200 protein-coding genes and 1 pseudogene (2 of these 201 only partly in view) are annotated in these 228,656 nt (G+C 71.0%); 118 read left to right on the plus strand and 83 right to left on the minus strand.

Translation table 11 applies throughout. The features are described 5' to 3' along the window. From SY2F82_RS11810 to SY2F82_RS11870, 13 genes are all read left to right on the plus strand, one after another. A protein-coding gene (locus SY2F82_RS11810) for a DUF6716 putative glycosyltransferase (protein WP_200418952.1) crosses the window boundary here: on the plus strand, positions 1-724 show its 3' portion. Its footprint begins 650 nt before the window's first position; only the last 724 of its 1,374 coding nucleotides appear in the window; its start codon lies beyond the left edge, outside the window; the stop codon is at positions 722-724. A gap of 23 nt (positions 725-747) precedes the next feature. Beyond that, complete coding sequence (locus SY2F82_RS11815) at positions 748-2,022, plus strand: acylneuraminate cytidylyltransferase (protein WP_200418953.1); 1,275 nt, start codon at positions 748-750, stop codon at positions 2,020-2,022. A gap of 14 nt (positions 2,023-2,036) precedes the next feature. Next, complete coding sequence (locus SY2F82_RS11820; RefSeq protein ID WP_200418954.1) at positions 2,037-2,975, plus strand: N-acetylneuraminate synthase family protein; 939 nt, start codon at positions 2,037-2,039, stop codon at positions 2,973-2,975. 434 nt (positions 2,976-3,409) lie between these two features. Continuing rightward, a complete protein-coding gene (locus tag SY2F82_RS11825) occupies positions 3,410-4,492 on the plus strand; it encodes a hypothetical protein (RefSeq protein ID WP_374707159.1) in 1,083 nt (360 codons plus the stop codon). A gap of 579 nt (positions 4,493-5,071) precedes the next feature. Next, positions 5,072-6,298: an amidohydrolase gene (locus tag SY2F82_RS11830; protein ID WP_200418956.1), complete on the plus strand. Its 1,227-nt coding sequence runs from the start codon at positions 5,072-5,074 to the stop codon at positions 6,296-6,298. Between the two features lie 276 nt (positions 6,299-6,574). Continuing rightward, a complete protein-coding gene (locus tag SY2F82_RS11835; protein WP_200418957.1) occupies positions 6,575-7,630 on the plus strand; it encodes a BMP family protein in 1,056 nt (351 codons plus the stop codon). Positions 7,631-7,834: 204 nt separating this feature from the next. After that, complete coding sequence (locus tag SY2F82_RS11840; RefSeq protein ID WP_236041426.1) at positions 7,835-9,394, plus strand: ABC transporter ATP-binding protein; 1,560 nt, start codon at positions 7,835-7,837, stop codon at positions 9,392-9,394. Beyond that, positions 9,391-10,518 (plus strand): ABC transporter permease, encoded by a 1,128-nt coding sequence (locus SY2F82_RS11845; protein ID WP_200418958.1) that lies wholly within the window; start codon positions 9,391-9,393, stop codon positions 10,516-10,518. Before SY2F82_RS11840 ends, SY2F82_RS11845 begins: the two co-directional genes overlap by 4 nt. After that, positions 10,518-11,804: an ABC transporter permease gene (locus SY2F82_RS11850; protein WP_200418959.1), complete on the plus strand. Its 1,287-nt coding sequence runs from the start codon at positions 10,518-10,520 to the stop codon at positions 11,802-11,804. Before SY2F82_RS11845 ends, SY2F82_RS11850 begins: the two co-directional genes overlap by 1 nt. Continuing rightward, a complete protein-coding gene (locus SY2F82_RS11855; RefSeq protein WP_200418960.1) occupies positions 11,801-12,202 on the plus strand; it encodes a cytidine deaminase in 402 nt (133 codons plus the stop codon). The genes SY2F82_RS11850 and SY2F82_RS11855 overlap by 4 nt, the downstream gene beginning before the upstream one ends. 91 nt (positions 12,203-12,293) lie before the next feature. Then, entirely contained in the window at positions 12,294-13,577 is a 1,284-nt protein-coding gene (locus tag SY2F82_RS11860) for a thymidine phosphorylase (protein WP_200418961.1), read from the plus strand. A 95-nt stretch (positions 13,578-13,672) separates the two neighbouring features. Then, the gene (locus tag SY2F82_RS11865) at positions 13,673-14,257 is read left to right on the plus strand and encodes a Uma2 family endonuclease (RefSeq protein WP_200418962.1); all 585 of its coding nucleotides are present in this window, start codon (positions 13,673-13,675) and stop codon (positions 14,255-14,257) included. Between the two features lie 17 nt (positions 14,258-14,274). Further along, a complete protein-coding gene (locus SY2F82_RS11870) occupies positions 14,275-14,661 on the plus strand; it encodes an STAS domain-containing protein (RefSeq protein ID WP_200418963.1) in 387 nt (128 codons plus the stop codon). Here SY2F82_RS11870 and SY2F82_RS11875 read toward each other — a convergent pair. After that, positions 14,554-15,561, minus strand: coding sequence for a sigma-70 family RNA polymerase sigma factor (locus SY2F82_RS11875; protein WP_200418964.1), 1,008 nt, complete (start codon positions 15,559-15,561; stop codon positions 14,554-14,556). The genes SY2F82_RS11870 and SY2F82_RS11875 overlap by 108 nt on opposite strands. Positions 15,562-15,705: 144 nt before the next feature. Next, positions 15,706-16,986: an MFS transporter gene (locus SY2F82_RS11880; RefSeq protein ID WP_200418965.1), complete on the minus strand. Its 1,281-nt coding sequence runs from the start codon at positions 16,984-16,986 to the stop codon at positions 15,706-15,708. A gap of 63 nt (positions 16,987-17,049) precedes the next feature. Between SY2F82_RS11880 and SY2F82_RS11885 the strand changes: the two genes are divergently transcribed. Next, entirely contained in the window at positions 17,050-18,012 is a 963-nt protein-coding gene (locus SY2F82_RS11885; protein ID WP_200418966.1) for a LysR family transcriptional regulator, read from the plus strand. An 86-nt stretch (positions 18,013-18,098) separates the two neighbouring features. On the opposite strand, the gene SY2F82_RS11890 is transcribed toward SY2F82_RS11885, so the two are convergent. Continuing rightward, a complete protein-coding gene (locus tag SY2F82_RS11890) occupies positions 18,099-18,860 on the minus strand; it encodes a prolyl oligopeptidase family serine peptidase (protein WP_200418967.1) in 762 nt (253 codons plus the stop codon). Positions 18,861-18,973: 113 nt separating this feature from the next. Between SY2F82_RS11890 and SY2F82_RS11895 the strand changes: the two genes are divergently transcribed. Both SY2F82_RS11895 and SY2F82_RS11900 read left to right on the plus strand, forming a co-directional pair. Next, positions 18,974-20,128, plus strand: a complete 1,155-nt coding sequence (locus SY2F82_RS11895) for an adenosine deaminase (protein ID WP_200418968.1) — start codon at positions 18,974-18,976, stop codon at positions 20,126-20,128. A gap of 131 nt (positions 20,129-20,259) precedes the next feature. Further along, positions 20,260-20,610 carry an ATP-binding protein gene (locus SY2F82_RS11900; RefSeq protein WP_200418969.1) on the plus strand — a complete coding sequence of 117 codons (351 nt, stop codon included), beginning with the start codon at positions 20,260-20,262 and terminating at the stop codon, positions 20,608-20,610. Positions 20,611-20,681: 71 nt separating this feature from the next. Here SY2F82_RS11900 and SY2F82_RS11905 read toward each other — a convergent pair whose 3' ends face one another. The 5 genes from SY2F82_RS11905 to afsQ1 form a co-directional block, all read right to left on the minus strand. Continuing rightward, positions 20,682-20,888 carry a PspC domain-containing protein gene (locus SY2F82_RS11905; protein ID WP_200418970.1) on the minus strand — a complete coding sequence of 69 codons (207 nt, stop codon included), beginning with the start codon at positions 20,886-20,888 and terminating at the stop codon, positions 20,682-20,684. Positions 20,889-21,017: 129 nt separating this feature from the next. Next, a complete protein-coding gene (locus SY2F82_RS11910; protein WP_200418971.1) occupies positions 21,018-21,569 on the minus strand; it encodes a VanZ family protein in 552 nt (183 codons plus the stop codon). A 79-nt stretch (positions 21,570-21,648) separates the two neighbouring features. Next, positions 21,649-22,359, minus strand: coding sequence for a hypothetical protein (locus SY2F82_RS11915; RefSeq protein ID WP_236041362.1), 711 nt, complete (start codon positions 22,357-22,359; stop codon positions 21,649-21,651). Continuing rightward, complete coding sequence (locus SY2F82_RS11920; protein WP_200418972.1) at positions 22,356-23,921, minus strand: HAMP domain-containing sensor histidine kinase; 1,566 nt, start codon at positions 23,919-23,921, stop codon at positions 22,356-22,358. The genes SY2F82_RS11915 and SY2F82_RS11920 overlap by 4 nt, the downstream gene beginning before the upstream one ends. After that, the gene (afsQ1, locus tag SY2F82_RS11925; RefSeq protein WP_103837555.1) at positions 23,918-24,595 is read right to left on the minus strand and encodes a two-component system response regulator AfsQ1; all 678 of its coding nucleotides are present in this window, start codon (positions 24,593-24,595) and stop codon (positions 23,918-23,920) included. The genes SY2F82_RS11920 and afsQ1 overlap by 4 nt, the downstream gene beginning before the upstream one ends. Positions 24,596-24,858: 263 nt before the next feature. Between afsQ1 and SY2F82_RS11930 the strand changes: the two genes are divergently transcribed. Then, positions 24,859-25,632: a SigE family RNA polymerase sigma factor gene (locus SY2F82_RS11930; protein ID WP_200418973.1), complete on the plus strand. Its 774-nt coding sequence runs from the start codon at positions 24,859-24,861 to the stop codon at positions 25,630-25,632. A 159-nt stretch (positions 25,633-25,791) separates the two neighbouring features. On the opposite strand, the gene SY2F82_RS11935 is transcribed toward SY2F82_RS11930, so the two are convergent. Beyond that, entirely contained in the window at positions 25,792-26,427 is a 636-nt protein-coding gene (locus SY2F82_RS11935) for a uridine kinase (protein WP_236041363.1), read from the minus strand. Between the two features lie 129 nt (positions 26,428-26,556). Here SY2F82_RS11935 and SY2F82_RS11940 point away from each other — a divergent pair, with 129 nt between their 5' ends. Then, positions 26,557-26,982, plus strand: coding sequence for a hypothetical protein (locus SY2F82_RS11940; protein ID WP_200418975.1), 426 nt, complete (start codon positions 26,557-26,559; stop codon positions 26,980-26,982). Positions 26,983-27,096: 114 nt separating this feature from the next. Here SY2F82_RS11940 and SY2F82_RS11945 read toward each other — a convergent pair whose 3' ends face one another. Genes SY2F82_RS11945 through deoC form a run of 3 tightly spaced genes read right to left on the minus strand, consistent with a single transcriptional unit; the run spans position 27,097 to position 30,417 of the window. Next, positions 27,097-27,996, minus strand: coding sequence for an aldehyde dehydrogenase family protein (locus SY2F82_RS11945; protein WP_200418976.1), 900 nt, complete (start codon positions 27,994-27,996; stop codon positions 27,097-27,099). Next, positions 27,989-29,452: an aldehyde dehydrogenase family protein gene (locus SY2F82_RS11950; protein ID WP_200418977.1), complete on the minus strand. Its 1,464-nt coding sequence runs from the start codon at positions 29,450-29,452 to the stop codon at positions 27,989-27,991. Before SY2F82_RS11950 ends, SY2F82_RS11945 begins: the two co-directional genes overlap by 8 nt. Positions 29,453-29,457: 5 nt before the next feature. After that, positions 29,458-30,417 (minus strand): deoxyribose-phosphate aldolase, encoded by a 960-nt coding sequence (deoC, locus tag SY2F82_RS11955; protein ID WP_200418978.1) that lies wholly within the window; start codon positions 30,415-30,417, stop codon positions 29,458-29,460. 125 nt (positions 30,418-30,542) lie between these two features. Between deoC and SY2F82_RS11960 the strand changes: the two genes are divergently transcribed. Then, positions 30,543-31,241 (plus strand): PH domain-containing protein, encoded by a 699-nt coding sequence (locus SY2F82_RS11960; RefSeq protein ID WP_200418979.1) that lies wholly within the window; start codon positions 30,543-30,545, stop codon positions 31,239-31,241. Positions 31,242-32,476: 1,235 nt separating this feature from the next. Here the strand turns inward: SY2F82_RS11960 and SY2F82_RS11965 are convergent. From SY2F82_RS11965 to SY2F82_RS11975, 3 genes are all read right to left on the minus strand, one after another. After that, positions 32,477-34,108, minus strand: a complete 1,632-nt coding sequence (locus SY2F82_RS11965; RefSeq protein WP_200418980.1) for a phospho-sugar mutase — start codon at positions 34,106-34,108, stop codon at positions 32,477-32,479. Between the two features lie 243 nt (positions 34,109-34,351). Beyond that, a complete protein-coding gene (locus tag SY2F82_RS11970; RefSeq protein ID WP_200418981.1) occupies positions 34,352-35,176 on the minus strand; it encodes a purine-nucleoside phosphorylase in 825 nt (274 codons plus the stop codon). A 110-nt stretch (positions 35,177-35,286) separates the two neighbouring features. Further along, a complete protein-coding gene (locus tag SY2F82_RS11975) occupies positions 35,287-35,727 on the minus strand; it encodes a gamma-glutamylcyclotransferase (RefSeq protein ID WP_200418982.1) in 441 nt (146 codons plus the stop codon). Positions 35,728-35,823: 96 nt separating this feature from the next. On the opposite strand from SY2F82_RS11975, the gene SY2F82_RS11980 reads away from it, so the two are divergent. Continuing rightward, a complete protein-coding gene (locus SY2F82_RS11980; protein ID WP_200418983.1) occupies positions 35,824-37,272 on the plus strand; it encodes an NAD(P)H-quinone dehydrogenase in 1,449 nt (482 codons plus the stop codon). A gap of 201 nt (positions 37,273-37,473) precedes the next feature. Next, on the plus strand, positions 37,474-38,418 hold the full coding sequence (locus SY2F82_RS11985) for a DeoR/GlpR family DNA-binding transcription regulator (RefSeq protein WP_200418984.1): 945 nt from the start codon (positions 37,474-37,476) through the stop codon (positions 38,416-38,418). Between the two features lie 195 nt (positions 38,419-38,613). Here SY2F82_RS11985 and SY2F82_RS11990 read toward each other — a convergent pair whose 3' ends face one another. After that, positions 38,614-40,386 (minus strand): biotin carboxylase N-terminal domain-containing protein, encoded by a 1,773-nt coding sequence (locus SY2F82_RS11990; protein WP_200418985.1) that lies wholly within the window; start codon positions 40,384-40,386, stop codon positions 38,614-38,616. Positions 40,387-40,737: 351 nt separating this feature from the next. Here SY2F82_RS11990 and SY2F82_RS11995 point away from each other — a divergent pair, with 351 nt between their 5' ends. After that, the gene (locus SY2F82_RS11995) at positions 40,738-41,271 is read left to right on the plus strand and encodes a hypothetical protein (protein ID WP_200418986.1); all 534 of its coding nucleotides are present in this window, start codon (positions 40,738-40,740) and stop codon (positions 41,269-41,271) included. A gap of 74 nt (positions 41,272-41,345) precedes the next feature. Here SY2F82_RS11995 and SY2F82_RS12000 read toward each other — a convergent pair whose 3' ends face one another. From SY2F82_RS12000 to SY2F82_RS12010, 4 genes are all read right to left on the minus strand, one after another. Next, a complete protein-coding gene (locus tag SY2F82_RS12000) occupies positions 41,346-41,966 on the minus strand; it encodes a nucleoside triphosphate pyrophosphatase (protein ID WP_103840055.1) in 621 nt (206 codons plus the stop codon). Positions 41,967-41,988: 22 nt separating this feature from the next. Continuing rightward, positions 41,989-42,117 carry a morphogenic membrane protein MmpB gene (mmpB, locus tag SY2F82_RS39495; RefSeq protein ID WP_258053440.1) on the minus strand — a complete coding sequence of 43 codons (129 nt, stop codon included), beginning with the start codon at positions 42,115-42,117 and terminating at the stop codon, positions 41,989-41,991. Between the two features lie 257 nt (positions 42,118-42,374). Beyond that, complete coding sequence (locus SY2F82_RS12005) at positions 42,375-42,581, minus strand: acyl-CoA carboxylase epsilon subunit (RefSeq protein WP_200418987.1); 207 nt, start codon at positions 42,579-42,581, stop codon at positions 42,375-42,377. A gap of 23 nt (positions 42,582-42,604) precedes the next feature. After that, on the minus strand, positions 42,605-44,188 hold the full coding sequence (locus SY2F82_RS12010) for an acyl-CoA carboxylase subunit beta (protein WP_200418988.1): 1,584 nt from the start codon (positions 44,186-44,188) through the stop codon (positions 42,605-42,607). Positions 44,189-44,347: 159 nt separating this feature from the next. On the opposite strand from SY2F82_RS12010, the gene SY2F82_RS12015 reads away from it, so the two are divergent. Next, positions 44,348-45,241, plus strand: coding sequence for a biotin--[acetyl-CoA-carboxylase] ligase (locus SY2F82_RS12015; protein ID WP_200418989.1), 894 nt, complete (start codon positions 44,348-44,350; stop codon positions 45,239-45,241). A gap of 261 nt (positions 45,242-45,502) precedes the next feature. Beyond that, complete coding sequence (locus SY2F82_RS12020; protein ID WP_200418990.1) at positions 45,503-46,642, plus strand: adenylate/guanylate cyclase domain-containing protein; 1,140 nt, start codon at positions 45,503-45,505, stop codon at positions 46,640-46,642. 53 nt (positions 46,643-46,695) lie between these two features. On the opposite strand, the gene SY2F82_RS12025 is transcribed toward SY2F82_RS12020, so the two are convergent. Next, positions 46,696-47,283, minus strand: coding sequence for a hypothetical protein (locus SY2F82_RS12025; RefSeq protein ID WP_200418991.1), 588 nt, complete (start codon positions 47,281-47,283; stop codon positions 46,696-46,698). A 230-nt stretch (positions 47,284-47,513) separates the two neighbouring features. On the opposite strand from SY2F82_RS12025, the gene SY2F82_RS12030 reads away from it, so the two are divergent. The 3 genes from SY2F82_RS12030 to hutH all read left to right on the plus strand — a co-directional run bounded on the left by SY2F82_RS12030 (position 47,514) and on the right by hutH (position 51,315). Then, positions 47,514-48,320 (plus strand): enoyl-CoA hydratase/isomerase family protein, encoded by an 807-nt coding sequence (locus SY2F82_RS12030; RefSeq protein WP_200418992.1) that lies wholly within the window; start codon positions 47,514-47,516, stop codon positions 48,318-48,320. A 201-nt stretch (positions 48,321-48,521) separates the two neighbouring features. Beyond that, positions 48,522-49,658 (plus strand): sensor domain-containing diguanylate cyclase, encoded by a 1,137-nt coding sequence (locus SY2F82_RS12035; RefSeq protein ID WP_200418993.1) that lies wholly within the window; start codon positions 48,522-48,524, stop codon positions 49,656-49,658. Between the two features lie 118 nt (positions 49,659-49,776). Continuing rightward, on the plus strand, positions 49,777-51,315 hold the full coding sequence (gene hutH, locus SY2F82_RS12040) for a histidine ammonia-lyase (RefSeq protein WP_200419424.1): 1,539 nt from the start codon (positions 49,777-49,779) through the stop codon (positions 51,313-51,315). Between the two features lie 181 nt (positions 51,316-51,496). On the opposite strand, the gene SY2F82_RS12045 is transcribed toward hutH, so the two are convergent. Then, positions 51,497-53,845 carry an FtsX-like permease family protein gene (locus tag SY2F82_RS12045; protein ID WP_200418994.1) on the minus strand — a complete coding sequence of 783 codons (2,349 nt, stop codon included), beginning with the start codon at positions 53,843-53,845 and terminating at the stop codon, positions 51,497-51,499. After that, positions 53,842-54,585, minus strand: coding sequence for an ABC transporter ATP-binding protein (locus SY2F82_RS12050; RefSeq protein ID WP_200418995.1), 744 nt, complete (start codon positions 54,583-54,585; stop codon positions 53,842-53,844). Before SY2F82_RS12050 ends, SY2F82_RS12045 begins: the two co-directional genes overlap by 4 nt. 138 nt (positions 54,586-54,723) lie before the next feature. Here SY2F82_RS12050 and SY2F82_RS12055 point away from each other — a divergent pair, with 138 nt between their 5' ends. Both SY2F82_RS12055 and SY2F82_RS12060 read left to right on the plus strand, forming a co-directional pair. Continuing rightward, positions 54,724-55,614, plus strand: coding sequence for a sensor histidine kinase (locus SY2F82_RS12055; protein ID WP_200418996.1), 891 nt, complete (start codon positions 54,724-54,726; stop codon positions 55,612-55,614). Positions 55,615-55,733: 119 nt separating this feature from the next. Next, entirely contained in the window at positions 55,734-56,435 is a 702-nt protein-coding gene (locus tag SY2F82_RS12060; RefSeq protein WP_200419425.1) for a response regulator transcription factor, read from the plus strand. A gap of 71 nt (positions 56,436-56,506) precedes the next feature. On the opposite strand, the gene SY2F82_RS12065 is transcribed toward SY2F82_RS12060, so the two are convergent. Next, a complete protein-coding gene (locus tag SY2F82_RS12065) occupies positions 56,507-57,544 on the minus strand; it encodes a LacI family DNA-binding transcriptional regulator (protein WP_200418997.1) in 1,038 nt (345 codons plus the stop codon). Between the two features lie 298 nt (positions 57,545-57,842). Here SY2F82_RS12065 and SY2F82_RS12070 point away from each other — a divergent pair, with 298 nt between their 5' ends. The 5 genes from SY2F82_RS12070 (at position 57,843) to SY2F82_RS12090 (ending at position 65,046) form a co-directional block, all read left to right on the plus strand. After that, positions 57,843-59,237, plus strand: coding sequence for an ABC transporter substrate-binding protein (locus SY2F82_RS12070; protein WP_200418998.1), 1,395 nt, complete (start codon positions 57,843-57,845; stop codon positions 59,235-59,237). 93 nt (positions 59,238-59,330) lie between these two features. Then, positions 59,331-60,329, plus strand: coding sequence for a carbohydrate ABC transporter permease (locus tag SY2F82_RS12075; protein ID WP_236041365.1), 999 nt, complete (start codon positions 59,331-59,333; stop codon positions 60,327-60,329). Next, complete coding sequence (locus tag SY2F82_RS12080) at positions 60,326-61,225, plus strand: carbohydrate ABC transporter permease (RefSeq protein WP_236041366.1); 900 nt, start codon at positions 60,326-60,328, stop codon at positions 61,223-61,225. Before SY2F82_RS12075 ends, SY2F82_RS12080 begins: the two co-directional genes overlap by 4 nt. 55 nt (positions 61,226-61,280) lie before the next feature. Then, positions 61,281-62,804 (plus strand): alpha-N-arabinofuranosidase, encoded by a 1,524-nt coding sequence (locus SY2F82_RS12085; protein WP_200418999.1) that lies wholly within the window; start codon positions 61,281-61,283, stop codon positions 62,802-62,804. Between the two features lie 196 nt (positions 62,805-63,000). Continuing rightward, on the plus strand, positions 63,001-65,046 hold the full coding sequence (locus tag SY2F82_RS12090) for an RICIN domain-containing protein (protein WP_200419000.1): 2,046 nt from the start codon (positions 63,001-63,003) through the stop codon (positions 65,044-65,046). An 81-nt stretch (positions 65,047-65,127) separates the two neighbouring features. Here SY2F82_RS12090 and SY2F82_RS12095 read toward each other — a convergent pair whose 3' ends face one another. After that, the gene (locus SY2F82_RS12095) at positions 65,128-65,457 is read right to left on the minus strand and encodes a hypothetical protein (protein ID WP_200419001.1); all 330 of its coding nucleotides are present in this window, start codon (positions 65,455-65,457) and stop codon (positions 65,128-65,130) included. 110 nt (positions 65,458-65,567) lie between these two features. Between SY2F82_RS12095 and SY2F82_RS12100 the strand changes: the two genes are divergently transcribed. The 4 genes and pseudogenes from SY2F82_RS12100 (at position 65,568) to SY2F82_RS12115 (ending at position 71,196) form a co-directional block, all read left to right on the plus strand. Then, positions 65,568-65,921: a hypothetical protein gene (locus SY2F82_RS12100; RefSeq protein WP_200419002.1), complete on the plus strand. Its 354-nt coding sequence runs from the start codon at positions 65,568-65,570 to the stop codon at positions 65,919-65,921. Between the two features lie 238 nt (positions 65,922-66,159). Then, positions 66,160-67,410, plus strand: coding sequence for an Ig-like domain-containing protein (locus tag SY2F82_RS12105; protein ID WP_236041374.1), 1,251 nt, complete (start codon positions 66,160-66,162; stop codon positions 67,408-67,410). Between the two features lie 190 nt (positions 67,411-67,600). Next, a pseudogene (locus SY2F82_RS12110) lies at positions 67,601-67,696 on the plus strand (ABC transporter ATP-binding protein); the annotation flags it as partial. Positions 67,697-67,971: 275 nt separating this feature from the next. Then, positions 67,972-71,196 (plus strand): S8 family serine peptidase, encoded by a 3,225-nt coding sequence (locus SY2F82_RS12115; protein WP_200419004.1) that lies wholly within the window; start codon positions 67,972-67,974, stop codon positions 71,194-71,196. A 119-nt stretch (positions 71,197-71,315) separates the two neighbouring features. Here the strand turns inward: SY2F82_RS12115 and SY2F82_RS12120 are convergent, their stop codons facing one another. Continuing rightward, positions 71,316-72,239, minus strand: coding sequence for a helix-turn-helix domain-containing protein (locus SY2F82_RS12120; RefSeq protein ID WP_200419005.1), 924 nt, complete (start codon positions 72,237-72,239; stop codon positions 71,316-71,318). Between the two features lie 168 nt (positions 72,240-72,407). On the opposite strand from SY2F82_RS12120, the gene SY2F82_RS12125 reads away from it, so the two are divergent. The 4 genes from SY2F82_RS12125 (at position 72,408) to SY2F82_RS12140 (ending at position 76,583) form a co-directional block, all read left to right on the plus strand. After that, positions 72,408-73,448, plus strand: coding sequence for an NAD(P)-dependent alcohol dehydrogenase (locus tag SY2F82_RS12125; protein WP_200419006.1), 1,041 nt, complete (start codon positions 72,408-72,410; stop codon positions 73,446-73,448). A gap of 163 nt (positions 73,449-73,611) precedes the next feature. Continuing rightward, entirely contained in the window at positions 73,612-73,998 is a 387-nt protein-coding gene (locus SY2F82_RS12130; RefSeq protein ID WP_200419007.1) for a VOC family protein, read from the plus strand. Positions 73,999-74,252: 254 nt separating this feature from the next. Beyond that, positions 74,253-74,717: a hypothetical protein gene (locus SY2F82_RS12135; RefSeq protein WP_200419008.1), complete on the plus strand. Its 465-nt coding sequence runs from the start codon at positions 74,253-74,255 to the stop codon at positions 74,715-74,717. 276 nt (positions 74,718-74,993) lie between these two features. Then, positions 74,994-76,583 carry a S8 family serine peptidase gene (locus SY2F82_RS12140; RefSeq protein WP_236041375.1) on the plus strand — a complete coding sequence of 530 codons (1,590 nt, stop codon included), beginning with the start codon at positions 74,994-74,996 and terminating at the stop codon, positions 76,581-76,583. 78 nt (positions 76,584-76,661) lie between these two features. On the opposite strand, the gene SY2F82_RS12145 is transcribed toward SY2F82_RS12140, so the two are convergent. From SY2F82_RS12145 to SY2F82_RS12165, 5 genes are all read right to left on the minus strand, one after another. Then, positions 76,662-77,270 carry a DUF2637 domain-containing protein gene (locus SY2F82_RS12145; protein ID WP_236041377.1) on the minus strand — a complete coding sequence of 203 codons (609 nt, stop codon included), beginning with the start codon at positions 77,268-77,270 and terminating at the stop codon, positions 76,662-76,664. A 139-nt stretch (positions 77,271-77,409) separates the two neighbouring features. After that, entirely contained in the window at positions 77,410-77,583 is a 174-nt protein-coding gene (locus SY2F82_RS12150) for a hypothetical protein (RefSeq protein WP_200419011.1), read from the minus strand. A 221-nt stretch (positions 77,584-77,804) separates the two neighbouring features. Continuing rightward, positions 77,805-78,194, minus strand: a complete 390-nt coding sequence (locus tag SY2F82_RS12155; RefSeq protein WP_200419012.1) for a group 1 truncated hemoglobin — start codon at positions 78,192-78,194, stop codon at positions 77,805-77,807. Positions 78,195-78,237: 43 nt separating this feature from the next. Continuing rightward, entirely contained in the window at positions 78,238-79,101 is an 864-nt protein-coding gene (locus SY2F82_RS12160; RefSeq protein WP_200419013.1) for an MOSC domain-containing protein, read from the minus strand. A gap of 248 nt (positions 79,102-79,349) precedes the next feature. After that, positions 79,350-80,468 (minus strand): hypothetical protein, encoded by a 1,119-nt coding sequence (locus SY2F82_RS12165; protein ID WP_200419014.1) that lies wholly within the window; start codon positions 80,466-80,468, stop codon positions 79,350-79,352. A 206-nt stretch (positions 80,469-80,674) separates the two neighbouring features. On the opposite strand from SY2F82_RS12165, the gene SY2F82_RS12170 reads away from it, so the two are divergent. Further along, entirely contained in the window at positions 80,675-81,829 is a 1,155-nt protein-coding gene (locus tag SY2F82_RS12170) for a cystathionine gamma-synthase (protein ID WP_200419015.1), read from the plus strand. 21 nt (positions 81,830-81,850) lie between these two features. Here the strand turns inward: SY2F82_RS12170 and SY2F82_RS12175 are convergent, their stop codons facing one another. The 3 genes from SY2F82_RS12175 to SY2F82_RS12185 form a co-directional block, all read right to left on the minus strand. Continuing rightward, positions 81,851-82,099, minus strand: coding sequence for a hypothetical protein (locus tag SY2F82_RS12175; protein WP_200419016.1), 249 nt, complete (start codon positions 82,097-82,099; stop codon positions 81,851-81,853). Between the two features lie 88 nt (positions 82,100-82,187). Next, entirely contained in the window at positions 82,188-82,691 is a 504-nt protein-coding gene (locus tag SY2F82_RS12180) for a sigma factor-like helix-turn-helix DNA-binding protein (RefSeq protein WP_200419017.1), read from the minus strand. 197 nt (positions 82,692-82,888) lie between these two features. Beyond that, positions 82,889-83,404 carry a MarR family transcriptional regulator gene (locus SY2F82_RS12185; RefSeq protein WP_200419428.1) on the minus strand — a complete coding sequence of 172 codons (516 nt, stop codon included), beginning with the start codon at positions 83,402-83,404 and terminating at the stop codon, positions 82,889-82,891. Positions 83,405-83,568: 164 nt separating this feature from the next. On the opposite strand from SY2F82_RS12185, the gene ilvA reads away from it, so the two are divergent. From ilvA to SY2F82_RS12200, 3 genes are all read left to right on the plus strand, one after another. Then, a complete protein-coding gene (ilvA, locus tag SY2F82_RS12190) occupies positions 83,569-84,798 on the plus strand; it encodes a threonine ammonia-lyase (RefSeq protein ID WP_200419018.1) in 1,230 nt (409 codons plus the stop codon). A 194-nt stretch (positions 84,799-84,992) separates the two neighbouring features. After that, positions 84,993-86,003: an ATP-binding cassette domain-containing protein gene (locus SY2F82_RS12195; protein WP_200419019.1), complete on the plus strand. Its 1,011-nt coding sequence runs from the start codon at positions 84,993-84,995 to the stop codon at positions 86,001-86,003. Next, a complete protein-coding gene (locus SY2F82_RS12200; RefSeq protein ID WP_200419020.1) occupies positions 86,000-86,851 on the plus strand; it encodes an ABC transporter permease in 852 nt (283 codons plus the stop codon). Before SY2F82_RS12195 ends, SY2F82_RS12200 begins: the two co-directional genes overlap by 4 nt. Before the next feature lie 151 nt (positions 86,852-87,002). Here SY2F82_RS12200 and greA read toward each other — a convergent pair whose 3' ends face one another. Beyond that, positions 87,003-87,500 (minus strand): transcription elongation factor GreA, encoded by a 498-nt coding sequence (gene greA, locus SY2F82_RS12205; RefSeq protein ID WP_200419021.1) that lies wholly within the window; start codon positions 87,498-87,500, stop codon positions 87,003-87,005. A 168-nt stretch (positions 87,501-87,668) separates the two neighbouring features. After that, complete coding sequence (locus SY2F82_RS12210; protein WP_200419022.1) at positions 87,669-88,067, minus strand: DUF4307 domain-containing protein; 399 nt, start codon at positions 88,065-88,067, stop codon at positions 87,669-87,671. Between the two features lie 158 nt (positions 88,068-88,225). Between SY2F82_RS12210 and mca the strand changes: the two genes are divergently transcribed. The 7 genes from mca to SY2F82_RS12245 all read left to right on the plus strand — a co-directional run bounded on the left by mca (position 88,226) and on the right by SY2F82_RS12245 (position 98,366). After that, positions 88,226-89,104 (plus strand): mycothiol conjugate amidase Mca, encoded by an 879-nt coding sequence (mca, locus tag SY2F82_RS12215; RefSeq protein WP_200419023.1) that lies wholly within the window; start codon positions 88,226-88,228, stop codon positions 89,102-89,104. Positions 89,105-89,110: 6 nt separating this feature from the next. After that, a complete protein-coding gene (locus SY2F82_RS12220; protein WP_200419024.1) occupies positions 89,111-89,380 on the plus strand; it encodes a hypothetical protein in 270 nt (89 codons plus the stop codon). 218 nt (positions 89,381-89,598) lie between these two features. Then, entirely contained in the window at positions 89,599-91,626 is a 2,028-nt protein-coding gene (locus SY2F82_RS12225; protein ID WP_200419025.1) for a thioredoxin domain-containing protein, read from the plus strand. Positions 91,627-91,829: 203 nt separating this feature from the next. Then, the gene (locus tag SY2F82_RS12230; RefSeq protein ID WP_200419026.1) at positions 91,830-93,107 is read left to right on the plus strand and encodes a glycosyltransferase; all 1,278 of its coding nucleotides are present in this window, start codon (positions 91,830-91,832) and stop codon (positions 93,105-93,107) included. Further along, positions 93,104-94,747 carry a glycosyltransferase family 39 protein gene (locus SY2F82_RS12235; protein WP_200419027.1) on the plus strand — a complete coding sequence of 548 codons (1,644 nt, stop codon included), beginning with the start codon at positions 93,104-93,106 and terminating at the stop codon, positions 94,745-94,747. Before SY2F82_RS12230 ends, SY2F82_RS12235 begins: the two co-directional genes overlap by 4 nt. Beyond that, positions 94,744-95,946: a glycosyltransferase family 2 protein gene (locus SY2F82_RS12240; protein ID WP_200419028.1), complete on the plus strand. Its 1,203-nt coding sequence runs from the start codon at positions 94,744-94,746 to the stop codon at positions 95,944-95,946. Before SY2F82_RS12235 ends, SY2F82_RS12240 begins: the two co-directional genes overlap by 4 nt. After that, positions 95,943-98,366 (plus strand): galactose oxidase-like domain-containing protein, encoded by a 2,424-nt coding sequence (locus tag SY2F82_RS12245; RefSeq protein WP_200419029.1) that lies wholly within the window; start codon positions 95,943-95,945, stop codon positions 98,364-98,366. The genes SY2F82_RS12240 and SY2F82_RS12245 overlap by 4 nt, the downstream gene beginning before the upstream one ends. Here SY2F82_RS12245 and SY2F82_RS12250 read toward each other — a convergent pair. Both SY2F82_RS12250 and SY2F82_RS12255 read right to left on the minus strand, forming a co-directional pair. Further along, positions 98,363-99,094, minus strand: coding sequence for a Mut7-C RNAse domain-containing protein (locus SY2F82_RS12250; RefSeq protein WP_200419030.1), 732 nt, complete (start codon positions 99,092-99,094; stop codon positions 98,363-98,365). The genes SY2F82_RS12245 and SY2F82_RS12250 overlap by 4 nt on opposite strands. Positions 99,095-99,119: 25 nt before the next feature. Next, the gene (locus tag SY2F82_RS12255; RefSeq protein ID WP_200419031.1) at positions 99,120-99,776 is read right to left on the minus strand and encodes a TetR/AcrR family transcriptional regulator; all 657 of its coding nucleotides are present in this window, start codon (positions 99,774-99,776) and stop codon (positions 99,120-99,122) included. Positions 99,777-100,057: 281 nt separating this feature from the next. On the opposite strand from SY2F82_RS12255, the gene SY2F82_RS12260 reads away from it, so the two are divergent. Beyond that, complete coding sequence (locus tag SY2F82_RS12260; RefSeq protein WP_200419032.1) at positions 100,058-101,083, plus strand: DUF6528 family protein; 1,026 nt, start codon at positions 100,058-100,060, stop codon at positions 101,081-101,083. Between the two features lie 55 nt (positions 101,084-101,138). Here SY2F82_RS12260 and SY2F82_RS12265 read toward each other — a convergent pair whose 3' ends face one another. Continuing rightward, positions 101,139-101,852, minus strand: a complete 714-nt coding sequence (locus SY2F82_RS12265; RefSeq protein ID WP_200419033.1) for a hemolysin III family protein — start codon at positions 101,850-101,852, stop codon at positions 101,139-101,141. Positions 101,853-102,160: 308 nt separating this feature from the next. Here SY2F82_RS12265 and SY2F82_RS12270 point away from each other — a divergent pair, with 308 nt between their 5' ends. Together SY2F82_RS12270 and SY2F82_RS12275 are read left to right on the plus strand one after the other, a co-directional pair. Further along, positions 102,161-103,984, plus strand: a complete 1,824-nt coding sequence (locus tag SY2F82_RS12270; RefSeq protein WP_200419034.1) for a phosphoenolpyruvate carboxykinase (GTP) — start codon at positions 102,161-102,163, stop codon at positions 103,982-103,984. 363 nt (positions 103,985-104,347) lie between these two features. Next, positions 104,348-104,854, plus strand: a complete 507-nt coding sequence (locus tag SY2F82_RS12275) for a hypothetical protein (protein WP_200419035.1) — start codon at positions 104,348-104,350, stop codon at positions 104,852-104,854. Positions 104,855-105,080: 226 nt separating this feature from the next. Here SY2F82_RS12275 and SY2F82_RS12280 read toward each other — a convergent pair whose 3' ends face one another. After that, on the minus strand, positions 105,081-105,509 hold the full coding sequence (locus SY2F82_RS12280; RefSeq protein ID WP_200419036.1) for a hypothetical protein: 429 nt from the start codon (positions 105,507-105,509) through the stop codon (positions 105,081-105,083). 111 nt (positions 105,510-105,620) lie between these two features. Continuing rightward, a complete protein-coding gene (locus SY2F82_RS12285; RefSeq protein WP_200419037.1) occupies positions 105,621-106,832 on the minus strand; it encodes a pyridoxal phosphate-dependent aminotransferase in 1,212 nt (403 codons plus the stop codon). Positions 106,833-106,957: 125 nt separating this feature from the next. Between SY2F82_RS12285 and SY2F82_RS12290 the strand changes: the two genes are divergently transcribed. Both SY2F82_RS12290 and SY2F82_RS12295 read left to right on the plus strand, forming a co-directional pair. Beyond that, on the plus strand, positions 106,958-107,719 hold the full coding sequence (locus SY2F82_RS12290) for a hypothetical protein (protein ID WP_200419038.1): 762 nt from the start codon (positions 106,958-106,960) through the stop codon (positions 107,717-107,719). Positions 107,720-107,862: 143 nt separating this feature from the next. After that, a complete protein-coding gene (locus SY2F82_RS12295; protein WP_200419039.1) occupies positions 107,863-108,717 on the plus strand; it encodes a serine protease in 855 nt (284 codons plus the stop codon). A 106-nt stretch (positions 108,718-108,823) separates the two neighbouring features. On the opposite strand, the gene SY2F82_RS12300 is transcribed toward SY2F82_RS12295, so the two are convergent. The 3 genes from SY2F82_RS12300 to SY2F82_RS12310 form a co-directional block, all read right to left on the minus strand. Next, on the minus strand, positions 108,824-109,285 hold the full coding sequence (locus tag SY2F82_RS12300; protein ID WP_200419040.1) for a hypothetical protein: 462 nt from the start codon (positions 109,283-109,285) through the stop codon (positions 108,824-108,826). Between the two features lie 96 nt (positions 109,286-109,381). Continuing rightward, complete coding sequence (locus SY2F82_RS12305) at positions 109,382-111,022, minus strand: amidohydrolase family protein (protein WP_200419429.1); 1,641 nt, start codon at positions 111,020-111,022, stop codon at positions 109,382-109,384. Between the two features lie 121 nt (positions 111,023-111,143). Beyond that, complete coding sequence (locus tag SY2F82_RS12310; RefSeq protein WP_200419041.1) at positions 111,144-112,409, minus strand: amino acid deaminase; 1,266 nt, start codon at positions 112,407-112,409, stop codon at positions 111,144-111,146. Positions 112,410-112,546: 137 nt separating this feature from the next. Between SY2F82_RS12310 and SY2F82_RS12315 the strand changes: the two genes are divergently transcribed. The 6 genes from SY2F82_RS12315 to SY2F82_RS12340 all read left to right on the plus strand — a co-directional run bounded on the left by SY2F82_RS12315 (position 112,547) and on the right by SY2F82_RS12340 (position 117,593). Continuing rightward, a complete protein-coding gene (locus tag SY2F82_RS12315; RefSeq protein ID WP_268980382.1) occupies positions 112,547-113,620 on the plus strand; it encodes a sugar kinase in 1,074 nt (357 codons plus the stop codon). Further along, on the plus strand, positions 113,617-114,378 hold the full coding sequence (locus tag SY2F82_RS12320; RefSeq protein ID WP_200419042.1) for an IclR family transcriptional regulator: 762 nt from the start codon (positions 113,617-113,619) through the stop codon (positions 114,376-114,378). Before SY2F82_RS12315 ends, SY2F82_RS12320 begins: the two co-directional genes overlap by 4 nt. Beyond that, complete coding sequence (locus tag SY2F82_RS12325) at positions 114,375-114,785, plus strand: RidA family protein (protein ID WP_200419043.1); 411 nt, start codon at positions 114,375-114,377, stop codon at positions 114,783-114,785. The genes SY2F82_RS12320 and SY2F82_RS12325 overlap by 4 nt, the downstream gene beginning before the upstream one ends. A gap of 144 nt (positions 114,786-114,929) precedes the next feature. Beyond that, positions 114,930-116,411 carry a GntP family permease gene (locus SY2F82_RS12330; RefSeq protein ID WP_374707160.1) on the plus strand — a complete coding sequence of 494 codons (1,482 nt, stop codon included), beginning with the start codon at positions 114,930-114,932 and terminating at the stop codon, positions 116,409-116,411. A gap of 124 nt (positions 116,412-116,535) precedes the next feature. Then, complete coding sequence (locus tag SY2F82_RS12335) at positions 116,536-117,111, plus strand: hypothetical protein (protein WP_236041379.1); 576 nt, start codon at positions 116,536-116,538, stop codon at positions 117,109-117,111. A 242-nt stretch (positions 117,112-117,353) separates the two neighbouring features. Next, complete coding sequence (locus SY2F82_RS12340; RefSeq protein WP_236041434.1) at positions 117,354-117,593, plus strand: hypothetical protein; 240 nt, start codon at positions 117,354-117,356, stop codon at positions 117,591-117,593. Positions 117,594-117,651: 58 nt separating this feature from the next. Here the strand turns inward: SY2F82_RS12340 and SY2F82_RS12345 are convergent, their stop codons facing one another. After that, on the minus strand, positions 117,652-118,521 hold the full coding sequence (locus SY2F82_RS12345; RefSeq protein ID WP_200419046.1) for a LysR family transcriptional regulator: 870 nt from the start codon (positions 118,519-118,521) through the stop codon (positions 117,652-117,654). A gap of 94 nt (positions 118,522-118,615) precedes the next feature. Here SY2F82_RS12345 and SY2F82_RS12350 point away from each other — a divergent pair, with 94 nt between their 5' ends. Both SY2F82_RS12350 and argG read left to right on the plus strand, forming a co-directional pair. Further along, entirely contained in the window at positions 118,616-119,572 is a 957-nt protein-coding gene (locus SY2F82_RS12350; protein ID WP_200419432.1) for an EamA family transporter, read from the plus strand. 30 nt (positions 119,573-119,602) lie between these two features. Further along, positions 119,603-121,057 carry an argininosuccinate synthase gene (gene argG, locus SY2F82_RS12355; protein ID WP_200419047.1) on the plus strand — a complete coding sequence of 485 codons (1,455 nt, stop codon included), beginning with the start codon at positions 119,603-119,605 and terminating at the stop codon, positions 121,055-121,057. 94 nt (positions 121,058-121,151) lie between these two features. On the opposite strand, the gene SY2F82_RS12360 is transcribed toward argG, so the two are convergent. Next, positions 121,152-122,852 carry a chitinase gene (locus SY2F82_RS12360; protein ID WP_200419048.1) on the minus strand — a complete coding sequence of 567 codons (1,701 nt, stop codon included), beginning with the start codon at positions 122,850-122,852 and terminating at the stop codon, positions 121,152-121,154. 339 nt (positions 122,853-123,191) lie between these two features. On the opposite strand from SY2F82_RS12360, the gene SY2F82_RS12365 reads away from it, so the two are divergent. The 15 genes from SY2F82_RS12365 to SY2F82_RS12440 all read left to right on the plus strand — a co-directional run bounded on the left by SY2F82_RS12365 (position 123,192) and on the right by SY2F82_RS12440 (position 136,956). Next, positions 123,192-124,058, plus strand: coding sequence for a hypothetical protein (locus tag SY2F82_RS12365; RefSeq protein ID WP_200419049.1), 867 nt, complete (start codon positions 123,192-123,194; stop codon positions 124,056-124,058). Positions 124,059-124,154: 96 nt separating this feature from the next. Further along, complete coding sequence (cpaB, locus tag SY2F82_RS12370; protein WP_200419050.1) at positions 124,155-124,868, plus strand: Flp pilus assembly protein CpaB; 714 nt, start codon at positions 124,155-124,157, stop codon at positions 124,866-124,868. Positions 124,869-124,943: 75 nt separating this feature from the next. Then, on the plus strand, positions 124,944-126,560 hold the full coding sequence (locus tag SY2F82_RS12375; protein WP_200419051.1) for an AAA family ATPase: 1,617 nt from the start codon (positions 124,944-124,946) through the stop codon (positions 126,558-126,560). A 68-nt stretch (positions 126,561-126,628) separates the two neighbouring features. After that, positions 126,629-126,967 (plus strand): TadE/TadG family type IV pilus assembly protein, encoded by a 339-nt coding sequence (locus SY2F82_RS12380; RefSeq protein ID WP_200419433.1) that lies wholly within the window; start codon positions 126,629-126,631, stop codon positions 126,965-126,967. An 8-nt stretch (positions 126,968-126,975) separates the two neighbouring features. Beyond that, entirely contained in the window at positions 126,976-128,316 is a 1,341-nt protein-coding gene (locus SY2F82_RS12385) for a CpaF family protein (RefSeq protein ID WP_200419052.1), read from the plus strand. An 88-nt stretch (positions 128,317-128,404) separates the two neighbouring features. Then, positions 128,405-129,352 (plus strand): type II secretion system F family protein, encoded by a 948-nt coding sequence (locus tag SY2F82_RS12390; RefSeq protein WP_200419053.1) that lies wholly within the window; start codon positions 128,405-128,407, stop codon positions 129,350-129,352. Positions 129,353-129,365: 13 nt separating this feature from the next. Further along, on the plus strand, positions 129,366-130,256 hold the full coding sequence (locus tag SY2F82_RS12395) for a DUF5936 domain-containing protein (protein WP_200419054.1): 891 nt from the start codon (positions 129,366-129,368) through the stop codon (positions 130,254-130,256). Next, complete coding sequence (locus SY2F82_RS12400; RefSeq protein WP_200419055.1) at positions 130,253-131,557, plus strand: sensor histidine kinase; 1,305 nt, start codon at positions 130,253-130,255, stop codon at positions 131,555-131,557. The genes SY2F82_RS12395 and SY2F82_RS12400 overlap by 4 nt, the downstream gene beginning before the upstream one ends. Next, the gene (locus tag SY2F82_RS12405) at positions 131,550-132,305 is read left to right on the plus strand and encodes a response regulator transcription factor (protein WP_200419056.1); all 756 of its coding nucleotides are present in this window, start codon (positions 131,550-131,552) and stop codon (positions 132,303-132,305) included. Before SY2F82_RS12400 ends, SY2F82_RS12405 begins: the two co-directional genes overlap by 8 nt. 338 nt (positions 132,306-132,643) lie before the next feature. Further along, on the plus strand, positions 132,644-133,237 hold the full coding sequence (locus tag SY2F82_RS12415; RefSeq protein ID WP_236041383.1) for a pilus assembly protein TadG-related protein: 594 nt from the start codon (positions 132,644-132,646) through the stop codon (positions 133,235-133,237). A 15-nt stretch (positions 133,238-133,252) separates the two neighbouring features. Further along, positions 133,253-133,840: a hypothetical protein gene (locus SY2F82_RS12420; RefSeq protein WP_200419058.1), complete on the plus strand. Its 588-nt coding sequence runs from the start codon at positions 133,253-133,255 to the stop codon at positions 133,838-133,840. Between the two features lie 6 nt (positions 133,841-133,846). After that, entirely contained in the window at positions 133,847-134,518 is a 672-nt protein-coding gene (locus SY2F82_RS12425; RefSeq protein WP_200419059.1) for an OmpA family protein, read from the plus strand. Positions 134,519-134,600: 82 nt separating this feature from the next. Next, positions 134,601-135,176, plus strand: a complete 576-nt coding sequence (locus tag SY2F82_RS12430; protein WP_200419060.1) for a dihydrofolate reductase family protein — start codon at positions 134,601-134,603, stop codon at positions 135,174-135,176. A 40-nt stretch (positions 135,177-135,216) separates the two neighbouring features. Further along, on the plus strand, positions 135,217-136,080 hold the full coding sequence (locus SY2F82_RS12435) for an LLM class flavin-dependent oxidoreductase (protein ID WP_200419061.1): 864 nt from the start codon (positions 135,217-135,219) through the stop codon (positions 136,078-136,080). A 105-nt stretch (positions 136,081-136,185) separates the two neighbouring features. Next, the gene (locus SY2F82_RS12440; RefSeq protein ID WP_200419062.1) at positions 136,186-136,956 is read left to right on the plus strand and encodes a class I SAM-dependent methyltransferase; all 771 of its coding nucleotides are present in this window, start codon (positions 136,186-136,188) and stop codon (positions 136,954-136,956) included. A gap of 149 nt (positions 136,957-137,105) precedes the next feature. Here SY2F82_RS12440 and SY2F82_RS12445 read toward each other — a convergent pair whose 3' ends face one another. Further along, positions 137,106-137,441, minus strand: coding sequence for a DUF192 domain-containing protein (locus tag SY2F82_RS12445; RefSeq protein WP_200419063.1), 336 nt, complete (start codon positions 137,439-137,441; stop codon positions 137,106-137,108). A 770-nt stretch (positions 137,442-138,211) separates the two neighbouring features. On the opposite strand from SY2F82_RS12445, the gene SY2F82_RS12450 reads away from it, so the two are divergent. The 4 genes from SY2F82_RS12450 (at position 138,212) to SY2F82_RS12465 (ending at position 143,328) form a co-directional block, all read left to right on the plus strand. Then, on the plus strand, positions 138,212-138,985 hold the full coding sequence (locus SY2F82_RS12450) for an isoprenyl transferase (RefSeq protein WP_200419064.1): 774 nt from the start codon (positions 138,212-138,214) through the stop codon (positions 138,983-138,985). A 347-nt stretch (positions 138,986-139,332) separates the two neighbouring features. Then, a complete protein-coding gene (locus SY2F82_RS12455; RefSeq protein ID WP_200419065.1) occupies positions 139,333-140,658 on the plus strand; it encodes a PhoH family protein in 1,326 nt (441 codons plus the stop codon). Between the two features lie 412 nt (positions 140,659-141,070). Then, entirely contained in the window at positions 141,071-141,763 is a 693-nt protein-coding gene (locus tag SY2F82_RS12460) for a transglycosylase SLT domain-containing protein (RefSeq protein ID WP_200419066.1), read from the plus strand. Positions 141,764-141,936: 173 nt separating this feature from the next. After that, the gene (locus SY2F82_RS12465; RefSeq protein ID WP_200419067.1) at positions 141,937-143,328 is read left to right on the plus strand and encodes an AI-2E family transporter; all 1,392 of its coding nucleotides are present in this window, start codon (positions 141,937-141,939) and stop codon (positions 143,326-143,328) included. 21 nt (positions 143,329-143,349) lie between these two features. Here SY2F82_RS12465 and SY2F82_RS12470 read toward each other — a convergent pair whose 3' ends face one another. Together SY2F82_RS12470 and SY2F82_RS12475 are read right to left on the minus strand one after the other, a co-directional pair. Then, positions 143,350-143,883 carry an alkyl hydroperoxide reductase gene (locus SY2F82_RS12470; RefSeq protein ID WP_200419068.1) on the minus strand — a complete coding sequence of 178 codons (534 nt, stop codon included), beginning with the start codon at positions 143,881-143,883 and terminating at the stop codon, positions 143,350-143,352. 3 nt (positions 143,884-143,886) lie between these two features. Next, the gene (locus SY2F82_RS12475) at positions 143,887-144,441 is read right to left on the minus strand and encodes a peroxiredoxin (RefSeq protein WP_103838369.1); all 555 of its coding nucleotides are present in this window, start codon (positions 144,439-144,441) and stop codon (positions 143,887-143,889) included. A 152-nt stretch (positions 144,442-144,593) separates the two neighbouring features. Here SY2F82_RS12475 and SY2F82_RS12480 point away from each other — a divergent pair, with 152 nt between their 5' ends. Continuing rightward, positions 144,594-145,556: a LysR substrate-binding domain-containing protein gene (locus SY2F82_RS12480; protein WP_200419069.1), complete on the plus strand. Its 963-nt coding sequence runs from the start codon at positions 144,594-144,596 to the stop codon at positions 145,554-145,556. A 16-nt stretch (positions 145,557-145,572) separates the two neighbouring features. Here the strand turns inward: SY2F82_RS12480 and SY2F82_RS12485 are convergent, their stop codons facing one another. The 5 genes from SY2F82_RS12485 to SY2F82_RS12505 all read right to left on the minus strand — a co-directional run bounded on the left by SY2F82_RS12485 (position 145,573) and on the right by SY2F82_RS12505 (position 150,554). Next, positions 145,573-147,903, minus strand: a complete 2,331-nt coding sequence (locus tag SY2F82_RS12485) for an ABC transporter permease (protein WP_200419070.1) — start codon at positions 147,901-147,903, stop codon at positions 145,573-145,575. Next, on the minus strand, positions 147,900-148,589 hold the full coding sequence (locus SY2F82_RS12490; RefSeq protein ID WP_200419071.1) for an ABC transporter ATP-binding protein: 690 nt from the start codon (positions 148,587-148,589) through the stop codon (positions 147,900-147,902). Before SY2F82_RS12490 ends, SY2F82_RS12485 begins: the two co-directional genes overlap by 4 nt. Further along, the gene (locus SY2F82_RS12495; RefSeq protein ID WP_200419072.1) at positions 148,586-149,110 is read right to left on the minus strand and encodes a PadR family transcriptional regulator; all 525 of its coding nucleotides are present in this window, start codon (positions 149,108-149,110) and stop codon (positions 148,586-148,588) included. Before SY2F82_RS12495 ends, SY2F82_RS12490 begins: the two co-directional genes overlap by 4 nt. 263 nt (positions 149,111-149,373) lie before the next feature. Next, positions 149,374-149,622: a hypothetical protein gene (locus SY2F82_RS12500; RefSeq protein ID WP_200419073.1), complete on the minus strand. Its 249-nt coding sequence runs from the start codon at positions 149,620-149,622 to the stop codon at positions 149,374-149,376. Beyond that, positions 149,619-150,554 (minus strand): SPFH domain-containing protein, encoded by a 936-nt coding sequence (locus SY2F82_RS12505; RefSeq protein ID WP_200419074.1) that lies wholly within the window; start codon positions 150,552-150,554, stop codon positions 149,619-149,621. Before SY2F82_RS12505 ends, SY2F82_RS12500 begins: the two co-directional genes overlap by 4 nt. A 238-nt stretch (positions 150,555-150,792) precedes the next feature. On the opposite strand from SY2F82_RS12505, the gene SY2F82_RS12510 reads away from it, so the two are divergent. Beyond that, on the plus strand, positions 150,793-153,198 hold the full coding sequence (locus tag SY2F82_RS12510; protein WP_200419075.1) for a transglycosylase domain-containing protein: 2,406 nt from the start codon (positions 150,793-150,795) through the stop codon (positions 153,196-153,198). 91 nt (positions 153,199-153,289) lie between these two features. Here SY2F82_RS12510 and SY2F82_RS12515 read toward each other — a convergent pair whose 3' ends face one another. From SY2F82_RS12515 to SY2F82_RS12530, 4 genes are all read right to left on the minus strand, one after another. After that, positions 153,290-155,407: a SpoIIE family protein phosphatase gene (locus tag SY2F82_RS12515; protein ID WP_200419076.1), complete on the minus strand. Its 2,118-nt coding sequence runs from the start codon at positions 155,405-155,407 to the stop codon at positions 153,290-153,292. A gap of 274 nt (positions 155,408-155,681) precedes the next feature. Continuing rightward, a complete protein-coding gene (locus tag SY2F82_RS12520; RefSeq protein ID WP_200419077.1) occupies positions 155,682-156,392 on the minus strand; it encodes a DUF402 domain-containing protein in 711 nt (236 codons plus the stop codon). A gap of 95 nt (positions 156,393-156,487) precedes the next feature. Continuing rightward, on the minus strand, positions 156,488-157,873 hold the full coding sequence (locus tag SY2F82_RS12525) for an aspartate ammonia-lyase (RefSeq protein ID WP_200419078.1): 1,386 nt from the start codon (positions 157,871-157,873) through the stop codon (positions 156,488-156,490). A 624-nt stretch (positions 157,874-158,497) separates the two neighbouring features. Further along, positions 158,498-160,174: a fumarate hydratase gene (locus SY2F82_RS12530; RefSeq protein WP_308437759.1), complete on the minus strand. Its 1,677-nt coding sequence runs from the start codon at positions 160,172-160,174 to the stop codon at positions 158,498-158,500. 222 nt (positions 160,175-160,396) lie between these two features. On the opposite strand from SY2F82_RS12530, the gene SY2F82_RS12535 reads away from it, so the two are divergent. Beyond that, complete coding sequence (locus SY2F82_RS12535) at positions 160,397-161,140, plus strand: DUF1707 domain-containing protein (RefSeq protein ID WP_200419080.1); 744 nt, start codon at positions 160,397-160,399, stop codon at positions 161,138-161,140. A 163-nt stretch (positions 161,141-161,303) separates the two neighbouring features. Beyond that, positions 161,304-161,675, plus strand: coding sequence for a WhiB family transcriptional regulator (locus SY2F82_RS12540; protein ID WP_103838382.1), 372 nt, complete (start codon positions 161,304-161,306; stop codon positions 161,673-161,675). A 126-nt stretch (positions 161,676-161,801) separates the two neighbouring features. Here SY2F82_RS12540 and glpX read toward each other — a convergent pair whose 3' ends face one another. Continuing rightward, entirely contained in the window at positions 161,802-162,836 is a 1,035-nt protein-coding gene (gene glpX / locus SY2F82_RS12545) for a class II fructose-bisphosphatase (protein ID WP_200419081.1), read from the minus strand. A gap of 126 nt (positions 162,837-162,962) precedes the next feature. On the opposite strand from glpX, the gene SY2F82_RS12550 reads away from it, so the two are divergent. Then, positions 162,963-163,481: a DUF4245 domain-containing protein gene (locus SY2F82_RS12550; protein ID WP_200419082.1), complete on the plus strand. Its 519-nt coding sequence runs from the start codon at positions 162,963-162,965 to the stop codon at positions 163,479-163,481. Positions 163,482-163,512: 31 nt separating this feature from the next. On the opposite strand, the gene SY2F82_RS12555 is transcribed toward SY2F82_RS12550, so the two are convergent. Both SY2F82_RS12555 and xseA read right to left on the minus strand, forming a co-directional pair. Beyond that, on the minus strand, positions 163,513-163,755 hold the full coding sequence (locus SY2F82_RS12555; protein WP_200419083.1) for an exodeoxyribonuclease VII small subunit: 243 nt from the start codon (positions 163,753-163,755) through the stop codon (positions 163,513-163,515). Positions 163,756-163,764: 9 nt separating this feature from the next. After that, positions 163,765-165,000, minus strand: a complete 1,236-nt coding sequence (gene xseA / locus SY2F82_RS12560; RefSeq protein ID WP_200419084.1) for an exodeoxyribonuclease VII large subunit — start codon at positions 164,998-165,000, stop codon at positions 163,765-163,767. A 90-nt stretch (positions 165,001-165,090) separates the two neighbouring features. Between xseA and SY2F82_RS12565 the strand changes: the two genes are divergently transcribed. Together SY2F82_RS12565 and ppgK are read left to right on the plus strand one after the other, a co-directional pair. Further along, positions 165,091-166,095 carry a 4-hydroxy-3-methylbut-2-enyl diphosphate reductase gene (locus tag SY2F82_RS12565; RefSeq protein WP_200419435.1) on the plus strand — a complete coding sequence of 335 codons (1,005 nt, stop codon included), beginning with the start codon at positions 165,091-165,093 and terminating at the stop codon, positions 166,093-166,095. Between the two features lie 84 nt (positions 166,096-166,179). After that, the gene (gene ppgK, locus SY2F82_RS12570; protein WP_200419085.1) at positions 166,180-166,926 is read left to right on the plus strand and encodes a polyphosphate--glucose phosphotransferase; all 747 of its coding nucleotides are present in this window, start codon (positions 166,180-166,182) and stop codon (positions 166,924-166,926) included. Between the two features lie 48 nt (positions 166,927-166,974). On the opposite strand, the gene SY2F82_RS12575 is transcribed toward ppgK, so the two are convergent. Next, positions 166,975-167,406, minus strand: a complete 432-nt coding sequence (locus SY2F82_RS12575) for a DUF6542 domain-containing protein (RefSeq protein WP_374707147.1) — start codon at positions 167,404-167,406, stop codon at positions 166,975-166,977. A gap of 420 nt (positions 167,407-167,826) precedes the next feature. Between SY2F82_RS12575 and ychF the strand changes: the two genes are divergently transcribed. Next, positions 167,827-168,915: a redox-regulated ATPase YchF gene (gene ychF / locus SY2F82_RS12580; RefSeq protein WP_200419087.1), complete on the plus strand. Its 1,089-nt coding sequence runs from the start codon at positions 167,827-167,829 to the stop codon at positions 168,913-168,915. 111 nt (positions 168,916-169,026) lie between these two features. Here ychF and SY2F82_RS12585 read toward each other — a convergent pair whose 3' ends face one another. The 6 genes from SY2F82_RS12585 to SY2F82_RS12610 all read right to left on the minus strand — a co-directional run bounded on the left by SY2F82_RS12585 (position 169,027) and on the right by SY2F82_RS12610 (position 175,271). Then, complete coding sequence (locus SY2F82_RS12585; RefSeq protein WP_200419088.1) at positions 169,027-169,608, minus strand: Uma2 family endonuclease; 582 nt, start codon at positions 169,606-169,608, stop codon at positions 169,027-169,029. Between the two features lie 158 nt (positions 169,609-169,766). Further along, on the minus strand, positions 169,767-172,073 hold the full coding sequence (locus tag SY2F82_RS12590; RefSeq protein WP_200419089.1) for a M48 family metalloprotease: 2,307 nt from the start codon (positions 172,071-172,073) through the stop codon (positions 169,767-169,769). Beyond that, on the minus strand, positions 172,070-172,699 hold the full coding sequence (locus tag SY2F82_RS12595; protein ID WP_200419090.1) for a hypothetical protein: 630 nt from the start codon (positions 172,697-172,699) through the stop codon (positions 172,070-172,072). Before SY2F82_RS12595 ends, SY2F82_RS12590 begins: the two co-directional genes overlap by 4 nt. Positions 172,700-172,903: 204 nt before the next feature. Further along, complete coding sequence (locus SY2F82_RS12600) at positions 172,904-173,686, minus strand: VOC family protein (RefSeq protein ID WP_200419091.1); 783 nt, start codon at positions 173,684-173,686, stop codon at positions 172,904-172,906. A 188-nt stretch (positions 173,687-173,874) separates the two neighbouring features. Then, positions 173,875-174,591, minus strand: a complete 717-nt coding sequence (locus SY2F82_RS12605; RefSeq protein WP_200419092.1) for a hypothetical protein — start codon at positions 174,589-174,591, stop codon at positions 173,875-173,877. A 107-nt stretch (positions 174,592-174,698) separates the two neighbouring features. Further along, on the minus strand, positions 174,699-175,271 hold the full coding sequence (locus tag SY2F82_RS12610) for an RNA polymerase sigma factor (RefSeq protein WP_200419093.1): 573 nt from the start codon (positions 175,269-175,271) through the stop codon (positions 174,699-174,701). A 438-nt stretch (positions 175,272-175,709) separates the two neighbouring features. Between SY2F82_RS12610 and SY2F82_RS12615 the strand changes: the two genes are divergently transcribed. Next, the gene (locus SY2F82_RS12615; RefSeq protein WP_236041385.1) at positions 175,710-177,959 is read left to right on the plus strand and encodes an N-acetylmuramoyl-L-alanine amidase; all 2,250 of its coding nucleotides are present in this window, start codon (positions 175,710-175,712) and stop codon (positions 177,957-177,959) included. 109 nt (positions 177,960-178,068) lie between these two features. Here the strand turns inward: SY2F82_RS12615 and SY2F82_RS12620 are convergent, their stop codons facing one another. After that, positions 178,069-179,790, minus strand: coding sequence for an ATP-dependent DNA helicase RecQ (locus tag SY2F82_RS12620; RefSeq protein WP_200419094.1), 1,722 nt, complete (start codon positions 179,788-179,790; stop codon positions 178,069-178,071). A gap of 207 nt (positions 179,791-179,997) precedes the next feature. Beyond that, entirely contained in the window at positions 179,998-181,341 is a 1,344-nt protein-coding gene (locus tag SY2F82_RS12625; protein ID WP_200419095.1) for a serine hydrolase, read from the minus strand. A gap of 237 nt (positions 181,342-181,578) precedes the next feature. On the opposite strand from SY2F82_RS12625, the gene SY2F82_RS12630 reads away from it, so the two are divergent. Together SY2F82_RS12630 and SY2F82_RS12635 are read left to right on the plus strand one after the other, a co-directional pair. Next, on the plus strand, positions 181,579-184,317 hold the full coding sequence (locus SY2F82_RS12630; protein ID WP_200419096.1) for a SpoIIE family protein phosphatase: 2,739 nt from the start codon (positions 181,579-181,581) through the stop codon (positions 184,315-184,317). 154 nt (positions 184,318-184,471) lie between these two features. Further along, positions 184,472-185,611 (plus strand): ABC transporter substrate-binding protein, encoded by a 1,140-nt coding sequence (locus tag SY2F82_RS12635; RefSeq protein WP_200419097.1) that lies wholly within the window; start codon positions 184,472-184,474, stop codon positions 185,609-185,611. Between the two features lie 9 nt (positions 185,612-185,620). Here the strand turns inward: SY2F82_RS12635 and SY2F82_RS38785 are convergent, their stop codons facing one another. Beyond that, entirely contained in the window at positions 185,621-188,281 is a 2,661-nt protein-coding gene (locus SY2F82_RS38785; RefSeq protein ID WP_374707148.1) for a SpoIIE family protein phosphatase, read from the minus strand. 91 nt (positions 188,282-188,372) lie between these two features. Beyond that, positions 188,373-189,479 carry a pyridoxal-phosphate dependent enzyme gene (locus SY2F82_RS12650; RefSeq protein WP_200419098.1) on the minus strand — a complete coding sequence of 369 codons (1,107 nt, stop codon included), beginning with the start codon at positions 189,477-189,479 and terminating at the stop codon, positions 188,373-188,375. A gap of 453 nt (positions 189,480-189,932) precedes the next feature. On the opposite strand from SY2F82_RS12650, the gene SY2F82_RS12655 reads away from it, so the two are divergent. From SY2F82_RS12655 to SY2F82_RS12675, 5 genes are all read left to right on the plus strand, one after another. Next, positions 189,933-190,685, plus strand: coding sequence for a GntR family transcriptional regulator (locus SY2F82_RS12655; RefSeq protein ID WP_200419099.1), 753 nt, complete (start codon positions 189,933-189,935; stop codon positions 190,683-190,685). Between the two features lie 469 nt (positions 190,686-191,154). After that, complete coding sequence (locus tag SY2F82_RS12660) at positions 191,155-191,337, plus strand: SPOR domain-containing protein (RefSeq protein WP_200419100.1); 183 nt, start codon at positions 191,155-191,157, stop codon at positions 191,335-191,337. Positions 191,338-191,392: 55 nt separating this feature from the next. Then, positions 191,393-191,809 (plus strand): (deoxy)nucleoside triphosphate pyrophosphohydrolase, encoded by a 417-nt coding sequence (locus SY2F82_RS12665; RefSeq protein WP_200419101.1) that lies wholly within the window; start codon positions 191,393-191,395, stop codon positions 191,807-191,809. A gap of 344 nt (positions 191,810-192,153) precedes the next feature. After that, positions 192,154-192,585: an ATP-binding protein gene (locus SY2F82_RS12670; RefSeq protein ID WP_200419102.1), complete on the plus strand. Its 432-nt coding sequence runs from the start codon at positions 192,154-192,156 to the stop codon at positions 192,583-192,585. Positions 192,586-192,861: 276 nt separating this feature from the next. Continuing rightward, complete coding sequence (locus SY2F82_RS12675) at positions 192,862-195,471, plus strand: SpoIIE family protein phosphatase (protein ID WP_200419103.1); 2,610 nt, start codon at positions 192,862-192,864, stop codon at positions 195,469-195,471. Here the strand turns inward: SY2F82_RS12675 and SY2F82_RS12680 are convergent. Further along, the gene (locus SY2F82_RS12680) at positions 195,434-196,933 is read right to left on the minus strand and encodes a TPM domain-containing protein (RefSeq protein WP_200419104.1); all 1,500 of its coding nucleotides are present in this window, start codon (positions 196,931-196,933) and stop codon (positions 195,434-195,436) included. The two genes, SY2F82_RS12675 and SY2F82_RS12680, sit on opposite strands and share 38 nt — an antisense overlap. A gap of 203 nt (positions 196,934-197,136) precedes the next feature. On the opposite strand from SY2F82_RS12680, the gene SY2F82_RS12690 reads away from it, so the two are divergent. The 3 genes from SY2F82_RS12690 to SY2F82_RS12700 are packed head-to-tail and all read left to right on the plus strand — an operon-like array spanning position 197,137 to position 198,751. Next, complete coding sequence (locus SY2F82_RS12690) at positions 197,137-197,436, plus strand: hypothetical protein (RefSeq protein ID WP_200419106.1); 300 nt, start codon at positions 197,137-197,139, stop codon at positions 197,434-197,436. Next, on the plus strand, positions 197,433-198,422 hold the full coding sequence (locus tag SY2F82_RS12695) for a phosphotransferase family protein (RefSeq protein WP_200419107.1): 990 nt from the start codon (positions 197,433-197,435) through the stop codon (positions 198,420-198,422). Before SY2F82_RS12690 ends, SY2F82_RS12695 begins: the two co-directional genes overlap by 4 nt. A gap of 5 nt (positions 198,423-198,427) precedes the next feature. Further along, positions 198,428-198,751, plus strand: coding sequence for a hypothetical protein (locus SY2F82_RS12700; RefSeq protein ID WP_200419108.1), 324 nt, complete (start codon positions 198,428-198,430; stop codon positions 198,749-198,751). Here the strand turns inward: SY2F82_RS12700 and SY2F82_RS12705 are convergent. Genes SY2F82_RS12705 through SY2F82_RS12720 form a run of 4 tightly spaced genes read right to left on the minus strand, consistent with a single transcriptional unit; the run spans position 198,732 to position 202,635 of the window. Further along, a complete protein-coding gene (locus tag SY2F82_RS12705; protein WP_200419109.1) occupies positions 198,732-199,502 on the minus strand; it encodes a succinate dehydrogenase/fumarate reductase iron-sulfur subunit in 771 nt (256 codons plus the stop codon). The genes SY2F82_RS12700 and SY2F82_RS12705 overlap by 20 nt on opposite strands. Further along, a complete protein-coding gene (locus SY2F82_RS12710; protein WP_200419110.1) occupies positions 199,499-201,472 on the minus strand; it encodes a fumarate reductase/succinate dehydrogenase flavoprotein subunit in 1,974 nt (657 codons plus the stop codon). The genes SY2F82_RS12705 and SY2F82_RS12710 overlap by 4 nt, the downstream gene beginning before the upstream one ends. Before the next feature lie 18 nt (positions 201,473-201,490). After that, positions 201,491-202,324 carry a hypothetical protein gene (locus tag SY2F82_RS12715; RefSeq protein WP_200419111.1) on the minus strand — a complete coding sequence of 278 codons (834 nt, stop codon included), beginning with the start codon at positions 202,322-202,324 and terminating at the stop codon, positions 201,491-201,493. Between the two features lie 20 nt (positions 202,325-202,344). Next, on the minus strand, positions 202,345-202,635 hold the full coding sequence (locus SY2F82_RS12720; RefSeq protein WP_200419112.1) for a hypothetical protein: 291 nt from the start codon (positions 202,633-202,635) through the stop codon (positions 202,345-202,347). Between the two features lie 372 nt (positions 202,636-203,007). On the opposite strand from SY2F82_RS12720, the gene SY2F82_RS12725 reads away from it, so the two are divergent. From SY2F82_RS12725 to SY2F82_RS12755, 7 genes are all read left to right on the plus strand, one after another. Further along, complete coding sequence (locus tag SY2F82_RS12725; RefSeq protein ID WP_200419113.1) at positions 203,008-205,134, plus strand: ABC transporter family substrate-binding protein; 2,127 nt, start codon at positions 203,008-203,010, stop codon at positions 205,132-205,134. A 297-nt stretch (positions 205,135-205,431) separates the two neighbouring features. After that, positions 205,432-207,348 carry a translational GTPase TypA gene (typA, locus tag SY2F82_RS12730; protein WP_200419114.1) on the plus strand — a complete coding sequence of 639 codons (1,917 nt, stop codon included), beginning with the start codon at positions 205,432-205,434 and terminating at the stop codon, positions 207,346-207,348. A 634-nt stretch (positions 207,349-207,982) separates the two neighbouring features. Further along, positions 207,983-209,602 (plus strand): ABC transporter substrate-binding protein, encoded by a 1,620-nt coding sequence (locus tag SY2F82_RS12735; RefSeq protein ID WP_200419115.1) that lies wholly within the window; start codon positions 207,983-207,985, stop codon positions 209,600-209,602. A gap of 150 nt (positions 209,603-209,752) precedes the next feature. Continuing rightward, positions 209,753-210,679, plus strand: coding sequence for an ABC transporter permease (locus tag SY2F82_RS12740; protein ID WP_103838419.1), 927 nt, complete (start codon positions 209,753-209,755; stop codon positions 210,677-210,679). Continuing rightward, positions 210,672-211,610, plus strand: coding sequence for an ABC transporter permease (locus SY2F82_RS12745; protein WP_200419116.1), 939 nt, complete (start codon positions 210,672-210,674; stop codon positions 211,608-211,610). Before SY2F82_RS12740 ends, SY2F82_RS12745 begins: the two co-directional genes overlap by 8 nt. Before the next feature lie 11 nt (positions 211,611-211,621). Further along, positions 211,622-212,683 (plus strand): ABC transporter ATP-binding protein, encoded by a 1,062-nt coding sequence (locus SY2F82_RS12750; protein ID WP_200419117.1) that lies wholly within the window; start codon positions 211,622-211,624, stop codon positions 212,681-212,683. Beyond that, positions 212,676-213,824 carry an ABC transporter ATP-binding protein gene (locus SY2F82_RS12755; protein WP_236041386.1) on the plus strand — a complete coding sequence of 383 codons (1,149 nt, stop codon included), beginning with the start codon at positions 212,676-212,678 and terminating at the stop codon, positions 213,822-213,824. The genes SY2F82_RS12750 and SY2F82_RS12755 overlap by 8 nt, the downstream gene beginning before the upstream one ends. 86 nt (positions 213,825-213,910) lie before the next feature. Here SY2F82_RS12755 and SY2F82_RS12760 read toward each other — a convergent pair whose 3' ends face one another. Genes SY2F82_RS12760 through SY2F82_RS12780 form a run of 5 tightly spaced genes read right to left on the minus strand, consistent with a single transcriptional unit; the run spans position 213,911 to position 219,738 of the window. After that, entirely contained in the window at positions 213,911-214,933 is a 1,023-nt protein-coding gene (locus tag SY2F82_RS12760) for an ABC transporter ATP-binding protein (RefSeq protein ID WP_200419118.1), read from the minus strand. Next, positions 214,930-215,931: an ABC transporter ATP-binding protein gene (locus tag SY2F82_RS12765; protein WP_200419119.1), complete on the minus strand. Its 1,002-nt coding sequence runs from the start codon at positions 215,929-215,931 to the stop codon at positions 214,930-214,932. The genes SY2F82_RS12760 and SY2F82_RS12765 overlap by 4 nt, the downstream gene beginning before the upstream one ends. Continuing rightward, positions 215,928-216,884 (minus strand): ABC transporter permease, encoded by a 957-nt coding sequence (locus tag SY2F82_RS12770; protein WP_200419120.1) that lies wholly within the window; start codon positions 216,882-216,884, stop codon positions 215,928-215,930. The genes SY2F82_RS12765 and SY2F82_RS12770 overlap by 4 nt, the downstream gene beginning before the upstream one ends. Further along, a complete protein-coding gene (locus SY2F82_RS12775) occupies positions 216,881-217,891 on the minus strand; it encodes an ABC transporter permease (RefSeq protein WP_200419121.1) in 1,011 nt (336 codons plus the stop codon). Before SY2F82_RS12775 ends, SY2F82_RS12770 begins: the two co-directional genes overlap by 4 nt. Next, a complete protein-coding gene (locus SY2F82_RS12780; protein WP_200419122.1) occupies positions 217,891-219,738 on the minus strand; it encodes an ABC transporter substrate-binding protein in 1,848 nt (615 codons plus the stop codon). Before SY2F82_RS12780 ends, SY2F82_RS12775 begins: the two co-directional genes overlap by 1 nt. 379 nt (positions 219,739-220,117) lie before the next feature. Between SY2F82_RS12780 and SY2F82_RS12785 the strand changes: the two genes are divergently transcribed. Genes SY2F82_RS12785 through SY2F82_RS12805 form a run of 5 tightly spaced genes read left to right on the plus strand, consistent with a single transcriptional unit; the run spans position 220,118 to position 225,791 of the window. After that, positions 220,118-221,734, plus strand: coding sequence for an ABC transporter substrate-binding protein (locus tag SY2F82_RS12785; protein WP_200419123.1), 1,617 nt, complete (start codon positions 220,118-220,120; stop codon positions 221,732-221,734). 33 nt (positions 221,735-221,767) lie between these two features. Next, complete coding sequence (locus SY2F82_RS12790) at positions 221,768-222,691, plus strand: ABC transporter permease (RefSeq protein WP_200419124.1); 924 nt, start codon at positions 221,768-221,770, stop codon at positions 222,689-222,691. Continuing rightward, entirely contained in the window at positions 222,684-223,652 is a 969-nt protein-coding gene (locus SY2F82_RS12795; RefSeq protein WP_200419125.1) for an ABC transporter permease, read from the plus strand. Before SY2F82_RS12790 ends, SY2F82_RS12795 begins: the two co-directional genes overlap by 8 nt. 5 nt (positions 223,653-223,657) lie before the next feature. Next, positions 223,658-224,638: an ABC transporter ATP-binding protein gene (locus tag SY2F82_RS12800; protein WP_200419126.1), complete on the plus strand. Its 981-nt coding sequence runs from the start codon at positions 223,658-223,660 to the stop codon at positions 224,636-224,638. Continuing rightward, positions 224,625-225,791 (plus strand): ABC transporter ATP-binding protein, encoded by a 1,167-nt coding sequence (locus SY2F82_RS12805; protein WP_200419127.1) that lies wholly within the window; start codon positions 224,625-224,627, stop codon positions 225,789-225,791. The genes SY2F82_RS12800 and SY2F82_RS12805 overlap by 14 nt, the downstream gene beginning before the upstream one ends. A 131-nt stretch (positions 225,792-225,922) precedes the next feature. Here SY2F82_RS12805 and SY2F82_RS12810 read toward each other — a convergent pair whose 3' ends face one another. After that, positions 225,923-228,043 (minus strand): S9 family peptidase, encoded by a 2,121-nt coding sequence (locus SY2F82_RS12810; RefSeq protein ID WP_200419128.1) that lies wholly within the window; start codon positions 228,041-228,043, stop codon positions 225,923-225,925. A gap of 190 nt (positions 228,044-228,233) precedes the next feature. On the opposite strand from SY2F82_RS12810, the gene SY2F82_RS12815 reads away from it, so the two are divergent. Then, positions 228,234-228,428 (plus strand): hypothetical protein, encoded by a 195-nt coding sequence (locus SY2F82_RS12815; RefSeq protein WP_059128380.1) that lies wholly within the window; start codon positions 228,234-228,236, stop codon positions 228,426-228,428. Between the two features lie 111 nt (positions 228,429-228,539). Beyond that, on the plus strand, positions 228,540-228,656 hold the 5' end (the start) of the coding sequence (mshB, locus tag SY2F82_RS12820) for an N-acetyl-1-D-myo-inositol-2-amino-2-deoxy-alpha-D-glucopyranoside deacetylase (protein WP_200419129.1). It continues 807 nt past the right edge of the window; the window shows 117 of its 924 coding nt (coding positions 1-117); the start codon lies at positions 228,540-228,542; its stop codon lies beyond the right edge, outside the window.

The raw sequence follows: 228,656 nt of genomic DNA on the forward strand, positions 1-228,656 counted from the left end.
TGCGTACCTGCTGGACCGGCTCGTCCGGCACGCGCGCCGCCACCCCGAGCGCGAGGTGCTGCTCAAGCTGCGCTCCAAGCCGGGCGAGCACACCACCCACATCGAGGAACTGCCCTACCAGAAGCTGGCCCGGCGGCACGACCTGCCGGCCAACTTCCGCCTGGTCTACGGGAACATGGGCGAGGTCCTCGACCACACCGACCTGCTGGTCACGGTCAGCTCGACAGCCGCCCTGGAGTCCCTGCACCGCCGTATCCCCACCGTCGTCCTCACCGACCTCGGGGTGCGGGAGGCGCTCGGCAACCACCACTTCGTGGGTTCGGGCTGCCTCGCCTCCTGGGACCAGCTCGACGCCGGGCACGAGCCGACACCCGATGCCGAGTGGGTGGCCCGGCAGGGCGTCGCTGCCGGGGGTTCCCCCTCTGGGGGAGATTCGTACGCCACCGCCTTCGACGAGGCCCGCAAGCGTATCGGCGAGCTGCTGACCACCGGCGGACTCCCGCCGCTCAAGCCCTACTACACCCCTGTCACCGCGCCCGGCTATCTGCCCGGCGTCCTCGCCCGCCACCACCTCGCCCCGGACGGCAGCCCGTTGCCGGGCGCGCCCGCCTCCGACCAGGCGCCCGGACCCGTACGCCGGATCGTCCGCCGTGCGGCGCGTGGCGCGTACCGGCACGGGGTGCAGCGGGTGGCGCCCGTCATCCGGCGGATGGGTGAGCTGTGACCTCTCTTCAAGGAGTGGACCCCATGCCCAACCCGGAAGCGGGCCGAGGCGCTTCGGTGCGCCGGGTGCTCGCAGTGATCCCCGCGCGCGGCGGCTCCAAGGGCGTGCCCGCGAAGAACCTCGCCCCCGTCGGCGGTGTGCCGCTGGTGGCGCGCGCGGTGCGCGAGTGCCTCGCGGCCCGCCTGGTGACGGACGTCGTGGTGTCCACCGACGACCAGGCCATCGCCGCGACCGCGCGCCAGGCCGGCGCCGAGGTCGTGCTGCGGCCGGCCGCCATCGCCGGTGACACGGCCACCTCGGAGGCCGCCGTCCTGCACGCCATGGCCGCCCACGAGGCCCTGCACGGCGCGTCCGTCGACGTCGTCCTGCTCGTGCAGTGCACCAGCCCGTTCATCGTCCGCGAGGACATCGACGGGGTGGCGGGCGCGATCGTCGAGAACGGCGCGGACACCGCGGTGACCGTGGCCCCCTTCCACGGCTTCATCTGGCGAGACCACGAGGACGCGGCGGACGAGGTCGCCGCCGGTACCCGCGCGGAGGCCGACGCGGCCGTCGGCGGCGGCTACGGCGTCAACCACGACAAGTCCTTCCGCCCGCGCCGCCAGGACCGCCCCCAGGACCTGCTGGAGACCGGCGCCGCCTACGCGATGGACGCGGCCGGCTTCCGCGAGCACCAGCACCGCTTCTTCGGCCGTACGGAGCTGGTGCGGACGGACCCGGCGCGGGTCCTGGAGATCGACGACCCGCACGACCTGGCGCGGGCACGGGCTCTGGCGCCCCTCTTCGACGCGGACCTGCCCGGTTCGCTGCCCACTGCTGATGACGTCGACGCGGTCGTACTGGACTTCGACGGCACCCAGACCGACGACCGGGTGCTGATCGACGCCGATGGAAAGGAGTTCGTCTCCGTGCACCGCGGGGACGGACTCGGCATCGCGGCCCTGCGCAAGAGCGGGCTGAAGATGCTGATCCTCTCCACGGAAGTGAACCCGGTCGTCGCCGCACGGGCCCGGAAGCTCAAGATCCCGGTCCTGCACGGCATCGACCGGAAGGACCTCGCGCTGAAGCAGTGGTGCGAGGAGCAGGGCATCGCGCCCGAGCGCGTGCTCTACGTCGGCAACGACGTCAACGACCTCCCGTGCCTCGCCCTCGTCGGCTGGCCCGTGGCGGTCGCGAGCGCCCACGACGTGGTACGCGGCGCCGCCCGTGCGGTCACCACCGTCCCCGGTGGCGACGGCGCGATCCGAGAGATCGCCAGCTGGATCCTCGGCCCCTCTCTCGATTCCCTCCACACGTAAGGACAGTTCCTGCCATGAGCACCAACTCCCGTCTGCGCACGTTCGGTTCCCGCGAGGTCGGCCCGGGCAAGCCCGTCTACATCTGCGGCGAGATCGGCATCAACCACAACGGTGAGCTGGAGAACGCCTTCAAGCTGATCGACGTGGCCGTCGAGGCCGGCTGCGACGCCGTGAAGTTCCAGAAGCGCACCCCTGAGATCTGCACCCCGCGCGACCAGTGGGACATCGAGCGCGACACCCCGTGGGGCCGGATGACCTACATCGACTACCGCCACCGCGTGGAGTTCGGCGAGGACGAGTACCGCCGGATCGACGAGTACTGCGCGGAGAAGGGCATCCACTGGTTCGCGTCCCCGTGGGACACCGAGGCGGTCGCCTTCCTGGAGAAGTTCGACCTCCCCGCCCACAAGGTCGCCTCCGCGTCCCTCACCGACGACGAGCTGCTGCGCGCCCTGCGCGCGACCGGCCGCACGATCATCCTGTCCACGGGCATGTCGACCCCGAGGCAGATCCGCCACGCGGTGGAGGTGCTCGGCAGCGACAACATCCTCATGTGCCACGCCACCTCGACCTACCCGGCGAAGGCCGAGGAGCTCAACCTCCGCGTGATCAACACGCTGGAGAAGGAGTACCCGAACGTCCCGATCGGCTACTCCGGCCACGAGACCGGCCTGCAGACCACGCTGGCCGCGGTCGCCCTCGGCGCGGTGTTCGTCGAGCGCCACATCACCCTCGACCGCGCCATGTGGGGCTCCGACCAGGCGGCCTCCGTCGAGCCCCAGGGCCTCACGCGCCTGGTGCGCGACATCCGCACCATCGAGGCGGCACTGGGCGACGGTGTGAAGAAGGTCTACGACTCCGAGCTCGGCCCGATGAAGAAGCTGCGCCGCGTCACCGGCGTCGTCGCCGAGGCGGAGATCGCCGTGGCCGCCGGCGAGCCGGCGGCGGTCTGAGCGCCTTACGGAACGGTCGTACACCGATGAGCCCCCGCGCCGGATCCGCCGGCCACCGCCGTTCCACGCTGGCCTTCGTCGAGAGCCCGGTACAGCTCCTGAACGTGCTGGAGTGGGCCCACGCGCACGCCCTGGGCACCGCGGGGGGCGCCGTGCCCGGGCGCGCGGCGGCGGTCCCGGCGCAGGGGCGCCGGCGGCCAGGGGTGATTCCCGCGCAGGGGGGCCGGGGGGCTGGAGCGGGGCGTACGGCGGGGGACGGGGCGGGGCCGCGCGGTACGGCGCCGGGGGACGGGACGGGGCCGCGCGGTACGGCGCCGGGGGACGGGACGGGGCCGCGCGGTACGGCGCCGGGGGACGGGACGGGGCCGCGCGGTACGGCGCCGGGGGACGGGACGGGGCCGCGCGGTACGACGGGGGACGGCGCGGGCGCGGGGGTGGACGGTGCGGTGCCGCGGGACGGGGGTGCGGCGGACGGTACGGCGCCGGGGGACGGGGGCGCGGCGGACGGTACGGCGCAGGAGGGGCTCACCCTGGTGGTGCTGGCGCCCACCGACCCGATGACCCGGGGCCAGCTGCGCCGCATGGCGGAACTGGCCCGTGACGAGGGGTACGAGGTCCGCTGGGAGGAGGCCCGGGGCGGGGTCCTGGCGCCCTTCCAGACCATCGGCGGCCTCACCCCGCTGCTGCGCCGGGCGCGCCGGGTGGTGATGGGGGACCCGTTCTCCCGCTACGTCCAGCTGCTGCTGACCATCACCGGGGCCCGGGAGCTGGTGGTGGTGGACGACGGCACCGCGACCATGGAGTTCGTCGCCCAGCTCGCCCGCGGTGAACGCCTGGTGCGCTGGCACCGCAAGGGCGGCCGCCGGAGCCCCCGGGACCTGCTGTTCGCACCGGTGTCGTCCTCGGCGCGCCGCAGACTGACCCCGGGTACCCGGCACACCGTGGAGATCTTCTCCTCCATGCCGATCGAGGAGGCCCCGGCCGGGGCCACGATCACGCCGAACGACTTCGCCTGGACCCGGGCCCGCTTCGGCCCGCCACGCCTGACCAAGGGCGCGGACCTGGTCGGCACCTCCCTCGTCGAGACGGGCGTGGTGGACGGCGAGCGCTATCTGGAGGCGGTGCGGTCCCTCGCCACCGCTCACGGGGCGACCCGCTACTTCGCCCACCGCAGGGAGAGCCCCGTGAAACTCCACAAGCTGGCGGTGGAGACGGGCCTGGAGGTGGTCCGGCCGGACCTGCCCCTGGAACTGATCGCCCGCCGCGGCCCCGTCGGCCGTACGATCCTCAGCTTCCCCTCCACGGTCGTCCACACCCTGCCGCTGGCCCTCGTCGGCACGGAGGTCCGCGTCGCGGTGTGCGACATCGACCCTGCCTGGCTCACGGACCACGCCTCGCCCCGGGCGCAGGGCTTCCTGTCCGGGGTGACGGACACGGCGCGGGACGTGGACCGGGTGTCGTCGGCGACGGGGGGACCGGACGTGGCGGCCGCCGAGCAGGACGTGGCGGCGGGATAGACCGCCGACCGGGCCGGAGCCCCGCCAGATCGTCGGGCATGCGGTCGGCGCAGTCCGGGGCCATCGCGTCGCACGACACGCGGGTGCTCCGTAGGAAGTCCGGTTCCTCGGCGTTTCACGGTTCACGCGGGTGACGCCACCCGCGCGGGCGCACGGGCAGAAGGCTGCTTTCAAGCGTTCACCACTTCGCCATGTGAGGCCGCGCACGGGCTGGGGAGTCGTAGGGGAGGTGACGCTTCTGCGACGGGAAGGCGGCGTGCCGTGGTATCCGTGGTGTACGGGAATCGCTCGGAACCCTTCGAGCGTTCACGTAACGGGACGCCCGTACACGGAAGCGGTCCCGTCCTGGGATCACCGGGCGCCTCCCACGGCGCCGGGACGCCGTCGCGGTCACCTCCGCGGCCCCGTTCCCGCCCCCGGCGCGATCCCGTCGCCCGGAAAGCCGGGCGAGTTTACCCATCCCCACAGCCGACCATGCGGCGTGCGGCCAGATTTTTCTCCCCTGACGGGCTGAAGTTTTGTTGATCGCAGGGAGGCCGGCCGCCCGATCGCCTTACCCTTCAAAGGGTGAACCAATTGATGTCCCTAGAGTCCGAGGCCGATCACCCCGGGGAAGCGGTGCTTCCCGGCACGCTGTCCGAGGCGCTGCACGCGGAACTCGTCGCCTTCCGTCGCGACCTGCACATGCACCCGGAACTCGGCCACCAGGAGTTCCGTACGACCGCCGCGATCAAGGCCCGCCTGGAGCAGGCGGGTCTCACGCCGCGCGTCCTCGACACCGGGACCGGACTCGTGTGTGACATCGGCGACCCGGACGGCGTACGCCCCATGCTCGCGCTCCGCGCGGACATCGACGCGCTCCCCATCCCGGACACCAAGACCGACTGCGCCTACCGCTCCACCGTGCCGGACCGCGCCCACGCCTGCGGCCACGACGTGCACACCACGGTCGTCCTCGGCGCCGGACTCGTCCTCGCCGAGCTGCACCGCGAGGGGCGGCTGCCGCGGCCGGTGCGGCTGGTCTTCCAGGCCGCCGAGGAGGTCCTGCCGGGCGGGGCCGCCGACGCCATCGAGTCCGGTGTCCTGGAGGGAGTCGGGCGGATCATCGCCGTGCACTGCGACCCCAAGGTCGACGCCGGGCGCATCGGGCTGCGGCACGGCCCCATCACCTCCGCCTGCGACCGGCTCGAGGTCGCGCTCGACGGCCCGGGCGGTCACACCGCGCGCCCGCACCTCACCACGGACCTGGTGCTGGCCGCCGCGCGTGTCGCCGCAGAGGTGCCGGGGATGGTCGCGCGCCGCGTCGACGCCCGCAGCGGGCTCTCGGTCACCTGGGGGCGCATCGAGTCCGGGCACGCCTGCAACGTGATCCCCCAGCACGCCGAGATCTCCGGGACCGTACGCTGCCTGGACCTCGACGCCTGGCGTCAGGCGCCGGACCTGGTGCACGCGGCGGTCGACGAGATCGCCAACCAGTACAAGGCCAAGCCCGAGATCAACTACGTCCGCGGGGTGCCGCCGGTCGTCAACGAGGCCGGCGCCACCGAACTCCTGCGCGACGCGATGACCGCGCGGCGCGGTGCCCACTCGGTGGAGGACACCGAGCAGAGCCTCGGCGGCGAGGACTTCTCCTGGTACCTGGAGAAGGTGCCCGGCGCCATGGCCCGCCTCGGCGTCCGCCGCCCCGGGGACCGCGTGGTGCGGGACCTGCACCAGGGGGACTTCGACGCGGACGAGCACGCCATCACGGTGGGCGTGGAACTGTTCACGGCGGCGGCACTGCTGGACGCGGTGGAGAGAGCGTGAGGCGACGGCCCTGCGGGGCCGTTGCGCGGTCGGACGCAACATGTCCGTAAGCCATTCGTCCATGGTCCGCAACGGTGTGCGACGAGGGGTAAGACTCCGAGTTCAGACAGTGTTTGCCTCGAATCGATAACGGCTTCGCGAGAGGTGTTTTTCTGACATCTACGCGCGTTACGATGCCGCGAAGCCGACGCCGCAGGGGCGCCTCGGCTCAAGCACCGGCATGGTGCTCACATCAAGCGCCGACATGGCGCTCAGGTCAGGTGAAGGAGCCTTCCCGTGCGCCGGGTAGCAAAGCTTTCCGCTGCGTGTATCGCGACCGCAGCCCTCGCCGTGACTGCCACTGCCTGTGGCAGCACCTCTTCCGACAACAGCAGCTCGCCGTCGTCCTCCAGCGGCGGCAAGGGCATCAAGATCGGCCTTGCCTACGACGTCGGCGGCCGTGGTGACCGCTCCTTCAACGACTCCGCCGCGCGTGGTGCCGACAAGGCCGAGAAGGAATTGGGCGGCTCCATAAAGGAGCTGACCGCGAAGACGTCGGACACCGAGGCCGACCGCGAGCAGCGTCTGCAGGACCTGGCGGACGCGGGTTACAACCCGATCGTCGCCGTCGGTTTCTCCTACGCCCCCGCCGTGACCAAGATCGCCGCGAAGTACCCGAAGACCAGCTTCGGCCTCGTCGACTCGGTCGTTCAGGGCGCGAACGTCAACAGCATCACGTTCACCGAGGAGCAGGGCTCCTACCTCGCCGGTGTCGCCGCGGCGCTGAAGACCAAGAAGGACCACGTCGGCTTCATCGGCGGCGTCGACAACCCGCTGATCAAGAAGTTCGAGGCGGGTTACGTCCAGGGCGTGCACGACACCAACCCGAAGGTCAAGGTCGACGTCCAGTACCTGTCCCACGGTCAGGACTTCTCCGGCTTCTCCAGCCCCGACAAGGGGCAGCAGGCCGCGCAGGGCATGCTGGACAACGGCGCCGACGTCATCTACACGGCCGCCGGCTCCTCCGGCAACGGTGCGATCGAGGCCGTGCACGGCGCCAAGGGCGCTTGGGCCATCGGCGTGGACTCCGACCAGTACAACATCCCGGGTCTGGCCCAGTACAAGAGCTCGATCCTGACCTCCATGGTCAAGAACGTCGACGTCGGTGTGTACGACTTCATCAAGTCCGTCAAGGACGGCAAGCCGCTGACCGGCAACAACGTCTACTCGCTGGCCAAGGGCGGTGTCTCGCTGGCCACCAGCGGCGGCTTCATCAACGACATCCAGCCCAAGCTGGACGCCGCGAAGAAGAAGATCGTCGACGGTCAGATCAAGGTCAAGACGACCCCGTGACCTGACAGGTCCGGCCGGACCGCCGACCAGGCGATCCGGCCGGATCCCCGGATTTCAGGCTCGGCGCGGGGGCAGCTTGCACAAGCTCCCCGCCGAGCCATAACAATGTGTCAACTCTACGCGTGTAGCGCAGAGTTGCCGCGCTAGCGTCGCCGACGCCCGCCACCTCCCCCACGCAGCCCCTTTCCCCGAGGAGAGTGCGCCATCAACGCGTCCAGCCCTCCCGCTGCCGTCGAACTGCGCGGCATCACCAAGCGTTTTCCCGGCGTCGTCGCCAACCGCGATATCGACATCACGGTCCGCACGGGCACCGTCCACGCCCTGTGCGGTGAGAACGGCGCCGGCAAGTCCACCCTGATGAAGATCCTCTACGGCATGCAGCAGCCGGACGAGGGCACCATCACGGTCAATGGCGAACAGGTCGTCTTCCACAACCCGGGTGACGCCATCGCCCGCGGCATCGGCATGGTGCACCAGCACTTCATGCTCGCCGACAACCTCACCGTGCTGGAGAACGTCGTCCTCGGCGCGGAGAAGCTGTACGGCATCGGGAACAAGGCCCGTGCGAAGATCAAGGAGATCTCGGACGCGTACGGTCTCAACGTCCGCCCGGACGTGCTCGTGGAGGAGCTGGGCGTCGCCGACCGCCAGCGCGTGGAGATTCTCAAGGTCCTCTACCGCGGCGCCAAGACCCTCATCCTGGACGAGCCGACCGCCGTGCTCGTGCCGCAGGAGGTCGACGCGCTTTTCGACAACCTGCGTGAGCTGAAGTCCGAGGGCCTCACCGTCATCTTCATCTCCCACAAGCTGGGCGAGGTGCTGTCGGTCGCCGACGAGATCACCGTCATCCGGCGCGGTACGACGGTCGGCACCGCCGAGCCGTCGCGCACCACCCCCAAGCAGCTCGCCGAGATGATGGTCGGCAGCGAGCTGCCCACTCCGGAGACCGCGGAGTCCACGGTCACGGACGTCCCGATGCTCACGGTCGACGGCCTGCACCTGGCGCAGACCGACCTCGACGGCATCGAGCGGATCATCCTCGACGAGATCTCCTTCACGATCCACAAGGGCGAGGTCCTCGGCATCGCCGGTGTGGAGGGCAACGGCCAGTCCGAGCTGGTCGAGGCGATCATGGGCATGCGCCATCCGGACGCCGGCGTGATCACCCTCGACGGCATCGACATCTCCCAGGCCGCCACCCGCAGCCGCCGCGAGGCCGGCATCGGCTACATCCCCGAGGACCGCCACCGCCACGGCCTGCTGCTGGAAGCCCCGCTGTGGGAGAACCGCATCCTCGGCCACGTCACCGAGAGGCCCAACTCGCGCGGCGGCCTCATCGACATCAAGGCGGCCCGCGCCGACACCGAGCGGATCGTCCAGGCCTACGACGTCCGCACCCCCGGCATCGACGTCACCGCGGCCTCGCTGTCCGGCGGCAACCAGCAGAAGCTGATCGTCGGCCGCGAGATGAGCCACAACCCCAAGCTGCTCATCGCCGCCCACCCCACCCGCGGTGTGGACGTCGGCGCCCAGGCGGCCATCTGGGACTACATCCGCGAGGCCCGCCGCGAGGGCCTGGCCGTGCTGCTGATCTCCGCCGACCTGGACGAGCTGATCGGTCTCTCCGACACCCTGCGGGTGATGTACCGCGGCCGTCTGGTCGCCGACGCCGACCCCGCCACCATCACCCCCGAAGAGCTGGGCTCCGCCATGACCGGTGCGGCCACCGGCCACCTGGAGCACACAGAGGACGACGCGCGATGAACAAGCTGACCTCACGGATCGACAAGGAGCGGCTGTTCCTCGGCATCGCCGCGCCGGTGCTGGCGGTCGTCGCCGCGCTGGTCGTCACCGCCCTGGTGATCCTCGCGACCGGCAAGAACCCCGGCCCCGCCTTCAACGACATGGTGACCTACGGCTTCGCCAGCGACAGCCAGGTCTACATCCTCAACAAGGCGACCACCTACTACCTGGCGGGCGTCTCGGTGGCCATCGGCTTCCGGATGAACCTGTTCAACATCGGCGTCGACGGCCAGTACCGGCTCGCCGCGTTCTTCGCCGCCGTCCTCGGCGGTGCGCTGACCACGCCGGGATGGCTCTCCATCATCCTGATCCTGCTCTGCGCCATGGCGACCGGCGCCGTGTGGGCGGCCATCGCCGGCATCCTGAAGGTGACCCGCGGCGTCAGCGAGGTCATCTCGACGATCATGCTGAACTCGATCGCCACCGCGATCATCGCCTACCTGCTCCAACCCGGAAAGCTGGCCCAGCTCCAGCAGGGCGGCACCGTCGTCGCCACCAAGCCGCTGCCCTCGGCCTCGCACTTCTTCAGCATCAACACCGGCCCGGCCGGTGACCTGTGGGGCTTCATCTTCATCGCCGTGATCGTCGGCATCGCGTACTGGTTCGTGCTCGGTCGCACCCGGTTCGGTTACGACCTGCGCACCGTCGGCCAGTCCGAGAGCGCGGCGACCGCCAGCGGTGTGTCGGTGAAGAAGATGGTCGTCACCAGCATGATCATCTCGGGTGCGGTGGCCGGTCTGATCGGCATGCCGACCCTGCTCAACGACAGCCACCAGTTCAGCAGCGACTTCCCGGCGGGCATCGGCTTCACCGGCATCGCCATCGCGCTGCTCGGCCGCAACAACCCGGTCGGCATCGCGCTCGGCGCCCTCCTCTGGGGCTTCCTGGAGCGCACCACCAACCACCTGGAATTCCAGGGCTACGACAAGGAAATCCTCGGCGTCATCCAGGGCGTCATCGTGCTGTGCGTCGTCATCGCCTACGAGGTCGTACGCCGCTACGGCCTGAAGCGCCAGCAGCAGAAGGTCGGCGCCGAACTCGCCGCCCAGGCCGCCGCCCAGACGAAGAAGCAGGAGGTGGCGTGATGACTGCCACGATGACCGACGCGCCGCCGCCCGCGGCGCCCAAGGCGGGCGACGCGCCCCAGCGATCCGGCCGCTCGCTCGGCCAGGTCCTCGTCCTCGTCGCGGGTGCGCTCCTGCTCCTGGCCGCGGTCCGCATGATCACCGGCTCGCAGGACCTCGACTCCGCCGGCCAGGTCAGCGCCGCCCTCGGCCTCGCCGTGCCCATCGGCCTCGCCGGTCTCGCCGGCCTGTGGTCCGAGCGAGCCGGTGTGGTCAACATCGGCCTCGAGGGCATGATGATCCTCGGCACCTTCGGCGCCGGGTGGGTCGGCTGGCAGACCAGCCCCTGGCTCGGCCTGCTGATGGGCATAGGCTTCGGCGTCGTCGGAGGCCTGGTGCACGGTGTCGCCACCATCACCTTCGGTGTCGACCACATCGTCTCCGGTGTCGCGATCAACCTGCTCGCGCTCGGCGCCACCCAGTACCTCGCCAAGCTGTTCTTCACCAATGGCGCGGCCGCGAACGCGGGCGGCAACCCCAAGCAGTCCCCGCCGGTCGGGAACCTGCCCGACGTCACCGTGCCCGGCCTCTCCGACGGCCTGCACTCGATCGAGAACCACCACTGGTTCCTGATCTCCGACATCGCCGGCATCCTCGGCGGCCTGGTCACCCACCTGTCCGTGATCACGGTCCTGGCAGCGGTGCTGTTCCTCGCCAGCTGGTGGCTGCTGTGGCGCACCCCGTTCGGTCTGCGGCTGCGCTCCTGCGGCGAGAACCCGACCGCCGCCGAGTCCCTCGGCGTCAACGTCTACACCTACAAGTACGCGGCCGTAGCCGTCTCCGGCGGTCTCGCCGGCCTCGGCGGCGCCTTCCTGGCGCTGGTCACCTCGCACACGTACCTGGAGGGCCAGACCGGTGGCCGCGGCTACATCGGCCTCGCGGCGATGATCTTCGGCAACTGGCGCCCTGGCGGCCTGGCGATGGGCGCCGGACTGTTCGGCTACTCCGACGCGCTCCAGCTGCGCAACGGCGGTACGACCGTGCACGCGCTGCTGCTCCTGCTGGTCGTCCTGCTCGTCGCCCTGGCCGGCTGGAAGCTGTACCGCAAGGCGATGGTGCAGGGCGTGGTCAGCCTGGTCATGGCCGCCCTGGTGCTGGTCTGGTACCTGCTCACCGACACGGTCCCGAGCGACTTCGTCGGCGCCACCCCGTATGTCGTCACCCTGCTTGTACTGTCGTTGTCCGCGCAGCGCCTGCGGATGCCCAAGGCCGACGGCATGCGGTACCGGAAGGGACAGGGCAAGTGACCGAGCCCGCGACGTTCGACTGGACGGCCCTCAGGGAGGAGGCGCGCGCGGCGATGTCCCGCGCCTACGCCCCCTACTCCGGCTACCGGGTCGGCGTGGCGGCCCTCGTCGAGGACGGGCGGACCGTCACCGGCTGCAACGTCGAGAACGCCTCCTACGGCCTGAGCCTGTGCGCCGAGTGCGGGCTCGTCTCGCAGTTGCGGAACACCGGGGGCGGCCGGCTCACGCACTTCACCTGCGTGAACGGCGAGGGCGAGCTGCTCGTCCCGTGCGGTCGCTGCCGCCAGCTGCTGTACGAGTTCGGGGGCCCCGATCTGCTGGTGGACTCTCCGGCGGGGGTCCTGCCGCTGTCGGAGATGCTGCCGCAGGCTTTCGGCCCGGACCATCTCACCAAGTAACTCCTGTGCGGCCCCTCTGAGTCGATCTCCACGGCTCAGAGGGGCCGTACACCTTCGGACCTTCGGTCCTTCGAACCTCCGGAAGGAACCCATGGCCATGGACGCCATCTCCGTCATCCGCACCAAGCGGGACCGCGGTGAGCTGAGCGACGAGCAGATCGACTGGGTCATCGACGCGTACACGCGGGGTGAGGTCGCCGACGAGCAGATGTCCGCGCTCGCGATGGCCATCCTGCTCAACGGCATGAACCGCCGTGAGATCGCCCGCTGGACGGCGGCGATGATCGCGTCGGGCGAGCGCATGGACTTCTCGTCCCTCTCCCGACCGACGGCCGACAAGCACTCGACGGGCGGCGTCGGCGACAAGATCACGCTGCCGCTGGCCCCGCTGGTCGCCGCGTGCGGCGCGGCGGTCCCGCAGCTGTCGGGCCGGGGCCTCGGCCACACCGGCGGCACGCTGGACAAGCTGGAGTCGATCCCGGGCTGGCGCGCGCTGCTGTCGAACGAGGAGATGCTGTCCGTCCTGGACGGTGTCGGCGCCGTGATCTGCGCGGCGGGCGACGGCCTGGCACCCGCGGACAAGAAGCTGTACGCGCTGCGCGACGTGACGGGCACGGTGGAGGCCATCCCCCTGATCGCCTCCTCCATCATGTCGAAGAAGATCGCGGAGGGCACGGGCTCGCTGGTCCTGGACGTGAAGGTCGGCTCGGGCGCCTTCATGAAGACCCTGGACGACGCCCGTGAACTGGCGCGGACGATGGTGGGCCTCGGCACGGACCACGGCGTGAAGACGATCGCGCTGCTGACCGACATGTCGACCCCGCTGGGCCTGACCGCGGGCAACGCGCTGGAGGTCCGCGAGTCGGTGGAGGTCCTGGCGGGCGGCGGCCCGGCCGACGTGGTGGAGCTGACCATCGCCCTGGCCCGCGAGATGCTGGACGCGGCCGGGGTGAAGGACGCGGACCCGGCGAAGGCCCTGGCGGACGGCACCGCGATGGACGTCTGGCGTCGCATGATCGTGGCCCAGGGCGGCGACCCGGACGCGCCGCTGCCGACGTCGAAGGAGCAGCACGTGATCAAGGCCCCGTCGTCGGGTGTCCTGACCCGCCTCGACGCCTACGACATCGGCGTCGCCGCCTGGCGCCTCGGCGCGGGCCGGGCCCGCAAGGAGGACCCGGTGCAGGCGGCGGCGGGCGTGGAGATGCACGCCAAGCCGGGCGACACGGTGACGGAGGGCCAGCCGCTGCTGACCCTGCACACGGACACGCCGGAGCGGTTCGCGTACGCGCTGGAGGCGGTGGAGGGTTCTTACGACATCGCGGCGCCGGGGACCGAGTTCACGGCGTCGCCGGTGGTGCTGGAACGTATCGCCTGACCAGGTGTTTTCCCTTTCGGGTGAACGGGATCGGTGGACCGCCGCCGATCCCGTTCGGCATGCTGGGATCGGTGACGCAGCGATAGGAGACCGCCATGAGCGCACTCACCGTCAGCCATGACCCCGAGCAGAGCTGGGACGAGCTCGTCCGGTTCTGGGAGGAGATGGAATGGCCTGAGGGCAGCAAGGTGGAGATCATCGAGGGGATCATCACCGTGTCACCTGCTCCCGCGCCCCGCCACAACGTCATCGCGGAGCTGATCCAGCGTCGCCTCTACTCCGTGATCCCCGATGACTGGGGGATCTACCAGACACTGGCCCTCGCCGTGCCGTCGCGTCTGGGCATGCTCATCCCGGACCTTGTGGTGGCTCCGCGGATGGAGTGCGCGGAATCGGACACCCACGTCCCGGCCGCCCTCGCCGAACTCGTCGTCGAGGTGACCTCCAAGTCCAACGCCCGCCACGACCGCATCAGCAAGCCCGCCGCCTACGCCGCCACCGACATCCCGCTCTACCTCCTCGTCGACCGCTGGGCCCCCGAAGGTCCCACCGCGACGCTCTACGGAGAACCGAAGGGCGACGTTTACCGCCCGCTGGGCACCGCCAAGTTCGGTGAGGCCATCAAGCTTCCGGCTCCCTTCGATCTCGTCATCGACACCAGCGAGTTTCCGGTCGACTAGAGGCACAGCCGCTGCCGATGATTTGCCGGCGTCCGCCCGGTCCACCCTCCGTGGACGCCAAGACACCCCCCGTACTCGTGCTGGCCGGACCCGTCGCCCCCGACGAGGTGGCGCAGCTCGGCGACAACGTGCGAGCGCTGCTGGAGACCACCGGCACCGGGGTCGTCGTATGCGATGTCGGCGCTCTCAGGCCCGTACGGCTCGCCACCGTCGACGTACTGGCCCGGCTGCAGCTCGCCGCCCGGCGGGCCGGGGGCCGCATCCGGCTGCGCGACCCGGCGCCCGCCCTGCGCGCGCTACTCGACCTCGTCGGCCTCCCGATCGAGCTCGAGGGGCAGCCCGAACAGCGGGAACCAGCGCCGGGTGTCGAGGAAGCAGTGGAACCCGGTGATCCGGCCGCCTGACGTCTCCAGCACCTGAACCGCCCAGGCCGTGAAGCCGCCCTTCTCCGGGTCCGGCTTGTACTGGGCGAAGCCCGGCAGGCCGTTCACCGCGACCGGTACCAGCCGCGAACCCGCGCAGGCGGCGCCGAGCGTGGTCATGAAGCCGGTGATGTCCGAGGTGCCGCGCAGCCACAGGTCGAACGGCGGCATCGTCATCACCGCGTCCTCGTGCAGCAGGGCCGTCAGCGCCGCCATGTCGTACCCCTCGAAGGCGGCCACATAGCGCTCGAGGAGTTTCTTCTGCTCCTCGTCGAGGGGGTCGGAGACGGCCGCGTCGGACCCCTCGCCACTCTTCTCCGAGAGCGTCGCCCGCGCCCGCTGCAACGCGCTGTTCACCGAGGCGACCGAGGTGTCGAGCAGCTCGGCGACCTCGCTCGCCTTCCAGGCCAGCACCTCCCGCAGGATGAGCACCGCGCGCTGCTTGGGCGGCAGCTGCTGCAGGGCCGCCATGAAGGCCAGGCGGACGGACTCCTTGGCGACGGCCGCCTCCGCCGGGTCCCCGGTCGTCGGCAGCACGCGCGCGTCGGGCATCGGCTCCAGCCACGTGTGGTCCGGGCGGGGGGAGAGAGCGGCCCGCTCCAGCGGCGTGGCCTCCGTCAGGTCCATCGGACGGGCCCGCTTGTTGCCCGCGTTCAGCATGTCCAGGCAGACGTTCGTCGCGATCCGGTACAGCCACGAGCGCAGGCTGGAGCGGCCCTCGAACTTCTCGTAGCTCCGCCAGGCGCGGACCATCGTGTCCTGCACCGCGTCCTCGGCCTCGAAGGACGAGCCGAGCATGCGGTAGCAGTACCCCGTCAGCTCGACCCTGTGCTTCTCCAGCCGGACGTCGAGGTCCTCCACCGTCGCCGTGCCGTCGCTCATGGTCCACCCACCCCTGCGGCCGTTCCTGTGGCGCGCCGTCGCGCCCCAGCACTTCGGAAGCTACCGCAGCCCACTGACAACGGCCCCCGGAGCAGATGAACACCCAGGTCACAGCGGCTTCCAGGACGCGCCTGCGAGGAGGGGTCAGTGCGCGGGAACCGGCTCCCGGCGCGCGGCGACCCGGGCCGCCCGCGATCCGGCCAGGGTGATCACCACGACGCCCACGACCGCCAGCACGCCCATGCCCACCGTTCCGGCCCAGCCCGCCGCGTGGAACGCGACCGCGCCGAGCGTGCTGCCCGTGCTGGAGCCGACGTAGTACGCCGACTGGTAGAGCGCTGACGCCTGCGCGCGGCCCTCCTTCGCCGTGTGGCTGACCGCCGACGACGCCACCGCGTGGCCCGCGAAGAACCCGGCGGTGATCAGGACCAGGCCCAGCAGGACCACGGGGAGCGACGGCGCCAGGGAGAGCAGCAGGCCCGCCGTGGTCGTGCCGCCCGCCAGATACAGCGCCCCGCGGCGGCCCAGACGGCCCACCAGCCGCCCCGCTGTCGACGCCGACACCGTGCCCACCAGGTACACCAGGAAGATCGAGCCGATGACGCCCTGCGGCAGTCCGAACGGCGCCTCCGTCAGGCGGTAGCCGATCACCGTGTAGACACCGCCGAACACCGTCATGAACAGCGCGCCGATCGCGTACAGCCGGCGCAGCAGCGGGTTGGCGAGGTGGTCGCGGACCGTGCGGGCCAGCACGCGCGGGCGCAGTGAACCCGCCGTGAAGTGCCTCGGCGCCGGCAGCAGCAGACGGAACGCCACCGCGCACGCGACCGCGATCACACCGATCGTGCCGACGGCCACCCGCCAGCCCCACTCCTGCGCGACCCAGCCGGTGATGATCCGGCCGCTCATCCCGCCGACGCTGTTCCCGGCCACGAACAGACCGATCGCCGTGACCAGGGCCTTGGGCCGTACCTCCTCGGCCAGGTACGCGGTCGCCGACGCGGGCAGACCGGCCAGCGCCGCGCCCTGCACCGCCCGCAGCACGATCAGGGAGCCCAGCGACGGGGCGAAGGGGACGAGCAGTCCGACGGTCACCGCCACGGCCAGCGACGCCGTCATCAGCGTGCGCCGCCCGAAGCGTTCGGACAGGGCACTCATGGGAAGGACGAACAGCGCCAGCGCGCCGGTCGCGCCGGACACCGTCCAGCTCGCCGCGCTCGCCGTCACCCCGAAGTCGCGGGAGAGAAGCGGCAGCAGGGCCTGCGTGGAGTAGAGGAGCGCGAAGGTCGCGACGCCGGCGAGGAAGAGCGCGAGGCTCATCCGGCGGTAGCCGGGGCCACCCGGGGTCATCCGCGAGTCGGGGGCAGGGACGGTGACGGTATCGGCGTCCACGGTGGTGGACGCCCCGGTATCGGCAGCAGGCATGCCTCGAACGTACGGACACGATCACTGATCCGTCCAATGCACAGAACAGCCATAATCGTTCCCATGGTGCATCAGCAGAGGTCGGCCGCTCGCCTGTCATCGTTCAGTGACACAAGTGACGCAGAAGACATCGTCACGCTGCTCGCGCCGCGCCTCGCGTACTTCGCGGGCGTCGCCCGTACCGAGCACGTCACGCGCGCCGCGCAGGAGATGCAGGTCCCGCAGTCCACCCTGTCCCGGGCCGTGGTCCGGCTCGAGGAGGACCTGGGCGTGGAGCTGTTCGCCCGGCGTGGCCGCACGGTCGCGCTCACTCCGGCGGGGCGCACGTTCCTCGCCTCCGTCGAGCGTGCGCTCGCGGAGATCGAGCGGGCCGCCGAGGAGGTGCGCGCGGACGCCGACCCGGCCGCCGGCAAGGTCGCCTTCGGCTTTCTGCACACGATGGGCGCCGAGACCGTGCCCGGGCTGATCCACGCCTTCCGCGCCGACCATCCGCGCGTCCGCTTCAGCCTGGTGCAGAACTACGGCGAGGCGATGCTGGAGCGGCTGCGGGCGGGAGAGCTGGACCTGTGCCTGACCTCTCCGGTGCCGGACGCGCCCGATCTGGTCGCCCGGCGCCTGGACGAGCAGAAGCTGCGGCTCGTGGTGCCCGCCGACCACCGGCTCGCGAGCCGCAGGCGCGTGCGGCTCGCGGAAGCCGCCGACGAGACGTTCGTGACCCTGGAGCCCGGGTACGGGATGCGGCGCATCACCGACGACCTGTGCCGCGAGGCGGGGTTCAAGCCGCGGATCGCCTTCGAGGGCGAGGAGGCCGAGACGCTGCGCGGCTTGGTCGCGGCGGGTCTGGGGGTGGCTCTGCTGCCACCGCCGGCCGTGCCTCGGCCCGGGGTCGTGGAGCTCACGGTCACCGCGCCGCGGGCGGTGCGGGAGATCGGCGTGGCGTGGCTCGCGGGGCACGTGGACACGCCGCCGGTGGCGGCCTTCAAGAAGTTCCTGTTGTCGAGGAGGGGACGGCTTCTGCCGGACTGAGGGCACCGGTTCGTCGTGGTCGCTCGCGCCCGCGCGAAGGCGCCGCATGCCGACGCGGTCCCGCGCCCTCAAGGGGCGCCCCCGGCTCACCTCCTCAGCGACCTCCCGAACCCCGCCGCCAGCGGCATCCTCAACCCCAGCGGTGGCGGAGCCGCCAGTGCGTCCTGGACCGGACGGGAGAACGCCCGTCCGAACAGCGAGCCCATCACGAAGTCCTCGGCCAGGGCGTGGACTTCCGAGCGGTACTGGTGCAACCCATGGCCGTCGGAGTGGACTTCGAAGCGGCAGATGTCGCGGTTCGCCTTCTTCGCGCGCGCCGCCAGGCGGAACGACAGCTCCGGGTCCGTGCGTTCGTCGTTCGTGCCGTGCACGATCAGCACCCGGCGTCCGGCGAGCTGTTTCACCGGTTCGGGTGGCGCCGCCACGTCCTCCTCGGGCAGCCAAGGGGACAGCGCGACAACGGATTCGACGGCCGTGTGCCCGGCCGCGCGCAGCGCCGCCCGGCCGCCCATGCCCAGGCCGACCAGACAGACGGGCACGTCCCCGTAGCGGCGGACGACCTCCTCGGCGGCCCAGTCGGCGTCCTGCGCCAGATGCGCCTCGCTGCCGTTCCAGCCCCGGTAGCGGTAGTGCACGACATGCGTGACCAGGCCTTCGCCGTGCCCGGCCCGGGTCAGCCGGCGGCCGAGCGCGCGGACCGAGGCGGTGGCCATCACAGGGAGCGGTCTTCGGGAGGACATCTCGTCACCACCGGGGAGCAGCAGCACCGCACCGCTCACCGCCGTCGGTTCCGGGCCGAGCGCCCTCCCCAGCCGGGCCCTGCGAACCGGCGTCGCTTGATGTGCCATGACAGAACAGTGTCAGAAGCGACGGTGTGCCAAACCTGGCCGACGGGTCACCGTTGGGTATCGACGCCTTGCCGCACCCCGTGCTCTACGCGCGTAGGGCGTATGGTGCGGCAATGACGAGCCAGCACCAGAACACCCCGAGCTGGGACCAGATCCGCCGGGCTCCCAAGGTCCTGCTCCACGACCACCTCGACGGGGGTCTGCGCCCCGGCACGATCATCGACCTCGCCCACGAGAGCGGGTATGCCCAGCTCCCCGAGACCGACCCGGACAAGCTCGGCGTCTGGTTCCGCGAGGCCGCCGACTCCGGTTCCCTGGAGCGGTACCTGGAGACCTTCTCCCACACCGTCGGCGTGATGCAGTCCCGCGAGGCGCTGGTGCGCGTGGCCGCCGAGTGCGCCGAGGACCTCGCCGAGGACGGGGTCGTCTACGCCGAGGTGCGGTACGCGCCCGAGCAGCACCTGGAGGGCGGGCTCACCCTGGAGGAGGTCGTCGAGGCGGTCAGCGAGGGCTTCCGGCTGGGCGAGCGGCGGGCCAAGGCGGCCGGCCACCGCATCCGCGTGGGCGCCCTGCTCACCGCCATGCGGCACGCCGCCCGCGCCCTGGAGATCGCAGAACTCGCCAACCGGTACAGGGACCTGGGGGTCGTGGGCTTCGACATCGCCGGAGCGGAGGCCGGATACCCGCCCACCCGGCACCTCGACGCCTTCGAGTACCTCAAGCGGGAGAACAACCACTTCACCATCCACGCCGGGGAGGCCTTCGGGCTGCCGTCCATCTGGCAGGCCCTGCAGTGGTGCGGCGCCGACCGGCTCGGACACGGCGTGCGCATCATCGACGACATCCAGGTGCTCGAGGACGGCACGGTCAAGCTCGGGCGCCTCGCCTCCTACGTGCGGGACAAGCGCATCCCGCTGGAGCTGTGCCCGAGCTCCAACCTCCAGACCGGCGCCGCCGACTCGTACGCAGACCACCCCATCGGGCTGCTGCGGCGGCTGCACTTCCGGGCCACGGTGAACACGGACAACCGCCTGATGTCCGGGACGAGCATGAGCCGGGAATTCGACCACCTGGTCGAGGCATTCGGTTACACGCTCGACGACCTTCAGTGGTTCTCCGTCAATGCTATGAAGTCAGCATTCATTCCTTTCGATGAACGACTGGCGATGATCAATGACGTCATCAAGCCTGGATACGCCGAGTTGAAATCCGAATGGCTGTTCCAGCAGAGCGCCTCCACCAGGGGTTCCGCGACGTCCGAGGGCTGACGGAGGGCTTTTTCGCTACGGCCGGTCGATCATCGTCCGGCCGTATTCGTATGTTTGCGGAGGCCGTCGGCGCGTGTTTACGGTTTTGGACCGCTCAGATCTCCGTCAACGGACCCAAGGACGCATTTAACATGAAGCAGTCTGCTGCCAGGACCCTCGGTGTCGCCGCCCTCGGCGCCGCCTTCGCCGCCGCGGGCGCGGGTGTCGCGAGCGCGGCTCCCGCCGTGCCGGACACCGCCGCACTGGACTCCGTCACCCAGGCGCTGCCCGTGGGCAACGTCGCCAAGACGCTGCCCGGCGCGGACCAGGCGCTCGGGCAGGGGCAGAACGCGCTCGGCACCGTGGTGGCCGCCGCGCAGCCCGCCGCCGAGAAGGCCCTCCGCAACGGCCCCGTCGCGCCGGCCGCCGGGCTGCTCGGCGGGCTGCCGGTGCAGGGGCTGCCCACGCACGGCCTGCCGGTGAACGGCCTCCCGCTGGGCTGAGCGAACCCGCCCCCACGACCACGATGGGCGCCCCCCTCGGGGCGCCCATCGGCGTACGTGCGGTCGGCAGGTCACCAGGCCGTGCCGGCCGCCGCCTTGTCCTCCGAGGGGAACAGGATCCACAGGGCTATGTAGAGCAGGAACTGAGGGCCCGGAAGAAGGCAGGACAGCAGGAAGATCACGCGCATCGTGGTCGCGGAGGTGCCGAAGCGCCGTGCCAGCGCTGCGCACACTCCGCCGATCATCCGTCCGTGGGTGGGGCGGGACAGGGCGGTCATCGTGGCTCCTTCGCGAACCGTGGTGGAACCCCGCTCCGGCGGCTGCCGGAATTCCGGGGGCCGGCGCCGAACTCATCGGCGCTTTCGACGTGTTCCACGCTACGGGGGCGAAGCGGACGAAGCGTCACTCTACGGAGCTATCCCGACCCTGGGAATCGTCGGGGTCCGACCCTGAGCGGGCTCCTCCCGCGGGTGGGCGTCCGGGCCGCGGGACTCCATCCGCCGGCGCAGCCGGAACCGTGCCGCGGGCACGACCAGGAGGTGCGCCAGCGCCACCCCGACCGTGTTGAGCAGGATGGCGTCGATGTCCACGACCTGTCCGGGCACCCCGGTCTGCAGCAGCTCGATGCCCAGGGAGATCAGGGTGCCCGCGGCGACCGCACGGGCCAGCGAGGCGAGCGGGGAGACGACGAGCCGCCCGCCCGCCATGGGCAGCAGCACTCCGAGCGGTGCGAGCAGCGCGAGCCCCTCGCCGATACGGCGGGCGGCCTCCGGCCAGCCCAGCGCGAGATCGGCTCTGATACCGGCGAACGGATGCAGGTTGGCGGGCCTCACCCAGGGCACGTCCAGCGGGCGCAGCGTGATCCAGGCGACGAGCGCCAGGTGTGCGACGAGGAGGACACCCCCTGTCACACGGACGCGGATCGCGGCGCTGCCGCCGATTGAGCCTTGACGCTGCACGCCCCCCTAGACGCCGCTCCCGGCACGATCGGTTCCCCTTCGTGACGGGGTCGCTCACCTCAGTGGCGCGCCCCACGGTTCACTCGCCGGTCACCTCGGTCGACGGCGGCGCCACCGCACCCGGGTGCGACCGCACCTGAGCCGTGCACCGGTAGCGGCGCAGCGGCCGGTCGTCCGGGCCGCCGAGGACGACCGTCCCGTCGTCGGCGGCGGTCGCCTCCGAGTCGGCGAACGTGCAGACGATCTGCCCGAGGGCGGAGGAGGTGAGGTCCTGCAGGCGGCTGCTGAGCCGGAACGTGCCCTCCGGGTCCTTGCCGCGCGGGCCGCTCACCGTCATGCCGCCGACCACGTCCGTCGTGTAGCCGGCCTGCTTCTCCGCGGGCGACGGCGTCATGGCGAGCTGGTCGAGCAGCCCCTGGGCCACCAGCACCCGGCGCTGCCGCTCGGCCGTGCCGTCGGGGATGTGCACCGAACGGTCCACCGTCACCAGCTGCGAGGCGCACAGCAGGAAGACCTGGACGGGAACGCCGCGGCCCGCCTGCGTGGCCAGGTCCGCACCGGACAGCGCGCACGGCACCCGGGACGGCGCCGGCCCGAAGTCCGTCGGCACCTGGGTGGCCCGGATCCCACAGCCGGCCAGCAGCGCGGCCAGCAACGGCACGGCGAGCCAGTGGCGCGCGCGGCGTACCGCCGCCGGGCGTGTGCCCCGTACGGCCACGCGGCGTCCGCCCGGCAGCACCGCCGGGCGACCGCCCCGTATCGCCGTCAGGCGTCCGCCCCGTGCCCTCATCGTGCACTCTCCTCGGTGCCGTTCCCGTTCCGCGTCTCCTGCTCGATCAGCGGTGACGCGTCGCGCAGCAGGCGCAGCGTGAACACCGCCCCGCCCTCCGGGGAGTTGGCGGCACCGATGCTGCCGCCGTGGATGTGCGCGTTCTCCTGCGCGATGGACAGACCGAGGCCGCTGCCCTCGGAGCGCGGGCGGGAGGCGCTCGCCTTGTAGAAGCGGTCGAAGACATGCGGCAGGACGTCCTCGGGGATGCCGGGGCCGTGGTCCCGCACCCGGATGACCAGCTCCTCGCCCTCCTCGCGCACCGAGACCCGTACCGGCGAACCCCCGTGCTTGAGGGCGTTGCCGATCAGGTTCGCGAGGATCACGTCGAGGCGGCGCGGGTCCAGGCGGGCCATGATGCCGCGCTCGGCATCGAGCTCGACGGCGTCCAGCCAGGCGCGGGCGTCGATGCACGCGGTGATCTGGTCGGCGATGTCCACGTCGTCCAGGACCAGCCGGGCCGTGCCCGCGTCGAAGCGGGTGACCTCCATCAGGTTCTCGACGAGGTCGCCGAGCCGCCGGGTCTCGCTGACCACCAGCCGCACGGCCGGCTCGATCATCGGGTCCACGCTGCCGGTCTCCGCGTCCAGCTCCTCCTCCAGCACCTCCGTGACGGCCGTGATCGCCGTCAGCGGCGTCCGCAGCTCGTGGGACATGTCGGCGACGAAGCGGCGGGATGCCTCCTCGCGGGCGCTCATGTCCGCGACCGTCTTCTCCAGGGACTCCGCGGCGCGGTTGAACGTCCGTGACAGCTCGGCCAGCTCGTCCGTGCCGGACACCCGCAGCCGGGTGTCCAGCTTGCCCTCGCCCAGGCGCCGGGCGGCGATGCCGAGGCGGTGCACCGGCTTCAGCACGGTCGTGGCGGCGGCCTGGGCGAGCAGCGCCGAGCCGATCAACGCGAGACCGGTGGCGATACCGAGCGACCAGGCGAGCGAGTCGAGGTCCTTGGCCTCCGGCTCCAGGGACTTGAGCATGTAGCCGGTCGTACCGCCGCCGATCACCTTGGCGCCGCCCACCAGGTACGGCTTGCCGCCCTCCACGATCCGCTGCCAGTACAGGTGGTGGGCGTACTTGTTGGTGGAGGACACCTTCTGCTGCTTGTCGACGGCCTTCCGCAGCGACGCGGGCACGTCCTCCAGCGTGAAGGAGTCCAGGTCGGAGTTGCCGACGACCGTCTTCCCGCGCTCGTCCCGCGCGATCAGCAGCACACTGAAGCGCTGGCTGCTGTTCGCCATCTGACCGGCGGTGCGCTGCAGTTCGTCCTGTGTCGGGTGCGGCGGCAGCGAACTCGCGTGGTTCTGCATCTCCTGCTGGAAGTCGCGCAGCACCGCGTCCTGGGCGCGGGTGAGCACGGCCTCCCGGTTCAGCCAGTACGCGATGCCGGACGCCGACACCGCGGCGGTCAGCGCGACGAGCCCGAACACCACGACCAGGCGCAGCCGCAGACTTGTGAAGCGCAGACGGGACTGTACGGTCCTGCGAGCCGCGGCCCAGCCGCGGATTCCCCCTGGCGAATCGGTCACTGAGGGGCGTCCAGCCGGTATCCGACCCCACGGACCGTACGAATGAGCGTGGGCGAGGACGGTACGTCCTCCACCTTGGCGCGCAGCCGCTGCACACACGCGTCGACCAGCCGCGAGTCGCCCAGGTAGTCGTGCTCCCACACCAGCCGCAGCAACTGCTGCCGGGACAGCGCCTGTCCGGGCCGCCGGCTCAGCTCCAGGAGCAGCCGCAGCTCGGTCGGCGTCAGTTGCAGGTCCTGGCCGTTCTTGGTGACGGTCATCGCGGCCCGGTCGATGACCAGGTTGCCGAAGGCCGCCGAATCGCTGGCCTCGCGCTCGCCGCGGCGCAGCACGGCCCGGATCCGGGCGTCCAGCACCCGCCCCTGCACGGGCTTGACGACATAGTCGTCGGCGCCGGACTCCAACCCGACCACGACGTCGATGTCGTCGCTGCGCGCGGTCAGCAGGATGATCGGCAGCTGGTCGGTGCGCCGGATGCGCCGGCACACCTCGAACCCGTCGATGCCGGGCAGCATCACGTCCAGCACGATCAGGTCCGGCCGCTGCTCGCGCAGCAGCTTCAGACCGTCCTCGCCGGTGGCAGCGGTGGCCACACGGTGCCCCTGGCGCGTCAGAGAGAGCTCCAGGGCCGTTCGGATGGCGTCGTCGTCCTCGATCAGCAACAGGGAAGGCACGGGGGTCATTCTGGCCCATGCCGTGGCCGTCTTTCGACTGTCGGGCTGCTCCGGCCCCTCCCGCACGGCAGGGCGCCACTGCCCGCAACGCCTGCGTAGCCGTATCGCTCCCCTCTGTGAGCGGGCTGTGGCATGGCTCCGGCCGACCCCTGTGACAGCTCTGTGACAGTCGACGGACACGGCCATGAACTGGCCCGGGCAAGCTCTTCGGCACAGGCAAGGAAGCGAGCCGACGACCGGGACTCCACGACGGGGGGCGCGAGATGAACACGCTGCAGGGCACAAGCACCAGCGCAGTGGTCACGCGTCTGCACGACGTGACCCGGGGCGAGAAGTCCGGAGCGGATGGGGGTACCTCCCTGCTCGAGCGTAGTCGAGAGCTTGGGGGAGGACGGGGGTGCGCTCGCGGCACCGGGCGTCAGCACACCGGGTTCATGACGGTGGTTGACGCTCACACGGGGGAAGCTCACGGGGGAGCCGCGTACGGGGAGGACTCGGGGGAGCGTCGCTCTGCGACGGAGGCGGAGTTCACCGCCTACGTCGAGGAGCGCCGCGCCTCCCTGTACGCCACCGCCTACCACCTGACCGGCGACCGCTTCGAGGCCGAGGACCTGCTGCAGAGCGCCCTGTTCTCGACCTACCGGGCGTGGGACCGGATCAGCGACAAGGCCGCCGTGGGGGGCTACCTGCGGCGCACGATGACCAACCTGCACATCAGCGCGTGGCGCCGCCGCAAGCTGAACGAGTACCCGACCGAGGAGCTGCCGGAGACGCCCGGCGACACGGACGCGATGCGCGGTACGGAGCTGCGCGCCGTCCTGTGGCAGGCGCTCGCCCGGCTGCCGGAACTCCAGCGCACCATGCTGGTCCTGCGCTACTACGAGGGCCGCACGGACCCGGAGATCGCGGAGATCCTCGACATCAGTGTGGGCACGGTGAAGTCGAGCATCTGGCGGTCGCTCCGCCGGCTGCGCGAGGACGAGGTCCTCAGCTTCGGCCGTGACCAGGAGGAGTCCTTCGGCGAGCTCGTCGCCTGAGGGACGGGGGGACACGGGGGAACGGGGGAGCGGTACCGGGGGAAACCGCGGGGGGAACACGGGGGAGCAAGAGGGAGCGGGACTGGAGGGCCGGGGGGTCCAACCAGTCCCGTTTCTTGTTTCCCGTGCTCGTTTCCGTGCGGTCCTCGGGTGGACGGGCTACGCCGCCGTACCCACCGACGCCCGCCGTCCCGCGGCCGCCGCGGCCAGACGGCTCAGTGCCTCGTCCCGGTCGCAGGCGTACGCGCCGAGCGCCGTCTGCCGGGCCACGATCGACCGCTCGGCGCGCATCAGCCGCCAGCCGCGGCGCAGCAGGAACGGCACCGACTTGCGGCCCTCCCTCAGGTCGCGCAGGAAGCGGCGGCGGAACGTGGTGAGGGGTCCCCGGGTCAGGCACAGCGCGTCCGCGAGCACCCCGAGCTCCCGGCAGCGCTCTATGACCTCGGCGGCGAAGACGCCCTCCGCGATGACCACCGGAGCACGGTCGATGTCCAGAGTCTCCTCGCCCGTACGCGCGCTCAGGGCGATGTCGTACACCGGCACGGTCGTACGGCCCGTGGCGCACAGTTCGGCGATGGCCGCGACCGCGACGTCCGCGTCCCACGACTGCGGATGGTCCCAGTCGATGTCCGAACTCCCCTCCACCAGGGGCAGTGTGGGGTCGTCACCCTCCTTGTAGAAGTCGTCGAGCCGCAGCACGGGCAGGCCCGAGCGGGCGGCGACGAGGGACTTGCCGGAGCCGGAGGGGCCGCACAGCAGCACGACGCGGGCGGGGACCGGGGGATGAAGACTCACGAGACACCAGTGTGACGCATTCCGTACACCCTGCGGACCCCGCGGGTCGACGTTTGGAGCGCAGATCACACCTCAACTACGCTGCGTGGCGACATCCTCACGTTTCGCAGCAAGAAGGTGGCAGCAGCCATGGCACGACACGCCTCCCCCAAGTCCCCCACCGCCCAGCGCGCGCTCGTCGCTCTCGCGACCGCGGGCGTCGCCCTGGGGGCGGGCGCCGCCTCGGCGTCGGCGGCGGACGGCGGTCCGCTGGCCGACGTGATGCGGACCCGGCCCACGTCGCTCGGCAAGGTCGACCCGCAGGCAGGGGTGTCGGCACTGACGGGGACCGTGGGGTACGTCACCGGGCCCGTGCGGTATGCGGCCGGGCCGCTCGCGGGCCTGAAGCCCAACCCGCTCGCCGGCACGGGCGTCGACCCGCTCGACAACGGCGTCGCCACCCAACTCGCCGACTTCAAACCGCTGTCGTCCCGGTCCCTGACCCGGCCGGTGGCCGAGGCGGAGTCGCTCGGCGGTGTGCCGGTGGTCGGGCAGGTGGTCGGGGCGTTGCGCTGACCGCTTCCCGACCGGCGGCCAACGACGCAGAGCCGCGCTTCCCCGGACGGGGGAAAGCGCGGCTCTGCCGTCTGTGGGCGGCGGGCGGTCCGTCGGCCGCCCCGCGGACCGGCGTCAGTACGACGAACCGGACGCGCCCAGCGAACCCGTCGGGTGCCAGACCGTCTTCGTCTCCAGGAAGGCCGTCATGCGCTCGATGCCGGGCGTCTCGAAGTAATCCACAGACTGTGGACGAAGAACCCGCTTCAGGTTGTCCGCCGCCGCGATCTCCAGCTCCTTCGCCAGGACGTCGTCGGCACCGGCCAGGTCGATCGCGTTGACGTCCTGGTGCGCGGCCAGCGGCGCGGCGATCTCCGCCGTCCGGCCGGACAGGACGTTCACGACACCACCCGGGACGTCGGAGGTGGCCAGCACCTCGCCCAGCGACAGGGCGGGCAGCGGGGCCTTCTCGGAGGCGACCACGATCGCCGTGTTGCCCGTGGCGATCACCGGGGCCACGACCGAGACGAGGCCGAGGAAGGACGACTCCTGCGGGGCCAGTACGGCGACCACGCCCGTCGGTTCGGGGGAGGAGAGGTTGAAGTACGGGCCCGCGACCGGGTTGGCACCGCCGATCACCTGGGCGATCTTGTCGGTCCAGCCCGCGTACCAGACCCAGCGGTCGATGGTCGCGTCCACGACCGCCGCCGCCTTCGACTTGGACAGTCCCTCCGCGTCGGCCACCTCGCGCACGAACTGGTCGCGCCGGCCCTCCAGCATCTCCGCGACGCGGTAGAGGACCTGGCCGCGGTTGTAGGCGGTCGCACCGGACCAGCCGCCGAACGCCTTGCGCGCGGCCACGACCGCGTCACGGGCGTCCTTGCGGGAGGAGAGGGGGGCGTTGGCCAGCCAGTTGCCCTTGGAGTCGGTCACCTCGTACACCCGGCCGCTCTCGGAACGCGGGAACTTCCCGCCGACGTACAGCTTGTAGGTCTTGAAGACGGTGAGCCGCTGCTGTTCGGACTTCTCAGACATCGAGGTACGCCTCCAGGCCGTGGCGGCCGCCCTCGCGGCCGAAGCCCGACTCCTTGTAGCCGCCGAACGGCGAGGTCGGGTCGAACTTGTTGAACGTGTTGGACCAGACGACACCGGCGCGCAGCTTGTTCGCGACGGCCAGGATCCGGGAGCCCTTCTCCGTCCAGATGCCGGCGGACAGGCCGTACTGCGTGTTGTTCGCCTTGGCCACTGCCTCGTCCGGCGTGCGGAAGGTGAGGACGGAGAGCACCGGGCCGAAGATCTCGTCGCGGGCGATGGTGTGGGCCTGGGTGACGTTCGTGAAGAGGGTCGGGGCGAACCAGTAGCCGCTCTCCGGGATGTCGCAGGCAGGGGACCAGCGCTCGGCGCCCTCCGCCTCGCCCTGCTCGGCGAGCGCGGTGATCCGGGCCAGCTGCTCGGCGGAGTTGATCGCGCCGATGTCGGTGTTCTTGTCCAGCGGGTCGCCGAGGCGCAGCGTGGACAGGCGGCGCTTGAGGGAGTCCAGCAGCTCGTCCTGGACCGACTCCTGGACGAGGAGACGGGAGCCCGCGCAGCAGACCTGGCCCTGGTTGAAGAAGATGCCGTTCACGATGCCCTCGACGGCCTGGTCGATCGGGGCGTCGTCGAAGACGATGTTGGCGCCCTTGCCGCCCAGTTCGAGCGTGAGCTTCTTCTTCGTGCCCGCCACCGTGCGGGCGATCTCCTTGCCGACGGCCGTGGAGCCGGTGAAGGCGACCTTGTTCACGTCCGGGTGCGCGACGAGGGCGGCGCCGGTGTCGCCGTAGCCGGGGAGGATGTTGACGACACCCTTGGGCAGGCCTGCCTGGCGGCAGATGTCCGCGAAGAACAGGGCGGACAGCGGGGTCGTCTCCGCCGGCTTGAGGACGACCGTGTTGCCGGTGGCCAGCGCCGGGGCGATCTTCCACGCCAGCATGAGCAGGGGGAAGTTCCAGGGGATGACCTGGCCGGCGACGCCCAGCGGACGCGGGTTCGAGCCGCTGTGCCCGTTCGTCGTCCTCCGGCCGAACCCGGCGTACTCCAGCTTGTCGGCCCAGCCCGCGTAGTAGAAGAAGTGCGCGGCGACCAGGGGCAGGTCGGCGTCGCGGGTCTCCTTGATGGGCTTGCCGTTGTCCAGCGTCTCCAGGACCGCGAGCTCGCGGCTGCGCTCCTGGATGATGCGGGCGATGCGGAACAGGTACTTGGCGCGCTCGGAGCCGGGCAGCGCCGACCACTTCTCGAACGCCTTGCGGGCGGCCTTCACCGCTCGGTCGACGTCGGCCTCACCGGCCTGGGCGACCTCGGACAGCACCTCTTCCGTGCTGGGCGAGATCGTCTTGAAGACCTTGCCGTCGGCCGCCTCGGTGAACTCGCCGTCGATGAACAGGCCGTAGGAGGGGGCGATGTCGACGATCGAGCGGGACTCGGGCGCCGGTGCGTACTCGAATGCGGATGCCATGGTGATCAGTCCACCGTCACGTAGTCGGGGCCGGAGTAGCGGCCGGTGGCCAGCTTCTGACGCTGCATCAGCAGATCGTTCAGCAGCGAGGAGGCGCCGAAGCGGAACCAGTGGTTGTCCAGCCAGTCCTCACCGACGGTCTCGTTGACCAGGACGAGGAACTTGATCGCGTCCTTGCTGGTGCGGATGCCGCCGGCCGGCTTCACGCCGACCTGGACGCCGGTCTGCGCGCGGAAGTCGCGCACGGCCTCCAGCATGAGGAGGGTGTTGGCGGGCGTGGCGTTGACCGCGACCTTGCCCGTCGAGGTCTTGATGAAGTCGGCACCCGCCAGCATGCCGAGCCAGCTCGCGCGCCGGATGTTGTCGTACGTCGACAGCTCGCCGGTCTCGAAGATGACCTTCAGGCGGGCGGACGTCCCGCAGGCCTCCTTCACGGCGGTGATCTCGTCGTACACCTTCAGGTACCGGCCGGCGAGGAACGCCCCGCGGTCGATGACCATGTCGATCTCGTCGGCGCCCGCGGCGACGGCCTCACGCACGTCGGCCAGCTTCACGTCGAGGGCGGCACGGCCGGCCGGGAAGGCGGTGGCGACCGAGGCCACCTTCACGCCGGAGCCCGCGACGGCCTCCTTGGCGACGGCCACCATGTCGGGGTAGACGCAGACCGCCGCGGTCGACGGGGTCGTACGGTCCGTCGGGTCGGGGTGGACCGCCTTGGCGCCGAGCGCCCGGACCTTGCCCGGGGTGTCCGCGCCTTCCAGCGTCGTCAGGTCGACCATCGAGATGGCGAGGTCGATGGCGTACGCCTTCGCGGTGGTCTTGATGGATCGGGTGCCGAGCGAGGCGGCGCGCGCCTCGAGGCCGACCGCGTCGACGCCGGGCAGCCCGTGGAGGAAGCGGCGCAGCGTGCTGTCGGACGCGGTGACGTCCGACAGGGCGTGTGCTGTGGGTGCAGTGGTGGGCATGGTCACCAGCCGAGCATATCTACGCGCGTAGCGGCTGTACACCCCCGTGTGCGCATCGCAACGCCGACGCGATGCCGCCGAGACCGCCCACGACCGCGCCGGCCCCGTCGTGCAGAATCGGGACCATGACGACGCCCGAGCACGAGTCACCAGCGCCGCAGCCGCCGGCCCCCGAGTTCAGGGACCGGGTCCACCGGTCGTCCGGAGGCATCGCGGGCGGTGTCCTGCTGCTCGCCATCGTCGCGTGGCTCGGCTTCGACGCCCTGTTCACCGGCCACGGCCGCACCCCGTGGCTGGCGCTCGCAGCGATGATCCTCGTCGTGCCGCTGGTGGTCGCCTTCACCCTGCGGCCGGCCGTGTACGCCAACGACGAGCGGCTGCGCATCCGCAACCCCTTCCGCGTGATCGTCCTGCCCTGGGGCCAGGTCGCCGCCCTGCGGTCGGGCTACTCGAACGAGGTCATCGCCAAGTCCGGCACCAAGTACCAGCTGTGGGCGGTGCCCGTGTCGATGCGGGCACGCAAGAGGGCGGCACGGCAGCAGGCGCGGGCCGCCGGGGCCGGGGATCGCGGGAAGGACCGGCTGCTGCGGCCTCGGCCCTTCGGCCCCGGCGCACTGGACGCCGGCTCAGTGGGTCCCGCAGGCCCGACCGGTCCCGTCCGCGCCGCCACCGACCAGATCGTGGATGACCTGCGCCAGCTGCACGAGACCCGAGAGCAGGAGGAGACGGCTCAGGGTGAGGTGACGGTCCGCTGGGCCTACGAGATCGCGGGGCCGGCGGTCGCGGGAGCGGTGGTGCTGGCGATTCTGCTGGCGGTGGGCTGAGCCGGGCGGGCTGCTCGGCGAGCTGTTGAGGCGGGGGTGGGGTGGGTTGCCCGGGGGTTGGCTCGGGTGAGCGCACGTTGCGGAGGTGGCTGTCGGGCCGCCCGCTTCTTTGCCAGGGTCGTGCTTCCGCGGGACGAGTCAAGGGCGCTGCACTCCGCTGCGCTGCGTTCCGCGTCGGCTGCGCCGATCGGCCTCCGGCCGACCCTTGACTAGTCCCGCTCCAGCACGGGGGAGAAGCGTGCGGGCGGCCGGGGGTGGAACGGGGGGCCGGCGGCGTTCAAGGAGCCTGTCGTCCGGCTTGTGCCCGGTGGCTGGGCGGGCGCATCAACGCCTCACATGCACGCCGGGCCGGCAAAGCGGCGTGCGGCCGGTGGATGGTCGTGGGTGGCGAGTGGCGAGTGGCGGGTGGGTGGGTGTGCGGAGAGTGCAACACATCCGCGTCATCTGTCGCACTTCGCGGGAGAGACACTGCCCGCACCCGGCGAGCGGCGAGCGCGACGGTCTCCCGTCCCTCCTTCGGGGTCGGCGATCGGGCCGTGTGAGTGGCGGTGCCCGTCATGGCAGCTCTGTCTGCGCATGTGCCGCCGGTCGCCGCTGGCCCCTGCGCTCCCCTTCCCATCTGTACGCCGTGTGAGCCGACGGCCGGGCCCGCCCGCGCACCGTGAGCACCAAGTCCGCAGATGCGCCGCCCATCCGCGGTCGCGTTCCCGCCTTCACACCGTCAGCCGCTGAACCCACCCCCTGCAGACGAGACGCGATCGCGCACCCGCTACCGGCCGTATGCCGCTGAACCCACCCGCCCTGCAGGCGAGATGCGATCGCGAACCACTATCGGCCGTATGCCGCTTTGCCGGCCCGGCGTGCAGGCGAGGCGCGATCGCGTACCCGCTATCGGCCGTATGCCGCTGGACCCACCCGGCGTGCAGGCGAGGCGCGATCGCGCCACGAACCCCGGACCCCGAGTACAGCGCAGCCCACTCGCAGGTCGCCCGGCCTGGGTGCCCGTTCCTCCGGGCCGCTCGCTCGCTTCTCCCCCGTGCTGGAGCGGGACTAGTCGAGGGTGGCCCGAAGGGCCATCGGCGCAGCCGACGCGGAACGCAGCGCAGCGGAGTGCAGCGCCCTTGACTCGGCCCGCGGAAGCACGATCCTGACAAAGAAGCGAGCGGCCCAACAGCCCCTTCACAACCCCCGGCGAGCCGAAGCCCTGCCGTCGCGCACCCCCGCCCGGGGGCAGGTCAGATGCCTGCCGCCGCCGACAGGTCCCGCTTGATCGACGCCAGCAGCTCCGTGGCCCTCGCCCGGGCCGCCGGGAGGTCGGCGTGCGCCGCGACCGGGACCACGACCTCCAGATAGCACTTGAGCTTGGGCTCCGTACCGCTGGGGCGGACGATCACGCGGGCGCCGTCGAGCGTGTAGCGCAGGCCGTCCGTGGGCGGGAGCGTGTCCGTGCCCTGGGTGAGGTCCTCCGACTTCGTGATGGGCAGCCCCGCCAGCGCGGTCGGAGGCTGCTCACGCAGGCGGCGCATCGCGGCGGCGATGAGCGACAGGTCCTGGACGCGGACCGAGAGCTGGTCGGTGGCGTGCAGGCCGTGCTCGACGGCGAGGTCGTCGAGCAGGTCCAGCAGCGTGCGGCCCTCGGACTTCAGCTGTGAGGCGAGCTCCGTGATCAGGAGCGCCGCGGTGATGCCGTCCTTGTCGCGTACGCCGTCCGGGTCCACGCAGTAGCCGAGCGCCTCCTCGTAGCCGTAGCGCAGGCCCTCGACACGGGCGATCCACTTGAAGCCGGTGAGGGTCTCCTCGTACGGCAGGCCCGCCTTCTCCGCGATGCGGCCGAGGAGGGAGGAGGAGACGATCGACTCGGCGAACGTGCCGCGCGCGCCGCGCCGGACCAGGTGGGCCGCCAGCAGGGCCCCGACCTCGTCGCCGCGGAGCATGCGCCAGTCGGTGCCGTCCTTGACGGCGGCGGCGCAGCGGTCGGCGTCCGGGTCGTTGGCGATGACCAGGTCGGGGTCCGTCTCGCGGGCCTTGGCGAAGGCGAGGTCCATGGCCCCGGGCTCTTCCGGGTTGGGGAAGGCGACGGTCGGGAAGTCCGGGTCGGGTTCGGCCTGCTCGGCGACGAGGACCGGCTCGGGGAAGCCGGCCCGGGCGAAGGCCGCGAGGAGGACGTCCTTGCCGACGCCGTGCATCGCCGTGTAGACGGTGCGGGCGATGCGCGGGGAGTCCGGGGAGAGGACGGCGTCCGTGCGGGCGAGGTAGGCCTCGAGGACGCCGTCGTCCAGGGTGTCCCAGCCTGCGTCCGGGCGGGGGACGGCCGTGAGGGTCGTGATCGCGTCGATCTCGGCCGCGATCTCGGCGTCCGCCGGGGGCACGATCTGGGAACCGTCGCCGAGATAGACCTTGTAGCCGTTGTCGCGCGGCGGATTGTGGCTGGCGGTGACCTCCACGCCGGCGACCGCGCCGAGGTGCCGGATGGCGAAGGCGAGGACGGGGGTGGGCAGGGGGCGGGGGAGGAGGGCCGCGCGCAGACCCGCGCCCGTCATGACGGCCGCGGTGTCCCGGGCGAAGTCGGCGGACTTGTGGCGGGCGTCGTAACCGATGACGACGAGGCCGTCGCCGTGCCCCTTGGCCTTGAGATACGCGGCGAGGCCCGCGGCGGCGCGGATGACCACCGAGCGGTTCATGCGCATGGGGCCGGCGCCGAGTTCGCCGCGCAGGCCGGCGGTGCCGAACTGGAGGGTGCCGCTGAAACGCGCGGCGAGCTCGGCGTGGTCCCCGGCGTCGATGAGCTTGGCGAGTTCGTCACGGGTGTCCGCGTCGGGGTCCTCGGCCAGCCACGCCTTGGCCCGTGCGATGAGTTCGTCGTGCACGTCGGGTCAACCTCTCGTTGTGTGGTCGGTGGCGTTGCGTATCGGGGCGGGCGGGTGCGTCGGGCATCGCTTTCCCGTCCAGTGCAGCACGGCGGCCGGGCACGGGGGAGCCGGGTGCGGCGGCATGTCGGCCGGCGCCTGTCGGCCCAGGCCGGCGACGCCTCAGCGTGTGACGAGGCCGAAGGCCGACCCGGGAGTCTGGGGGCGGAGCCCCCAGAGGAGGGCACCCCGTGCGAGGGTGCCCTACAGCCGTTCCAGCACCTGCGCCAGCAGCGCCCCCATCCGCGTGGCGGAGTCGCGGCCCGCCTGCAGGACCTCCTCGTGGTTCAGCGGCTCGCCCGTCATACCGGCGGCGAGGTTCGTGACCAGGGAGATGCCCAGGACCTCGGCGCCCGCCTCGCGCGCGGCGATCGCCTCGAGGACCGTCGACATGCCGACCAGGTCCGCGCCGATGGTGCGGGCCATGCGGATCTCCGCCGGGGTCTCGTAGTGCGGGCCGGTGAACTGCGCGTAGACGCCCTCCTCGAGGGTGGGGTCGATCTCCTTGCACAGGGCGCGCAGGCGCGGGGAGTACAGGTCGGTGAGGTCGACGAAGTTCGCGCCGACGATCGGGGAGGTCGCGGTCAGGTTGATGTGGTCGCTGATCAGGACCGGCTGGCCCGGGCGCATCGTCTCGCGCAGGCCGCCGCAGCCGTTGGTCAGCACGACGGTCTTGGCGCCGGCGGCGACGGCGGTGCGGACGCCGTGCGCGACGGCGGCGACGCCGCGGCCCTCGTAGTAGTGCGTACGGCCGAGGAAGACCAGGGCACGCTTGTCGCCGATCCGGTACGAGCGGATCTTGCCGCCGTGGCCCTCGACGGCCGGCGGCGGGAAGCCGGGCAGCTCGGTGACGTGGTGCTCGGCGGCGGGGGCGCCGAGGGCGTCGACGGCCGGAGCCCAGCCGGAGCCCATCACGAGGGCGACATCGTGGGTCTCGGCACCCGTCAGCTCGCGCAGGCGCGCGGCGGCGGCGTCGGCGGCGGCGTAGGGGTCGCCCTGGATGTCGTCCGGAAGAAGAGATGCGTTCACGCGCATGAGGGTAGCCGGTCTTTGCCTACGCGCGTAGATGACGGAGGTCACGGCAATGCGATCGTTGTCTTGCCGTTTTCGGAGAAAGGGGGGAAACGTGCTGAAAGAGGTCAGCAGGGCCGCTTGCGCAGCTCCATCACATAGTCGTGCGGCGCCCCCGCGGACTCCGCCGCGTCCGCGATCTCGCCCAGGTAGCGGGCCGAGGGGAGGCCGCCCTCGTAGGCGTTGAGGACGTACGCCCATGCCGTCTCCTCGCCGTCCAGCGTGTGGACACGGACGCTGCGCAGCCGGCGGTAGACGTCGAGGCCCACGCCCTCCCAGCGGTCCATCGACTCCTCGTCCATCGGCGCGATGTCGTACAGCGCGACGAAGACCTGCGACAGTGGGTCCTCCACGATCGTCGCGAGGGCGCCCTCCCACCCCATGTGCTCGCCCCCGAAGGTCAGCCGCCAGCCGTTCAGCCAGCCCGTGGCGCGCAGCGGCGAATGGGGAGCGCGGCGGGTCATCAGCCGCGCGTCGAGGTTGCCGGCGTACGCGGCGTAGAGCGACATGGAGTCGAGGGTACGGCAGCGTTTCGGGCGCCTCTGCCGTAACAGAAGCATCACCGGCCGCCCCCAGGAGGAGCGCCGCCCGAAGCGTGCGGGACAATGGAGTACGTGACTCGGATCGTGATCATCGGTGGCGGACCCGGCGGATACGAAGCGGCGCTGGTGGCCGCACAACTCGGCGCGGAGGTGACCGTCGTCGACTGCGACGGTCTGGGCGGGGCGTCGGTGCTCACCGACTGCGTGCCGTCCAAGACACTCATCGCGACGGCCGAGGTGATGACCACCTTCGACTCCTCGTACGAAGAGCTCGGAATCATCGTCGCCGACGACACGCCACCCCTTGAGCGGGCCGCTCGCGTGGTCGGGGTCGACCTCGGCAAGGTCAACCGACGGGTCAAGCGGCTCGCGCTCGCCCAGTCACACGACATCACCGCCTCCGTCACGCGCGCCGGCGCCCGGGTCATGCGCGGCCGCGGCCGGCTGGAGGGCATGCAGGCCCTGGACGGCTCGCGCAAGGTCGTCGTGCGCGCCGCGGACGGCAGCGAGGAGACGCTCACCGCCGACGCCGTGCTCATCGCCACCGGCGGTCACCCGCGCGAGCTGCCCGACGCGCAGCCCGACGGCGAGCGGATCCTGAACTGGACCCAGGTCTACGACCTCGACGAGCTGCCCGAGGAGCTGATCGTCGTGGGGTCCGGTGTCACCGGTGCCGAGTTCGCCGGCGCCTACCAGGCCCTCGGGTCCAAGGTCACCCTCGTCTCCTCGCGCGACCGTGTGCTGCCGGGCGAGGACCCCGACGCCGCCGCCGTCCTCGAGGAGGTCTTCCGGCGTCGCGGCATGAACGTCATGGCCCGCTCCCGGGCGCAGTCCGCCAAGCGCGTGGGCGACCGGGTCGAGGTCACTCTCTCCGACGGCCGCGTGATCACCGGCTCGCACTGCCTGATGGCCGTCGGCGCCATACCCAACAGCAGCGGGATGGGTCTGGAGGAGGCCGGGGTCAAGCTGCGCGAGTCCGGGCACATCTGGACGGACAAGGTCTCCCGCACGACGGCTCCGGGCGTGTACGCGGCCGGTGACGTGACCGGTGTCTTCGCGCTGGCGTCCGTGGCCGCCATGCAGGGACGCATCGCCATGTACCACTTCCTGGGCGACGCGGTGGCCCCGCTCAACCTGAAGACCGTCTCCTCGAACGTCTTCACCGACCCCGAGATCGCCACCGTCGGCTACACGCAGGCCGACGTGGACGCGGGCAAGATCGACGCCCGGGTCGTCAAGCTGCCGCTGCTGCGCAACCCGCGCGCGAAGATGCAGGGCATCAGGGACGGCTTCGTGAAGATCTTCTGCCGCCCCGGCACGGGGATCGTCGTCGGCGGTGTCGTGGTCGCGCCGCGCGCCTCGGAACTGATCCATCCCATCTCGATCGCGGTCGACAACAATCTGACGGTCGAACAGATCGCGAACGCCTTCACCGTGTACCCGTCCTTGTCGGGCTCGATCGCCGAGGTGGCGCGGCAGTTGCACACTCGGAAGACATCGGGCGAGGGCTGACGGCCCGGGCGCCCGCTTTCCGGCCGACCCGCAGGTCAGGCGGCTGGTCGCGGCGGGCGGCCGGTGATGTCCACGGCAGGGGCGGCCCGGATGGGCATGGATCGGGCGCCTATACCACTTTCCGCCCTGCCGTGCGAACAACTTCTGTTATTCGGCGCAAACTGCTGAAAGCAGACGGTCGTTGGGGTTACTGTCAGTTTCGTGTTCGCTGCAGAACGTCGTCAACTGATCCTCGAAATGGTGCGGGCCAACGGGGCAGTGTCGCTCCGTGAGCTCGCCCGCGTCGTCCAGACCTCCGAAGTGACCGTACGGCGGGACGTGCGCGCACTGGAGGCCGAAGGACTCCTCGACCGCCGGCACGGCGGTGCGGTCCTGCCGGGCGGGTTCACCCGGGAGTCCGGCTTCCCGCAGAAGTCCCACCTCGCGACCGCCGAGAAGACGGCCATCGCCGACCTCGGCGCGAGCTTCGTCGAAGAGGGCGAGGCCATCGTCGTCGGAGCAGGTACGACCACGCAGGAGCTGGCCCGCCGGCTCGCGCGGGTGCCCGGGCTGACCGTCGTGACCAACTCGCTCCTGGTCGCCCAGGCGCTGGCGCACGCCAACCGCGTCGAGGTGGTCATGACCGGCGGCACCCTGCGCGGCTCCAACTACGCCCTGGTCGGCAGCGGCGCGGAGCAGTCCCTCCAGGGTCTCAGGGTCTCCAAGGCCTTCCTGTCCGGCAGCGGACTCACCGCCGAGCGCGGTCTGTCCACGTCGAACATGCTCTCCGCGTCCGTGGACCGGGCGCTGGTCCAGGCGGCGGCCGAGGTGGTCGTGCTCGCCGACCACACCAAGCTGGGCACGGACACGATGTTCCAGACGGTGCCGACGGACGTCATCACCCGACTGGTGACGGACGAGCCCCCGGCGCACGACGACCGCGCGGCGACGGAACTGCAGGCGCTGGCCGACCAGGGTGTGCAGATCGCGGTCGCCGGGGCCTCGGCCGCGGACCCGATTCCGGCGGGCAGCCGGCAACGGCGGGACGTGCCCCTCCCCGGGCCCCGCCGCAGCCAGGCCCCCGGCCCACAGCTCCGCAGTGCCACGGCCCTCGGCGAGCACCCCCCGGGAGAGCGCGCCCGGGTGGCGGACCTGCGCCGTCGCTGACGCACGGTCGCAGGCGTTCGGCCCCGCGGGGGCCACGATCCGGGTGGCCGGCGCCGTACGGCGCCCGTGCGGCCCGACTCCTCGTCCGCCGGACGACTCGGCTCGCTCAGAGCCGTCAGGAAAGCAGGCGCCCGGCGGGCCGGGTTTCTCCGGTCCGCCGGGCGTTGTGCCGACCGCGTAGGTCAGGCGGTGCCGTCAGTCCTTGATCTCGCAGATGGCGGCGCCGGAGGTGATGGAGGCGCCGACCTCGGCGCTCAGGCCCTTGATGGTGCCCGCCTTGTGGGCGTTCAGCGGCTGTTCCATCTTCATGGCCTCCAGGACGACGACCAGGTCGCCTTCCTTGACCTCCTGGCCTTCCTCGACCGCGACCTTCACGATCGTGCCCTGCATCGGCGAGGCGAGGGTGTCACCGGAGGCCACCGGCCCCGACTTGCGGGCCGCGCGCCGCTTCGGCTTCGCGCCGGCCGCCAGGCCCGTGCGGGCCAGGGACATGCCCAGGGAGGAGGGGAGGGAGACCTCCAGGCGCTTGCCGCCGACCTCGACGACGACCGTCTCGCGGCCCGGTTCCTCCTCGGCCTCCGCCTCGGCGGGCGCGGTGAAGGGCTTGATGTCGTTGACGAACTCGGTCTCGATCCAGCGGGTGTGGACCGTGAACGGGCCGTCCTGCCCGTGCACCTCCGGAGCGAACGCGGGGTCGGTGACGACCTTGCGGTGGAACGGGATCGCGGTGGCCATGCCCTCGACCTGGAACTCCGCAAGCGCGCGGGCGGCCCGCTGGAGGGCTTCCTTGCGGGTGCGGCCGGTCACGATGAGCTTGGCCAGCAGCGAGTCCCACGCCGGGCCGATCACGCTGCCGGACTCCACGCCCGCGTCCAGGCGCACGCCGGGGCCGGAGGGCGGGGCGAACGTCGTCACGGTGCCGGGGGCGGGGAGGAAGTTGCGGCCGGGGTCCTCGCCGTTGATGCGGAACTCGAAGGAGTGGCCGCGCAGTTCGGGGTCGTCGTAGCCGAGCGGCTCGCCGTCGGCGATGCGGAACATCTCGCGGACCAGGTCGATCCCGGCGACTTCCTCGGTGACCGGGTGCTCGACCTGCAGACGGGTGTTGACCTCCAGGAAGGAGATGGTGCCGTCCTGGCCGACCAGGAACTCGCAGGTGCCCGCGCCTTCGTAGCGGGCCTCCTTCAGGATGGCCTTCGAGGCGCGGTACAGCTCGGCGACCTGCTCCTCGTTCAGGAACGGCGCCGGGGCCTCCTCGACCAGCTTCTGGTGGCGGCGCTGCAGGGAGCAGTCACGGGTGGAGACGACGACCACGTTGCCGTGCTTGTCGGCCAGGCACTGGGTCTCCACGTGGCGGGGCCGGTCCAGGTAGCGCTCCACGAAGCACTCGCCGCGGCCGAAGGCGGCCACCGCCTCGCGCACCGCCGACTCGTACAGCTCGGGGACCTCTTCCAGGGTGCGGGCGACCTTCAGGCCGCGTCCGCCACCGCCGAAGGCGGCCTTGATGGCGATCGGCAGCCCGTGCTCCTCAGCGAAGGCGACGACCTCCTCGGCCCCGGAGACGGGGTCGGGGGTGCCGGCGACCAGGGGGGCGCCGGCGCGCTGGGCGATGTGGCGGGCGGCGACCTTGTCGCCCAGGTCGCGGATGGCCTGCGGCGGCGGGCCGATCCAGATCAGCCCGGCGTCCAGCACCGCCTGGGCGAAGTCCGCGTTCTCGGAGAGGAAGCCGTAGCCGGGGTGGACGGCGTCCGCGCCGGAGTCCTCGGCCGCCTGCAGGACCTTGTCGATGTCCAGGTAGCTGGTGGCCGGGGTGTCACCGCCCAGGGCGAACGCCTCGTCCGCGGCGCGGACGTGCACGGCGTCCCGGTCCGGATCGGCGTACACGGCCACGCTGGCGATCCCGGCGTCCCGGCAGGCCCGGGCGACGCGGACAGCGATTTCGCCACGGTTGGCGATCAACACCTTGCGCACGTTGGCTCCCTCTCCTTGAAACAAGCCGAGTTTAGGGACTGCCGACACGACGTTTCGACCCATCCCCAGTGGTGAGCTTGCCCACACGGAGCGTGAAACGAGGCTCACTCAACCTGCGAAGTCCCTTGTCGCACCGCCGCACATGGGAATCCACCGGAAAACCCTAGCCCGCCGACGTGGCCAAGGTCTCTATGAAGTAGTCCCGCCGCCCGTCGTGTTTCTTTGTGGAGTCCCTACTAATGGCCCAATGAATCTTTGCTCCTGCCGGACCTCTTGTCCGAAGGTTTACCCGTTAGTAGCGTTCGCGATGCTGAAGGAAACCAGAGGGCACTCGAAGGTGGGTGGAGGCCGGTGGTCCGCAGACCGGTGGCATGGGTCGTGGCGATCGTCCTCTTCGTGGAGGCGTTCGGTGTCGCGCTGCTGAACTGGTTCCTCGGAGTGGTCGTCGACCACCAGAACATGTCCATGGCGGGCGTCGATCCGCACGCCATGTCCGTGTCGTCGAAGGCGGCCGGCGTCGTCTTCGGGCTCTATTTCGCGGTGTGCGGGCTGGCCGCCCTGCTGGTCGCCGTGCGCGACCGCGCGCCGTCCGGCATCCGGCGCATCCTGCTGATCAGCGCCGCGGTGGTGCACGGCCTGCTCGGGGCGTTCGTGGTGGGCCTGGTCGGCTGGGGCGCGTTCGGATTCATGATGGTCGTGCTCGGGCTGATCGTGCTCACCCTGATGACGTACGACCGCCCGGGAGGCGCGGCGGCCGGTGCGCCGCCCGCCGGCGACGGTCCGGAGGACGGCGACAGGGCCGCGCGGCAGGCCCCGGAGCCCGCCGAGTCCCCGGAGCGGGCCGGGCCTCTGGAGGGCGGCGGCCCCGCGCCCGTCGCCCCCTGAACCTCGCCCGGGCGCCTGTCGACACGACAGAGCCCGGGTCCCCGTCGACACGACAGAGCCCGGGCCCGCCTCGCTCACCGCTCCCGCGGTGCCCACAACTCCGTGATGCCCACGCCCAGTTCGGCCAGCAGCCGGCGGATCAGGGGCAGCGAGATGCCGATGACGTTGCCGTGGTCGCCGTCGATGCCGTCGATGAAGGGCGCAGAGCGGCCGTCGAGCGTGAAGGCTCCCGCCACGTGGAGAGGCTCGCCGGAGGCCACGTAGGCGGCGATCTCCTCGTCCGTGGGCTCACCGAAGCGGACCACGGTGGACGCGGTGGCGGACGCGTACCGCCCGCTGACCGTGTCGTAGACGCAGTGGCCGGTCTGGAGCGTGCCCGCCCGGCCGCGCATCGACTTCCAGCGGGCCGTCGCCTCCTCGGCGTCCGAAGGTTTGCCGAGGGCCTCGCCGTCCAGGTCGAGCACGGAGTCGCAGCCGATCACCAGGGCGCCCTTGACCTCGGGCTTTGCCGCCACGACGGAGGCCTTGGCCTCGGCGAGCGCGAGCGCGAGTTCGGCGGGGGTCGGGGCGGTGACGGCGTCCTCGTCGACCCCGCTGACGATCACCTCGGGGTCGAGCCCGGCCTGTCGGAGCAGTCCGAGCCGGGCGGGGGACTGGGAGGCGAGAACGAGACGGCGGCGCGGCTGATCGGTCATGCGCTCAGCGTATAGGCGGCCCTCATCTGGTGCCGATGATGATCATCGCCAGCACCATGGCCAGCGCCATGAGGACCCCAAGCCGCCTCAACATCTCCTGCGTCTCGCGGAGTTCCTCGGGCGGCTCGTTCTCGGGGTCGGACCACAGCATGCCTTCCATCGTCCGGCGGGTGGCCGCGGCGGCGCCTGAGTACCCGTACTCAACTTCCGGCGCCGGCCGCCGGGCCGTCTGCCGACGGCACACGGCACACGGCTTCGGCGGTCACCTGCACCGGACGACGCGGGTGCGTGGTGACGGCCGAAGCCGTCGCGAAGGCGCCGGGCGTGCCGGACCCCGGAAGCCGTCGCGGACGTGCCGGACGTGCCGGACGTGCGCCTGCCCCCCGGACGTGACCGAGGGGCCCGGGGTCAGCCGGGCCAGTAGGTCCGGGCCCAGGCCGTCGGGCCCGGCTGGGGAACGCGGTGGGCGGCGACACGGGCCGGGTCGGCCCAGGAGTCCCGCTGCGCCGCGCCGGACGGCGTGGCCGCCGCCGCCGCGGCGCGGGCGCGGACCACCGCCAGGGCGGCGGCCAGCTCCTCCAGGGTAGGATTGCCCCGTATGACCTTGATGTTCATGACGGCTCCCAAGAGTCCCGGGGTTACAGAGGGATGTTGCCGTGCTTCTTCGGGGGAAGGGATTCCCGCTTCGTGCGCAGCTGACGCAGGCCGCGGACGATGTGGCGGCGGGTGTCCGACGGCATGACCACCGCGTCGATGTAACCGCGCTCGGCCGCGACGTACGGGTTGAGGAGCGTGTCCTCGTACTCCTGGATCAGCCGCGCCCGGGTCGCCTCCGGGTCGTCGGCCTCGCCGATCGTGCGGCGGTGCAGGATGTTGACGGCGCCCTGCGCGCCCATGACGGCGATCTGGGCGGTCGGCCAGGCGAGGTTGAGGTCGGCGCCCAGGTGCTTGGAGCCCATGACGTCGTAGGCCCCGCCGAACGCCTTCCGGGTGATCACCGTGATCAGCGGGACGGTGGCCTCGGCGTAGGCGAAGATCAGCTTGGCGCCGCGGCGGATGATGCCCTCGTGTTCCTGGCCGACGCCGGGCAGGAAGCCGGGCACGTCGACGAAGGTGATGACCGGGAGGTTGAAGGCGTCGCACGTCCGCACGAAACGGGCGGCCTTCTCGCTGGCGTCGATGTCCAGGCAGCCGGCGAACTGCATCGGCTGGTTGGCGACGATGCCCACCGGGCGGCCCTCGACCCGGCCGAAGCCGGTGAGGATGTTCGGCGCGAACAGCGGCTGCGTCTCGAAGAACTCGCCGTCGTCCAGGACGTGCTCGATGACCGTGTGCATGTCGTACGGCTGGTTCGCACTGTCCGGCACCAGCGTGTCCAGCTCGCGGTCCTCCTCGGTGACGGTGAGGTCCGCCTCCTCCGGGAAGGCCGGGGGCTCGCTGAGGTTGTTCGACGGCAGGTACGACAGCAGCTGCTTGACGTACTCGATCGCGTCCTTCTCGTCCCCGGCCATGTGGTGGGCCACGCCGGAGGTGGAGTTGTGGGTGCGGGCGCCGCCCAGCTCCTCGAAACCGACGTCCTCGCCGGTGACCGTCTTGATGACGTCCGGGCCGGTGATGAACATGTGCGAGGTCTGGTCGACCATGATCGTGAAGTCGGTGATGGCCGGCGAGTAGACGGCACCGCCCGCGCACGGACCCACGACGAGTGAGATCTGCGGGATGACACCGGAGGCGTGCGTGTTGCGCCGGAAGATCTCCCCGTACGCGCCGAGCGAGGCGACGCCTTCCTGGATCCGGGCGCCACCGGAGTCGTTGATGCCGATGACCGGGCAGCCGGTCTTCAGGGCGAAGTCCATCACCTTGACGATCTTCTGTCCGTAGACCTCGCCCAGCGCCCCGCCGAAGACCGTGAAGTCCTGGGAGAACACCGCGACCGGGCGGCCGTCCACGGTCCCGTACCCGGTGACGACACCGTCTCCGTACGGGCGGTTCTTCTCCAGCCCGAAGTTGGTGGAGCGGTGCCGGGCGAACTCGTCCAACTCGACGAACGAGTCCTCGTCGAGCAGCAGTTCGATCCGCTCACGGGCCGTCAGCTTGCCCTTCGCGTGCTGTTTCTCGACCGCGCGCTCCGAGCCGGCGTGCGTCGCCTCCTGGACCCGGCGCTGCAGGTCCGCGAGCTTTCCCGCGGTGGTGTGAATGTCGATCTCTTCCGGCTCGGACATCGGGATGCGGCTCCCTGCCTGCTCAAGTGGGGACGTGAGGGTGAGGTGCTACCTGTACGTGCTGTAAGTGCTCAGAAGAAGGGACGGTTACTCATCCGTAGCGTAGTGCTGTGCCTACCGATCGGCAGTGCGGCGTTTACCACACCTAGGGTGGCTTGCATGATGCCGCGAGATTCCTCTGACGCGAACGACAGGTCGAACGGTGCCGCAGGTGGTGGCAGCCGCTGGTCCGACCTGGACCGCCCGCCCCTGAACACCGCCGCGCTGCGCCGGGGGCTGGTGCGCGAGGGCGGGCTGTGGACCGGGGTCGACGTGGTGCAGCGCACCGGGTCCACCAACTCGGACCTGGTCGCCCGCGCCACGGCCGGTCAGGCCGCCGAGGGCGCCGTCCTGGTCGCCGAGGAGCAGAACGCGGGACGCGGGCGGCTGGACCGGGTCTGGTCGGCCCCGCCCCGTTCCGGGCTGTTCTTCTCGGTCCTGCTCAACCCGGCCGAGGTGCCCGTGGCCCGCTGGGGCTGGCTGCCGCTGCTGGCCGGAGTCGCCGTCGCGACCGGGCTCGCGCAGGCGGCCGGCGTCGACACGGCACTCAAGTGGCCCAACGACGTGCTGGTCACCGTGGGCGAGGAGGAGCGCAAGACCGGCGGGATCCTCGCGGAGCGGGCCGGGAACGCGGGGGTCGTGATCGGCATCGGCGTCAACGTCACCCTGCGCGGGGACGAGCTGCCGGTGCCCACGGCGGGTTCCCTGGTCCTGGCGGGCGCCCGCACCACCGACCGCGACCCGCTGCTGCGTGCGGTACTGCGTTCCTTGGAGGACTGGTACGGCCGCTGGCGCGCGGCGGACGGCGACCCGGCCGCGAGCGGTCTGCAGGAGACGTACGCGGCGGGCAGCGCGACCCTGGGCCGCCTGGTCCGCGCGGAACTCCCGGGCAACCGCTCGATCACGGGGGAGGCGGTGGCGATCGACGGGGACGGGCGGCTCGTACTGGCGACGGAGGACGGAGTGCAGGAGCCGGTGGGCGCTGGAGACGTGGTGCACCTGCGGTCGGCTTGAGGGGACGGTGCTGCTCGGCGTGGGGCGGGCGATCTCAGCCCGTCTGGGGGCCCCTGCTCGAAGAGCTCGGGGGAGTTTGGGGACGAGGCCGTTCAGGCCGATCGCGGGCCTGGGGGCGGAGCCCCCGGAACGGTCATCCGACGCCGGGTGCGCACCCGGCGTCGGGGACGTAACGGCCGCTGGGGAGTGAGCTACCGCACACCTGCCGTAGAGTTGACCGCGGTCGATACCTGACCGCGGCAGATCGGAAGGGCAGCACGCGTGACCGTCGACGACACGGGCTCGGGCACGGGCGTACACCCCGCCCCCGACGGTGAACCGGGGCGCGACGCACACGCCGAGTCCGAGGAGAACCCCCTCGCGCTCCGCCTCGAGCAGCTCATCCTGGGGGCCGAGCGCCGCTACACCCCCTTCCAGGCGGCCCGCAGCGCGGGCGTCTCGATGGAACTGGCGTCCCGCTTCTGGCGGGCCATGGGCTTCGCCGACATAGGCCAGGCCAGGGCCCTGACCGAGGCCGACGTCCTCGCTCTGCGGCGCCTGGCCGGTCTCGTCGAGGCGGGACTGCTCAGTGAGGCCATGGCCGTACAGGTGGCCCGCTCCACCGGGCAGACCACCGCCCGCCTGGCCGAGTGGCAGATCGACTCCTTCCTGGAGGGCCTGACCGAGCCGCCAGAGCCCGGCATGACCCGCACCGAGGTGACGTACCCGCTGGTCGAGCTGCTCCTGCCGGAACTGGAGGAGTTCCTCGTCTACGTCTGGCGGCGCCAGCTCGCCGCCGCCACCGGCCGGGTGGTGCAGGCCGCGGACGACGAGGAGATGGTCGACCGCCGCCTCGCCGTCGGTTTCGCGGATCTGGTCGGCTTCACCCGCCTGACGCGCCGCATGGAGGAGGAGGAGCTCGGCGAACTCGTCGAGGCGTTCGAGACCACCGCGGCCGACCTGGTCGCCGCGCACGGCGGCCGGCTCATCAAGACGCTCGGCGACGAGGTGCTCTACGCGGCGGACGACGCCGGTACGGCCGCGGAGATCGCCCTGCGCCTGATCGAGACCATGGCGAACGACGAGACCATGCCGGAGCTGCGGGTCGGCATCGCCTTCGGCACGGTCACCACCCGGATGGGCGATGTCTTCGGTACGACGGTGAACCTGGCGAGCCGGCTCACCTCGATAGCGCCCCGCGACGCCGTCCTGGTGGATCACGACTTCGCGGAGGAGCTGATCCGCACGGCAGAGGCCCCCGCCTCCGAGACGGAGGCCGCGGAGGCGGCGGCCGCCGCCGAGAAGGAGGGCAAGGAGCCGCCCACGTACCGCTTCGCTCTCCAGCCGATGTGGCAGCGGCCGGTGCGCGGCCTCGGCGTGATCGAGCCGTGGCTGCTGACCCGGCGGGACGGGCCGGCGTAGGCACTCCTCTTCCGTCCTCGCGGTCGTGTCTTCAGTCCTCGCGGTCATGCGCTTCACAGGCCGTGGACGCACAGCCCCACGAGCGGCACGCACAGGCCCGGGGGGTCCGAGGTGGCCGGGGCCGACGGCGCAGGTGCCCGAGTGGTCGCGGTCGGGGACGGGGCGGACGGCGGCGCGGCCGTCGTCGTGACCGGGGGCTCGGGCGTTCGTGAACGAGAAGCCGTGGGGGTCGAGGGTGCCTCCGGGATGCCGGTCGCGGGATCCGTGACCCGCGGGGTCGGCGTGCCCGGACGCCCGGACGGGCTCACGTCGCCCGACACGGCCGGCACCGCGCTCGCCCTTCCCTTGAAGGCGGTCGTCGAGGGCCCCGCGGCCCCCTTGGACGGCACGTCCCCGGCTGTCGCCGCGGTCTGGCCGGCGCCGATCCGGGGCTCGGCCTCCGCGGTGCCGCCCCCGCCCGTCACCGACTCGGGTGCCAGGCGTACGAGACTCAGGGCTCCGGCGGCGAGCGCGAACCCGCCGACGGCGAGTGCCAGGCGCCGGTGGCGCGGCTTGCGGTGCCGGCCCACCGGACGGAACCAGAAGGGGCCGGAGCCGTTGTGCACCGTCGTCGTGGTGTCGTCGGTGGCCGTGTCCGTCATCGCCCGTCCCTCCCCGGTCGCCCGCACTCCCCCAAGTGCCGTAGCGGTGCGCAGATTATGTGGAGACGGGGCGCGGGTGATGCGGAGGTGACTCGAATTCACCCGAACGGGGACAGGGGGCGGTCAATGGCCCACACCCGCCGAAGCTGTGCGGCGGCTTTCGCGGGGCCGCCTCGGCTGCGATGATCGGGGGCGTCGTGTAGTTAACCCGCGTTAACCGGGAGGGTGTCATGGCGGAGCAGGGGGACGAGCGGCGGTTCGGCGAGTACGTCGTCGTACGGCGGCACGGGTATGTCGCGGAGCTGGCGCTGGACCGGCCCAAGGCGATGAACGCGGTGTCCACGGACATGGCCCGCTCGATCGCCGCCGCGTGCGCGCACCTCGCCGCCGACCGGGATGCCCGGGTGACGGTGGTGACGTCGACGCACGAGCGGGCGTTCTGCGTGGGCGCGGACCTGAAGGAGCGCAACTCCTTCACGGACGCCGACCTGATGCGCCAGCGCCCCCTCGCCCGCGCCGCCTACACCGGCGTCCTGGAGCTGCCGATGCCGACGATCGCCGCCGTGCACGGCTTCGCGCTGGGCGGCGGCTTCGAGCTGGCCCTGTCGTGCGACCTGATCGTGGCGGACTCCACCGCGGTGGTGGGGCTGCCCGAGGTGTCCGTGGGGGTCATCCCCGGCGGGGGCGGTACGCAGCTGCTGCCCCGCCGCGTGGGCGCAGCGCGCGCCGCGGAGCTGATCTTCACGGCCCGGCGCCTGGAGGCGGCCGAGGCGCGGGAGCTGGGCCTGGTCGACGACCTCGTACCGGAGGGCCGTGACCGTGAGGAGGCGCTCGCCCTCGCCGCCCGTATCGCCGCGAACTCCCCGGTCGGCCTGCGCGCCGCGAAGCGCGCCCTGCGGCTCGGCCACGGCCTGGACCTGCGCACCGGTCTGGAGGTCGAGGACGCGGCATGGCGCTCGGTGGCGTTCTCCGGCGACCGTGCGGAAGGCGTGGCCGCCTTCAACGACAAGCGCACGCCGCAGTGGCCGGGGGAGTAGCGGACGAGCGAAGGCGTCGCGACGCCGCGAAGATCCGCGACACGGCCCAGGGCGTGTCGCCCGGGTCCCGTCGCTCGCCCGAAGGACGGGCCTCGCGGCGCAGGTGCCTGCTCCGGGCTCCCCCTGCTCGAAGAGTTTGAGGGAGGGTGCAGGGCCTCGCGAGGCAGGCGGGACCTTCGTGACACGCCCTAGCCTGGAGTCGTGGCTGAAGACAGTCGGCTGAGGGCCGTGGTGGCGCTTGCGCAGGGCATGGCGGCGGCGCACACTCCGCGCGAGGCCTGGCGGGCCGCCGCGCTGGGCGCGTGCCGGGCGCTCGCCGGGAACTTCGCCGCGCTGTCGGTGTGGGAGCGGGAGGCCGGGCGGCTGCGGGTCCTCGTCAACGTGGGGGAGCGCGCGCCCGAGGAGGAGGAGTTCCCCGAGCACGAGGCCTACCCCGTGCACCAGTTCCCGGAGATCACCGAGTTCCTGCACGAGCGCTGGGCGGGCGGCGGCGGCCCGAGCGCCTGGGTGGAGACCGCCCAGGGTCCGGCCGCGGGCCACGCCGGGTACTGCCACCAGCGGGTCGCGGCGCTGCGCCGACGCGGCCGGGGCTGCTGTGTCGTCGCGCCCGTGGTGCTGCACGGCCGCGCCTGGGGCGAGCTGTATGTGGCGCGTCCGGCCGGTGAGCCCGTCTTCGACGGCGACGACGCCGACTTCGCCACCGTCCTCGCCTCCGTGGTGGCCGCCGGCATCGCGCAGACCGAGCGCCTGGAGGAGGCCCGCAGGCTCGCGTTCACCGACGCCCTCACCGGCCTCGCCAACCGCCGCGCCGTCGACGTGCGTCTGGAGGAGGCGATCGAACAGCACCGGGCGGACGGGGTCGCGGTCTCGCTCGTCGTCTGCGATGTCAACGGGCTCAAGCGGGTCAACGACTCACAGGGACACGCCGTGGGCGACCGGCTGCTGGAACGTTTCGGGTCGGTGCTGTCGCTGTGCGGTGCCATGCTGCCGGGTGCGCTGGTCGCCCGGCTCGGCGGTGACGAGTTCTGCCTGCTGACGGTGGGTCCGTCGGCCGACGAGGTGGTGCGGGCCGCCGACGAGGTGTGCCGCCGGGCCGCCGAACTGGAGATCGGTGACGGTGTCGCCTGTGGGGTCGCCTCCACCCAGGACCCGATCGGCCCGGTGCGCTCGGCCCGCCGGCTGTTCCGGCTCGCCGACGCGGCCCAGTACCGGGCGAAGGCCCTGCACGCCGCGAAGCCCGTGGTCGCGGGCCGCGAAGGGCCGGACGACCCCGTCGTGCGCCTGGCCGACGAGCCGCCGCCCGCCGGGGAGCGCCGCACGTTCCGCGGCCGGCACTGAGCCGCCGGACGCCTCATGTTCCGCGGCCTGCACTGAGCCGCCGGGGGTCGGTAAGGGGTGAACCGGCACCCCACTGGTGACATCTTCGAATTCACTGCGTACGCTCCTGAATATGGATATGCACACTGTGGTGGTGGGGACGTCCGGGGTGACCGCGTCCGACGTTCTCGCCGTGGCGCGCGCGGACGCCCGGATCGAGCTCTCCGAGGAAGCCCTGACGGCCCTGGCGGCGGCCCGCGGGATCGTGGACGCACTGGCCGCGAAGCCGGACCCCGTCTACGGGGTCAGCACCGGCTTCGGCGCGCTGGCGACCCGGCACATCAGCCAGGAGCTGCGCACCCAGCTGCAGCGCAACATCGTCCGCTCGCACGCGGCCGGCATGGGCCCCCGGGTGGAGCGGGAGGTCGTGCGCGCGCTGATGTTCCTGCGGCTGAAGACGGTCTGCTCCGGACACACCGGCGTGCGCCCCGAGGTCGCGCAGACCATGGCCGACATCCTCAACGCCGGCATCACCCCGGTCGTGCACGAGTACGGCTCGCTCGGCTGCTCCGGCGACCTGGCCCCGCTGTCCCACTGTGCGCTGACCCTCATGGGCGAGGGCGAGGCCGAGGGCCCCGACGGTGTCGTACGCCCCGCCACCGAACTCCTCGCCGAGCACGGCATCGCCCCCGTCGAGCTGCGCGAGAAGGAGGGCCTCGCGCTCCTCAACGGCACCGACGGCATGCTCGGCATGCTGCTCATGGCCCTCGCCGACCTGGACACCCTGTACAAGTCGGCCGACATCACGGCCGCGCTCTCCCTGGAGGCGCTGCTCGGCACGGACAAGGTCCTCGCGCCGGAGCTGCACGCCATCCGCCCGCACCCCGGGCAGGGCGCGTCGGCCGCCAACATGCTGGCCGTGCTGAAGGACTCGGGTCTGACGGGCCACCACCAGGACGACGCGCCGCGCGTCCAGGACGCCTACTCGGTGCGGTGCGCCCCCCAGGTCGCGGGCGCCGGACGGGACACGCTGGCCCATGCCCGCCTGGTCGCCGAGCGCGAGCTGGCCTCGGCCGTCGACAACCCGGTGGTGCTGCCCGACGGGCGCGTCGAGTCCAACGGCAACTTCCACGGCGCGCCGGTGGCGTACGTGCTGGACTTCCTCGCCATCGCGGCGGCGGACCTCGCGTCCATCGCCGAGCGTCGCACGGACCGGCTGCTCGACAAGAACCGCTCGCACGGCCTGCCGCCGTTCCTCGCGGACGACGCGGGCGTCGACTCGGGCCTCATGATCGCCCAGTACACGCAGGCGGCCCTGGTCAGCGAGATGAAGCGGCTCGCCGTACCGGCCTCCGCCGACTCGATCCCGTCCTCCGCGATGCAGGAGGACCACGTCTCCATGGGCTGGTCGGCCGCCCGCAAGCTGCGCACGGCGGTGGACAACCTGACCCGTGTCCTCGCGATCGAGCTGTACGCGGCGACCCGCGCCATCGAACTGCGCGAGGGCCTGACCCCGGCCCCCGCCAGCCAGGCGGCGATCACCGCTCTGCGCAAGGCGGGCGCCGAGGGCCCCGGCCCGGACCGGTTCCTGGCCCCGGACCTCGCGGCGGCGGACGCGTTCCTGCGCGACGGCCGCCTGCTCGCGGCGGTGGAGTCGGTCACGGGGCCGCTGGCCTGAGCACCCGGTGCGGGGCCGCCCCAGGGGTGGCCCCGCGTGTGGGCGCCCGCCGGAGAAGGCCTGACCACCTCGTCCGACGCGGCGCGCCGTAACTCGGCGCGCCGTCACGCCGGTGCCCGGTCACTCGGTGCGCCGTCACTCCGGCGCGCCCTCACTCCGTGCGCCCTCACTCCGTGCGCCGTCACTCGGTGCGCAGGACCCGGGCGATGGTCTGCCGGGCCGCCGCCCGCGCCGGTATCACCGCGCCCAGTGCGGCGATCGCGACCCCGGCCAGGGCGAGCAGGGCCATCGAGCCCGGGTGCCACACGTCCAGCATCCGTGCCGGGAAGGCGAGATGGGCGCTGTGCTCGGTCATCGGGATCACCAGACGGTAGGCCGCGACTCCCAGCGGCAGACCCAGGAGCCCGCCGAGCAGGCCGAGCCCGGCCATGGACACCACCAGCATCCCCGTGACCTGCCGTGGTGTCATGCCGATCGACTTCAGCGTCCCCAGGTCGCGCCGTCGCTCCCGGCTGCTCAGGACGACCGTGTTGAACACCCCCATCGCAGCGACCACCGACAGCATCAGGGTCAGCGCGGACGCGGAACCGATCACCGTCACCGTCCCGGCGTTCACCGACGTCTTCTCGGTCGGGTACAGGCCGGGATCGGCGGCCCGAACGGCCTTCACATAGGCGCCCACATCGGCTCCGGGGGTGAGCCGCACCCAGTACTGGTCGGCCTGCGCATCCGGTGTCAGGGCGGTCACCGTCGTCCAGTCCGCGCGCATCCAGTCCGCAGGCCCGGACATGACTTCCCCGACCAGGGTCACATGCTCCTGCCGGCCGTCCGCCGCGGCCAGTGTGAACGAGTCGCCGAGACGCAGACCGTACTTGGACAGGAACCTGCCGGAGGCCACCACCTCTCCTGGCGCCCGCATCCACCGGCCCCTGGCCAGGTCGTCCCGGAGAACGGAGCGCCCCCCGCGCGCCCCCTCGATCGACACGTCCTGGCTCTGTCCGAGCATCCGTACCTCGGCGAAGCCCACGGCGGACACATCGGCCGCATGCGGCAGAGAGCGCAACAGTGTCTGGGTCGCGGCGTCGCCGTGCCGCGGGTCCGTCTGCCCGAACCTGGCTTCCCCGCGCTGGACGAGCACCTGCACCTTTCCGACACCCTCGACGGCGTCGCCGTAGGAGACCATGGTGGCCGACAGGCCGGTGGCGAAGGTCACCGTCGCCACCCCGAGCAGTACCGCGCAGACGGTGAGCAGCGCCCGTCCGGGCCGGGCGAAGGGCAGGCCGAGGCCCAGCGTCACCGAGCGCGGCAGTTGCACCCCGGCCAGCCATCGCTGGATCGTCGACCCCCGTGCGCCACTGGGTGCGCTGCCCGCGCTGATCGCACGTGCCGCGGGGAGCCGGTGCGCGCGAAGCGCCGGGATCAGCGCCGCCAGCAGCACCACCGCGGGCATGCCGAGCGCCGTGGTCGCGTACACCCAGGAGGCGATCGCCGGAGTGACCATCACCGTGCCGAGGTCCGCGCCCTGGAAGACCTGGTGCAGCAGCGGCCGTGCCACCACCGCTCCCAGAGCCGTGCCGGCCAGCGCGCCCGCCGTCGCGGGGACGCAGACCATCACCAGGTAGACCGCGACGACCTGTCCGGGCGTGAATCCAAGGGACTTGAGCACCCCGATGTGCCGGAAGCCGGACACCACGGCACCGCTCACCACATTGCCCACGATCAGCACGGCCACCAGCAGGCCGAGGATCCCGAAGGCCATGAGGAAGGGCACGAAGGCGTTGGGCGAGGCCGCCACCTGTGCCTTCAGCGTCAGATACGACTGGTGGGCGACCAGCGAGCCGGACGGCAGGCCGGCGGTCACCGCCGCGGTGCCCGCGGTGATCTGGTCGGCCGTGGCGGCCCGTTCGAACCGGTACAGCATCTGGTACGTCGCGGGGTGCAGGGCCTCGATCTGCTGCGGGGAGACCCATGCCTGCGCGGTCCCGCTCACGCCGGCGGCGAGGCCGACGACGGTGAGCGGCGCCAGTCCGGGCAGCCGGATCCGCTTGCCGACCGGAGAGTGCGGCCCTTTGGCCAGGCCGGGTGCGTCCGGCAACGCGAGGACGAGCTGGCCGGAGCCGGTGGCCCAGTGCCCGGCGAAGAGGTCCAGCCGGTCGACCGGGCCACCGGGGGCTGCCCGCCCCACCACGGTCAGCGGGCCGCCGGGCGCCACCCCGGGGATCTGGGACGCCGCGTTCTGCGGCACCTCGACCACGGCCTCCGGGAACGGCCCGGCCGCGGCGCGCACGCCCGGACGGTGCGAGGTCCGTGCCAGCTCGGCACGGGAGACCTTCGCCGCGTCGAAGGTCGCCACCACGTGCGCGCCGTGCGCCTGGGCGAAGAGGCGGTCGAACGGCCCGGACGCGACGTCCAGCAGGCCGAGGGCGACCACGAGGGCCGTGCTGGAGACGAGGACCACCACCCCGATCACGGCGGTCTGCAGCCGGCGGCGGCGCACGGCCGCGCGCGAGGCCCGCCACACCGCGCTCATGCCGACCGCTCCAGGGTCCGCTCGCCGGTGATCCGACCGTCCGCCATCGTCACCAGGCGGCCGGCGCAGCGCGTGGCCAGCCGCTGGTCGTGGGTCACCAGCAGCAGTGTCTGGCCCAGTTCGTTGAGGTCGATGAGCAGGTCCATCACCTGCTCGCCCGCGTGGCTGTCCAGGGCGCCGGTCGGCTCGTCCGCCAGCAGCAGCGCGGGGCGGTTCATCAGCGCGCGGGCCACCGCCACCCGCTGTCGCTCGCCGCCGCTGAGCGCGGCGGGGTAGACGTTCTGGCGGTCGGCGATGCCGAGTTCGTCCAGCAGCTCCAGCGCCCGGCGCCGGGCCTGTCGGGCCGGCGTTCCGGTGAGCTGGGCGGCCAGGGCGACGTTGTCGATCGCGGGCAGGTCGTCGATGAGGTTGAAGAACTGGAAGATCATGCCGACCCGGCGGCGCCGGAAGAGCGCCAGAGCGGTCTCGCTCATCCCGCCCAGGTCCTCGCCGTGTACGTGCACGGAGCCGGCGCTCGGCCGGTCCAGCCCGGCGATCATGTTGAGCAGGGTGGACTTGCCGCAGCCGGACGGACCCATCACAGCCACCGCCTCCCCGGCGCCGATCTCCAGCGACACCCCTTCCAGGGCGACCGTGTCGCCGTACTCCTTGCGCAGGTCGCTCACCCGGACGACTTCCCGGTCACGCACGCCGGCCGAGTCGGCCTCGGGGGCCGCGCCGCTGATGTCTTCGGTGGTCATGGCAGGGACGGTAGGCGGCGTGGGACGCGCGGGCGTCAGCCCCCGGAGGTAACCGGCAGCGGTGGTCATCCTGGCGATGTACGGGCTGGGCCCGCAGACGGACGCCCGTTCGCCGCCGGCCTGACACGATGGACGACGATGGACGACGTGTGGACATCGGGGACGGACCGGCTGCTCATCGCCCTCGCGGCGGTGAGCCTGGCGGTGGCCGGCGGCAGCGCCGTGCTGCTGGTGCGCGCCCGCCGCCGTCACGCCAAGGTCCTGGAGGACCGGCACCGGCTGCTGGAGCGCGAACGGGAGGCCGCCGCCCGCACGGCGGTGGCGGCCGAGCGCGCCCGCATCGCCCGCGAGCTGCACGACATCGTCAGCCACAAGGTCAGCCTGATGGTCGTGCAGGCGAGCGCCGCCCGCGAGGTGCTGGCCAGCCTGCCGGGCGAGGCGGAGACCGCGCTGCGGGCGGTCGAGGGCGCCGGGCGCGACGCGATGACCGAACTGCGCCACCTGCTGGGACTGCTGGCGCCGTCGCCCGACGGCGACGATGCTGACGACGACCGGGCCGGGCGGTACGGCGAAGGAGACCTCTCCGAGCTCGCACCACAACCGAGTCTGAGCCACCTGGGCACCCTCGTCGACCGGATCGCCTTCGCCGGCCTGCCGGTCGAGGTGCGCGTCTCCGGTGAACCGCGCCCGCTGCCGCCCGGCATCGACGTCACCGCCTACCGGATCGTCCAGGAGGCGCTGACCAACGCCCTCAAGTACGGCGACGGCGGCAGGGCGGCCGTGACGGTGCGTTATGCCGACCACAGTCTGCGGGTCGAGGTGCTCAACAGCGGACCGAGCGTGCTCTCCGCCGACCAGGCGGGCACCGGTGCCGGACCGGGCACCCGCAAGCGCGAGGACGACGGGGCGGGACGGGGCCTGATCGGTCTGCGGGAGCGCGTCGCCGTCTACGGAGGCCACTTCGACGCCCGGCGCCGCATCGGCGGTGGGTACCGTGTCCGCGCCCGCATCCCCCTGGAACGCCCGTGACCGAGTCCGCCGCCGACCGCCTCGCCCACCACGCCCCGAGCCGGGTCCCGAACCCGCAGGAACCGGACTCGGACTCGGGGTCGGACCCGAGCCGGGATTCCGGCGCCCCGCGTGTCCTCATCGTCGACGACGAGGAGCTCATCCGAACCGGCTTCCGCCTCATCCTCACCTCACGCGGCATCGAGGTCGTCGGTGAGGCAGCGGACGGCGTGCAGGCCGTCGCGGAAGCCGAACGGCTGCGTCCCGAGGTGGTCCTGATGGACATCCGGATGCCCGACCTGGACGGCCTGGAAGCCGCCAAGCGGGTCCTGCGGCTGCTCCCGCACTGCCGGGTCATCATGCTCACCACGTTCGACCTCGACCGCTACGTCTACGCGGCGCTCGCCGCCGGGGCGAGCGGCTTCCTGCTCAAGGACGTCACCGCCGCCCACCTCGCCGCAGCCGTGCGACTGGTGAACACCGGCGACGCGCTGCTCGCCCCCTCCATCACCCGTCGGCTGGTCGAGCGCTACGCGACCGCCCAGGAGGCCGGCCGGGCCGGCCCGGCCCACCGCCCCGCCACCGCGGCGGCCGCGGCCCGCACGGCCGCGGTCCACCCCGACCTGGCTCCGCTGACCCCTCGTGAACTGGAGGTGCTGACCCTGATGGGCCGGGGCCTTTCGAACACCGAACTCGCCGAAACCCTCACCCTCAGCGAGGCCACCGTGAAGACCCACGTCGCCCGGGTCTTCGCCAAGCTCGCGCTCCGTGACCGCGCCCAGGCCGTCGTCCTCGCCTACGAGACGGGGCTGGTCGTCCCCGGCCGCGCCACCGCCGACTGACACCACGCGCTTGCGCTGCCCGTCGGCCCACCATCGTCCTGCCGCGGCGGCACCCGGCAGAAGCCGCTCGCCTACTCGGCCTCCGCCGCACGCCGGCCCACCGTGCTCTCCCGCACCACCAGCCGGTGCGGCGCCCGGATCTCCAGCCCCGGTACGGGCGTGGAACTGCCGATCCGCTTCAGCAGCCGCTCCACCGCCGTCTCCGCGATCATCCTCTTGTCCGGGGAGACCGTGGTGACGGACGGGTTGGAGTAGCGGCCGTCCTCGATGTCGTCGTAGCCGACGATCGCCACGTCCTCCGGGACGCGCAGCCCGCGCGCGGCCAGCGTGTGCATCGCGCCCAGCGCCACCAGGTCGCTGTAGCAGAACACCGCGTCCGGCGGCTCCTCGAGGTCGAGCAGGTGTGCCATCGCCGTGGCGCCGTCGGAGCGGTTGAAGCGCGGGGTGGAGATGATCAGCTCCTCCCGTACGGGGATCCCGGCGCGCTCGTGGGCCAGCCGGAAGCCGCGGGTGCGCAGTTGCGCCGCCTCACCGGTGCGGTAGGGCTGGTCACCGATCGCCGCGACACGCCGCCGGCCGAGGCCGAGCAGGTGCTCGGTGGCCTCGCGGGAGGCGGTGACGTCGTCGATGCCGACGTGGTCGAAGCCGCCGTCGCTGACCCGCTCGCCGAGCACCACCAGCGGAAGGGCCGGATCGCGGGCGGCCAGGTCGGACTGGGCGAGGCCGAGCGGGCTGAAGATGACCCCGTCGAACAGCAGTTGCTGGGAGCCGCGGCTGAGGAACAGCCTCTCGTGCTCCGCGTCGCCGTCGGTCTGGTCGATCAGGACGTTGTAACCCTGTACCCGGGCCGCGCGGATGATGCCCTGCAGCAGTTCGGCGAAGTACGGCGTGTCGAGGTACGGCACGACCACCGCGATCTGGCCCGAGCGCCCGGCGGCGAGGTTGCGGGCCAGCACGTTCGGCCGGTAGCCGAGTTCGTCCACGGCCTGCTGGACGCGGGCGCGGGTGGCCTCGGAGACCGGTGCGTAGCCGTTCACCACGTTGGACACGGTGCGGCTGGAGACGCCCGCGCGGGCCGCGACATCGCGCAGGGTCACGCCTCTTCCCATATCTCACCTTCGTCCGGTGCAGCCGGGTTCGAGCCGGTTGAAGTTTCCACTGCGTTACCTCTTGCAGCGCGGCAAGTTGTGGGTTAACACTTCTGCAGCGCTGCAAAAGCGTAGCAGAAATGGTCTGAACCGAACCCCGAACAGCATCCCGAACGCCCGTCGCTGACCTGACGACCGAATGGTGTTCGGAATATCGAACGACACGGAATCGACTCCTCCCTCCTCCTTCGCTCCCCCAGCACCCTCCTCTCCCCGGCCTCAGCCTCCGCTCCCAGGCACCTCACTCAGGAGAATGCGCATGTCCACCAGCAGACAGCATCCGATAGGCGGCTCCCGTCGCGTGGCCCGCCGACAGCCCCGCCTCCTCCGCGGGGCGTTCGTGGCGGCGTCCGCCGCCCTCGCCGGCGTGCTCGTCGCGGCCTGCGGTTCCGGCGGCTCGGGCGGCGGCAGCGGCTCCGGCGCGGCGGGCGGCGGCCCGGTGCACATCAAGGTGTGGGCCTGGTACCCGGACTTCAAGCAGGTCGTGGACCAGTTCAACAAGACCCACAAGGACGTCCAGGTCGACTGGGTGCAGGCAGGCGTCGGCCAGGACGAGTACACCAAGCTGAAGACGGCGCTGAAGGCCGGTCAGGGCGCCCCGGACGTCGTGATGCTGGAGTTCCAGGAGCTGCCCACGATCCAGCTCACCAAGGGCCTGCTGGACATCGGCAAGTACGGCGCGAACGACGACAAGAAGAACTACGTTCCCTGGGCCTGGAACCAGGTCTCCGACGGCGACCACGTCTACGCCGTCCCCGTGGACGGCGGCCCGATGGCGATGCTGTACCGCGAGGACATCTTCAAGAAGTACAAGCTGAAGGTCCCCACCACCTGGGACGAGTACAAGCAGGAGGCGGCCAAGCTGCACGCCGCCGACCCGAAGGCGTACATGACCGACTTCGGCAGCGACGAGTCGGCGGCGGGCTGGCTGCAGGGCCTGATGTGGCAGGCCGGCTCCCGCCCGTACACCTACTCGGCGAGCAAGCTGCCGAACATCGGCGTCAAGATGAACGACGACGGCGCCAAGAAGGTGTACGACTACTGGGGCGACCTGGTGAAGAACAAGCTGGTCGACACCGCGTCGTACGCCACCACCGACTTCTACAACGGGCTCAGCAGCGGCAAGTACGCCACCTACCTGGCCGCCGGCTGGGGCCCCGGCTACCTGCAGAGCGTGGCCAAGAAGACGGGAGGCCTGTGGCGCGCCGCCCCGCTGCCGCAGTGGACGGCGGGCGGCAACGCCCAGGGCGACTGGGGCGGTTCGACCTTCGCGGTCACCAGCCAGACCAAGAACCCCAAGCAGGCCACCGAGGTCGCCCGGGAGCTGTTCGGCACCTCCGAGGCCGCCTGGAAGATCGGCATCGACCAGGCGTACCTGTTCCCGCTCGCCACCCCGATCCTGAACGGCTCGTACTTCCAGGACAAGAAGTACGACTTCTTCGGCGGCCAGCAGGTCAACAAGATCTTCGGGCCCGCGGCGAACAACATCGGCACCTTCGACTGGAGCCCGTTCCAGGACTACGCCTACAACACGCAGACCAGTGAGGTCGGCAAGGCCCTCCAGGGCCAGACCCCCTGGTCGTCCGTGGCGGACAACATCCAGCAGCAGGTGGCGGGTTACGCGTCCAAGCAGGGATTCAAGGTCAGCCAGTAACCCTCCAGGGTCTCGCCCCGCCTACCGCCCCCGCCGACCGCTGTGCCTCCTCACCGGCGGCGGGGGCCCTGCCCCAACGCTCAAGGAGATCTGATGAGCCTGCTCCGACAGGGGTCACCGGCGGCCGCCGCGGCCGCGCCCTCGGCAGCGGCGGCCGCCAAGGGCCGTGATGTCCCGGCCGGACGCGGTGCCGGCCCGCGGTCCGGGCGGCTGAAGGCCCGGACCCGGCACCGCGGCATGGGCCTGCTGCTGGTCACCCCGTTCACGCTGCTGTTCCTCGCCTTCCTCATCGCCCCGCTCTGCTATGCCTTCTGGCTGAGCCTGAGGACCTCGACGCTGGTGGGAGGCGACCACTTCAGCTGGTTCGCCAACTACAAGCAGGCCTTCACCGACCCGCAGTTCCTGTCCGGCGTGCGCCGCGTGGTGTTCTTCGGCCTGGTGCAGATCCCGGTCATGCTCGCCCTCGCCCTGGTCGGCGCGCTGATCATCGACGAGGTCACCAGCAGGCTCGCCAAGGTCTTCCGGATGACGCTGTTCATGCCGTACGCCGTGCCCGCGGTGATCGGCGCCCTGATGTGGGGCTTCCTGTACAGCCCGACGTTCGGCCCGGTGAACTCCATCAGCAACGCCCTGGGGCTCGGATCGGTCAACCTGCTCTCGCACAACCTGATGCTGACGTCGCTCGGCAACGTCGTGACCTGGCAGTGGACCGGCTACAACATGATCGTCCTCTACGCGGCACTCCAGGGCCTGCCCCGCGAGGTCTACGAGGCGGCGCGCATCGACGGAGCGAGCCAGATCCAGACGGCGCTGCGCATCAAGGTCCCGATGATCTCCTCGGCGCTGGTGCTCACGCTGATGTTCACCATCATCGGCACCCTTCAGTTCTTCACCGAGCCACGGGTCCTGCAGCCGACCGCCCGCTCGGTGATCACTCCGGACTACACGCCGAACCTGTACGCCTACAACCTCGCGTTCCAGTACTCCGAGTTCAACTACTCCGCCGCCATCTCCTTCGCCCTCGGAGCGGTGGTCTTCATCGGTTCCTACATCTTCCTCTTCCTCACGCGCCGAAGGAGCGGACTGAAGTGACGACCGCCGCTGCCACTGCCGTCGCCGTCCCGGCCCCCCGCCGGCGCCCCACCGCCGCCAAGGGGCGCGTCACCGTCAACGTGGTGATGGTGGCGATGATCCTCTACTTCCTGCTGCCGTTCTGGTGGCTGCTGGTGGCCTCCACCAAGAACAACGACGCGCTGTTCACCACCGCCGCCCTGTGGTTCCGCTCGCCCGGTTCCTTCTTCACCAACCTCCAGCAGCTGTTCACGTACGACGACGGCGAGTACCTGCGCTGGCTCGGCAACACCGCGATCTACGCGGGCGTCAGCGGGGTCGGCGCCACCGCCGTGGCGACCCTCGCGGGCTACGCCTTCGCCAAGTACCGCTTCCCCGGCCGGAACCTGCTCTTCTCGAGCCTGCTCGGCGCCATCATGGTGCCCGCGACCGCGCTGGCCATCCCCACCTATCTGCTGTTGAGCAAGGTGGAGCTGACCAACACGATGTGGGCGGTCATCCTGCCCTCGCTGCTCAACCCGTTCGGCGTCTACCTGGTGCGGGTGTACGTGCAGGAGTCGCTGCCCGACGAACTGCTGGAGGCCGCCCGCGTCGACGGCGCCGGGGAGATGCGCGTCCTGCTGTCGGTGGCCCTGCCGACGCTGAGGCCCGCCTTGGTCACCGTGCTGCTGTTCTCCATGGTCGGCACCTGGAACAACTTCTTCCTGCCGCTGGTCATGCTCAACAACGACAAGCTGTTCCCGCTCACCGTGGGCCTCACGTCCTGGTACCAGGGAGCGATGGTGCAGAGCGGCGCCAACGCGCTGTTCAGCCTGGTCGTCGTCGGCTCGCTGGTGGCGATCCTGCCGCTGGTCATCGCCTTCCTGCTGCTGCAGCGGTACTGGCGCGGCGGTCTGACCGTCGGAAGCCTCAAGTGATCCCTGCCCGACCTCCTCTCCCGGCCATCCCGCGCACCCCCCGGAGCGACCTTCCATGCTGCACGCTTCCCTGACCGTCGACCCCGCCTTCCGCGTCGCCGACGTCAATCCCCGTACCTTCGGCTCGTTCGTGGAGCACATGGGCCGCTGTGTGTACACCGGCATCTACGAACCCGGCCATCCGCAGGCCGACGAGGACGGACTGCGCCGTGACGTTCTGGAGCTGGTGCGCGAGCTGGGCGTGACCACCGTCCGCTATCCCGGCGGCAACTTCGTCTCCGGCTTCCGCTGGGAGGACAGCGTCGGCCCGGTCGCCGACCGGCCCACCCGTCTGGACCTCGCCTGGCACAGCACCGAAACCAACGCCTTCGGACTGCACGAATTCGCCACCTGGGCCCGCAAGGCCGGCGTCGAGCCGATGATGGCCCTCAACCTCGGCACCCGGGGCGTCCAGGAGGCCCTCGACCTGCTGGAGTACGCCAACCACCCCGGCGGCACCACCTGGTCCGACCAGCGGATCAAGAACGGCGCCCAGGACCCCTTCGGCATCCGCATGTGGTGCCTGGGCAACGAGATGGACGGCCCCTGGCAGACCGGCCACAAGACCGCCGCCGAGTACGGCCGCCTGGCCGCCGAGACGGGTCGCGCCATGCGGATGATCGACCCGGACCTCGAACTGGTCGCGTGCGGCAGCTCCAGCTCCTCGATGCCGACGTTCGGCGCCTGGGAGGCGACCGTGCTGGAGGAGGCGTACGACCAGGTCGACTACATCTCCTGCCACGCCTACTACGAGGAACTCGACGGCGACCTCGGCAGCTTCCTCGCCTCCGCCGTCGACATGGACGGCTTCGTGGAGTCGGTGGTCGCCACCGCCGACCACATCCGGGCCAAGCTGCGCCGCAAGAAGCGGATCAACCTCTCCTTCGACGAGTGGAACGTCTGGTACAACAGCCGCTTCGAGGCGCAGGGCAAGCCCGCCGACTGGGCCGTGGCCCCGCGCGTGATCGAGGACGAGTACAACGTCGCCGACGCCGTCGTGGTCGGCGGCCTGCTGATCAGCCTCCTCCGGCACAGCGACCGCGTCACGGCCGCCTGCCTCGCCCAGCTCGTCAACGTCATCGCTCCCATCCGCAGCGAGCCCGGCGGCCCCAGCTGGCGGCAGACGACGTTTCACCCGTTCGCCCAGGCGGCCCGCCACGCGCGCGGCACAGTCCTGCGGGTGGAGCCGGTCGCCCCCGTGTACGAGACGGCACGGTTCGGCGCGGTTCCCGTCCTGGACGCCGTCGCCACCCATGTGTCCGAGGCGGAGGGTGCCGACGAACTCACCGTCTTCGCGGTCAACCGGCACCAGACCGAGGACGTGGAACTCGCCCTGGACCTGAGGGCCTTCCCCGGCTACGCGCCGGTGGAGCACTCCGTCCTCGCCGACCCGGACCTGCGCGCGACCAACACCGTGCACGACCCCGAGAGGGTCCGGCCGCGCGGCGCGGACACCGGCGCGGTCACCGACGGCCGCCTCACCGTGAGCCTGCCGCCCGTCTCCTGGAACGTCATCCGGCTGCGCCCCACCGCCGGCTGACGCCCCACCGGCCCCCGCCGTCACCACTCACCGGCCTCGGTGGCGGCGGGGACGACATCTCCGCCGCCTGTCACCCCACCGGCCCCTCGCCGTCACCCCACCGGCCCCCCGCCGTCACCGCACAGTCCTCGGTGGCGGCGGGGTCTCATGCACCACATGCACACCTTCCCTGCCCCCAAGCACAAGGGAGCCGCACATGTCCACCGACAGGGAAGGCGCCAGACACCGCGCCGTTCCACGTCCCCACGTCATCACGCTGCTGCTCGCGCTGCTCGCAGCGGCCACCGCCCTCGTCCTGCCCGCACCGGGCAAGGCCCATGCCGTCTCGCGGGCCTCGCAGACCATGTACACCCCGCCGTCGGGCACTCCCTCCCCGGGCTCGCTGTATCCGCGGGCCGTGCGCCTGCAGTACAGCGGGTCGTCCAACGGCACGCTGCTCGCCACGTTCGAGCAGTACTCCTCCGGCACCCCCGTCTTCCCGATCTACCGCAGCACCGACAACGGCACCAGCTGGACCCGGATCTCCGGCATCAGCGATACGCACAACGGCTACGGCATGCGCTACCAGCCGTTCCTGTACGAGCTGCCGACCGCCATCGGCGGCTTCCCGGCCGGCACGATCCTGGCCGCGGGCAACTCCATCCCGAGCGACCTGTCGACGACCGAGCTCGACCTGTACGCGAGCACGGACCACGGCAGCACCTGGTCGTTCGTCAGCACCATCGCCACCGGCGGCAAGGCGGACCCGACCAACGGCCAGACCCCCGTCTGGGAGCCGTTCCTGATGGTCTCGGGCTCCAAGCTGATCGTCTACTACTCCGACCAGCGCGACCCCGACCACGGCCAGAAGATCGTGCACCAGGTCACCACGGACGGCATCACCTGGGGGCCGGTCGTCAACGACGTCGCCACCTCCACGTACAGCGACCGCCCGGGCATGCCGACGATCGCCAAGCTCCCCAACGGCAACTACGTGATGACGTACGAGTACTGGGGCGCGCATGAGGGCGGCTTCGCGGTGTACTACAAGATCTCCTCGAACCCGGAGGCGTTCGGGTCCGCCACCGGCGTCGCGCTGAAGACCACCGACGGCTACGTCCCCACCAGCTCCCCGTACATCGTCTGGCTGCCCACCGGCGGCTCCAACGGCACCCTGGCGGTCAGCGCCAACAGCAGCACCGACATCTTCCTGAACACGCAGAACGGCGCGGCGGGCACCTGGACGCGCATCGCGTCCAACACCCCCGGCGGCTACAGCCGCGGCATGGTCCCGCTGGCCGACGGCCACAGCCTGGAGATCTTCAGCGGTGGCCACCTGACGAGTACGGGGCTCAACCCCGTCACCTACGGCACCATCGACCTGGGCGGCGGCATCTCGAACGGCGCCACGTACACCGCCTCCAACGCCAACAGCCACCTGATGCTGACCATTGTGGGCGGCTCCACCACCAACGGTGTCAACGCCACCCAGCAGAACGCCGACAACGCCACCGACCAGCAGTGGCGCTTCGTCCAGCAGACGTCCGGCTATTTCAAGATCTTCAACGTGGCCAGCGGCAAGGTGCTGGGCGTGCAGAACGCCTCCACCGCCAACGGCGCCGCGGTCCTGCAGTGGGACGACAACGGCACCCTCGACCACGAGTGGGCCGTCGCCCCGAGCCCGGCGGGCGGCTTCACGGCCGTCAACCGCAACAGCGGCAAGTACCTGGAGATCCCCAGCGCCTCCACCACCGTCGGCACCGCGGCGGGGCAGTGGGACAACACCGGCTGCGCCTGCCAGCGGTGGACGCTCGACCAGACGGCCCTGCCCACGCTGTCGACCGGCCAGTACGTCCTGGTCAACAAGAACAGCGGCAAGTACCTGGAGGTGCCGAGCGCCTCGACCACCGCGGGCACGGCGCTCGACCAGTGGCAGAACACGGCCTGTGACTGCCAGTTGTGGACCTTCACGGCGAGCGGCGGCGCGTGGACGCTCAGGAACGTCCACAGCGGCCTCTACCTCGACGTGCAGAACGGCTCCACCTCGACCGGTACCTCACTGGTCCAGAGCGCGTCGTCCGGCGCGGGTTCCCAGAAGTGGACGCTGACGGCTGCGGGCGGTGGCTTCTACAAGCTGGTCAACGCCGGCAGCGGACTACTGGCCGACGTCTCCGGAGCCTCGACGGCCAACGGCGCGTCGGTCATCCAGTGGAGCGACAACGGGGGGAACAACCAGCTCTGGCAGCTCGTACGGGTCAACTGATCCCACCGAGCGGGGAACCGGCGCGACGGGCGGCCCACGGCCACCGGTGCGCCGGTTTCCGGCTTCCCGGGACGGTGGGAGTCAGTAGCCCTGGGTGCGTTCCCGTCGTACCGAATACGTCACGAAACCCGCTCCCAGGCCCAGGAACAGCGTCCCCCCGATGACGTACGGCGTCGTGTCCACGCTGCCGGTGTCGGCCAGTTGTGTGTGGGCCGTCGCGCCCGTCAGGCCCGTCGTGTCCGTCATCGTCTGGTCGGTGGTCGTCGAGGTCGCGATCCGCGGACTCTCCGGTGTGTTCTGGGTCGCGTTCGCGGACGGCACGAACCACAGGGCACCCAGCAGGGTCCCCGCGGCGGTGGCGGTCAGCAACGTCCGGCGGGCGGTGGACGACGATCGACGTGCGGCGGACACGAAATTCCGATCCCCCTGGGGCGCTTACGAATTGGCCGTGTGGAGCGATGCTAGTGAAAGGCGCGGGTCGTGGGAAAGTCGCGGGCTCTCCGGGCCGTACGCTGCGCGCCATGAGCACTTCTGAGACATCACGGTATGTCCGCCTTCGTGTGGAACTGGTCGTCGAGATCGACGATGCCGACGCCGTCGCCAAGGCCGCCCTGCGCCGGATCGCGGACGACCCGGACATGCCCGAGGGTGAGCGCGCCTACACGGAGAGCGCGGTGACGGAGGACACGGCCGAGGCCGTCGCGTATCTCGTCGAGCCGTCCGTCCTGTTGGGCGAGGTACCGGGCGTCGAACTCGCCCAGGCCTCCTGGAGCAGCGAGAGCGTCGACTACGACCCCGATTCGCCGGACTGGGCGCTGGGAGAGGATGATGAGCCGGGGGGCGACGAGGACGACGAGGGGGTCCGACTCGGCTGACATGTCTTGGGAAAATGGTGACCCCGGGCGGCAACCGGCGCCCGGGGCACCGTCGTCTCACAAGGCGTTCCCCGGTGTCCCGCATGGCACCGGGACTCCTCGGGCACCCGTCGGGCCGGCGTGGTGTGCCCCACACCGGCCACAGATGTGGAACCGGACGAACCGGTCGTAGCGTTGAGGGTTCCTGCGGGGGACTCAACGGGGTTTTGGGGATTCGGCAACCATGGAGAAGCGTGTGATGACGGACAGTAAGCGGCGCAAGGGCCTGATGGCCGCGTCCGCACTGCTCGGCGGAGTGCTGGTGCTCTCCGCGTGCAGCGGAGGCAACTCGGCGGCGAGTGGCGGCGGGGACGACAAGGACTCGCAGGCCTCGGTCGACGAGGCGGCCGCCAAGAAGTCCTCCGAGGCACAGATCAAGATCACGCCGGCGGACGGTTCCGACAACGCCTCCATCAACAACGCCGCCAAGGTCACGGTCGCCAAGGGCACGCTCACCGAGGTCACCATGACCACCGCGTCCGGCACCGCCGTCGCCGGGCAGATGTCCGCCGACAAGACGAGCTGGGCGCCGACCACCCAGCTCGAGCGGGCCACGACGTACAAGATCGCCGTGACGGCCAAGGACTCCGCGGGCCGCGACGCCCACGAGAACGCCTCCTTCACGACCGTCGCCCCGGCGCACTCCTTCATAGGCAACTTCACACCGGACAACGGCTCGACCGTCGGCGTGGGCATGCCCGTCTCGATCAACTTCGACAAGGCGATCACCAACAAGGCCGCCGTGCAGAAGGGGATCACCGTCACCTCCAGCAGCGGGCAGGAGGTCGTCGGCCACTGGTTCGGCGCCAACCGGCTCGACTTCCGTCCCGAGCAGTACTGGAAGGAGGGCTCCACCGTCACGATGAAGCTGAACCTCGACGGTGTCGAGGGCGCGAGCGGCATATACGGCGTGCAGCAGAAGACGGTCACCTTCAAGATCGGCCGCAACCAGGTCTCGTACGTCGACGCGAAGACCAAGCAGATGAAGGTGACGCAGGACGGCACGGTCGTCAAGACCATACCGATCTCCGCGGGCGCGCCGGATCACACGACCTACGAGGGTCGGATGGTGATCTCGGAGAAGTTCACCCAGACCCGGATGAACGGCGCGACGGTCGGCTTCACCGACTCCGACGGCAAGGGCGAGTACGACATCAAGGACGTGCCGCACGCCATGCGCCTGACCACGTCGGGCACCTTCATCCACGGCAACTACTGGGGTGCCCCGTCCGTCTTCGGCAACGTCAACACCAGCCACGGCTGTGTCGGCCTGCAGGACAAGAAGGGCGCGAACGACCCGAGCACGCCGGCCGCGTGGTTCTACAACCACTCGCTGATCGGTGACGTGGTGGTCGTCCAGAACACCGGCGACAAGACGGTCGCCCCGGACAACGGCCTCAACGGCTGGAACATGAGCTGGGCCCAGTGGAAGGCGGGTTCGGCCGTCTGACACCGGCGCCGGCGGGACCCCGCCCGTACGTATCGAAGGCGCCCGCAGCCCCCGACAGGGCTGCGGGCGCCTCGGCGTTGCGCCAGCCGGTTTCCGCGCGGCCACAGTGTTCTTTGCCGTGTCCGCTCTCCGGGGTGCGCAGCGCCTGCAGACCCGCTGGCGGAGCCGGGAAAACCGAACTCGCATGCCCGTGGTCATCGACGACTCGTCGATCGCGAAGAAGGCCCCGCGGCTCGCGACCATCCGCAAGGGCAGGATCACCGTCAAGGAGAACGCCGCGCCGTAGGCCGTTCCGTAGGCCCTTCGGCAGGCCCTTCGGCAGGTCGTCTCGTGGACGCCCGGACGGTGCAAGTCGTCAGGGCCCCCGTATTGAGGCGTTGATCACCCCCCGGCATACTGCGTGATCCGGGGGATGACGTGTGCATGCACGAGACCACCCCCGGCCGGGTGAACGGGGATTCGCCCGGCACCTCGTCTCCAGGGGGAGTCTTGCGCAGACAAGTGAAAAGAGCATGCGCGGCGACCGTCGCAACGGCGGCCGCCGTCGCGTTGGCGGCGGGCATGACCAGCCCGGCGTCGGCGAAGCCCGCCCCCGCGGCCCACGGCCTGACGGCCCAGCACCGGATCACTCTCATCACCGGTGACCGCGTCGTCGTCGACGCCAAGGGCCGTGTCGTGGGCCTGGAGCGGGCGAAGGGCCGCGAAACCGTTCCGGTTCAGGTCCGCAAGGCCGCCGGACACACCTACGTGGTGCCGACCGACGCGGCCGCACTGATCGCCGAGGGGAAGATCGACCGGCGCCTGTTCGACGTCACCGAGCTCAACTCGTCGCGGACCCGCGCGGACCAGAAGAACGGCCTGAAGGTCATCGTCGGCTACAAGGGCGCCGCCCGTACCGCGAAGGCCGACGTCCGCGAGGCGGGCACGCTCCGCCGGACCCTGACGTCCCTGAACGCCGACGCGGTCCTCACGCCCCAGCGGGACGCGGCCGAGCTGTGGAAGGCCGTCACCGACGGCGACGCCACCGCCTCCGGCATCGCGCACGTCTGGCTCGACGGCGTCCGCAAGGCGAGCCTCGACAAGTCCGTGCCGCAGATCGGCGCCCCGACGGCCTGGGCCGCCGGCTACACCGGAAAGGGCGTCAAGGTCGCCGTGCTGGACACGGGCGTCTACGCCGACCACCCGGACCTCAAGGGCCAGGTGATCGAGGCCGAGAACTTCTCCACCTCCGCCACCACCGCCGACAAGGTCGGCCACGGCACGCACGTGGCGTCCATCGTGGCCGGCACCGGCGCGAAGTCGCACGGCAAGTACAAGGGCGTCGCGCCCGGCGCCAAGATCCTCAGCGGCAAGGTCCTCGACGACGACGGCTACGGCGACGACTCCGGCATCCTCGCGGGCATGGAGTGGGCCGCCCAGCAGGGCGCCGACATCGTCAACCTCAGCCTGGGCGGCGCCGACACGCCCGACATCGACCCGCTCGAGGCAGAGGTGAACAAGCTCTCCGAGCAGAAGGGCGTCCTGTTCGCCATCGCCGCGGGCAACGAGGGCGAGAGCGGCGAGAGGACCATCGGCTCCCCGGGCAGCGCGACCGACGCGCTCACGGTCGGCGCGGTCGACGACAAGGACAGGCTGGCGGACTTCTCCAGCCGTGGCCCCGGCCTCGACGGTGCGATCAAGCCCGATGTGACCGCGCCCGGTGTGGACATCACCGCCGCCGCGGCTCCGGGCAGCCTCATCGACGAGGAGGTCGGCGAGAACCCGGCCGGGTACCTGACCATCTCCGGTACGTCGATGGCGACCCCGCACGTGGCGGGCGCCGCCGCCCTCCTCAAGCAGGAGCACCCCGACTGGACGTTCGCCGAGCTGAAGTCGGCGCTGACGGGCTCCGCCAAGGGCGGCAACTACACGCCGTTCCAGCAGGGTTCGGGCCGCATAGCCGTGGACAAGGCGATCAGACAGACCGTGCTCGCCGAACCGTCGTCCCTGAGCTTCGGCATCGCGCAGTGGCCGCACACCGACGACACGCCGGTCACCAAGGAGCTGACGTACCGCAACACCGGCAAGGCCGCCGTCACCCTCACGCTGTCGCTGACGGCCACCAACCCCAAGGGCCAGGCGGCTCCTTCGGGATTCTTCACGCTCGGCACGAAGACGGTCACCGTCCCGGCGGGCGGCACGGCGTCGGTCCCGGTGGCCGTCGACAGCAAGCTGGGCGGCACCGTCGACGGCGCGTACTCGGCGTATGTGACGGCGACGGGCGGCGGCCAGAGCGTGCGCACGGCCGCGGCCGTGGAGCGCGAGGCGGAGTCGTACGACGTCACCCTGAAGTACGTGGGCCGTGACGGACAGACTCCCGTCCACCTCAGCGACCTGGTCGCGGCCTCGGGCGCCGACGCGGGCAAGGAGTACTTCTCCCAGAGCTCCGCGACGACCGTCAAGATCCGTGTGCCCAAGGGCACGTACCTGCTGGACTCCCTCTCCGTGAAGGACCCGACCTCGATCGAGGGCGGCGTCGACTGGCTGGTCCAGCCCAAGGTGAGCGTCACCAGGGACACCGCCATCACCCTGGACCTCGACAAGACCAGGTCCGCCGACATCACGGTCCCGGACCCGTCGGCCAAGCCGCTGTCCGCGACGGTCTCGTACGTCTACGACCCGGCGGGCACCGGTCTGTCCCTGTCCGCTCCGTCGTTCGCGGACATCCGCCTGGCGCAGGTCGGCCCGGCGGTCCCCTCCGGTCTCTCCCAGTCCTGGTTCGGCCAGTGGGCCAAGGGCGGCACGGCCGAGTACGACGTGTTCACCGGCTCCGCGGTCAAGCAGCTTCAGGGCGCGCACGTACGCCACTACAAGGCGGACGAACTGGCCACGCTGAAGCTGAACCTCGGTGCCGCGAGCAGCGGCAAGACCGGCGCGGTCGGCGCCTACGCCGAGACACCGGCCGACATCGGCTCCAACATCCCCGTCGAGCAGAACCTGCGCGGCACGCGCACGTTCTACGTGTCCACGGGTGACAAGGCGCAGTGGACGTTCGACTTCTCGCAGTACGGCGGCAAGAAGGACGCGGACGGCTTCCCGGTCCCGGAGGCGTACTACACGCTGGGCGACCCGCAGCTCCTCACCGGCGGCAGGACCTACACCAAGACCCTCAACACCGCGGTCTTCGGTCCGGTGATCAACTCCGACTACGGCCTCTTCCGGGTCGGCAACGAGATCTACGGGTATCTGCCGCTGTTCGCGGACGGGCAGGGGCACGCCGGATCCTCCGAGTTCATGTCGGTGAAGACGACGCTGTACCGGGGCGGCACCAAGGTCGGCACGAACGACGATCCGCTGTTCGGCGTGAAGCCCTTCGCGGTTCCCTCCGCCGAGGCCACGTACACGCTGACGACGTCGGTCATCCGCAGTGTGAAGGTCGCGGCGGCGTCCACCCGCATCGACGCGAGCTGGACGTTCAAGTCCAGGAAGGCGGACAGCGCCCAGCTGCCCGCCTCGACCGTCCGCTTCGGCGCGACCACCGGTCCGGACAGCCGTGTGGAGGCCGGCAAGAAGGTCACGATCCCGGTCACCGTCCAGGGCGCGGCCGCGGGCCGCAACCTCCAGTCGCTCTCGGTGTGGGTGTCGTACGACTACGGCAGGACCTGGACCAGGCTGACGGTCGAGAACGGCAGGATCACCTACAAGAACCCGGCCAAGGGCCAGGGCCTGTCGTTCCACGCCAAGATCGCCGACAAGAAGGGCAACAAGTCGACGATCTCCATCTACAACGCGTTCTACGCCAAGTGAGCCGATAGTCGGCGGACAGACGGCGGACGGCCCACCGGAAGCGATGCCTCCGGTGGGCCGTCGTGCGATGCGGTCCTGCCCGCCGGCCGTGAGGGTGCGACGCGGTCGAGTCGAGCCCGTCAGGCGTGCGGCGCGGTCGTGCCCGCGCGGGTGGCGTCCGCGCCCCAGCTCGCCAGCAGCCGCAGCGCCTCCGCCGATGCCGAGCCCGGCTCGGCGTGGTACGTCACCAGCGCCAGCTCACCGTCGTCCGGCACCCGGAACGACTCGAAGTGCAGCGCGAGGTCGCCCACCAGCGGATGCCGCAACCGCTTCAGCCCGTGGCTCTTCTCCTTGACGTCGTGCGTCGCCCACAGCCGCCGGAACTCCTCGCTCTTCACCGACAGCTCCCCGACCAGTGCCGACAGCCGCGGATCGTCCGGGTGACACCCCGCCTGGTAGCGCAGCTGGCACACGATGTCGATGGCCTTCTGCTCCCAGTCCACGAACAGGTCCTGGTACTCGGACTTGAGGAACGTCATCCGCGCCCAGTTCCGCTCCTGCGGCGGCAGCTGAGCCCAGTCCCCGAAGACGGCCGCGGCCATCCGGTTCCACGCCAGGACGTCCGCATGCCGCCCGACGATGTACGCCGGGACCCCGTCGAAGGAGTCCAGCAGCTGCCTGAGCGCCGCCCGCACCTGCTGCGTCCTGGCCGCCGGCTTCTTCTTGTGGGCCTTCGGCTTGGCGAGGTGCGTCAGATGCGCATGCTCGGCGTCGGTCAGCCGCAGCGCGCGGGCGATCGCGTCGAGCACCTCCGCGGACACGTTCCGTCCGTTGCCCTGCTCCAGACGCGTGTAGTACGCCACGGACACGCCTGCCAGCTGCGCCAGCTCCTCGCGCCTGAGCCCGGGCACCCTGCGGTGGCGGCCGAAGTCCGGCAGCCCCACGTCCTCCGGCTTGAGCCTGGCCCGGCGGGTGCGCAGGAACTCGCTGAGCTCGGCGCGCCGGTCCAGGGCCTGGCCGGCTCCCGCTGCGGGCTCCGGCAGGGACTCGAGCTGTTCATCCATACGTCCAGTATTCCCGGTCGCACGACCTGGAGCCTGACCTCGCCAGTGGTAGGACCGCTGGTCGTAGGCAGAACCGTGGTCTGGGTGACTCCGCTGCCGTCCAGCAGGCTGGATGCCGTGCCCGGTGGAAGGCAGCCGGGCGCGCGACCCCATTAGGAGAAACTCCGCATGACCACCGTTGCCGCATACGCCGCACCCGCCGCGAAGGCCCCGCTCGAGCGCACCACCATCGAGCGCCGCGAGGTCCGCGAGTTCGACGTCCTGATCGACATCAAGTTCGCCGGTATCTGCCACTCGGACATCCACCAGGCCCGTGAGGGCTGGGGCGAGGCGATCTTCCCGATGGTTCCGGGCCACGAGATCGCGGGCGTCGTCTCCGAGGTCGGCCCCGGCGTGACCAAGTTCAAGGTCGGAGACCGTGTGGGCGTCGGCTGCATGGTCGACTCCTGCCGCGAGTGCGAGAACTGCCTGCGCGGCGAGGAGCAGTACTGCCTCAAGGGCATGGTCGGTACGTACAACGCCCTGGACAAGGACGGCGAGCCCACCTACGGCGGCTACTCCGAGAAGATCGTCGTGGACGAGAACTACGTCGTACGCATCCCGGACGGCCTCTCCCTCGATGTGGCCGCCCCGCTGCTGTGCGCGGGCATCACCACGTACTCGCCGCTCGCCCACTGGAACGCGGGCCCCGGCAAGAAGGTCGCCGTCGTCGGCCTCGGCGGCCTCGGCCACATGGCCGTCAAGATCGCGCACGCGATGGGCGCCGAGGTGACCGTGCTCTCGCAGTCCCTGCGCAAGAAGGACGACGGGCTGAAGCTGGGCGCCGACCACTACTACGCCACCAGCGACCCGAAGACCTTCGAGGAGCTGCAGGGCACCTTCGACCTGATCGTCTCGACCGTCTCGGCGCCGATGGACTTCGGCGCGCTGCTGTCGCTGCTGAAGGTCGACGGCGCGCTGGTGAACGTGGGCGCCCCCGAGGAGCCGATCTCCCTCAACCTGTTCTCGGTGATCGGCGGCCGCAAGACCCTCGCGGGCTCCATGATCGGCGGCATCCGCGAGACGCAGGAGATGCTGGACTTCTGCGCGGGGCACGGCATCGGTGCCGAGATCGAGCTGATCAGCGCCTCCGAGATCAACGAGGCCTATGAGCGGGTGCTGAGCAGCGACGTCCGGTACCGGTTCGTGATCGACACGGCCACCATCTGAGAATCCACCCGACAGCACCACGTGAGGCGGCCCCTGTGGCCGCCTCACGCGCGTTGTCGGTCGAAGGTCGCAGCGGCGTGGGCCCGAAGACCGATGTGCCGCCCCCTCCCGCTCTCCTAGCCTGGAAAGTGGTTCCGGCAACCGGGGGACAGGAGGCCCGACCATGTCCGTGGAGCTCAACCACACGATCGTCGCCGCACACGACAAGGAGGCGTCCGCCCGTTTCCTCGCCGATCTGCTGGGGCTGAAGGTGGCGCCGCCGTTCGGCCCGTTCACCCCGGTGGAGATCCCCAACGGCGTGACGCTGGACTACATGGAGACCACCGGCTCGATCACTCCGCAGCACTACGCGTTCCTGGTCTCCGAGGACGACTTCGACGTGATCTTCGCCCGTATCCGGGACAGGGGCCTGAGGTACTGGGCGGACCCTTACCACCACCGCCCCGGCGAGATCAACCACAACGACGGCGGCCGGGGCGCGTACTTCGACGACCCGAACGGTCACAACATGGAGATTCTGACCAGGCCGTACGGGAGCGGCGGGGACTGAGGTTCATCCGGTTGGAGGTGCGAGCGGGCGGCCGGGCCCAAGCCCCGTCCCGGCCGCGCCGGCCTTGCGCTGCGGGGCGTGGCGCGCACCGGGCGCGTCGCCGAACCGGTCCCACCGCACTGTCGGTCGAGAGGGTCATCGGATTGCGATCGTGAGTGCGCCACCTTAGCTTCAGGGCGTCGGGATCTTCCGACAAAGTCCGCATAGGTTCTCTATGTCGGCTTTCACCCCTGGTGCCATCGAACGGAGCATTCATGTCGGTGATGACCGGTACCCAGCCCCTGCAGCAGTTCGGCCAGCAGCAGTTCGGCCAGCAGCCGATCGCGCAGGTCGTCCAGCAGACCATCCAGCAGGCCTGTCAGCAGGCGAGCCAGCAGATCGCGCAGCGCATGCAGCAGACGCTGCAGCAGATCCAGCAGGTCCAGCAGCAGCTCCAGCAGCAGGGCATGGCCCACCAGGCGCACCCGTACCTGGCCATCGCGCTGCACACGACGCTGCGCCAGGGCGTGCGGCACGCGGTGGAGCAGTCCGTGCAGCAGGCGCTGCCGATCGCGATCCTGACGCTGGTCCAGCAGAGCCAGCAGGGCATGCAGGGCCAGCAGGGCATGCAGCCGTGGGGCCCCGGCGGGGCGGGCGGCCAGCAGTTCGGCCAGCCCTACCAGCAGCAGTACCAGCAGCCCGGCTTCGGCTTCGGCCAGATGCCCTTCGGTATCGGCTGACGTCCGGCGGCGCGCGATGCGGTGTGCCCAGGAGCGGTTCCCGGGCACACCGCATCACTGTGGAAGCGCGGCCGCCCGTCACCGGATCAGGAGCAGACGAACGACGCAGGCGTGGTGAAGGTGGACGCAATGGTCAAGGAAAGACCCGGAAACAACCGGGAGAGCGGGTCCGAGGGAGCGGTTTCCGGTGGGATGAGACCCGATGGCAAGGAGACGGGGCCACACAGAAAGAGCGGCCCGTCACCGATCACGGTGCAGCCGCGCCGGGCCCGGTACATGGTGACACCCCTGCCGCAGAGTCTTCTCCCGCCGGGAGTCGCCGAACTCGGCATGGACGCCCTGTGCGACCGGCTGGAGCGTATGCCCGAGGTGACGGTGACCCGCAGACTCCGGTCGCCGGAGAAGCTGAAGTCGGCCGGAATGCACCCCTCATGCCCGGAGATCGCGGTCGTCGAGGCGGCCGAGGCCCAGGTGCCGGCCATGCGGTCGCTGCATGTGCACATCGAACCGGATCTGCCGCTGTCCGGAACCGGACCCGCCGCCGCGCCGACCGCGGGCGTGCTGCCGCTGCGCGATCCGGGGCTGGTGATGCCGCTGGAGGAGCCCGCGGAGATCTCGCTGCGCGTGTGCGGCCAGGAGGGCGAACCGCTGGCGGGCGCGGGGGTGTTCCTGATCGGGGCGACCTGGCCGAGCCAGGGCGTCACCGCGGCCGACGGGACGGTCACCCTCACCCTGGCGACCGAGACCGCGGAGACCGTCCAGTCCCTCTACGTCCGCCCCGCGGGCGGTTACGCCGACCGCTGGATCCACCGGCCCGACCTGTCGGCCACACAGGAGAACCTGGTCACCCTCACCCCGCTGGCCCAGGTCTACCCGGAGCTGGAGCAGCGGCAGCAGTACGGCTGGGGCCAGCAGGCCATGCGCCTGGACCGGCTGCCGCCCACGTTCCGCGCCTTCGGCATCCGGGTCGCGGTCATCGGTTCGGGCGTCAGCACCGAGCACCCCGATTTGCGGCAACGCGTGCGCTCCGGTGTCGATCTCGTCCGCGGCACCGACGACGGCTGGGCCCACGACACCCTGGGCACCGGCACCCATGCGGCGGGCATCATCGCCGGCGCGGACACCGGCAAGGGGATCATCGGCATCGCCGTCGACGCCGAGATCGAGGTCTGCCAGGTGCTGCCGGGCGGGCACTTCAGCGACCTGATCGCCGCTCTGGACCACTGCATCGAGCGCGAGGTCGACGTCGCCCATATCGCGGTGGCCGCGCCGTACCCTTCGGCGCTGGTCTCCCGCAAACTCGCCGACGCCTACGCGGCGGGCATCGCCTGCGTCGCACCCGCGGGCGACACCGGCGGCCCGGTCGGCTTCCCGGGCTCGCTGCCCACCGTGTTCACCGTCGGCGCGCTGGGGGTCTTCGGCTCGTACCCGCAGGACACCTCTCAAGCGACGCACGTCGGGCCGCAGTTGACCCCCGAAGGGCTGTTCGCCGCGCCGTTCAGCTGCTACGGCCCCGGGGTGGACGCGGCCGCCCCCGGAGTGGCGGTCCTGTCGTGCGCCCCGCGCGGCGGCTACACGGCCCTGGACGGTACCGGCACCGCCTCGGCCCATGTCGCCGGCCTCGCCGCCCTCGTTCTCGCCCATCACGAGGACTTCCACGGCCAGTTGCTGCCGCGTGGCCCCGGCCGGGTGCAGCACCTGTTCGAGATCATCGCCGGGAGCTGCCGCCAACTGGCCGCCCCGGGAACGCTGGAGGCCACTCGCGTCGGACGCGGCCTGCCCGACGCCCTGGTGGCCCTCGGCCTGGCCCCCGGAGTGCAGCTCGCTCCGGCCCTGTCGCCGTACGCCCCGTCCATGGCGGGATGACAACGCACCACACGGATCGGCACCCGCTCGCTCGGGGCGGGTGCCGATCCGTGTGTGTCGTTCGCGCGGAGTCCTGGATCAGCCGCCGCCGGTCGGCTCCTTGCCGGGGGCGGCGTGCCGGGGGCGGTACTTGCACGACACCTGGCCGACGAGCTCCCGGAAGCACACCAGGGCGGTGATCGGCGGAATCCCGACGATCACCATCGAGAGCACGGAGTACGAGGAGTGGCTGATGCACAGGGCCACTGCCGTCGCGGAGGCGATCAGGATGACGCACCAGGACCGCCGGGCGGTGCGGTGCTGGAAGGCCGCCCGAAGGATGGACAGCGCGGCCACGAACCACGGTCCGTACACCGTCAGCGGCCACCACTGGGCGAGCGGCGCCGGCAGGACCGTGGCGGCGATCTCGCGCAGCTGGTTGTAGGAGTAGGCGGTGGACCAGCCCAGCATCGCCACCGCGCACGCGGCGATCGTGGCGACCAGGAGCGTGACGGGGCTGAGCCGCTGACCGCCGTCAAGCATGTGGTGGGCCGGCCGGGGGCGCCGCCGGTCGATCCGGTGGCGGTGCTGGCCGTCCAGCGAGGGCGGAGCGGGGTCCACGGCCGACACGGTGGAGAGCATCTGGGCCAGCTCTTCGTCGGGGTCCCAGCCGTTCGGCGCGATGTCCGGGCCGGGGGCGCTCCACACGGGATGCGTCTCAAGGGGATCGACATGATAAGAGTGCTGGCCGAGCACATCATGATCGGATCTCAGGGCGAACTGAATGTCGTAGAGGCTTGGCTCGCCTTGAAGCCTGTCCATTCTCGAAGTTCCTCCGAGCTCTGTATCAGGATGCTCCGTCCAGAGCGCGCAGGTATTCGCTCTCCATGTCGCTGATCTTCTTGAGGAAGTCTTCAAGAAGGTCGGAACAGCCCTTGAGGCGCACGTCACCGCCGGCCGACTCGTGCCAGCCGGCGCCACTTCCGACGGGGATCTGATCTTCCGGTTCGTTCCAAGTCACGATCACCTAACGAGCGCCACCGGGCGCCCAGGTATCCGGCATTTGGGGGAATGAATCGACGGAGAATCGTTTCGCCAGTCAGATGACAGTACCCGGCCCCTGTATTTCTCACTATCCGTGCAGCGGTATTTCATTGAATATGATTTCACGGTGCGTGAGGCGTCGGGGTGAGCCGTCCCGGGAAACGCCCCCCTGCCGTGTGATGGTCGCGGCCCCCTGTGTCAGGGCGCCGGTTCGGTGACGATGGCGTCCCGGAGGCTCTCGACGATGGCGAGCAACTCCGACCGTTCCTGCTGCGGTACCTCGAACTTGTCGAGTGTCCGGTTGAGGTCGTCCATGAAGGCCACCCACTCGGCCCCGGTGATCAACATGTCGCGATGGGAGTCCTCCATCGCGCGCCCCGTGTACCGCTGCGGCCCCCCGGTCGCTTCGCCGACCATTTCCGTCACCAGGTACTTGAACCCTGGAGGCAGTACGCGGTGGTGCGCCTCGTCGACGCGAGGATTCGCGTTCAGGCGGTCGTCGACCATGATCCGATCGATGAAATCGTCGACGACGGTGGCAATGCTGTATATCCCGCCGAGGCGCTCGTAGAGCGAGGTTGGCTGCATTTCCCCTTCCGCCTCCTCCGTATGCGCGGTGCCTCGCGTCCGATCACGCCAGCGTGACGGCATCGCCGCGCCGGATCGTGCCGCCCGCGATCACATCGGCGTAGACCCCCACATTCACCTGGTTGTGCTGCGCTGCCGTGCGCAGGATGCCGGCGTCCTGCGGCAGGTCCCCCTGCGGCAGCGTGATCATGACGCAGCGGGAGCAGGGGCCGGTGACCTGCAAGCGGACCTCGTCGCCGATCGCCAGCGCATGACCGACCCAGTCGTTCTCCACGAAGCCCTGCTCGTCCGGGCCGGTTGCCACGACGATGTTCGGCCGGAACCGCCGAACCTCGAAGCGTCCGTCGGGATACAGCGCGCGCAGCCGATCGATCGTCGCCGTCGTCACCAGGTGGACGACCGCGATGTCGAAAAAGGTCCCCGCCGGCATTTCCCACTCGGTCACGGTGTCCCGGTGATCGAGACCCGCCATATCGGGCCAGTACTCCTCGGCCGTCGCGCCCGGAAACCCGTCTTCGCCTCGCGTCTGCGCAAGCACGACCTCCCGGCCGAGCGCTTCGGAGAGGATCTGCGTCAGGAGGGGATGATCGCTCGTCACGGCCGTTCCATCGGGCAGGGTCAGACGGACGGCAGGGAGCGTCGATTCCACCTGCGGAGGCTCGACATAGGCAGCGCGAAAATCGAAGAAGTTACCCCACTTGCGTGGGTTCTTGGCGCCCGCGACCTTTCCCGTCGCTTTGTCGACGACGGCGAATCGCCGATCCCCGACGAGCCCGTGCTCCGTGACGCCGGAGGCGTTCAGCTCCTCTCCCAGCATCGACTTCACCGGGTAGCGCCACAGTCCGACAACCGAGGCACCCCCCGCATGCGCCGAACGCGAGAGCGAGTGCGACGGGTCCGTCTGCATGACGGCCTCCCTCGGGTGAGTGCACGAGCCAGGCACGTCGGATCAGCCCCCCTTCCAGCGGAAAACCTCGCCGTCCTCCTGTCAAACGGACTGCGGAACACGGCAGTGGGCTGTGCCGGTGATGATCGGGGCCGGCTTCCGGCGCCGCAGACGCCCGTCGGTCACGACGCCCCCTGGGACGGCCACAGGCATGGTGGCCCGCTGTGGCGCTGCCGGCGGGCAGGAACTGCCGTCCGATCGTCATCGCGTCAGTGCGGCAGCGTCGCCGGGCTCCCCCCGTTCGCCTCGTACCCGGCCACCGCCAGCGCCCGGTACACCGCGTAGTCCGCCGCCGGATCGGCGGTCAGGGTCCAGGGCAGCGCGCCCACGTGGCCGTCGATGTGGACGAGCTGGGCCATCGCCTCCGCCCAGCGCTCGCTGCGGACCAGGAAGAACACCAGCAGATGGCGGACGTGCGCCAGCATCGGGTCGTCGGGGCGGGCCGAGTGCACCGCGTGCAGCGCGCCGTGGACGGCCTTCGTCACGACCTCGCTCCGGTAGAAGCTGCTGACCAGGTTCACCTCGGGAAGGTGCTCGAAGACCGCGAACAGGGGCATGGCCGCGAGAAGCGAACCCTGCGGGGCGCGGGCCGCGGCCGCCTCCGCGAAGGAGTACGCCAGCTCCCGCGAGCCGTGCCACTTCTCGCACCAGTAGTGCAGCGCCGCCAGGTGCGCCCCCATGTGGGTGGGCGCCCGGTCGAGGATCTTCAGCCACAGCTGTTCGAACTCGGGCTGCGGGTAGGCAAGGCCGCGGGCCACGGACAGCTCGACGATGTAGGGGACCGGGTCGCCGGGGGCCAGCAGCGCCGCCTCCCCGCACGCCGACCTGGCCTCCTCCATGATGATGCGGAACTCCTCCGTCCCCGGCGTCGACGTGCGCCACGCCTGCTGCACCAGGAACTCCGCGTGCACCGCCGCGCCCCCCGCGTCCTTGGGCGCCTCGGCCCGCCACACCCGCAGCCACTGTCCGCCCGGCGTCTCGCTCACCCCGCCGGGCCGCTGCTGCAGCTCCAGGGACGCTGCCCCCGCGAAGGCCTGCACGCGCTGCCAGCGCGTCTCGCCCTCCGCCTCCGTACCGGCCAGGAGCTGGGCGGCCGCTCGGTGGTCCTGCGTGCGCTGCACCACGTCCAGGACGTCCAGCAGGTCCTCGTCGGGGCCCGGCATGCGGACGTCCAGCTCCTCCTGGCGCACGAACCCGTAGTTCGCCGGGTCCGCGGCGTCCGGGTCGCCCGGCGAGACCTGTTGGATGCCCGCTCGCCGGCGCATGAGGACGGGGAACAGGACCACGCTGAACAGGGCCAGTGCCATCAGGACCCAAAGAATCACCATGGGCCCAAGCGAACCAGACCGGTCCGACACTTGGCCATCCTGGTCGCCACGCCTGTGGAAAACCCCGCCGCCGGGCCCGTTCCGGGTGCGGGCCGCCCCCGATCCCGGCTGCGGAGGGCACGGTTCCCAGCTGCGGCGGCCCCGTTCCGGGGCGCCCGGCCTCGCGATCCCGCGTCCGGGCCGTCGGCGCACTACCCTCGGAACCCATGAGCGACAGGCACATCAGTCAGCACTTCGAGACCCTCGCGATTCACGCGGGGAACACCGCCGACCCCCTCACGGGCGCGGTCGTCCCGCCGATCTACCAGGTCTCCACCTACAAGCAGGACGGCGTCGGCGGGCTGCGCGGCGGTTACGAGTACAGCCGCAGCGCCAACCCCACCCGCACCGCCCTGGAGGAGAACCTCGCCGCCCTGGAGGGCGGCCGGCGAGGCCTCGCGTTCGCGTCCGGACTGGCGGCCGAGGACTGCCTGCTGCGTACGCTGCTCGCCCCGGGCGACCACGTGGTGATCCCGAACGACGCCTACGGCGGTACGTTCCGCCTGTTCGCCAAGGTCGTCTCCCGGTGGGGCGTCGAGTGGTCGGTCGCCGACACCAGCGATCCGGCCGCCGTGCGGGCCGCCCTCACCCCGAGGACGAAGGTCGTGTGGGTGGAGACCCCCTCCAACCCTCTGCTCGGCATCACCGACATCGCCGCCGTCGCTCAGATCGCCCGTGACGCGGGCGCCCGGCTCGTCGTCGACAACACGTTCGCCACCCCCTACCTCCAGCAGCCGCTCGCGCTCGGCGCGGACGTCGTCGTGCACTCCCTGACCAAGTACATGGGCGGCCACTCCGACGTCGTCGGCGGGGCACTGATCGTGAACGACCAGGAGCTCGGCGAGCAGCTGGCGTACCACCAGAACGCGATGGGCGCGGTCGCCGGCCCGTTCGACTCCTGGCTGGTGCTGCGCGGCACGAAGACGCTCGCGGTGCGCATGGACCGGCACAGCGAGAACGCCACCAAGGTCGCCGACATGCTCAGCGGGCACCCGCGCGTGAAGCGCGTCCTGTACCCGGGCCTGCCGGAGCACCCCGGTCACGAGGTCGCGGCGAAGCAGATGAAGGCGTTCGGCGGCATGGTGTCCTTCCGGGTGGAGGGCGGCGAGGAGGCGGCCGTCGAGGTCTGCAACCGGGCCAAGGTGTTCACCCTCGGCGAGTCGCTCGGCGGTGTGGAGTCCCTGATCGAGCACCCAGGGCGCATGACGCACGCGTCCGCGGCCGGCTCGGCCCTCGAGGTCCCCGCCGACCTGGTCCGCCTCTCCGTGGGCATCGAGAACGTCGACGACCTCCTGGAGGACCTGAAGCAGGCCCTCGGCTGAGGCACCGCCTGATCCCCGGCCTCACCAGTCGCTGATCGGTGGAGTCGTCGTCGACGGCGGCTCCACCCAGGGGCGGGCGACCGACGCCCATACGGTGAAGGCGAGCGCCGCGGCCACCAGGGCCAGCCAGAGCACACGGAGGGCCACCGTGCGGCGGCGCAGCAGGCGGCTGCCGCGCCGCACCACGTCCCCGTACAGGTCCGGCGGCACCGGAGGCGGTGTCCGCTCCAGCATCCGCCGCACGGTCGCCTCCCGTTCGGACACGTTCACCGGGCACCTCCTCGGGCGCACGGCCCGCCAAGGGCACTTCGGCGGTGCGCGGCGGGCCGGGGGCCGCGCACGTCCGCGTACGGCACGGTCACGACGGCGCCACCTCCGGTGCCGTCCTCGCCGGCGCCGTCCTGGCCGGGGGATGCAGCAGTGTCGCCATCGCCCGGGCGCAGATGGCCCGGACCCGCTCGACGGGCAGGCCGAGCAGCGCCGCCGTCTGTTCCTCGGCGACCCCCTCGTACATCCTCAGGACGAGGATCAGCCGCTCCTGCGGCGTCAGGTTCACCAGCGGGCTGCCCGGGGCCGGCCGGTGCCGGCCGATCGCCCCGTACTGGTGCCACGCCTCGCGCGCGAAGCGGGTGGCCAGGTGCTGGCGTGCCCGGGCGTAGGGGTCCTCACCACGCAGCCGGTCCCAGGAGGCGTACGTCTGGGCGAGGGCCAGCGTCAGCAGGCGCCGTGCGCGCGGGTTGTCGTCGGGGGCCTCCGCGGTGAGCAGGGTCGCGGCGTGCAGCAGCCGCCCGGCAGCGCCCGCGACGAACGCCTGGAACTCCCGGGTCCGGCGGGCACCGTGGGACGCATGCCGTTCTCGCACCGCGCCTCCCGCGTGAGGGTGACCGTGAGGGGACGGGACCCGTCGCGTACGTACGGCGTCGAGGGCGTGCGGCACACCGGACGGCGTACGGACGACAGGGACCCGCTCTCATGGGAGACCGGCGGCGCCCCCCGGGTCAAGAGCCTTGGAGCACCCGCACGCGCGTGTGTCGGCGTCACGGCGTACGCGTGCGAGGCTCAGGACGCCGGCTGGGACTCCGGTCCTGCGACACCCTGCGTGCCCTGCCGGGCGGAGAGGGCGACATTGAAGCGGGTCAGGAGCGCGGTGAACGTCTCACGTTCCTCCGGCGCCCAGTCGTGCGTCAGTTCGGCCATGAGTTGGCGTCTGGAGGAACGTACCTCCTCGAGCCGGGACAGCCCGCGCGGGGACAGCTGGAGCACCACCGCGCGACCGTCCTCCGGGTGCGAGGTGCGCTTGACGAGACCGGTGTCGACCAGCGGGGCGACCTGCCGGGTGACCGTCGAGGAGTCGATGCCCATGCTCGCGGCGAGCGCCTTGACGCCCATGGGGCCTTCCTTGTCCAAGCGGTTGAGCAGCAGGTACGCGGCACGGTCCATGGAGTTGCGCACCTGCCCGACCCCGCCGAGCCGCGTCTGCTCGGCACGGCGCGCGAACACCGCGACCTCGTGCTGCAGCGTGTCCAGAAGACCGGTGTCACCGACAGTGCTCATGTCGGTCATGTCCATCGACATCTCAGGTGTTGTGGGCATCGCCGGGGGCTCACTTCGTGCGTGGGGAGCTGGGTTGGGGGACAGGGTACGCGGCCGGGGCGCAGGACGTACCAGGGCTGTGCAAACCCGTTCCGCGCCTTGGTCACACCCGCTGTGGACGCGCGTGAACTGCGAGACTGGTGGTCATGAACTACAGCACGGCCGACTCCCTGCCGACGGTGACGCCGGACGACGTCCGGGGCGCCCAGAAGATGCTCTCGGGCGTCGCACGTGTCACCGCCATGGAGGGCAGCAGGCACCTGTCCCAGCTGGTCGGCGCCCCGGTGCACCTGAAGTGCGAGAACCTCCAGCGGACCGGGTCGTTCAAGCTGCGCGGCGCGTACGTGCGCATCGCGGGACTGCTGCCCGAGGAGCGTGCCGCGGGGGTCGTCGCCGCGAGCGCGGGCAACCACGCGCAGGGCGTGGCCCTCGCCTCCGCGCTGCTCGGTGTGCGCTCCACGGTGTTCATGCCGAAGGGCGCCCCGCTGCCGAAGATCAGCGCGACCCGCGAGTACGGCGCGGACGTACGGCTGTACGGCCAGGTGGTGGACGAGACGCTGGCCGCCGCGCAGGAGTACGCGGCGGAGACGGGCGCGGTGTTCATCCACCCGTTCGACCACCCGGACATCATCGCGGGTCAGGGCACGGTCGGCCTGGAGATCCTGGAGCAGTGCCCCGATGTGCGCACGATCGTCGTCGGCACCGGGGGCGGCGGGCTCGTCGCGGGCATCGCGACCGTGGTGAAGGCGCTGCGGCCGGACGTACGGGTGGTGGGCGTGCAGGCGCAGGGCGCGGCCGCGTACCCGCCCTCGCTGGCGGCCGGGCGGCCGGTGTCCGTCGAGAGCGCGGCGACCATGGCCGACGGCATCAGGGTGGGACGGCCCGGTGACGTGCCGTTCCGTATCGTCCGCGATCTGGTCGACGAGGTCCGCACGGTGTCCGAGGACGCGCTGTCCGCCGCGGTGCTGCTCTGCATGGAGCGGGCCAAGCTGGTCGTCGAGCCGGCCGGCGCGAGTCCGGTCGCGGCGCTGCTGAGCGATCCGGGCGCCTTCGAGGGCCCGGTGGTCGCGGTGCTGTCCGGCGGCAACGTCGACCCGGTGCTGCTGCAGCGCATCCTGCGGCACGGCATGGCCGCGCAGGGCCGTTACCTGGCCGTACGGCTGCGGCTGACCGACCGCCCGGGTGCCCTGGCCACGCTCCTCGGGGTGCTGTCGCTGGTGGACGCCAATGTCCTCGACGTGAGCCACGTGCGGACCGACCCCCGGCTCGGGCTCACGGAGGCGGAGGTCGAGCTGCACCTGGAGACGAAGGGCCCGGAGCACTGCGTGGAGGTCGGGCACGCGCTGCGGGAGGCGGGCTACACCGTCATCGACTGAGGTCGGGGGCGGTGCCGGAAGCAGTCGGCGAAAATCTGTTGAGAGACGCGATACATCGCGTTATGGTGTGTGTCTCGTCACCTGGTACCTCGTCACCTTGTGACGGGTCTCGCCCTCAACGCGTTTTGCGCGTACTTTGCCATACCCCTGTCCCCGGCGGCTCGCCGTTTTTTCCGACGACGTGGAGAACTCATATGCCAGGCGCCATCCATGCCGAAGGCCTGGTGAAGACCTTCGGCGACGTAAGGGCTCTGGACGGCGTCGACCTCGACGTCCCCCAGGGCACCGTGCTCGGCCTCCTCGGGCCCAACGGCGCGGGCAAGACCACGACCGTCCGCTGCCTGACCACCTTGCTGCGCCCCGACAGCGGCAGGGCGCTCGTCGCGGGCATCGACGTGCTGAAGGACCCGGACGCGGTGCGCCGCTCGGTGGGCCTGTCAGGACAGTTCGCCGCGGTCGACGAGTATCTGACCGGCCGCGAGAACCTCCAGATGGTGGGTCGGCTCTACCAGATGCGCGGCAAGGCGGCGAAGCAGCGGGCGGCCGAGCTGCTGGAGCAGTTCCGCCTCACGGACGCCGCCGACCGCCCCACCAAGACGTACTCCGGCGGTATGCGCCGCCGCCTCGACCTCGCCGCCGCCCTGGTGGTCCGGCCGCCCGTGATGTTCATGGACGAGCCGACGACCGGCCTCGACCCGCGCAACCGCCAGCAACTGTGGGAGGTCATCAAACAGCTCGTCTCCGACGGCACGACGCTGCTGCTGACCACCCAGTACCTCGAAGAGGCCGACCATCTGGCGCACGACATCGCCGTCGTCGACCACGGCCGCGTCATCGCCCGCGGCACCTCCGACCAGCTCAAGGCGCGCACGGGCGGTGAGCGCGTCGAGGTCGTGGTGCACGAGCGCGAGCACATCGCCACCGCCGCCGAGGTGCTGAGCCGCTTCGGCAAGGCCGACACCACGGTCGAGGAGCACACCCGCAAGCTCACGGTCCCGGTCGTCGGCGGCGCCAAGCTGCTCGCCGAGATCATCCGCGAGCTGGACGGCCGCGGCATCGAGATGGACGACATCGGGCTGCGCCGCCCCACCCTCGACGACGTCTTCCTGTCCCTGACCGGCCACGCCGCCGAGGAGAAGGCCGAGGAGAACGGCGCGGCCGAGGACCCCAAGGCCCGCAAGCGCACCAAGGAGACCGCCAAGTGAGTGCCGGAACCGACGCCGTGCCCGTCGCGGCGCCCGCCAACCCCGTCGTCCAGTCCGTCCGCGACTCACTGGTCGTCGCCCAGCGGAATCTGATTCGCATGGGCCGGATTCCCGAGATGCTCATTTTCGGGCTGATCCAGCCGATCATGTTCGTGGTGCTGTTCACCTACGTGTTCGGCGGCTCGATCCAGGTCGGCTCGTCCAGCACCACCCAGGCCTACCGCGAGTTCCTGATGGCCGGCATCTTCGCCCAGACCGTCACGTTCGCGACGGCGGGCGCGGGTGCGGGCATCGCCGACGACATGCACAAGGGCCTCATCGACCGCTTCCGCTCCCTGCCGATGGCACGTGGTGCGGTGCTGACCGGCCGTACCATCGCCGACCTGGTGCAGACGGCGCTCACCCTCGTCGTCCTGGCGGTCGTCGCCCTGATCGTCGGTTGGCGCACGCACGAGAACTTCGGCAAGGTGCTCGCCGGATTCGGCCTGCTCCTGCTGCTCGGGTACGCGTTCTCCTGGATCGGCGCGCTGATCGGCCTGTCCGTGCGCACTCCCGAAGCGGCGACCTCGGGCGGCTTGATCTGGCTGTTTCCGCTGACCTTCATCTCGAACGCGTTCGTGGACGCGAACCAGATGCCGTCCTTCCTGCGGCACATCGCGGAGTGGAACCCGTTCAGTGCCACCGTGCAGGCGTGCCGCGAGCTGTTCGGCAACCTTCCCCCGGGCTTCCGGACGCCCGACGCCTGGCCCATGCAGCACCCCGTGTGGGCCTCGCTGATCTGGTCGGTGGTGATCCTCCTGGTCTTCCGTACGCTCGCGGTCCGCAAGTACCGCTCGGCGACGGCATGACACCACGGTGGCCTCCGGCGGCTCGGCCGGAGGCCACCGGCTCTCCCCGGGGTGACAAGGCCCCAGGACACGACGAGGCCCCGGGGCGCGCCCGAAGCGCCCAGGGGCCGCGAAGTGTCGGGAGAAGGCTCAGCCCTGGCGGGGCTCGGCCTCAGCCCTGGTAGGGCTCGGCCTTGAGGATCCGCACCATGGCCTTCTTGCCGTTCGGCAGCTCGTACTCGGCGTCCTCGCCGACCTTCTTGCCGTTCACCCCCGTGCCCAGCGGGGACTGCGGCGAGTAGGTCTCGATGTCGCCGCTCGCGTACTCGCGCGAGGCCAGCAGGAAGGTCACGGTGTCGTCCTCGTCACCGTCGAAGGCGATCGTGACGACCATGCCCGGTGCCACCACGCCCTCGGCCGCCGGAGCCTCGCCGACCTTGGCGTTCTCCAGGAGCTGGGTCAACTGGCGCACACGGAGCTCCTGCTTGCCCTGCTCCTCCTTGGCCGCGTGGTACCCGCCGTTCTCACGCAGGTCGCCCTCCTCGCGCGCGGCCGCGATCTTGGCGGCGATCTCCGTGCGCGCAGGACCAGAAAGGTACTCCAGCTCGGCCTTGAGCTGGTTGTACGCCTCCTGGGTCAGCCAGGTGACGTTCTCGCTGGTCTGGGTCACAGGTGCTCCTCGTCGGTACTTGGAATACAAAGCATCGCCCTACCCAGAAGCATGTTCCTCCACGGGTGGGCGAAACCACGAGCCTAACAATTCACCGGCGAAAGGGGGAGGACATAAGCCATCAGAATTACGTCAACGCAGGTCAGAGGCTACGCGACACGAGTGACGTCAGTCGGCGTGACAGCCCAGCAGCTCCGCCGTCGTCCCCGGCGCGGTGGTGCGCAGCGTGACGACCTTGTCGATCTCTGTGGCGTGCCCGCCGAACCGGAAGTCCGCGCGGCCCACCTCGGTGCCGTCCGCCGCCTGGGACCGCAGGGTGCAGTAGCCGGTGGCGTCGGCGTCCTTGCGTACCTCAAGGTGGGCCTTGACCGTGTCTTGCGTGGCCTCGAACGTGATGACCTGGCCGCTGATCTTGTTCTGGCCGACATAGTGGTACGCGAACCAGCCGACGAGTGCGAGGAGCACCGCTCCCAGCGCACTGCCGACGATCTTGAGCGTGCGGTCGGCGCGCTCGTCCGAGGAGCGCCCGTAGCGGTCCTCGGGCAGTCGCGTGCTCACCGTGGTCATGATCGTCCTCTCGGCCGGGGGCCGGGACGGATGTCCCGAAAAGGACGTCCGGGGACCGGGCCCGGAATTTTTCGTCCCCCGGTTCGGTCACTATAGAAGCCGCCCATCGCGCCGCATCACACCGGGCGCCGACTTGCCGACTGACCGAGGATCGAGTCTTGACTGACCAACTGCGACTGATGGCCGTGCACGCCCACCCCGACGACGAGTCGAGCAAGGGCGCGGCCACCATGGCGAAGTACGTGTCCGAGGGGGTGGACGTGCTCGTGGTGACCTGCACGGGTGGGGAGCGCGGCTCCATCCTCAACCCGAAGCTCCAGGGCGACAAGTACATCGAGGAGCACATCCACGAGGTACGCAAGAAGGAGATGGACGAGGCCCGCGAGATCCTCGGCGTCAAGCAGGAGTGGCTGGGCTTCGTCGACTCGGGTCTGCCCGAGGGCGACCCGCTGCCCCCGCTGCCGGAGGGCTGCTTCGCGCTGGAGGACGTCGACAAGGCGGCCGGCGAGCTGGTCCGCAAGATCCGCGCCTTCCGCCCGCAGGTGATCACCACCTACGACGAGAACGGCGGTTACCCGCACCCCGACCACATCATGACCCACAAGATCTCGATGGTGGCGTTCGAGGGCGCGGCGGACACCGAGAAGTACCCGGAGGCGGAGTTCGGCCCCGCGTGGCAGCCGCTGAAGCTGTACTACAACCAGGGCTTCAACCGGCCCCGCACCGAGGCCCTGCACAAGGCGCTGCTCGAGCGTGGGATGGAGTCCCCGTACGGGGAGTGGCTCAAGCGGTGGGACGAGTTCAACCGCGCCGAGCGCACCCTGACCACCCACATCCCCTGCTCCGACTTCTTCGAGATCCGCGACAAGGCGCTGATCGCGCACCGCACGCAGATCGACCCCGACGGCGGCTGGTTCCGGGTCCCGCTGGAACTCCAGAAGGAGGTCTGGCCGACGGAGGAGTACGAGCTTGCGAAGTCGCTCGTGGACACCTCGCTCCCGGAGGACGACCTCTTTGCAGGCGTCCGCCGGCCCTGAGGGACAATGCCTGACATGAGCGCAAGCGTGAGCCTGGCTGTGACGCACCTGGTGCCGCTGGCCGAGGTCGACGAGAACAAGGTCACCCCCGGTGTCCTCGGCTTCATCGTCTTCGCGGTGATGGCACTGGCCGTGTGGGGACTGATGAAGTCCATGAACAAGCACATGGGCAAGGTGTCCTTCGAGGAGGACGCCGATGCCTCGGGCGAGGAAGCCGGGAAGAAGGGCTCGGGCACGGCGGCGGCCAAGGGCACGCCCAAGGCTCAGCAGGGCTGACGGCTCAGCAGAGTCGGCGGCTCCCTGCCCGTCCCCGGCTCCTCTCGCCTCGGGATGAACTGCGCTCCGCGGTGCCGTGAACGGTTTCGGCCGATTCGGCACCGCCGGGCGACACCGCCGTGGCCGAAAGGCGCCCGCACACGCGAGGACGCCCTTGTGGGCCCGCCCGGCCAGACCGCTGTTCTCCGCGGTGCCCGTCGCCGTGGGAGAGTGGAACGGTGAACCGACTGGCCCATGAGACGTCCCCGTATCTGCTCCAGCACGCCGACAACCCCGTCGACTGGTGGCCCTGGTCGGACGAGGCCTTCGCCGAGGCCCGTGAACGGGGCGTGCCGGTGCTGCTCAGCGTCGGTTACTCCAGTTGCCACTGGTGTCATGTCATGGCTCACGAGTCCTTCGAGGACGACGCGACAGCCGCGTACCTGAACGAGCACTTCGTCAGCATCAAGGTCGACCGCGAAGAACGCCCCGACGTCGACGCCGTCTACATGGAGGCGGTCCAGGCCGCGACCGGCCACGGCGGCTGGCCCATGACCGTCTTCCTCACCCCGGACGCCGAGCCCTTCTACTTCGGCACCTACTTCCCGCCCGCCCCCCGCCACGGCATGCCCTCCTTCCGGCAGGTCCTCGAAGGGGTCCAGCAGGCCTGGGCCGACCGGCGGGACGAGGTGACCGAGGTCGCCGCGAAGATCACGCGGGACCTCGCCCAGCGCGAGATCAGCTATGGCGACACGCGGGTGCCCGGCGAGGAGGAACTCGCCCAGGCGCTTCTCGGACTCACCCGTGAGTACGACGCCCAGCGGGGCGGCTTCGGCGGGGCGCCCAAGTTCCCGCCGTCCATGGTGATCGAGTTCCTGCTGCGCCACCACGCCCGCACCGGCTCCGAGGGCGCCCTGCAGATGGCGCAGGACACCTGTGAGCGCATGGCCCGAGGTGGCATCTACGACCAGCTCGGCGGCGGCTTCGCCCGCTACTCCGTCGACCGGGACTGGGTGGTGCCGCACTTCGAGAAGATGCTCTACGACAACGCCCTGCTGTGCCGCGTGTACGCGCACCTGTGGCGTGCCACCGGCTCCGACCTCGCGCGCCGGGTCGCCCTGGAGACGGCCGACTTCATGGTGCGGGAACTGCGCACCCCCGAGGGCGGGTTCGCCTCCGCGCTGGACGCCGACAGCGACGACGGCGCGGGCCGGCACGTCGAGGGCGCGTACTACGTGTGGACGCCGGAGCAGCTGAGGGAGGCCCTCGGCGCCGACGACGCCGAACTCGCCGCGCAGTACTTCGAGGTGACCGAGGAGGGCACCTTCGAGCACGGCTCCTCCGTGCTGCAACTTCCCCAGCAGGAAGGCGTGTTCGACGCTCAGCGGATCGAGTCGATCCGGCGCCGCCTCTTGGAGAAGCGGGCCGAGCGCCCCGCCCCGGGCCGTGACGACAAGGTGGTCGCCGCCTGGAACGGCCTCGCGATCGCCGCGCTCGCCGAGACCGGCGCGTACTTCGACCGCCCCGACCTCGTGGACGCCGCACTCGGCGCCGCCGACCTGCTGGTACGGCTGCACCTGGACGAGCACGCCCGCCTGGCCCGTACGTCGAAGGACGGCCGGGTGGGCGCGAACGCGGGCGTGCTGGAGGACTACGCGGACGTCGCGGAGGGCTTCCTGGCGCTCGCCTCCGTCACCGGCGAGGGCGTGTGGCTGGAGTTCGCCGGCTTCCTGCTCGACCACGTGCTCACGCGGTTCACCGACGACAGCGGCACGCTCTACGACACCGCTGCGGACGCCGAGAAGCTCATCCGACGCCCCCAGGACCCCACCGACAACGCCACCCCGTCGGGCTGGACCGCCGCCGCGGGCGCGCTGTTGTCGTACGCCGCCCAGACCGGTTCGGAACCCCACCGTGCCGCCGCCGAGCGGGCGTCGGGTGTCGTCAAGGCGCTCGGGCCGCGGGTGCCGCGCTTCATCGGGTGGGGGCTCGCGGTCGCCGAGGCGCTCCTCGACGGGCCGCGCGAGGTGGCGGTCGTCGGCCCGGCGCTCGACGACCCCGCCACAAGGGCCCTGCACCGCACGGCACTTCTGGGCACGGCGCCGGGCGCGGTCGTGGCCGTCGGCACCCCGGAGAGTGATGAGCTGCCGCTCTTGGTTGACCGGATTCTGGTCGGTGATGAACCGACCGCGTACGTCTGCCGTAACTTCACGTGCGATGCCCCGACCACCGACCCGGAACGGCTCCGCGCGGCGCTGAGCGGCTGAAACGCCTCATGGAACGATTGGTTCCAGATGGTCGGATTGAGCAGGTGTTCGGATAGATCCCCGTAAGGAACCGGCTGTTCCGAAACAAGCTATTTATCTGAAGAGCTCCCGGGCTTCACAGTTCCCTCCTAGTCTCTCCACGGTGGCGCGACAGAAGTAACACCCTGTCGCGACAGGGGGTTCGGGGATCTGGGGGGATCTTTTTGCTGACGTCTGTCTTCATTGCCGTCGTCTCGCTGGCCTTGTTCTGGATGGCCGCTTTCACTCTGTGGTGGCAGATGCACGCGTGGCGCACGCCCGAGGTGCTCGCCTCCACCCGGTTCAGCAGTCCGGACGGCGCCGAGCACATGTCGTTCTCGCTGCTGCTGCCCGCGAGACACGAGCAGGCCGTGCTGGACCACACGATCCAGCGGCTGCTCGAGTCGACCCACACCGACTTCGAGATCATCGTCATCGTGGGACACGACGACCCGGAGACCACCGAGGTCGCCCGCAGGGCCGCGACCCGGGACGCACGGGTCCGCGTCGTCGTCGACCACCACGAGAAGAAGAACAAGCCGAAGGCCATGAACACGGCGCTGCCGCACTGCCGCGGCGATGTCGTCGGGGTCTTCGACGCCGAGGACCAGGTCCACCCGGAGTTGCTCGCCCACGTCGACCACGCGTTCCGCACCACGGGCGCGGACGTGGTCCAGGGCGGGGTGCAGCTGATCAACTTCCACTCGAGCTGGTACAGCCTGCGCAACTGCCTGGAGTACTTCTTCTGGTTCCGTTCCCGGCTGCACCTGCACGCGCAGAAGGGGTTCATCCCGCTCGGCGGCAACACCGTCTTCGTCCGGACCGATGTCCTCCGGGAGGCCGAGGGCTGGGACCCCGACTGCCTCGCGGAGGACTGCGACCTGGGCGTCAGGCTCTCCAGCGTCGGCAAGAAGGTCGTCGTCGCCTACGACTCCGACATGGTGACCCGGGAGGAGACCCCCGGCTCGCTGCTGTCGCTGCTCAAGCAGCGCACCCGCTGGAACCAGGGCTTCCTCCAGGTCTACCGCAAGAAGGACTGGAGGCAACTGCCCGGCTTCGGGCAGCGGCTGCTCGCCCGCTACACCCTGATGACGCCGTTCCTGCAGGCGTTCTCCGGCGTCGTCATCCCGCTCAACGCCGCAGTCGCCCTCTTCCTGGACGTACCGGTCGGCGTCGCCTTCCTCACCTTCCTCCCGCTCGTGACCGCCGCGGTCACCTTCGTCTTCGAGGTCGTCGGACTGCACGACTTCGGCAAGCAGTACGGGCTGCGCGTGCGCTTGGTCCACTACGTGAAGCTCATCGTGGGCGGCCCCTTCTACCAGGTGCTCCTCGCCGGCGCCGCGATCCGCGCCGTCTGGCGCGAGCAGCGCGGCCGCAACGACTGGGAGCTGACCAGCCACGTCGGCGCCCACCTGGCCACGACCGGCGTGATCCTCGAGTCCCGAGAGGACGTTGCTGCGTGACCTCCACTCTTCCCGCGGCGACCGAGACGAAGGTCCCCGCGCAGGGCACACCTGTCCCCGAAACCGTCCCCGTCCCCCGTCCGGCGTTCCGTTTCCGCAGCTCTCGTCCCGATCTGATCGTGTGCGGCGTGCTCCTCGCCGCGATCCTCACGGTGCAGGGCTGGAACATCGCCGACTACCCCACCCTCAGCGACGACGAGGGCACCTACCTCGCCCAGGCATGGGCCGTGCAGAACGGCCACGGACTCGCCCACTACACCTACTGGTACGACCACCCGCCGCTCGGCTGGGTCCAGATCGCCCTGCTCACCTGGATCCCCGCCCACCTCGACGCCGGCCTGATGACGGTCGGCTCGATGCGGGTCGCGATGCTGCTGGTCAGCGCGGTGAGTGCGGTCCTCGTCCACGTCCTCGCCCGCCGCCTGAACCTGCCGGTCTGGGCCGCCGGACTCGCCATGGCCCTCTTCGGGCTCTCCCCGCTGTCGGTGGTGCTCCAGCGGGAGATCTTCCTCGACAACATCGCGGTGATGTGGACGCTGCTCGCGTTCACCCTGGCCGCTTCCCCGAGCCGTCACCTCTGGCACCACTTCGGCGCGGGCCTCGCCGCCGCCGCGGGCGTCCTGACCAAGGAGACGATGCTCGTCGTCCTGCCCGCCGTCTTCCTCACCATGTGGCGCCACAGCCACCGCGACACCCGGAAGTTCGCGCTCACCGGCGCGATCACGGCGTGCGCGCTCACCGGGCTGTCGTACCCCCTCTTCGCCCTGCTCAAGGGCGAGTTGCTGCCGGGCGCGGGCCATGTCTCCCTGTGGGACGGCATCCGCTACCAGATGAGCCGGGCCGGCTCCGGGTTCATCCTCGACCCCGGCTCCGGGTCCTACGGCGTCCTGCACTCCTGGCTCTACTACGACCGTGTCCTGCCGCTCGGCGGCCTCGCCGGGGCGCTGCTGGTCCTGCTCACCTGGCGCTGGTCGGTCACCGCTCGGGCGCTCGCCGGGCCCGCCCTCGCCGTCGCCGTCCTCACCCTGGTCGCGATGCGGCCGAGCGGCTACCTGCCCGCGATGTACGTCATCCAGGCGCTGCCGTTCCTCGCCCTGGTCCTGACGGGCGCCGCCGCGAGCGTCGTCCACCTGGTGCTGCGCCGGTGGCGCGGCGGTACCGGGATGCCGTACGTCACCTGGGCGCGGTACGCCGTGGCGGCCCTGCTCGTGGCCGCCGCCGGGGCGTACGTCGTGCCCCGCTGGTACGACGGCGACCGCACCGCCGTCACCACCGACGCCAACGCCCCTTACCGGGCCGCCTCGTACTGGCTCGGCAGCCAGGTGAGCGACCCGAAGGACACCCGGGTCCTCGTCGACGACGCCCTCTGGCTCGACCTGGTGCACGCCGGGTACCGGCCCGGGCTCGGCGCCATCTGGTTCTACAAGGCCGACCTCGACCCGGCGGTGGCCAGGACGATGCCGCGCGGCTGGCGCGACCTCGACTACGTGGTCGCGTCCCCGACGGTGCGGCGCGACGCGGTCGACCTGCCCAATGTCAGGGCCGCTCTCCAGCACTCCACGCCGGTCGCCACCTTCGGCACCGGGCCGGACCGGATCGAGATCCGCCGGATCGACCAGTCGGCGGGAGGCGGCCGATGAGCCAGGAATCCACCGTCCCCGGCGAACTCGGCGATCCGGCCGTTCGGGCCGCCGAGCCACCCGAGCCGGGCGCCGTCACCATCGTCGTCCCGACCTTCAACGAGTCGGGGAACATCCGTGAACTGCTGCACCGGATCACCGAGTCGGTGCCGTCCCGCCTGCCCTGCGAGGTCCTCTTCGTCGACGACTCCACCGACGACACCCCGGACGTGATCGTCCGCGAGGCGCAGGACTGCCCGTTCCCGGTCACCGTGCTGCACCGGGACGAGCCGGTCGGCGGGCTCGGCGGGGCCGTCGTCGAGGGACTGAAGGCGGCCGGCTCCGACTGGATCGTCGTCATGGACGGCGACCTGCAGCACCCGCCCTCCCTGGTCCCGGAGCTGATCGGCACCGGAGAACGCACGAACGCCGGGCTCGTGGTCGCCTCCCGCTACCTCAAGGGCGGCAGCCGCGCCGGCCTCGCGGGCGGCTACCGGATCGCCGTCTCCCGCGGCGCGACCTGGCTGACCAAGACGCTGTTCCCGCGCAGGCTGCGCGGTATCAGCGACCCGATGAGCGGCTTCTTCGCGATCCGTCGCAGCGCCGTCACCGCGGAGATCCTCCAGCCGCTCGGCTACAAGATCCTCCTGGAACTCACCGTGCGCAGCAGGCCGCGTGAGGTGACCGAGGTGCCGTTCGTCTTCCAGGAGCGGTTCGCGGGCCGGTCCAAGTCGACGGCGCAGGAGGGCTTCCGTTTCCTGCGCCACCTGGTGGGACTGCGCACCGCCTCCCCGCTCGCGCGCATGGTCGCCTTCGGGCTGATCGGCGCGTCCGGTTTCGTACCGAACCTGGCCGGCCTGTGGGCGCTGACCAGGCTCGGAGTGCACTACCTGCCGGCGGAGATCCTCGCCAACCAGCTCGGCGTCGCCTGGAACTTCCTGCTCATCGAGCAACTGCTGTTCCGCGAGCGGCGCCGGCACCGCCGCTGGTGGGACCGGGTGGGCCGGTTCGCGCTCCTCGCCAACGCGGACCTGGTGCTGCGCATCCCGCTGATCGCACTGCTGGTCGGCACGTTCGGCGTGGGCGTACTGCCCGCCACCGCGCTCGCGCTGGTCATGACCTTCGTCCTGCGCTTCGTGGGGACCGAGGCGCTGGTCTACCTCCCCCGCCGTAACCGCACCCCCGGGAGCGGGAGCCGCACAGCAAGGAGAGCCGTATGAGAACCGTCCGCAGACTCCGCATATCCCGTAGACGCAGAACCGCCCTGCTCGCCGTGACGGGCCTGACCGCGGGCCTGCTCCTGACCTCGCCGCAGCCCGCGTCCGCCGCCAACCTCATCAAGAACCCCGGTTTCGAGACCGCCGGAACCGACGGGATGCCGTACTGCTGGGAGAAGTCCGGCTGGGGCGACAACGACTTCACCTTCACCACCACCAGCGACGCCCACACCGGCGGCAAGGCCATGAAGGTCGAGCTGACCCGCCGTGTGAGCGGCGACCGCAAGGCGCTCATCACCGAGTCCGCGAGCTGCGCTCCGGTGGTCACACCGGGCAAGCAGTACGACCTGTCCCTCTGGTACAAGTCGACGACCCCGGACACCTCGGTCACCCTCTTCCGGCACGACAGGACCGCGGGCTGGCAGTACTGGACCGACCTGAAGACGCTCGACATGAGCGCCGCCTGGGCCCGGGCGAGCGTGCGCACCCCGGCGGTCCCGGACGGCACCGACCTGATCACCTGGGGTGTGTCGGTGTACGGCACCGGGTCCGTCACCACCGACGACTACACGATGGAGCAGGTCCCCGACCCGCTGCCGCCCGCCCGGTGCACGGGCACGACGGACCAGTGCGCGAACGGCAGCTGGACGGTCCTGCCCACCCAGAACCCGGTCCGCTCCATGCACTCCGTCGTCCTCAACAACGGCAAGGTGCTGCTGATCGCCGGCTCCGGCAACAGCGAGGAGAACTTCGCGGCGGGCTCGTTCACCAGCGCCGTCTACGACCCGTCGAACGGCTCCTACAAGGTGATCCCCACTCCGAAGGACATGTTCTGCGCCGGGCACATCCAGCTCCAGGACGGGCGCGTGCTGGTGCTCAGCGGCAACAAGGCGTACCCGGTGCCGGGCGGGCACGGCTACGAGGGGTTCAAGGACTCGTACCTCTTCGACCCCGCGACGGAGACGTACTCCAGGACGAACGACCTCAACGACGGCCACTGGTACCCGTCGGCGACCGAGCTCGGCAACGGTGACGTGATCTCCTTCGGCGGACTGCGCGAGGACTCCACGGGCTCGGTGACCACCGAGTACTGGTCGGCCAAGGACCAGCAGTGGCTGCCGCTGTGGAAGGTCAACCAGACCTGGTCGTACTGGGGCCTGTACCCGTCGATGATCCTGATGCAGGACGGCCGCCTCTTCTACTCGGGCAGCCATGTCTTCGGCAACAACATCCCGGGCACCGGCTCGGCGATCTACGACTACAACGCCAACACGATCACGCAGATCCCGGGCCTGCAGAACAAGGACGAGCGCGACCAGTCGGCGAGCGTGCTGCTGCCCCCTGCACAGAACCAGAAGGTCCTCACCATCGGCGGCGGCAACATCGACTCCAACCCGGACGCGAACCGCCTGACGGACATCATCGACCTCAAGCAGGCCAACCCGTCCTACGCCGCGGGGCCGCCGCTGCCGCAGGGCACGGTCGACCTCGGAAGCGGCAAGGTCGCCGAGACCGGCAACCAGGGCAAGATGTACGTCTCGGCGGTCCTGATGCCCGACGGCAAGGTGCTGGAGACGGGCGGCGCACTGCACAACCGGGCCGACCCGGTCTACGAGTCGTCGATCTTCGACCCGAACACCTCCACGTTCGACCCGGTGGCCGCCGACCCCGAGTCCCGCGGCTACCACTCCTCCGCGTTCCTGCTGCCGGACGGCCGCATCATGGCGACCGGCGACAACCCGGGCAACGGCACGTGGAACCCCAACGTGTCGATCTACTCCCCGCCGTACCTGTTCAAGGGCACCCGCCCGACGATCACCTCGGTGATCACGAACGAGTGGACGTACGGCACCACGCAGCGCATCACGGTCGACCGGCCCATCGCGAAGGCGGAGCTGATCCGGCCCGCGGCGGTCACCCACTCCTCCGACCCCAACCAGCGGTTCGTGGACCTGCCGCTGTCGGTGAACGGCAACAATGTCGACCTGAACGTGACGAGCAACCCCAACCTGGCCCCGCCCGGCTGGTACATGCTCTTCGCGGTCGACGCGAACGGCGTCCCGTCCGTGGCTCAGTGGATCCACCTCCGGGGCCCGGCCGCTCTGAGCGCGGACACGGCCACCGCCCACGTCCACTCCTTCGCCGACTCCCTGGAGGGCAGGACGACGAGCGCGGGTCCCAAGCGCACCTCGCAGAAGGTCAGCCCCACCATCTCCGGCTGTGACCGGCACTACGGCTCGGTCAACGTGTGCGTGCCGACGGTCTTCCCGCCTGAGGTGGAGAGGACGACGGCCGCCCGCTGCGCCTGGCTGAAGGCGAACGACTACGGCCGCCTGAAGGTCAACGGCAAGGACGACCCGCTGGGCCTCGACCCGAACGGGGACGGGGTGGCCTGCTCCCGGGGTGACATGAAGAGGCGTTAGCCCGGGCTCGACCCCTGCGCGAGGGCGCGCTCCACGATCGCCTCCAGCTGGTCGTGGTGCGCGCCCTTCCAGTACGCGCGGCCGCAGTCGAGGCAGCGGGCGAAGACGTCGTACGTCCGTCGCGTGCCGTGTTCGAGCTGGTCGGCGACCTCGTCCTTGGTGGCGTCGCGGAGCAGGCCGTTGCAGGCCGTGCAGCGCGTCCACGGCCGCAGCTCGGGCGCGAACCGGTCGAGCACGTCGCGGAGTTGCTCCTCGGGCCGGGTGCTGTAGACGAACGCGCCTGCCCACAGCTCGCGGCGGCGCAGCAGCCCCCGGTCACGGCTGAGCATCACCCGGCGCTCGGCGGCGGACCGGGCCGCGAGGGCCGCGTCCCCGATGTCCGTGGACTCGTACGCCGCGTCCACGCCGAGCAGCCGCAGCCGGCGGGCCAGGGTGCCGAGGTGGACGTCGAGGAGGAAGCGGAGCGGGGCGCCCGGCACCCGCTGGGGCCGCTCGACGGGGCGCACCTCGATGGTCTCCCCGGCAGCCGGCACATGGGACGCGGCCACGGCGTGGCCGTCCACGACGAGCGCCCCGACCTCGGTCAGCGGCACACCGAGCGACTCGACGACATGACCGAGCGTGGACGCCCCGTCGGTGACGACCTGCGTGGGGCGCCCGCGCCGTGCATGCGGAACGAAGAGTCCCAGCTCGGGGGCGAACTCGATGTGGATCTCGGGTCCGTTCACCTGGTCAGGATGGCACGCGGGCCGCTCAGGGGCCTTCGGGTTTCCGCTCGAGTCCGTGTTCCATGACGTCCAGCGCCCGTTCCATCAGGTCACGGAGCTCGCCCTCGAAGCCGTTCTCCGCCCAGTACATGGAGACCTCCATCATGCCGCCGATGAGCGCCATGGCGCAGACGCGCACTTCAAGGCTCTCCGGGTCGCGGCCGGTGCGCTCCGCGAGGGCCTGGCGGAGCAGGCGCCCGGTCTCCGACATGCTCTCGAAGTACCGGGAGCGGACGGCGGGGACCTGGACCCCGAGGTGCGCCCGCAGCCGGAGCACCTCGGGATCCTCCTGCTCGCTCAGGTCGAGGGCCTTGCCCATCACGTACCGGATGGAGTCCATCCACGGCTCGTCCTCGGGCCGTGCGCGCAACTCCTCCAGCATCAGGGGGTCGTACTCGTCCGTGAGGACGATGTCCTCCTTGGTCGGGAAGTAACGGAAGACGGTGGACGGCGACACCTCGGCCCGGTCGGCGATCTGCTCGATCGTCGTGGCGTCGTACCCCTGCTCTCTGATCAGCGCGTACGTCGCGGCACGGATCGCTTCGCGGGTCTTGATCTTCTTCCGCTCACGGAGTCCCAACTGCGGGCGGTCGGCGGGGGAGGCGGAGGAGCCAGTGGTACGTGCGGCCGTCATGGCGGTCATTCTCCGGCATCCGCCCCGGTGGCGACCATGGCCGGGGCTGCCTTGGGGCGTGCCACCTGCGGCGGTCGGATCAGGGGCGGAGACCGCCGCGAACTGAACGGACCAGGCCGACCGGCGGGGGCCTGCGGGGGAGGTTGAACGCATTTTCGAGCACCTCCACAACGCAGGCCCAGCCGATCCCAAGCCGAGGCCGCAGTGTCTTCGTGTGACTATTCCGGGGGCCGCGGCGCGTAGGCCGCGTCACTCAACGTAGCCACGATGTGGCTGGTAACTCTGGCCGGATGAGAAATCCAGCACCTGTCACACAGGTTTCCAGCCGCCCGGGCCTGACGCGGCGGCGCTTTTTGCGCGCAGGCGCTTCGGCTGCAGCTGTTCCTCATCACGGTGAACCCGTTGCCGCTTCCGACGCCATTCCGAGTCCAGTCACCGACCGCGAATTGATCGTCCTGTGTGATCAGCAGTCACAGTGCGTGATCCTCACGGAGACCGGAACCCTGAGGGCCTACCGTGAACGCCGACTGGACCTGACCGCGCTCTGGTCCTGGTCCCCGGCGTCGGATACCGAGTTGGCCGATCTCCGCCCGTCCGGGAGTTGGATCAATGTAAGCGAGGCAAAACAGGTCGAGACGCCGGACGGCACGCTGCTCCTGACGTGCGCCTCAGGCGGTATGGCCGTGGCCTACAACCGCGGTCGAGGCTTCACTTACTGGGCAACGAATGTTGCCCGCTCAAGTAATCTTCACAGTCTGGAAATGCTGCCGGACGGAAACATTGCCGTGGCCGCCAGCACGGGCGGATACGTCCGTCTTTACACATCGTCCCAGGGCCCACGCTCCAGCCACTACGTGCAGCACCCTCTGCCCGGGGCCCACGCCGTCTCCTGGGACGCAGGGCAGCGTCTGCTGTGGGCGCTCGGCGCCTCAGAGTTGCACGCGCTCGCTGTCACCGGGACCAGGGCCGCACCCGGCATCACCCTGCAACGCCGGCTTGCCCTGCCCGACGAGGACGGCCACGATCTCGCTCCGGTCGTCGGCGCCCCCGATGACCGCTGGGTGACCACGGGCCGCCATGTCTACCGGGTCTCCCTGACCAGCGGAAAATTCACTCGCGCCACCGCACCCAGCGGCATCGACAAGGCTCACGTCAAGAGCATCAGCCAGCATCCGACAACAGGCCAAGTCATCATGGTCAGCCCTGACGACCAGACCTCATGCAGTTGGTGCAGTTCGCGTGTCGACTTCGTGGACCCGAGCGGGCAGGACGCGTTGATCGGAACAAGCGTATATAAAGCCCGATGGTGGCTTTGAACGGACATGGCCACGGCTTCGAAAGCCGTGGCCATGAGGGACATGCTTCGATCAGCTAGACGTGCTGGTAGGCCACGAGCGAGATGCACACGTAGTGCACGACAAAAGCGGCGAGAGTAAAAGAGTGGAAGACCTCGTGGAATCCGAACCACCGCGGTGACGGGTTCGGCCGCTTGATGCCGTAGATCACGCCGCCCGCGCTGTAGAGCAGTCCGCCGACGACGATGAGCACCAGCACCGCGATCCCGCCCGCCCGCATGAAGTCGGGGAGGAAGAAGACGGCCGCCCATCCCATCGCGATGTAGCACGGTGTGTAGAGCCAGCGCGGGGCGCCGACCCAGAAGACCCGGAAGACTATGCCGGCCGCCGCCGCGGTCCAGATGCCCCACAGCAGCCACTGCCCCTTCGCGCCCGGCAGGAGCAGCAGGGTCAGGGGCGTGTAGGTGCCCGCGATGATCAGGAAGATGTTCGCGTGGTCGAGCCGGCGCAGCACGCCGTCCATGCGCGGGCTCCAGTTGCCGCGGTGGTAGAGCGCGCTCACGCCGAAGAGCAGACAGGCCGTCAGCGCGTAGACGCCGCAGGCGATACGGCCTCTCGCGGAGTCCGCGAGGGCCGTGAGGAGGAGGCCCGCGATGAGTACGGCCGGGAACATCCCGAGGTGCAGCCAGCCGCGGAGCTTGGGCTTGACCGGGTGGGGCAAGGAGAGCGCTACGGGACCGCGGCCTGCTGCCGGCGAGTCCGTGGGCGCGTCGGGGACGGACGCAGTCATGCGCGGCATGGTACCTACGGAACCGTAAGTTGTGGATCAGAGTGCGACCGATATCACCCGGCCCGTCCGGCCTGTGCAGGTACGGCCGCCGCGCAAAAAAATCTTCTGTCGAACTCTACGTGCACGCAAAGAAACGCGGCGACGTGTGGCGATCCCCACTCCGCTCAGGTGTGACGTCCTCTGGACAGATGGGCAATCTCGTCGGATGATCAAATGAGTGCGGTCGGCACCGGATGAGCGGCTACGAAGCATCCGGGTCGCAGCCCCCACGGGGCAATCAACACAAAATCCCTCATCTAGGAGCGATCGTGGCGCGCGACATCGCGGCTCCCTCAACCGTCCCCACCCAGCACAAGGACCTGATCTCGTGGGTCAACGAGATCGCCGAACTGACGCAGCCGGACAGCGTGGTCTGGTGTGACGGATCCGAGGCCGAATACGAGCGCTTGTGCGATGAGCTCGTCCGCAAGGGCACCTTCAAGAAGCTCGACCCGATCAAGCGCCCGAACTCCTACTACGCGGCCTCCGACCCCACGGACGTCGCCCGGGTCGAGGACCGGACGTTCATCTGCTCCGAGAAGGAGGAGGACGCGGGTCCGACGAACCACTGGAAGGCCCCCGCGGAGATGCGGGAGATCTTCCAGGGCGAGAACGGCCTGTTCCGCGGCTCCATGCGCGGCCGGACGATGTACGTCGTGCCCTTCTGCATGGGCCCGCTCGGCTCGCCGCTCTCCGCGATAGGCGTGGAGATCACGGACTCCGCATACGTCGCGGTCTCCATGCGCACCATGACGCGCATGGGCCAGGCGGTCCTCGACGAGCTCGGCTCCGAGGGCTTCTTCGTCAAGGCCGTCCACTCGCTGGGCGCCCCGCTCGAGCCCGGCCAGGAGGACGTGCCCTGGCCCTGCAACTCGACCAAGTACATCTCGCACTTCCCGGAGGCCCGCGAGATCTGGTCGTACGGCTCCGGCTACGGCGGCAACGCACTCCTGGGCAAGAAGTGCTACGCGCTGCGTATCGCCTCGGTCATGGCGCGTGACGAGGGCTGGCTGGCCGAGCACATGCTGATCCTCAAGCTCACGCCCCCGCAGGGCGAGTCCAAGTACGTCGCCGCCGCCTTCCCGAGCGCCTGCGGCAAGACGAACCTCGCCATGCTGGAGCCGACGATCTCCGGCTGGACGGTCGAGACGATCGGCGACGACATCGCGTGGATGCGGTTCGGCGAGGACGGCCGCCTGTACGCGATCAACCCCGAGGCGGGCTTCTTCGGCGTCGCGCCCGGCACCGGTGAGCACACCAACGCCAACGCGATGAAGACGCTGTGGGGCAACGCGGTCTTCACCAACGTCGCCCTCACCGACGACAACGACATCTGGTGGGAGGGCATGACCGAGGAGTCGCCCGCCCACCTGACCGACTGGAAGGGCAACGACTGGACTCCGGAGTCGGAGACCCCGGCCGCCCACCCGAACGCCCGCTTCACGGTCCCGGCCTCGCAGTGCCCGATCATCGCGCCCGAGTGGGAGGACCCGAAGGGCGTGCCGATCTCGGCGATCCTGTTCGGCGGCCGCCGCGCCACCGCGGTCCCGCTGGTGACCGAGTCGTTCGACTGGAACCACGGCGTGTTCCTCGGCGCGAACGTGGCGAGCGAGAAGACGGCGGCGGCCGAGGGCAAGGTCGGCGAGCTGCGCCGCGACCCCTTCGCCATGCTCCCCTTCTGCGGCTACAACATGGGCGACTACATGGCCCACTGGATCGAGGTCGCCAAGGACAAGGACCAGTCCAAGCTGCCGAAGATCTACTACGTCAACTGGTTCCGCAAGAACGACGAGGGCAAGTTCGTCTGGCCGGGCTTCGGCGAGAACAGTCGCGTCCTGAAGTGGATCGTGGAGCGCCTGGAGGGCAAGGCCGAGGGCGTCGAGACCCCGATCGGCATCCTGCCGGCCAAGGGGGCCCTGGACACGAACGGCCTCGAACTGTCCGAGTCCGACCTGGAGTTCCTGCTCACGGTCGACAAGGAGGTCTGGCGCGAGGAGGCCGCCCTGGTCCCCGAGCACCTCAACACCTTCGGCGACCACACCCCGAAGGAGCTGTGGGACGAGTACCGCGCCCTGGTGCAGCGCCTGGGCTGACGCCCCCTTTGAACTCCGCGGCCGGTCGGACTTGCCCTGACCTGCGACGTCGTCAGGACCGGCCGCGGTGACAGCATCAAGCGAGGCCGGGGTCCGTACAACGGTGTACGGGCCCCGGCCTCTCTGCGTCATGACCCACTCGGCGTGCAGAATATGCCGCTGGCTCACTCCCGGCGGCTTTTTTCGGTGCGGAGGCCGCTCGGGTGATCTCCGTCTGTGACACGGACCGGATCGTAACCATTCGATTGCTGTGAGTTAAGAATGATTCCCGTCCGTAGCCAAGGCGACGTGACACGCATGCGAAAGCGCACGAAGTGCGCGCGTGCGGTCTGATCCCTCCAAGTTAGTGAGGAAGGTTCTCTGGTGAGCCGTAGAACGATCCGTAGTTCACGCGCGAAGACCGCCATGACGGTGGCGGCGGGCGCGCTTGCCGTGGCACTCAACGTCGTCCCGAGTGCGACGGCGGTCGCCGCCACGATCCACAGCTCAGGCGGTGACGGTGTCGCCCAGCCCGGTCCGGACCGCGGGCCGCAGGGGCCGCGCGGCGAGAGGGGCCCGGCCGGTCCCCAGGGCCCGGCCGGTCCCCAGGGCCCGCCCGGACTGACTGACACCTACACCGTGACGGACGCCACCCCGATCACCTCTACCGACCCCCTCGGGACGGCGTCCATCGCCACGTGCGCCGACAACAACGACGAAGTCACCGGCGGTGGATACCTCGTCACCGGCCCGCTGAACGCTGTCAACGTGATCGAGAGCCGTCCGGTCGACTCCGCTCCCGACGCGTGGCGGGTCAGCGCCGACGCCCTCCTGCCCGCCGGGACGACCGTCACGGCCTACGTCGTCTGCGCGAGGGTTCCGGGCGTGTAACTCCCGAACGATCGGCGGCGTGATCTCGGCCGGCCGTATCACCGGGGAAAGGCGACGGCGCCTCGAGGCTTCGGTCTCGTGGGTGCCGTCCGCCGTTTCCGACGACGCGCCGTGTTGAGCCCAAGTGACCGTGGGCCGACCGAAGTCGTGGCGCCCGGTCCGCGCGTCTCTGGGTGTCCACGCGGACCGGGGCCGTTGAAGGGGAGCCGTCGTGCGGCTCGGAGGGTCAGCCCGCGGTGATGGGCTCGCGCGGGTCGGCCAGTGCGGCGCTGTGCGCGTCCATGCGTTCCGCCGACAGGATCGCCGCCGCCGTGTCCGCGCGGGACGCGGCCACCACCAGGGCGCGGCCCGCCAGCGTGTGGGCGCGGCGGTGGAGGGCCGTGATGCGCGGCTCCGGCCCGCGGGCGGCGGTGGTCGCGCGCAGGGGTGTCACGCCACCGCGCAACCGCGTCACCTGCTCGGCGAGCCGTTCCGCGGCCGTGTCCAGGTCGGCGGAGGGGGTCAGGGCGCGCAGTTCGTCCGTCACCGTGAGCAGCGCCGCCAGATGGCCCGCGAGCTGGATGTCCAGTTCCTCCTCGCGTGAACGGTGCGGGAAGTCGGCCCCGGTGGCGTCGGCCATCGTGTGGACCGACTTGGTGCGGATCGGTTCGTACATGGGATGGCCTCCTGACGTCTGACAGGAAGCCATCTTAGCTTAGAACTTGTCTAAAGTTACCTGGATCTCGGAATGTGGTCGGCGCTCACGCCACGTGAGCCCGCGCGGGCGTCACGGCTGGCTGTAGCCGTCCAGGAAGTTCCCGATGCGGGTGATCGCCGACGTCAGGTCCGCCACCGTCGGCAGGGTCACCACTCGGAAGTGGTCCGGCTCGGTCCAGTTGAAGCCCGTTCCCTGGACGACCATGATCTTCTCGCGGCGCAGCAGGTCCAGGACCATCTGCCGGTCGTCCTTGATCTTGAAGACCTTCGGGTCGAGGCGGGGGAAGAGGTACAGCGCGCCCTTCGGCTTCACGCAGGTCACGCCCGGGATCTGGGTCAGCAGATCGTACGCCGCGTCCCGCTGCTCCTTCAGCCGTCCGCCCGGCAGTACCAGGTCGTTGATCGTCTGCCGGCCGCTGAGTGCCGCCACCACGCCGTGCTGGCCCGGCATGTTCGCGCACAGGCGCATGTTCGCCAGGATCGTCAGGCCCTCGATGTACGACTCCGCGTGTGCGCGGGGGCCCGAGATGGACATCCAGCCCACCCGGTAGCCGGCCACCCGGTACGCCTTCGACATGCCGTTGAAGGTGAGGGTCAGCAGGTCCGGGGCCACCGCGGCGGTGGGGATGTGCCGCGCGCCGTCGTAGAGGATCTTGTCGTAGATCTCGTCGGAGCAGACGAGCAGGTTGTGGCGGCGGGCGATGTCCGTCAGGCCCCGGATGACCGTCTCGTCGTACACCGCGCCCGTCGGGTTGTTCGGGTTGATGATGACGATCGCCTTGGTGCGGTCGGTGACCTTCCGCTCCACGTCCGCGAGGTCCGGCATCCAGTCCGACTGCTCGTCGCAGCGGTAGTGGACGGCCGTGCCGCCCGACAGGGACACCGCCGCCGTCCACAGGGGGTAGTCGGGTGCCGGTACGAGTACCTCGTCGCCGTCGTCCAGCAGGCCCTGCATGGCCATCACGATCAGCTCGGAGACGCCGTTGCCGATGAAGACGTGCTCGACGTCCGTCTCGATGCCGAGGGTCTGGTTGTGCATGACGACCGCCCGGCGCGCGGCCAGGAGGCCCTTGGCGTCGCCGTAGCCGTGTGCCGTCGAGACGTTGCGGAGGATGTCCTCGAGGATCTCGGGCGGGCAGTCGAAGCCGAAGGCGGCCGGATTGCCGGTGTTGAGCTTGAGGATGCGGTGACCCGCCGCCTCCAGCCGCATCGCCTCCTCGAGAACCGGACCCCGGATCTCGTAGCAGACGTTGGCGAGCTTCGTGGACTGGATCACCTGCATGTCCGCGAGCTTACGGCCGCGTAACGGCCCACGCGGCGTGTTTTCCACCACGTGAGACGGGAGGGATCGGCCGGTTGTCACCGCGACTGCACCACCGATCCCAGTCGCCTCTACAATGCGCCCACATGTCATGGCAGCATCACCCCGGTGACGGGGCGTACGGCCCGAATGACGGGGCATACGGGTCGAACGCCGAGAACGGTGCGGCCGCCGGGTACCCCGCCGGTGGGTCGCATCCGGACGGCGGCGAGGACCGGAATCAGCCGAACGTGTATCACCCGTATGCGGTAGCAGAGCCGGACTACGGGGGCTACGCCGATCCGGCGGCCGCCCATGGCTGGCAGAACGCCTACGACGAGACCCGCGAGCTGCCTGTGACGCATGGGGCCGACGGTGGCGCCATCGATACCGGAGTCGTCGGGGAGGCCCGCGCTTCGCGGCGCCGGGCCCGGACCTCGTCGCGCTCCCCTCTGCCTCGCCGTGCGGCCCTCGCCGTGGGCGCGCTCGGTGCCGTGGGCGTCGTCGTCGCACTCGCCGGCGGCTTCGGCTCCGGTTCCTCCGGCGCACCCGCGGACGCCGGGCAGTCGGCCCGGCCGAAGGCGGCACCGTCCGCGTCGCCCACGGAGGCGACCGGTATCGCATCCTCCTCTGCCGCCGGGCCGTCCCGCACCGCCGGATCCGTTGCCGCCGCCACCGAGGCGTCCGCCACTCCCGGCGCCTCGCGGGGCGCCGCCCCGGTGTCGGCCACTTCCGAGGCGCCCACGTCCGCCGCCCCCACCGCCGGGGGGTCCTCCGCCACCCCCACCGACCCCGCGAGCGCCACCACGCCGGGCAACTCCGGCGGCAAGCCCGGCCGCGGACGCGGGGCCACCAAGGGGCCGAAGTAGGACAGCCGCCCGTAGCCCGCGGCCGAAAACCGCTCCTTGTCCCCGCACGCCCCTCCATTCACAATGCGCATGACAAATCAGGGACGGCCGGAAGACCTCCGGCCGTCCACGTCATCGCACCTCATCGAGAGGGGACCCCCCACATGAGAAAGCCTCTCGCCGCCGCGCTCCTCGCTCTGGCCCTGGCCGGAGCCGGCGCGGCACCGGCGGTCGCGGCACCCGCGGCCGCCGGGACGGCGACGAAGGACAGGACGGCCACGATCCAGGCCGTCGACTTCGCCGGCACCGTCTCGCTCAGCAACTGCTCCGGCTCCGTCATCCGCTTCCCGAACTCCGCGGACAGCGACCCCGCGCTCGTCCTGAGCAACGGCCACTGCCTGGAGACCGGATTCCCCGGGCCCGGGGAGGTCATCGTCGACCAGGCCTCCAGCCGCTCCTTCGGCCTGCTCAACTCGTCCGGCACCAGGATCGCGACGCTACGCGCGAGCAAGGTCGCGTACTCGACGATGACCGACACGGACATCACGATCTACCAGCTCACCCGAACCTACGCGCAGATCAAGAGCTCGTACGGCATCAGCCCTCTCACTGTCGCCGACACCCACCCCGTCGCCGGCACCGCCATCAAGGTCGTCTCCGGCTACTGGAAGCGCATCTACAGCTGCAACATCGACGGGTTCGTGTACCGCCTGAAGGAGGGCGACTGGACCTGGAAGGACTCGGTCCGTTACACCTCCGCCTGCAACACCATCGGCGGCACCTCCGGATCGCCCGTCATCGACAATGCCACCGGCAAGGTCGTCGCCGTCAACAACACCGGCAACGAGGACGGTGAGCGCTGCACGGAGAACAACCCCTGCGAGGTCGACGCGGGCGGCAACGTCACCGTCCGCCAGGGCATCAACTACGCCGAGGAGACCTACCAGATCCCGGCCTGCTTCGGCGCCGGAAACAAGCTGAACCTGAACGCGAGCGGCTGCGTCCTGCCCAAGCCGTAGGAGGGCCGGTGCGGCGGGCGGTCGAAGGTCACACGCGAGTCCTGCGGCCGCCCGCCCTGCATGCCGGTACGTCCCGCCCGGTCGCCCTCGCTGCCCTGGCGGTCGGTCAGTTCTGTGCGAACAGCTCCTCCGCGCGGGTGACCGTGAGCGCCTGGTCGAACCATGTGCTGAGGGTGTCGAGGTCGGTGCAGGTGGCGATGCGCGCGCGGGCGGCTTCGGGGACGTCGATGCCGCGGAGGTCGAGGATGCGGAGGATGTCCTCGGCCTTGCCCTTCAGGCGGGTCTCTTCGATGAGGGTTCCGCTGCCGGGGAAGCGGCTGGTGCGGGTGGTCATCAGTTGCCTCCAGAGTTCGCGGGTCTGGGCGTCGCCCAGGCCGATCTCGGTGTATTCGGCCCAGTCCGCTGCGGTCTCGCCTCCGGTGTTGGCGAGCGCTGTCGCCAGCGCGTCCAGTATCGCAGGGAGGGCGGGATCCTTGGCGTGGGTGAGTGCGGAGAAGACGGAGACGGGGAGGTCTCGTGCCGCCTCGTCCGGGTCGGTGATCGCGGGGAGGTTGTCGGGGCCCAGCACCAGCGGGAAGACCGCGATGCTGGTGTGGGTCGGCGGGCCGACGCGGATGGGTTCTGCGGCCCAGGACGCAGTCGTTCGGGTGACTTTGCTGCTGGCTTATGCCGGTGGTGGGCTCCTGCGGACCGAACGCCCCGCCAGTACGTCCGTCCGCCGGCCGTCCTCGATCACGAAGCGGCCGTCGATCAGGACGTACGGGATGCCCGTCGGCAGCGTGCGCGGCCGCTCGAAGGTGGAGCCCGCCGCGACCGTGGCCGGGTCGAAGAGCACCAGGTCGGCGCGGTGGCCCTCGCGCACCAGGCCCCGGTCGGGCAGGCGGAGGCGGGCCGCCGGGCGGCCGGTCAGATGCGCCACGCACTCCTCCAGGGACAGCACCCCCAAGTCCCGTACATACCGGCCCAGATACTCGGGGAAGGTCCCGTACGCCCGCGGGTGCGGCTTGTCGCCCTGGAGGATGCCGTCCGAGCCGCCGGTGTGGACGCGGTGCCGCATGATCGCCCGCACGTTCTCCTCGTGGCCCACATGCTGGAGGATCGTCGAGCCGAGGCGGTCATCGGTGAGCAGGCGGCGGGCGACGGTCCACGGGCTCTCGCCGTGCAGGTCCGCCGACTCCTGGACGGTTCTGCCGACGTACGACGCGAGCGCAGGGTCGGTCACGCCCGAGATCTCGATGGTGTCCCACTCGACGGGCACGCCGTGGCAGCCGTCGGCGCCGACGACCTCCATGTGGTGGCGGATCCGCTCGGCCGTCGTGTCGTCGGTGAGCCGCTTGAGGATCTCCGCCGGGCCGCCCTCGCTCGCCCAGCTCGGCAGCAGCGCCGCCAGCGTCGTGGAGCCGGGGGTGTAGGGGTAGGTGTCCAGCGTGATGTCGGCGCCGGCCGCCAGCGCCTCGTCGAGCAGGGACAGCAACTCGGGGGCGCGGCCCTTGTTCACGCCGAAGTTCATCGTGGCGTGGGCGAGGTGGAGGGGGCAGCCGGCCTCCCGGGCCAGGCCCACCATCTCCTCGTACGCCTCCAGGGCGCCCGCCCCGTAACTGCGGTGGTGCGGGCAGTAGTAGCCACCGTAGGACGCCACCACCCGGCACAGTTCGGTGAGTTCGGCGTCCTTCGCGTACATGCCGGGCGTGTAGGTGAGTCCGGACGACATGCCGACCGCGCCCTGTTCCATGCCCTCCGCGACCAGCCGCCGCATCCGGTCCAGCTCCTCGGGCGTCGCCTCCCGGTCCTCCCAGCCGACGGCCAGCATCCGGACCGTGCCCTGCGGGATCAGATAGGCCGCGTTGACCGCGATGCCCTCGTCCAGGCGGTCCAGGTACTCGCCCACCGAACGCCAGGTGAAGTCGATGTCGTCGCCGTACCCGTTCCAGCCGGTGATGGCGCGGCGCACCTCTTCGAGCGTGCGGTCGTCGACCGGGGCGTACGACAACCCGTCCTGCCCGATGACCTCGAGCGTCACGCCCTGTGCGGCCTTGGCGCTGTGGTCGGGGTCGCGCAGCAGGGCGAGGTCGCTGTGCGCGTGCATGTCGATGAAGCCGGGGGAGAGGGCGAGACCCTCCGCGTCCAGCTCCCGCACCGCCCGGGGGCGTTGGCAGCCCGCCTGGGCGGCCTCCTTGACGATCGAGACGATCCTGCCGTCCTTGATCGCCACATCGGCACGGTAGGAGGGGTCGCCGGTGCCGTCGACGACGTCGGCGTCCCGTATGACGAGATCGGCGAGGTCGGTGAAATCCACGGGGTCCATACCGTCCACGGGGCCTCCTGGAAGAACGTGCGATGTGGTCGACCTGGGAGCACGTGCGTTCCGGCCGACCCGGGAGAACGTGCGATGTGGTCGACTTGGAAGAACGTGCGTTGTGGTCGGCCTAGAAGAACGTGCGGATGTAGTCGACGACCGTGCCGTCCGCCTCCGCCACCGGGATCAGCTGCCATTTGTCGAACGACGTGCACGGGTGCGACAGGCCGAGGCCGATCCAGTCGCCGACCTCCACGTCCGCCTCGGGCGTGGTGCGCAGCCAGGCGTGCTGGTCGGACAGGGCGGTCACCGAGACGCCGGTGGCCGGCCGCTCCTCGCCGTTCCGGCGCACCACCTGGGCGAAGGGCAGGTCCAGGTCGTAGGCCGCGTCCCGCTTGCCCGCGTTGACGAAGGCCTGCTCGGGGGAGGGCCGTGACACCACCTGCGCCCACAGCCGGAACGCCGGCTCCAGCGCGCCCTCCTCCGGGATCCGGGTGAACGGGGTGATCCTGCGGTAGTGGCCGTCGTCGTGCGAGACGTACGCGCCCGAGCGCAGCAACTTCAGGACGTTCGCGGAGAGTTCGGGGATCTCCGTGAAGACGTCCGCGACCGCGTCGAACCAGGCGCTGCCGCCCGCGCTCACCACGATCTCGTCGCATCCGGCGAAGCGCCCGGCCATGTCGAGGTCGACGGCCAGCGCGACCAGTCGGCGCAGCCATGCGCACACCCGGTCGGGGTCCGGCTGCGGCACCTCGCCCTCGTATCCGGCGACCCCCACCAGCCTCAGCGTCGTGGTGGCGGCCACCGCGTCCGCGACCGCTGCGCACTCCGCCTCCGTCCGCACACCGGTGCGGGCCCCTTCGCCGGCGGCCAGCTCGACGACCACGTCCACCGGGCGGGCGGTTCCGGTCAGCGCCGCGTCCATGAGTTCCACGCCGCGTACGGAGTCGACGTAACAGATGAACCGGAAGTCCGCGTCCGCCGCCAGTTGGTCGGCGACCCAGCGCAGGGCCGCCGGGTCGAGCAGTTCGTTGGCGAGGAACACCCGCTGGATCCCGAACGCCCGTGCCACGCGCACCTGGTGGGGGACCGCGAGCGTGATGCCCCACGCGCCGTGCTCGATCTGGCGGTGGAAGAGCTGCGGCGCCATCGACGTCTTGCCGTGCGGGGCGAAGGCGAGGCCGTGACGGGCCGCGTACGTCTCCATGAGGGTGAGGTTGTGCTCAAGGCGCTCGGCGGAGAGGGCCAGCACGGGTGTCGTGAATCCGCCGGTGAACAGATTGCGGCGCTGGGCGGCCAGCTCGCCGACGGTCAGGCCTTCGGCATCCGGCGGGAGGCCTTTGAAGCGGTGGTCGACGCGTTCATCGGCCAGGCGGACGAGCGCCTCGGTGCCCATGGACCCTCCTGATCTGGTGCGTTGCACTGCTTGCAACGACCATTGCGTATATCGCTTACGGCTGTCTAACATCTCGGCCGACGCGGGGTCAACGGACGCCGACCGGACCCGCACCCCACAGAGGAGCTACGACCATCGTGACCACCGGCGGATCCCGCAAGGCCCCCGACGTCGTGGACGTCGTCGCGCTCGGCGAGTCCATGGTCACGTTCCTGCCCACGGTGCCGGGGCGGCTCGCCGACGTTCCGTCCTTCGAACGAGCCATCGGCGGCGCCGAGTCCAACGTGGCCTGCGTGCTCGCGGCCGCCGGGCACTCCGCGCGCTGGGTGAGCCGGGTCGGCGCGGACGGCTTCGGCGACCACCTCGTGGAGACGATCGGGGCGTACGGCGTCGACGTGTCGTCCGTACGGCGGGACGCGGCGCGGCCCACCGGCGTCTACTTCCGCACGGCCGGGGACCGGGCCACCGACGCCCACGAGGTGGCGTACTACCGGGCCGGCTCGGCGGCCTCCGCGATGACGGTGGACACCGTCGACCTGGACGCCGTGCGCGCCGGCCGCGTGTTGCACCTGTCCGGGATCACGGCCGCGCTGTCCGGGCCCTGCCTGGACCTGCTGCGCGAGCTGACCGCGCCCCGCCCCGGCCGACCGCTGGTGTCCTTCGACGTCAACCACCGTCCCGGGCTGTGGCGCGACGCGGCGGGAGCACGGGTGCTGCTGGAACTGGCGCGGGGCGCGGACATCGTGTTCGTGGGGGACGACGAGGCACGTGAGGCGTGGGGGCTGCACGGCGCCCGGGCCGTCCGGGAGGCGCTGCCCGAACCGGAGATCGTCGTCGTCAAGCAGGGCCGGGGCGGGGCGACGGCGCTCGGCAAGGACACCGACGGCATGTGCGAGGACGCCACGGGCACTGCCACCTTCGTACGCGCCCTGAACGTCGACGTGGTGGCCGCCGTCGGCGCCGGGGACGCCTTCGCCGCCGGATTCCTCTCCGCCACCCTGCGCGGCCTGCCCGTCCGGGACCGGCTGCGCCACGGCCACCTGATGGCCGCCGCCGCGCTCACCGTCCCAGGAGACCTCGCCACGCCCCCCGCCCGCGACCACGCCGACCGCCTGGCCGCCCTCGACGACACCGCGTGGGGGACACTTCGACTCGGCCCCGGCTGGACCGAAGCCGCACCGCGGGCCGAGGAGGAGGTATCCACGCCATGAGCCAGACCGTCGACCGTGCGCTGAGCATCCTGCCGCTGCTCGCCGAGGGGCCCGCCGATCTCGGGCAGGTCGCCGACCGGCTCGGCGTGCACAAGTCCACCGCGCTCCGCCTGCTGCGCACCCTGGACGAGCACGGCCTGGTCTACCGCCAGTCCGACCAGCGCTACCGCCTCGGCGCCCGTCTCTTCGCCCTCGCCCAGGAGGCGATGGAGAACCTCGACATCCGCGAGATCGCCCACCCCCACCTCGTCCGCCTCAACGAGGAGTGCGGCCACACCGTGCACCTCGCCGTCTACGAGGAGAACGAGGTGCTCTACATCGACAAGGTGGACAGCCGCTACCCGGTCCGCATGTACTCCCGGATCGGCAAGCCCGTCGCCATCACCGTCGCGGCCGTGGCCAAGCTGCTCCTCGCCGACCTGCCCGACGCCGAGCGCCGCGCCCTCGCGGAGAAGCTCGACTACCCCCACTACACGGCCCGTTCCACCCCCAACGCCGCAGCGTTCCTGCGCGAGTTGGAGCAGGTGCGCGAACAGGGCTGGGCCACCGACCTCGGCGGCCACGAGGAGTCCATCAACTGCGTCGCCGCCCCCATCCGCGGCGCCGACGGACGGGTGGTCGCCGCCATGTCGGTCTCCGCACCGAACGTCGTCGTCACCGCCGAGGAACTCCTCACCCTGCTCCCGCAGGTGCGCCGTACCGCGGACGCGATCAGCGGCGAGTACTCCGGCAGAACACCAGTAAGGGACCCCGAATGACGGACAAGATCGCCCTCACCCCGAAGACCCACACCACCCCGCCCGCGAAGTTCTCGCACGGCGTGAGGAAGGGGAACATCCTCCAGGTCGCCGGCCAGGTCGGCTTCCTGCCCGCCGAGGAGGGCAAGCCGCCCACGCCCGCGGGCCCCACCCTGCGCGAGCAGACCCTCCAGACCCTCGCCAACGTCAAGGCGATCCTTGAGGAGGGCGGCGCCGATTGGGACGACGTGATGATGATCCGTGTCTATCTGACGGACGTGGACCACTTCGCGGAGATGAACGAGATCTACAACGCCTACTTCGAGGAGCAGGGCCTCACCCAGCCGCCCGCCGCCCGGACCACCGTCTACGTGGGCCTCCCCGCCGGCCTGCTGATCGAGATCGACGCGCTGGCAGTCCTCGGCTGACGCCCCGTCGGCTCCCGCCCACTCCCGCACTCCGTACGCCGTCACGGTCCGGTGCCCACCACCCCCTGGGGCGCCGTGCCGCGATCACTCCTGCCCCGAACCCCCATGGACTTACGAGAAGCAAGAGGACCCCCTGTCATGCCCATGCCCTTCTCCTCGCTCGCGGCGTCCCCCACGCCACCACCCCCGCCCCACACCGGCGGCCTGCTCGCCCTCGTCCACGGCACCGCCGGCCTGCTCACCGTCGCCGCGCTCGGCATCGTGCTGCTGCTCGTCCTGATCATCAAGGTGAGACTCCAGCCCTTCGTGGCGCTGCTCGCGGTCTCCATAGCCGTCGGCCTCGGCGCGGGCCTGTCGGTCACCGAACTCTTCGGCACGGTCCAGCGCTCCGATGCCGTCTCCCTCATCGAGTCCGGCATGGGCGGCACCCTCGGCCATGTCACCATCATCATCGGACTCGGCACGATGCTCGGTGCGGTCCTCGAGGTCTCCGGCGGCGCCGAGGTGCTGGCGTCCAGGCTGCTTGGCCTGTTCGGCGAGCGGCGCGCCCCGCTGGCCATGGGCCTGACCGGCTTGATCTTCGGCATCCCGGTCTTCTTCGACGTCGGCATCTTCGTCCTCGCGCCGATCGTGTACGCGGCGGCGAAGCGGGGCGGCAAGTCGATCCTGCTCTACTGCCTGCCGCTGCTCGCGGGCCTGTCCATGACCCACGCGTTCCTGCCGCCGCACCCGGGCCCGGTCGCCGCCGCCGGTCTGCTCAAGGTCGACCTCGGCATGGTCATCCTGATGGGCATCGTCTGCGGCATCCCGGCCGTGCTGGCCGCGTGGGCGTGGTCCGCGTGGATCGGCAGGCGGATCTTCGTCCCAGTACCGCAGGACATGGTCGAGGCGGCCGAGGAGGCGAAGGCGTCGCTCGAGCGGGAGCAGCGGGCGGCAGGCGTGACGCCGCCGGAGAAGCCGGTGCCGCTCTCGATCGTCTTCACGATCATCGGTACGCCCCTGGTCCTGATTCTCCTGGCCACCTTCTCCTCGATCGCCTTCGACCCTTCGACCCCCCGCTCGGTCGTCGAGTTCTTCGGCCACCCCTTCGTGGCGCTGACGATCGCGCTGCTGCTGGCGTACTACCTGCTGGGCATCCGTCGCGGCTGGTCCCGCAAGTCGCTGGAGACGGTGTCCACCGCCTCGCTCAAGCCGGTCGGCAACATCCTGCTGGTGGTCGGCGCGGGCGGGGTCTTCGGCGCGGTCCTCAAGGGCAGCGGGGTCGCGCAGGCGCTCTCCGACACCTTCCACGACGTGGGCCTGCCGGTGATCGTGCTGGCGTACCTGATCTCCCTGGTCCTGCGCGTGGCCCAGGGCTCGGCGACGGTCGCGATCGTCACGACGGCGGGCATCGTCGCGCCGCTGCTGACGGAGGGCCATCACTCGCAGGCGTTCACGGCCTTGGTCATCATGGCCATCTCGGCCGGCTCGATCTTCGCCTCGCACGTCAACGACGGCGGCTTCTGGATGGTCGCCAAGTACTTCGGGATCAGCGAACGGGACACGCTGCGCACGTGGACCGTGCTGGAGAGCGTGCTGTCGGTGGCCGGGTTCGCGGTGGCGGCGGTGGTGAGCCTCTTCGTCTAGCCGTCCGGTGACGACATGAGGGCCGGACGCGAGACACCCGGGACGTAAGGCATCGGGCTGGATTCGTATAACGATGCAGGGGCTGGCTGTGTCCGGCACAGGATCTTCGACCATACTGCCCGCTGTGGAGCAGCGCATTGGTTCGAGCAGCCAGCCCCTGGACGGCGCCGGGGTCGACCCGGCCTTCATCCCCGGGCTCACCTCACCCGTGTCCGTGGACCAGAAGGACTCCGTGGAACCGGACGACTCCGTAGGGCCGCAGGACGTGGTTCCGGACAAGGAGGCCGCCGCCGGGGAACCGGAGCAGGAGGCCGCCGCCGAGGAAGTCCCCGGCGAGGAGTCTCCCGGCGAGGAGTCCCCCGGCGGGGAGCAAGAGGCCCCGGACGGCCCGGTGTTCGAGGCCGCGGACCGCCGCGCCCGGATCGTCGCCGACCGCAGCGGTGTACGGCTCCGCCTGGACGACCAGGAGTGCGAGTTCCGCTGGGACGAGATCGGCGCCGTGGAGACGGAGACCGCGCGCTTCGGGAAGCGGTTCACGGTGACCGTGCACACCCCGGAACGCCGCTGGTACCCCATCGAGATCGAGGCCGACTCCCGCGCACGCTTCGAGGAGTGGGAGACCCGGCTCGACGAGGTGCTGGACGCGTACTTCGAGGACGGCGAGGAGGAATCAGCCGCCGTCGAGAAGGACGACGACTGAGCATGGGATACGGTCCCCCTGGATACGGGCCGCCTGGGCACAATCCCCCTGTATCCGGTCCTCCCGTATCCGGTCCTCCTGCAGTCGGTCCTCCTGGATACGGCCACCCTTCGCCACCGGCCGGACCACCGGGCTTCGGACCGCCGCCACCGGCCTACACCCCGTACCCGTCGTACGCTCCCTCGGCACCCCAGGTCCCACCTGGACCCGACTTCCTGGCCGCCGACCGTCACAACTCGGTCGTGGTGGACGCCTCGGGTGTCGCCTTCGAGATGCGCGGTCTGACGGCGGACTTCCCGTGGCCGGTGATCCGCAGCGTCCACTACCGCCCCGGCGCCGACGAGAGGGTGCTGATGGTGGCGGTCGTGCACGTCGACGGCCGCGTGTTCGAGTGCGTGGTGAACGCGAAACGCCGCGAGGAGTCGCAGCAGTGGTTCGCCGAACTGGCGGCGGTATTGGGGCACTACCGCCCGATGGGCTGACTCCCCATGGGCTGACTCCCGATGCGATGACCCACAGCGGTCGGCCCGCTTGCCCTGCTCATGGCAGTTCGATGGTGTCGACGAACGCCAGCGCGGCAGGGCTCGGATTGAAGTCGCTCCAGACGAGGTGCTCGACCCGCACCGGGCCGTCGGTGACCGGAACCGTGACCACGTCCCGCACATGGTGGGTGAACGCCGCCGGCAGGAGGGCGACCGCGAGGCCCTGTCGGACGATGCGCGTCATCAGGTCCGCGGCCGTGACCTCGAAGGCGACCTCACGGCCGAGGCCGGCGGCGGTGAAGGCCTGGTCGCTCTGAGCGCGTCCAGGGGTGCCGGCGGGAAAGTCGACGAAGGTCTCCTCGGCCAACCGCGCCAGGTCGACCTCGCCGGCGGGGGCGAGCGGGTGCGCGGTGCCGACGACGGCCACGAGCCGGTCGCGGGCCAGCTCCCGCGCCCGCACGCCGAGCGGGCGGTCGGTCTCGGGCAACCCCAGGAAGGCGACGTCGAGTCTGCCCTCGCGCACCGCGGCCGCGAGTTCGTCGCTCGAGCCGACGCGCAGCGCGATCCGTACCCGCGGATGCTCGTCGCGGAACCGGTGCAGCGCGGCCGGGACATCGACCGCGGCGACGGTCGGGATCACGCCGACGGCCAGACGGCCGCGTACCTCTCCCACCGCTGCCGCGGCGTCCACGCTCGCCCGCTCGGCCGCCTCCAGGCACTGCCGGGCGGCGGGCAGAAAGGCCTCCCCTGCCGCGGTGAGCTGCACCCGGCGGCTGGTGCGCGCGAACAGCTTGAGGCCCAGTTCGCGCTCCAGGTTCGCGATCCGGTGGCTGAGCGCCGACTGGACGACGAAGCACCGCTCGGCGGCCCGCGTGAAGCTGCCGGTCTCGGCCACCGCGAGGACGTACCGCATCTGCTGCAGATCCACACATCGATCTTCCGCGCAGATGGATGCCATGACAAGCATGTGTTGGATTCATCGACGGGCCAGGGTCGACAGTGAGGAAGTGACTACGACAAGCATGAACAGGGCCGCGACGGCCGCCCCTGCCCTCCCAGCCGGCCGGGCCGCCTCGACGCTCGCCACGGCGATCGCGCCCGCGGTGTGGGGCACGACGTACAGCGTCACGGCGGAGTTGCTGCCCGAGGGGCATCCGCTGTTCGCCGGGCTCATGCGGGCACTGCCCGCCGGGCTGCTCGTCCTGGCCCTGACCCGCACCCTGCCCCGCGGCGCGTGGTGGGTGAGGGCGGGCGTGCTCGGTGCGCTCAACATCGGCGTGTTCTTCCCGCTGCTGTTCCTCGCCGCCGAGCGGCTCCCCGGTGGTGTCGCGGCCACCCTCGGCGCGGCCCAGCCGATCGTCGTCGCCCTCCTCGCCGTGCCCGTTCTCCGGGAACGGCCTTCCGTGTGGCGTCTGGCCTGGGGCGTCATCGGCGTGGTCGGCGTCGGGCTCGTCGTCATCGGGCCCAAGGCCGCCCTCGACCCGCTCGGCATCGCGGCCGGGCTCGCCGGCGCCGGGGCCATGGCGCTCGGTGTCACCCTCACCAAACGCTGGGGGCGCCCGGCGGGCGTGGGGGCCATGACGTTCGCGGGCTGGCAGCTCACCGCGGGCGGGATCGTGCTGCTTCCCGCCGCGTTGCTCACCGAGGGCGTCCCGGACCGGATCGGCGCTCCGGCGGTGGCCGGCTACCTGTGGCTCGGGCTCGTCGGCGGTCTGCTCGCCTACACCCTGTGGTTCCGCGGCATAGGCACCCTGCCGGTCACCGCGACCGCCCTGCTCGGGCTGCTCTCCCCGCTCGTCGCCGCCGCCCTCGGCGTACTCCTGCTCCGCGAGTCCTTCACCGGCCTCCAGCTGACCGGATTCGTCCTCGCGCTGGCCGCGCTGCTCGCCGGACAGCTCGCTCCGTCCAGGGCGCGAGGCGCCCGGGTGACCGTCGCTGCGACACGGGAGGAGAGCCGTCGGAACCCCGGGCTTGCATAATCATGCGAGAGTGTGCATACACTTAGCCTCGTGTCCAAGGTGCTGACTTCCCTGCCTGTCGGTGAACGAGTCGGGATCGCCTTCTCCGGCGGTCTCGACACCTCTGTCGCGGTCGCGTGGATGCGCGAGAAGGGCGCCGTGCCCTGCGCCTACACCGCCGACCTCGGCCAGTACGACGAGCCCGACATCGCCTCCGTGCCCGGGCGTGCCACGGCCTACGGTGCCGAGGTCGCCCGGAGCGTGGACTGCCGGGCCGCGCTCGTGGAGGAGGGGCTCGCGGCCCTGGCGTGCGGCGCCTTCCACATCCGCTCCGGTGGGCGCGTCTACTTCAACACCACCCCGCTCGGCCGGGCCGTCACGGGCACCCTGCTGGTGCGCGCGATGCTCGAGGACGACGTGCAGATCTGGGGCGACGGCTCCACCTTCAAGGGCAACGACATCGAGCGGTTCTACCGCTACGGTCTGCTCGCCAACCCCTCCCTGCGCATCTACAAGCCCTGGCTGGACGCCGACTTCGTCAGCGAGCTCGGCGGCCGGCAGGAGATGTCCGAGTGGCTGCTGGAGCGCGACCTGCCCTACCGGCACAGCGCCGAGAAGGCGTACTCGACCGACGCCAACATCTGGGGCGCGACGCACGAGGCGAAGTCCCTGGAGCACCTCGACACCGGCATCGAGATCGTGCAGCCGATCATGGGCGTGCGGTTCTGGGACCCGGAGGTCGAGGTGGCCCCCGAGGACGTCACCATCGGCTTCGAGCGGGGCCGGCCGGTCACCATCAACGGCAAGGAGTTCGCCTCCCCGGTGGACCTGGTCCTGGAGGCCAACGCGATCGGCGGTCGGCACGGCCTGGGCATGTGCGACCAGATCGAGAACCGGATCATCGAGGCCAAGAGCCGGGGCATCTACGAGGCACCGGGCATGGCGCTGCTGTACGCGGCGTACGAGCGCCTGGTCAACGCGATCCACAACGAGGACACGCTCGCCAGCTACCACACCGAGGGCCGCCGCCTCGGCCGGCTGCTGTACGAGGGTCGCTGGCTGGACCCGCAGGCGCTGATGCTGCGCGAGTCGCTGCAGCGCTGGGTCGGTACGGCGGTCACCGGTGAGGTGACGCTGCGGCTGCGGCGCGGCGAGGACTACTCCATCCTCGACACGACCGGACCGGCGTTCAGCTACCACCCGGACAAGCTCTCCATGGAGCGGACCGAGGACTCCGCCTTCGGCCCGGTCGACCGTATCGGCCAGCTGACGATGCGCAACCTCGACATCGCCGACTCCCGCGCCAAGCTGGAGCAGTACGCCCGGCTCGGCATGGTCGGCGGCAGCCCGGACCCGGCGCTGATCGGCGCCGCCCAGGCGGCCTCGACCGGCCTGATCGGCGCGATGCCCGAGGGCGGCGCGGAGACGATCGCCTCCCGCGGCGAGGGCACCGCCGACGAGGCCGAACTGCTCGACCACGCGGCGATCGAGTCGGGCACCGACTGAGACCCGCACGTTCCTGGCACACCGACGGCCCGCCGTCCCCATCCGGGCGGCGGGCCGTGCGCTGTGCGTCAGGCCGTACTCGATCCCGTGGTCGCTACGGCAGCGCGTGCACGTGCGGGCCCACCGAGTTCGACCACGCGTTCCCGGACGCCGCGTCCCAGTTCGTCGACCACGTCATCGCGCCCCGGAGGTCCGGGTACGTCTTGGACGGCTTGAACGTCCCGCAGTTCGTTCCCTTCGCCAGGCAGTCCAGGGCGTTGTTCACCACGGAAGGCGACACGTAGCCGCTGCCCGCCGCGCTCGTCGAGGCGGGGACGCCGAGGCCCACCTGGGACGGGGACAGACCGCCCTGGAGCTGGATGCAGGCCAGGGCCGTCAGGAAGTCCACCGAACCCTGCGAGTACACCTTGCCGTCGCAGCCCAGCATGGAACCGCTGTTGTAGTACTGGGTGTTGACGACCGTCAGGATGTCCTTCACGTTCAGCGCCGTCTGGAAGTACGCGTTCGAGGTCGACTGCATGTCGATCGTCTGCGGGGCCATCGTGATCACAAGCGATGATCCCGCCTTCGACGACAGCTGCCTGAGCGCCTGCGACATGTAGGTCGCGTTCAGGCCGTTCTCCAGGTCGATGTCCACCCCGTCGAAGCCGTACGTCTGCATCAGCGCGTACACCGAGTTCGCGAAGTTCGTCGCCGACGTCGCGTCGTTGACCGACACCGTGCCGTTCTGGCCGCCGACCGAGACGACCACCTTCTTGCCCGCGGCCTTCTTCCCGGCGACGTCCGCCTTGAACTGGTCCACCGTGTAGCCGCCCAGGCCGGCCGAGTCGAGGGTGAAGCCCACCGCGCCCGGCGTGCTCGTCGCGTCCGCGAACGCCACCGCGATGATGTCGTACTGCGACGGCACGTCCGAGATCCGCTGCACCGTGGCGCCGTTGTTGAAGTTCTGCCAGTAGCCCGTCACCGCGTGCTTCGGGAGCCCCATGCCGCCCCCGCCGCCGGACGACGCCGTCGTGGCCGTCACCGCCGCCGACTTGGCCGACTCGCCCGCCGCGTTCGTCGCCGTCACCTGGAAGGAGTACGACGTCGAGGGGGACAGGCCCGTCACCATCGCGGACGTACCGGTCGCCGACGCCACCTTCGTGCCGCCGCGGTACACGTTGTAGCCCGTCGCGCCCGTCACCGCGTGCCAGGACAGGGACACGGAAGAGGACGTCGTGCCGGAGACCGTCAGGCCCGTGGGGGATGACGGGACGGTGGGGGAGGGTTCGCCGCCCCCACCGCCGTCCGGGCCGTACACCGACACGTCGTCCGCGTAGTACGCCGCCTGCCCGTACCAGCCGTGCAGGTACACCGTCACCGACGTCGTCGAGGCGCCCGTCGTGAACGTCGTGGACAGCTGCTTCCAGCTCGTCGAATCGGGCGTCCACGTCGACACGTCCGTCGTGCCCGTCCCCGTGGCGCCCAGGTAGGTGTAACCGCCCTGCACCCATGCGCTCAGCGTGTACGTCGAGTTCGGCTTCACCGGGACCGTCTGGGCACACTGCGCGTAGTCCTGACCCGCGGGCGTCGCCTTCAGCGCGGCCGTGCCGCCGTGCACCGGGGAGGACGCCGTCGTGCCGCTGCCCGCCGAACAGGTCCAGTTGGCGAGGCCCGACTCGAAGCCGGCGTTCCTCGCATTGTTCACGTCCGCCGCGGCCGCGTGGCCGGCGCCCAGCAGGGAGAGGGCGAGCGCGGCTACGGCGGCCCCGGCGAGGGTCCGTCTGCGGCGGGGCAGGGCTGGTACGCGGTCCACTTCGGCCTCCGATGTGGGGAAGGAAAGGGAGGAAGGCGCAGGAGGGCATTGCGGAACGGTGGCCACCGCCTGATGTTCCAAGAATTTGGTCCAGACCAATCCCGCTGTCAAGGGTTCGTGCAGCTTCAACGACCCTGCGGACGTCCGGAGTTGGGGCATATGCCCCTACTCTGTGTGGATCACGTCCCCACCTTCGGTGAGATGATCTTCCCGATTCTGTGTTGAGCGGGGCATGCCGTGGATATGGTGCTGTTGCAGGACGACGCAACAGAACGTCACAGGGGCCATCTGAGGCGGTGGTTGACCACCCCGCCGCAGTGAACGGGGTGGTGAGCAGCCGTGCCGACCGCGATAGCCGTCACCAGTCCCGACCTGGTGCTCCCACCGCTCGACCGGCAGACACCGCCCGCCGCCGTCCAGCCCCAGCCCACGCTGGAAGCGTCCCTGACCGGCATGCACGCGCTGATCGAGCAGCACGGCTACGTCATCGCCCTGCACCCCGCCTCCGGCGACGACCCGGCGGTGCAGCGGCTGCGCACCGTCCGCTCCGTCCTGGAGAGCGACCGCGTCGCGCTGCTCGGCATCGACCTGCCCCCGCTCGGACTCGCACTGCTCGCCCAGCAGTTGCGCCAGCTGTCGGTCTGCGACTTCAGCCCCGGGGTCCTGGCGTCCTCCGCACGCCTGCTGGCCCACTACATCTACGCCGGCGCCCTCCTCGGCTCGGTCGCCAAGCTGGACCGCGTCCCCGTCCCGCTCGCCTCCCACGCCAAGTCGTGGGTGCCGGGCGCACAGTTCGCCGTACTCGCGGGCCCCCGCCCCCGGCTCGTCCGCGTCGGTCAGGAGGAGTTACCCGGCCCCGAGTTCGGCACCCGGATGCTCGTCGCCTCCGGGCAGCCGCCCTCCGACTGGGTCACCGCCTCCCTCGCCCCCGCCTGGCGGGTCCAGGGCGTCGGGACCGTGCCGCTGCCCCAGGACTCAGCCCGCTGGTGGGGCACGAACCGGCTCGTCGAGTTCGCGGCCGGGCTGCACGACGTGTCCGTGCTCTACCAGCTCGTGTCGTCCGTACGGCGCGAGACCTGCCACTGGTGCGGACTGGAACTCATCGGCGACCGCTGCGGGTTCTGCGCCGCACCCCTCCCGCCACCCCCCGAACAGCCACCGGCGGCCACCACCGTCCGCGCTGCCCTGCCGCGCGGCGGCACGTAGCCCCGTACGCGTCGGTCCGCAGTACGTCTCGCACAACGTTCGACCGCTCGACCGTCCGACCCGCTGTTTCCCGCCCCGATCGAGGTTGTCCGCGTCATGAACTCACGCCAGCGCCGCGGCGTCATCCTGCTGGTCCTCTCGGCCCTCGCCGCCGTCGGCGCCTTCGCCGGGGTACTGTCGGTGATCCGCGACGTGAACTCCAAGGTCGGCCCCGAGGTCACGGCGTACCGCCTCAAGAACGGCATCGACCCCTACAAGGCACTCACGCCCGACCAGTTCCAGAAGATCTCCATGCCGAAGCGGTGGCTGCCCGCCACGGCCGTCACCGATCTGGCCCGGATCCGCGGGAAGATCGCCGTGACCCGGCTGGAGAAGGGCTCCCTGCTCCAGAGCGACATGATCGTGGACCGGCCCGAACTCCAGCCGGGACAGCAGGAGATCGCCATCATGATCGACGCCTCCACCGGCGTCGCGGGCAAGATCGACCCCGGTTCGCGGGTCAACATCTACGCCACCTTCAAGGCCGAGAACGACAAGGGCAAGGACGAGTCCAAGGTCATCGTGACCAACGCCCGCGTCCTCGACGTCGGCAAGCTCACCGCCCTCGACCCGGGCCAGTCCAGCGACGACCGGCGCCGCACCGCCACCGAGGCGGTTCCCATCACCTTCGCGCTCGACACGGCGGACGCCCAACGGGTCGCGTACGCCGAGTCGTTCGCCACACACGTCCGGCTCGCCCTGGTCGCGGGCGGCTCCCAGACCACCGTCGCGCCGGGCGACCGTACGTACACCCTCGACCAGGACAAGTAGGAGGCCGCGCATGAGGTCCGTACCGGCCCCCGGCGGGCCTGTCCCCACGCTGTCCGACGGTGCGGGGTGTCGCCGATGACCGTCCGCGTCCTCCCCGCCGTCGGCGACCTCGACGCCGCCCGCTCGCTCACCACCCTGCTCGGCCAGCTCCCCGACGCCGAGCCCGCCCCGCCCGTCCACGACTCCACGGCCCTGCTGGACACCCTGGCGCGCCTGGCCGGGGACTCTCTCGACGAGCTGCCCGAGGTCGTCCTCGTGCACGAGCGGATCGGGCCGGTGCCCGCGCTCGACCTGATCCGCGACCTGGTGATGCGGTTCCCGGCGGTCGGAGTCGTCCTCGTCACCGCCGACACCAGCACCGGCGTGCTCACCGCCGCGATGGACTCCGGCGCCCGCGGCATCGTCACCCTGCCCCTCGGCTACGACGCCCTCGCCGAACGCGTCCAGGCCGCGGCCGCCTGGTCCGCCGGCATGCGGCGCCACCTGAGCAGCGGCGCCCCCGAGCCGTACGCCGGACCCGGAGGGACCGTGGTCGCGGTCACCGGCGCGAAGGGCGGCGTCGGCACCACGGTCGCGGCCGTGCACCTCGCGCTCGCCGCCCGGGCGTCGGGCCGTACGGTCGCGCTGGTCGACCTCGATCTCCAGTCCGGGGACATCGCCTCCTACCTGGACGTGCAGTTCCGGCGCTCGGTCGCCGACCTCGCCGGGATCGCGGACATCAACCCGCGCGTCCTCCAGGACGCCCTCTACACCCACGACAGCGGCATCGGACTGCTCCTCGCGCCCGCCGAGGGCGAACGCGGGGAGGAGGTCACCGACCGGGTGACCCGCCAGATCCTCGGCGCGCTGCGCTCCCGCCACGACGTGGTGATCGTCGACTGTGGCTCGCAGATGACAGCCGCCACCGCCGCGGCCGTCGAGACCGCCGACCACGCGGTGCTGCTGGTCACCCCGGACGTGGTCGCGGTCCGCGCGGCCAAGCGGATGGTCCGTCTGTGGGACCGGCTCCAGATCCGCAAGGCCGAGGAGACGCTGACGGTCGTCAACCGTCACTCGCGCGGTACGGAGATCCAGCCCGCCCTCGTCGAACGCGTCACCGGCACCAAGGTGGCCCGCGCCGCGGTCCCGGCCGCCTTCAAGGAACTCCAGTCGGTCGTGGACGCCGGACGCCTCCAGGACCTCGACGCCCGCTCCACCGTGAAGCAGGCGCTGTGGGCGCTGGCGGGGGAGCTGGAGCTGGTGAAGGCGCAGGAGGGCGGCGGGCGGCGGCGCAGGGCGCCGTCGGACCGGGGCGCGCTGAGCCTGTGGCGCAAGGGTGGTGACCGGGGGTCGGTGACCCTGGAGTTCGCCGGGATGTTCCCACTGGTGCTGGTCGTGCTGGCGCTGCTGTGGGAGTGCGTGCTGTACGGCTACACGTACTCGCTGGCGGGCAACGCGGCGGACGAGGCGGCTCGGGCGGGCACGGCGGCGTTCGCGGCCACCAAGGGGACCGACTACACGGGGGCCTGCGAGACGGCGGGCGCCGAGCACCTGCCGGACGCCTGGAGCGGTGCGGTGATCAGCTGCAACGCGGAGGGGCCGGTGATGAAGGCGACCGTCGAGGCCGACGTGCCGCTGTTCTTCCCGGGTATCAACCCGGGCTGGCACGTCGAAGGCAGCGCGGGGGCGGCGCTGGAGGGAGACGCCCGGTGAAAGGCATCTTCCGCCGCCACCGCCCGCGGACCGAGCGCACCCGCCGCTGGGACGACCGCGGCGTCTCGATGCTGGAGTTCGCCGGTTTCCTGCCCATCCTGCTCGTCATCGGCATGGCCGCCATCCAGCTCGGCCTCATCGGCTACGGCATCAACCAGGCCGGGTCGGGCGCGCGGGCCGCCGCCCGGGCCGCCTCACAGAACAGGGACGGGGCAGCCGCGGGCCTGGCGTCCGTCAGCGGCTGGCTCAGCCCCGAGGTCGACGCTCCCAAGGGCGCCGACACCACCACCACCGCCACCGTCACCGTCCGCGTCCCGGCGGTCATCCCCCTCTTCAGCGGCTGGACCGTCACCCGCCGCGCCACCATGCCCAACGACCCGGAACCCATCATCCCGGGAAGGAGCTGACGACCGGCATGAGCCTCCGCTCCCGTATCGCCGCCCCCGACGACGGGGGAGCCGCCCGTGAGGACGGACACCTCGTCGCGGTCTACCGCGCCAAGCTCCTGGAGGAGATCGACCTTGCCGAGATGTCGGGCCTCGCCACCGCCGAGCGCCGCGTGCGGCTCGAACGCGTCCTCGGCCACATCATCAGCCGCGAGGGCCCGGTCCTGTCCTCCGCCGAGCGCTCCCAGCTGATCCGCCGGGTCGTCGACGAGGCCCTCGGCCTCGGCGTCCTCGAACCGCTCCTCGCCGACGCCTCCATCACCGAGATCATGGTCAACGGCCCCGACTCGATCTTCGTGGAGCGGGCGGGCCGCGTCGAACAGCTCCCGCTCCGCTTCGCCTCCGCCGAGCAGCTGATGCAGACGATCGAACGCATCGTCTCCACCGTCAACCGCCGCGTCGACGAGTCGAACCCGATGGTCGACGCCCGTCTGCCCACCGGCGAACGCGTCAACGTCATCATCCCGCCGCTCGCCCTGACCGGCCCCACCCTGACCATCCGCCGCTTCCCGCGCGCCTACACGCTCCCCGAACTCATCGGCCTGGGCTCGCTGGACGAGCAGATGCTGATGCTGCTCGCCGCGTTCGTCCGCGCCCGCTTCAACCTGATCGTCAGCGGTGGCACCGGCTCCGGGAAGACGACCCTGCTCAACGCGCTGTCCGGGCTCATCCCCTCCCAGGAACGCATCATCACCATCGAGGACTCCGCCGAACTCCAGCTCCAGCAGGAGCACGTGATCCGTCTGGAGACCCGCCCCCCGAACGTCGAGGGCAAGGGCCAGATCACCATCCGCGACCTGGTCCGCAACAGCCTGCGGATGCGGCCCGACCGGATCATCGTCGGTGAGGTCCGCGGCGGGGAGACGCTCGACATGCTCCAGGCGATGTCGACGGGCCACGACGGCTCCCTCGCCACCGTCCACGCCAACTCGGCGGAGGACGCGCTGATGCGGTTGCAGACCCTCGGCTCGATGTCCGAGGTCCTGATCCCCTTCGAGGCGCTGAAGGACCAGATCAACTCGGCCGTCGACGTGGTCGTGCAGCTCGCCCGGTACCCCGACGGCTCCCGCAAGGTCGTGGAGATCGCACTCGTCGTGTCCCACGGCCGCGAACAGTTCCGCGTCGCCACCGTGTCCCGTTTCGTGCCCCAGCCCCTCGGCCCCGACCGGATCGTCCGCGGCCGTTTCGAACACCTCCCGCTGCCGCGGCCGGTCGCGGAGAAGCTGTACGGCGCGGGTGAACCGCTTCCGCCGGCCTTCGGGGTCGCGGACGCCCTCGACGTACTGAACACCAGGCAGGCCATCGGATGAGCCCCGCCCCCTCAGGAGCCGGTCTTGAACGACCCCGCCCACCTCAGGAGCCGGTCTTGAACGACCCCGCCCACCTCAGGAGCCGGTCATGAACGACCCCGCCCTCCTCGCCCTCGGCGCCACCGTCCTCACCGGCACCCTCGCCGTCGCGGGCGTGCACGCGTACGCCTCCGGCCGCGCCCAGCGCCGGGAGCTCGTCGACCGGCTCTCCGGAGCCGCGGGCGGCCCGATCCCGACGGCGGACGGCCGCGTACGGCGCTTCGCGGCCGTGGACCGCAGGCTGCGCCGCACCCGCCTGGGACGCGCCATCCACATGCGCCTGTCGGCGACGGGCCTCGATCTGACGGCGGGGGAGTTCTTCACCTACGTCACCGCCGTCGTCGTGGCACTGTGGCTGATCGCCGCGTCCACCCTGGCGCCCTTCTTCGGCCCGATCGCCGGCCTGGTCGGCATCTGGAGCGCGGCCGTCTTCCTCAACTGGCAGCGGCAGAAGCGCATCGAGGCGTTCATCAACCAGCTCCCCGACGTGGCCCGCCTGCTGGCCAACGCCACGGCCGCCGGACTCGCCCTGCGCACCGCGCTCGCCATGGCGGCGGAGGAGCTGGAGGCCCCGGCGGGCGAGGAACTGGCCCGGGTCGCCGACCAGCTGTCGCTGGGCCGCTCGGTCGACGACGCCCTGGACGAACTGGCCGAACGCCTCCCCTCGCGCGAGCTGATCGTCCTCGTCACCACCCTCGTCCTGGCGAACAAGGCGGGCGGCTCGGTGGTCAACTCCCTGCGCAACCTCACTCAGACCCTGGAGGACCGCAAGGAGACCCGGCGCGAGGTCCGCACGATGCTCTCCGAGGTCAACGCGACGGCCTTCACGGTCCCGATGCTCGGCCTGGGTTCGCTGATCCTGGTCAACTCCTCGAACGAGGGCGCCCTGGCCCGTGTCACCGGCTCCCCGCTCGGCCAGGGCCTGGTCCTGCTCTCCCTCGGCCTCTACACGATCGGCTTCTTCGTCATCCGCCGCCTCGGCAAGATCGAAGTGTGAGGGGGAGAACGCGATGCTTCCGCTGCTCCTCGCCTTACTGATGGCGGTCTCCGTCGCCGGTGTCCTGCTCGGCGTCCGGATGATCCGCGCGGACGCGAAGCTGCCGAGCGATCTCACACTCGCCCTGGAGGTCGGCGCGACCCGGGTCTCCAAGGCGGGCTCGGCCGTCGACCGCCTCGGCATCCGCTTCGCCCCACTCGTGCTGCGCCTGATGGGTCCGCGCCGCGTCGAGGCCAAACGCCGCCGCATCGACATGGCGGGCAACCCCGGCGGCCTGACCCTGAACCGCTACGCCGCACGCCGGGCGGTCTACGGCATCTTCGGCCTGGTCCTCGGCCTGATGTTCCTCACGAACGGCCAACTGCTCTTCGCCGCCGCTACGTTCGCCTTCGGGCTGTTCGCCGCCGACGCCCTGATCTGGCAGGCCATCCGCGAACGCAAGGACGTCATCGACCGCACCCTGCCGGACTTCCTGGACGTCCTCGCGGTCGTCGTCTCGGCCGGCCTCGGCTTCCGGCAGGCCCTCGACCGGGTCGCGGAGAAGTACGAGGGCCCCTGGGCGGACGAACTGCGCATCACCCTGCGTCAGATGGACATGGGCGTCAGCCGCCGCCAGGCCTTCGACGAACTGCGCAGGCGCAACTCCTCCGAACAGGTCGCACAGTTCGTCTCCGCGCTGCAACAGGGCGAGGAGCTGGGCTCGCCCATCGCCGAAACCCTCATCCAGCTGGCCACGGACATGCGCCGCACGGACGCCCAGAACGCCCGCCGCCGCGCCGCCAAGACGATCCCCAAGGCCACGCTGGTCACCCTGGTGTTCATGCTCCCGGCGACGATGATCCTGATCGCGACGGGGATGTTCCTGGGGTCGGGGACGGACTTCGGATCGATTCTGGGCCGATGACGATGAGCCGCACGGGTCACCCCGCCCCCGGGTACTTGGAGGACGACGCCCCCGCTCCCGCCAGCGTCCGCCTTCAGCTCGGCGCGCTCCAGGCGCTGTGCCGCCAGACCGTGGCCGTACGCCTCGCCCTGATCGTGATCGGTACACCCTTCGCCCTGGCCAACACGCCCGAAGACGGCCCCCGCTACGCCGTTGTCGCGGCAGCCGTCCTCGGCGTCACGGCCTCGTACGCCGTGCTCCGTGACTGGAACCGCGTGGGCCCGCGCCTGCTCGCGCACCCCACGCTGATGGCGCTGGACCTGCTCTTCGTCGCCACACTGCTCCTGACCGCCTCCCCGGCCTCCCCCCTCGCGTACGCCACGGCCTGCACGCCCTTGCTCTCCGGCCTGCTGTACGGCTGGCGCGGCGCGGGAGTCCTCACGGGTCTGCAACTCGCGGTGGTGTTCTCGGTCTTCCGGGCTTGGGAACACCACCCAGGCGCGGCTACCAGCACGCTCCTCATCGCCGGTTTCTGCGTCGCCGCCGGCATCATCGGCGTGACCTTGCGCAACCTGATGTTCCGTTTCGGCGCGGCCGGCGAGGCGCTGTCCCAAGCCAATGCCCGCCTCGCCGCCGCGGAGGCGGTGGAGTCCGAACGGGCCCGCCTGGCCAGGGAGATGCACGACTCGGTGGCGAAGACGCTGCACGGCCTGGCCCTGGCGGCACAGGCGCTGGCCGCCTCGGCGGACCACGGCGACCCGGACACGCTCAAGCGCCAGGCCATGCTGGTCGCCGGGGCCGCACGCAGAGCGGCGGCGGAGTCCCGCGACCTGCTCTCCGATCTGCGCCGCCGTACGGGCGTCACACCGGATCAGCTGGACCTGGCGGCCGAACTCGCCCTGCTGACCGACGATTTCGAGAGCCGCACCGGCACGACGGTGGCCCTGCGAAAACCGGAAGCCACCCCGCTCCTGCCGTACACGACCGCCCAGCACGTCCTGGCGATCGTCTCGGAGGCACTGGAGAACACCCACCGCCACGCCCGAGCGAGCCGGGTACGGATCGAACTCGAAGCGCCCGACAGCGCCGCGCTGGACCTGCGGGTGGAAGACGACGGTGTCGGCCTGCCCCCGTCGGCCACGCCCGAGAGCCTGGCGAAAACCGGCCACTTCGGCCTGCTCGGCATGACGGAACGCGCCGCGTCCCTGGGCGGCCACCTCAGCCTGGGCCGCTCACCGCTGGGCGGCGCCGAGATCCACCTGCACGTCCCCCTCCCCGCGACCGCTTCCCCCACCCCGCAAGAGGAGGCCGCACATGCCTGACCTCCCTGACCAGGCACATCCCGGCCCGCGTCTGCGCGTCCTCGTGGCCGACGACAATCCCGTCGTCCGGGCGGGCCTGACCGCCCTGCTGACCGTCCACCACGACATCGAGGTGGTCGCGGAGGCGGCGGACGGCACCCAGGCCCTCACGTACGCCGCCCGGCACCGTCCCGACGTCGTCCTCCTGGACCACCGCATGCCGGGCCTGGACGGCCTGACGGCACTGCCGCGACTGGCCGCCCAGGCCCCCGTCATGATGCTGACGTACAGCAGAGAACCCGAGGTGGTGGCGGAGGCACTGCGCCGCGGGGCCTCGGGCTACCTGGTCCACGGGGAGTTCACGGCGGCGGAACTGATCGCGGCCGTACGGGGTCTCAGGGAGGGCCGGCGGACGGTGTCCCCGTGCGCTGTCCGGTCTTCGCTCGGCGTTTCCTACGAAGAAAAGGAAGTCTCTTCGCACCTGCAACCAGTTGTGGCACAGTCGCCGGGGGTTTCGCCCGCCCGGGCCGTGGGGCTGCGGCGCCGTGCCGCGGGGTGGCCGGCCTTCGGGCTGAGTTCGAGGGAGGTGGAGGTCATGGACCTCATCGCGGCCGGTATGAACAACCGGCAGATCGCCGCCGCCTGCTTCATCAGCGAGAAGACGGTCAAGAACCACATCAACCGCATCTTCGCGAAGCTGCACAGTTCATCGCGGAGCGAAGCGATCGCTCACTGGCTGGGGACGGCTCGGGAGGGATGGAGCCGATGAGCGCGCCGACGCCCGGAAGTTGGGCCCCTGGACCCACGAAGAGTGAGGGCGCTCTCACCTACGGTGTTTCGGTTGGTGGTTGCCGCATCGGGTGGGAGGGCCGGGGCCGTGATGAGCAGGATCAGGCGCGGGGTGGGTACATGGGGGCGGACCGTGGGGGCCCGGATGCGGGGGGCTGGGCGGGACGCGGGGGCGGGGTTCGTGGAGTATGCCGGGTTGATGATCATCATCGCCGGAATCTTCACGATGATCGACGGGCTCGGCCTCGACGGCGCGATCTCAGGGGCCATCATGCGTGCCGTGAACAGCGTCATCGGTGGCGGCTGAGCGCACGGCATTTGGCGGACGACCGGGGACAGACTCTCCCCCTCTACATCTGGCTGACAGGGATCCTGTTGTTCGCCGCGTTCGCCTTCTTCGCCTTCGCCCAAGCAGCGTCCGCTCGCAATGGAGCTCAATCCGCGGCGGACGCTGCCGCCTTGGCGGCGGCACAGGACGCCCGGGACCAGCTGATGGACCGCATCCAGGCGACCGTTGGGCAAGAGGACGACTGGCTGACCTGGTTGGGCGGCCGGCTGCCCGCTGACGACGGAGCCACCGCCGCCGCGCAGCGATTGGCTGCTGAGAACGACTCGGCCCTCGAGGGCGAAGCCCAGCCGGTGACCAGGGGCGGCTATCCCGGATTCCAGGTGGCTGTGCGGACGAACTACACGGTGGGTGATTCGGTCATTCCCGGTACGGAGGGCATGCATGCGAAGGCCCATGCCATTGCAGTCATCGAACCGCGCTGCGACTTCGACGCGAAAGCGGACCCCAAGAAACCTGTGCAACTGAACTGCGACGGCCAGACCGTGGACATCGACCCCGAGAAGTTCAAACCGGTCGACCTTCCTGACGCGTCCGTGCTGTTCTCCGTGCATCTGGCCGAGTGAAAGGAAGCCGTACCGATGGATTTTCGGCACACCATGAAGGGCCGCAGGGCGCTGAGCGCGGTCGCGATCACCGCCGGGCTGCTCCTTACGGTGGCCGGTTGCGGTGGGGGAGGCGATGAGAAGTCGGACAAGGATGCCACGACCTCCGCCGCACCCTCTCGGAGCAGCAGCGGTCAGAAGACGTCGCAGGCGCCCCAGGCGGACCAGGTGCTCGCCGAGGTCAAAGGGGAGAACGGGCTGACGCTCACAGTCACCTCGGCCCGGCGCGACAGCGGGGGCTTCGTGACCGTGGAGGGGACGGTCACGAACAACACCGGCACGCTGTGGGTCGCCGCGAACTGGCGCGGCAACGAACAGGAGCTGAAGAGGAACGGCGGCTCCATCGCCGGGGCGAGCCTGATCGACCAACAGGGCAAGAAGAGGTACCTGATCCTGCGCGACACTTCCGGCAGGTGCCTGTGCACGCAGTTCACCGGCGGTGTGCGGGAAGGCGCGACCGCACAATGGTTCGCTCAGTTCCCCGCCCCGCCCGAAGGCACCAGCAAGGTCGACTTCCAGGTGGGCGCCATGCCGCCGGCCTCCATCGAGATCTCCGAGGGGTGAGAGAGCATGCCCCCCGCCGCTCGCACCGCCATGACCGCCCTCACGGCTCTTGCCGTCCTCACCGCGCTCTCGTTGGCCGTGCCGTCGGCCTCCGCCGACGACAACCCCAGCGCACCCCCCGGCACCGTAACCACCTCCCCACCCCCCTCCATCGACCCCGCCAGCCCGGGGCTGAAGCTCGCCGACGGGGCCGTTCTCGCGCCCGCCAAGGTGCTGGACATCAAGTCCGTCGTGGAGGACCTCGGCGGTGAGGAGCGCCGCGAGGACACCAACGAGAACGTCACCTTCGCGCTCCAGGCGGAAGTGCTGTTCCCCAAGGACAGTTCCAAGCTGAACCCGGAGGCGCGTTCCCGTATCGACGCGATCGCGGACGAGATCAAGAAGCAGAACGGGACCACCGTCCGCGTCTTCGGCTTCACCGACAACCTCGGTTCGTACGCCCACGGCCTGACCCTGTCCAAACAGCGCGCGGAGGCGGTCCACGACCAACTCGCCGCCCGTCTCGGCGGCAACGTCACCTTCGAGGTGCGCGGCTACAGCGAGGACTACCCGATCGCGGACAACTCCACCGAGGAGGGCCGCCGCAAGAACCGCCGGGTGGAGGTGTCGTTCCCGAGGGGCGGCTCGGCGGGTGCCAGTACGTCGGGCGACGGCGGCGCGGCGATTTCCGGCGGCTGACACTCCGGGAGGAACCGATCAGGAGACGCCTGCGCTGAGTACCGTGGGCGCCGGTGCCGGTCGGACGTCGATGAGGTGGGCCATGAGGAAGATCGTCCTGATGATGTCGGTGTCCCTCGACGGCTATATGGAGGGCCCGAACCGTGAGATCGACTGGCATGTCGTCGACGACGAAGTCCACCAGCACTTCAACGACGTCCTGAAGGAGATGGGCGCCTTCCTCGAGGGGCGGGTCACCTACGAGCTCATGGCCGGCTACTGGCCCGACGCCGACCGGGACCCCGACGCCTCCGCACCCGTCGTCGAGTTCGCACGCATCTGGCGGAACATGCCGAAGGTCGTGTTCTCCCGCACCCTCCAGCACGCCGACCGGCACACCACCATCGTCCGCGACGTGGTCGTCGACGACATCCTCGCGCTCAAGGCACAGGACGGCGGCGACCTCGCGCTCGGCGGCGCCCAACTGGCCGCGGAGTTCCTGCGGCACGACCTCGTCGACGAGTTCCGCGTGTACGTCCACCCGGTCCTCCTCGGCCGCGGCCATCGACTGTTCACGGAGGGCGACGCACTCACCGCCCTCCGGCTGATCGACTCCCGCCGGTTCGGCAACGGTGTCGTGCTTCTGCACTACGAGCGCCCGGAGACGGGCAGCCGGTAAAGGTGTTGCCCGGCCGGGAGCCGCTGGGTAGGAAGGCCGCATGACTGGACTCGGTGCTGTGTTCCGCCCCCAACTGCCCCCGGAGCGACTGCGGACCATCGCGCGGCTCGCGGAGGAGGCGGGCCTGGAGGAGCTGTGGCTGTGGGAGGACTGCTTCCTGGAAGGGGGAATCTCCACGGCGTCCGCCGCGCTCGCCTGGACCGAACGGCTGCGCGTGGGCGTCGGACTGCTGCCCGTCCCGCTCAGGAACGTCGCCCTCACCGCGATGGAGGCCGCCACGCTCGAGCGCATGTTCCCCGGGCGGGCCGCCCTCTGCGTCGGGCACGGTGTCCAGAGCTGGATGGGACAGGTCGGTGCCCGCGCCGAGTCACCCATGACGCTGCTGAGGGAGTACCTGGACGCGCTGCGGGCCCTGCTGCGCGGCGAGCGGGTCACCACGGACGGGCGGTACGTGAAGCTGGACGACGTCGCCCTGGACTGGCCGCCGGCGCAGGCCGTCCGCGTCCTCGCCGGTGTCACCGGTCCGCGCTCGCTGCGGCTGTCCGGTGAGGCGGCGGACGGCACGCTCCTCACCGCCGCCACGTCACCGGAGGGCGTGCGGGCGGCCCGTGGGATCGTCGACGAGGGACGCGCGGCGGCCGGCCGCAGCGACCCCCACCCCGTCGTCGTCTACCTCCGTGCCGCCACCGGCCCGGACGCCGCCGCCCGGGTGCGCGCCGAGATCGAGCAGGAGGGCGGGGCGACACATGGCGTGGCAGGAGACGCGGGCACGGTCGCCAAGGCCGTTCAGCGGCTCGCGGACGCGGGCGCCGACACGGTGGTCCTGCAGCCGACCGGTGACGAGCCGGACCCGGAGGGGTTCGTGCGGTTCGTGGCCGAGGAGGTACGGCCGCTCGTGCCGTAGGCCGCCCGGCCCGCCGGGCCGGTTCCGGTGCTGGGCCGGTCATCCGTAATCCGGTCATCCGTAATTCGGTCGCGTCCGCTCACGTGGCGCTGGGAAGATCACGGCATGTCCACCCACCGTTCGTTCGAAGAGCTCGTCCGCGAGGCCGTCGAGGCCCCGGTCGAGGGCTGGGACTTCTCCTGGTTCGAGGGGCGGGCCACCGAGGAGCGGCCGCCGTGGGGGTACGCCCGGTCGATGGCGCGGCGGCTCGCCCGCGCGTCCGCCGCGCTCGACGTCCAGACCGGGGGAGGAGAGGTCCTGGCCTCCGCGCCGACGCTGCCGCCGGTCACCGTCGCGACCGAGGGCTGGCCGCCGAACGTCGCCAAGGCCACCGCTCGGCTGCATCCGCGCGGTGCGGTGGTCGTCGCCTCGGCGGAGGATGCGCCGCTTCCGTTCGCGGACGCCGCGTTCGACCTGGTCACCAGCCGGCACCCGGTGCGCACCTACTGGGGCGAGATCGCACGTGTGCTGCGCCCGGGTGGCACGTACTTCTCGCAGCAGGTCGGCCCGGCGAGCGCCTTCGAGGTCGTCGAGTACTTCCTCGGACCGCAGCCGGAGGAGGTGCGCGGCGGACGCGATCCGCGGCGGGCGTGCGCGGAGGCCGAAGCGGCCGGCCTGGACGTCGCGGATCTGCGGGAGGCCCGGTTGCGCATGGAGTTCCGCGACATCGGGGCCGTCGTGCACTTCCTGCGCAAAGTGATCTGGATGGTGCCGGACTTCACCGTGGAGCGGTACGAAGAGCGGTTGCGGTCCCTGCACGAGCGGATCGTGTCGGAGGGGCCGTTCCTCGCGCACAGCACGCGGTTCCTGATCGAGGCGCGCAAGCCGGGGACGTAGATTTTCCGCATCGTTATGGGGCCGACTCCCGTCGGTTGCGGTGGCTCGTGTAAGTTCAGACCAAGGTAAATTCGCGTAAGTGAAGCTGCGCGGGCGGAACCGCGCAGTGGAGGGGGCTGCGCGGCGCCGCCCTCCGTGCCGGTGCGGCGTCACGGATCCCGTACGACGACTCGTACGCCGCGTCTGATCCCCCAGCGCTCCATCGCCCCGGCCTCCGCCTCCAGGACGTGGCGCGCACGCGGGCGGGGCAGGCCGATGCGGCCCGGCGGCATCGTCCGTACCGCCAGGACCCGCAAGGTCCGGTCCAGATACGCCACATCGATCGGGAACCGCATCCCCAGGGTGTGCACCGCGCTCGCCGGACTCAGCAGCAGCGCCCCGTCGATCCCGTCGCGCCCGAGCAGCCCGCGCCGCCGGGCCCGCGCGGACCGTGCGACCTCCAGTGGCACCGGGCGGGGCGTCTCCGGTGTGGTGAGCGTGGGCACGACTGCGACGTTAGCGGCGGCGTCAAGTGGGGCTTCTGGCGCGAGTCACTCGGGCGGAGTAGGGCGGGGCATGTCGCCGGGTGACTCATAGGAGGGCGCAGACCCCTTGGATCCCTGGGGTTTCGGCCGGATTACCCGGGAATCCGCCGGGTTTCGGCCATGATCAGGCGCTGAATGAGGGGTTCCGAGGCCATCGGGGCGTTGCCGGGTGATTTCGGAGAGTAGTTGTTGTACGCCAATGCGCGCGGGATCCCTTACGAAGGGTTATGGTGGAAACCCCCCCTCGGGCCGGTCCGTCTCCCCCCCACGGACCGGCCCGTTTTCCTTTCCGCCCGCGGGCGGCCCCTGCGCCGCGTATCACCGAAGGTGCCGCGTATCACCGAAGGTCTCGCCCCCGCCGCCCCTGCCCGTCCCGCCCCTGGAGTTCCGCCCCAAGCCCCCTGTCCGGGCCGGAGGACGCGGCCTCACGTCCAACCCCCCGCTGCCGACCCGACCGCATCGTCACCGGAGCCCAAGTCACCCGAGCAGGGGAAACCCCATCCGTACGAGCTGAACAGAGCCGGTTCCGTATCCCGGCGCGCGGGTAGCCAATCAGCCCAAATCCCCCCACCCCCGCCCCCATTGACACCCACAAACCCAAACCAACCCGCTGACACCCGTTGGCCGCCCCCGCCCGCTCCGGCGGTAGGCTTCGGCTTCGGGGACCGCCATTTGACGGGGATCGCGCACGACCGCGCCTGTCTGATCCGCACGGAGGGGCTGACAATCACGTGAACCTGCGCGACAAGCTGCGCGGCCTGCTCGTCAGGCTGTACGCACGCCGGGTGGAAGGCCACCTGGACCACGCTCAGGTGCCCAAGCACATCGGCGTCATCATGGACGGCAACCGACGCTGGGCGAAGGCCGCGGGATCGACCACCGCGCAGGGGCACCAGGCCGGAGCCGACAAGATCGAGGAGTTCCTCGGCTGGTGCGCCGAGACGGACGTCGAGGTCGTCACCCTCTGGCTGCTGTCCACGGACAACTTCGACCGGCCGAAGGAGGAGCTGGTCCCGCTCCTGAAGATCATTGAGGACGTCGTCCGCTCCCTCGCCGCCGACGGCCGCTGGCGTGTGCACCACGTCGGCGCGCTCGACCTGCTGCCCGCGCAGATGCAGACCGTCCTCAAGGAGGCCGAGGAGGCCACCGCGCACGTCGACGGGATACTCGTCAACGTCGCCATCGGCTACGGCGGCCGTCAGGAGATCGCCGACGCCGTACGCTCGATGCTCCTCGACGCCCATGAGAAGGGCACCTCGATGGAGGACCTCGCCGAGTCCGTCGACATCGACATGATCGGCCGGCACCTCTATACGAGTGACCAGCCCGACCCCGATCTGGTGATTCGTACGAGCGGCGAGCAGCGTCTGTCGGGATTCATGCTGTGGCAGACGGCCCATTCCGAGTACTACTTCTGCGAAGTCTTCTGGCCGGCCTTCCGGAAGGTCGACTTCCTGCGCGCACTGCGTGACTACGCGGCGCGGCACCGCCGCTACGGGGGCTAGGACATCCCGCGCGCCGGCCATCGGCACCCGCGCGCCGCCCCTGGCGTCACCCGCCCGGGCGACGGGATGTAACAAGGAGTTCACCGGGGCGCCGTCATATGCCGTGGCATGGCGGCGCATTTTCGAGGGCATAAGCCAGACAGGTCGACACCCGAACCACGGGTGTCGTATCTCAGCGGACGGCACGGGGCCGTCCGCCCGGGAGGCCCTTTGCACCAGCCCGACCGTGCGGTCACAGCACGGACGCAGACGCGGAGGGCCGGTCCTCGGCCCGTGCATCGCGGCCGACGACCGGTCCAGCTCCGCCTCGTCGCTCCCCGACCTCATCCGAGGGGGTACGTCCTTCCGTGGTGACCAGCACAAAGCGCCCCAAGCCAGACCGGCGCACCTACGTTCTCGACACCAGCGTCCTGCTGGCCGACCCCAATGCCATGACCCGCTTCGAGGAGCACGAGGTCGTGCTTCCGATCGTCGTGGTCACGGAGCTGGAGGCCAAGCGGCACCATCCCGAACTCGGCTACTTCGCCCGGCAGGCCCTGCGCCACCTGGACGACTACCGCGTACGGCACGGCCGGCTCGACGCCCCCATCCCGATCGGGGACCTCGGCGGAACCGTCCGGGTGGAGCTCAACCACTCGGACCCCAGCGTTCTGCCCACCGGCTACCGCCTCGGGGACAACGACTCCCGCATCCTCGCGGTCGCCCGCAACCTGCAGGCGGAGGGGTTCGACGTCACCGTCGTGTCGAAGGACCTGCCGCTGCGGATCAAGGCGTCCTCGGTCGGCCTCCTCGCCGAGGAGTACCGCGCGGAACTGGCCATCACGGACTCCTCCGGCTGGACCGGGATGTCCGAACTGACCCTGTCCGCCGAACAGGTGGACATCCTCTTCGAGGACGGCCACCTGCACGTCCCCGAAGCGGCCGACCTGCCCGTGCACACCGGTCTGACCATCCAGTCGGAACGGGGCAAGGCACTCGGCCGGGTCACGGCGGAGGGTGACGTCCGCCTGGTGCGCGGGGACCGGGAGGCGTTCGGCATCAAGGGGCGCAGCGCCGAGCAGCGGATCGCGCTCGACCTGCTGCTCGACCCGGACGTCGGGATCGTGTCGATGGGCGGCCGGGCCGGCACCGGCAAGTCGGCGCTCGCGCTGTGCGCCGGACTGGAGGCCGTGCTGGAGCGGCGGCAGCACCAGAAGGTGATGGTCTTCCGCCCGCTGTACGCGGTGGGCGGGCAGGAGCTCGGCTACCTGCCGGGCACCGAGGCCGAGAAGATGAGCCCCTGGGCGCAGGCGGTCTTCGACACCCTCTCCGCGGTCACCACCCGCGAGGTCATCGAGGAGATCACCGCGCGCGGGATGCTGGAGGTCCTCCCGCTCACCCATATCCGCGGCCGCTCGCTGCACGACGCGTTCGTGATCGTGGACGAGGCGCAGTCACTCGAACGGAACGTACTGCTGACCGTTCTGTCCCGCATCGGCGCCAATTCGCGGGTCGTTCTGACCCATGATGTGGCGCAAAGGGACAATCTGCGCGTCGGGCGATATGACGGAGTCGTCGCCGTGGTGGAGAAACTGAAGGGGCATCCGCTCTTCGCGCATGTCACGCTCACCCGGTCCGAGAGGTCCCAGATCGCTGCCCTTGTGACCGAAATGCTCGAGGACGGGCAGATCTGACCCAAGTGTTCAACATGGGATAGCTACCCATGAGTTGGCGCCGTCCGGCAAAGGCGTAGAGCCTAGCCGGGCGGCGCTGTCATGTGCGGGAGATCCCGAGAATTGCGGGGTCCAAACGGGATGTGAGCTTTCACACTCATCTCGGAATTGCAACGCGGCGCCGGATTGCGGCAGAGTCTCGTTCCTGTCAGGCCCCGCATACGACACAGTTGTACCCCCAGCGGTACGACGCCACAGGAACACCAACTGCATAGAGCCGTCGTATGCCGCCCGAGCACCACGCGGCGCTCCCTCAGCGGGAGTCGCCCACCGGGCCCGTGCCTCCCGTGACCCCGCAGGTGGGAGGCCAGTGTCAGGGGCACGATCGCGTCCGCCAGGGTCACCGAAGCGGGCGATGCTGGAAGGAAACCGTGTGAGCCCGATCTCGGTCCGGGGATTCGCAGTGGCCTCGGCCACGGCGGTCACCGCTGTCGGAAGCGTCGTCGGAGTCGCCTCGGGCAGCACTGCCCAGACGAACGACGCCGAGGCGACCGCAGCCGACTCGACGCTCCTCGCCGACATACCCGCCGGTCAGCAGGCCCAGGTTCAGACGGCGTCGCTGACGCAGCAGGCGGACGCGCAGGCCATCGCCGCGGACACGCTCGCCAAGAAGGACGCCGAGGAAGCGGCCCGCAAGCAGGCGGCCGCGGACGCGATCGCCAAGCAGAAGGCGGCGCAGCAGGCCGAAGAGGCAGCCAAGGCGCGCAAGGCGGCGGAGGCCGCCAGCCGCAGCGCGAGCCGTGACGCCTCCAGCTTCGCGGTCCAGAGCTCGTACACCGTCGCGCAGATCCAGGCGATGGCGCGTCAGATGGTGGCGGCCGACCAGTTCCAGTGCTTCAGCAACATCGTGAACCACGAGTCCAGCTGGAACTACCAGGCGGTCAACGCCTCCTCCGGTGCCTACGGCCTCTTCCAGGCGCTGCCGGCCGGCAAGTACGCCTCCGCCGGCGCCGACTGGCGGACCAACCCGGCCACCCAGATCAAGTGGGGCCTCAACTACATGGACAGCCGCTACGGCAGCCCCTGCCAGGCGTGGTCCTTCTGGCAGGCCAACAGCTGGTACTGAGCCGCCGGTCCCGCCCGCCTGCGGCACTCAACCCTGCACAGCCTCTCACCGTCTATGGGTGAGGGGCTGCGGCCGTCTCAGGGACCGCCGCCCCCACCATGTACGGTCGGAACCGACGACTCCAGGGGGGAGTGGTGGGGAGCACCCGGAGAAGCGGGGGAAGAGGACGGATCATGTCGCGAGTTCCAGGGTGGCTGGGTCGGCTCGGGGCCGGGCTGACCGAGATCAGCGAGCGCCTGGACGAGCGCCGCGCCGAGGTGGAGAAGGAGCACGCCGAGCCCGGACCGTCACGCCCCGCCCCGGACGTGCCCCCGCCGCCCGTCGCACCGCCACCGCCGGTGCCCGGCGGACGCCGCCCCGATCCCGCCCAGGCCGTGCCCTGGGGCGTACGGGTGGCGGCCGAGGCCGGCTGGCGGCTCCTGGTGCTCGCGGGCACGGTGTGGGTGCTGATGAGGGTCATCAGCACCGTGCAGCTGGTGGTGTTCGCCTTCGTCATCGCGCTGTTGATGACCGCACTGCTCCAGCCGACGGTCGCCCGGCTGAAACGCCGCGGTGTACCACGCGGACCGGCCACCGCGCTCACCGTGATCCTGGGCTTCGTCCTGCTGGGCCTGCTCGGCTGGTTCGTGACGTGGCAGGTCGTGGAGAACATCGACGCGCTGTCCACCCAGATCCAGAACGGCATCGACGACCTGCGCAACTGGCTGCTGAAGAGCCCCTTCCACGTCACCGACAAGCAGATCAACCAGATCGCCAAGAACCTCCGCGAGGCGATCGGCGCCAACACGGACCAGATAACGTCCGCGGGCCTGGAGGGCGTTCAGGTCATCGTCGAGGCTCTGACCGGCATCCTGCTGGTGTTCTTCTCGACGCTCTTCCTGCTCTACGACGGCGAGCGCATCTGGCAGTGGTTCCTGAAGCTGGTGCCCGCCGCAGCCCGCCCGGGTGTGGCCGGCGCCGGCCCGCGCGCCTGGCGCACCCTCACGGCCTACGTCCGGGGCACGGTCCTGGTCGCCCTCATCGACGCCATCTTCATCGGCATCGGCATCTACTTCCTCAACGTGCCGATGGCCGTCCCCCTGGCCGTCTTCATCTTCCTGTTCTCCTTCGTCCCCCTGGTGGGCGCCGTCGCCTCCGGCGCGCTGGCGGTGATCGTGGCGCTGGTGACGCACGGCGTCTTCACCGCGGTGATGACCCTCGTGGTCGTCCTCGCGGTCCAGCAGATCGAGGGCCACATCCTCCAGCCGTTCATCCTCGGCCGCGCGGTCCGCGTCCACCCCCTCGCCGTGGTCCTGACGGTCGCGGCCGGCGGCATGGTGGCCGGCATCGGCGGCGCCGTGGTGGCGGTACCGCTGGTGGCGGTGACGAACACGGTGGTGGGCTACCTGCGGTCCTACGCCGCCGAACAGGCTTTCGGTGACGCCGGTCGGCAGCAACCGGCCCGACCGGAGGCACCTGCTGTCAGGGAGATCGAGGACGAAGTCGTTCCGGCCGGAGAGGCGTCTGGGGGCGCAGCCCCCGGGGACGGCTACGACAACGCCGAGGGCCCCGCCCACCAAGGGTGAGCGAGGCCCTCGACGGCCGGATCACTCGGAGAGGACCGCCTCCGCGTCCAGCGTCACACCGACCGCCTGGACGACAGACGCGATCTTGAAGGCCTCCTGGACGACCTCACGCTCGACGCCCGCCTTGCGCAGCACCTGCTCGTGCGAGTCCAGGCACATCCCGCAGCCGTTGATCGCCGACACCGCGAACGACCACAGCTCGAAGTCGACCTTGTCGACCCCGGGGTTGCCGATGACGTTCATCCGCAGTCCCGCCCGCAGGCTGCCGTACTCGTGGTCCGACAGCAGGTGCCGCGTGCGGTAGAAGACGTTGTTCATCGCCATGACGGCCGCCGCGGACTTCGCGGCGGTGTACGCCTCCGGCGAGAGGTTCGCCTTCGCCTCCGGCTCCAGCTCGCGCAGCACGATCGCCGAGCGCGACGCGATCGCCGTCGCCAGCACCGTGCCCCACAGCTGCTGCGCCGGCAGCTCGGAGTTGCCGATGACCGAGCCCAGGTTGAGCTTCAGGTCCTTGGCGTAGTCCGGCAGGGCGGACTTCAGGGAGTCGAGGGACATACGTCACTCACCAGCCAGCAGCTTGACCGGGTCGAGGGTCTCCTCGCCCTTGTTCCAGTTGCACGGGCACAGCTCGTCGGTCTGCAGGGCGTCCAGAACCCGCAGGACCTCCTTGGGGTTACGGCCCACGGAGCCCGCCGTCACCATGGTGAACTGGATCTCGTTGTTCGGGTCGACGACGAAGACGGCACGCTGCGCGAAGCCGTCCTCACCCTCGATGCCCAGCGCGCGCATCAGCTCGTGCTTGGAGTCGGCCATCATCGGGAACGGCAGCTCGCGCAGGTCCGGGTGGTCCTTGCGCCAGGCGTGGTGCACGAACTCGGAGTCGCCGGAGAACCCGAGGATCTGGGCGTCACGGTCGGCGAACTCGTCGTTCAGCTTGCCGAAGGCCGCGATCTCGGTCGGGCACACGAAGGTGAAGTCCTTGGGCCATGCGAAGACGATCTTCCACTTGCCCTCGTAGGTCTTGTGGTTGATCTGCTCGAACTCCTTGCCCTTCTCCAGCGAGACGCAGGCGGTCAGTTCGAACTCGGGGAACTTGTCACCGACAGTGAGCACATGCTCTCCTTGCAGCACAGAAGCACCTCGAGCGCAAGGTGCTTCTCATGGGTTGGACTGTTCCGATGCTGGCACAGGGTGCATTGATTAGGGAAATAGCTACACTCGGTCGTGTTGATCGGTGTCGGCTATCAGTAACCGGGAGTAAGAGCATGGCCGTGGGTGGGTCCAGGACCAACGGGCGCCGCCAGCCCACGCTCGCCCAGCTGCGCGCCTTCGCCGCCGTCGCCGAGCATCTCCACTTCCGGGACGCCGCCGCCGCGATCGGCATGAGCCAGCCCGCCCTCTCGGGGGCCGTCTCCGCCCTGGAGGAGGTCCTCGGCGTCACCCTGCTGGAGCGCACCACCCGCAAGGTGCTCCTGTCACCCGCCGGTGAGCGCCTCGCCGTACGGGCCAAGGCGGTGCTGGAGGAGGTCGGCGCGCTGATGGAGGAGGCCGAGGCCGTCCGCGCCCCCTTCACCGGGGCGCTGCGGCTCGGCGTGATCCCGACGGTGGCACCGTACCTCCTGCCCACCGTCCTCAACCTCGTCCACGACCGCTATCCGCACCTCGACCTCCAGGTCCACGAGGAGCAGACCGCGAACCTGCTCGACGGGCTGACCACCGGCCGCCTCGACCTGCTGCTGCTCGCGGTCCCCCTCGGGGTCCCCGGCGTCATCGAACTGCCGCTCTTCGACGAGGACTTCGTCCTCGTCACCCCGCTCGACCACTGGCTCGGCGGCCGGGACGGGATTCCCCGCGAGGCGCTGCGCGAGCTGAACCTGCTGCTTCTGGACGAGGGGCACTGCCTGCGCGACCAGGCCCTCGACATCTGCCGGGAGGCGGGTCGCGAGGACGCGCCCGTGACGACGACCGCGGCCGGCCTGTCCACCCTCGTGCAGCTGGTCGCGGGCGGCCTCGGCGTCACCCTGTTGCCGCGTACCGCGGTCGAGGTGGAGACCACCCGCAACGGCCGGCTCCTCACCGGCTACTTCGCGGATCCGGCCCCCACCCGGCGCGTCGCCTTCGCCATGCGCGCGGGCGCCGCACGGGGCCCGGAGTACGAGGAGCTGGCCGCGTCGCTGCGCGAGGCGCTCCGGCCGCTCCCCGTACGGGTGCTGGGACCCGGCGACTGACCGGGCCCCGCACCGGCTACTCCGTGCGCAGCCCGTCCGGCCGCATCAGCCGCAGCAGCGGCGGCAGGCTGAGCGCGGTGACCAGCAGCACGACCCCCGCGCCGATACCGGTCATCGTCAGCACGCTCGCCCAGTCCACGCTCACCGTGGCGGCGGACATCTTCAGCAGGACGGCGCCCAGTGTCAGACCGACCACCGAGGCCAGCAGCAGGCCGAGCGCGATGGGGATCGCCGTCTGCCACAGCACCGACAGGCTCAGCGTGCGGCGCCGGGTGCCGAAGGCGACCAGCGACGACAGCAGCTTCTTGCGCTCGCGCAACTGCTCGAGCTGGGAGACGAGCAGGCTCGCGCCGATCAGCATCAGCACGCACGTGGCGCCGACGAACAACCCCCTGCGGATGGAGGTGAAGCGCACCGACTGCTCGGTGGCCGCCCAGGTCATGGGGGTCGAGTACGGGACGACCCGCGCCGCGGTGTTCCGTACCAAGTCGGGGGCGTCCGGAACCGAGCGGTCGAGCGCGAGGTAGATCTCCCCCCGGAAGCCGCGCTCCGCCTGTGCGGGCAGGGCGCCGCGGGTGAACAGGAAACCGCCGCGCCGCACACCGGTCGGGTCCTCACGGGACTGCGCCTGCTTGAGGCCCTGCGGCACCGTCCAGGCGAACTCCGTGCCCTTCTCGTCACCGTACGAGGGGTCGAGGTACAGGGTGCGGCCCGGCTTGGCCAGGGCCGGCGTGTCGGTGTCGTATTCGGCGCCCCGCAGCACGAAGATGTCGCCCTCCCGGCATGAGGGCAGGTGTGCCACCTCGCGCAGGGCCGCGCAGTCGCCGACGGTCACATCACTGCTGGCCTGGGGATCCTTGCGCCGGTCGCCCATCTGCGAACCGGAGAACGCCATGACCTGACGCACGCCCTTGGTCCGGGCGAACTCCTCGGCGGCTGTGGCGACCCGGACGTCGCTGGGCAGGCCCACCTGCATCTGCGCCCGTGACACGTCCTCCCGTGACTGCTTCGTGTAGTCGCCCTCGACGCCGGAGAACAGCATCTGCAGGGCGATCGCGCCGGCCACCGCCACGGCGATGCCGTTGACCATGCGGGCGGCGGTGCCGCTGCTCAACTGGAGCCTGCGCACGGCCAGTTGCCAGGCCACGCCGCCGGAGTTCAGCCGGGCCACGACCGTCTCGACGACCCACGGCAGCAGTGCGGTGACGCCGACCAGCAGCAGCAGGACGCCCCCGACGACCAGGTACTCGTTGAAGTTCCCGTTGGTGTGCCCCTTGCCGAGCATCGGGTAGAGCATCGCGAGCCCGGCCAGCGGCAGCAGCAGGCGCCACCACAGCCTGCGCCGCGCGGGCTTCGCGGTGCGCACCACGCCGAGCGGTTCGATGACGACACCGCGCAGCGCGAACAGGGTGACCATGACCGCGGCCGCCGGGACCGCGACCGCCACGAGCAGGGCCAGCGTGGGAGAGGGGTTCATGTAGCTGGGGAAGACGCTGAAGCCGAACACCTCCACGGATGCCGCGAGCTCACGCCCGAGCAGGAAGAAGGCCGTGCCGAAGAGCAGTCCGAGCAGTGACCCCGCGAGCGCCTCGCCGGCGGCGATCCGCCGGGTCATCCCGCTGTCCGAGCCGACGAGCCGCAGCGCCGCCAGCCTGCGGTCGCGCCGCTCGCCGCCGAACCGCACGGCCGCGGCGATGAAGACGCCGACGGGCATGAGCAGGACGACGAAGACGACCAGGGTCAGCAGGAGAAGGACGGGGTCCGCCTTCTCGGACGTGGTCCCGTTGTCCCCGAACATGTCGATGCGGGCCACGTCCGGGGGGTCGATCTTCGCGGCGAGCCCCTTGGCGCCCGCGTAGTAGGCCAGTTCGTGCGAGCCGATGAGCCCGTCTTCCCCGATGGTGCCGGTGATCCGGTACGGCAGCCGCTGCCGCAGCAGGGCGCCGTCGTCGGACTGGAGCAGTTTCTTCAGGGCGGGGGAGACGACCATCGTGCCGGGTTCCGGGAACCTGTCGAGGCCGGGCGGCAGCGGCGCCCGGGCGCCCTCGGGCTCCATCAGCCGTCCGCGGACGTCCTTCTGCCGGTAGGTGGTGTCGATGTCGGCGATCACCAGGGTGTTGTCGGCCTTCGGCTTCTTCTCCTGGCTGTAGGTGTGGTCCGCGCGCGCGTTGTCCCGTGCGTGCCGCACCGCGATCGCGTTGGGGAGCGCGGTGGTGAGCAGGAGCAGCGCCACGCCGAGACCGACGCCGAAACCGGTCAGCAGGAGCCGGGCCCATCCCTCGCGCCCACTGCTGAACGCGAACCTGGCGCCCATGGCCAGGTCTCTCGACCACTGACGGAGCTTCATACGAGGCGCTCCATGTCCCTGGACTTGCCGTCGCGGACGACGATCTCGCGGTCGGAGTAGGCCGCCACCCGTGCCTCGTGCGTGACCAGGACGACGGCGGCGTTGGTGGAGCGGGCCGCTTCCGTGAGCAGTTCCATCACGCGCTCACCGTTGAGCGAGTCGAGGGCACCGGTGGGTTCGTCGGCGAAGAGCACGCGCGGGTTCGTGACCAGGGCGCGGGCGACGGCGACGCGCTGGCCCTGGCCGCCGGATATCTCACCGGGCCGCTTGCCCGCGAGGTCGTCGACCTCTAGCCGGGCCATCCAGGACAGCGCGGTCTGCTCGGCCTGTTTGCGGGAGGTGCCGTTCAGCCGCAGCGGCAGCGCCACGTTCTCCACACAGGTCAGCTCGGGGACGAGCTGGCCGAACTGGAAGACGAACCCGAACTCGCTGCGGCGCAGCAGGCTGCGTTGGGCATCGCTCATACCGGCCATCTCGCGGCCGTTGTAGACGATGGAGCCGGCGTCGGGCGGCACGATCCCCGCCAGGCAGTGCAGCAGGGTCGACTTGCCCGACCCGGAGGGGCCCATCACGGCGACGATCTCGCCGGGGTGGATGGAGAACTCCGCGCCGTCCAGCGCGAGGGTGGGTCCGTAGGCCTTGCGCAGGCCCTCGGCGGCGAGCAGGGAACCGGCGGGAGCAGTCACTCGGCCACCGCCTCGGCGAGCTTGGCCAGGCGTGCGGCGGTCAGCTCGAGCCACCGCAGGTCGGCCTCCAGGTGGAACAGGGCGTGGTCGCAGATCAGCTGGTCGGCCAGGTCGCCCTTGCGTTTGCGGTCGGTCAGGATCCGCATCATCCGCAGGTGCTCGGCACGCTGGGTGTCGAGGATGCCGGCCGCGTCGCGGTGCGTGAGCAGGGCGATGACGACCTTGGTGTACAGGGTCGACTGCAGATACGGCTCGGGCTTCTCCGGTGTCGCCAGCCACCGCTGGACGTCGGTGACGCCGGTATCGGTGATCGCGTAGCGCTTGCGCTCCGGCCCGCCGCCGGGCTCGATCCCGTCGACCTCGACGAGCCCGTTCTTCAACAGGCGGGACATCGTCGAGTAGACCTGGCCGTAGTGCAGCGGCCGGTCATGACCGAACTTCTCGTCGAAGGCCCGCTTCAGGTCGTAACCGTGGCGGGGCCCGGACTCCAGGAGTCCGAGGAGGGTGTGACCGATGGACATGCAGAGCACTGTACACACGGCGTATACACCTGGCGTATACATGGCGCGTATAGGCCGTGGCAGGCGGTGAGTCCGTGCAGGTGGCGCTTGATTGTCACGGTTCTGCTACACGTACCGACGCGAGGCCGGGCGGCACCGGTGTGTCCAGCCCGTCCGTGGGGTTCCTCCCTGCTCGAAGAGCATCGGGGAGTTCGAGGACGAGGCCGCAGGCCGATGTGGGGGGGATGGGGGAGGGGGTGGGGGCCGGAGCTCCCGGCCGGCGCCTACGCTTCCGGCTCGTCCGAAGCCGGCGGTCGCCCCCGGCGGGGGATCGGCTTCGCCTCGCGCGGCAGGCGCCCCGCCTCCGCCAGAGCCCGCCGCAGCAGGAACTCGATCTGAGCGTTCGCCGAGCGCAGTTCGTCCGACGCCCACCGCGCGAGCGCCTCGTACACCGACGGGTCGAGCCGCAACAGCACCTGCTTGCGCTGCTGCGGCCGACGCTGGGGGTCCGCGCCCCCGGAGGGAGCTGTCACTGGTAGAGCGACCCGGTGTTCAGGACCGGCTGCGGCGCCCGGTCCCCGCACAGCACGACCATCAGGTTCGACACCATCGCCGCCTTCCGCTCCTCGTCCAGCTCCACGATGTCCCGCTCCGCGATCCGGGCGAGCGCCGCCTCGACCATCCCGACCGCGCCGTCGACGATCTGCCGCCGCGCCGCGACCACCGCCCCGGCCTGCTGCCGCTGGAGCATCGCGGACGCGATCTCCGGAGCGTACGCGAGGTGCGTGAACCGCGACTCGATGATCCGCACCCCGGCGGCCTCCACGCGCGCGTGCAGCTCGGCGGCCAGCTTCTCGGTGATCTCCTCCGCGTTGCCGCGCAGCGAGAGCCCGTCCTCCTCGTGCGCGTCGTACGGGTACTCGATCGCGATGTGCCGCACGGCGGCCTCGGTCTGTGTGGCGACGAACTCCAGGAAGTCGTCGACCTCGAAGGTGGCCTGGGCCGTGTCCTCCACCTTCCAGACCACCACCGCGGCCAGCTCGATCGGGTTGCCGTAGGCGTCGTTGACCTTCAGGACGGCGGTCTCGTGGTTGCGGACGCGGGTCGAGATCTTCGTGCGCGAGGTGAAGGGGTTCACCCAGCGCAGCCCGTCCTGCCGGATGGTGCCGCGGTAGCGCCCGAAGAGCTGCACCACCCGTGCCTCGCCCGGCGCCACCGTGTTCAGACCGCACATCGCGAGGAACGCCGCGAGGCCGATCAGCACGCCGGCGACGATGAGTGCGGCCTTGACGCCGGACGCGGTGACCGTCGCGCCGCCGGCGATCAGGCCGACGCCCAGGACCAACCCCACCAGCCCGAGCAGCAGCGCCAGTCCGCCGCCGATGCTGTGCGCCGGGAACTCCCGCACGCGCGGGCTGGGCATCTCCGGTATGTCCGTGGCGGCGGACGCGGCTTGTGTCGACATGGGTGGTCTCCCCCGGTTCGTCTCTAGCTTCGGTCTAGCTAAGTGATAGCACATTACCCTTCCGGACAACCTTTCACCCCTCCTGATCGTCGGTTTCCAATGGGGCGGGTGCTGGATCTCACGTCCGTAAAAGACGTGATCGACAACCCTTTGTCATACCGCGCGGTGTTAGCTTTCTGAGCTGACCTGAACCACGCACCTGTGTGACCCACGAGAGTGAAGCGGAGCGGATCGACCCATGGGACGAGCGGAAGAGAGACGAGCGCGGCAGCGCGCTGGCCGCCGCGCGGCGCCCAAGCGCTCGCCCAGGACGACCGGGTCCGTGTCGGCGGGCGCGGTCGGCACGGCCAGCCCGGAAGGAGCGCCGGTCGGCGGCCGGGCCGCCGCGCGGGCCGCCAGGAGCCGCGGAAAGAACGGCAGGAACGGTAAGGGCGGTAAGAGCGGCATACGCCGGTTCTTCACCTGGAAGACGGTCCTCGGCTCGCTCTTCGGCTTCGTGCTGCTGGTCATGGGCGCGTTCGTGGCGCTGTACGTGATGACTCCCATCCCGGCGGCCAACGCCGACGCCATGCTGCAGAGCAACGTCTACAAGTACAGCGACGGCTCGATCCTCACCCGCAGCGGCAAGCTCAACCGGGAGACGGTCGACCTCGCCGAGGTCCCCAAGCCCGTCCAGCACACCTTCGTCGCCGCCGAGAACAAGACCTTCTACCAGGACGCGGGCGTCGACCTGAAGGGCACGGCCCGCGGCATCCTCAACACGCTCTCCGGCAAGGGCGCGCAGGGCGGTTCGACGATCACCCAGCAGTACGTCAAGAACTACTACCTGACCCAGAACCAGACCGTCACGCGCAAGCTGAAGGAACTGGTCATCTCGCTGAAGCTGGACCGCCAGAAGACCAAGGACTACATCCTCGCCGGCTACATCAACACCAGCTACTACGGCCGCGGCGCCTACGGCATCCAGGCCGCGGCGCAGGCCTACTACCACAAGGACGCCAAGAACCTCACGGTCGAGCAGGGCGCGTACCTGGCCGCCCTGCTCCAGGCGCCGAACCAGTACGACTGGGCGATCGCCACCGACACCGGCAAGAAGCTGGTGCAGGAGCGTTGGAACTACGTCCTGAACAACATGGTCGAGATGCACTGGCTGGACGCGGGCCGGCGCCAGGCCATGAAGTTCCCGGTGCCCCTGGCGCCCAAGGGCGCGCCCGGTATGGAGGGGCAGACCGGTTACCTGGTCGATGCGGCCAAGGCGGCGCTGGAGAAGCAGCTCGTCGCCCAGGGCACCGCCTCCAGCCTCAGCGACGCCGAGGCGCTCATCACCAAGGGCGGCTGGACGATCACGCTGAACATCGACAAGAAGAAGCAGACCGAGCTGGAGCGGGCCGTCAAGCAGCAACTGACCAGCAAGCTCGACCAGAAGAAGCGTGCCGTCGACGGCGCCGTCCAGGCCGGTGCCGTCTCCGTCGACCCGAAGACCGGCAAGGTCCTCGCCCTCTACGGCGGCGTCGACTACTTCAAGCACTACACCAACAACGCGACGCGCCGCGACTACCAGCCCGCCTCCACGTTCAAGCCGGTCATCCTCGCCGCCGCCCTGGACGAGGGCGCCAAGACCCAGGACGGCCGACAGATCGACGCGAACACGATCTACGACGGCACCAGCGGCCGCCAGGTCGTGGACGACGGCGCCAAGGTCGGCTTCGCCCCGCCGAACGAGGACGACCAGGACTACGGACCCATCACCGTCCAGACGGCGATGAACGACTCCGTCAACTCCGTCTTCGCGCAGATGGGTGTCGACGTGGGCATGGCCGAGGTGATGAAGGTCGCCGGCAAGCTCGGCATGGACACCAAGGGAATGCAGGCGGTTCCCGCGCAGACGCTGGGCTCCATGGGTGCGAGCCCGATGGAGATGGCCGGCATCTACGCCACCCTCGACAACCACGGCAAGAAGGTCACCCCGACGATCATCAAGTCGGCCGAGCGCGACAACACCGCGGTCACCTTCCCGAACCCGATAGGCGACCAGGTCATCACCCGCGAGGCCGCCGACACGGTGACCTCGGTACTCACCGGCGTGGTCGACGACGGTACGGCCAAGACGTCGGTGGCGGCCAACCCGGCGCGCGACGGCCAGCAGGTCGCCGGCAAGACGGGTACGTCCGACAACAACAAGTCGGCCTGGTTCACCGGCTTCACGCCCAACCTGGTGACCTCCGTCGGCCTGTTCGGCGAGGACCCCAAGACCCATGCCCAGGTTCCCATGACGGGCGCCACGGGCCACGTCCCGGGCAGCCCCAGCGGCCGCATCAACGGCGGTAGCTACCCGGCCCTCATCTGGGCGGCGTACACCTTCGAGGCGATGGGCCAGGTCAGCAAGTTCGACCTGGACACCACCCAGGGCGCGGCGGTCCAGCCGAGCGGGACGCCGACACTCTCGCAGTCGCCGACCACCACGCCGTCGTCGACGCCGACCTCGCAGAAGCCGACGACCCAGCCCCCGACGAGCTCGGCCCCGCCGTCGAGTTCGCCCACGACGAGCAGGCCTCCGACGAGCTCGGCCCCGCCGTCGCCGACCAACTCGGCGTCGACGCCCACGCCGCCGGAGAACCCGCTCGACCCGAACGGCGGGCAGTAGGCGCTGTCGTACGCGAAGGGCGCCCGGTGGACCGGCCACCGGGCGCCCTTCGCGCTGTCGTACCTCAGAGCCTGTCTCCGCAGGCAGGCTCTCAGCCTCGGTTCAGCTCGAACCAGACCACCTTGCCGGTGCTCAGCCGGGTCGCTCCCCAGCGCCGGGCCAGCCGGTTCACCAGGTAAAGGCCCCGGCCGCCCTCGTCCGTGGCCCGTGCCTGCCGCAGACGCGGCAGCTGCGGCACGTCGTCGCCCACCTCGCAGCGCAGCACGTCGGTGCGCAGCAGCCGGAGCGTGATCGGACGCGTCGCATACCGCACGGCGTTCGTGACGACCTCGCTGACCAGCAGCTCCACCGAGTCCGTCAGCTCCTGAAGTCCCCAGCGGTCGAGCGCCCGGCGCGCCAGCCGCCTCGCCCGGCTCGGTGCCGCGTCCTCGGGCTCCAGCACCCAGTACGCGACGTCGCTCGGGGCGATCCCGTCGAAGCGGGCGGCCAGCAGCGCGATGTCGTCGTCGCGGTCGCCGGGCCCGAGCATGTCGAGCACCTCGTCGCACAACGCCTCCAGCGGCGGCGGGTGGTCGGCGCCGGTGATCCGGGCGGTCGCGGCGAGCTTCTCCCGCAGCTGCTCTATGCCGGTCCACACGTCCCGCAGACGCGATTCGACGAGCCCGTCGGTGTACAGCAGCAGGGTCGCGCCGGCCGGGGCGTCCAGCTCCACCGCCTCGAAGTCCACCCCGCCCACGCCGATCGGCGCGCCCGCGGGCACCCGCAGCACCTCGGCACGGCCGCCCAGATGCAGCAGAACCGGCGGCGGATGGCCCGCGTTGGCGATGGTGATCCGGTGCGAGACCGGGTCGTACACCGCGTACAGGCAGGTCGCCATGCGGTCGGTGCCGAGCCGCTGCGCCTGCTCGTCCAGGTGGTGCAGCACCTCCTGCGGCGGCAGGTCGAGCCCGGCCAGCGTCTGGGCCGTCGTCCGCAGCTGCCCCATGATCGCCGCGGATGTCATGGAGTGGCCCATCACGTCGCCCACGACGAGCGCGACCCGGCTGCCCGGCAGCGGAATCGCGTCGTACCAGTCGCCGCCGACCCGCGCGGTCTCCGCGGCCGGCAGATAGCGGGACGCCAGCCGTACGCCCGTCGGGTTCGGCAGCGTCTCCGGCAGCATGGTGCGCTGCAACTCGTCCGCGATGTACGCCTCACGGCCGTACAGCACCGCCTTGTCGATGCCGAGCGCGCTGTGCGTGGCGAGCTGCGCGGCGACCAGCAGGTCGTCCGCCTCGAACGCCAGGCGCTCCGCGCGGCGCAGGAACAGCACGGCACCGATCACCCGGCGCCGTCCGCGCAGCGGCGCGAGGATGGCGCGCTGGCCCGGGGGCACCGCCAACTCCTCGCCGAGCAGCTCGGGCAGCGCGGCCCGGGCGGCGGGCGCGTCCGCGAACACCGGCCGCACCCCGCGCAGCACCTCGGCGAGCGCACCGCCGGGGCGCACCTCGCACAGCTCGTTGCTCAGCTCCACGACCCCGGAGTCCTCCGGCACCGGAACCGGCAGGATGCCGTCCTCCAGGTCCCGCTCCTGCGGTATCCGGTCGGTGCGCCGCAGCCGCAGCACCAGGGGCCCGGTGGGACGCTCGTCGCCCACCGGCAGCGGGTCGCGCAGATACACGAGGATCGCGTCCGAGAACGTCGGCACCGTGGCCCGGCACAGGCCCATGACGATCTCGTCCAGGTCGATGCCGCGGGCGATCCGCCGGGTCGCGGCGCCCACGAAACGCAGCCGGTCGCCGTCGCGCCGCATCGGCATGGGCCCGCTCGGCCGGCCCTGACCGGTGCGCCGCTCCTTGCCGTCGGGCAGGGCGACGGGACGGTTCTGCTCCCCGCTCGGCTGGACCGGGATCACCTCCGGGGCCGGACGCGGCCGGTGCGTGTCGGGCTCGTCCGCGGCCGGCTGGGAGTGCTCGGTGCCGCCCGCCGCGGGCAGCGGGGTGGACCCGCCGCCCGGCGAGCCCGGCGATCCGTGCTGGGCGCAGGGCTGCGGCGCGGCGGGAGAGGCGGGCGTGTCGCCCGCCCGGGTCTGTGCGGGTAAGGCCGTGGCCGGCGGGGCGGTCAGCGGCTCCGAGGTACGCAGGAGCGCCCCGCGGGGCTCCGCGGGGCCGCCGCCCGGCTGGGGGCGCTCGTGGGAGGTCCGGTGCTCCGTCACGCGTGTCGAATCCATCCGTCCGGGGCTGCGCGCCGTGCGTGCAGTTCGTCCCGCCGTGAAGCCGATACCCGGAATACGTGCCCCAGGAACGGATTTCCCGCCAGGTCACACGCCGTTCCTGGTGCACCGGTCGGACGAGCCGTCCCGGTCTGGCCCTCGTACCCCTCGCTCACGTCCTGCCGCCCCTCGGTGACGTTCGGTCAAGCCCAGCGCTTACTGCGGGAGTTGCTGTGGTGCGCCCTTGCGGAGGACGATCCTACGGTTGTACCGCGGGGGCGCAACAAGGGTCTCATGACGTCATGTACGCGGGAGTGCGGTCCCAGTCGTCCGGCAGCCGCGGCACCGACCAGGACGGATCGGGACGCCAGTGCTGCCAGCCGTCCGAGAACGGCGTGCCCCAGGCACGGATCACCTCCACGGCGGACCGTCCCGCCTCCCGTACCCGCTCGGCGAGCCGGGGGTCGATCAGGCCGTCCTGCTGGGCCTGTGCGAACTCGTCCTCGTCGCGCCAGCCCCAACTGCGGTCCGGGTAGACGCAGATGTCCAGGAAATGGTCCTCCGAGTCGACGCCGCCGGCCCAGCGCACCAGCGGCTCCTCCAGGTTGACGTACCAGTTCTTGAAGCGCCAGCCCGGGTCCCAGAACAGCCACACCGACCAGGGTTCCCCCGGCCGGGCCAGCTTGAGCACGCCGGTGCCGAACCAGCGGTCGAGCTGCACGGTGCGCGGCTTGGTGTAGCGGGTCTGGAGCGGTTCGGCGTGCAGCGGCGTGCCGTCGGCGAGGACGGGCCGCACGCATGTCGTCCCCGGTGCCATCCACACGGCGAGCAGGTCGGAGTCGTCGCGTACGACGGTCACGGGGCGGGCGATGTGAAAGCGCTCGCCCGCGTTCTCCCGGTATCGCCACAGGATCGGGTCACCGGGCGCCCAACGCCCCGTCACGCCGTCGGCCTCGCCTGCTTCGCCCGCTTCCACTCGTCTCACCGCTCCACCCTCTGCCATGCACAGATATTAGGTGCCCCAGGCATACGACGCTGTGGTGCCCGTCATCGGTTCACGTCACGGGCGGGTGATGTGCGTCGATATGGGGCGAGGCGTTACGGGTGTGTCATCCGCAGGACATCGAGCGCCTCGTCGAGCTGTTCCTGGGTGAGGTCGCCGCGGTCCACATAGCCCGACTCCAGGACGACCTGACGGATCGTCTTGCGCTCGGCCAGCGCCTTCTTCGCGACCTTCGCGGCCTCTTCGTAGCCGATGTACCGGTTGAGCGGCGTGACGACGGAGGGTGACGACTCGGCGTACTCGCGAGCGCGTTCGCGGTGGGCGACGATGCCGTCGATCGTGCGGTCGGCGAGGAGCCGCGAGACATTGGCGAGGAGCCGGACGGACTCGAGCACGTTCTTGGCGATGACCGGCATCATCACGTTGAGCTCGAAGTTGCCGGAGGCGCCGGCGGTGGCCACGGTGGCGTCGTTCCCGATGACCTGGGCGGCGACCATGAGAACGGCCTCGGGGATCACGGGGTTGACCTTGCCGGGCATGATCGAGGAGCCCGGCTGCAGGTCGGGGAGGCTGATCTCGGCCAGGCCGGTGCGCGGCCCGGAGGCCATCCACCGCAGATCATTCGCGATCTTCGTGAATCCCACGGCGATGGTCCGCAGCTGCCCGCTGATCTCCACGATCCCGTCCCGGGCGCCCTGGGCCTCGAAGTGGTTGCGGGCCTCGGTGAGCGGCAGGCCGGTGGTGCGGGCGATCTCGGCGATGACGGCGGCGGAGAAGCCGGGCGGGGTGTTGATGCCGGTGCCGACGGCGGTGCCGCCGAGGGGCAGTTCGGCGAGGCGCGGGAGGGAGGCGGTGAGCCGCTCGATGCCGTACCGCACCTGTGCGGCGTACCCGCCGAACTCCTGACCGAGCGTCACGGGCGTGGCGTCCATGAGGTGCGTCCGGCCGGACTTCACCACATCGGCGAACTCCTCGGCCTTGCGTTCGAGGGAGGTGGCGAGGTGGTCGAGGGCGGGGACCAGGTCCCGGCTGACGGCGGCCGTGGCGGCGATGTGGAGGGAGGAGGGGAAGACGTCGTTGGACGACTGCGACGCGTTGACGTGGTCGTTCGGGTGCACGTCCCGGCCGAGGCGCTCGGTCGCGAGGGTGGCGATGACCTCGTTGGTGTTCATGTTGGAGGAGGTGCCGGAGCCCGTCTGGAAGACGTCGACGGGGAAGTGCTCGTCCCACCGGCCCTCGGCCACCTCGGCGGCGGCCTCCTGAATGGCGTCGGCGACGTCCTTGTCGAGCACGCCGAGCTCCGCGTTGACCTTGGCGGCGGCGGCCTTGATGCGGGCGAGCGCCTCGATGTGCGCGCGCTCGATCCGCTGCCCGGAGACGGGGAAGTTCTCCACCGCACGCTGCGTCTGCGCGCGCCACTTGGCGTGGAGGGGGACCTGGACCTCGCCCATGGAGTCGTGCTCGATGCGGTATTCGCTCATGCCGGGTACAGCGCGGGGGAGGGCGGGGTTGTTCCGGGGGTGGTCCGGATGGGGGTGCGCGCCGGTGGGCGCTCGCGGCCGCTGGGTCCGCCCCCCACCGCCCCCACCCTTCCCGTCCCTGGGGGCTGCGCCTCCAGACCCCGCTTCGGCCTGAACGGCCTCGTCCGCAAACTCCCCCTAGCTCTTCGAGCAGGGCGGAACCCCCAGACGGGCTGAGTGATGCCGACCGGCGCTGACACATCAGGCCCTCCGGCGTTTGAGGAGCGGGGTCCGGGGGCCGGCGGGTTTCTGGGGCGGAGCTTCGTGAGGGGGGGTGCAGGGGACGCAGTCCCTGCCGGGGCTAGGGACGCGGTCCCTGCGGGGGCCCAGAGGCGGCATCCCGGGCGTGTTTCTGGGGCGGAGCCCCGTGAGGGGTGCAGGGGACGCAGTCCCCGCGGGGGTCGGCGGCGGAGCCCTCGGCGGGGTGCGGGGGACGCAGTCCCCGCGGGGGCCGGCGGCGGAGCGCCTCACGGGTTCAGGGGCTTCGCCCCTGGTGGGGTTGAAGGGGCGGAGCCCCCGGAGGTGGGACGGGTAGGGGCGGCGGGGGCGAAACGCCAAAGGTTGGCCCCCGCCGTAGCCTGAGGGTTACGCCAGCCCTGGTCCCCGCACCGGGATCGACGTGAACGTCGGCTGGGGCGCCGGGTCCTTGAAGAAGTCGTTGCCCTTGTCATCGACCACGATGAACGCCGGGAAGTCCTCCACTTCGATCTTCCAGACCGCCTCCATGCCCAGCTCCTCGTACTCGAGGACCTCGACCTTCTTGATGCAGTCCTGGGCGAGGCGGGCCGCCGGGCCGCCGATGGAACCCAGGTAGAAGCCGCCGTGCGCGGCACACGCGTCCGTGACCTGCTTGCTCCGGTTGCCCTTCGCCAGCATCACCTTCGAGCCGCCCGCCGCCTGGAACTGCTCGACGTAGGAGTCCATGCGGCCGGCCGTCGTCGGGCCGAAGGAGCCCGAGGCGTAGCCCTCGGGGGTCTTCGCCGGGCCGGCGTAGTACACCGGGTGGTCCTTCAGGTACTGCGGCATCTCCTCGCCCGCGTCCAGGCGTTCCTTGATCTTCGCGTGGGCGATGTCCCGGGCGACGACCAGCGGGCCCGTCAGGGACAGGCGGGTCTTGACCGGGTACTTCGTCAGTTCGGCGAGGATCGCCTCCATCGGCTGGTTCAGGTCGATCTTCACGACCTCGCCCTCGTCCAGATGGGCGTCCGTCGTGTCCGGCAGGAAGCGGGCCGGGTCCTTCTCCAGCTGCTCCAGGAACACGCCCTCCGCCGTGATCTTGGCGACCGCCTGCCGGTCCGCCGAGCACGACACCGCGATCGCCACCGGGCAGGACGCCCCGTGCCGCGGGAGACGGACCACGCGCACGTCGTGGCAGAAGTACTTGCCGCCGAACTGCGCCCCGATCCCGATCTTCTGCGTCAGCTCGAAGACCTTCTCCTCCAGCTCCTTGTCGCGGAAGCCGTGCCCCAGCTCGGAGCCCTCGGTCGGCAGCTCGTCCAGGTAGTGCGCCGAGGCGTACTTCGCGGTCTTCAGGGCGTACTCCGCGCTCGTACCGCCGACGACGATCGCCAGGTGGTACGGCGGGCACGCGGCCGTGCCCAGCGAACGGATCTTCTCCTCCAGGAACTTCATCATGGAGGCCTCGTTCAGGACGGCCTTCGTCTCCTGGTAGAGGAAGGACTTGTTGGCGCTGCCGCCGCCCTTCGCCATGAACAGGAACTTGTAGGCGCCGCCGTCCGTCGCGTACAGCTCGATCTGCGCCGGGAGGTTCGAACCGGTGTTCTTCTCCTCCCACATGGTCAGCGGAGCCATCTGCGAGTAGCGCAGGTTCAGCTTCGTGTAGGCGTCGTAGATGCCGCGGGAGAGGGCCTTCTCGTCCTCGCCCTCCGTCAGCACGTTCTGGCCGCGCTTGCCCATCACGATCGCCGTGCCCGTGTCCTGGCACATCGGCAGCACGCCCGCCGCCGCGATGTTCGCGTTCTTCAGCAGGTCCAGGGCCACGAACTTGTCGTTGGCGCTGGCCTCCGGGTCGTCGATGATGCGGCGCAGCTGCGCCAGGTGGGCGGGCCGCAGGTAGTGCTGGATGTCGTGGATGGCCTCCTCGGCCAGCTTGCGCAGCGCCTCCGGCTCCACCTTGAGGAACGTACGCCCGTCGGGTCCCTCGGCGGTGGAGACGCCCTCGGACGTCACCAGCCGGTACGGGGTGGTGTCCTCTCCCGTGGGGAGCAGATCGGTGTACGCGAACTCAGGCATCTCGCCCATTCCTCACTAGACAGACAGCGGCTGGCCTCCGTTGGCAGCGTCCACCAGCGTAGAACCTGGGCCTGACCGTGGACCTGTGAGGTAGGGCTCAGTGGCGGGTTCTGTCCCGAGCGCCCGTTTCGACGGTTCGACGGTCGGGATTCCGCCGCTTCCACGGGCTGGTTTTCCACAGGTCCGTTCGAGGGCTAGTCGCGATCTATCGCGTTTCGCTACGCTGCTGTCGTGGACCTTCACAAGAGCCCCGCCCCGACAGACGACCGGCCCGTGCCCCCGGCCGAGCTGCGCTGCTCGGACGCCGACCGCGACCGCATCACCGACATCCTGCGCGACGCCCTCGCCGAGGGGCGTCTCACGGCCGAGGAGCACGCCGAGCGCGTCGAGGGTGTGCTGCACGCCAAGACGGTCGGTGAGCTCGACCGGTTCGTCCGCGACCTGCCCGCGGCCCTCCCCCAAGCTCTCGACTTCGCTCGAGCAGGGAGGTACCCCCATCGCCGCACCGCCCCGGTGTACGCCGCGCCGCCGGACCGGCCCGCTGCGGGTTCGATACCGAGGGAGCCCGACGAGAACGTGGTGGCGGTCTTCAGCAGCGCCATCCGCCGGGGCCGCTGGCGCCCCCGCCGCCGTACGCACGCGTACGCGATCTTCGGCAGTGTCGAGATCGACCTCAGCGAGGCGCTCTTCGAGTACCAGCAGGTGGTGATCAAGGCGGTTTCGGTCTTCGGCGACGTGCAGATACGCGTCCCGGAGAACGTGTCGCTGCGCAGCACCGGCGGTGGCGTGCTCGGCAACTTCGAGGTGAGCCCGCTGGATTCGGGGAATCCCGACGCGCCCGTCATCCATGTCGACGGACTCGCCGTGTTCGGGAACGTGGAGGCGAAGCCCAAGCGCGGCAAGGCGGTCGCCGACATTCTCGACCGCGTGTCGCACAAGGCGGACAAGGCTTTGCGCAAACACCTGGGTCATTGACGCTTGTGAATTCGGCCGGGCTCGGCATGCGCGGGTCACATTCCGGCGGCATGAACAACCCCTGCAGTTCCTGCGGTTGGGAACTCAGTGCATAGGCGCGCGCACAGCGGGTAGGCCTTGCTGCATCGTCTCTCGCTCGCGAAGCCGTCGTCAGGAGTAGACCGTGCTGCAACCGCCGCATTCGTCCCTGCAGGTCGCTGACGTTCCGCATCAGCGGGTGCCAGTGCGCGACAGGGATCAGGACGCCCCGTGGCACACGGAGGCGGTGTGCCGGCGCGACGAGGCCGGCCTGTTCTTCGCCCCGTCCAAGGAACCCACCGCGGCCCGGCTGTCCCGCGAGGAGGCGGCCAAACGGGTCTGTGCGCGCTGTCCCGTGATGGTCGAGTGCCGGGAACACGCGCTGCTGCAGCCCGAGCCGTACGGAGTGTGGGGCGGGCTCACGGCCGCCGAACGCCGTGTGGTGCTGGCCCGGCGCCGCCGCCGCGAACTGGAACTGAAGAAGGCCGCGCGGGGGACGATAGCGGCGGCCGGCTGAACGGCCGCGTATTCGGGCGCATACGAGGTACCAGGCCGCCAGGAAGGGCCAGGCCGCCGAGAAGTACCAGGCGCATACGGAAAGGGGCGCCCTCTCCGCACAGAGGGCGCCCCTTTCCGTACGGGTCTACTTCGCCCGGTCGAAGTCGATCGCGCTGTACGCGCGCAGCTTGCTCAGCCGGTGAACGGAGTCGATCCGCCGGACCGTGCCGGACTTCGAGCGCATGACGATCGAGTCGGTGGTGGCGGTCTCCGACCGGTAGCGCACCCCGCGCAGCAGCTCGCCGTCCGTGATCCCGGTGGCGACGAAGAAGACGTTCTCACCGGAGACCAGGTCGTCCGTGGTGAGCACCCGGTCGAGGTCGTGGCCCGCGTCGAGGGCCCGCTGCCGCTCCTCGTCGTCCTTCGGCCACAGTTTGCCCTGGATGGTGCCGCCCAGGCACTTCACCGCGCAGGCGGAGATGATGCCCTCGGGCGTACCGCCGATGCCGAGCAGCAGGTCGATGCCGGTGCCCTCGCGCAGCGCCAGGATCGAACCGGCCACGTCGCCGTCCGAGATGAGCTTGATGCGCGCGCCGGTCTCCCGGACCTCCCTGATCAGATCGTCGTGGCGCGGCCGGTCGAGGATGACGACGGTGACGTCCTCGGGCGTGGAGTGCTTGGCCTTCGCGACCCGGCGGATGTTCACCGAGACGGGCGCGTTGATGTCGACGAAATCGGCCGCTTCCGGACCGGTGACCAGCTTGTCCATGTAGAAGACGGCGGACGGGTCGAACATCGTGCCGCGGTCGGCGGCGGCCAGCACCGCGATGGCGTTCGGCATGCCCTTCGCGGTGAGGGTGGTGCCGTCGATCGGGTCCACGGCGATGTCGCACTCCGGGCCGGTCCCGTCGCCGACCCGCTCCCCGTTGAAGAGCATCGGGGCCTCGTCCTTCTCCCCTTCGCCGATGACGACGACGCCGTTCATCGACACGGTCGAGACGAGGGTGCGCATGGCGCGCACCGCGGCGCCGTCCGCGCCGTTCTTGTCGCCACGGCCGACCCAGCGGCCCGCGGCCATGGCGGCGGCCTCGGTGACCCGGACGAGTTCGAGGGCGAGGTTACGGTCCGGGGCCTCGGAGGGAACTTCGAGCTCGGACGGCAGATGATGATTCTCGGTCATCGGAGCGCACCTTTCTGATACGACGACGGCCGGATGAGGGTGATGCCCCGACTCTATCGTCGGACAGACAAAATGAGCAGGGCACCCCACGGATGAGCAGACCCAGGCACCTGCGACGATAGGGGCGTGGCAGGTATGAAAGGCAAGCAGACGGTCCGGGACATGATCCTCTCCCTGGCCCTCGTCGGGCTGATGGCGGGCGTCATCTATCTCTTCATCCCCCATGACGACCACGCTCCCGACCTCAAGCCCGTGGACTACCGCGTCGAGCTGCTCACCGCGCGCCGCGCCGCGAGCTACCCGGTCGCGGCGCCCGAAGGCCTGCCCGGCACCTGGAAGGCCACCTCGGTGCGTTTCCAGGACGAACCCTTCGACGCCTGGCACCTCGGCTTCCAGGACCCCGAGGGGCAGTACGTGGCGGTCGAGCAGTCCACCGAGAGGGCGTCCACGTTCGTCGACGACGCCAGCCAGGGCGCACAGGAGACCAAGGTCACCCAGCGCATCGGCGGCCAGACCTGGCAGCGCTACACCGGCGGCCGCTACGACGCGCTCGTACTCAAGGGCAAGGGCGCTACGACCGTGGTGACGGGCACCGCGTCGTTCGCGCAGCTGACGAAGATGGCCGAGGCGCTGAAGACCGGCTGACGACGTGCGGCGCAGGGGCGCCGCCGCCCGGTCACCCGGCCCCTTCCGCGCCCTCGCCCTCCTCGTCGTCCTCCTCCTCGGCCAGCGCCGCGTCCAGCCGCCTGCGGGCGCCCTCCAGCCACGTCCGGCACACCTTGGCCAGCTCCTCCCCCCGCTCCCACAGCGCCAGGGACTCCTCGAGCGTGGTGCCCCCCGCCTCCAGGCGCCGCACCACCTCGATCAACTCGTCCCGTGCCTGCTCGTAGCCGAGTGTCTCGTCCGTCCTGCTGGTCATGCGCCCACCCTAAGATCCCTGGTTGCCGACGGAACTCTCGCCGTCGGCCCGTACTGTGAACTCGCCCGCGGCGACCCGCGCCCGCAGCGTCTCGCCCGCCGTCACCTCTTCCGGTGCGCGGACCACGTGCCCGTCGGCCTTCTGCAGCACCGCGTACCCCCGCCGCAGCGTCGCGGCCGGGGACAGCGCCACCACGCGCGCGTGCGTGTGCGTGAGCTCCGACTCGGCGCGGTCGAGCAGATGCCCGAGGGTGCGCCGGGCGCGGTCGACCAGCGCGGTGACCTGGTCGGCCCGCTCGTCGACCATACGGTGCGGGTCCTCCATGCAGGGCCGCGCCAGCGCATGCGCCAGCCCGCGCTCCTCACGTTCGACGAACGCCTGTGTGCACCGCCGTGCCCGGTCCCGTAGCTGCCGTACCCGCTCCAGTTCCTCCCCGACGTCCGGGACGACCTTCTTGGCCGCGTCGGTCGGCGTGGAGGCGCGCAGGTCGGCGACGTGGTCGAGCAGCGGGTTGTCCGGTTCGTGCCCGATGGCGGACACCACGGGCGTGCGGCAGCCGGCCACCGCCCGGACGAGCTGCTCGTCCGAGAACGGCAGCAGATCCTCCACACTGCCGCCGCCGCGCGCCACGATGATCACGTCCACCTCGTCCAGCGCGTCCAGCTCCTTCACGGCCTGCACCACCTGCGGTACGGCGTGCACGCCCTGCACGGCGACGTTGCGCACCTCGAAGCGGACGGCGGGCCAGCGGTGCCGCGCGTTCTCCAGCACGTCGCGCTCGGCCGCCGAGGCACGGCCGCACACCAGTCCGATCAGCTGCGGCAGGAACGGCAGCGGCTTCTTGCGCTCGGGCGCGAACAGGCCCTCGGCGGCGAGCGCCTTCTTGAGCTGTTCCAGCCGCGCGAGCAGCTCCCCGACGCCCACGGGCCGTATCTCGGCCGCCCGCAGCGACAGCTGTCCCCTCGGGGCGTACCACTCGGGCTTGGCGAGGACGACCACACGGGCGCCCTCGCTCACGACGTCGGCCACGGAGTCGAACACCTGGCGGTAGCAGGTGACGCCGACGGAGATGTCGTGCGACGGGTCGCGCAGCGTCAGGAAGACGACCCCGGCGCCGGGCCGCCGCGACAACTGCGTGATCTGCCCCTCGACCCACACGGCCCCGAGCCGGTCGATCCACCCCCCGATGAGCCGCGACACCTCACCGACGGGCAGGGGGTTCTCCGCGGACGTGTTGACAGCCATGCGCCCGAGCGTAGTGGCCGGGACCGACAACGCCGGTCGGCACAACCTCTCCCCATGGAGGCGATCTACGACTCCGGGCCCGGCCTTACGATGGATCGCATGACTGCTTCCTCTGGCCGCCGTGTCCTGCTCGCCGCCCCCCGGGGGTACTGCGCGGGCGTCGACCGTGCCGTGATCGCCGTCGAGAAGGCGCTCGAGCAGTACGGGGCGCCGATCTACGTCCGCCACGAGATCGTCCACAACAAGTACGTCGTGCAGACCCTGGAGAAGAAGGGCGCGATCTTCGTGGAGCGGACGGAGGAGGTGCCCCCCGGGAACATCGTCATGTTCTCCGCGCACGGCGTGGCACCCACCGTCCACGAGGAGGCCAGGCAGGGCCGGCTCGCCACCATCGACGCCACCTGCCCGCTGGTCACCAAGGTCCACAAGGAAGCGATCCGGTACGCCAACGAGGACTTCGACATCCTCCTGATCGGGCACGAGGGCCACGAAGAGGTCATCGGCACGTCCGGCGAGGCCCCCGACCACATCCAGCTCGTCGACGGCCCCGAGGACGTCGCGCAGGTCGAGGTGCGCGACCCGTCGAAGGTCGTCTGGCTGTCCCAGACCACCCTCTCGGTCGACGAGACCATGGAGACGGTCGACGCGCTCAAGGAGAAGTTCCCCCAGCTGGTCTCCCCGCCCAGCGACGACATCTGCTACGCCACCCAGAACCGCCAGCTCGCGGTGAAGCAGATGGGCGCCGAGGCGGACCTGGTGATCGTGGTCGGCTCCCGCAACTCCTCCAACTCCAAGCGGCTGGTCGAGGTCGCCAAGCTCGCGGGCGCGCGCGAGGCGTACCTGGTGGACTTCGCCGACGAGATCGACGAGTCCTGGCTTCAGGGTGTGTCGACGATCGGCGTGACGTCGGGTGCCTCCGTGCCGGAGGTGCTGGTGGAGCAGGTGCTCGAGTGGCTCGCGCAGCGCGGCTTCGAGGACGTCGAGATCGTCAAGGCGGCCGAGGAGTCCATCACCTTCTCGCTGCCCAAGGAACTCCGCCGTGACCTGCGCGAGGAGGCCGCGGAACTGGTGGCCGAGCGCACCGGCGAGAAGTAGCACCCGGCGGGAGCGACGGCGCGGGGAGGCCACGCGCCGGATGCCGTGGCGTGACTGTCGGCGCCACGACGTACCGTGGTGCCCATGCAGATCTTCGGCGTGGACATCGGCGGATCCGGGATCAAGGGTGCTCCCGTGGACCTGGAGCGGGGCGAACTGGCTCAGGAGCGCTTCAAGGTGCTCACTCCTCACCCGGCGACGCCCGACGCGGTCGCGGACGGGGTGAAGGAGGTCGTCGACCACTTCGGGTGGACCGGGCCGGTCGGCCTGACGTTCCCCGGAGTGGTCACGGACGGCGCCATGATCCGTACGGCGGCGAACGTCGACAAGAGCTGGGTCGACACGGACGCGCGCGCCCTGTTCGGCGAGCGTCTGGGCGGCCTCCCGGTGACCGTGGTGAACGACGCGGACGCGGCGGGCGTGGCCGAGATGCAGTTCGGCGCGGGCCGCGGCCGCAGGGGCACGGTCATCGTGCTGACGTTCGGTACGGGCATCGGCAGCGCCATGTTCGTCGACGGCCTCCTCGTGCCGAACACGGAGCTGGGCCACCTGGAGCTGAACGGCCGCGACGCCGAGAAGCGCGCCTCCAGCAAGGCCAAGGACGACAACGACCTGACCTGGGAGCACTGGGCCCGCCGTGTGCAGAAGTACCTCGCGCACGTGGAGATGCTGTTCTCGCCGGAGCTGTTCATCATCGGCGGCGGCGTCAGCCGCAAGTCCGAGAAGTTCCTGCCGTTCATCGAGGGCATCGAGGCGGAGATCGTCCCGGCCCGGCTGCAGAACAACGCGGGGATCGTGGGAGCGGCGATGAGGGCGGCGAAGCAGGGATAGCAGCAGGCACCGGTGCGGGACGCTCGGTGGTGCCGGCGTCCCGCGCCGTCAACCGCTCCGACGGCGCGCCGCCGCCCTGCGCCGCAGCATCCGCACCTTGCGCACGGTCGTGATGACGCCCGCGATCAGCGTGCCGCCGTACAGCCAGCCGGCCTGCGTGGCGAGCGCGGTGGCCAGCCCGATCAGGCGCCCGGCGACCCCGCCGTCGCTGTCGGCCACGACCAGCAGCCCGGCGGCGAACGCGATGGGCACGACCACCGGCGCGGTCACCAGGTCCCCGCGCCGCACCCACAGGGCGGTCAGCGCGGCCACCGGCAGGAACAGCACGCCGTAGACCGTGAGGGACGCCCCGAACAGCAGTTGGTCGAGGCACCCCAGCACCAGCATCACGGCGCCGCAGAAGAGTCCGCCGCCGAGCCCGGTGAGCCGGGGGCCGGGCAGCCGCCGTGCCGCCTGGTCGAGTGGGGGAGTGTTCCGCACCCGAGCCGCCGGGCGCCGCTGCGCACCGCTGGTGCCCTGGCCCGCCGGCCGTGCCCAGCCGGCCCCGTCGTCGGCCTCGGGCCGGCCGGGACCGCCGGGCCGGGGAGGCCGCGCGGCCGGGCCGGACCGTACGGGCGCGGCGGCGCTGCGCCGGCCCTGCGGGGGAAGGGGGGCACCGCGTCGCGGTCCGTGTTGCGGGGGTCGCGTCCTGTGTTGCTCCACTGGACCAACTTAGGTCGGTTTATGTGCGGAATGGCGCATGACACACGCCGTTGGCGAGAGGTTGTCCAAGCGTTCGATGCGTCGCCGGAGCGCGGCCCGGTACGCCGTAGACTGGTGGATCGGCCCGCACACTCTCCTGACGGACCCGGGCCCGAAGCCCAGTCCAGTCCTCCAACCTCACGTACGGGAAGTCGCAACGTGTCGCTCACGATCGGAATCGTCGGTCTGCCCAACGTCGGCAAGTCGACCCTGTTCAACGCCCTGACCAAGAACGACGTGCTCGCGGCCAACTACCCGTTCGCCACGATCGAGCCGAACGTCGGTGTCGTCGGTGTCCCCGACGCCCGTCTCGCCAAGCTGGCCGAGATCTTCAAGTCGGAGCGGATCCTCCCGGCGACCGTGGACTTCGTCGACATCGCGGGCATCGTGCGCGGCGCGAGCGAGGGCGAGGGCCTGGGCAACAAGTTCCTCGCGAACATCCGCGAGTCGGACGCGATCTGCCAGGTCATCCGCGCCTTCAAGGACGAGAACGTCGTGCACGTGGACGGCAAGGTCTCGCCGAAGGACGACATCGAGACGATCAACACCGAGCTGATCCTCGCGGACCTCCAGACGATCGAGAAGGTCCTGCCGCGCCTGCAGAAGGAATCGCGGATCAAGAAGGACATCGCCCCGAAGGTGAAGGCCGTGGAGGAGGCCAAGGAGATCCTGGAGAAGGGCGACACGCTCTTCGCGCACGGGATCGTCCAGGGCAGCGAGCGCGCCGAGCTCCTGCACGACCTGCACCTGCTCACCACCAAGCCGTTCCTCTACGTCTTCAACGTCGACGAGGACGAGTTGATCGACGACGCCTTCAAGGACGAGCAGCGCGCGCTGGTCGCCCCCGCGGAGGCGATCTTCCTCAACGCCAAGCTGGAGGCGGACCTCGCCGAGCTGGACGAGGACGAGGCCCTCGAGCTCCTCGAGTCGGTCGGCCAGCACGAGCCGGGCCTCGCCACCCTGGCCCGCGTCGGCTTCGACACCCTGGGCCTGCAGACCTACCTCACGGCGGGCCCGAAGGAGTCCCGCGCCTGGACGATCAAGAAGGGCGCCACGGCCCCCGAGGCGGCCGGCGTCATCCACACCGACTTCCAGAAGGGCTTCATCAAGGCGGAGGTCATCTCCTTCGAGGACCTGGTGGAGACCGGCTCGGTGGCGGAGGCCCGCGCCAAGGGCAAGGCGCGCATGGAGGGCAAGGACTACGTGATGCAGGACGGGGACGTGGTGGAGTTCCGCTTCAATGTGTAACGGATTCGTTACCGTGCGCTAGGCGGTTCGTCAAGCGCGCAGATCAGAAGGGGCTGAGCTGTGGCGAGCTCAGCCCCTTCCGCGTTCCCCCTGCTGACTTGGTGCTGACTCCTAGTTGCTCGTCGGTGGCGTGAGCCTGTCGAGGTCCAGGCTGATCTCGAAAGGCACAGGGCGCTTCAGAGTGCCTCGGAAGATGCCGGCGGGCGCGTAGACGCCAGTCGGTTCGTCGAGTTCGTAGACGTGGACGACAGGGGCGCCGTCCTCGTCCTCGATGCACCAGTAGTGGGGGATGCCGGCCTCCGCGTACTTGCGCAGTTTGACCGTGCGGTCCCGGTGCGCGGACTCGGGTGAGACGACCTCGATGACGAGTCGCACCTCATCGGGCGTGAAGCAGGTGCGGTCGCCGTCGTATGCGGCCGTCGTCAAGAGCAGATCGGGCTCGGGCCGGTTTCGCTCGTCGAGCTTTATGGTCATCTCGCGGCCGACCCTGACATCGCCGGGCGCCTGCTCCATGAGGGCGACGGTGAGCATGGTGACGAGGTGGCCGTGCCACCACCGCTGGGGCGACATCATGAAGACGAGAGCTCCGTCGATCAGCTCGGTGTGGCGGGGCGCCTCGGGGAGGCGGTCCAGGTCCTCCGCGAACCAGCCTTCCTCGCGCGGCGGGCGCATCCAGTCGGGCAGTGCGGTCATGGCTCAACCGTAGCGATTCGACGAAGCGCGGGCCACGAGATCGTCACCGGGGGACTGCCCTTCCTGTCGTCCCGGAGTCCCAGGCCTGTCGCCGGTGCTGATTCTGTGCTGACCTGGATCGTTCCGGGCTGCTCTTGCGAGAAATCGCATACCAATGATCAGGTCTGCCACCCGGGCGGCTGATGCATCGGCACCCGCCGGGGTGGGCCTGCCCTGCGGGCTCCGTCGCGCAGGGCGGCCCAGGTGGGGAGGAGGAGCAGGGCGAGGGCGGCGGTCCAGGCCACGATCGTCGCCGTGATCGAGGCCAACGCGGGTGAGGGAACCAGTTCGCAGGCGGGATGGCCGGTGCCCCAGCGCACGCAGGCGAAGTGGTCCCGTGCGGTGAACGCGGCCAGGGGGAGCAGCAGACCCGCGCCGAGGACGGCCAGAACCCCGTGCAGTGAGCGCAGTTCGTGGGCCCTGTTCCGCCAGGCGACGAAGAAGCCGACGGTGAGCTGCAGCAGCATCGCGACAGGCACGAAGTAGAGGGGCACCACCGCGCCGATCAACTGGATCGGCCACGGGAAGACCAGGGCACTGACGACATGAACCACCCACAGTCCGAGCCCTGCGGCGGCACCGATCACAACGCCCTCCACCAACGCCCGCACGGGACGCAGAGGCGGCGGCACGAGGAGTGCCGCGGAGGCCTCCGGAGACGGGGGCCACAGCAGGAACCGTCCGGGTCCCGCGGCGGGTGCGTCACCACGCGCGCGCCCGAAGAGCCGTGCCCCGGACGTGGCGGCGAGCGGGAGCCCGACGGTGACCCCGACCAGCGCGAGGACTCCCAGCGCAGGTGCGGTCACGACGGTCGTGGAGAACACGAAACCGAGGTAGTCCAACGGCGTCGGCAACAGGTTCAGCGGGCCTGGCAGGGGCAGCAGCCCGAAGCCGGGCGTCCCCGCGGCATAGGCCTGCCCGAGCCAGAAGCTCAGCAGCACCACACCGGTCGCGCAGCCGACGACGATCGGCACGAGCGGGCGCCGGGCGGCGAGCACGACCGGTGCCCACACCCGGGCGACCACCACGTTCCACCGTACGAACCCGTAGCCGACGGCTCCGAGGAGCAGCCACCACGCCAGCTGCACCGGGAGCGAGTCGGCGACGCCGAGGGCGAGGGCCGTGCTGTGCCACTGGTCCCCGAACGTGCCGACGACGAGACCGCAGCCCACGGCGAGCCCCATGCGGTGGGCGTTCGCCCACCTGGCGTGATGCAGATGCGCGGCCAGTGTCACACGCCAGATGCCAGCCGCCACGCCACCGCCCAGCAGGACGGCGGGGACGATCGCGGTCAACGCGCTGCCGCGGTCGGCCAGACTGGTTGCCGCCTCGGTCCACTGCGCCACCTGCCAGTAGACGAGCGAGCAGCACAGGGCCAGCCCGAAGGCCTCCCATGGGGACACGTCGAACAGCAGCCTGGTGTCGCTCAGGGCGGCCAGCCGCTTCGCGGCGGAGGGATGCGTACGCAGGAACCGCGGCCGGCGGAGCGTGGCCGGCTCGATGCCGTGCTGTGCGGCGAGGAGGCGCCGCAACGAGTGGGCGCCGCGCGTCCACACGGCGACCCGGGCGTCCGCATACAGCTCGCGGCTGCGCAGTACGGCACTGCTGATGTGGGCGACCGTGACCGCCAGGGCGCACGGGGCCAAGGTGAACAGCAGTTGGTAGATCACACCTCCGGGCAACAGCACCCAGCTGACCAGCAGGGCGAAGGGTGCCGTGACGGCCGTCGGGATCGCGAACGCGACGACGAACAGCCGGTGGCAGATGAGGGTGAGGAAGGCGATGTCGACATCGCGGTTGCGCAGGTGCGCGAGTTCGTGCAGGACGATCGCGCGAAAGGCCTCAGGGTCGCGGCTGTGTAATCGCAGCAGTCCCTCGCCGAGCATCACATGGCGTCGGCCGAGGCGCCCGAAGGCGAGTCCGGTGGGGCGCGGGTCCCGCCAGTCGACGACGAAACGCACCCGGCACCGCAGCTCGGCGAGAGCCACCAGTTGCGTGAGCGTGCGCCGGACGTCCGGGTGCGCGTCGCCCCGCAGGGGCCGTAACCGACGTCGGCGGAGCCGGTAGGCGGGCAGCAACCAGTACGTGATGCCGACGGCCAGCCACAGGGCGGCGAGGGCAGCCAGCTCCAGCATGGTCTCACTGCCCAGGTCCGGCGGCGCGCAGCGGCGGGCGAACTCCGCGGGATCGGCGGCCGTCTCGGCGAAGTTCGCGGACGCGCATTCGAGGGACCTGGTCATGGAGCCGACGTCGCCGCCGAGCGCGAAGTACCTCGCCGTGCCGACCGCTCCGCCGATGGTCGTCGCCATCGCCACCGATGTGCTCAGAATGAGCAACGCGAACCGCAGGGACGTTCCGGACGGTAACCGGAACGGGTGCACCGCCACCGGGTTGCCGAACCCCGACCTGATCGGTCCCTCCGTCACGAGGGGCTGTCCTCCCCGTCCCGGCTGCCCCCGGTCAGTGCGTCGCCCCCCGAAGCCCCACCGCCCCGCCCGCCGACGACCGCGCCCAGGATGGCGTCGGCGAGGAGCTGTGCCTGGTCCGGCGGCAGGCCCAGTGCCACCCCCCGGTCGTAGGCGATGCGCTGCAGCAGCTGGAAGTCGGCGGGCCGGGCCTGCCCGCCGCCCAGTGCCACGGGCCGTACGGTGCCCGGCGCGGCGAACGGATTGTCCGCACCACCGGCCGAATCGGGGGCCGGACCACCGTCCGGGGCGCCGCCCGCATCGCCGTCCGTACCGTCGTCCGCCCGCGTCCTGCGCCTTCGCCACCAGCCTCGTCTGCGCTCCTCACGCATGACGTCGGTGGCGATGTTCCCGGCGACGGTCGCCGCGACCGGCAACGCGAACGCCGTCAGCGTGGAGACGACGATGGCCTCGATGCCGATGCCCAGCGGCTCGGGCCGTGCTTTCCGGGTCGTCCGGGCCGGGTTCTCGAAGTAGGCGTCGGCCGCCTCGTCGAAGAACGCCAGCTCATCCGGGGCCAACCGCCGTACGGCCTCCCGGGCCAGCTCCCGTGTCCGTGCCGTCTCGTCATGCTCGGAAGCACCCACCGGCGGGCCCCCGTCCCCCTGATCGCCAGTCCCGTCGGCTCGAGTATCCCGCTCAACTCGTGTCGCATACAAGGTGTTTGGAGTCGCGCGCCGCCGGGGTCTGCCGCACCCGGCGGAAGCGACTTGACGGCCGGGGCCGCCGACGGTTCGCCGACCGCCGCCCGGGGGAACGGCCGGCCCGTCACCGTAACCCCCGTCGCCGGGTCAGCCCTGGCGCGGGTTCGGCTTCAGCACGGCGAACACCGCCTGGCCCGGGTCCGCCAGCCAGGCGATGCGTCCGACGTCCGGCACGTCCGTGGCCGGCATGAGCACCGTCCCGCCGTTGCCCTGCACCGCCGCGACGGTGGCGTCGGCGTCGGCCACGGCGAAGTACGGCACCCAGCGCGTTTCCTCCCGCTCGTCCTGAAGCGGAGCCACGCCGCCGAAGGACCCCTCCTGCTGGTCGCCGTCCTTGATGCTGAGCACCTGGTAGGTCATGCCGGGCGCCTGCATCTCCTGCGAACGCCAGCCGAACAGCGCGTTGTAGAAGCGGATTGCGGCTTCCGGGTCGCCCACGTGCAGTTCCACCCACACCAGCGTGTCGTCCTGCGACGTGATCTCCAGGCCCTTGGTCCGCCCGGGCTGCCACACGGCGAACCGCGCCCCCTGCGGATCGGTGAACTGGGCCATCCAGCCCTCGCCCATGACGTCCATGGGTTCGGCACGCACACCACCCCCGCCGGCGACCACCTCGCGGGCGGTGGCCTGGATGTCGTCGCTCTGGAAGTACGTCGTCCAGGCCGACCCGGCCCCCTCCTCGGTCAGCGGCCCGAGGGCACCGACGGTCCTCCCGTCCTTCTGGAAGAACCCGTAGCCGCCCGCCTCCGGCCCCGCGGACACGAACTGCCACCCGAAGACGGCGCCGTAGAAGGCGGCAGCCGCGTCCGTGTCCGGGCTGCCGAGGTCGATCCAGTTGGGTGACCCGGTGCGGAAGTCGGTGCCGAGCATGTGTTTCCTCCTGCGCGTGCGGTGCGGAGATCCCCGCCACTATGCCGACCCCATGGACAGGGCTCGGCGCACCGGCTCAGCGGGCCCGTGGGTTTCACCCGGCGGCGGGAAGGAAACCCCCGGTCGGTGCTCCCGGTTGAGCCATGTGGCAGCTCGGTCGGGCGGCGCCCGCCGCTTCCTCGGCTTCCTCAGCCGCTGCGGCCTGCCTGCCCGGGTTTCTTGTCGGCGGACCTGCCGTTCGGCGTACCGCTGGGCTTGCCCGCGTCGCCGGTCCGCTCCTGTGACAACTGGTCGGCACAGTAGGCAGCGACGTCGTCCTCTCCGCCGGCGGCTGCGAGGAACCGCTGCCAGGCCGTCGAGTCCAGCGCCTTGCCCCGGCCCTTCACCGACGCGTACGCGCGGCAGTGGGCCTGGATGTCCTTGGCCGTGAGCGGACGGTCCTGCGGGGACGGGGTGGCGGACAGGGTGGGCTCGGCCGCCTCCGGCGCCGTCCTGGAGGGCTGCGCAGCCGTCGGCGACGGACGCCGCTGCCCAGGGACGTCCCGCGGGCTCACGGCGGAGTCGGGCGAGCCGATCGCCGCGATGGCGACACCGCCCACGGCGAAGGTGGCGACGAAGAGCGCGACGGTGGCTTTCACCGAGCGCCCGGCAGGGCTGCGCCGCGCACTCCAGTCGTCCCGCCTCCGGGTCCGCGCCTCCTTGTGCACCCCTGCGTCGCGCGCGGCGCGGAAGGCGGCCATCGCTCGCCGCTCGGCGGTCGTATCAAGGGCGTCGGCGCGCAACGCGTGACCGAGCGCCGCTTCCAGGTCCGTGAGACCGGCCGCGCTGTCCGCGTGGGTCACTGGGCGGTCCGCGCCGGCGCGTCGACGGGCGAATGCTCCGCCGTCGCTGTGTCGGTCGCCCATGCCTGTGTCCGTCCTTGCGTGATCGTTGCTCGTTCGTTGTACGTGTCTGGCGCCGTTGCTGCTCATTTCGACTGCCTCAGCGTATGGACGGCTGTCCCTGTCACAGCTCAGGCGCCGAGTTGGCGGGCCAGCCGTTTCAGCCCGCGGTGCGCGGCGGTGCGGACCGCGCCGGGCCGCTTGCCGAGGACACGTGCGGCGGCCGGCCCGTCGAGGCCGACGACGACGCGCAGCAGCACCGCCTCGGCCTGATCACGGGGCAGGCTGCGCACCAGTTCCAGTGCGCGCTCGGTCGAGAGAGCCTCCAGCGCCTGGTCATGGGCACTGTCCGGCCCCGGCAGCTCCATGAGGTCCAGATCGAGCGCGGCAGGCACGGGGCGGCTACGACGGCGGCGCAGGTGGTCCAGGGCCCGGTGACGGGCGATGGTCGCGCTCCAGCCACGGAAGCCGGCGCCGTCGCCCTTGAACCGGCCCAGGTCGCGGGCGATCTCCAGCCAGGCTTCGGACGCCACGTCCTCGGCGTCGTCCTTGACGAGCCCGCGCAGGTAACCCAGCAGCCCGGGCTGCACGATCCGGTACACGACCGTGAAGGCGGCCTCGTCGCCGTCCTGAGCCCGCGCGACGGCGGCACCCAACTCCGCGTCCCGCGGCTGCCCGCCGCGGGGCTCGCCTTTCTGGCCCACAACCTGTCCCAGTCCGCCCGTTCGTCGAGCCCGCGGCGGTGGACCCCCGTCGCGGTGCCGCGAGTCGCTGCTGCCCGCCCCTACATGATCATCAGCGCCGGGCCGCACAGGAATGTCACAGCGGCCCGGACGCCATTCGAACGCCATTCGGATGCCATTCGGACGACACCGATAGTTGGGACCGAGTGCGCCGACGACCCCAGGCGTGCGGCGAACGCAGTGATCCGCGTCACTCCGGCCTGTTTCCCTGTGATGTTCACCGGCCCGGCCGCGCTGGGGGGGTGGGTCACCCCTGTGACGGGTGTGCTCCCTCCGTGACTTTGTTCTGTGGCCCGCCCGTGTGGGCCCTCGAGGGGTGGATACGTCGTGAGTCGTCGTACGTCGCATGCGTACAGACCGCTGAGTCTCAAGCGTCGGGTGTGGCTGACGCTCGGTGCCGTGGTCCTGGGGGGCGGGGGCGTGGTGACCTATGCCGTCGCCAGCCCCTCCGACCATCAGGCGGCGGGCCGCGCCAAGCGGCCGGTGAAGGTCTACGACCTGACGCTGAAAGGCACCGACGCCGGCAGGCGGGAACTGCCGCGCACGGACACCGAGCAGTTTTCGATGGTCGGCGTCTCGTGGACGGGCGGAGCCAAGCGGCTCGACGGCACGGCGCAGGTGCGCACCCGCAGCCTCGAGACCGGCGAGTGGAGCGCCTGGCGCGACCTCGAAGTGAACGTCGACCCGCTGGAGAAGCCCGGCCCCCGTGTGCGCGGCGCCTCCGAACCCCTCTGGGTCGGCTCCTCCGACGGCGTCCAGGTACAGGTCGTCCGCAAGAACGGCACCACCGGCCCGCTGCCCAAGGGACTCGAGGTCAACCTGGTCGACCCGGGCGTGGTGACCGACGCCGAGACCAGGTCCTCCACCGGTGAGCCGGCCGCGTTCGTCGCCGAGACGAGTCCCGGTGCCACGCCCACCGACTCGACCGCACCGACCGACTCGACCACACCGACCGACTCGGCCACATCCACGGACTCCGCCGCACCCGGCGACGGCACCACCACCCCGCCCGCGGACGGTCAGAGCACCCCGGCGCCGCCCGACACCGCGCCCACGGCCACCCCGACCGACTCGGTGTCCGCCTCACCCACGACGAGCGCGTCGGCCACCACGCCGTCCGCACCGCCGTCCACCGTGCCCGAACCGCCGATCACCTCGCGCGCCGACTGGGGCGCCGACGAGTCGCTCAGCCCCGACCCGTCGCAGTACAACGCGGACGTCAAGGCCGTCTTCGTCCACCACACCGACGGGGCCAACGACTACTCCTGCGCCGACTCCGCGTCGATCGTGCGGGGCATCTACGCGTACCACACGCAGGTCAACCACTGGAACGACATCGGCTACAACTTCCTCGTCGACAAGTGCGGCACCCTCTTCGAGGGCCGCAAGGGCGGCGTCGGCCTGCCGGTGCTGGGCGCCCACACCTACGGCTGGAACCGGGAGTCCGCGGGCATCGCGGTGCTCGGTGAGTACACCTCCACCAGCGCCACCAACGCCGCGCTGGCCTCGATCGCCCGGGTGGCGGCCTGGAAGCTCGGCCAGTACGGCGCTGATCCCTCCGGGACCGTCCAGCTCACCTCGGGCGCGACCCAGACGAACTACTTCGGCACCAGCTTCACCGCGGGCGGCAAGTACACGTTCCAGCGGATCTCCGGCCACCGCGACGGCTACAACACCCAGTGCCCCGGCGGGTCCCTCTACAACCAGCTGCCGACCGTCCGCGCCTGGGCGTCCGGCCCGGTGCAGGGCCTGAAGGTCTCCTCGGTCGACGGCGCGGGCCTTTCCGGCTCGACGTTCTACACCAAGGGCGCCGTCACGGTGCGCTGGACGGCCACCACGCCGGCCTCGCTCATCTCGAGCTTCAAGCTGCTCGTCGACGGCAAGACCGTGGCCACCGCCCCCGGCTCCGCCACCTCCGCCGGTGCCACCCTGCCCCTGGGCAGCCACACCGTCGCGGTACAGGCCGTCCACCAGTCCGGCAAGACCGCCACCAGCGCTTCGGTGAACGTCGTGGCGGAGACGACGGCGCCGACCTTCACCACCACCCCGACGCTCTCCCTGCGCACCGGCGCCGTCAACACCGGGGCCGTCCCGGTCACCCTGGGCTGGAAGGCCGCCGACAACACCGCGCTCAGCTCGGTGAAGCTGCTGTCCCCGACCACGGCCACCTTCGGTCCGACCACCACCGGCTCCAGCCGCACCGCCGCGTCCGGCACGGCCACGACCTGGTCGATGCGTGCCTACGACTACGCCGGCAACTACCGCACGGTCTCCCCGGCGTACACCCCGGTGATCCTCCAGGAGAGCTCCGCCGCCAAGTCCGGCAGCTGGACCACCCGATCCTCCACCAGCTACCTCGGCGGCAAGTCCTACTCCAGCGGTTCCAAGGGCGCCAGCCTGACCTGGACCTTCACCGGCCGCTCCGCCGCCTGGGTGGTCTCCCGCGCCTCCAGCTCCGGCCAGGCCTACGTCTACGTCGACGGCACCAAGGTCGCCACGGTGGATCTGAAGTCCTCCACCACCCTCTACCGGCAGGCGATCTGGACCAAGACGTGGGCCGGCAGCGCCCAGCACACCGTCAAGATCGTGGTGGTCGGCACCAGCGGCCGTCCCACCGTCACCACCGACGGCCTGGTCTACATCAAGTGACCCCCGACGCCGCCGACATGGCGGCGTGCCGTCCGACCGGCGCATGCGGTCCCGCATGCGCCGGTCGGCGTGTGGGGACCGCGGCATGACGTCGGGTGCGCCCGCGTGGTCAGCCGGCCGACCTGTGCTCGCCCGGCCGGCGCACCACCGTCAGCAGGTCGTCGTGCTCGGCCACCGCCTCCAGGGACAGGGTGCGGTAACCGGCCTGGTCGAACAGCACGGTGATGCGGTCCTGGTCCTGGCTGAGCACCGTGCCGTCGCCCCACTGCTCATGGCGCACCTCGGTCCCGACGGGGAACGACTTCGCAGCGGGGTGGGCGCAGGCCCGAGTGTCCGCTCCGCCATCGGTTCCCTCGGCGGCTTCCTCGTCGCACATGTCGCAGTTCCCGCACGGCGCCTCGAAGGCTTCTCCGAAGTAGCCGAGCAGGAAGTGCCGCCGGCAGCCGGTCGTCTCGGCGTACGCGCGGGCCATGTCGACGCGGGACCGGTCGGTCCGGCGGTGTGCCTCGGCCGTCTGCCGCGCCTGCTCGGCAGCCCGGCCGGCCGGAACCCCGGGGGTCGGGCGGACCTCGCCGTCCTGCCCCGTGGTGACGGCGCCCGCTTCCTCCAGCAGGTTCACCGCCGCGGTGACCCGGTTGCGGGACAGTCCCGTGGCCTCGCGCAGCCGGTCGGGGTCCGCCGGGTCCGCGCGGTGGTCGTGGACGGCCCGGGCCACCTCCGACAGGGAGTTCCGACCGGGGCTGCGGCCGGCGAAGTAGTTCTGCATGCCCGTGTCCTCGGTCCGGTAGTGCAGTACGGCGAGGGCTGGGCGGCCGTCCCTGCCGCAGCGGCCGATCTCCTGGTAGTAGGCGTCCAGCGAGCCCGGCAGCGAGGCGTGCAGGACGAACCGTACGTCCTCCTTGTCGATGCCCATGCCGAACGCGGAGGTCGCCGCCACGACGTCCGCCTCGCCGCTGAGGAAGGCGTCGTGGACGCGGGCGCGCTCGGCGGCGCGCAGGCCGGCGTGGTAGGCCTCGGCGGACAGTCCCAGGGCCGCCAGTTCCGCGGCGTAGTACTCGCTGTCCTTGCGGGTCGCGGCATAGACGATGCCCGGCTTCGGCTCGGCGGCGGCCCGCTCGACCACGGCCCGGCGGCGGTCGTCCTCGTCCAGGAAGCGGCGGACCTCCAGCCGGATGTTCGGCCGGTCGAATCCGGCCACCATCAGCCGCGGCCGGCGCATGCCGAGCCGCTCGGCGATCTCCTTGCGCACCGGGGGCGCGGCGGTCGCGGTCAGGGCCAGGACCGGGGGTCCGCCCACACGTCGTACCGCGTGCTCCAGACGCAGGTAGTCGGGACGGAAGTCGTGGCCCCAGGTGGAGACGCACTGGGCCTCGTCCACCACGAACAGACCGGGGCGCGCCTCGGCGAGCCTGTCCACGACATCGTCCTTGGCCAACTGCTCCGGCGACAGGTACAGCAGACGGGCGTCGCCGTGGCACACCGCCTTCCAGGCGGCCTCCGTATCCGCAGCGCCCAGGTCGGAGTTGACCGCGACGGCACCGGGTGCGCCCTCGCCGTCCGGCAGGCCGGCGATCTGGTCCATCTGGAGGGCCAGCAACGGCGACACCACCACGACCGGAGCGGACACCATCAGGGCGGTGACCTGGTAGATGGCCGACTTGCCGGACCCGGTCGGCATGACGACGAGGGTGTCCTCGCCGTCCAGCACCCACTCCATGGCCGTGAGCTGCTCGGGCAGAAGCCGCTCCCAGCCGAACACGTCGGCGGCGATGGCGCGCAGACGCGCGGCCCGGTCCCGCCGCCCTGACGGCGGCCGCCCCTTCCGTGCCACGGCACGCTCCTTCGCTCGACGCGGACACGGGCAAGTCCCGCGACCGCGACGTCGGGCGAGTACCCCGGGGCCGGGCGCGTATCCGTCGCCGGTGACAGGGAGCGAGCAACCCACGCGGGGGTGACCCGTGGCCCGCGACGGGGAAAGGGGGCCGGTCCCTTCGGGAGCGGCCCCCTTGTTCTGCGGCTGTCAGTGCTTCTTCGGCCGTCAGCGCCTCGCGGCCGGCAGTGACCGCCAGTCGGCGGCATGCGCCGGGGCGAGGTCCACCCCGGCCGACCGCAGGGCCGGCGAACCGGTGGTGGAAGCGCACAGGGCCTTCGCCACGAACGTGTTGATGGCGTCGTCGATCGGGCTCGGGGTCACCGTGCCGTCCGGTCCGAGCTTGTCGTACTTCGACAGGTTGTAGGCGAGCGCCATCTGCCGGCGGCCGTCCGGGCTGGAGATCCCCCAAGTCTCGGCGCCGAACACCGCGCCGCTGTGGCCCCAGAACGTGCCGCATCCCCAGTCGAACCGTATGAGGCCCAGACCGTAATGCCCCGTCACATTGCCCTGGTCGTCGGTCATCGGGACCGTCGTCTCCATCTCGGCCAGTTCGGCTGCGGGGAGCAGCCGGCCGGTGAGCAGCTGCCGGTAGAAACGGTCGAGATCCGCCATGGTGGAGACGACGGCGCCGGCGGTCCCGGCCCAGGACATGTCGTAGACGCTGTAGTCGCGCGGTGGGTCGATCAGTCCGTAGAAGGACTCGTACAGCTTCGGGTGCGGGCCGGTGATGCGCGGGCTGACGGGGAAGTACGTGTGCCGCAGACCAGCCCGGCGGATGACGTTGCGCGTGATGTACCGCTCGGGGTTCTCGCCGGTGAGCTTGCCGAGCAGCAGCCCCGCGATGATGTAGTTCGTGTTGGAGTACGACCACTTCTCGCCGGGAGCGCCGGTCGGCGGAGCCTGCACTCCCATCCGGACCAGCTCCCGCGGGTCGATGTGCCGGAAGCGGTTCTCGTCCAGGCTGCTCGTGGACAGCGTCTGCAACGACGGGAAGGCGTAGAGGACGTAGTCCCCGATACCGCTGGTGTGGTTCAGCAGCATCCGCACGGTGATCCGGTCACCGCGCTGTCCGGGGACGAGGCCGGGGAGGTACCGGGAGACGGGCGCGTCCAGGTCGAGGCGGCCCGCGGCGACCTGCTGGAGCAGGGCGACGGCGGTCATCGCCTTGGAGATGCTGCCGATCCGCTGCTCCATGTCCGGCGTCACCGGACGGCCGGTGTCCCGGTCGGCGACACCGGCGGCACCGCGCCACATGGTGTCGCCGTCCCGCACGGCCGCGTAGGCGCCGTACATGCCGGCGGTGTGGATGGCCTCGAGAGCATCTGCCAGGGCCGCCCGGTCCGTGGCCGGCCGGTGGGCAGCGGCGGCGGGGGTGGCCGGGCGGCTGGCCGCCTGTGCCTGGGGGAGCGCGGCAGCCGAGGTGACAAGGGCCGCGGCACAGGCGAGGGCAACGGCCCATCCCCGTCTCGTCGGGGCCGGGCGTCGCTCGTTCCGGCGTGCTAAGTGCATGGTCGTCTCCACAGCCTCTCTGCGTGCGGGAACCGGGAAAGATCCTGACGGTGATCTTCGCCGGGGCGGTGGTGAGAGGCATCGTGCACGCGGAGGAGCGGGGGTACTACCGGCGGACGAGCGGATTTCGGTCAGGCGGTTCCGACCGGGCGACGGCAAGGGCGGGGGCGGGTCTCAGCACGGCACCCAGGACCTTTGCGTGTGCGCGTTCCATCCCGTAAACGATAGAAAGGGGATATGGCTGGAGAATCCGGTCGGTCTGTGCGCCGCCGGCGCCGTCCCGGCCGCTCGCTGAGCGTGCGCAGTCTCGCCGGGCAGGTCTTTCTCCTGCAGTTCGCCGTCGTGGTGCTGCTGGTCGCCGCCACGCTGGTGGCTCTCGTGGTGCAGGCCCGACGCGACAACATGGCGGACGCCCGGAACCGCACGCTCGCCACCGCGCAGACGTTCGCCAACTCGCCGGGGATCGTGGCCGCGTTGAACAGCCCGGATCCGAGCGCGGTGCTCCAGCCGCATGCCGAGGCGACACGGAAGGCCGCGGGTGTCGACGCCGTCATCGTGTACCGGCTGGACGGGATCACCCTCACCCACAGCGATCCCCACCAGATCGGCAAGCATGTCATCGGCCCCTACGCGCAGGCCGCGGCCGGCAAGCCGTTCACCAGGACCTTTCAGGGGTCCCTGGGGCTCTCGGTGATCTCGGCGGTCCCGGTCAGGGCCCCCGACGGCTCGGTCGTCGCCATCGTCTCCGTTCCCGTCACGGTCGAGAAGGTGCAGCACCGGGTGGACCGGCAGCTGCCGGTGCTCTTCGGCGGCGCCGCCGCGGCGCTGGTCATCGCCGTGGGCGGGTCCGCACTGGTGAGCCGCCGGCTGCGGCGGCAGACCCATGGCCTGGGCCCGACGGAGATGACCCGCATGTACGAGCACCACGACGCGGTCCTGCACGCCGTACGGGAAGGCGTGCTGATCATCTCCGCGGAGGGCAGGCTGCTGCTGGCCAACGACGAGGCACGGCGGCTGCTGGAGCTGCCGGCGGACGCGGAGGGGCGCCATGTCACCGATCTGGGACTCGAGGAGGACCTGCCCGGGCTGCTGGCCTCCGACCGCCCGGCCACCGACGAGGTGTACCTCGCGGCCGACCGCCTCCTGGCGGTCAACAAGCGGCCCACCGCACCCCACGGACCGGCCGGCAGCGTGGTGACGCTCCGGGACACCACGGAGCTGCTCGCACTGTCCGGCCGGGCGGAGGTGGCGCGCGAACGCCTGAAACTGCTCTACGACGCCGGGGGCCGGATCGGCACCACCCTGGACGTGAAGCGCACCGCCGAGGAACTGGCGGAGGTGGCGGTACCCCGGTTCGCGGACGTGGTCACCGTCGAACTGCTGGACCCGGTCCTGTCCGGCGGGGAGCCCTCCGCGGCGACCCCCGACGTGCGCCGGGTCGCGGTCGCGGGCCTGCACGACGACCGTCTCCTCTACCCCGTCGGCGCACTGGTCCGGTTCATCCCCGCCCACCCCGTCGCCCGGGCGATGCAAGGCGGACAGGCGGTCCTCGTCAGGGACCTGAGCGCGGACGACAGCTGGGTGGCCCAGGACGCCGTACGGTCCCGGCGCATCCTCGACCACGGCATCCACTCCCTGCTGGCGGTCCCGCTGCGGGCCCGCGGGGTGGTGCTGGGATCGGTCGACTTCTGGCGGGGGCGCACCTCCCCGCCGTTCGACGAGGAGGACGTGTCCTTCGCCGAGGAGCTGGTCGCCCGGGCCGCGGTGAGCATCGACAACGCCCGCCGCTTCACCCGTGAGCACACCATGGCCGTCACCCTGCAGCACAGCCTGCTGCCCCGCGGGCTCCCCGAGCAGTCCGCCCTCGACGTGGCCTACCGCTACCTGCCCGCGCAGGCGGGGGTGGGCGGCGACTGGTTCGACGTCATCCCGCTGTCCGGCGCCCGGGTGGCCCTGGTGGTCGGCGACGTCGTGGGCCACGGTCTGCACGCCGCGGCGACCATGGGCAGGCTGCGGACCGCCGTGCACAACTTCTCGGGCCTGGACATGCCCGCGGACGAGCTCCTCGGCCGACTGGACGAACTGGTGTCCCAGATCGACTCCGAGGAGGTGACCGCAGGGGAGGACGGGCAGGGGATCGCGGGGGCGAGCTGCCAGTACGCCGTCTACGACCCCGTCTCCGGGCAGCTGGCCATCGCCACCATGGGCCACCCGGGACCGGCGGTCGTCCACCCCGACGGGAGCGTGGACTTCCCCCCGGTGCCCGTCTCGCCGCCCCTCGGCCTGTGCGCCGGTCTGCCCGTCGAGAGCACCGAGCTGAACGTGCCCGAGGGATCGCGGCTGGTGCTCTTCACCGACGGCCTGGTCGAGGACCGCGACCGCGACCTGGACACCGGTCTCGCGACCCTGCGCGCCGCCCTGACCGGACCCGACCGCACCCCGGAGGCCACCTGCGCGAGGGTGATGGACGCGCTGCTGCCCGAGCGGCCCACGGACGACATCGCGCTGCTGGTGGCCCGCACCCGCTGTCTCGGCCCCGACCGGGTCGCCGAGTGGCAGGTGCCCCTCGACCCGGCGGCGGTGGGCCCGGTGCGCACCGCCTGCGTCCGCCGGCTGACGGAGTGGGGCCTGGAGGAGAACGTCTTCACCGCCGAGCTCATCCTCAGCGAGCTGATCACCAACGCGATCCGCTACGGCGGCGAACCCGTCTCCGTCCGGCTGCTGCGCGACCGCGCCCTGATCTTCGAGGTGGCGGACGGCAGCAGCACCTCGCCCCGGCTGCGCCGGGCGAAGGTCACCGACGAGGGGGGCCGTGGACTGTTCCTGGTCGCCCAGTTCGCCGAGCGCTGGGGCACCCGCTACACGGGCACCGGCAAGGTCATCTGGGCCGAACAGTCCCTCCACGGCGGCGCCACGCCGAGCGCCGAAGGGCTCGGCGAGATCCTGCTGGACCAGTGGGAGGACACGGCCCTGTGAGGGCGCCGCACACACCGCCTCACCTGCGCGGTCACCCGGCGTGGGTACGCTGGCCTGGATGACCGAAGGGCCGACGCGGTACCCGTACCGCGGCTGAAGGCCCGAGAGCTCCGAAACCCCACGATCGCCCCCTCGCACCCCGTCTGGAGCCGTCGTGACCGCACCCCGTGGCCGAGCCGCAGCCGTCCTCGGCTGCCTCGCCCTCACGACACTGTGTCTGAACGCCTGCGGCGGCCCACCGACCACCCGGCTCGAGAAGCCGGCGACGGCGACCTCCGCGGAGAACGCGGGCGGCATGCGGGCGCTGGCCGCCGCGGCGAAGAAGGAGGGCGGGCTCACGGCGATCGCGCTCCCGCGTGACTGGGCCGACTACGGCGGCCTGATCGACGGCTTCCAGAAGAAGTACGGGATCAAGGTGACCGTCCAGGACCCACTGGGGCACAGCCAGGACGAGATCAACGCCCTCAGAAGCAGCGGAACGCGGCGGACCGCCCCCGACGTGATCGACGTCGGCGACACCTTCGCCCGGACGGCGGCGCGGCAGAACCTGCTCGCGCCGTACAAGGTCGCGGCGTTCGACGCGATCCCCGGCAACCAGAAGGACGCCGGGGGCCGCTGGTCCAACAACTACGGCGGCTACATCTCGATCGGCTGCGACGCCCGGCGCGTCAAGCCCTGCCCCCAGACCTTCGCCGATCTGCTGAAGCCCGCCTACAACGGGATGGTCGCCCTCGCGGGCGACCCGACCCGGTCGGAGACCGCCTTCGCCAGCGTCTACGCGGCCGCGCTGGCGAACAACGGGTCGTTCGACGACATCCGGCCCGGCATCGACTTCTTCGCCAAGCTGAAGAAGAGCGGCAACTTCAATCCGCTGCCCGCCACCTCGGCGACGGTCCGGGACGGCCGGACACCCATCACCGTCAACTGGGACTACAACAACCTTCACGCGGCCGACGAGCTCCGCGGCACGGGCGTGAACTGGCAGGTCTCCATCCCGTTCGACGGCAGCTTCGCCCAGTACTACGCGCTGGCGGTCAACAGGCACGCCCCGCACCCGGCGGCCGCCCGCCTGTGGCAGGAGTACGTGTTCAGCACGGAGGGCCAGAACCTCCGGCTCTACGGCTATGCCCGCCCGGTCCTCATGGACGTCATGCGGCAGGACGGCACCCTGGACAAGACCGCCGCCGCCCGGCTGCCGACGGTGGAGGGAACACCGCAGTTCCCGACGGACGCGCAAGTGGAGAAGGCGAGGCGGGCTGTCGACCGGGGCTGGACGGCGGCCGTCTCCGGCTGACCGGCACGCCTACGAGGAGTCGGTGGGCGGCAGCGGCTGCTCGGTCCAGATGATCTTTCCTGTCGGGGTGTAGCGCGTCCCCCACTGGTGCGTCATCTGGGCGATGATGTACAGGCCCCGGCCCCCCTCGTCGTCGCTCGCGGCGTGACGCAGGTTCGGAGCGGTGTGCCCGGTGTCGGACACCTCGCAGATCAGGGAGCCCGCGGCGAAGCCGCTGATCGGCTCCGTGCGGATCAGACGCACCTGGATCGGTCCCCCGACGTAACGGATCGCGTTGGTGACCAGCTCGGTCACGATGAGCTCGGTGGTGAACACGAGGTCGTCGAGACCCCAGTCGCCGAGCTGCTTGCCGACGGTGTTGCGGACGGAGGCGACGGCCGCCGGATCCGCCGCCAGCTCCCACTGCGCGAGCCGGTTGCGGTCCAGCAGGCGGGTGCGGACCAGCAGCAGCGTCGCGTCCTCGTCCACGGGCCCGGGCAGCAGCGTGGCCACCGCCCGGTCGCACAGCTCCTCCAATGACTCGCGGTGATCGGCGAGGGACCGGGCGAGCAGGCCGGACCCGGCCTCGGGGCCGTCCGCCGCCTGGAAGAGGCCCTCCGTGAAGAAGGCGAGCAGGCTGCCCGGCGCGAGCCGCAGTTCGGCGGACTGGTAGGGCGGGCCGGTGCCTCCGAGCGGCGGGCCGGTCGGGAGCTCCGGGTAGTCGGCGACGCCCGTGTCCGGCGGGACGACCGCCAGTGGCGACCGGCCCGCCCGCGCCATGCTGCACTGTCCCGACACCGGGTCGTACACCGCGTACAGGCAGGTCACCCCCCTGGCCTCGTCGGCGTGCCGGCCGCGGCCCGCATGGCCGGGCGCGTGCTCGTGCGCGGTCTGCTCGACCAGGTCGGCCAGCCGGGCGAGCAGCTCGTCCGGGGCCAGGTCCAGCCGGGCCAGCACGCGTACGCCTGTACGCAGGCGCCCCATGGTGGCGGCCGCCCGCAGGCCGTGGCCGACCACGTCCCCGACGACCAGACCGACCCGGGTGCCCGACAGCGGGATCACGTCGAACCAGTCGCCCCCCACCCCCGACCCGTTGTCGGCGGGCAGATAGCGGCTCGCGGCCTGCACGGCGGTGTGCGGCGGCAGGCGGTGCGGGAGCAGGCTCCGCTGGAGGTTGAGGGCCGCGGTGTGCTCACGGGTGATCACCAGCATCAGCACGAAGCCCAGCAGCAGGGCGCCCAGACCCACCACCGTGACCCCGCCCGTCGGGCCGATCAGCGGCAGGTCGACGACCGTCGCGCCGTAGCCGGGGTCCGCGTAGACGCCGAAGGCGGCGTAGAGGAACAGCGCGAGCATCAGCAGACCGCCGAGCCCCGGCAGCACGCCCTTGCACAGCAGGTCACCGGCGCTGCGGGTGAGGACCCTGCGGTGGTACCACACGCAGGCGAAGCCGGTCAGCCCGTAGTAGAACGCGATCGCGAGACCGACCGATTCGACCGAGTCGGCCAGGAAGTCCCGGCTGAACGAGGTCAGCAGGAGCAGAACGGCGATGGAGAGCGCGCCCATGCCGACGGTCGACCAGGTCGGGGTGAGGAACCTGCGGTGGACCCGGGCGAACCGGGCGGGCAGCGCCTTGTGGACCGCCATGGAGAACACGGTGCGGGCCAGCGGCAGGATGGTCGTCTGGGTGGAGGCCAGCGCCGAGGTCAGCACCATCAGGATCAGCAGCCGGGAGAACACCAGCCCCGGGCCGTGGCTGCCGAAGACGGCCTCGCCCAGCCCGGAGAGCACATCGCCCGAGTTGCCGGTGTTGCCCAGCCCGATGCCCGAGCTGCCGACCCCGGCGAACGCCTGCGCGGATGTCGACACCAGTGCGTAGGTGACCAGGAGCAGCACGGTGGAGACCACTGCGGCGCGCCCGGGGATGCGGGTGCTGTCGACGGTTTCCTCGTTGACCGAGACGGCGGTGTCCCAGCCCCAGTAGATGAACACCGCCACGAGGAGGCCCGAGGTCAGCGCCTTCGCCGAGGAGACCTGGAAGGGATCGAACCAGGAGGCGGAGATGTGGATCGCCGTCGGGGGAGCGCTCGTGTAGACCCTGACCAGCGCGGTCACCGCGAACAGGACCAGCACCGCCACCTCGATGCACAGCAGCCAGCGCTGGAGGGCGGCCGAGATCTCGATGCCGATGTAGCAGACGGCGGTCAGGACGACGATCCAGACGATGCCCGCCACGGTGGTCCACAGCCGGCTCTCCGCCAGGCCGTCCAGGCCCACCAGCCGGAAGCCGTAGATCCCGGCGATCTCGGCGAGGTTGGCCAGGACGAGGATGTCCGCGACGATCAGGCCCCAGCCGCCCATCCAGCCGGTGCGCGGCCCGAAGGCGCGGGTCGCCCAGGTGAAGGCGGTCCCGCAGTCGGCGTTGGACGCGTTCAGCTCCCGGTAGGCGTACGCGATCAGCAGCATCGGGACGAACGCCAGCATGGTGACGATCGGGGCCTGCAGTCCCACGGCCGCCACGATGAGGCCCAGGGTGGCCGCCAGGCTGTACGCCGGGGCTGTCGAGGCCAGGCCGATGACGACCGAGGAGAACATGCCGAGGGCGCCGCTCTTGAGCCCTTTCCGGCCGGGCCCCGTGCCGGGGGCGGGGCGGCCGGCGGGACGAGTCGAAAGTGCGGTACTGTCACCCACCTTGCCCATTATGTGGAGAATCGGCAGGGAGCGCTTCTTCGTCACCGGGCGGGGCGACCGGGCCGGGGAGGGCGTTTCGGGCCCGGTGGTCTCAGGGGCCGGCCAGCCCCGTCTTCAGCCCCGCCCCGCACAGCGGCACCACCGCACTGCGGGACCCGAGGGCTCCCTCCCGTACGGCCGCCCAGCAGGCCACGCCCGTCGACTCCACGTACAGGCCCCGGGACGCCAGGTCCAGTTGGGCGTGGCGGATCTGGTCCTCGGTCACCGTGAGGAACGTGCCCCCCGAATCGCGAACCGCGCGCAGGATCTGGCGGGCCCGGGGCGGCCGCGGGATCGCGATCCCCTCGGCGGACGTCGGCCCCGCGGGAGTGATGTCCACCAGGTCCTCGGCGCCCTCCTCCCACGCGCGTGCCAGCGGGGCGACCGCCGCCGCCTGCACCGCGTACAGCGCCGGGCGGCGGTCGAGCAGCCCCGCCCCGTACAGCTCCGTGATCGCGAGGGAGGCGCCCAGCAGCAGCGTGCCGTTGCCGACGGGGAGCACGAGCACGTCCGGGAGCCGCCCGCCGAGGTCCTCCCACAGTTCGTGGACGTACGTCTTCGTGCCGTGCAGGAAGTAGGGGTTGAAGACGTGCGACGCGTAGAACACCCCCGGCTCGTCCGCCGCGTCGCGCGCCACCCGTGCCGCCGCCTCACGCCCACCCCCGACCGGCCGCACCCGCGCCCCGTGGGCCTCCATCTGTTCCAGCTTCTTGGCCGAGGTGCCCTCGGGGACGTACACCGTGCACGGCAGTGCGGCCCGGGCGCAGTACGCGGCGATCGCCGTGCCCGCGTTGCCGCTGCTGTCGGCGATCACCTGCCGGGGCTTCAGGCGCAGCGCGAGTTCGGCGAGCAGCACCGCGCCGCGGTCCTTGAAGGACAGCGTCGGCATCAGGAAGTCCAGCTTCGCCGAGATGCCGTCCGTCAGCTCCACGAGCGGGGTGCGGCCCTCGCCGAGACTGACCGAGGGCCCGGCGAGCGGCAGCGTCTCCGCGTACCGCCACAGCGAGTTCACCCGGCCGCCGAGGGACTTCAGCGGGGCGGGCGTGGGCGCGAAGTCCAGGTCCAGCGGGCCGCAGCAGACGGGGCAGCACCAGGCGAGCGACTCCGCGGCCACCCGGGTGCCGTCCGCCGGGCAGTAACAGTCCGGCAAAGGTGTCATGCGAGAAGGCTAGGGTCTTTCGTTTGGATCAGGCCGGATCAGGGAGCGGGGTCTGGTGCGTGCAGCTGCAAGGCGGAGGAGGGAACCAACGCGATGGGGTCCCCCCGCGCGAGCGTGTTCGAGCGTGGGGGAGTCGGCGGCCGACGACAACGCCGCTGGGGGTGCCCCCACGCCGTTGAGGCAGTGGGGGAGTGCGTACCGGGCCCCCGCGAGCCCGGCATGACCCGAACGGAAGGCACTGGTTCTCGGCCCTCCTGACTCTCTGTCATGAGAACTGCGCCGCTTCCGTGTTCGGGGCAGGTGTGACGGCGTCCATAACGGGGAGAAAGTGCCTGGGTAAAGCCCTCGGCACGGAGAAGTCATCACATCGGGTGATTCTTTGGCCTGTGCTTGCATGGCGGAACCGACGGTTGCCACGCTGTTGCTGTCTGTACAACCTGATGGGAGCGGCCAGTGACTTTCGGTGAGCAGCCGGCGTATCTGCGTGTCGCGGGTGATCTGCGCAAGAAGATCGTCGACGGTCTGCTGCCACCGCACACCCGGCTGCCGTCCCAGGCCCGCATCCGCGAGGAGTACGGCGTCTCGGACACGGTCGCCCTGGAGGCGCGCAAGGTGCTGATGGCCGAGGGGCTGGTGGAGGGCCGCTCCGGATCGGGCACCTACGTCCGGGAGCGGCCGGATCCGCGGCGCATCGCGCGCTCCGGGTTCCGGCCGGAGAGCGGCGCGACCCCGTTCCGCCAGGAGCAGGCGGACGCCTCCGCGCGCGGGACCTGGGAATCGCACAGCGAGCAGACGGCGGCGAGCGGCGAGATCGCCGAGCGGCTCGCCATCCGGCCGGGTGACCGGGTGATGTGCACGAAGTACATGTTCCGGGACGCGGGCGAGGCGATGATGCTCTCCACGTCGTGGGAGCCGCTCGCGCTGACGGGGCGCACCCCGGTGATGCTGCCCGAGGAGGGTCCGCTCGGCGGCATGGGGGTCGTGGAGCGGATGGCGGCCATCGACGTGATCGTGGACAACGTCACGGAGGAGGTCGGCGCCCGCCCCGGCCTCGCGGAGGAACTCCTGGCCCTGGGTGGCGTCCCCGGCCATGTGGTCCTGGTCATCCAGCGGACGTTCTACGCCTCGGGCCGCCCGGTCGAGACGGCGGACGTGGTGGTACCCGCGGACAGGTACCGGGTGGCGTACCACCTGCCGGTGAAGTAGCCCGAAGCCGGTGTAGCCGGAAGCCGGTGCAGTGGCCGAAAGGGGGCGGCGTAGGCCCGCCTCCGGGAGCACCGCCACACCCGCCTCCACGAGCCCCGGCGTCCGCCGCCGACACGCCTCGCCCCGGTCGTTGCGCCCGCCCTCCTTCAAGTCGCTTTCCCGGGCCCCCGGTTGTCGCGCCGCCCACGCTGTCCCGCCGCTGCAATCCGGTCGTTTCTCGCCGCCCCACCCCCCGGCGCTTCACGCTGCTCCGCGTGCACCAGGGGCGTGTTAGGGGGCGCGTGTGACGGCGCGCGCCCCCTCTGTCATGGCTGGTTGCGTACCTCTTTGTGAAAAGTCGGATTCGCTGCGTGAAGGTAAGGCGTAGGCTCGGGCATATGCGCAGTGCGGTTTCCTTGGTGGGCGGGGCGCGGCCGAAGCCGGGGACGGGACTCGGGCGGGCAGGGGCGGGAAGGAGCAGTGGGGCGCGATGAACGACAGCACGGTCACTCTGCCCTGGCTCGTCATACGGCAGGACGACAACGGCAACCGCTACCGCGTGGGCAGGTACGCCACCCGCGCCGAGGCGCAGAAGATCGTGGACAGCCTCGGCGACCGCGGCCACAAACAGCTCTACTGGGTCGAGCGCATCGGACAGAACGCAGGCACGTGAGCCGCGCCGGTCACGCGTGGGTGACCCGTCGCGCGGCTCCCGTAGGCTCCGGCGCATGACGCAACCGATCGTGGTGGTCGGCGCCGCCGTGCTGGACGGCGGCCGCCTCCTGGCCGCCCGCCGCAGCGCACCCCCGGAACTCGCCGGCCGCTGGGAGCTGCCCGGCGGCAAGGTCGAACCCGGAGAGACCCCCGAGCAGGCCCTCGTGCGCGAGCTGAGCGAGGAACTCGGCGTCACGGCGGAGCCCGTCGCATGCGTCCCGGGGGAGTGGCCCCTCAAGCCCGGGTACGTCCTGCGCGTGTGGACCGCCCGCCTCGTCGCCGGCACCCCCGAGCCCCTCCAGGACCACGACGAGCTGCGCTGGCTGACCCCCGAGCAGGTCTGGGACGTCGACTGGCTCGATCAGGACGTCGCGGCGGTCGAAGCGGTACGGGCCGCGTGGCAGCCGCTCCCGCACCACGGCGCCTCATAGAGCCTCGAACTCTCGCCCCGCCGAGCGGGTCACGGCGGTTGGACGACCGTGCCCCAGCCGTGTGAACTCGGGCTCCTGTGCATGGATTCGGTAAAGCCTGTGCCCGCCTTGTGAGCGGCCCCCGTCGCCGCGCAGGCCGGAATCCCACGGTCCCCACCTGCGGAAAAGCCGCAAGTCGCGCCCCGGAGCGGGGGCGTCACGGTCTCTCGGCCGCTGGTGGTGATGGGACTGGTGTTGCACCAGGGGCTGGCGCCCCATACGCCGTTCGTGCCACAGTGCGCCCCAGTGCGCGGTAAGGCGCCATTGATATCGGGTATGTGCCCATTAACCCCACGAAACCGGACATGGGTGGGCTTCTGGCCTGGGAAGTGATCGGCGTGCTCGACACCCAAGGCGAAAGCGCCGAGTGGACGTTCTCCGCGGACCCCGGTGCGGTACGCACCGCCCGCGCCGTAGTCCGGGGCCAGCTGCGCACCTGGGGTCTCGACGAGCTCGGCGATGTCGCCGCGCTGCTGGTCAGCGAGCTGGTCACCAACTCGATGCGGCACGCCACGGGCCCCATCGGCGTCCGTCTCGTCCGAGCCGCGGGCCCCGTGACCACCCTGCTCGTCGAGGTCTCCGACCCGCTCCCCGACCTGCCCCGCGAGCGCAAGGCCCGTTCCGACGAGGAGGACGGCCGCGGTCTGCAGCTGGTCGCCCACTCCTCGCGCCGCTGGGGCACCCGGCCCGCGGACACCGGAAAGACGGTCTGGTTCGAGCTCGCGGTTCCCTGCTGACCGCGCTCATCCGGTGCACGGCAGTGCGTCACCGGCGCGGCCGGCGGGGCGCGCACCGACCGATCGGATCGAGCCAGGAGCGCGGGCGGCGTTCTTTGGTTCGAGCGGGCGCCACCTGGTTAGAAGACTGGGAGTATTGCCCGGCCGGTCCAAAAACCATCGGGATCGTGCTGTGATCGTGAACACCGTGTTGTGCGGCACCGTAGTGCTGGATACTGCGGGCAGCCGCCCCCGGTGACCGGTGCCGGACGCGGTGAGCTGGAGGGGACGGTTCGCGTGAGCGAGATACCAGCGAAGGCCACGGAGTCCGAGGACCCGTCGGACGGCGCGAGGGGCGGGGCCGCGGTCGATGCCGCCGCGGCCGTCGAACCGCGCGACCCGGCGGGCGGTCCCCTGTGGCAGAGCAGTCCCCCCGGCTCCATCTACGACTACATCAAGGTCGCCTCGTTCTCCCTCGGCCCCGACGGGCTCGTCGACCAGTGGAGCCTGCGCGCCGAGCATCTCTTCGGCATCCCCGCCGAGCGGGCCGTGGGCATGGACCCCATCGAGGCGTTCGTCGCCCCGGACCTGCGCGAGCGCGGCCAGCGCAAGATGGCCGAGATCCTGGACGGCCGCGAGTGGACCGGCGTCATCCCCTTCCGGCTGCCCGGCGCGGAGCGGACCGAGGGGCTCGCCGAGGTCTACGTGATGCCCACCACGACCGAGGACGGCGAACAGGGCGCGGTGTGCATCATCGTCGACGCCCGCACCCTCCGCAGCATCGAGACCGATCTCGCCGCCTCGCAGGCGATATTCGGCCAATCTCCCTTCGGCTTCCTGCTGATCGACTCCGACCTGCGGGTACGCCGCGCCAACGAGCGGTTCGCCTCCACGTTCGGCGGCACGCCCGCGGACCACCGCGGCCGCACCGTCCACGACTACGTGCAGTCCCCGGAGGCCGAGCGCATCACCGCCACGCTGCGGCGCGTCCTGGAGACCGGCCAGTCCATCACGGACATGCACATCACGGGGTTCGTCCCCGACTCCGACGAACGCAAGCACTGGTCCGTCAACCTCTACCGCGTGCACAGCGGCAGCGGCCGGCCCATCGGGATCGCCTGGCTCGGAACCGACATCACCGCGCGGCGCGCCGCCGCCCGCGAGGCCGCCGCAGCCCGCCGCAACCTCGCCCTGCTGAACGAGGCCGGCGCCCGCATCGGCAACTCCCTCGACCTGGAGACCACCGCCCGCGAACTCCTCGACGTGGTCGTGCCCGGCTTCTGCGACCTCGCCACCGTCGACCTCTACCAGGGCCTCCTGGCCGGCGACGAGACACCGCCGGGCCTGCCCGACGGCAGCGCCGAGCTGCGCCGGGTCGCGTTCGCCAGCGCCGTCTCGGACGCGCCCCTGGCCGGCGGGCCCGCGCCCGTCGAGGTCGGCGCGGTGCACCACTTCTCCTTCAACTCCGCCTTCGCCGACGCCCTGCGCACCGCGCGCCCCCGGCACATCTCCGCCGAGGACGGCGGCCTCATCCAGTCCACCCTCGCGGTCCCGATGGTCGCGCACGACACCGTGGTCGGCCTCGCGCAGTTCTCCCGCACGAAGGGCAGCGAGCCGTTCGGGGAACGCGACCGCGCGCTCGCCGTGGAGCTCGCCGCGCGCGCCGCGGTCTGCATCGACAACGCGCGCCTGTACCGCCGCGAGCACGAGCGGGCGCTGATCCTGCAGCGGTCCCTGCTCCCGCCGGGCGACCCGGAGGCCTCCGGCCTGGACATCGCCTGCCGGTATCTGCCGGGCAACGCGGCGACCGGGCGGCCGAGCGAGGTCGGCGGCGACTGGTTCGACGTCATCGAACTCCCCGGCCATCGCACCGCGTTGGTGGTCGGCGACGTCATGGGCCGGGGCCTGCGCGCCGCCGTCGCCATGGGCGAACTCCGCACCGCCGTCCGCACCCTGGCCCAGCTCGACCTCGAACCGGCCGAAGTCCTCGCGCAACTGGACGAGATCGCGCGCGGCCTGGGCGCGCCCGGAGGCGTCCAGCAGGCCACCCGTGCCGCCCGCCGGCCCCGCGAGGCCGACCTGTCCGAGGTCTACCTCGCGACCTGTGTGTACGCGGTCTACGACTCGGTGACGCGGCGCTGCACCTTCGCCAACGCGGGCCATCTCCCGCCGGTGCTCGTCGAGCCGGGCGAGTCCGCGCTGATGCTGGACGTGCCGCCCGGGATGCCGCTCGGTGTGGGCGGCGAGCCGTTCGAGGAGGTCGAGGTCGAACTCCCGGAGGGCGCGCTGCTGGCGCTCTACACGGACGGCCTGGTGGAGTCCCGCGACCACCCCCTGGACGAGGGTCTGCAGGCGTTCGTCGGCGCCCTCACCGACCCCTCCCAGCCACTGGAGGACGTCTGCGACCACGTCCTCAACACCCTGAACACCCATCACGGCGAGGACGACATCGCGTTGCTGATGGCACGTGTACAGGGACTGCCGGCCGACTCCGTCGGCGACTGGACCCTCCCCCGCGAGCCACGCAGCGTGGGCCGGGCCCGGGAGTACGCGCGCGGACAGCTGCTCAGCTGGGACCTCGAACCGCTGGTCGACACCACCGAACTCCTCGTCAGCGAGCTGGTCACCAACGCGTTGCGCTACGGCGAGGGCGAGATCAGGCTCCGGCTGCTGCTCGACCGGACGCTGGTGTGCGAGGTGTGGGACGCGGGCCTGGTCCAGCCGCGCCGCCGCCGCGCCCGGGACACCGACGAGGGCGGCCGCGGGCTGCAACTGGTCGGCATGCTCTCCGCGGCCTGGGGTTCGCGCCGTACGCCGCGCGGCAAGACGGTGTGGTTCGAACTCCCGCTGCCGGGCGGCGAGGGCGGCGTCACGGACCCGGCGGAGGCGTTGCTGAGTCTGTTCTAGGCACCGGGTCCGCGTTCGCCGGCCGGAACAGCTCGCCGCCGTCCCTGCGCCCCCGGGTGGCCGGCCCGCCGAAGCTCGCGGGCCCGCCGCGGCCGCCCGGGCGGTGCCGCGCCTCCAGCACGATGCCGCCGAGCACGGCGCCGCCCGTCCAGAGACCCTCGCCGTACGGCGTCCCGTACGCCCGTACGTCCCGCTCCGCGAGCCGGCTGGCCTCCCGGGCGAGTGCGTCGGCCTCACGGGCGTCGGCGAGGGCGTCGACCGGCGCGGGGACGGGCGGCACAGCGGTGTTCACCGCGCCGCGCAGCCGCCGCTCGGCCTCGGCGAGCCGCGTCCGCGCCTCCCAGCCGACGGCGCCGCGGTGCGTGGTCACATGGTCGGCGGCCGCCCCGACGGCACTGCGGGCGACGAGCACGGCCCGCTCGAGCCGCCCCAGCGCGCCGGAACCCCGTGCCACCCGGTGCAGGGCCCGGTCCAGCCCCACGGCCGCCTGCTCGATGCGCCGCAGCGCGCCCACGGGGTCGTAGGGCCCCTCCCCGTTCCTCTCCTCGCGCACCCGCGCCACCACCGACTGCCCGTGGGCGATCGCCCGGGCGGTGTCCGTGCCCAGGAGCCCGCGGGCCTCCGCGAGGTCGGCCTCCATGTCGGTCAGGGCCGTGGGCAGGCGGTCCGCCGCCGCCGTCAGGTCCGCGGCGAGCCGGACCACACCGTCCACGAGGACCGTCGCCTGCTCGGTCGCGGCCTCGGCGGCGCGCAGCAGGGCCACCGCGTCGTCCGTCGCGCCGTCCCGCATCGCCTGCCGCGCCCGGTGCAGGACGGTCGTGGCGAAGAGCATCCGGTCCTGCGCCTGGTCGCCGTGGCCGGCCACCGGCAGACAGGCCGACAGGGCGTACCGCGCGCGTATCCGGACGAGTGCGCGGTCCGCCTCCGGGGCCCGTGCCGTCACCTCCCGCAGCCGTGCGCCGGCACGCTCCAACGCCTCGCCCGCGGTCCGCTCCAGCGCTCGGATCCGGTCCAACTCGGGCGCCTGAGCGTCCAGCCGCCGCCCGGCCGCCTCGCACCGCTCGACGATCTCCTCCAGCAGCCCTCGCGCCTGCCCCTCCCCGTCGTCGAACCGCTGCCGCAGCCGGAACGCCTGTGCCACCTCCACCGCGGCGAACTCCACCGCCTCGGCGCACTCCCGTACCGCCTCGTCCCCGAACGCCTCCGCCGCGCGGCCCAGTTCCTCCCGGCTGGTGCGCACACAGTCGTCCGTCTCGACGAGCAACCGCCGGGCCCGCCGGTCGAGTTCGTCCAGCGGTACGACGGTGGGCAGCATCCCGCCGGGTGTCGTACGGGTCGCCGCGCGCAGCCTGCGCCGCACCGACGCGTACGCCGCCACGGCGACGGCGGCGAGCGCGGCGACCAGCGGCAGCACGAGATCCCCGGTGGAGGTGTGGTGCGGTACCAGCACCACGGCGAACACGACAGGCACCCTCCGCACGGCTCGGAACACGGCGGCCGGGCGCGGCCGGCGTCGACGGTGGGGCGGCGTCACATTTCGGAGCGTATGGCTGAATACGCGGCACCGCGACCGGGGTGCGGCGCCTGATGTACGGGGGACGGATCTGGTCCTTCCCAGCTGTTGGTGCCATGATCAGGCCAACGAACCGCCGGGGGGGGGGCTTGATGCTGCACATCACCTCACTGATCGCCGTGTATGTGGTTGTGGCGCTCTACGCCGTCGCGGGCGTCCTGGTCCTCACGACCGGCCGGGTCGCACCGTGGTGGCGGGGCGACGTCCTGAGGCCGCGCAGGTGGGGCTCAGGGGCGCTGCTCTTCGCCGCGGGCATGGGGCTGTGCAGGTACGGCTCCGCGGTGCGTGGCCTCACCGCCGTCGACGTCGTCTTCACCGTCGGCCTGGCCCTGATGGTGTCCGGCGCGTTGCTGCAGTTCCGCGCCCAGCACGTCGGCCGCACGCCCGCATGACGGCCGGCCGGACACCGCTCGGCCGCGACGCCCTCGCCCCCCTGGCCCGCGCCGCACTCGGCCCCACCCGCCGCCTGGACACCGTCACCCGGCTGCGCGGCGGCTCGAAGAAGGGCGTCTACCGCCTCACCCTCGACGACGCCTCCACCGCGATCGCCTACGTCTGGTCACCCGACGAGGACTACTGGGACGCTCCGCCCGCCGACCCCCGCGACCCCTTCTCGCACGCCTCCGGCCTCGACCTGTTCACGGCGTCGCACGACCGTCTCACGGCCCTCGGCATCCGCACCCCGAGCCTGCTGTTCGCCGACCCCACCCACACGCACCTGCCCGCGGACGCCGCGATCGTCGAGGACCTCCCCGGCGGCACCCTGGAGGAGTTGCTGCGCCGCGACCCCCACGCGGCGACCGGCCCGCTGAAGGACCTCGCCGCCGCTCTGACCGCGATGCGCGCCCACACCGCCCCCCGCTTCGGCAAGGTCGCCCTCGTCGACGGCGGGGGATCCGCGCACGGCACCTCCTGCGAAGCCGTCGTACGGGACCGCGCACTGCGGGACACCGAGGAGGCCGCGGCCCGCGAGCCCCGTGTCGCGGCCGTGCACGACCGGCTCGACCACCGCCTGCACGAGCTCTTCGCGGCGGTGCGCCCCCGCGCCCGCCACACTGTCGTCCACGGCGAACTGGGCCCCGACCACGTCCTGCTGGACGCGGACGGCCGTCCGGCACTGATCGACATCGAAGGACTGATGTACTTCGACGCCGAGTGGGAGCACGCCTTCCTCCAGCTCCGCTTCGGCCCCCACTACGAGCTCCTGCGCACCGACGACCTCGACGAGGACCGGCTGCGCCTGTACCGCCTCGCCCTGCACCTGTCCCTGGTGGCGGGTCCCCTGCGGCTCCTCGACGGCGACTACCCGGACCCGGGGCCGATGCGGGGCATCGCGGAACACAACCTCGAGCACGCACTGGAGTTCGTACGACGATGACCGGCATGCACTGGGCACTGGTAGGGGTGGCCGCGACACTGCTGGTGGCGGGCGCGGCGGCGGGTGTCGCCGCGATCGCGTCGGGCCGGCTGCCGCCGTGGGGCGGGCGCAGGATCATGCGGCCGGAGCTGTGGGGACACGGCACGCTGGTGAGCGCCGTCGGCATGTCCGGTTACCTGTTCCTCGGCCCCCTGAACGAGGCCCCTTTCGCCCGCATGCCCATCGCGGCCGCGGGCTTGGCGGTGTATTTCGCCGGCACGGCGATACAGATGTCGGCCCGGCGCCCCGGCCGCACCCCGGACGCCGCCGCTACGAAGAACGCCTCCTGATCTTCGAGCCCAGCCACACCAGGGGGTCGTACTTGCGGTCGACCGCCCGTTCCTTCAGCGGGATCAGGGCGTTGTCCGTGATCCTGATGCCCTCGGGGCAGACCTCCGTGCAGCACTTGGTGATGTTGCAGTAGCCGAGGCCGTGCTCGTCCTGGGCCGTGCGCTTGCGGTCCAGGCCCCGCTCGGCCGCCGCGTCCAGCGGGTGCATGTCCAGTTCCGCGACCCGCATGAGGTAGCGCGGGCCCGCGAACGCCTGCTTGTTCTCCTCGTGGTCGCGGACCACGTGGCAGGTGTTCTGGCACAGGAAGCACTCGATGCACTTGCGGAACTCCTGCGAGCGGTCGACGTCCTCCTGCATCATGCGGTACTCGCCCGGGCCGAGCCCCTCGGGCGGGACGAAGGCCGGGACCTCGCGCGCCTTGACGTAGTTGAAGCCGACGTCCGTCACCAGGTCGCGGATCACCGGGAAGGTGCGCAGGGGAGTGACGGTGATTGTCTCCTCCCGGTCGAACACCGACATCCGCGTCATGCACATCAACCGCGGCCGCCCGTTGATCTCCGCCGAGCACGAACCGCACTTGCCGGCCTTGCAGTTCCAGCGCACCGCGAGATCCGGGGCCTGGGTGGCCTGAAGACGATGGATGATGTCCAACACCACCTCGCCGTCGTTGACCTCGACCTTGAAGTCCTCCAGGCCGCCGCCGCTCACATCGCCCCGCCACACCTTGAAGCGGGCTTCGTAGCTGCTCATTCGTACAGCTCCTCTTCGGCGAGGTACTTCACCAGCTCCTCCTTCTCGAAGAGGGCGAGCAGGTCGGGGCGGATGGGTTCGGTGGTCTCCCGGGTGAGCGCGATCTGGCCCCGGACCGGGTCCGTCGCCGCCAGGCCCCCCGTCGGGTCGGTGAGCCGGCACAGCAGGTTGACCCGCCGCCACGCGCGGTCCATCGACGGGAAGTCCTCGCGGGTGTGACCGCCGCGCGACTCCGTGCGCTCCAGCGCGGCCCGCGCCACGCACTCGCTGACCAGCAGCATGTTCCGCAGGTCCAGCGCCAGATGCCAGCCCGGGTTGTACTGCCGGTGCCCCTCGACGCCCGCCCGGCGCGCCCGCACCCGCAGCTCCGCCAGCTTCTTCAGCGCCTGCTGCATCTCCGACTCGCGGCGGATGATGCCGACCAGGTCGTTCATGGTCTGCTGGAGTTCCTGGTGCAGGGCGTAGGGGTTCTCCGGCGGGCGGCCCTCCTCCCCGATGCCCTCGCCGGGCGCCGGACCCTCCGCCGAGAACGGGCGCAGCGCCTCGGCCGCCGCCGTGTCCACCTGGACGTCGTCCACGCCGGGCCGCTCGGGCAGCCCCATGGCGTACTGCGCCGCGTGCAGACCGGCCCGGCGCCCGAACACCAGCAGGTCGGAGAGCGAGTTGCCGCCCAGCCGGTTGGAGCCGTGCATCCCGCCGGCCACCTCCCCGGCCGCGTACAGGCCCGTGACCCCACGGGCCGCCGCCGTGTCCGAGTCGACCGCCACACCGCCCATCACGTAGTGGCAGGTCGGCCCGACCTCCATCGCCTCCGCGGTGATGTCGACGTCCGCCAGCTCCTTGAACTGGTGGTACATCGACGGCAGCCGACGCCGGACGACCTCGGCGGGCATGCGCGTCGACACGTCCAGGAAGACACCGCCGTGCGGGGAACCCCGGCCCGCCTTCACCTCGGCGTTGATGGCACGCGCCACCTCGTCCCGGGGCAGCAGCTCGGGCGGGCGGCGGTTGTGCTCCGGGTCGTCGTACCAGCGGTCGGCCTCCGCCTCCGTCTCCGCGTACTTCTCCTTGAAGACGTCGGGGATGTAGTCGAACATGAACCGCTTGCCGTCGGAGTTCATCAGCACCCCGCCGTCGCCGCGCACCGACTCGGTGACGAGGATGCCCTTCACCGACGGCGGCCAGACCATGCCGGTCGGGTGGAACTGCACGAACTCCATGTTCAGCAGCGGCGCCCCGGCGAGCAGCGCCAGCGCGTGCCCGTCGCCGGTGTACTCCCAGGAGTTCGACGTCACCTTGAAGGACTTGCCGATGCCGCCTGTCGCGATCACGACCGCCGGGGCTTCGAGGACGAAGAAGCGGCCGGACTCGCGCTCGTAGGCGAAGACACCCGACACCCGACCCGCGGCGGAGCCGCTGTCGGATGCCGTGTCCTTCAGGATGCGGGTGACCGTGCACTCCTGGAACACCTTCAGCCGGGACTCGTAGTCGCCGGTCTCCTCCTTGTCCTCCTGCTGGAGCGCGACGATCTTCTGCTGGAGCGTGCGGATCAGCTCGAGCCCCGTACGGTCACCGACGTGCGCCAGGCGCGGGTACTCGTGGCCGCCGAAGTTGCGCTGGGAGATCTTCCCGTCCTCCGTACGGTCGAACAGGGCGCCCCAGGTCTCCAGCTCCCAGACCCGGTCGGGTGCCTCCCGGGCGTGCAGCTCGGCCATCCGCCACTGGTTGAGGAACTTCCCGCCGCGCATGGTGTCGCGGAAGTGCACCTGCCAGTCGTCGTGCGGGTTGGCGTTGCCCATCGCCGCTGCGATGCCGCCCTCCGCCATCACCGTGTGCGCCTTGCCGAACAGCGACTTGCAGATCACGGCCGTGCGGGCACCGCGCTCACGCGCCTCGATGGCGGCGCGCAGGCCGGCGCCGCCGGCCCCGACCACGACCACGTCCCACTCCTGCCGGTCGACCACGGACATCACTAGGCCTCACTGTCGTCAGAAGAAGCGCGGATCGGCGAAGACGCCGGACGCCACCAGGTACACGTAGAAGTCGGCGAGGGCCACGCTGACCAGGGACGCCCACGCCAGCAGCATGTGCCGGGCGTTGAGCCGGCTGATGAACACCCACGCCTTGTAGCGCACCGGGTGCTGCGAGAAGTGCTTGAGCTTTCCGCCGACGATGTGCCGGCAGGAATGGCAGGAGAGCGTGTACGCCCAGATCAGCACGATGTTCACCAGGAAGACCAGGGTGCCGAGCCCCATGTGGCCCCAGTGGTAGTGCCGGTCGCGGAAGGCGAGCACGGTGTCGTAGGTGAGGACGCCCGCCACCAGGAGCGCCGCGTAGAAGAAGTACCGGTGGACGTTCTGCAGGATCAGCGGGAAGCGGGTCTCACCGGTGTACTTCTTGTGCGGCTCCGCCACCGCGCAGGCCGGGGGCGACGCCCAGAAGCCGCGGTAGTAGGCCTTGCGGTAGTAGTAGCAGGTCAGGCGGAAGCCCAGCGGGAAGATCAGGATGATGATCGCCGGGGAGATCGCCCACCAGCTGCCGAAGAGGTCCGCGTTGGGCCCCGCGTGCATGGTCCGGCACCGCTCGGCCAGGCACGGCGAGTAGAACGGCGAGACGTACGGCGCGGCGTAGTAGTGCGCGTCGGCGAAGGCGCGCCAGGTGGAGTACACGACGAAGGCCAGCAGCCCGGCGGCGGTGCCGGCCGGGGCCAGCCACCAGCGGTCGGTGCGCAGGTGGTGCCCGGGGATCGCGGCGCGCCTGCCGGTCCGCTCGCCTCCGGGCGCGGCGGCGTGGGTGTCGGGGGATTCGGTGCCAGTGGCCAACTTGGGACGCACCTTCTTCGTCAGGGGGCGTGCCGGTCGCGGGCGCCGAGACCCTCGTCGTCCGAGTCCGTCCACAGGGTGGTGTCGTACGGGGTGTCGGGGATGGCGACGAGATCGGGCCGCCGCAAGGCGCCTGCCGCACTGGCCGCCTCGCGCAGCAGCGCCACGCTCTCGCGCAGGTGGTCGGCGTCGGTGCGGACACGGCGGATGTCGAGCCCGCCGCCGCCCATCTGCCGCTCCAGCCGCCCCACCGACCGGCACAGGTCGTCGAGGCAGCGCTGGACCGATGTCAGTTCCTCGTGCACGGACATGACGTGACCTCGCTTCCACGGGTCCCTCGGACCGGGCCGGCAACGCTCATGCGCCTGCGAGTGTTGCGCGTCACACCGACCCTGGGGAAGGGACATGCAGCGATTGGCCGACGCACGGGGGTGTGTGCGGGTGCGTTTTCGAATCTCCCGCCACGCCGGGGTGAAGGCGGCGGCGGGCCGGACAGGCGGGCGGCTGCGCCACATGGGTGAGCTTGCCCCGCCGCGTCGTCGTGTCGCCGCATCCCGTCGGCCCCTTTCCTCTTCAGTGGGCGCATACATCTGATCAGCTCCAAATACCCCCAATACTCCCAAACCGGATCATAGCGCCCTAACCCCGCTCATCCGCGGAGCGGCCTCTCGGAGGTAGACGTGATGTCCCACGACGGCGTCGGACCGCGCGCGGTACTGCGTTCGGTCGCGTTCCTCACCGCGGGAGCCCTCGCGGCCTCGGCGCTCGCCGCCTGCAGCGCCGACGACGAGCAGAAGAGCAAGCCGGTCGCCGCGCAGGACGTCGCTCCCGCCGCCCGCGCCCTCCTCGCCGACGGGGGCACCCTGCGCTGGGCCGTCGACGCCGTGCCCGAGACTCTGAACACCTTCCAGGCGGACGCCGACGCCGCGACCACCCGGATCGCGGGCGCCGTCCTGCCCTCGCTGTTCCGGCTGGACGCACAGGGCCGCCCGCAGCGCGATCCGGACTTCCTGGAGTCCGCCAAGGTGGTGTCGACCGAGCCCAAGCAGGTCGTCGTCTACCGCCTCAACCAGCAGGCCGTCTGGAGCGACGGCCGGCAGATCGGCGCCGACGACTTCGCCGCCCAGTGGCGGGCCCTCGCCGGCAAGGACAACGCCTACTGGACCGCCCGCAACGCCGGCTACGACCGCATCGAGAAGGTGGAGCGCGGGGCGAACAACCTCGAGGTCAAGGTCACCTTCGCCAAGCCGTACGCCGACTGGCGGTCGCTGTTCTCGCCGCTGTACCCGAAGGACGTCACGGGCACCCCGGACGGTTTCAACGACGCGGCCAGAAGCGGCCTGAAGGTCACTGCCGGCCCCTTCTCCCTCGCCAAGGTGGACCGCAAGGGCGGGGAGGTCACCCTCGCCCGCAATCCGCGTTGGTGGGGACGGCCCGCCAAGCTCTCCCAGATCGTGCTCGTGGCCGTGCCGCTCGACCAGCGGGCCGCCGCGCTCGCCGACGGCAAGGTCGACATGGCGGAGGTGAACCCGGAGGACGCCGAGCGGATCACCCGTGCCGCCCGCGACAAGGGCGGCAAGCCCCTTCAGGGCCCTTCCGCGATCCCCGGCGGCGCCACGGGCGCGCCCGGTGCCGAGCAGCAGGCCGGTGCCGAGCAGCAGCAGGCCCTGCGCGGCTTCGTGATCCGCAAGTCCCTGGAACCCGCCTACACCCAGCTCGCCCTCAACGGCTCCCGGGGCCCCCTCACCGACGAGCGGGTGCGCCGGGCGATCGCCCGCGCCCTGGACCGCACCGAGCTGGCCGGGCTGGTCCTCAAGCCGCTCGGGCTGCCCGCCGTTCCGGTCGGCAGCCACCTGGCGCTCGCCGGGCAGGAGGCCTACGAGGACAACAGCGGCTCCCTCGGCAAACAGGACACCGCCCAGGCGCAGGCACTGCTGACCGAGGCGGGCTGGGAGCCCGGCGGGGCGGTCAAGGGAGCGCCGAAGAAGAAGAGCGCGGCCGGACCGGAGGGCCACAAGGCGGAGCACGGGAACGGCACGGGCGACGACGGCGCCGATATCGTCGGCCAGGACAACAAGCCGCCCGCCCAGCACGACCCCCGCGACCACGCGAACAAGCCCGCCGACGAACAGGCGGGCCGGCGCCTCGACGGCGAGCTCCAGCAGGAGCACGGCCGGCGTCCGGGCGGGGCGCCGGGGGCGTACGCGCCCAAGGGCACGGCCGCCCCGGGCGGCGCCGCCTCCGGAGTGCTCGCCAAGGACGGCAAGGCGCTGCAGCTGCGGTTCGTGCTGCCCTCCGGGCCGGGCTCGAAGACCCTGCGGACCGTGGGCGACCGCATCGCCCGCATGCTGCAGAAGATCGGGATCCGCACGGAGATCACCGACGTCCCCGACGACAGCTACTTCAAGGACCACGTCGCCTCCGGGGACTACGACCTGGCGCTGTACTCCTGGCCCGCGACCGCGTTCCCCGCGACCGACGCCCGGCCGATCTTCGCCAAGCCGGTACCGGCGGCGGACGGCTCACTGAGCGTCGAACAGAACTACACGCGGGTCGGCACCGACCAGGTGGACCAGCTCTTCGACCAGGCGATCGCCACACTGGACGAGGACGAGGAACGCGACCTGGTCCGCAAGGCCGACGCCCGCATCTGGGCCACGGCGGCCTCCATCCCGCTCTACCAGCGCCCCCAGCTCACAGCCGCCCGCACCAACCTGGCCAACGCGGGCTCGTTCGGCTTCGAGACGCCGGTCTACGAGGACATGGGCTACCTGAAGAAGGGCGCAAAACCGTCTCCGCGGGCTTCCTAGCTGCGGGCAGTCGTGCCGCTGGGGCGATGGGGGTCCCCCTGCTCGAGCGGAGCCGAGAGCTTGGGGGAGGGTGGGCGCAGCGGGCACCCCGTGGCGCCGGGTTGCGCACCCCACCCCCGCCCAGCCTCGCTACCGGGCGCCGCAAACCCCCCTGAGCTGCACCAACGTAACCCGGCCCCCCCAAGCGGCAGCGCCCCCGTACCATGGGGTGAGGCCGTGGCACGTTCAGCCCGGCAGGGCGCGCGTACCGAGGACGTACGCGCAGCCGTCCTCACCACTCCGGGAGTACGCCGCAATATGGCTGTGACTGCAACGCGTCACGACATCCGCAACGTCGCCATCGTCGCCCACGTCGACCACGGCAAGACGACCATCGTCGACGGCATGCTGAAGCAGGCCGGCGCCTTCGCCGCCCATCAGCTCGAGCAGGTCGACGACCGGGTCATGGACTCGAACGACCTGGAGCGTGAGAAGGGCATCACGATCCTCGCCAAGAACACGGCGGTGAAGTACCACCCCAAGGACGGCGGGGACCCCATCACCATCAACATCATCGACACCCCCGGCCACGCCGACTTCGGCGGCGAGGTCGAGCGCGGTCTGTCGATGGTGGACGGTGTCGTCCTGCTGGTCGACGCCTCCGAGGGCCCGCTGCCGCAGACCCGTTTCGTGCTGCGCAAGGCGCTCCAGGCCCGGCTGCCCGTCATCCTGTGCATCAACAAGACGGACCGCCCCGACGCCCGTATCGACGAGGTCGTCAACGAGACCTACGACCTCTTCCTCGACCTGGACGCCGACGAGGAGCAGATCGAGTTCCCGATCGTCTACGCCTGCGGCCGTGACGGCATCGCCTCCCTCACCAAGCCGGAGAACGGCACGGTCCCGTCCGACTCCACCAGCCTGGAGCCGTTCTTCTCCACGATCCTGGAGCACATCCCGGCGCCGACCTACGACGAGGACGCCCCGCTCCAGGCCCACGTCACCAACCTGGACGCCGACAACTTCCTCGGCCGTATCGCGCTGCTCCGCGTCGAGCAGGGCGAGCTGCGCAAGGGCCAGACCGTCGCCTGGATCAAGCGCGACGGGACCATCAGCAACGTCCGCATCAGCGAGCTGATGATGACCGAGGCCCTCACCCGCAAGCCCGCCGAGAAGGCCGGCCCGGGTGACATCTGCGCCGTCGCCGGTATCCCCGAGATCATGATCGGCGAGACCCTGGCCGACCCCGAGAACCCCATCGCGCTGCCGCTGATCACGGTCGACGAACCCGCGATCTCCATGGTCATCGGTACGAACACCTCGCCGCTGGTCGGCAGGGGCGGCACCGGCAAGGGCGCCAACGCCAAGGCCACGGTCAAGGACCGCAAGGTCACCGCCCGCCAGGTCAAGGACCGTCTCGACCGCGAGCTGATCGGCAACGTCAGCCTCCGGGTGCTGGACACCGACCGCCCGGACGCCTGGGAGGTGCAGGGCCGCGGTGAGCTGGCGCTGGCCATCCTGGTCGAGCAGATGCGCCGCGAGGGCTACGAGCTGACCGTCGGCAAGCCGCAGGTCGTCACCAAGGAGATCGACGGCAAGACGTACGAGCCGTTCGAGCGCATGACGATCGACGTGCCCGAGGAGCACATGGGCGCGGTCACCCAGCTCATGGGCGTCCGCAAGGGCCGTATGGACAACATGTCCAACCACGGCTCGGGCTGGGTGCGCATGGAGTTCGTGGTGCCCTCCCGCGGTCTCATCGGCTTCCGCACCGAGTTCCTGACCAGCACCCGCGGCACGGGCATCGGCCACTCCATCCACGAGGGCTTCGAGCCCTGGGCCGGCCCGCTCCAGACCCGTAACAACGGCTCGCTGGTGGCCGACCGCTCCGGCTCCGTCACCGCGTTCGCGATGACGAACCTCCAGGAGCGCGGCACCCTGTTCGTGGAGCCGGGCACCGAGGTGTACGAGGGCATGATCGTCGGCGAGAACTCCCGCTCCGACGACATGGACGTCAACATCACCAAGGAGAAGAAGCTCACCAACATCCGGTCCGCCACGGCCGACATCGCCGAGTCGATCGTGCCGCCGCGCAAGCTGTCGCTCGAGCAGTCCCTGGAGTTCTGCCGCGACGACGAGTGCGTCGAGGTGACGCCGGAGGCGGTCCGCATCCGCAAGGTCGTCCTGGACCAGCGTGAGCGGGCCCGCGCCGCGAGCCGCGCCAAGCACAGCTGATTTCCGGCCACCTACCGGCCGCCTACGACAGGGTCGGGCGCTCCGCGAGACGGGGTGCCCGGCCCTGTCGTGCAGAACGAGCGGGATAGGGAAAACCCTTCACTTCCTCAAGGGAGCCGCACAGCCCGACCTGTGCGCACTACCCTGCTGACGAGGTGCATTCCGGCCATGCCAGGCGGATCGCCGGCGAACGGGCTTCGCGGCGGCGGCCGTTCACCCGAACAGGACGGCGCGTGCACGGTGCGCATCGGTGTGCGTGTACGCCAGCGGCGCCCCCCGCACACCTTCACCGTAACCGCAACCGGATTTTTTCCCCGAGTGTCCGGAATGCGGACACCCAGCCCCGGTAGATGTGTAACAAGTCCGTTTCGCAGGGATCTTTCGGCAAACCGTTTGTCCGGATTTTGGAAGATGTACGGGCCAGGTGTGATGGAACCGAGACCTTAGGGGTGTGGTTCGTCCCTGGTGGATGGCAGATAGTTAGGCGCGTAGAGCTCGGATCAACGGGTCATGCGCTATCGGTGGCGCCGACTCACGAGCGCGGGGGACACCTGAACGTTTCAGGCGCCGGTGACGGCGACGTGTCAGGTGTCCTCCCATGCGGTGAACCATTGGACTCATGAGGAGGAGCCCCATGCGTGGTGCCAAGAGCGCCAAGTGGGTTGCGATAGCCGCGGTTGTGGCGCTGGGCGCGACGGCCTGTGGTGGTGGCGGGGACAGCGGCTCGGGCGGCGGCAAGAGCAACGGCATCGTGTCGATGGAGATCGGTGAGCCGCAGAACAGCCTGGTCCCCACCAACACGTACGAGACCGAGGGCGGCCAGGTCATCAACGCTCTCTTCACGGGTCTGACCAAGCTCGACGGCAACAACAAGGTCGTCAACGCCATGGCGCAGTCGATCGAGACCAAGGACAACAAGGTCTGGACGATCAAGCTGAAGCCGGGCTACACCTTCCACAACGGTGAGAAGGTCACCGCCCAGTCCTTCATCGACGCCTGGAACTACGGCGCCAACCAGACCAACGCCCAGCAGACCAACCCGCTGTTCAGCCACATCCAGGGCTACAAGGACCTGAACCCGGGCGAGGGCAAGAAGCCCAAGACCGACAAGATGTCGGGTCTGAAGGCCATCGACGACAACACCCTCCAGGTCACCCTGGACGGTCCGTTCTCGGCGTTCCCGTCGCAGCTGTCCTTCACCGCGTTCGTCCCGGTGCCCAAGGCGTTCTTCAAGGACCCGAAGGGCTTCGGCGAGGCCCCGATCGGCAACGGCCCCTTCATGATGAAGGGGAAGGTCAAGCACAACCAGGAGATCGACACCGTCAAGTACGACAAGTACCCGGACGCCTCGAAGATCGAGGTCAAGGGTGTCGACTTCAAGATCTACTCGAACCTGGACACGGCCTACAAGGACCTGGTCGCGGGCAACCTCGACATCGACATCAACGTCCCGACCTCGGGTCTGCCGACCTACAAGAAGGACCTGCCGGGCCGCACGATCGACGAGGCCGACTCGGCCGTCGGCTACATCGGCTTCCCGATCAAGTACAACAAGGCGTTCCAGAACGCGGACCTGCGCAAGTCCATCTCCATGGCGATCGACCGGAAGACGATCGCCGAGAAGGTCTTCGTCGGTGCCCGTACGCCCGCGGACGACTACATCAGCCCCATCATCGACGGCTACCGCAAGGGCGCCTGCGGTGAGGCCTGCACCTACAACCCGAGCAAGGCCAAGGAGCTCTACAAGCAGGCCGGCGGGCTGCCCGGCAACTCGCTGGAGATCGGCTACAACGCCGACGGCGGCCACAAGGAGTGGGTCGAGGCGGTCGCCAACCAGCTCCAGCAGAACCTGGGCATCAAGGTGACGGCCAAGCCGTTCGAGCAGTTCCAGGCCATCCTCAACGACCTGGACGCGAAGAAGTACCAGGGCGCGTTCCGCATGGCCTGGAGCATGGACTACCCGGACATGGAGGACTACCTCCGTCCGGTCTTCTCGAAGGACGCCATCGCCAACGGCTCCAACTACTCCGGTTACGTCAACGAGGAGTTCGAGAAGCTCCTCGTCAAGGGCGACCAGGCCCCGACGCACGAGGACGCCGTCAAGATCTACCAGCAGGCCGACGACGTCCTCCTGAAGGATCTGCCGTACATCCCGGTGTACTTCTACACGCTGAACGCAGGCTTCAGCGAGAACATCAAGTCGATGACGGTCGCCGGCCACCAGGTCCTCTGGGACACGGTCAAGCTCGGCTGAGCCGTATCTGAGCAGGTCCGACACGCGGCCAGAGGGTGAGCAGGGGGAGGGGCTCGAAGCCTTCCCCTGCTCACCCCTTCTGCCGTCTCCCGTCCGACAGTGCCGCCGCCCCGGCCACGGGCGGATCGAGCACCCCCCTCTGGAGCACCCATGGGCCGATACGTCGTGCGCCGCCTCCTGCAGGTGATCCCTGTGGTGATAGGCGTCACGTTCATCATCTTCTGTCTGGTCTTCGCGCTGCCCGGCGACCCGATCCAGGCACTGGCCGGCGACAAGCGCGCCGACCCGAACATCGCGGCGATCCTCCGCGCGCATTACCACCTGAACGAGCCGCTGTACCAGCAGTACTGGCACTACATCAGTGGCGTCTTCACCGGTGACCTCGGTGAGACCTACAACGGCCGTGCCATCTCGGACATCGTCGCCGAGCGGTTCCCGGTCACGCTCAAGCTGGGCCTGACAGCCTTCGCCATCGAGGCCGTCATCGGCATCCTGGCGGGCATCATGTCGGCCCTGAAGAAGGGCAAGTTCCTCGACAACGTGGTGCTGGTCGCCACCCTCCTGCTGATCTCCATCCCGGTCTTCGTGCTGGGCAGCGTCCTTCAGCTGGAGCTCGGCGTGAACCTCAAGGCCACGCCGGTCGCCGGCATCGACAAGGGCTGGCCGCAGAGCTACATCCTCCCGGCCATCGTGCTCGCCTCGACCTCGATGGCCTATATCGCGCGACTGGTACGGACGAGCCTGACGGAGTCGATCCGGGCCGACTACGTCCGCACCGCGATCGCGAAGGGCCTGCCGCGGCGCCGGGTCATCGGCCTGCACGCGATGCGCAACTCCCTGATCCCGGTCGTCACCTTCCTGGGCTTCGACCTCGGCGCCCTGATGGGCGGCGCCATCATCACCGAGCGGGTGTTCAACATGCCCGGTATCGGTGGCCAGCTGGCCCAGTCCGTCTATCTGCGCGAACGGCCGATCGTCGTCGGCCTGGTGACCCTGCTGGTGCTGATCTACCTGGCCGCCAACCTCCTCGTAGACCTGATGTACGCCGTGCTCGACCCGAGGATCCGCTATGAGTGAGAAGACGATAGAGAGGCCCACCACCGACGAGGCCTCGCTCGCCAAGGAGATCGAGGCCGAGGAGAAGGCGGCGGCCCGTCAGGCCAGCCTGCTCAAGGACGGCTGGGCGGACCTGCGCAAGCGGCCCATGTTCCTCGGAACCGCCTTCATCATCGTCTGCCTGCTCGCGCTGGCGATCGTGCCCAGCCTGTTCACGGCACGCTCCCCGTTCTCCGACGGCTTCTGCCAGCTGCAGAACTCCATGAACGGGCCGACGTCCGGGCACTGGTTCGGCTTCGACGTGCAGGGCTGCGACATCTACACGCGGACCGTGTACGGCACCCGCAACTCGATCGTCGTCGGCGTGGTGACCACCATCGCCACCACTCTGATCGGCGGCCTGGTGGGCATGCTGGCCGGTCTGGTCGGCGGCTGGGTCGACGCGGTGCTGTCCCGGATCACCGAGGTCTTCTCGGCCCTGCCGCTCATCGTCGGCGGTCTGCTGATCATGTCGATCTGGGGCGGCGGCGACGTGTGGACGGTGTCGTTCATCATGGCGATCCTCGGCTGGCCGCAGGTCTTCAGGATCATGCGCGGCGAGGTCATCTCGAACAAGTACAACGACTACGTGATGGCCGCCCGTGCGCTCGGCGCGGGCTCGGGCCGGATCGCGTTCCGGCACATCCTGCCGAACACGCTCGCCCCCGTCATCGTCATCACCACCATGAACCTCGGTGTCTACATCGCCGCCGAGGCCGCCCTGTCCTACCTGGGCATCGGCATCCAGTACCCCAACATCTCGTGGGGTCTGATGATCAGTGACGCCCAGGACCGGTTCCTGACCTCGCCGCACGCGCTGCTGTTCCCGGCCGGCGCCCTGAGCATCACCGTGCTGGCGTTCATCATGCTCGGCGACGTCGTCCGCGACGCCTTCGACCCGAAGATGCGCTGAGGGAGGCGTACGTGACCACCATCCAACCGACGGACGCCGTCCCGGCTCCGCGACCCGGCGATGCCGAGAAGACCGGCCCGCTGCTCGAAGTGCGTGACCTGCACGTCGAGTTCCAGACCCGCGAGGGTGTGGTCCGGGCCGTCAACGGCGTCAACTACTCGGTGAACTCCGGGGAGACGCTCGCCGTGCTCGGCGAGTCCGGCTCCGGCAAGTCCGTGACCGCGCAGGCGATCATGGGCATCCTCGACATGCCGCCGGCCCGCATCCCGCAGGGAGAGATCCGCTTCTACGGCGAGGACATGCTGAAGATGTCCGCCGAGGAGCGACGCAAGCTGCGCGGCGCGCGGATCGCGATGATCTTCCAGGACGCGCTCTCCGCGCTCAACCCCGTGCTCAGCGTGGGTTTCCAGCTCGGTGAGATGTTCCGCGTCCACCGGGGACTGTCCCGCAAGGAGGCCAAGGCCAAGGCGATCGAGCTGATGGACCGGGTGAAGATCCCGGCGGCCGCGGCGCGCGTGAACGACTACCCGCACCAGTTCTCCGGCGGTATGCGCCAGCGCATCATGATCGCCATGGCGCTCGCCCTGGAGCCGGACCTGATCATCGCCGACGAGCCGACCACGGCCCTCGACGTGACCGTCCAGGCCCAGGTGATGGACCTGCTCGCGGAGCTGCAGCGCGAGTACCACATGGGCCTGATCCTCATCACCCACGACCTGGGTGTCGTGGCGGACGTCGCCGACAAGATCGCGGTGATGTACGCGGGCCGCATCGTGGAGACGGCGCCGGTGCACGAGCTGTACAAGCGCCCGGCCCACCCCTACACCCGGGGTCTGCTCGACTCGATCCCGCGCCTGGACCAGAAGGGCCAGGACCTCTACGCGATCAAGGGTCTGCCGCCCAACCTGCTGAAGGTGCCCGGCGGTTGCGCCTTCAACCCGCGGTGCGAGAAGGCGCAGGACATCTGCCGCACGGAGCGTCCGCCGCTGGTCCCGGTGACCGAGCGGGACGGAACCGAACTGCCCGGCCGCGCCAGCGCGTGCCACTTCTGGAAGGAGACGATCCATGGCTGAGCCGACCAAGACCGGCGAGCCGCAGGACGCGACACCGAACGTCTCCGCCGTGGACGTCGCCGACGTGCACTCCGAGGAGGAGGCGGTCGCCGCCCTCGACGCGCCGGTCGACCGGGGCGAGCCGATTCTGCAGGTGCGCAACCTGGTCAAGCACTTCCCGCTGACGCAGGGCATCGTCATCAAGCGTCAGATCGGCGCGGTCAAGGCCGTCGACGGCGTCTCCTTCGACCTCTACCAGGGCGAGACCCTGGGCATCGTGGGTGAGTCCGGATGCGGCAAGTCGACGGTGGCCAAGCTCGTGATGAACCTCGAGCGGGCGACCGCCGGTGAGATCTTCTACAAGGGCCAGGACATCACCAAGCTGTCCGGCAAGGCCCTCAAGGCGGTCCGCCGCAACATCCAGATGATCTTCCAGGACCCGTACACGTCGCTCAACCCGCGTATGACGGTGGGCGACATCATCGGCGAGCCCTTCGACATCCACCCCGAGGTGGCCCCCAAGGGCGACCGGCGCCGCAAGGTGCAGGAGCTCCTCGACGTCGTGGGTCTCAACCCGGAGTACATCAACCGCTACCCGCACCAGTTCTCGGGCGGTCAGCGCCAGCGCATCGGCATCGCCCGCGGCCTGGCCCTGAACCCCGAGGTCATCATCTGCGACGAGCCGGTCTCCGCCCTGGACGTGTCGGTCCAGGCGCAGGTCATCAACCTGATGGAGCGACTGCAGGACGAGTTCAACCTCTCCTACATGTTCATCGCGCACGACCTGTCGATCGTCCGGCACATCTCGGACCGCGTGGGCGTGATGTACCTCGGCAAGATCGTCGAGATCGGCGACGACGAGCAGATCTACGACCACCCGACGCACCCCTACACCCAGGCGCTGCTGTCGGCGGTCCCCGTGCCGGACCCGGAGGCCCGTGAGCACCGCGAGCGGATCATCCTCACCGGCGACGTGCCGTCCCCGGCCAACCCGCCCTCGGGCTGCAGCTTCCGCACCCGTTGCTGGAAGGCCACGGACAGGTGCGCCGAGGAGGTGCCGCTGCTGGCGGTCCCCGAGCGCTTCAAGGGCGCGGACTCCCCCGCGGCCCACGAGTCGGCGTGCCACTTCGCCGAGGAGAAGGACGTCGTGCACGCGGCCTGACGTCCGCCTGGCCTCTGTTCGGTTCCCGGTACCTCGTCAGGTGCCGGGAACCGGCGTTTTCCGGAGGCGACGGGGCGCCCGGACCGTCAAGGGGCGACGACGGTCCGAGCCCAGTGGCACGCCACCTGCCCGCCGTCACCACCGCCCAGCACCTCCAGGTCCCGGGTCCGGCACGCGTCCGCGACGCCCGCCCGTTCCGCCTCCCCGCCGGCCAGGATCTGGCAGCGGGGGTGGAAGCGGCAGCCCGTGGGGATGCGGGAGGGGTCCGGAGGTTCGCCCGACAGGACGACAGGCGCGCCCGGGGCTTCCGGGAGGACCGAGAGCAGCGCCTGGGTGTAGGGGTGCCGTGGGGCGGTGAGTACCTGTTCGACGTCGCCCGTCTCCACGATCCGGCCGAGGTACATCACCGCCACCCGGTCCGCGATGTTCCACGCCAGGCCCAGATCGTGCGTCACGACGAGCGCGGACAGGCCCAGTTCGGTGCGCAGGCGCAGCAGCAGGGCCAGGATCTCGCCGCGCACCGAGGCGTCGAGGGAGGCCACCGGCTCGTCGGCGACGATCAGTTCCGGGTCCAGGACGAGCGCGCCCGCGATCACCACGCGCTGGCGCTGGCCTCCCGACAGCTCGTGCGGATAGCGCAGGAAGAAGCGCTCCGGTGGGCGGAGCCCCGCCCGGGAGAGGGCCCCCGCGACCGCCGTCTGCTCGTCTCCGCCGTACCCGTGGATCCGCAGCCCCTCCGCGACCGCCTCGTACACCGTGTGCCGGGGGTTGAGCGATCCGCTCGGGTCCTGGAGCACCAGCTGGACGCGCCTGCGGTACGCCTTCAGGGCCCGGGCGGAGTAGTCGAGCGGCCGTCCGGCGAAGCGGACGCTTCCCGACGTCGGCGGTACCAGGCCGAGCAGTGCCCGGGCCAGTGTCGTCTTGCCGCAGCCAGACTCGCCGACCAGCGCCACGATCTCCCCGGGCCGGATGTCGAGGTCCACACCGTCCACCGCCCGGGACGGCACACCGCCGTGGCGCCCGGGGAAGGTCACGCGCAGTCCCTCCGCGCTCAGCAGCGGTGATGCGGTCGGTGATGTCGTCGCGGGTGTCGTCGGTGAGGTCGTCATGGGGTGCTCCTCGCGTCCTCCGTCGCCGCCGTCGGACCGGGGGCGGGGTGTGGCGACACATGCACGCACGCCGCCCTGCGGCCCGGGCCGGCGTCCCGCAGCTCCTGGTCCTGGCCGGCGCAGCCGTCCAGGGCCACCGGGCAGCGCGGGTGGAAGGCGCAGCCGGACGGCAGGGCGGACGGGTCGGGCGGATCGCCCGCCAGGCCGTGCGGGGCATAGCGGGAGGCCGGGTCGCCGATGCGGGGGAACGCCGCGGACAGGGCCCCGGCGTACGGATGCCGGGCGTCGTCGTAGAGCTGCCGGGCCGGGCCCTCCTCGACCACCCGGCCCGCGTACATCACCGCCAGCCGGTCGCAGGTCTCGGCGAGGACGGCGAGATCGTGGCTGATCATGATCAGGCCGAGGTCCTGTTCCGCGACGAGCCGGCCGATCAGCCGCAGGATCTGCGCCTGGATCATCACGTCCAGGGCCGTCGTCGGCTCGTCGGCGATGACCAGCCGTGGGTCGCAGGCCAGCGCCATGGCGATCATCACGCGCTGGCGCTGGCCGCCGGACAGCTCGTGGGGGAACGCCGTCGCCCGTGCGGCCGGGAGGCCCACGTGTTCCAGAAGTTCGCCGGTCCTGCGCTTGGCCTCGGCCGCCGTCGCCTTGCGGTGCAGCAGCATCGGCTCGGCGATCTGGTCGCCGATCCGGTGCACCGGGTTGAGGGAGTGCATCGCTCCCTGGAAGACGATGGAGGCCCCCGCCCAGCGGACCGCCCTGACCTGCCCCCACCGCATCGTCAGCACGTCCTCGCCGTCCAGCAGGACCTGCCCGCCGACCCGGGTGCCGGGCGGCAGCAGCCGCAGCAGGGCCAGCGCCAGGGTGGACTTCCCGCAGCCCGACTCGCCCGCGATGCCGAGCCTCTGCCCTGCCTCCAGCACCAGGTCGACGCCCCGCACGGCGGCGGCCCCGCCGGCGTAGGTCACCTCCAGGTCCCGCACCTCGAGCAGCGTCAACGCTCCACCCCCAGCCGGGGGTTGAGGACGGACTCCACCGCGCGGCCGCACAGCGTGAAGGCCAGGGCGACGACGGCGATCGCGATGCCCGGCGGCACCAGGTACCACCAGTCGCCGGAGCTCACCGCGCCCGCCTCGCGGGCGTCCTGGAGCAGACCGCCCCACGACACGACCGTCGGGTCGCCCATGCCGAGGAAGGCGAGCGTCGCCTCGGCGAGGATGGACGAGGAGATCATCAGGGTTGTCTGCGCCAGCACCAGCGGCATGACGTTGGGCAGCACGTGCCGGAGCATGATGTGCGCGTGGCCGCCGCCGAGCGCCCGCGCCCGCTCGATGTAGGGCCGGGACTCCACCGCCAGCGTCTGCGCCCGCACCAGCCGGGCCGTGGTCGGCCAGGACGTCACACCGATCGCCAGGATCACCGTGCCGAGCGAGCGGGACATCACGGTGGCGAGCGCGATGGCGAGGACGAGCGTCGGCATCACCAGGAACCAGTCCGTGATCCGCATCATCACCGTGGCGTACGCGCCCCGGAAGTGCCCTGCGGTGATCCCGACCAGCGCGCCGATCGCCACGGACAGCACCGCCGCGAGCAGCCCGACCAGCAGTGAGATCCGCGAGCCCCACACCACCAGGCCCAGCAGGTTCCGCCCGAACCGGTCCGTGCCCAGCGGGAAGGCGCCGCTCGGATGCTGAAGCGGCCGGCCCGGCGCGCCGGTCACACTGGACACGTCGGAACCGACGGTCAGCGGCGCGGTGAGTGCGACCGCGGCGAACAGGACGAGGACGGCCAGGCCCACGAGCCCGGCGCGGTGCGTGCGGTAGTGCGCCCAGAAACGGGCGGCGGAGCGGCGGCGGCGCTGCCGGGCGAGCGTGCGCGGGCTCGCCTTCGCCGCCGGAGGAGTCGTGTCGGTACGGGTCGGCCCGCCCGGGGGAGTCGTGTCGGTCGTCATCGGCCCACCCGGGGGTCGAGCAGCGGATAGATCAGGTCGGCCAGCGTGTTCATGAGGATCACCGCCGAGGCGAAGACGAAGAACAGGCCCTGGACGAGGGGAAGGTCGGGCACGCTCAGCGCCTGGTAGAAGAGCCCGCCGAGGCCGGGCCAGGAGAACACGGTCTCGACGAGGATGACGCCCGCGACGGTCCGGCCGAGATTGACGAAGACCAGCGTCACGGTCGGCAGCAGCGCGTTCGGCACGGCGTGCCGGCGCCGGACCAGGTCGTCCCTCAGGCCCTTGGCGCGCGCGGTGGTCAGATAGTCGCTGCCCATCTCGTCGAGCAGCGCCGAACGGGTGACCAGCAGCGTCTGCCCGTACTCGACCGCCACCAGCGTGATCACCGGCAGGACGAGATGGTGGGCGACGTCGACGGCGTACGCGAAGCCCTCCTCGCCGCCCGACTCCATGCCGCCGGTCGGGAACACACCCGGGACCGGGCCCACGCCCACCGCGAACACGATGATGAGCAGCAGGCCCAGCCAGAAGGAGGGGATCGAGTACAGGGTCAGCGCCACACCGGTGTTGAGCCGGTCGCCGAGCCGGCCGTGGCGCCACGCCGAGCGGGTGCCGAGGACGATGCCGAGGACCGTGTAGAGGACGAACGCGGTGCCGGTGAGCAGCAGTGTGTTCGGCAGCGCCTCGGTGATCTTGTCGATGACGGGTGCCCGGAACTGGTACGACGTGCCGAGGTCGCCCGTGAGCGCCTTGCCGCAGTAGTCCGTGAACTGCTGCCACAACGGCAGGTCGAGACCGAACTCCCTGCGATAGGCCGTCAGTTGTGCGGCCGATACCGGACGGCCGCCCGTCATGAACTTCACCGGGTCGCCCGGGATCAGCCGGAAGAGGAAGAAGCTGGTCACGAGGACGGCGAGCAAGGAGACGGCGGCGCCGCCCGCCTTGCCCGCCGCGTACCGCAGGTACGGGGTGCCGGCATGTGTCCGCAGTTCGCGCGCCGGTTCCACTACTCACGGTCCTCGGCGGTGGCGCGGCGCCGCAGGCCGAGGACCACCCCGGCGCCGACGAGGACCACGACGCCCGCGACGATGCCGACGACGACCCCGGTGGACGAGGAACCGCCGGAGGAGTCACCGGAGTTCGCCGGTACGGCCGACCACCAGCTCCAGTAGCCGTCCTGGCCGTAGATGTTGCCCGCCTTCCGAGGCATGGTGGTGATCGACGCGATCTGGTCCGTCCGGTAGGCCTCGACCGCGTTCGGGTACGCCATGACGTTCATGTACCCGAGGTCGTACAGCCGCGACTCGGCCTGCTTGACGAGTGCGGCGCGTTTGGCGGGGTCGTACTCCGCGAGCTGCCGGGCGTAGAGGTCGTCGTACGTCCGGTCGCAGATGAAGTTGTCCGTGGCGGCCGTGTCCTTGGGGGTCGCCGGGAGCGCCGCGCAGGTGTGGATCGACAGCACGAAGTCGGGGTCGGGGTTGACGGACCAGCCGTCGAAGGCGAGGTCGTACCTGCCGGCGAGCCAGGGGTCGGTCACGTTGTCCAGGCAGTCGAGCGTCAGGCCGATGCCGAGCTTGCCCCACCACTCCTTCAGGTACTGGCCGACGGCCTTGTCGTTCGGGTCGGTGGCGTGGCACAGCATGCGGTAGGTGAGGGGCTTGCCGTCCTTGCCCACGCGTTTGCCGTCGGCGTTCTTCAGGTAGCCCGCCTGGTCGAGGAGCTCGGCGGCCTTCACGGGGTCGTAGGCCAGCTCCTGGGCCGCCGACGGCTTCCAGAAGTACGTGGAGAAGCGGGGCGGTATGTAGCCCTGGCCCTCGACGGCGTGGCCCTGGAAGACCTTGTCGACGAGGGTCCTGCGGTCGACGGCCATGAACAGGGCGTGCCGCACCCGCTCGTCCAGGAGGGAGGGGGCGCCGTCGCCGAACTTCTGCCCGTTCCTCGCCCGGGCGCCGGGGTTGGTGGCGATGGCGTAGAAGCGGCGGCCCGGGGCGTCGTTGACCTTGATGTCCTTCACGCCCTGGAGGGAGGCGGCCTGAGCGGGTGTCAGGGAGGGCGAGCCGGCGACGAAGGACACCTCTCCCTTGCGCAGGGCCGCCACCGCCGCGTCCTGGTCCTTGTAGTACCGGAACACCAGCTCGTCGAACTTCGGGGCGCCCCGCCAGAAGTTCTTGTTGGCCTTGAGCCGCACATAGCTGTCGGGTTTGTAGCCGGTCAGGACGAACGGCCCGTCACCGACCACGGGGAAGCTCTTGTCGTTGTTGAACGTCCCGAAGTCCCTGACCTTCTCCCAGACGTGCTTGGGCACGATCGGCACGTCGAGCGCGGTCATCGTGGCCTGGGGCTTCTTGAGCTCTATGACCAGCGTGGTGGCGTCCGGAGCCGTGACCTTCCGGAAGTTCGCGACGAAGCTGCCGTTCGCGGTGGCCGCCTTGTCGTCCGTCATCATCTTGTCGAACGTCCACGCCGCGTCCTCGGCGGTGACCTTCTGACCGTCCGACCACGTGGCGTCGGAGCGGATCGTGTACGTCCAGGTGAGCTTGTCGGCGGACGGCATCCACCGGGTGGCGAGGCCCGGGACCGGGTGGGCGTCCCCCGGGTCGTAGTCGGTCAGGTACTCGTACATCAGCCGATTGATGCTGGTACTGACCAGGCGGGTCGCGAGGAACGGGCTCAGCGAGTCCACGCTCTGGGCGACCGCCACGGTGAGGACCGCGTCGCTCTCCTTCGCCTCGGCCTGCTGTGGTAAGGCCAGAGCGGCGGAGACCGTGAGGGCGGCGGCGACGAGCCGCGCTGAACGGTGTCGTGGACGGTCCGGGCGCGAGCGCCCTCTGCCGTGCTGGTCTTGCGTGCTCATCGATGCTGACCTCACGTCATCACTGCACGGGGACGGCGGTTCGGGGAACGGCTTGATCGGGCCGGATCGGCTGACGCCGGATGGGTGATGAGTGTGTCTATCAGCGGTGCTCCGCACCCGTCAACGGTGCGTAAACATGCCCTGTGGCCTGCGGAAACGAGGCCATCGACAGCGAGTCGGCAACCATTGGTCCACACCTGTGAAGCGCCGCTGGTGGAGGCCTGACGCCCAGGCTCTCTCATTACGGGAGGCCCGGGTCCGGACGGGGTGCGGCCAGTCGGGTGGCGTTGCGTGTGATGAGGGGTCTTCGGGTCGATAGTGGCGATAACGGACAGTGTCCCGCGCCGAGGGCAGGCGCACACCCTCGAGGAGGCACCCCATGCGTGGAGCCAGGCACGCCCTGTGGGCGGCGGTGGCCGTCCTCGTGGCGGCCGCCTGTGGCGGGGGCGCGGACGGCGGCGGCACCGCGCCCGGGGTGTTCAGCTCCTCCTGGGGCGATCCGCAGAACCCGCTCGAGCCGGCCAACACCAACGAGGTCCAGGGCGGCAAGGTGCTCGACATGGTCTTCCGGGGGCTCAAGCGGTACAACCCGAGGACCGGTGCGGCCGAGGACATGCTCGCCGAGAGCATCCGGACGTCCGACTCGCGGAACTTCACCGTCACCGTCAAGGACGGCTGGACCTTCAGCAACGGGGAGCCGGTCACGGCCCGGTCCTTCGTCGACGCCTGGAACTACGGCGCGAGCCTGAGGAACAACCAGAGGAACGCGTACTTCTTCGGGTACATCGAGGGCTACGACAAGGTGCACCCGGCCTCCGGCACCCAGACCGCCGAGACCCTCTCCGGGCTGAAGGTGACCGGCCGGCGCACCTTCACCGTCCGGCTGGGCCAGAAGTTCTCCACGTTCCCGGACACCCTCGGTTACGTGGCCTTCGCCCCGCTGCCCCGGGCGTTCTTCGACCACCACGCGGACTGGCTGAAGAAGCCCGTCGGCAACGGCCCGTATCTGGTCCACTCCTACACGCGGGGCTTCATGATGTCGCTGCGGAAGTGGGGCGCCTACCCCGGACCGGACAAGGCCCGCAACAACGGCGTGGACCTGAAGGTCTACACCGACAGCAACACCGCCTACACCGATCTGCTGGCCGGCAACCTCGACCTCAGCGACGACGTGCCCGCCTCGCAGCTCAGGAACGTGAAGTCCGATCTCGGCGGCCGGTACATCACCGAGCCGGCCGGCATCATCCAGACCCTCGCCTTCCCCTACTACGACCCGCGGTGGAACAGGCCGGGGACGGAGAAGGTCCGCACGGGCCTGTCCATGGCGATCAACCGGGACCAGATCACCGACACGATCTTCCACCACACCCGCACCCCCGCCAGTGACTGGACCTCACCCGTCCTGGGCTCCGACGGCGGCTTCAAGGAAGGTCTGTGCGGCGACGCGTGCCGCTACGACCCGGACCGGGCCAAGAAGCTCATCCAGGAGGGCGGCGGACTGCCCGGCGGGCAGCTCAGGATCACCTACAACGCGGACTCCGGTTCGCACCGGGAGTGGGTGGACGCCGTGTGCAACTCCATCAACAACGCCCTCGGCAACGACCGTGCCTGCGTCGGCAACCCGGTCGGCACCTTCGCCGACTTCCGCAACCAGATCGGGCAGCACAAGATGTCCGGGCCGTTCCGCGCCGGATGGCAGATGGACTACCCGCTCATCCAGAACTTCCTCCAGCCGCTCTACTACACGAACGCCTCCTCCAACGACGGCAAGTGGTCGAACAAGGACTTCGACAAGCTCGTCGACCGGGCGAACGCCGAGAGCGACAAGGCGGCCGCGGTCGGGCTGTTCCAGCAGGCCGAGGGGGTCGTGCGGGACAACATGGCCGCCATCCCGCTCTGGTACCAGAACGGCAGCGCCGGTTACTCCCAGCGCCTCGCGAACGTGGCGCTCAACCCGTTCAGCGTCCCGGTCTACGACCAGATCGAGGTCCGCTGAGCCGCCCGCCCGCCCGCCACCCCCGGAGGCCCCATGGGACGGTACGTCGTCCGGCGCCTGCTGCAGATGATCCCGGTCTTCTTCGGCGCCACCCTGCTCATCTTCCTGATGGTGAACGTGATGGGCGACCCCGTCGCCGGCCTGTGCGGCGAACGGCAGTGCGACCCCGCCACCGCGGCCCAGCTGCGCCGGGAGTTCGGCCTCGACAAGCCCCTCTGGCAGCAATACGCGACCTACATGGGCAACGTCTTCACCGGCGACTTCGGCACCGCCTTCAACGGGCAGAAGGTCACCGAGCTGATGGCGACCGCCTTCCCGCCCACCATCCGGCTCACGATCGTCGCGATCCTCTTCGAGGTCGTCCTCGGGATCGCGCTCGGCGTGGTCACCGGGCTGCGCCGCGGGCGGCCCGTCGACACCACCGTCCTGCTGCTCACCCTCGTCGTGATCTCCGTGCCGACCTTCGTCACCGGTCTGCTGCTCCAGCTCCTGCTCGGAGTGAAGTGGGGCTGGACCAGACCGTCGGTCTCCCCGGCGGCCACCGTCGGCGAACTGATCGTGCCCGGGCTGGTCCTCGCCTCGGTCTCCCTCGCCTATGTCACCCGGCTCACCCGGACCACCCTCGCCGAGAACAGACGCTCCGACTACGTGCGCACCGCAGTCGCCAAGGGGCTGCCGCGCCGGCGTGTGATCACCCGGCATCTGCTGCGGAACTCGCTCATCCCCGTCGTCACCTTCATCGGCACCGACATCGGCGCCCTGATGGGAGGCGCGATCGTCACCGAGCGGATCTTCAACATCCACGGCGTCGGCTACCAGCTCTACCAGGGGATCCTGCGGCAGAACACCCAGACGGTCGTCGGGTTCGTGACCGTGCTCGTCCTGGTCTTCCTGGTCGCCAACCTGCTCGTCGACCTCCTGTACGCCGTACTCGACCCGAGGATCCGCTATGCCTGAGCAGCCGCGATACGGGCGGAAAGGGGCCGTCGCCGGGACGGGCATGGGCGGTGCCATGGACCTCGCCGCCAGCGAGGCGACCACCCTGCAGAGGGGACCGGAGGGCCCGGCCGGCCGGCCGCGCAGCCTCTGGTCCGACGCCTGGCGCGACCTGCGCCGCAACCCGGTCTTCCTCGCCTCCGCGCTGGTGATCCTCTTCCTCGTCCTGATCTCCCTCTGGCCGTCCCTGATCACCTCAGGCAACCCGCTCGTCTGCGAGCTGTCCAAGGCCCAGGAGGGCTCCCAGCCGGGACATCCGTTCGGGTTCGACGGCCAGGGCTGCGACGTGTACACCCGGACGGTCTACGGCGCCCGCACCTCCGTCACGGTCGGCGTCTGCGCCACGCTCGGCGTCGCCGTCCTCGGCTCCGTCCTCGGCGGGCTCGCCGGGTACTTCGGCGGCGGATGGGACGCGATCCTGTCCCGGGCCACCGACATCTTCTTCGCCATCCCGGTCGTCCTCGGCGGGCTCGTCCTGCTCTCCGTGGTGACCGGCAACACGGTCTGGCCGGTCGTCGGGTTCATCGTGCTGCTCGGCTGGCCGCAGATCTCCCGGATCGCCCGCGGCGCGGTCATCACCGCCAAGCAGCACGACTACGTCCAGGCCGCCCGCGCCCTCGGCGCCTCCGACACCCGCATCCTGCTGCGGCACATCGCGCCCAACGCGGTCGCCCCGGTGATCGTCGTCGCGACCATCGCGCTCGGCACCTACATCGCCCTGGAGGCCACCCTGTCGTACCTCGGCGTCGGGCTGAAGCCGCCGAGCGTGTCCTGGGGGATCGACATCTCCGCTGCCTCCCCCTACATCCGCAACGCCCCGCACGCGCTGCTGTGGCCCTCCGGCGCTCTGGCGATCACCGTGCTGGCGTTCATCATGCTCGGCGACGCGGTGCGCGACGCCCTCGACCCGAAGCTGAGGTGACGGCCGTGCTGCTCGAAGTGCAGGACCTGTACGTGGAGTTCCGGACCCGGGAGGGGATCGCCCGCGCGGTCAACGGGGTCGGCTACGCCGTCGACGCCGGCGAGACGCTGGCGGTGCTCGGCGAGTCCGGCTCCGGCAAGTCCGTCACCGCGCAGGCCGTCATGGGCATCCTCGACACGCCGCCCGGCCGGATCACCGGCGGTCGCGTCCTCTTCCAGGGGCGGGATCTGCTGACCCTCAAGGAGGAGGAGCGGCGCAGGATCCGCGGTGCCGGAATGGCCATGATCTTCCAGGACGCCCTCTCCGCGCTGAACCCCGTCCTCACCGTGGGCGACCAGCTCGGGGAGATGTTCGTCGTACACCGGGGGATGTCGAAGAAGGACGCGCGCGCCCGGGCGATCGAGCTGATGGACCGGGTACGGATCCCGGCCGCACGCCAGCGCGTGCGGGACTATCCGCACCAGTTCTCCGGCGGTATGCGCCAGCGCATCATGATCGCCATGGCGCTGGCGCTGGAGCCCGCGCTGATCATCGCCGACGAACCCACCACCGCCCTCGACGTCACCGTGCAGGCCCAGGTCATGGACCTGCTGGCCGAGCTGCGGCGCGAGTACGGCATGGGTCTGGTCCTCATCACCCACGACCTCGGTGTCGTCGCGGACGTCGCCGACCGGATCGCCGTCATGTACGCGGGCCGGATCGTCGAGTCGGCCCCCGTGCACGACATCTACAAGAGCCCCGCTCACCCCTACACGCGGGGCCTGCTCGACTCCATCCCCCGTCTCGACCGCAAGGGCCGCCGGCTGTACGCCATCGAGGGCCTGCCGCCGAGCCTCACCCACATCCCGCCGGGCTGCCCGTTCCATCCCCGCTGCCCCCTGGCCCGGGACGTGTGCCGCACCGACGAGCCGCCGCTCTACGAGGTGGACGAGCAGCGGGGGAGCGCCTGTCACTTCTGGAGGGAGTGCCTGCATGGCCGGCCCTGAGCCGATCCTGGAGGTCAGCGGACTGGTCAAGCACTACCCGCTCACCAGAGGGATCCTCTTCAAGAAGCAGATCGGCGCGGTGCGGGCGGTCGACGGCGTCGACTTCACCCTCGGCCGGGGCGAAACGCTCGGCATCGTCGGGGAGTCCGGGTGCGGCAAGTCGACGCTCGCCAGGCTGCTGGTCAACCTGGAGCCGCCGACGGCCGGTTCGATCCGGTACAAGGGCGAGGACATCACCCGGCTGTCCGGGCGCGCGCTGAAGGCGGTGCGGCGCAACATCCAGATGGTGTTCCAGGACCCGTACACCTCCCTCAACCCCCGTATGACGGTGGGCGACATCGTGGGGGAGCCGTACGAGATCCATCCCGAGGTCGCGCCCAAGGGGGACAGACGGCGGCGGGTGCGGGAGCTGCTGGACGTCGTCGGGCTCAACCCCGAGCACATCAACCGCTATCCGCACCAGTTCTCCGGCGGTCAGCGCCAGCGCATCGGCATCGCCCGGGGGCTGGCGCTGCGCCCGGAGATCATCGTGGCGGACGAGCCGGTCTCCGCGCTCGACGTGTCGGTGCAGGCGCAGGTGATCAACCTGATGGCGCGGCTGCAGGACGAGTTCGGGCTGAGTTACGTCTTCATCGCGCACGACCTGTCGATCGTGCGGCACATCTCCGACCGGGTCGGGGTGATGTACCTCGGGAAGATCGTGGAGATCGGCACCGACGAGGAGATCTACGAGCATCCCACGCACCCGTACACCCAGGCGCTGCTGTCCGCCGTGCCCGTGCCCGACCCGGCGGCACGGGAGCGCCGGGAGCGGATCATCCTCAGCGGTGACGTGCCGTCCCCGACGGACATCCCCTCCGGCTGCCGGTTCCGCACGCGCTGCTGGAAGGCCAGGGAGCGGTGTGCGCTCCAGGTGCCGCCGCTCGCGGTGCCGGAGGAGTTCCGGGGGACGACGGGACCGGCCGCGCACGATTCGGCGTGCTACTTCGCGGAGGAGATGCGTGTGGTGCCGCCGGAGGAGCCGCCCGAGAAGCCACCGGAGGAGCCGCCCGAGAAGCCACCGGAGGAGCCGCCCGAGAAGCCACCGGAGGAGCCGCCCGAGAAGCCACCGGAGGAGCCGCATAACTCCGCAAACACACATGAAGTGCGTTAACACGCAGGCAACTTGGCTGACGCGATTCCGATATACGGACGCAGCACAGTGAACAGCGTACGGCCGTGCGGGTGCCGTAAACGGGCCGGGGTGCGCCATGTCACCCCGGCCCGTTGCTTGCAGGGCTCGGCTCAGCCCAGGCTGAGAGCGCGGCGCAGGAAGTCGCGCTGGAGCAGCAGCAGGTTCTCCGCGACCGTCTCCTGGGGGGTCATGTGCGTGACCCCCGACAGCGGCAGCACCTCGTGCGGCCGGCCCGCGGCCAGGAGGGCCGAGGAGAGGCGCAGGGAGTGGGCCACCACGACGTTGTCGTCCGCCAGGCCATGGATGATCATCATCGGGCGGGCCGGATCCACCGCGTCCACCAGGCCCGCGTCGTCGATGAGCGAGTTGCGGCGGTAGACGTCCGGCTGCTCGCCGGGGTGCCCCAGATAGCGCTCCTGGTAGTGGGTGTCGTAGAGCCGTAGGTCGGTCACCGGCGCGCCCACGACGGCCGCATGGAAGACGTCCGGGCGGCGCAGCACCGCCAGTGCCGCCAGGTAGCCGCCGAAGGACCAGCCGCGGATCGCGACCCGGGACAGATCGAGCGGGAAGTCGTCGGCCAGGGCGTGCAGCGCGTCCACCTGGTCCTGGAGCACGACCGCCGCGAGGTCGTCCTTGACCGCCTTCTCCCAGGCGGGGGAGCGACCCGGGGTGCCGCGCCCGTCGGCGACGATCACCGCGAAGCCCTGGTCGGCGAACCACTGCGAGGTCAGGTGCGGATTGTGCGCGGCCACCACGCGCTGTCCGTGCGGGCCGCCGTAGGGGTCCATGAGGACGGGGAGGGAGGCGTCACCGGAGTAGTCCGTAGGCATAAGCACGGCGCATGGGATTCGGCGTGCGCCCCCCTGCGTCAGTCGCACGCGCGGGGACAAACCGGGGTGTTCCGCATACGACGCCACGGTGGCCAGACGCTTGCCGTGGCGCAGCACCTGCACCTGGACGCCGGGGCGGCCGAGGACCGAGGAGACGAGCACGGTCACGGCGCCGGCGCGCACCGCCGAGTGCACACCGGGCTCCTGCGACACGCGCTCCACGCCGAGTTCGTTCACCCGGTAGACGTGGACCTCGCCGATCTCCGGGTCCGTCGCGGCCTCGCCCGCCGACGCGGCCACCAGCACATCCGCGTCCGCGACGTCGAGCACCGCCCGCAGGTGCAACTGCGGCCCGGTCAACGGTCGTTCCCCCACGGCGAGCACCCGCGCGCCGCCCTCGTCGGCGACCCGGACCAACTGCCCGGAGGGGCTCCAGCACGGCACACCGGCGAAAAGTTCCAGCCAATATGGATCTTCGTCCGCGTGCACCATCCGGGTCGCGCCGGTGTCCGGGTCCACCGCCAGGTACAGCTGGCTGCGCTGGTCCCGCGCCTGCACCAGAATCAGCGGTGCCCCCGCCGCTGACCAGTGCACTCGCGCCAGATACGGGTAGCGCGCCCGGTCCCAGACGACCTCCGTGCGCGTCCCGTCGAGGGCCACGACGAACAGCCGTACGTCCGCGTTGTCGGTGCCCGCAGCCGGGTACGGAACCCGCTGTGGCTCCTGGTCCGGACGCGCCGGATCGGAGATCCACCACCGCCGCACCGGCGTGTCGTCCACGCGCGACACGAGCAGCCGGTCGGACTCCGGCGACCACCAGAAACCCCGCGAACGGCCCATCTCCTCGGCCGCGATGAACTCGGCCAGGCCGTACGACACCGACTCCGACTCCGGCTCCGCGAGCGCCCGGTCGCCCTCGCCCTCCGCGCCGACCACGCGCAGCGCGCCCCCGCGCACGTAGGCGATGTGCCGTCCGTCGGGGGCCGGGCGCGGGTCGATCACCGGCCCGGCCACGGGCAGTTCGCGTGCCGTTCCCGCGCGCAGCTCCGCCGTGAAGAGCCGCCCTGACAAGGCGAAAGACGCCAACTCCACGGTCGCGTCGGTGGCGTAGCCCACGATGCCGGCGCCGCCCTCGCGGCTGCGCTCCCGACGGGCGCGCTCCTCGGGCGGCAACTGTTCGGCGGCGCCCCCGAGGAGCGCTCCCGGGTCGGCCGCGGGGCGCTCCTTGCCGTCCGCCAGGTCGAGGACCCACAACTGGTGCGCGCGGTCCGTGCCGGAGGTGGACCGCAGGAACACGACACGGGAACCGTCGGGCGCGACGGTGAACGCACGCGGCGCGCCGAGCGTGAACCGCTGGGTCCGCGCGTGCCGTCGGGGGAAGGAAGCAGGCTCGGTGGTCATGCCCCGACCATATTGGCCATGCGCCCCCTTGTGCGGCTGTGCGCCGATCGATGCGCACGTACGGATAGTTATGATCACTAGCGCATAGTGGGTATGAACGTGCTGCCCGCTGCGTGGATTTATCTGCTGGATTTGTCTGCCCCCATAGTCCGACCCCCCCGCGTCCTGGGATCTTTGGAGGTGAGCCGCCGTGGCACTCTCGATTTCGGCGGTGGTGCTGCTGGCGATCGTCGTCTTCCTTCTGATCAAGAAGTCCGGGCTGAAGGCGGGCCACGCGATCGTGTGCATGCTCCTCGGCTTCTACCTCGCCTCCTCCACGGTCGCACCCACGATCAGCGAGCTGACCACGAACATCGCGGGGATGATCGGCAGCATCAAGTTCTAGCGGCCCCGGAGGACAGGCCCCCTTCGCCCGCACGGCCGGGTCTTCCGTGAGGGGGACCCGGCGGCCGGTGCCGCCGGCGGCGGAGGACGGCCGGCCTCGTAGGGTGGTCCCATGACGGATCTGCCCGACCGGCGTCTGCTCCTGGTGCACGCGCACCCGGACGACGAGTCGATCAACAACGGCGCGACCATGGCCAAGTACGCGGCCGAGGGCGCCCGGGTGACGCTG

The organism is Streptomyces sp. Y2F8-2 (assembly GCF_014905555.1).
GTDB lineage: Bacteria > Actinomycetota > Actinomycetes > Streptomycetales > Streptomycetaceae > Streptomyces > Streptomyces cynarae.

Excerpts from the sequence above, each read along its gene's own strand:
- SY2F82_RS11815 (WP_200418953.1), top strand. The coding sequence starts at position 748 with ATGCCCAACCCGGAAGCGGGCCGAGGCGCTTCGGTGCGCCGGGTGCTC.
- SY2F82_RS11820 (WP_200418954.1), top strand. The coding sequence starts at position 2,037 with ATGAGCACCAACTCCCGTCTGCGCACGTTCGGTTCCCGCGAGGTCGGC.
- SY2F82_RS11830 (WP_200418956.1), top strand. The coding sequence starts at position 5,072 with ATGTCCCTAGAGTCCGAGGCCGATCACCCCGGGGAAGCGGTGCTTCCC.
- SY2F82_RS11845 (WP_200418958.1), top strand. The coding sequence starts at position 9,391 with ATGAACAAGCTGACCTCACGGATCGACAAGGAGCGGCTGTTCCTCGGC.
- SY2F82_RS11850 (WP_200418959.1), top strand. The coding sequence starts at position 10,518 with ATGACTGCCACGATGACCGACGCGCCGCCGCCCGCGGCGCCCAAGGCG.
- SY2F82_RS11860 (WP_200418961.1), top strand. The coding sequence starts at position 12,294 with ATGGCCATGGACGCCATCTCCGTCATCCGCACCAAGCGGGACCGCGGT.
- SY2F82_RS11865 (WP_200418962.1), top strand. The coding sequence starts at position 13,673 with ATGAGCGCACTCACCGTCAGCCATGACCCCGAGCAGAGCTGGGACGAG.
- SY2F82_RS11870 (WP_200418963.1), top strand. The coding sequence starts at position 14,275 with ATGATTTGCCGGCGTCCGCCCGGTCCACCCTCCGTGGACGCCAAGACA.
- SY2F82_RS11875 (WP_200418964.1), bottom strand. The coding sequence starts at position 15,561 with ATGAGCGACGGCACGGCGACGGTGGAGGACCTCGACGTCCGGCTGGAG.
- SY2F82_RS11880 (WP_200418965.1), bottom strand. The coding sequence starts at position 16,986 with ATGCCTGCTGCCGATACCGGGGCGTCCACCACCGTGGACGCCGATACC.
- SY2F82_RS11885 (WP_200418966.1), top strand. The coding sequence starts at position 17,050 with ATGGTGCATCAGCAGAGGTCGGCCGCTCGCCTGTCATCGTTCAGTGAC.
- SY2F82_RS11890 (WP_200418967.1), bottom strand. The coding sequence starts at position 18,860 with ATGGCACATCAAGCGACGCCGGTTCGCAGGGCCCGGCTGGGGAGGGCG.
- SY2F82_RS11895 (WP_200418968.1), top strand. The coding sequence starts at position 18,974 with ATGACGAGCCAGCACCAGAACACCCCGAGCTGGGACCAGATCCGCCGG.
- SY2F82_RS11900 (WP_200418969.1), top strand. The coding sequence starts at position 20,260 with ATGAAGCAGTCTGCTGCCAGGACCCTCGGTGTCGCCGCCCTCGGCGCC.
- SY2F82_RS11905 (WP_200418970.1), bottom strand. The coding sequence starts at position 20,888 with ATGACCGCCCTGTCCCGCCCCACCCACGGACGGATGATCGGCGGAGTG.
- SY2F82_RS11915 (WP_236041362.1), bottom strand. The coding sequence starts at position 22,359 with ATGAGGGCACGGGGCGGACGCCTGACGGCGATACGGGGCGGTCGCCCG.
- SY2F82_RS11930 (WP_200418973.1), top strand. The coding sequence starts at position 24,859 with ATGAACACGCTGCAGGGCACAAGCACCAGCGCAGTGGTCACGCGTCTG.
- SY2F82_RS11940 (WP_200418975.1), top strand. The coding sequence starts at position 26,557 with ATGGCACGACACGCCTCCCCCAAGTCCCCCACCGCCCAGCGCGCGCTC.
- SY2F82_RS11945 (WP_200418976.1), bottom strand. The coding sequence starts at position 27,996 with ATGTCTGAGAAGTCCGAACAGCAGCGGCTCACCGTCTTCAAGACCTAC.
- SY2F82_RS11950 (WP_200418977.1), bottom strand. The coding sequence starts at position 29,452 with ATGGCATCCGCATTCGAGTACGCACCGGCGCCCGAGTCCCGCTCGATC.
- deoC (WP_200418978.1), bottom strand. The coding sequence starts at position 30,417 with ATGCCCACCACTGCACCCACAGCACACGCCCTGTCGGACGTCACCGCG.
- SY2F82_RS11960 (WP_200418979.1), top strand. The coding sequence starts at position 30,543 with ATGACGACGCCCGAGCACGAGTCACCAGCGCCGCAGCCGCCGGCCCCC.
- SY2F82_RS11975 (WP_200418982.1), bottom strand. The coding sequence starts at position 35,727 with ATGTCGCTCTACGCCGCGTACGCCGGCAACCTCGACGCGCGGCTGATG.
- SY2F82_RS11980 (WP_200418983.1), top strand. The coding sequence starts at position 35,824 with ATGGAGTACGTGACTCGGATCGTGATCATCGGTGGCGGACCCGGCGGA.
- SY2F82_RS12000 (WP_103840055.1), bottom strand. The coding sequence starts at position 41,966 with ATGACCGATCAGCCGCGCCGCCGTCTCGTTCTCGCCTCCCAGTCCCCC.
- mmpB (WP_258053440.1), bottom strand. The coding sequence starts at position 42,117 with ATGCTGTGGTCCGACCCCGAGAACGAGCCGCCCGAGGAACTCCGCGAG.
- SY2F82_RS12005 (WP_200418987.1), bottom strand. The coding sequence starts at position 42,581 with ATGAACATCAAGGTCATACGGGGCAATCCTACCCTGGAGGAGCTGGCC.
- SY2F82_RS12010 (WP_200418988.1), bottom strand. The coding sequence starts at position 44,188 with ATGTCCGAGCCGGAAGAGATCGACATTCACACCACCGCGGGAAAGCTC.
- SY2F82_RS12015 (WP_200418989.1), top strand. The coding sequence starts at position 44,348 with ATGATGCCGCGAGATTCCTCTGACGCGAACGACAGGTCGAACGGTGCC.
- SY2F82_RS12025 (WP_200418991.1), bottom strand. The coding sequence starts at position 47,283 with ATGACGGACACGGCCACCGACGACACCACGACGACGGTGCACAACGGC.
- SY2F82_RS12030 (WP_200418992.1), top strand. The coding sequence starts at position 47,514 with ATGGCGGAGCAGGGGGACGAGCGGCGGTTCGGCGAGTACGTCGTCGTA.
- hutH (WP_200419424.1), top strand. The coding sequence starts at position 49,777 with ATGCACACTGTGGTGGTGGGGACGTCCGGGGTGACCGCGTCCGACGTT.
- SY2F82_RS12045 (WP_200418994.1), bottom strand. The coding sequence starts at position 53,845 with ATGAGCGCGGTGTGGCGGGCCTCGCGCGCGGCCGTGCGCCGCCGCCGG.
- SY2F82_RS12050 (WP_200418995.1), bottom strand. The coding sequence starts at position 54,585 with ATGACCACCGAAGACATCAGCGGCGCGGCCCCCGAGGCCGACTCGGCC.
- SY2F82_RS12055 (WP_200418996.1), top strand. The coding sequence starts at position 54,724 with ATGGACGACGTGTGGACATCGGGGACGGACCGGCTGCTCATCGCCCTC.
- SY2F82_RS12065 (WP_200418997.1), bottom strand. The coding sequence starts at position 57,544 with ATGGGAAGAGGCGTGACCCTGCGCGATGTCGCGGCCCGCGCGGGCGTC.
- SY2F82_RS12070 (WP_200418998.1), top strand. The coding sequence starts at position 57,843 with ATGTCCACCAGCAGACAGCATCCGATAGGCGGCTCCCGTCGCGTGGCC.
- SY2F82_RS12075 (WP_236041365.1), top strand. The coding sequence starts at position 59,331 with ATGAGCCTGCTCCGACAGGGGTCACCGGCGGCCGCCGCGGCCGCGCCC.
- SY2F82_RS12085 (WP_200418999.1), top strand. The coding sequence starts at position 61,281 with ATGCTGCACGCTTCCCTGACCGTCGACCCCGCCTTCCGCGTCGCCGAC.
- SY2F82_RS12090 (WP_200419000.1), top strand. The coding sequence starts at position 63,001 with ATGTCCACCGACAGGGAAGGCGCCAGACACCGCGCCGTTCCACGTCCC.
- SY2F82_RS12100 (WP_200419002.1), top strand. The coding sequence starts at position 65,568 with ATGAGCACTTCTGAGACATCACGGTATGTCCGCCTTCGTGTGGAACTG.
- SY2F82_RS12105 (WP_236041374.1), top strand. The coding sequence starts at position 66,160 with ATGACGGACAGTAAGCGGCGCAAGGGCCTGATGGCCGCGTCCGCACTG.
- SY2F82_RS12115 (WP_200419004.1), top strand. The coding sequence starts at position 67,972 with ATGACCAGCCCGGCGTCGGCGAAGCCCGCCCCCGCGGCCCACGGCCTG.
- SY2F82_RS12120 (WP_200419005.1), bottom strand. The coding sequence starts at position 72,239 with ATGGATGAACAGCTCGAGTCCCTGCCGGAGCCCGCAGCGGGAGCCGGC.
- SY2F82_RS12125 (WP_200419006.1), top strand. The coding sequence starts at position 72,408 with ATGACCACCGTTGCCGCATACGCCGCACCCGCCGCGAAGGCCCCGCTC.
- SY2F82_RS12130 (WP_200419007.1), top strand. The coding sequence starts at position 73,612 with ATGTCCGTGGAGCTCAACCACACGATCGTCGCCGCACACGACAAGGAG.
- SY2F82_RS12135 (WP_200419008.1), top strand. The coding sequence starts at position 74,253 with ATGTCGGTGATGACCGGTACCCAGCCCCTGCAGCAGTTCGGCCAGCAG.
- SY2F82_RS12140 (WP_236041375.1), top strand. The coding sequence starts at position 74,994 with ATGGTGACACCCCTGCCGCAGAGTCTTCTCCCGCCGGGAGTCGCCGAA.
- SY2F82_RS12155 (WP_200419012.1), bottom strand. The coding sequence starts at position 78,194 with ATGCAGCCAACCTCGCTCTACGAGCGCCTCGGCGGGATATACAGCATT.
- SY2F82_RS12160 (WP_200419013.1), bottom strand. The coding sequence starts at position 79,101 with ATGCAGACGGACCCGTCGCACTCGCTCTCGCGTTCGGCGCATGCGGGG.
- SY2F82_RS12165 (WP_200419014.1), bottom strand. The coding sequence starts at position 80,468 with ATGGTGATTCTTTGGGTCCTGATGGCACTGGCCCTGTTCAGCGTGGTC.
- SY2F82_RS12170 (WP_200419015.1), top strand. The coding sequence starts at position 80,675 with ATGAGCGACAGGCACATCAGTCAGCACTTCGAGACCCTCGCGATTCAC.
- SY2F82_RS12185 (WP_200419428.1), bottom strand. The coding sequence starts at position 83,404 with ATGTCGATGGACATGACCGACATGAGCACTGTCGGTGACACCGGTCTT.
- ilvA (WP_200419018.1), top strand. The coding sequence starts at position 83,569 with ATGAACTACAGCACGGCCGACTCCCTGCCGACGGTGACGCCGGACGAC.
- SY2F82_RS12195 (WP_200419019.1), top strand. The coding sequence starts at position 84,993 with ATGCCAGGCGCCATCCATGCCGAAGGCCTGGTGAAGACCTTCGGCGAC.
- SY2F82_RS12210 (WP_200419022.1), bottom strand. The coding sequence starts at position 88,067 with ATGACCACGGTGAGCACGCGACTGCCCGAGGACCGCTACGGGCGCTCC.
- SY2F82_RS12220 (WP_200419024.1), top strand. The coding sequence starts at position 89,111 with ATGCCTGACATGAGCGCAAGCGTGAGCCTGGCTGTGACGCACCTGGTG.
- SY2F82_RS12240 (WP_200419028.1), top strand. The coding sequence starts at position 94,744 with ATGAGCCAGGAATCCACCGTCCCCGGCGAACTCGGCGATCCGGCCGTT.
- SY2F82_RS12245 (WP_200419029.1), top strand. The coding sequence starts at position 95,943 with ATGAGAACCGTCCGCAGACTCCGCATATCCCGTAGACGCAGAACCGCC.
- SY2F82_RS12255 (WP_200419031.1), bottom strand. The coding sequence starts at position 99,776 with ATGACCGCCATGACGGCCGCACGTACCACTGGCTCCTCCGCCTCCCCC.
- SY2F82_RS12260 (WP_200419032.1), top strand. The coding sequence starts at position 100,058 with ATGAGAAATCCAGCACCTGTCACACAGGTTTCCAGCCGCCCGGGCCTG.
- SY2F82_RS12265 (WP_200419033.1), bottom strand. The coding sequence starts at position 101,852 with ATGACTGCGTCCGTCCCCGACGCGCCCACGGACTCGCCGGCAGCAGGC.
- SY2F82_RS12280 (WP_200419036.1), bottom strand. The coding sequence starts at position 105,509 with ATGTACGAACCGATCCGCACCAAGTCGGTCCACACGATGGCCGACGCC.
- SY2F82_RS12285 (WP_200419037.1), bottom strand. The coding sequence starts at position 106,832 with ATGCAGGTGATCCAGTCCACGAAGCTCGCCAACGTCTGCTACGAGATC.
- SY2F82_RS12290 (WP_200419038.1), top strand. The coding sequence starts at position 106,958 with ATGTCATGGCAGCATCACCCCGGTGACGGGGCGTACGGCCCGAATGAC.
- SY2F82_RS12295 (WP_200419039.1), top strand. The coding sequence starts at position 107,863 with ATGAGAAAGCCTCTCGCCGCCGCGCTCCTCGCTCTGGCCCTGGCCGGA.
- SY2F82_RS12305 (WP_200419429.1), bottom strand. The coding sequence starts at position 111,022 with ATGGACCCCGTGGATTTCACCGACCTCGCCGATCTCGTCATACGGGAC.
- SY2F82_RS12310 (WP_200419041.1), bottom strand. The coding sequence starts at position 112,409 with ATGGGCACCGAGGCGCTCGTCCGCCTGGCCGATGAACGCGTCGACCAC.
- SY2F82_RS12320 (WP_200419042.1), top strand. The coding sequence starts at position 113,617 with ATGAGCCAGACCGTCGACCGTGCGCTGAGCATCCTGCCGCTGCTCGCC.
- SY2F82_RS12325 (WP_200419043.1), top strand. The coding sequence starts at position 114,375 with ATGACGGACAAGATCGCCCTCACCCCGAAGACCCACACCACCCCGCCC.
- SY2F82_RS12330 (WP_374707160.1), top strand. The coding sequence starts at position 114,930 with ATGCCCTTCTCCTCGCTCGCGGCGTCCCCCACGCCACCACCCCCGCCC.
- SY2F82_RS12350 (WP_200419432.1), top strand. The coding sequence starts at position 118,616 with ATGAACAGGGCCGCGACGGCCGCCCCTGCCCTCCCAGCCGGCCGGGCC.
- cpaB (WP_200419050.1), top strand. The coding sequence starts at position 124,155 with ATGAACTCACGCCAGCGCCGCGGCGTCATCCTGCTGGTCCTCTCGGCC.
- SY2F82_RS12375 (WP_200419051.1), top strand. The coding sequence starts at position 124,944 with ATGACCGTCCGCGTCCTCCCCGCCGTCGGCGACCTCGACGCCGCCCGC.
- SY2F82_RS12380 (WP_200419433.1), top strand. The coding sequence starts at position 126,629 with ATGCTGGAGTTCGCCGGTTTCCTGCCCATCCTGCTCGTCATCGGCATG.
- SY2F82_RS12385 (WP_200419052.1), top strand. The coding sequence starts at position 126,976 with ATGAGCCTCCGCTCCCGTATCGCCGCCCCCGACGACGGGGGAGCCGCC.
- SY2F82_RS12390 (WP_200419053.1), top strand. The coding sequence starts at position 128,405 with ATGAACGACCCCGCCCTCCTCGCCCTCGGCGCCACCGTCCTCACCGGC.
- SY2F82_RS12395 (WP_200419054.1), top strand. The coding sequence starts at position 129,366 with ATGCTTCCGCTGCTCCTCGCCTTACTGATGGCGGTCTCCGTCGCCGGT.
- SY2F82_RS12400 (WP_200419055.1), top strand. The coding sequence starts at position 130,253 with ATGACGATGAGCCGCACGGGTCACCCCGCCCCCGGGTACTTGGAGGAC.
- SY2F82_RS12405 (WP_200419056.1), top strand. The coding sequence starts at position 131,550 with ATGCCTGACCTCCCTGACCAGGCACATCCCGGCCCGCGTCTGCGCGTC.
- SY2F82_RS12420 (WP_200419058.1), top strand. The coding sequence starts at position 133,253 with ATGGATTTTCGGCACACCATGAAGGGCCGCAGGGCGCTGAGCGCGGTC.
- SY2F82_RS12425 (WP_200419059.1), top strand. The coding sequence starts at position 133,847 with ATGCCCCCCGCCGCTCGCACCGCCATGACCGCCCTCACGGCTCTTGCC.
- SY2F82_RS12430 (WP_200419060.1), top strand. The coding sequence starts at position 134,601 with ATGAGGAAGATCGTCCTGATGATGTCGGTGTCCCTCGACGGCTATATG.
- SY2F82_RS12435 (WP_200419061.1), top strand. The coding sequence starts at position 135,217 with ATGACTGGACTCGGTGCTGTGTTCCGCCCCCAACTGCCCCCGGAGCGA.
- SY2F82_RS12440 (WP_200419062.1), top strand. The coding sequence starts at position 136,186 with ATGTCCACCCACCGTTCGTTCGAAGAGCTCGTCCGCGAGGCCGTCGAG.
- SY2F82_RS12465 (WP_200419067.1), top strand. The coding sequence starts at position 141,937 with ATGTCGCGAGTTCCAGGGTGGCTGGGTCGGCTCGGGGCCGGGCTGACC.
- SY2F82_RS12470 (WP_200419068.1), bottom strand. The coding sequence starts at position 143,883 with ATGTCCCTCGACTCCCTGAAGTCCGCCCTGCCGGACTACGCCAAGGAC.
- SY2F82_RS12480 (WP_200419069.1), top strand. The coding sequence starts at position 144,594 with ATGGCCGTGGGTGGGTCCAGGACCAACGGGCGCCGCCAGCCCACGCTC.
- SY2F82_RS12485 (WP_200419070.1), bottom strand. The coding sequence starts at position 147,903 with ATGAAGCTCCGTCAGTGGTCGAGAGACCTGGCCATGGGCGCCAGGTTC.
- SY2F82_RS12495 (WP_200419072.1), bottom strand. The coding sequence starts at position 149,110 with ATGTCCATCGGTCACACCCTCCTCGGACTCCTGGAGTCCGGGCCCCGC.
- SY2F82_RS12505 (WP_200419074.1), bottom strand. The coding sequence starts at position 150,554 with ATGTCGACACAAGCCGCGTCCGCCGCCACGGACATACCGGAGATGCCC.
- SY2F82_RS12510 (WP_200419075.1), top strand. The coding sequence starts at position 150,793 with ATGGGACGAGCGGAAGAGAGACGAGCGCGGCAGCGCGCTGGCCGCCGC.
- SY2F82_RS12515 (WP_200419076.1), bottom strand. The coding sequence starts at position 155,407 with ATGGATTCGACACGCGTGACGGAGCACCGGACCTCCCACGAGCGCCCC.
- SY2F82_RS12520 (WP_200419077.1), bottom strand. The coding sequence starts at position 156,392 with ATGGCAGAGGGTGGAGCGGTGAGACGAGTGGAAGCGGGCGAAGCAGGC.
- SY2F82_RS12525 (WP_200419078.1), bottom strand. The coding sequence starts at position 157,873 with ATGAGCGAATACCGCATCGAGCACGACTCCATGGGCGAGGTCCAGGTC.
- SY2F82_RS12530 (WP_308437759.1), bottom strand. The coding sequence starts at position 160,174 with ATGGGCGAGATGCCTGAGTTCGCGTACACCGATCTGCTCCCCACGGGA.
- glpX (WP_200419081.1), bottom strand. The coding sequence starts at position 162,836 with ATGACCGAGAATCATCATCTGCCGTCCGAGCTCGAAGTTCCCTCCGAG.
- SY2F82_RS12555 (WP_200419083.1), bottom strand. The coding sequence starts at position 163,755 with ATGACCAGCAGGACGGACGAGACACTCGGCTACGAGCAGGCACGGGAC.
- xseA (WP_200419084.1), bottom strand. The coding sequence starts at position 165,000 with ATGGCTGTCAACACGTCCGCGGAGAACCCCCTGCCCGTCGGTGAGGTG.
- SY2F82_RS12565 (WP_200419435.1), top strand. The coding sequence starts at position 165,091 with ATGGATCGCATGACTGCTTCCTCTGGCCGCCGTGTCCTGCTCGCCGCC.
- ppgK (WP_200419085.1), top strand. The coding sequence starts at position 166,180 with ATGCAGATCTTCGGCGTGGACATCGGCGGATCCGGGATCAAGGGTGCT.
- SY2F82_RS12585 (WP_200419088.1), bottom strand. The coding sequence starts at position 169,608 with ATGACCGCACTGCCCGACTGGATGCGCCCGCCGCGCGAGGAAGGCTGG.
- SY2F82_RS12600 (WP_200419091.1), bottom strand. The coding sequence starts at position 173,686 with ATGCTCGGCACCGACTTCCGCACCGGGTCACCCAACTGGATCGACCTC.
- SY2F82_RS12605 (WP_200419092.1), bottom strand. The coding sequence starts at position 174,591 with ATGGGCGACCGACACAGCGACGGCGGAGCATTCGCCCGTCGACGCGCC.
- SY2F82_RS12625 (WP_200419095.1), bottom strand. The coding sequence starts at position 181,341 with ATGCACTTAGCACGCCGGAACGAGCGACGCCCGGCCCCGACGAGACGG.
- SY2F82_RS12630 (WP_200419096.1), top strand. The coding sequence starts at position 181,579 with ATGGCTGGAGAATCCGGTCGGTCTGTGCGCCGCCGGCGCCGTCCCGGC.
- SY2F82_RS12650 (WP_200419098.1), bottom strand. The coding sequence starts at position 189,479 with ATGACACCTTTGCCGGACTGTTACTGCCCGGCGGACGGCACCCGGGTG.
- SY2F82_RS12660 (WP_200419100.1), top strand. The coding sequence starts at position 191,155 with ATGAACGACAGCACGGTCACTCTGCCCTGGCTCGTCATACGGCAGGAC.
- SY2F82_RS12665 (WP_200419101.1), top strand. The coding sequence starts at position 191,393 with ATGACGCAACCGATCGTGGTGGTCGGCGCCGCCGTGCTGGACGGCGGC.
- SY2F82_RS12670 (WP_200419102.1), top strand. The coding sequence starts at position 192,154 with ATGGGTGGGCTTCTGGCCTGGGAAGTGATCGGCGTGCTCGACACCCAA.
- SY2F82_RS12690 (WP_200419106.1), top strand. The coding sequence starts at position 197,137 with ATGCTGCACATCACCTCACTGATCGCCGTGTATGTGGTTGTGGCGCTC.
- SY2F82_RS12695 (WP_200419107.1), top strand. The coding sequence starts at position 197,433 with ATGACGGCCGGCCGGACACCGCTCGGCCGCGACGCCCTCGCCCCCCTG.
- SY2F82_RS12700 (WP_200419108.1), top strand. The coding sequence starts at position 198,428 with ATGCACTGGGCACTGGTAGGGGTGGCCGCGACACTGCTGGTGGCGGGC.
- SY2F82_RS12705 (WP_200419109.1), bottom strand. The coding sequence starts at position 199,502 with ATGAGCAGCTACGAAGCCCGCTTCAAGGTGTGGCGGGGCGATGTGAGC.
- SY2F82_RS12710 (WP_200419110.1), bottom strand. The coding sequence starts at position 201,472 with ATGTCCGTGGTCGACCGGCAGGAGTGGGACGTGGTCGTGGTCGGGGCC.
- SY2F82_RS12720 (WP_200419112.1), bottom strand. The coding sequence starts at position 202,635 with ATGTCCGTGCACGAGGAACTGACATCGGTCCAGCGCTGCCTCGACGAC.
- SY2F82_RS12725 (WP_200419113.1), top strand. The coding sequence starts at position 203,008 with ATGTCCCACGACGGCGTCGGACCGCGCGCGGTACTGCGTTCGGTCGCG.
- typA (WP_200419114.1), top strand. The coding sequence starts at position 205,432 with ATGGCTGTGACTGCAACGCGTCACGACATCCGCAACGTCGCCATCGTC.
- SY2F82_RS12735 (WP_200419115.1), top strand. The coding sequence starts at position 207,983 with ATGCGTGGTGCCAAGAGCGCCAAGTGGGTTGCGATAGCCGCGGTTGTG.
- SY2F82_RS12740 (WP_103838419.1), top strand. The coding sequence starts at position 209,753 with ATGGGCCGATACGTCGTGCGCCGCCTCCTGCAGGTGATCCCTGTGGTG.
- SY2F82_RS12745 (WP_200419116.1), top strand. The coding sequence starts at position 210,672 with ATGAGTGAGAAGACGATAGAGAGGCCCACCACCGACGAGGCCTCGCTC.
- SY2F82_RS12755 (WP_236041386.1), top strand. The coding sequence starts at position 212,676 with ATGGCTGAGCCGACCAAGACCGGCGAGCCGCAGGACGCGACACCGAAC.
- SY2F82_RS12760 (WP_200419118.1), bottom strand. The coding sequence starts at position 214,933 with ATGACGACCTCACCGACGACACCCGCGACGACATCACCGACCGCATCA.
- SY2F82_RS12770 (WP_200419120.1), bottom strand. The coding sequence starts at position 216,884 with ATGACGACCGACACGACTCCCCCGGGCGGGCCGACCCGTACCGACACG.
- SY2F82_RS12780 (WP_200419122.1), bottom strand. The coding sequence starts at position 219,738 with ATGAGCACGCAAGACCAGCACGGCAGAGGGCGCTCGCGCCCGGACCGT.
- SY2F82_RS12785 (WP_200419123.1), top strand. The coding sequence starts at position 220,118 with ATGCGTGGAGCCAGGCACGCCCTGTGGGCGGCGGTGGCCGTCCTCGTG.
- SY2F82_RS12790 (WP_200419124.1), top strand. The coding sequence starts at position 221,768 with ATGGGACGGTACGTCGTCCGGCGCCTGCTGCAGATGATCCCGGTCTTC.
- SY2F82_RS12795 (WP_200419125.1), top strand. The coding sequence starts at position 222,684 with ATGCCTGAGCAGCCGCGATACGGGCGGAAAGGGGCCGTCGCCGGGACG.
- SY2F82_RS12805 (WP_200419127.1), top strand. The coding sequence starts at position 224,625 with ATGGCCGGCCCTGAGCCGATCCTGGAGGTCAGCGGACTGGTCAAGCAC.
- SY2F82_RS12810 (WP_200419128.1), bottom strand. The coding sequence starts at position 228,043 with ATGACCACCGAGCCTGCTTCCTTCCCCCGACGGCACGCGCGGACCCAG.